The sequence below is a fragment of the Amycolatopsis sp. NBC_01286 genome, assembly GCF_035982555.1.
In the GTDB taxonomy this organism is placed as follows: Bacteria; Actinomycetota; Actinomycetes; order Mycobacteriales; family Pseudonocardiaceae; genus Amycolatopsis.
On sequence record NZ_CP108428.1, the window covers coordinates 2,596,814 to 2,820,906 of the forward strand.

Below are 224,093 nucleotides of genomic sequence, written 5' to 3' on the forward strand. Positions count from 1 at the left end.
GACCTCGGTGCGGTCGACGCCCTTGAGCACGGCCTGGCGCACCTTTTCGTCGGTGAGCACACCGCGGGTGGTGTTCGCGTGCAGGTTGAACACGACCCCCGGGTTCGGCCGGATGTTCTCGGTGAAGCCGTTGCTCGTGAACTGCGGCTCGTCGACCGGCTGGACGTCGGTGATCGCGTCGAGTTGCCCGGAGGCGAGGCTGCCGGTGCGGACGCCGGGCTCCGGCACGATCTTGTAGTCGATCTTGTCGAGGTACGCCTCACCCTGGTGCTTGAACAGCGACGAGCCCCAGGTGTAGCCCTTGCGCTTGGCCAGCACGATCTCCTGGTTCTGCTTCAGGCTCTCGAAGACGAACGGCCCGGAGCCGACCAGGCCGTTGCCCTGGCAGCGCTGCTCCGGCGTCTTCTGGAACGCCGCGGGGGCCAGGACGCCGAGCGACACCGTCGAGCTGGCCTGCAGGAACTGGGCGCTGGGCGCGGAGAACTCGAGGCGCGCGGTCCGCGGGTCGACGACGGTCGTGCTCTTGTAGGCCGCGAGGTAGCCGTAGCCGAGCTGGGCCTTCGTGCCGAGGGCCTTGATGCCGTCGAAGCTGGTCTTGATCGCCGCGGCGTCGACCGGCGTGCCGTCGGAGAACGTCGCGCCGGCGCGCAGGTGGAAGGTGAACGCCGTCGAATCGGCGTTGCTCTCCCACTTCTCGGCCAGCCACGGCTTGATCTCGCCGCTCTTCGGGTCCTGGTCGGTCAGCGAGTCGACCAGCTGGCGCGCGACGTTGATCGACGCGTTCGTGGCGGTCTGCTGCGGGTCGACGCAGTCGGGCGCGGACGAGATGCCGAGCCGGAGCGTGCCGCCGGCCTTGGGCGGACCGGCGTCGGCGGCGCTCTGCTCGCCGCCCGCAGCGGAGCAGGCGGTCAGCAGCACGGGCAGGGCGAGCAGGGCCGCGGCGTTGCGGGCACGGGAAAGCTGGGACACCGACGGCCTCCAGGGGAGCGGTTGCGACTTCAAGCGCGACGCTAGTTCCGCACTTGAGGCCGTCCCACAGTGCGAACCCGGGTCCCAACCCCTGGCACCGCAACGATTCGCCCTTGACTTCCGCTCGGCTCGAGTTGTCGTGAGTGTTTAGGGCGGTTAGAACCGCCCTAAACACTCACGACGAGCTGCGGCAGACCCGGGTCAGCAGCGGCCGAGCATGTCCGTCAGGGCCGTCTTCTCCGCGGTGTTGACGGTGAGTTTGAACTTCGTCTTCACCGCGACCCACATCTTCGCGTAGGTGCACCAGTAACCGGTGAGCGGCGGCTTCCACTGGTCGGGCGACTTGTCGCCCTTCGACTGGTTGACGTTGTCCGTCACGGCGATGAGCTGCGGGTCGGTCAGGTCGTTCGCGTACGCCTGGCGCTGGGCCGTCGTCCACGACGACGCGCCGGTGCGCCACGCGGCGGCCAGCGGCACCACGTGGTCGATGTCCACATCGGACGCCGCCGTCCAGGTCTCGCCGTCGTACGGGCTGAACCAGCTGCCGGAGGTGGCGGCGCAGTTCGACCCGGTGACGACGTTCGTGCCGTCGCGCTTCAACACGACTTCGCGCGTGTCGCAGCTGTTGCCCTGGTCGATCCAGTGCGGGAACTTGTCGCGGCTGTAGCCGGTCTGGGACCCGTCGGCCTTCACGGTCAGCGAAGCCAGCTCCGACTTCGCCGTCGCGGCGGACGGGACGCCCGGCGGGGTGGCGTCGGCGACGCCGGCCAATGTTCCGGAGAGCACCGCGGTGGCGGCGAGGACAGCCAAGGAATGACGAACAGCACGCCTGGTTGGCATATTGCTGCCTCCATGTCAGGTGTGGGGACAGCTAACCCTGATACACCTGAGTGGCGTGTGCAACACGTATAGGTGACATGTTGCTGCCCGTTCGCCAACGCTGAGTGTCTGCTGGCTCACGTGAGAGTGAAAAACGCAGGTCAGGCCGCTCCACGAACGAGTCGCAGATCCTCCGTGTGCCGGTACCAGGTCCACTTGTTCACCGCGCGGTCGAAGACCACGTCGTCGCGCACCGGCCGCGTGGGGATGCAGCCGATCTGGAAAGCGCGCGAGTACAGCGTCGTCGGTCGCTTGAAGACGGTCCCCTTCACCACGCGCACGGCCAGGCCCGGCCCGCCCGGATCCGGCGTCACCTCGATCGACGCGGCCGGCCCGCGCAGCGCGACCTGCTCGTCGCAGTAAGCCACGCCGCGGACGAGCCGCAGCAGCCCGCGCCCGACGAGCACACCGCCGACGTCGTCGCGGATCAGCGGCACCGGGTCGACCTCGCCGCGCAACGCGAGCGCGAGCGCCTGCAGCGGCGTCTTCGGCAACCCCCACAGCGCGGCGACCGACGAGTCCGGCGAGGACGGCACGAACCCGACCGACACGCCGGAGATCGCGTCCTTCCGCAACAGTCGCAACACGACCGCGGCGAGATCGGCGTCCGTGCCCGACACCACCAGGTGATCGTGTTCGCCCAGCAAGGGGTCGATTTCCGCTTTGCCGGGACGGCTCGGCACGCGGACCGATTCGACGTCATCGACTTCTTCGAAGCCGGCCGCGTCGTCGCCACAGGCCACCACTATTCCGCGCACCCGCGGGTCCTCCGTTACAGTCATGCACCGGCATTTACCAGCGCCACCGGTGTCCGCCCCGGACACCAAACCTCACGTCGTCGAACACCTTGGAGTGTCACATGCCGGCCATCGTGCTCATCGGTGCCCAATGGGGAGACGAAGGCAAGGGCAAGGCCACCGACCTGATGGGTGACCGCGTCCAGTGGGTCGTCCGCTACCAGGGTGGCAACAACGCCGGTCACACGGTCGTCCTGCCGAACGGCGAGAACTTCGCCCTGCACCTCATCCCGTCCGGCATCCTCACCCCCGGCGTGACCAACGTCATCGGCAACGGCGTGGTCGTCGATCCGGGTGTGCTGCTGGACGAGCTGTCCGGACTCGAAGCGCGGGACGTCGACACGTCCAAGCTGCTGATCTCCGCCGACGCGCACTTGATCATGCCGTACCACGTGGCCATCGACAAAGTCACCGAGCGCTACCTGGGCAGCCGCAAGATCGGCACCACCGGCCGCGGCATCGGGCCGTGCTACCAGGACAAGATCGCCCGCGTCGGCGTCCGCGTGCAGGACCTGCTCGACGAGAAGATCTTCCGGCAGAAGGTCGAAGCCGCGCTGGAGTTCAAGAACCAGGTGCTGGTGAAGGTCTACAACCGCAAGGCGCTGGAGGCGAACCAGGTCGCCGACGAGGTGCTCGCCGCGGGCGAGAAGTTCGCGCACCGCATCGCCGACACCCGGCTGCAGCTCAACCAGGCCCTCGAGCGCGGTGAGACCGTGCTGCTCGAAGGCTCACAGGGCACGCTGCTCGACGTCGACCACGGCACTTACCCGTTCGTGACGTCGTCGAACCCGACGTCCGGTGGCGCGAGCGCCGGTTCGGGCATCGGCCCGGGCCGGATCGGCACGGTGCTCGGCATCCTCAAGGCCTACACCACGCGCGTCGGCTCCGGCCCGTTCCCTACCGAGCTGAACGACGAGTCCGGCGAGTACCTGCGCAAGCAGGGCGGCGAGTTCGGCGTCACCACGGGCCGCTCGCGGCGCACCGGCTGGTTCGACGCGGTGATCGCGCGCTACGCGGTCCGCGTCAACGGCATCACCGACTACTTCCTCACCAAGCTGGACGTGCTGTCCGGCCTGGAGAAGGTGCCGGTGTGCGTGGGTTACGAGGTCGACGGCTTCCGCACGCAGGACATGCCGATGACGCAGACCGACGTGCACCACGCGATCCCCATCTACGAAGAGCACCCGGGCTGGTTCGAGGACATCTCGGCGTGCCGCACGTTCGAGGAGCTCCCGGCGAACGCCCGCGCGTACGTCGAGCGCCTCGAAGAGCTGTCGGGCGCCCGGATCTCGGCGATCGGCGTCGGCCCGGGCCGCGAGCAGACGATCGTGCGGCACCAGTTCGTTTAAGTCAGCTTCGTGCTGACCGGCGTCTCGTTGCGGAACAGGTCGAGCACCGGGCAGTGCTCGTCGACCTCGCGCTTGAGGTCTTCGTAGCGCTCCCGGCTCGCCGATCCTTCGAGCTCGACGGACACCCGGACGTCCCCGAAACCGGGGCGGGTGTTGAGCGAGAAGCCGAAGAAGCCGTGCAGGTCGAGGTCGCCGTCGACGGTGACCTTGACCGAGTCGAGCGGGATCCCGCGCTTGGCCGCCCAGAACTGGTACGTGATCACCTGGCACGACCCGAGCGCGGCGAGCGCGAACTCGACGGGGTTCGCGGCCTGGTCGGCACCGCCGAGCGCCGGCGGCTCGTCGACGGTGAACTCGTGCCCCCGCACCTTGACGGCGACTTCGGTCCTGGTGCCGGGCTTCAGGGTGTGCTCCACGCTGAAGGACACGGCGGCGTTGTGCGGGTCGGCGTCGACGGCCTTGCGAGTGCCGTCGATGACGTCGGTCAGCGACATGGGATCTCCTGAGGATGGTGATCGGGATCTCGCCCCAGAGTGGGTGATTCCCTCACGGTTCGCGCGACTTCCCACGCGCTGGGAGCGCCGGTTCCCGGGATGCGGAAGCGCTTGCCTGACCGGCCGAGGCGGGGATCATGGCGCGGTGGTCCGCCTTCTGGCGTGGGCCGGGGTTCGCCGGGCTTGCCCGGCCATCCCGCCGCCGAGGCCCACCCCGCCCTTCCCTTGGGGGGCCGGTCCCGTCTCCAGCGTATCGGCACCCCCGGCGCGAAAACGGGTCCGGACGAAATCTGTGGACAACCGACCCCATTGTGGATAACTCCGCTTCTCAAGCGCTGGGAAGCCGGAAACCGGTGGCACCGAGGGTTAGCGTGAGGATCATGACCATCGGAGTCACGCTTCCCTCGGGCGACACCGCCGCCGCGCCCAACCTCGTCGACGAGCTCCTGGCGCAGGCCAGGCAAGCCGCTGGTGCCGGGCTCAAGTCCGTGTGGTTCTCGCAGCTTCCGCTCAGCCAGGACGCCATCACCGTCGCCGCACTCGCGGGGCGGGAGAACCCCGGGCTCGAGGTCGGCACGTCCGTGGTGCCCATCTACCCGCGGCACCCGCTGGTGGTCGCGAACGCGGCGCAGACCGCCCACGCCGCCACCGGTGGGCGGTTCACCCTCGGCGTCGGGCTCGGCTCGAAGGGGTTCCTCGGGCCCGTCTACGGCGTCGAGTACCCGCCGCCCATCAAGCACCTGCGCGAGTACCTGACCGTGCTCAAGCAGGTCTTCACCGGCGAGGCCGTCGACTTCGACGGCGAGACCGTCCAGGCCCACGCGCCCGGACTGTCCACTGTGGGCGGTGAGGTGCCGATCATCGTCGCCGCGATGGGGCCGCAGGCGCTGCGCGTCACCGGTGAGCTGGCCGACGGGACCCTGCCGTTCCTCGCCGGGCCGCGGGCGCTGGCCGAACAGATCGTGCCGCACCTGCCCGCGGGCAAGCGGATCCTCGCCGCCGTGCCCGCGATCGTCACGAACGAGCCGGACGCCGTGCGCGCCCTCGCCGTCGAACAGATGGCCTTCTACGCGCAGATCCCGTCGTATCAAAGGATCCTGGCTGCGGAAGGTGTCGATCATCCGGCGGACCTGGCGATCATCGGTGACGAGAAGACGGTCCTCGCCGGGCTCCGGCGGTACTACGACGCCGGTGCGACCGACGTCCTCGTGTCGCAGACCGGCATCCGCTCGTCCGAGGAGCGGCGACGGACCTGGGAGGTGATCAGCTCAATCGGTTCGTGAGCGTCGTCGACACCGACAGCTCCTCCAGGTCCAGCTCGCGCAGCATCTTCCCGAGGATCTCGTCGTCGAGCCGGCCCGCGCGGTTCTCCTCGATCATCGCCTTGCGCTGGGTGATCAGCAGCTCGCGCCGGGCCTTCGCGAACTGCGCCTGCGGGCTGCCGGAGCGGTCCTCGCCGGACAGCGTGATCGCCGCTTTGGCGAACCGGTAGCGGGTGTCAACGAGCCGTTCGAGCCGCTCCTTCAGGCGCTCGACCTTCTCCGGCGGCAGGTCCAGCTCGGCGAGCCGGTCGCGGCTGATCTCGCGCAACCGCGCGTGCGCCGCCTTCTGCGCGACCTCGCGGGCCGCGAGCTCCTCGGCTTCGTCCCGCGAGGTCTCCGACGGGTCCTGCACCTTCAGCACCCGGATCAACGGCGGCAGCGTGAGGCCCTGGATGAGCACCGTGCCGATCGCCACCGCGAACGCGAACAGCTGGATCTCCTCGCGGCCGGGGGTGTCGGCCGGGACGCCGGCCGCGGCGGCGAGCGTGACGACGCCACGCATGCCGGTCCACGAGATCACCGCGATCGTCTGCCAGTCGGGCGCCCGGCGGACCTGGCCGAACAGCCGCAACGTCTTCGGCAGGTACGCGAACAGCGCCACCGCCGGGATCCGCACCAGCATCGTCACCGCGAGCACGGCCAGCGCCACCAGCGCGAGGGTGCCGTTGTCGCGGGCCGCGTGCGCGGCGCCGTCGAGCACGAACGGCAGCTGCAGGCCCATCAGCGCGAACACCAGCGCCTCCAGCAGGACGTCGATCGACGCCCAGACGGATCTGTCCTGCATCCGCGTCGCGGGTGACGCGTAGAGCGAACGGTGCCCGAGGTAGAGGCCCGCGGCGACGACGGCGAGCACGCCGGAGCCGCTGAACTCCTCGCCGAACGGGTGCAGGTGCTCGGCGGTGACGTACGCGCCGAACGGCACGATGATCCCGAACGCCGACTCCAGCAGCGGGTCGTCGAGCAGCCGCCGGATCCCCACCACGAGCGCGCCGATCGCCAGGCCGACGGCGATGCCCAGCACGGTCGCGACGCCGAACACCGCGAAGCCGTGCCCGGCCGAGCCCGCGGTGCCGGCGACGGCGGCGAGCGCGACCTTGTAGAGCGTCAGCGCGGCGGCGTCGTTGACCAGGCTTTCGCCGGTCAGCACGCTCATCACGCGCCGCGGCAGGCCGAGCTTGCGGCCGATCGCCACCGCCGTCACGGCGTCCGGCGGCGCCACGACCGCGCCGAGGACGAGCGCGGAGGCGAACGGCACGTCCGGCAGCAGCAGGTGCACGACCAGCGCGACGACCACCGCGGTGACGGCCACGAGCACCACGCCCAGCGCGACGATCGGGCGCAGGTTGCGCTTGAAGTGCGTCACCGAGCTTTCGAGCGACGTCGAGTAGAGCAGCGGCGGCAGCACGACGGTGAGGACCAGCTCCGGCTCCAGCTCGAGCCGCGGCACGCCTGGAATCAGCGCGACCCCGAGCGCGACCACGACCACCAGCAGTGGCGCGGACAGGTTGTAGCGCCGCGCGAACGCCGTCAGCGCGAGCGAGCCGGTGAGCACGCCCATCAGGACCAGGATCTCCACGCGCGTGATCTTCCCGCAGGTAGAGAGCCTGCGCTTGCCTTCCGGTGAATGGAAGTGACCTGGATTACGTCGTACCCCCTGTGCATACTTGTGCGCACTACGCACACCTGTGCGGATGACGTGCACCGACGCACATCCGGAGGTTCCCCATGTCCCCTGGCACTCGCTCCTGGGTCGTGCCCCTGGCCTGGACCGCCGTTCTGCTCGACGGGTTCGACCTCGTCGTGCTCGGCTCAGTGCTGCCCGTGCTCCTGCGTGACCACGTCTGGGGCCTGACGCCCGCCACGGCGTCGGTCGTCTCGACGGTCGGCCTGGCCGGGATGATGCTGGGCGGCCTGGCGATCGGCACGATCACCGACGTCATCGGCCGCCGGAAGTCCCTGATCATCTCGGTCGCGTTGTTCTCGCTGTGCACGCTGTTGTGCGCCTTCGCGCCGTCGACGTTCGTCTTCGGCCTGCTGCGCTTCGTCGCCGGGCTCGGTCTCGGCGGCTGCCTGCCGACGGCCATCACGCTGGTCACGGAGTACGCGCGCCGCGGCAAGGCCGGCAGCGCGACGACCACGGTGATGACCGGCTACCACGTCGGCGCGGTGCTGACGGCGTTGCTGGCGATCGTGCTGATCTCGCCGCTGGGCTGGCGCGCGATGTTCGTCGCCGGGGCGCTGCCCGCGGTGGTGCTGATCCCGCTGATGCTGAAGTTCCTGCCGGAGTCCGAGTCGTTCCAGCGGGTCCGCGAGACCGAGCGCTCGGCCGGGCACGCCGTCGCCGGCCTGTTCCGCGGCGGGCTGCTGCGCGCCACCATCGCGTTCTGGATCACGTCGTTCATGGGCCTGCTGCTGGTCTACGGCTTGAACACCTGGCTGCCGGAGATCATGCGCCAGGCCGGCTACCCGCTCGGCGCCGCGCTCAGCCTGCTGCTGACGCTGAACGTCGGTGGCATCGTGGGCCTGCTCGTCGCGGGCCGGGTCGCCGACCGCGTCGGCATCCGGCCGTCCGCGCGCGTCTGGTTCATCGCGGGTGCGGTGTTCCTGGCGCTGCTGAGCGTGCGGCTGCCGGCCGTCGGGCTGTACGCGGCGGTGTTCCTGACCGGCTGCTTCGTCTTCAGCGCCCAGGTGCTGGTGTACGCCTACATCGGCCGGATCTACCCGGACGCGATCCGCGCGACCGGCCTCGGCTGGTCCGCCGGCATCGGCCGGATCGGCGCGATCTCCGGCCCGCTGCTCGGCGGCGCGCTGCTGACGGCCGGAATCGCCTACCCGTGGGGCTTCTACGCCTTCGCGGCGGTCGGCGCCCTGGGCGCGGTGGCGGTCACGGTCGTCCGCCCGGGCCACGACGTCCGGGTCGAGGACTCCGTCCCGGCACGGGAAGCCCGGACTTCCTGAGTCTGCCGCGGCTCGTCGTGAGTGTTTAGGGCGGTTAGAACCGCCCTAAACACTCACGACAACTTGCACCGAGCGTCAGCCGAGTTCCTTGAGTTCCTGTTCCACGGCCGCGAGTTCGGCCTCCGAGCCCTGGACCTTGGGGCCCTTGAACCACTTCCGCGCCGAGAGCACCCACCACAGTCCCGCGCCGCCGAGCACCACGAGGAACGCGACCGGTGTGTAGTTGAACGAGTCCACCGTCACCGGGGAAACCTGCGGCAGCATGAACAGGATGAAGATCAGGACGACCCACGTGGTCGCGACGATGCCGACCGGCTTGCCCCAGCGGCCGAGGTGCCACGGCCCGCGCTCGAAGTCGTCACCCTGGCGGACGCGCAGGAACACCGGGATCACGTACGCCACGTACAGCCCCACCACGGCGATCGAGGTCACCGCCGCGTAGGCCGTCGCGCTCCACAGGTACGGCAGCGCGAGTATCAGCGCGCCGCCCGCACCCAGCCAGACGGCGTTGGTCGGCGTCTGCGTGCGCTTGTTGATCTTGTGCCAGAACTTCGACCCGGGGATCGCGCCGTCGCGGGCGAACGCGTAGATCATCCGCGAGTTGGCCGTCACCGACGCCATGCCGCAGAACAGCTGCGCGCCGATGCAGATCAGCAGCAGGAACTTGCCGGTGACCGCGCCGGTCGCGTCGATGAAGATCTGCGCGGGCGGGACGCCGGTGGCCGAGCCGACTTCGCCCGCGTAGTCCTGGATCGCGAACGTCAGGCCGATCAGCAGGATCCAGCCCGCGACGAGCGAGACGACGATCGACATCACGATGCCGCGCGGCCCGGCCGTCGCCGCGCTCTTCGTCTCCTCGGTCATGTGCGCCGACGCGTCGTAACCGGTCAGCGTGTACTGCGCCACCAGGAGACCCAGCGCGAAGACGTAGAACGCCGAGCCCCAGCCCGTCTGGTTCACGAAACTGCCGAAGACGAACGACGCGTCCTGGTGCTTGGCGGGCACGAAGATCAGCACGCCGACGATCACCAGCACGCCGATGAGGTGCCACCACACGCTGACGTTGTTGAGGATCGCCACGATCCGGACCCCGAAGGTGTTCAGCAGGCCGTGCACCACGAGGATGATCGCGAGCAGCAGGATCGTGTGCCCCGGCGTCGCCGAGAAGCCCCACTGCAGGTCGAGGAACGCGTTGAGGAACAGGGCCGCGCCGAAGTCGATGCCCGCGGTGACGGCGATCTGCCCGACGAGGTTGAACCAGCCGGTGAACCACGACCACGCGGGGCCGTTCTTCCGCGCCAGCCGCGCCGCCCAGTAGTACAGCCCGCCCGCGGTCGGGTAGCTGGAGCAGACCTCGGCCATGCCCAGGCCGACCAGGATGACGAAGATCCCGACGAGCGGCCAGCCCCAGATCATCGCGGCCGGCCCGCCGGTCTTCATGCCGAACCCGTAGAGCGTCAGGCAGCCGGACAGGATGGAGATGATGGTGAACGAGACGGCGAAGTTCGAGAACCCCGACATCGTCCGCTTGAGCTCCTGCGCGTAGCCGAGCTGGTGCAGGCGTGCGGAGTCGTCGTCCTGGGCGGGGTCGTGGTCGGGAGTGGTCTGCTGGTCGGAGACATCCATCGGGCACCTCTTGAAAGGTATGCGGCCAGACCATTGAATTCGCCGAAGTTAGCCCCGGCGGCCGAGGGGTGTCAAGGCTTCGTCAAGAACTCGTCCAGCCGCTGGAGCAGCGGTCCGCCGCCGCGGTGGTCGTTCGAGAGGAGCGTCGCGGTGACGCCGCCGGAGTGCGTGCTCCGGAACGACACGCCGTGGTCGCCGCCTTCGAGCCGCACGGCGCCGGGCCACGGCAGCCAGAAGCCGAGGCCGTAACCCGGGGCGTGCGGGCGCAGCATCCGGGCCACCCACTCGCGGGGCACGATCCGGCCGTCGAGGAACGCGGGCCAGAACCGCCGGAAGTCCGGCGCGGTGCTGTAGCTCCCGCCGTCCCCGTGCCCGCGCACCGGCAGGCTGAACACGTTGGTGCGGCCGTCTTCCAGGTAGCCGGTGGCGGTCCGGCCGGGCAGCGCGTCCGACCGGAGGAACGCCGTGTCCGCCATTCCGGCGGGCTCGCAGACGCGCTCGTGCACGAGGTCGTGGAACGGCCGGCCCGCGACCCGTTCGGCGAGCAGGCCGAGGACGGCGAACGCGCCGTTGTTGTAGCGGAACTCCGTGCCGGGCGCGGACCTCTGCGGATAGCCGTCGAGCGCGGCGAGGTAGTCGGCGGACGTGGCGAGGGACGGCGTCGGCGGCGGGTCCGCCTCTTCGTCGCAGTAGTCGCCGATGCCGGACGTGTGCGTCAGCAGGTGCTCGACGGTGACGGCGTCGTCGATCAGCGGGAGGTCGCCGCCCAGCAAGTCGCGGGCGCGGGCGTCCAGGGTCAGCCGGCCTTCGGCGATCAGCCCGACGACGACCAGCGCGGTGAACCCCTTGGTGCCGCTGGCGATCGCGAACCGGGTGTCGACGGTGTTCTCGACGCCGTAGCCGCGGTGCGCGTACCCGGCCGCCTCGGCGAGCAGCGTCTCGTCACCGCGGCTGACCAGCACCACGCCGGAGAACGCCGTGAGGGACACCTTCATGGACGAAGCGTCCCTGAAGGTGTCCCTCACGGCAAAGCGTTTAGCGACCCAGGAACGCGTGCAGCGATTCGAGCGCGGTGTCGCCCTGGTCGGCGAAGAAGCCGTCGACGCCTGCCTTGAGGAAGGCCGCCTCCTCGGTGAACACGTCACCGTAGGCGTCCGGCTCGGCCGAGGAGCGCAGGTTGGCCGGCAGGAACGGGTTCTCGTTCCGGAACGTGTACGGCTGCACCTTCAGGCCCGCCTTGTGCGCGTCCGCGACGATCGCGGTCGGCTTCGTCAGGTTCCCGGCGGCGTCCAGCGGGATGATCTGGCTCTTGTCCGGCCCGAGGTACTTCGCGTACTTCGCGACGTCCTTCAGCCCGGACGCCGTCACGAGGTCCGCGTACGTCCGCTCGTCGCCCTTCGCGACGAAGTCGGCCGGGGCGCCGGTCGCCGACGTCAGCTGCAGCAGCGGCGTCCGGACCTGCTTGTGCAGCGCGATCAGGTTCGACACCTCGAACGACTGGATGATCGCCGGCGCGTCCGGCCGGTCGAGGCCGTTGCGCTTGAGCGCCGTCACCAGCTTCGGCTCGATCGGGTTGCCGATCGTCTGGAAGAACGTCGAGTGCTTGACCTCGGGGTAGGTGCCCAGCGTCCGGTGCAGTTCCTTGCCGAGGCGCTTGGTCAGGTCGAGCACCTCCTGGAAGGAGGCGATCTGGTAGCGCCCGTTGTACAGCGTGTTGTGCGGCCGGTTGACCGGGATCCGCTCGACCGCGCGCAGCGTCTTCAGCTCGGCCAGCGTGAAGTCCTGGGTGAACCAGCCGGTCGTCGAGACGCCGTCGATCACCAGGGTCTTCTTGCGGGACGCGAACTCCGGGTGCTGCGCGACGTCGGTGGTGCCGCCGATCTCCGGTTCGTGCCGGGCGACCAGCCGGCCGTCCTTCGTGGGCACGAGGTCGACGTCGACCCAGTCGACGCCCAGGCGGTAGGCGAGCTCGTACGAGGCGAGCGTGTGCTCCGGCCGGTACCCGGGCGCGCCGCGGTGTCCGATGATCACGGGGTCATCGTGACCCCGCCCGTGCGCGGCCGCATCGGCGGACCCGGTCTCGGCCGCGTTGGCCGAGCCGATCGCGAATCCGGTGACGCTCAGCAACGCCAGTCCGGCGAGTGCCAGGACGCCGACACGTTTGCGCTTCATCTGGTGACCTCTTTTCACAGGGTGTGCCCTGACTACTCGCGCAACCCTCACTGTCGCAAGCATCCGAAGTGCGTATCCGGGCGAAAGCGGCGGTAAACGGCACGTGGACACCCGTCCCGGGGACGGCGAAATGTCCGGCGCGAAGCCGTCCGGATACGCTGTGCGGCGTGCGCGTACTGGTAATCGGCTCCGGCGCCCGTGAGCACGCTCTCGTCCTCGCGGCGTCCGGCGACCCCACGGTCACCGCCCTGGCCTGCGCGCCCGGCAACGCCGGGACGGCCGCGATGGCCGAGCAGCTCGGCGTCGAAGCGGCGGACCCGGAAGCGGTCGCGGCCCTCGCGAAGAGCTGGCAGGCCGACCTGGTGGTGATCGGGCCCGAGGTCCCGCTCGTCGCCGGCGTCGCCGACGCCGTCCGCAAGGCCGGCATCGCCTGCTTCGGCCCGTCGGCCTCGGCGGCCCGCATCGAAGGCTCGAAGGCGTTCGCCAAGGACGTCATGGCCGCGGCGAACGTGCCGACCGCGCGCAGCGAGGTGGTCGACAACCCGGCCCGCCTCGACGCCGCGCTCGCCCGCTTCGGCCCGACCTGGGTGGTCAAGGACGACGGCCTCGCCGCGGGCAAGGGCGTCGTCGTCACGACCGACTACGACGTCGCGCGCAAGCACGCCATCATGCTGCTCGACGGCGGCCACCCCGTCCTCCTGGAGTCCTTTTTGGACGGTCCGGAGGCCTCGCTCTTCTGCTTCGTCGACGGCCACACCGTCGTGCCGCTGCTGCCCGCGCAGGACTTCAAGCGCGTCGGCGACGACGACGCCGGCCCGAACACCGGCGGCATGGGCGCCTACGCGCCGCTGCCCTGGGCGCCCGAGAACCTGGTCGACGACCTGGTCGAGCGCGTCGTCCAGCCGGTCGCCGACGAGCTGGTCGCGCGCGACGCCTCGTTCTCCGGCCTGCTCTACGCCGGGCTCGCGTTGACGTCCGAAGGCCCGCAGGTCATCGAGTTCAACTGCCGCTTCGGCGACCCGGAGACCCAGGTCGTGCTGGCCCTGCTGCGCACGCCGATCGCCGGGCTGATGCAGGCCACCGCCACCGGCAAGCTCGCCGAGCACCCGCCGCTGGAGTGGGCCGGCGGCGCCGCGGTCACCGTCGTGATCGCGGCCGACGGCTACCCGGGCAAGCCGCGCACCGGCGACGTCATCACCGGCGGCGAGATCGACGGCGTGCTGCACGCCGGCACCCGGCGGCGTGACGACGGCGCGGTCGTGTCCGCCGGCGGCCGCGTGCTGTCGGTCGTCGCCACGGGCAAGACCCTCAAGTCGGCGCGCAAGCACGCGTACGAAACCGTGGAGAAGGTGCACCTCGCGGGCTCGCACCACCGCACGGACATCGCGCTCAAGGCGGCGAACGGCGAGGTCGGCGCCCCGGTGGCGCAGCAGAACGCCTGATCTGAGGGGACGAGGGAACCGGCGGGCGACGAACTTCGTCGAATCTCAGGCTCCGGCTACGTCGTGGTTGGTAGCCTCAACGGGAATCGGCCGGTCACTGTCGGTATCACGTCAGGGGAGAGCATGTCAGGACCCTCGTACGACCTCAGCACGGCCGTCCCGGTGGCGCCGGCCGCCGCGGACGTCCTGGTCCACCCGGACAAGGTCCTCGACGTCGCCCGGATCGTCGAAGAGCAGGCCAACGCGCTCGAAGACCAGCTGCTCACGCGGCTCGGCGAGCTGCGGATCGACGCGCCGTCCGCCGACGTGATCAGCACCCAGTCGATGGCGGCCTGGAACTCCGTGATCGCCGACGGCGACCGCTCCTACGCGGGCCAGGTCCGCGAGTACGTCGCGGGTCTCAAGCGCCTGGTTTCGCAGCTGCGAGACGCGGCGAAGGATTACCAAGTCAGCGAAGACGAGAAGGCGGCGGTGTTCGGTGACCGCGGCAAGCACGGTGCGTAACCGGACCTTGCGGATCACCGGTGGCGTGCTCGCGACAGCGGCGCTCGCCGGCTGCTCGGCGGGCACCGAAGGCACCCCCTACCCGGTCGAGACGGCCGCGACCGCGGCGTCGCAGAGCGCCAAGGCGGCTCAGCTGCCGCAACGGCCGGCCGAGCTGACGCTGCAGGGTGTCGACCTGTGCGACGTCTTCCCGCAGGTGCAGCTCGACGCGCTGAAGATCACCAGCGCGCCCCGGGAGGCGCCGGAGCAGGACGGGCCGACCTGCGTGTTCGACGCGGACGGCGCCGAGCCGGTGCACTCCTACCACGTGCGGGCGGTGTCGTCCGACCTCGACCAGTGGATCACCGGCGCCCGCAAGAAGAACAGCATGACCACCGAACCGAAGAACATCGGCGGTTATCCGGCGCTGACGAACTACCGCGCGGCCGGCGAACCGGCCGACTGCGAAACGCTCGTCGGCGTGGCGAGGGGCCAGACGCTGGCCGTCCAGACCTTCGCCGTCACCCGCGGCCAGCTCACGCAGCCGCAGCTGTGCGACATGTCGGCGCACGCCGCCGACCTGGCGCTGCAGTCCTTGAAGTCACGCAACTAGGGAGAGCGCGTGGAATTCTCCGAGCTCGCGGCCGGGATCCAGAACCACCGGTTCGACGGCTGGACCAACACCGCGATCGCCGACCAGATCACGCGGATGATCACCGGCGACGGCACCGGCAGCATCGGGACCGCCGTCGACGCGCTGAAGGCCGTCGCGACCGCGCTCGCCCACACCGACCAGACGCTGCGCGCCCAGCTGCTCAAGCTCGGCGTCGAGTGGCAGAGCCAGGCCGGCGGCGCGGCGAGCCAGGTGCTCACCGAGCAGGCCGGGTTCTCCCAGGACGCCACCACGAAGGTCGCGCACGCCGCGGAGATGGTGTTCGAGCAGGGTGAGGCGTTCAACCGCACCAAGTACAAGCTCCCGGACGCCGAGACCGTCCGGAAGGGCGCGGGCGGTTACACCCTCGGCGACGGCCTGCTGCTGAGCCTGATCGGCTTCGAGACCGATCACGCCCGGCAGGTCGAGGCCGCGAACAACGCGAAGGCGCAGGCGACGCAGGCGCTGAACGAGTACGCGCAGGACAGCGGCACCAACCTGCTCTCGACGCAGTCGCTGTCGGACCCCGAGTCGCTGAAGCTGGCCGCTCCCGGTGTCACGCCCGGCGTGCTGGACGTCGCCGGCGCGTCCGTCGCGGTCACCCCGGACGGCAGCGTGCGGCCGGCGTCGGACAAGGTCCGCTCGGTGCACGTCGACCCGCCGGTGGTGCAGCCGGTGTCGCACACGGTCCACGCCGACCCGCCGACCCCGGTCTACGGCACCCCGGCGCAGCAGCAGCCGTCGCGGCCGGTGGCGCCGCCGCCGCGGCACACCGGCGTGACCGTCCCGGCGAGCCAGGGCACGTCGCCCAGCTCCGCGACGGCACCGTCGGCCGCGAAGCCGCCGACGTCACCCGGCCCCGGCTGGGTCAACGCGCCGGGCCGCGGCACGGCCGGCGAGCCCGGCCGGCCCGGCGGGTTCAACCCCGGCCAGCCCGGTGGCGGCGACCCGAACACCTTCGTCCCGCCGGGCGCGCCCGGTTCGTCCGGTCCCGGCTCTGGCTCTGGCTCTGGCTCTGGCTCCGGCCAGCTGCCGGGCGGGCCCGCGACCGGCTCGACGCAGACGTCGCCGATCAAGTCGCTCGGCGGTGGCGGGGCTTCCGGCAGTGGCGTGACCGGGCTCGAAGGTTCGGCGAGTGGCGCGAACCGCGGCGCGGACGGCCTGCTGGCGAAGGGCCGCACGGTCGGCGCCGCCCCGCAGGCCCCGATCGCGCCGGGGCAGTTCACGGCCGAACGCGGGTTCGCGGCGAAGCCGGGCGCGACCCCGGGCGAGCTGGGCGCGGGCGCGGCGGCGGTCGGCGCGGGTGCGGCCGGTGGCGCGCTCGCCGGCGACAAGGACCGCGAGAAGCGCAGCCAGAACCAGCCGAAGGGCCCGGTGCGGCCGCTGCCGGTCGGCGAGCTGCCCGAGGAGGAAGCCGCCGCGCTGCGGAAGTCGGAGCAGATCGGCACGAAGCAGAAGGGCGAGGACCCGCGGTTCCTGTCGAAGGCCGCGCCGCAGGAGGAGGACGACGAGCACGTCCGCCGCTTCGGCGTCGACGACAAGGACCTGTTCGCCGACCAGCGCATGGTTTCGCCCGACGTGATCGGTGACCACGGCGGGGACGGGCACTGACCGTGACGCGTGACCACGGCAGCCTCGTGCTGTCCGCGTCCGAGTTCGACGTCCTCTGGGAGTCGCTCGGACTGCCCCGCCGGCACGTCGCGCTGGACGTGCCGAGCGGGGGAACCACCCGCACGGAACGCGCGGACGTCGTCGAGGCGGCCTGGACGTCGCTGGCCGAGCGGCGCCTGGCCCGCAACCGCCGGGTGTCCGGCGAGGTGGCCGACATGCTGCACCTGCTGGCCCGCCCGCAGTTCGGCATCGACGTGTGGGTGTGGGCCGAGCGCGAGATCCGCGGCCGCGCGGTCAACGTCCGCAGCCAGGCGGTCCTGGCCGTGGTCGACAACAACGAGGTCTGGCTGATCCCGGCGACGGAGGACGGCCTCCCGGAGGCGGCGGTCTCGGTGGCGGGCGACCTCGGCCCGGGCATCGGCCAGACGGTCAGCATCCCGTACGACACGCTGCGCGCGGCGGACGCGGCGGCGACCGGCGACCCGAAGGCGCTGGTCACGGCCTTGGAAGACCAGGGCGTCGTGCTGTTCCAGGCCCAGGAGCTGTCGGGCATGCTGCTGGGCCAGGAAGCCCGCGGCCAGTTCGGCGCGGAACGCACCGGCCGCGACGGCGTGGCCCACCGGGCGCCCCGGGTCCTGGCGTTCTTCGACACGGACGCGGGCCGCTACCTGTTCCAGGTGGCGAAGGACCGCGACGGCCGCGAGTGGGCGACCGTCACCCCGGCGGACAACGCCCTGCTGGCGACCCGGATCCGCGAACTGGTGGCGGAGGCCTGAACCCCGCCGGGGAAGTTGGCGGAGATCGGTACGCACAGTGCGCGGGACGTCATAAAGTATGCGGGGAACCGTCCTGGTCGTGCCGACGTCTGATCGGGCGGACACAAGTTTTCCGAAGGGGATGACGAACCGTGCCTGTCTACGACGCCGACTCGATGGCCATCGCGGCCGGCCAGGTGGAGAAGCTGAAGGACGAGTTCGAGAAGTCCAAGGGCAAGCTCACCGGCATGGACCACGAGAAGGAAAGCCCCTTCGGCGGGATGGACGCCAACGGCGAGGCGCACAGCTCGGTCGGCAAGTTCAAGGACGGCGTGCACAGCCAGTTCGACGCCGCGGGCAAGCACATGGAGGCGCTGGGGTTCGCCATGCGCAAGGCCGCCGGCCTGATCGCCGAAACCGACCAGGTCGGGGCGAGCGACCTCAAGCTGCACGTCGACAAGTGAACTGAGCAGGGGGCACGAGAGTGGCATTGAACGGGGTCGGCGCCGGGACGCCCGACAATTGGGACGCCTTCCTGCAAAAGGTGAACCAGGTCGAAAAGGTCGATCTGCAGAAAATCACCGACGCCGCGACGCAGTTTCGCGACGCCGGAAAGAACGCGGGCGACCACAACGCCTCGCTGAAGACCTCCACGGATTCGCTGGACGCGCACGTGTGGGCCGGTCCCGCGGCGGACCAGTTCTTCACCTACGTCCGCCAGGTCCGTGACGCCGGCACGAAGGTGCAGACCCACCTCGAAGACGTCGCCAAGGACCTCGACGACCTGCAGCAGAACCTCGCGCAGATCAAGAAGACCGTCCAGGACAAGCAGCTGGCCGCGGAGAAGGACGTCAACGCCCGCAACACCACGGCCGAGTCGGCCATGAACAAAGCGCTGGCCGACGCCAAGACGGCGGTCGACAACGGCAAGCCGGCCCCGAGCCCCAGCGCGGCCGAGATCCTCGCGACGGCCAAGACCGACATCCACACCATCACCGCGGGCTACGACGGTGACGTGGCCGGGCTGCAGACCCAGGCCGACACCGCGATCAAGGCGTCACAGACGCTGATGTCCCAGCAGATCGAGGGCGGCTACGACCAGGTGCCGCTGCCGGCCAGCTCGGCCGCGGCCCCCAAGAGCACCGGCGGCATCCACTCCAACGGCGCGTCCCACGGCGGCGGCGGTGGTGGCGGAGGCGGCGGTGGTGGCGGCGGAGGCGGTGGCCTCGGCCCCAGCGGCGGCCCGCCCGCGTCGCCGCCCCCGGGCAACGTCCAGCAGTGGATCCAGGAGGCCATCAAGGCACTCCAGGCCGCCGGCGTCCCCGTGACCGACGCCGACATCCCCAACATCTGGGCGATCATCCAGCACGAGTCCGGCGGGAACCCGAACGCCATCAACAACTGGGACTGCGTGCCACTGGACACGCTGATCTTGACCAAGCGTGGTGTCCTGAAGCACGACGCGGTCGAGGTCGGCGACGAGACGATCGGCTTCGACCCGGCCACCGGGCGCGGCAAGTGGACGCGGATCACCAGGGTCGTCCACCACGAGGACGCCGAGCTGGTCCGGATGAGCAACTCCCGGTGGAGTGCGACCACGACACCGAACCATCGCTGGCTCAACCTGCCGCGGGTCAATGTCCGGCGTTCCGACCTGCCGGTGATTTGTCCGGAATGTGGGTGGGCGCCGCGTGCGGCGCACCAGCCGGAGAACGGCGTGGCGGTGCATCGGCGCAAGAAACACGGCTTCGTTTCGCCGAAGCAGGAGAACCGGTACGAGAACGAGCCCGGCTTCGTCGCCACCCAGGACGTCGGATCGCGCGACCGGATTCTGCTGACGGCGCCGGCCGCGACCGAGTCGACGCTGGAAATCAGCGTGCCGGAAGCCGCCGTTCTCGGGTGGATCGCCGGTGATGGTCACGTCGAAACCCGGCAGCACCGCCCGACCATGTCCATCGCCCAGTCGAAGCCCGAAATGGTGGCGAAGATCCGCCGGCTTCTCGACGGCGTGCCGCACGCGGTGTACGTCGACGACCGCGGCGGGTGCGGGCCTCGACACCAGTTCCGCCTGGACCACGACTACGCCCAGGATCTGCTGAGGCGAGCCGGAAATCCCAAGTCCGACGCGGTCGCCCAGGTGCTGGCGATGTCCAGCGGGCAGCGTGCGGCGTGGCTGGAAGCGGTCATCGACGCCGAGGGAAGCCGGTACTCGCGGCCCGGCTATTCGCGACCTCAGGTGGTCGTCTACCAGGCGGCCGGTGCCGTTCTCGACGCCATCGCGCTGGCCGGTTACCTGTCCGGATCGCGGCCTCGCGTTCTCCCGGTCGAACGGGCGAACCAACCGAAAACGTGGCGCCGGGAGTTCTCCGTGCACCTGAACAACCCGGTCGTCACTGGAGCCTTCCTGAACAAGGAAGCTGCCGGCCGGGGTGACGTGTGGTGCGTGACGACGGAACTGGGCACGTGGACGGCTCAGGAAGGTGATCACATCTTCTTGACCGGAAACTCGAACGCGGCCGCCGGGCACCCGTCCAAGGGGCTCATGCAGTGCATCGACTCGACGTTCAACGCGCACAAGCTGCCCGGGCACGACAACATCTACAACCCGGTCGACAACATCATCGCCGGCGTGAAGTACTCGGTCGACCGCTACGGCGGCCTCGGCAACGTGCCCGGCATCAAGGCGATGGCGCACGGCGGCGCCTACCAGGGCTACTGAGCCCAAAGCCGTGAAGGCCTCCTTACCGGCGCTAAAAGCCGTGAAGGAGGGGCGGATTCACGCAGTGGTTGCAACACCTGGTGTTTGTTGATCTGACAGTAGCTTCGTGAGGGCCTCGGTTGGTGTCCGCCAGCCGAGGGTCTCCCGAGGCCGCCCGTTCAGCTCCTCCGCCACCCGCACCAGATCATCCGCGCTGTGCTGGGACAGGTCGGTGCCTTTGGGAAAGTACTGCCGGAGCAGACCGTTGGTGTTCTCGTTGCTGCCGCGCTGCCAGGGCGAATGCGGATCGCAGAAGTAGATCTGCAACCCCGTGTCCAGGGTGATCTTCCGGTGATGGGCCATTTCTTTGCCCTGATCCCAGGTCAGCGAGCCCAGCAGCAGCGGCGGCAACGTCTGGATCATCTCGGTCATCGCCGCGGCGACGGTGGCTGCGTCCCGCCCGTGGGGCAGGTGCAGCAGCATCACGAACCGGGTCGAGCGTTCCACCAGCGTCCCGATCGCGGACCGATTGTCCTTGCCCAGGATCAGGTCGCCTTCCCAATGCCCCGGGACCGTCCGGTCGGCGGCCTCGGCCGGCCGCTCGGAAATGTTGACCATGTCTTGGATCCCGCCCGACGGGCGTTCCCGCCGGGTTTGGGCCTGCCGCCGCGGCATCCGCAACGCCCGCCCGGTCCGCAGTGCCGCGGTCAGTTCCCGGCGCAACGCGCCCCGGCCCTGCACATACAGCGACTGATAGATCGTCTCGTGCGACACCCGCATCTCCGGCCGGTCGGGAAAGTCCAGCACCAGTCTCTCGGAGATCTGCCGCGGCGACCACTTCCGGGTCAGCCCGTCCTGCACCGCCGCCCGCAACGCCGGATCGGCGCGCAGCTTCGCCGGTTTGGGTCGTTTCGCGCGTTCCTCGGCCGCGTGCTGGGCACTGCTGGCCCGGTAGTGGCCGGTCAGGCCGGTGTTGCGGGCCAGCTCCCGTGACACTGTCGAGGCCGGCCGGTCGATCGTTCTGCCGATGGCGCGTGGGCCGTGACCTGCGGCTTTCAGACAGGCGATCTCTTCCCGCTCGGCGATGGTCAGCCGGACCGGCCCGGGCTGGTGGGGTGCGTTGCTGATCACCCCGCCAGCTTGGCGGAACAGCCGCCCGCCTGTGGCGGGGGCGAAACCGGCCGCTTGCGCGGCCGGTTTCGCGGTCAGGCCTGCCCGGATCTGCTGCCAGAACAGCAGCTGCGCCGAGCGTGGTAGCCACCGATGGGTTCGTACCCGTGTCATCGCAGTTCCACCCTTCGCTGGGCGGTGTTGCAACGACTCCATGACTCCGAGAGGCCTTCACGGCTTTCGGTGACCGGGAGCTAGCCTGGCGGCATGGTCGACCTCGGAGCCTTCGCCGGGCCCGCGCTGCGGGCCGCGGTGCCGCCCTTCCACGTCATGGACGTCATCTCCGCGGCCGGGGCGCGGCAGCGCAGTCACGGCGATCTCGTGTCGCTCGCCGCCGGACAGCCGTCCGTGCCCGCGCCGAAGCCCGTCCTCGAAGCCGCGGAAAAGGCGCTCCGGAGCAGCCCCCTCGGCTACACCGAGCAGCTCGGCGTCCCGGAGCTGCGGGACGCCGTCGCGGGGCACTACCGGCGGAAGTACGGCCTCGACGTCAGCGCGCAGGACGTCGTCATGACGACCGGGTCGTCCGGCGGGTTCCTGCTGGCCTTCCTCAGCGCGTTCGACCCCGGCGCCCGGGTCGCGATGGCCCGGCCCGGCTACCCGGCCTACCGGAACCTGCTGTCCGTGCTCGGCTGCGAGGTCGTCGAGTTCGCGACGACCGCCGAGACGAACTTCCAGCCCACCGTGGCCCTGCTCGACGAGCTGGGCCCGATCGACGGCCTGATCGTGGCGAGCCCCAGCAACCCGACCGGCACCGTGCTGCCGCCCGGGGAGCTGGCCGCCATCACCGGCTGGTGCGCGTCGCACGGCGTTCAGCTGATCAGCGACGAGATCTACCACGGCGTTTCCTACGGTGCCGAGCTCGACTGCGCGTGGCAGTACGGCCGTGAGCCGATGGTGCTGGGCAGCTTCTCGAAGTACTTCGCGATGACCGGCTGGCGGCTCGGCTGGATGCTCGTGCCGCAGCGGCTGCACCGCGCGGTCGACGTCCTGACCGGCAACTTCACCATCTGCCCGCCCGCGGTCTCCCAGTACGCGGCCATCGCGGCGTTCACGCCGGAGGCGTACGCCGAGGCCGACGCGCACGTCGAGCACTACCGCGCCAACCGCGACCGGCTCTTCGCCGGCCTGAAGGGCATCGGCCTCGACAAGCTGGCCCCCGCCGACGGCGCCTTCTACGCGTACGCCGACGTCAGCGCCCACACCGAGGACAGCCTCAGCTGGTGTCAGCGGCTGCTGGCCGACACCGGGCTCGCCATCACGCCCGGCATCGACTTCGACCCGGTCGACGGCGGCAAGTACGTGCGCTTCTCCTTCGCGGGCAGCGCCGACGACATCGACGAGGGCGTCCGCCGCCTGGGGGCCTGGCTGGGCCAGGGGGAACCCTGATTCATCCCTGAACGTTGCTCTTGCGAGGGGAGTTTCCCCGGCCGAGGTGGCACGCTTGAGTCACGAGGCCGGAGGGGCCACGGGAACACATCGGAGGAAGCCATGTTCTGGAAGATCGTCGGCGGCCTGATCGTCGCCTGGGTGGCGTTCATGGTGCTGGGCGCCGTGATCGGCTTCGTGTTCAAGGCCGTCCTGTGGATCGCCATCATCGGCGGCGTGATCTTCCTCGGCACGGCCGCCTACGGCGCCATCAGCGGCAAGAAGGACCCCAAGCGCATCAACCGCTACTGAGCGCGGCGCCGGAGCGGCGCCGGGCGGCTCACCCGAGCCACGCCCGCGCCGCCCCGGCACCGTTCCACAGCTGTGCCTTGAGCCCGACCGCCCGCGCGCCGTCCACATTGGACTGACGGTCGTCGAAGAACAGGCAGTCGCCCGGCTCGGCCCCGAGCTGCTCCAGCAGCAGCTCGAAGATCTTCGCGTCCGGTTTCACGCACCGGACGTCGCCGGAGAAGAGCGTCACCTGGAACAACCGCGCCCAGTCCTGCTCGCGGACCCACTCGCCGAACACCGACGGCGCGTTCGAGAGCAGAGCCAGTGACGCGCCCGCCTCGGCCAGCGCCTCGAGCAGGTCCTTCGACGACGGCTCCAGGTGCGCCCAGCCCTCGACGTCGATCCGGGTCAGCTCGTCCGACAGCGCCTCGTCGACGGGCCGGCCCAGCGCGTCGCCGACCGTCTGCCAGTATTCGAGCGGCGTGCTGCCGGCGTCGTAGGGGATCCGCAGGTCCCAGTAGGCCCGCTCGAACTCGGGCAGCGGCGCACCGAGCTTGGCGGCCAGCTCCGGGCGGGCCGCGCTCGGCTTGCTGAGCACGTCGCCGTAGTCGAAGACGATCCAGTTCACTGCTTCTCCATCCGGCGCAGGGTTTCGTCGATGTCGGCCGCGCTCAGGTCCCGGTGCGTGACGAACCGGACCTTGCCCGCCATCGGCCCGGTGCGGATGCCGAGCGAGTCGAGCCAGGCCAGCGCCGCCGGCACGTCGGGCACCTCGGCCAGCACGATGTTCGTGTCCGGCGTGTTGGTCGGCCAGCCGTGTTCGTTCAGGCCTTCGGCCAGCCGACGCGCGTTCTCGTGCGAGGCGGCCAGGTCGGGGACGCGCTCCAGGGCGATCAGGCAGGCCGCGGCCAGGACGCCGCCCTGCCGGACGCCGCCGCCGAGCATCTGCCGCATCCGGCGGGCCCGCTCGACGAAGTCCACGCTGCCCGCGACGACCGAGCCGACCGGCGCGCCGAGGCCCTTGCTGAAGCAGGCCGACACGGTGTCGACGCCGACCGTCAGCGCCGCCGGCGGCACCTCCAGGGCCACCGCGGCCTGCCAGAGCCGGGCGCCGTCGAGGTGCACGGTCAGCCCGGCCTCCTTCGCGACGGCCAGCAGCTGGGCGTGCTCGTCGGGCGGGGTCACCGCGCCGCCGGCCGAGTTGTGCGTGTTCTCGAGGCAGAGGAGAGATGTCCGTAATGTGAAGTACGGCCCGGGTTGTCCGATCGCCGCCTTGAGGGTGCTCGGCGAAGGGCGGCCCGGGCCGCCGTCGTGCTCCAGCGCCTCCGGCATGCCGCCGGCCAGCCACGCGGCCGAGCCCAGCTCGTTGGCGAGCACGTGCGCCCCGCGCGTGGCCAGGAACCGGTCGCCGCGCTGCAGGTGCAGGCTCAACGCGACGAGGTTGGCCATCGTCCCGCTCGGCACCCACAGGGCGGCCGGCATGCCCAGGACGTGGGCGGCCTTCTCTTCGAGCTCGGCGACGGTCGGGTCGCGTTCGAGGACGTTGTCCCCGACCTCGGCGGAGGCCATCGCCGCCCGCATCGTGTCGTCCGGCCGGGTGACGGTGTCGGAACGGAAGTCCAGCGGAGGCAGCGTGAAGGTCACGGAGTGATCACATCACACCGGCCGGACGGGGATCAATGAGCCCTTGAGTGGTCGAACCCGGGTGGTCCGTGCAACCGTGGACGCCCCTGATTCCGTCCTACCCACCGACGACAACAGAGCGGAGCACGACAGCGCGTGGATCAGCGCGACGAACAGGAGTTCGCGGAGTACTTCGCCGCCCGGCGGGACGCCGTGCGCCGGACCGCGTACATGCTCTGCGGCGACTGGCACCGGGCGGACGACCTCGCGCAGACGGCGTTCGTCGCGCTGCACCGGAGGTGGAAGAAGATCAGGGATCGCGCGGCGACCGACGCGTACGTGCGCAAGACGCTCGTGCGGGCGACGATCGACGAATCGCGGCGTCCGTGGCGGCGCGAGTGGCAGACCGAAGTGCTGCCGGAACGCGTCGACGACGGACCCGGGCTCGACGACCTCGTCGCGACCAGGGAAGACCTGCTCGCGGCGTTGAAGGAAGTGCCGCCCAAGCAGCGGGCGGTGCTGGTCATGCGGTTCTTCGAAGGACTGGACGTGACCGGCGCGGCGCAGGCGCTGGGCTGCAGCGAAGGCAACGTGAAGAGCCAGACCGCCCGCGGGCTGGCGAACCTGAAGCAGGTACTCGAACGGGAGGTGGAGACCAATGGATGAGCAGGAGCTGCGGTCGTTGTTCTCCGCCGCGCCCGGGGACGCGCCGTCGCCCTCGTTCGACCAGGGCGACGTCGTGCGCGAGTCCCGCCGCCAGACCGTGCGGCGCCGGAACCGGATCACCGCCGGGGTGAGTGCCGCGGCCCTGGTCGTCGTCGGGTTCGGCGCTTACGGGCTGCTCTCCGGGGGTACCCCCGAGTCGCTGACCGCGGCGAGCGACAACGCCGTGTCGGCGCAGTCGGGCCCGGGTTCGGGACAACCGAACCCCAGCGTGGCCCGTCCTCAAGCCGGTGGGGAGTCACCGAACTTCTCGTCCACGCCGCCCCAGCAGGGGGGCGGCGTAGACGGGAAGACCGGCCAGCTGGCCGAAGGCGCCTCCGGGTGCGAAGAGGTGGACGGGGAGCTCGCCATCGCCCTCGCTGGCGAGCTTCCCGGCCACGTCGCCGCCGCCCAGGCGTCCCCGGGCAGCGCCTGTACGACGGCGTCGCGGTCCGCGGGGTTCCCGGTTCCGGGCGGCGAGGTCGCCGCGGCGGTGTACCCGAAGGGCATTTCGGTGGCCTTCAAGTCCCAGCCGGCGGGCACGGTGACGGCGCGGGTGGCCACGGCGTCCGGCGGCACGTTGGTGCTGGTCAGCGTGCCGGACGCGGCGAACGCGGCCCCGTACGCGGGTGACGTGGACCGGTTCGCGAGCGAACTCGCGCCCCGCTTCTGAGGCGCCGCCGGGCCGCTTGGCAGAATGAACGGCCATGACCGCTGCGGCAACTCCCAAGGGGGAACGACGGCGCGCCGCGCTCGTCGAGGCCGCCGCGAAGCTGCTCGTCGAGGGCGGGTTCGACGCCGTGCGGCACCGCGCGGTGGCCGAGCGGGCCGGGCTGCCGCTCGCGTCGACGACGTACTACTTCGACTCGCTGGAGGACCTGGTCGCCGCAGCGGTCGAGCACCACGGCAACGCCGAGCTCGAGACCGGCCGCCGCCGGCTGGAGGAGCTCGCCACGCGCAACCGCGGCGTCCAGGCGATGGTCGAGCTGGTGCTCGACATGCTGCTGGGCCCGGAGAGCGGCGACGAGGAAGCGGACGCCGAAGCCGTGCTGCTGCGCTACGAGCGCCTGGTCGCCACCGGCCGCCGGCCGTACCTGCGGCCGTTGATGCGGACGCTGTCGGTCCAGCTCAACGAGCTGCTGACGGAGATCTTCGCCCGCTCGGGCACGCCGGTGCGCGAGGCCGAGCTGGAGAAGCTGGTGGCGCTGGTCGACGGCGCGGTCGTCAACGCGCTGATCGCCGTCGACCCGGCACCCCGCGCCGCCGCGGCCCGCATGCTGCAGGCGGCGCTCGACGGCTCGTGAGTGCGTAACAGTGTTAGAACACTGTTACGCACTCACGACCGCGTGCGCTGAGCCTTCGCCAGGTCGTCGCGGGACTTGGTGACCAGCGCCAGCATCGCCTGCTCGGCCGCGGCCGGGTCCTGGGCGATGATCGCGTCCAGCACCTTGCGGTGCGACGGCACCGGGTCCTCCGCCGCCGAAGCGCCGTGCACCACCTTGTCGCGCTCGGCCAGGCCGATCGCGATGATCCGCTCCATCCGCATCAGGAAGTTGTTGTGGGTGGCCGTCATCAGCCGCCGGTGGAACGCCAGGTCGGCCTGGACGCTGGCCTCCGGACCCTCCGCCGCGGCCATGTCCGACAGCGCCTCCCGCAGTGACTCGATGTCCTCGTCGGACGCTCGTTCCGCCGCGATCCGGGCGGCGGCCGGTTCGACGACCGCGCGGACCTCGGTCAGCTCGTCGAGCAGGCCCGGGTCGTCGGCGGCCGCGGTCTGCCAGCGCATGACGTCGGCGTCGAGCATGTTCCACTTTTCGCGCGGCTGGACGAACGTGCCGCGCTTCTGGCGCGCGTCGATCATGCCCTTCGCGGCCAGCACCTTCAGGGCCTCGCGCAGCGCGGTGAGGCTGATGTCGAGCTCTTCGCGCAGTGCGGGCAGGTCGAGGACGGTGCCCTCGCCCCACTCGTTGGAGAGGATCCGGCTGGCCAGCGCCTCCACGGTCTGCCCGTGCAGCCCGCGTGGCCGGTGTTCGGTCAATGGAGGGGCCTTTCAGCTGGCGGCGGTCTAGCTGAGCGCATCCTACGCTGACGGCGAAGTCGTCATAAATTATGAATACATCTTGACAGCGACGGCGCCCGGTTGCACTCTTTGGCAGCAGTCACGCCCGTGCGGACATCGAGACAAAGGGGTCAAGAGATGACGAGTGCCGGCCTGTCCCGCCGTCGTTTCCTGCGCAACGCGAGCCTGGCCGGGCTGGGCGCGATCGGCTCGAGCAGTTTCCTCGCCGCCTGCGCCACTTCCGCGTCCAACGGCCCGGTCAAGCAGGCCGCCGGCGCGGTCACCGTCCAGTCGAACCTGTCCTCGCCCGAGGCGAAGAAGGCCATCGAAGCCCTCGCGCAGGCGTTCGGCGCGAAGGGCGGCGCGACGGCGACGGTCAACACCGTCGCGTCGGAGACCTTCCGCACCCAGCTGCCCAGCTACCTCACCGCGGCCAACCCGCCGGACACCTTCACGTGGTACCCGGGTTCGCTGCTGTCGGGCTACGCGCGCAAGGGCCTGCTGCTCGACGTCGGCGACGTCTGGCAGACCATGGGCAACTACAGCGCGGCCTTCCGGAACCTGTCCGGCGACGGCGCCGGGCACCAGGTCTTCGTCCCGACGTCGTACTACTGGTGGGGCTTCTTCTACCGCAAGTCGAACTTCGCGAAGTGGGGCGTGCGGCCGCCGACCACCTGGAGCGAGTTCCTCGCGCTGTGCGAAACGTTGAAGGGCAAGGGCATCGCGCCGATCGGCATGGGCGCCGGCGGCACCACGCCGTGGACCGCGTCGGCCTGGTTCGACTACCTCAACATCCGGATCAACGGCGCGCCGTTCCACCGCGAACTGCTGGCCGGCAAGCAGCGCTTCGACGACCCGCGCGTCAAGAAGATCTTCGACCCGTGGCGCCAGGCGCTGCCCTACACCGACCCGAACGGCACCGCGATCGCGTTCCAGGACGCCACGACCGTGCTGCTCCAGGGCCGCACCGGGATGATCCTGACCGGCACGTTCTTCGCCGACGCCGCCCCGAAGGACGCGCTGGACGACCTCGACTTCTTCCAGTTCCCGATCCTCGACCCGGCCGTCCCGGTCGCCGAGGAGGGCCCGACCGACGGCTTCTTCGCCAGCGCGCGCACCCCGCACGTCGCCGAGGTCAAGGAGTGGTTCTCCTACGCCGCGACGGCCGAGGCGCAGGAGCTCTACATCAAGAACTCCTCCGGCACGGTCCTGCCGACCAACCCGGACGCCAAGGACAACGGCACGCCGCTGGTCCGAAAAGGACGGAAGCTGCTCACCGACGCCAAGGAGATCACGCAGTTCTTCAACCGCGACTCCTCCGACGCGCTGCAGCCGACCGCCGACGCGGCCCTGATCCGGTTCATCCAGAAGCCGAACGAGCTCGACTCGATCCTGAGCGACTGGCAGACCGCCGCGCAGAAGGTCTGGCAGTCCTGAGATGGCGGTGCTGACCGCGAAACGGCCCGACACGGCGTTCCTGGCCGCGAAACGCCGTCGTCGCCGGGTCTCGCCCGTGCTGCTGGCGTTCGTCCTGGTGCCCCTCGTCGTCGAGGGGTTCTGGGTGTTCTGGCCCGCGCTGCAGGGGTTCTACCTGGCGCTGACGAACTGGGACGGCGTCTCGGCGCCGCAGTTCGTCGGCCTGGGGAACTTCGCCGAGATGTTCTCCGACGACATCTTCGGCACGGCCGCGCTCGACACGGTGATCTGGCTCGTGCTCTTCGGCGGCCTCTCGGCCGTCGGCGGGCTCGCGCTCGCCACGCTGCTGCAGAAGGAACGCAAGGGCGTCGGCTTCTACCGGGCCGCGTTGTTCACGCCGGTGGTGTTCTCGCTGGTGGCGACGTCGCTGATCTGGCAGGTGATCTACCAGCCGGACGGCGTGATCAACCGGCTGCTCGCCGCGATCGGGCTCGGCAGCTGGCAGCACGCCTGGCTCGCCGACCCGAAGACCGCGCTGTACGCGGTGCTCGTGCCGGCGCTGTGGCGGCAGCTCGGGTACGTGATGGTGCTGTACCTGGCCGGGCTCAAGGGGATCGACCCGGTGCTCTACGAAGCGGCCAAACTGGATGGCGCCACGGCGTGGCAGCAGTTCCGCAACGTCACCTGGCCGCAGCTGCGCAGCGTCAACTCCGTGGTCCTGTCGGTGATCATCATCGACTCGCTGCGGTCGTTCGACGTCATCTGGTCGATGACGAAGGGCGGGCCGTACCACTCGTCCGAGGTGCTCAGCACGTACATGTACGCGACGGCGTTCCAGTCGCTGCGGCTCGGTTACGCGTCCGCGCTGGCCGTCGTGATCTTCGTGCTGGCGTTCGGCGTGATCGTGACCTACCTCGTGCGCGCCTTCCGGGAGGACTCGTGAGGCGGACGCGGACCGCGGGGTTCCACCTGCTCGCGGGCGGGCTTTCGGTGCTGTGGCTGCTGCCGATCGTGCTGGTGCTGACAACGAGCGTCCGGACGTTCTCCGACATCGCGTCGAACGGCCTCGGCGCGCTGCCGGCGTCGTTCTCGCTCGACGGCTTCGGGCAGGCGTGGGGCGAGGGCGGCGGCGGGCACGCGATGCTGAACAGCCTGATCGTCACGATCCCGACGGTGCTGCTGTCGTTGCTGCTCAGCGCGGCGGCGGCATTTGCGCTCAGCCGGTACCAGATTCCGTTGCGGCGCACGATCATCCTGGTGATGCTGTCGGGCAACCTGCTGCCACCGCAGATCCTGCTGGTGCCGGTCGCGAAACTGTCGGAGCTGCTGGGGATCTACGACACGCTGACGGCGTTGATCGTCGTGCAGGTCGGGTTCGGGCTCGGCTTCTACACGTTCGTGCTGCAGGGGTTCATGCGCTCGATCCCGGACGAGATCCAGCAGGCGGCGCTGATCGACGGCGCCGGCGTGGTGCAGATCTTCGGCCGGATCATCCTGCCGATGACCCGCCCGGCGCTGGCCGCGCTCGGCGCGCTGGCGTTCACCTGGACGTTCAACGACCTGCTGTGGTCGATCACCGTGCTGCGCACCGGCACGGTGATGCCGGTGACGCCGGCGCTGCTCGGCCTGCAGGGGCAGTACGTGTCCAACTGGAACGTGATCGCGGCGGGCTCGGTCATCGCGGCCGTCCCGACGGTCGCCGTCTTCCTGCGGTTCCAGAAGCACTTCATCTCGGGGCTGGCGATCGGGGCGATCAAGTGACGTGGACAGTGACCATGAAGTCCACCTCGTACACCGTGGCGCTGGACCCCACTTCCCGGTGGGTCGAACTCGTCGCGTGGGGGCCGTCCGGGATCGAGGACGGGCCGTCGGTGTTCACGAACGCGGGCGACGTCCACTTCATCACCGAGGCCGACGCGGCCCCGGTCGAGTACGCGCCGCTGGGCCTGCGCCCGTTCTCCGGCGCGGACGTCGCCGTGCGCGGCGGTTCGTGGTGGCGCTTCGACGGCGCCGCATCGGATGCGGATCTGCGTCTGACCTTTGTGGACGAAGTGACCGGGTTGCGCGCGGTGCTGTGCTACCGGCCGGTGCCCGACACGGACGTCCTCACGCGGTGGGTCGAGTTCTCGAATGCCGGCTCATCGACGCTGGAGTTCGACCGGCTCGGCTCGGCGGGGGTGTGCGTCCCGACGGTCGGCGGCGCCCAGCTGACGTACCTGACCGGCCAGTGGTCACAAGAGTTCACCCGGCAGTCGGTGTCGCTACCCGCCGGCGGGTTCCGGATGGAGAGCCGGTTCGGCGTGCCGGGCCACGCGCACGTCCCGTGGCTGGCGGTGCAGGACGTTTCCGGCGGCCCTGCTTACGGCGTCTCGCTGGCCTGGCCGGGTTCGTGGTCCATCGAGGCGGACGTCGAGCCGTCCGGCTTGACGCGCATCCGAGCCGGACGGCTGCCGTCCCCGGGCCCGGTGCTTTTAGAACCCGGCGCCTCTCTGTCAACACCGCCGGTCGCTCTGGCGTCCAGTGTGGACGGACTGCCAGGGCTGGCGTCGGTGTGGCACGACTACGACCGGGTGCTGGCCGGCTCCCGGTGGCAGCGCCCGCGTCCGGTGCTCTACAACTCTTGGGAGGCAACGGGTTTCGACGTCCGGAGTGAGCACCAGCTGGAGCTGGCGAAGCACGCGGCCGACATCGGCGTCGAGCTGTTCGTGGTGGACGACGGCTGGTTCACCGGCCGCGACGACGACACCGGCGGCCTGGGCGACTGGACCCCGGCGGACGAGTCGTTCGGCGCGTTCGTCGACTCGGTGCGGGACCTGGGGCTGGAGTTCGGCCTGTGGGTGGAGCCGGAGGCGGTAAGCCCGAAGTCGCAGCTCTACGCCGCGCATCCGGACTGGGTGTACCGGATCGACGGGCGTCCCTTGACGCTGATCCGCAACCAGCTGCTGCTGGACCTGGGCCAACCCGCGGTGGTCTCCTTCATCAAGTCCACTCTGGACTCACTGCTGTCGACGTACCCGATCTCGTACCTGAAGTGGGACATGAACCGCCCACCAACAGAACGCGGCCGCCCTGGTTCCCCTTTCGCCGACTTGGACGCCGAGCACGTCGAGGGCTACCTCTCAGTCCTGGACCACCTACGTTCGGCGCACCCCCACGTGACGATCGAGGCCTGCGCAGGCGGCGGCGGCCGCACGGACTTGGCGACGGTGGCGCGCACGGACGTCGTCTGGCCGAGCGACAACACGGGCCCCCTCGACCGCCTGTCCATCCAGGACGGCTTCCTGCTGATGCACGCGCCGCACTTGATGAGTTCCTGGGTGACGGACGCACCGGGAGTCTTCGACCCGCGCCCGCGTTCGTTGCGTTTCCGCTTCGTCACGGCAATGGCCGGAGTACTGGGAATCGGCGCGGACCTGTCACGCTGGAACCCTTCTCAACTCGCAGAAGCGGCTGCCTTGGTGACGCTGTACAAGCAGATCCGCCCAGTGATCCACCACGGCACGGCCCAGGTAATCCACGGCCCAACCACCCCCACGGCGGCCACCCAGTACACCTCGGAAGACGGCGACACGGTAGTGGTCCTGGCGTGGAACACGGGCACGTTGACCGGAGCACCCTTGGTCCCGGGCCGCTCGTCGCGGGTACGCCTCTCGGTACGTCCGGAGTCGTCCTATGTGGACGATTCCGGCACGCACTACTCGGGCACGCACCTGAGGTACGCGGGCCTCCCGTTCGACTGGACCGCAGACCACGACGCCGACGTGGTCATCCTCCGCCGAAAGCCGTGAAGGCCTCCTTACCGGCCATAAGAGCCGGTAAGGAGGCCTTCACGGCTTCAGGGAAGCGAGACCGGCAGCACGAACGTCGGCGATCCCGTCGGGTAGCGGCGCAGCTCCGCGTCACCGGACGCCGTCAGCGTGAACGCCGTGATCGCGTCGTCGCTCTGGGCCGCGACGTAACACGTGCCGTCCACCAGGGCGAAGTGCCGTGGGTTCGCGCCGGACGGCTGGTCCGACACCGCGGCCGCGTCGTCGAGGGCGAACTCCGTGACGCAGTCCGGGCCGCGGTTCGAAACGTACATCCGTGAGCCCGCCAGCTCCAGGTGGGCCACCAGGTTCGGTGTCACCGACGACAGCGTCGACGGCGTCACGGCTACAACTGAGAAGGCGCCCGGGGACGTCTCGCGGACCGTCACCAGCGTTCCGGCCAGCTCGCCGACCACGTACGCCAGGTCGGTGCCCGGCCGACGGACCAGCTGACGTGGGCCCGTGCCCGGCGGCAGGGACGAGACGGCGAGTGACGACAGGGAACCGTCAGAAGACAGCGTGTAGCTGCGGATCTCGTCCGTGCCCAGGTCGACCGCGCTCACCACCGTCGAATCCGCCGACGGGACCGCCATGTGGACGTGTGCCGCCTCCTGTCGGTCGGCGGAGGGGCCGCTTCCGGTGTGCTGGACCGAGGCCGTCCGGGAGACCAAGGCGCCCGATGCGGACAGCGAGAACACCGCCAGGCTGCCGCCGGTGTAGTTGGCGCACAACAGGAACCGGCCGTCCGGGGTCACCGCCAGGTGGCACGGGTGGGCTCCGCCGGTAGAAGCAGTGCCCAACACCGAAAGAGCCCCGGCAGGCGACAACGACAGTGCCGTCACAAAGCCGGTGGCGGTCTCGTTCGCCGCATACAGCACCGGGAGCGACGGGTGCCGGACCAGCCACGACGGCGATTCCAGTGGCAGCGAGGCGACCTCAGTCAAGCCGGACGACGACCGCGCGAACGTCGTGATCCCGGTGCCGTTTCCCGCCTCGCCGGTGTAGCAGCCGACGAAGACCAGCTCAGCCATGCGTGCTCCTCAACAACGTCTCGACCCGGACGGCGATCTCCTCGGTGGTCCCGCGGGTCAGCGCCGAGCCGACCCCGCAGGCCACCGCGCCCGCCGCCAGCCAGCGTGGCACGTCGTCCGGGCCGATGCCGCCGGTGGGTACCAGCGGCGCCTGCGGCAGCGCCGCCCGGACGTCCGAGATCCACGACGGCGCCAGCGCGGACGCCGGGAACACCTTCACCGCGTCCGCGCCTTCCTCCAGCGCCCGCACGATCTCCGTCACCGAGCCCGCGCCGGGGACCGCCGCGACGCCGTACCGGTGCGCGGTCCGGATCACCGCGGCGTCCACCGACGGCGACACCAGGAACCGCGCGCCGGCGCGGATGGCCAGGACCGCCGACGCCTCGTCGAGCACCGTGCCGGCGCCGATCGTCGCGTCCGGGTAGGCCGCGGACAGTCCCGAGATCGCGTCCAGCGCGCCGGGGTTCGTGAGCGGCAGCTCCACCGAGCGCAGCCCGGCTTCGATGACCGCGCGCGCCGCTTCCACCGCGGACTCCGCGTCGTGCGTCCGTACGATCCCGACGATGCCCTGACGCAGCGCATGCGCCGTGATCTCCCAGCGGTAGGTCATCGGTCCACCTCCGTGCTGATCAGTGCCAGTTCTCTCCGGTCCGGCAGGCCTTCGAGGTCGGTCCGCGTGCCGACGACCCGGGCCGCGCAGGCCGCGCCCGCGTGCAACGCCTCCGCCGGCGACGCGCCGCGCAGCCACGCCGACAGGTACCCCGACGTCAGCGCGTCCCCCGCGCCGACCGGATCGACGACCCGCGTGACCAGGCTGTCCTGCTTCCACGAGCCCTCCGCCGTCACTGCCCGCGCGATCTTGTCCCGCTGCTTGACGACCACCGTGTGCGCCCGGCCCGCGAGCAGCGCGTCCGGTGTCTGCCCGAGCAGTTCGAGTTCCTCTTCACCGGCGAAGACCAGATCCGCCCTGGTCAGCAGCGGCCCGACGGTCTCGCGCCAGCGCTCCGGGCGGCCGAGCTTCAGCCGGACGTTCGGGTCGAAGGACACCCAGGCGCCCGAAGCGCGTGCGAGCGCGAAGAGCGCTTCGACGGCTTCACACGCTCCGGGCGACAGCATCGCCGTGATCCCGGAGACGTGCACGAGCCGAGCGCCATCGAGGCCCGCTTCGCGCACGTACGCAGCTGACAGGCGCGAAGCAGCTGAGCCGCTTCGGTGGTACTCGACCGTTTCGGTGTCCCGGAGCAAGAAGCCCGTGTAGTGCTCGGGATCAACCTCGACGCGCGAGACGTCGACGCCGTCCGCGCGCAGCGTCGCGAGCACGTGCGCGCCGGACGGGTCGTCGCCGACGCGGCTCAGCCAGCGGACGCCGTGGCCGAGCCGGGCCAGGCCGACCGCGACGTTCGTCTCGGCGCCGGCGACCGACGAGGTGAAGGTGTGCGCGCGCCGCAGCGCGACGCCGGGCTCGGCGAGCAGCAGCCGCATCGCCTCGCCGAGAGTGACGACTTCGGTGTTCATCAACGAGAGCATAGCTCGTGAAATCTTAATTTAGGATTTATTCTTGACGGAGCCTGAGACGCCCCGGCATGCTGCTCCAGGCTTAGCTCGACGCTGTTTCAACCGGGGCTCCGCCCCGGGCCGGGGGCTCCGCCACCCGGAGCCCCCGCAAAGCACCTGTTCACTGGAGAAGGGTGTCCAGCAACATGCTCCTGAAGAGGTCCCTAGCGGTCGTAGCAGCGGCCGCGGCCGCGCTCACCGCCATCGCGATCCCGGCCCAGGCCACACCGGCCGTCGACCAAGGCGCTCCCGACTACTACGACAGCGGGGTCGCGAAGACCCCGTACATGGGCTGGAACACCTACTACGGCCTGGGTGCGCCCAGCGAGGCGTCGGTCGAGTCCGTCGCGGACTTCCTCGTCTCCAGCGGCCTGCGCGACGTCGGTTACCGCTACGTCTGGATCGACGGCGGCTGGACCGCCGCGGACCCGCGCGACAAGAGCGGCAACCTCCTCGCGGACCCGGCCAAGTTCCCGAGTGGACTGTCCACTTTGGTCAATTACCTGCACTCCCGTGGGCTCAAGGCCGGCATCTACACCGACGCGGGGGCGTCGGACGGCAAGAACTGCGCGGCCGGCTCCGGTGGCCACTACGAGCAGGACACCAAGCGGTTCGCGAGCTGGAAGTTCGACGCCGTCAAGGTCGACTTCCTCTGCGGCATCGCCCAGAACCTCAAGCCCGCCGACGCGTTCTCGCAGTTCAGCAGGGCCCTCGCCAAGGCGGGCCGGCCGATGGTGCTCAACGTCTGCAACCCGGTCACCGACGAGTGGGGCACCCCGCACGGGCCGGACCAGGTCGCCGGGATCGCCTACAGCTACGGCCCGCTCGTCGCCGACTCCTGGCGCACCAGCACGGACATCGCGTTCGGCACGCCGTACGAGGGGATCTGGACCGACGTCCTGCGCAACATGGACGCCAACGCCGCGCACCCCGAGGCCAACGGGCCGGGGCACTACAACGACCCCGACTACCTGATCCCGATGCGCAAGACCGAGCAGGGCACCTACGAGCTCAACGAGGAGGAGTCGACCACCCAGTTCGTCATGTGGGCGGAGATGGCCTCCCCGCTGATCCTCGGCTCCGACCCGCGCACGCTGCCCGCGTCGATGATCAGCACGCTGAAGAACCCGGAGATCGTGGGCGTCAACCAGGACCGCCTCGGCACCCAGGGCGTCCGCGTCGCGAACAACGGCAGCACCGACACCTACAGCAAGGTCCTCTCCCGCGACGGCGAGCGGGCTGTAGTTTTGTTCAACCGCGGTGAGACGCCGACGCAGATGACGCTCAGCTTCGCCGACGCCGGGCTCAAGGGCCGGGTGTCCGTTCGCGACCTGCGCGCCCGCGCCGACCGCGGCAGCGCGACCGGCTCGTACACGGTCACCGTGCCCGCGCACGGCACGGCGTTCCTGCGCCTGCACGGCACCGACCTCGTCCCGGGTGACGACCTCGGCGGCGACGCGTCCGCCAGCCCGGCGATCGTCCGCACCGGCGGCAAGACGGTGACGTTCTTCCGGGACCGGAACGGCTCCCTGCAGGTCAAGGGCCTCGACGGCCCGCGTCAGATCGGCGGCGAGTTCCTCGGCCAGCCCGCCGCGGTGGCCGGTCCGAACGGCATCGACGTCTACGTCCGCGGCCTCGACAACGCCGCCTACCAGCGCACTTACGCGAAGGGCCGCTGGGGCGACTGGAAGCGGCTCGGCGGCACGCTCACCGATTCGCCGTCCGTCACTGGCGACGGCACGCTCTTCGCGCGTGGCGCCGACGGCCAGGTCTGGCTGCGGACCAGCGCGGGTCAGTGGTCAGGTCTCGGCGCGCCCGGCGGCAAGCCGATCTACGGCCGGCCCGGCGCGGCGACGTCCACGAACGGCACGGTCGTCGCCGTTCGCACCGCCGACGACAGCGTCTGGACGCGCACCAAGACCGGCGCCACGTGGTCGGACTGGACGGGCATCGGCGGCACGGTCAGCAGCAGCCCGACGCTCGTGGCGGTCGGCGCGAAGGTCGCGCTCACCGCGTCCGCGAGCGACTACTCGCTGTGGGCCAACGAGTGGTCCGGCACCTGGGCGGGCTGGTTCAAACGGCCGGAGTACCCGAGCGGGAGCATCGTGGGAACCCTCGGCGCGGCTTCCGACGGCGCGTCGCTGTGGCTCGCCGCCCGAGGGCCGGACGACCATGTGCACGTAGCGAAGTTCTAGGAACGGGAGAGGCGATGTCCACGCGTACGGCGGTGGTGACCGGAGCGGCGTCCGGGATCGGGGCGGCGACGGCCCGGAAACTGCTCGACGACGGCTACCGCGTGCTCGGCGTGGACATCGCCGAACTCCCCGACGGCGTCACGCCGATCCGGGGCGACGTCACCGAAGAGGCGACCTGGGCGGCCATCGGCGAGGTGGACGCCCTGGTCAGCAACGCCTACGTCCCCAGCACCGGGCCGCTGCACGAGATCGACCGCGCCGAGTGGTGGCGGCAGCTCGACGTCAACCTGACCGGCGCGTACCTCGCCGTGAAGGCCTGCTTGCCGTCGCTGCGGGCGCGGGGCGGGGCGATCGTGCTCGTCTCGTCGGTGCACGCGCACTTCGGCCTGCCGGGTCATCCCGCGTACGCCGCGAGCAAGGGCGCGCTGGTCGCGCTGGCCCGGCAGCTGGCCGTGGAGTACGCCCCGGCCGTGCGGGTCAACTCCGTGCTGCCGGGGCCGGTGCTCACCGAGGCCTGGAACCGCATCTCGCCCGAGGACCGCGAGCGCAGTGCCCGCGCGACGCCGGCCGGGCGGCTCGGCGAGCCGGCCGAGGTGGCGGACGTGATCGCCTTCCTGCTCTCGGACGCCGCGTCGTTCGTCACCGGCGCCGAGCTGACCGTCGACGGCGGCTGGTCCGCCGCCAAGGATTCCGCATGATGGGGACGCAGATGGGGGACACGGGTGAAGATCACCGGGGTTGAAACGTTTCTGGTCGCGCCGCGCTGGCTGTTCCTCAAGGTCAGCACGGACGAGGGCATCAGCGGCTGGGGCGAGCCCGTGGTCGAGGGCCGCGCGGAGACCGTGCGCGCGGCCGTGCACGAGCTGTCCGAGCTGCTGATCGGCCAGGACCCGCTGCGCATCGAGGACCACTGGCAGGTACTGCGCCGCGGCGGCTTCTACCGCGGCGGGCCGGTGCTTTCGAGTGCCTTGGCCGGGTTCGACCACGCGCTGTGGGACATCGCCGGGAAGGTCCGTGACGCGCCGGTCCACGAGCTGCTCGGCGGCCCGGTCCGCGACCGCGTCCGGGTCTACAGCTGGGTCGGCGGCGACCGGCCCTCCGGCATCCGCGAGGCGGTGACCGCCCAGGTCGAGGCGGGGTTCACGGCGGTGAAGATGAACGTCGCCGGCCCGTTGACGGCGATCGCGTCACCCCGCGAAGCCGACGCGGCGGTCGCCCGCGCGTGGGAAGCGCGCGAGGCGCTCGGCCCGGACCGCGACCTCGCCATCGACTTCCACGGCCGCGTCTCACCCGCGATGGCCCGGCGGCTGGTCAAGATGCTGGAAGACGTCCAGCCGATGTTCGTCGAGGAGCCGATCCTGCCGGAGACGCAGGGCGACGCGCTGCGCTCGGTCGTCGAGGCGTCGACCGTGCCGATCGCGGTCGGCGAGCGGCTGTACTCGCGCTGGGAGTTCAAGCCGGTGCTCGACGCCGGGGTCGCGGTCGTGCAGCCGGACCCGTCGCACGCCGGCGGCATCTCCGAGCTGCGCCGGATCGGCGCGCTGGCCGAGATGTACGGCGCGTCGCTCGCACCGCACTGCCCGCTCGGGCCGATCTCGCTCGCCGCGTCGCTGCAGGTTTCGTTCGCGACGCCGAACTTCCTGATCCAGGAACAGAGTCTGGGCATGCACTACCACGAGGGCAACGAGCACTCCTACCTCGTCGACCCGTCGATCTTCACCTTCCAGGACGGCTACGCGGCCCGCCCGCTCGGCCCGGGCCTCGGCATCGAGGTCGACGAAGCCGCCGTCCGCCGGGCCGACGAGATCGGGCACGCCTGGCGCTCCCCGGTGTGGCGCCACGACGACGGCGGCCTCGCCGAATGGTGACCTGGCTCGAGCGCGGCGACCTGCGGCTCGGCCTGGTGCCGGAGCTGGGCGGCCGGCTGCTGTCGGCGCGCCACCGCGGCGTCGAGCTGCTCTGGCGCGACCCGGCGCTGCTCGGCGCCGACCTGTGCGGCGACTACGCGCCGAACTCGGGCCGGATGGGCGACTGGGTCAACTACGGTGGCGACAAGACGTGGCCCGCGCCCCAGGGCTGGGCCGGCCCGGACCAGTGGGCCGGCCCGCCGGACCCGGTGCTGGACTCGGGCCCGTACGCCGTGGCCGCCGACGGCGACACGGTGACCATGACCAGCGCGCCGGACCCGCGCACCGGCCTGCGGTTCACCCGCGCGATAACCATCCTCGACGACGGCTACCGGCTGGACCTGCGCGCGGAGAACGTCAGCGACCGCGAAGTGCGCTGGGCCCTGTGGAACGTGACACAGTGCCCCGGCGGCGGCGCGGTCACCGCCGGGCTCCGGCGGCCGGACGTCGTCGCGCTGGTGGCGGGGACGGGCACGCCGGAGTACACAGTGGACGGTGACCGGCTGGTCGTGCCGCCGCAGGACGTCGTCGGCAAGCTGGGTGTGCCGGGCACGGCGGGCTGGGTGTCCTACGGCGCGTTGACGCTGTCCTTCGACGTCGACCCGGTCGGCGAGTACCCGGACGAGGGCTCGCCGCTGGAGATCTGGCTGGAGCACCCGCTGCCGGAGCCGCTCGCGGAGCTGGGCGACCTGGACCCGCCGGCGCGGATCGTCGAGCTGGAGGTCCTCGGCCCGCTGACGACGCTGGCGCCGGGCGCCTCGACCGCCCTCACGATCCGCGCGACCCTCGCCTGACCTGCACAGGTATCGTGAAAGCCGTGACGGACAAGCCCCGCATTCCCAACGTGCTCGCCGCCCGCTACGCGTCGCCGGAGCTGGTTTCGCTCTGGTCTCCGGAGGAGAAGGTCGTCCTGGAGCGGCAGCTCTGGATCGCCGTGCTCAAGGCGCAGAAGGACCTCGGCGTCGACGTGCCCGACGGCGTCGTCGAGGACTACGAGCGCGTGCTGCGGCAGGTCGACCTCGGGTCGATCGCGGCCCGGGAGCGCGTCACCCGCCACGACGTCAAGGCGCGCATCGAGGAGTTCAGCGACCTGGCCGGGCAGGAGCACATCCACAAGGGGATGACCTCGCGCGACCTCACCGAGAACGTCGAGCAGCTGCAGCTGCTCCGGTCGCTGGAGCTGGTCCGCGCCCGCGTCGCCGCCGTGCTCGCCCGGCTGGCCGTGCTCGCCGTCGAGCACACCGACACCGTCATGGCCGGGCGCTCGCACAACGTCGCCGCGCAGGCCACCACCCTCGGCAAGCGGTTCGCCACGGCCGCCGACGAGCTGCTGGTCGCCTTCGAGCGGCTCGACAACCTCATCGGCCGCTACCCGCTGCGCGGCATCAAGGGCCCGGTCGGCACCGCGCAGGACATGCTCGACCTGCTCGGCGACGAGTCCACTTTGGACGAACTCGAAGACCGCGTGATGCGGCACCTCGGCTTCAACCGCCGGTTCGTCAGCGTCGGCCAGGTCTACCCGCGCTCGCTCGACTTCGACGTGCTGTCCACTGTGGTCCAGGTCGCCGCGGCGCCGTCCAGCCTGGCCAAGACGATCCGGCTGATGGCCGGCCACGAGCTGGTCACCGAGGGCTTCAAGCCCGGCCAGGTCGGCTCGTCCGCCATGCCGCACAAGATGAACACCCGCTCCTGCGAGCGCGTCAACGGCCTCGCCGTCGTGCTGCGCGGCTACCTGTCGATGATCGGCGAGCTGGCCGGCGACCAGTGGAACGAGGGTGACGTCTCCGACTCGGTCGTCCGCCGCGTCGCGCTGCCGGACGCCTTCTTCGCGCTCGACGGCCTGCTGGAGACGTCCCTCACGGTGCTGGCCGAGTTCGGCGCCTTCCCGGCCGTCATCGAGCGTGAGCTGGATCGCTACCTGCCGTTCCTCACCACGACGAAGGTGCTCATGGCGTCGGTCCGCGCGGGCGTCGGACGTGAGACGGCCCACGAAGCCATCAAGGAGCACTCCGTAGCCGTCGCGCTGGAGATGCGCGAAGGGCGCGCGGAGAACGACCTGCTCGACCGGTTCGCGGCCGACGAGCGCATCCCGCTCGACCGCGGTGAGCTGGACAAGCTGCTCGCCGACCGGATCTCGTTCACCGGAACGGCCGGGCGTCAGGTGACGCAGGTCGCCGAGCGCGTCGCGCAGGTGCTCGAGCAGTTCCCCGAAGCGGCGGGCTACGCGCCCCAGCCGATCCTGTGAGCTGACGCACGAGTCCACGGACTGGAACGAATCCACACGAACGGGCGAAATCCCTAATCTCGACCGCTGAACCCGGAGCGTCAGATCGTCTACCAGATGACCTGACGTGCTTTCCTCGCGCCACCGGCGCGCCAACCTCTGGAAGAAGCGATGAGATCCACGCTGTCGAAGATCGCCGCCGTCGTCACCGCGGGCGCGCTGACGCTGACCCTGGCCGCCTGCGGCGGTGCCGACTCCTCGGCCGCGAGCAAGACCCTGCGCGTCGGCACGCTGAGCGACGCCCCGCCGTCGATCTACCTGGAGAACGGCCGGTTCACCGGCTACGACAACGAGCTGCTGCGCGACATCGCGAAGCGTGAGGGCTTCGAGGTCGAGTTCGTCGGCACCGAGTTCTCCGGCCTGCTGGCCGGCGTCGCGACCGGCAAGTTCGACATCGGCAGCTCGACGATTTCGAGCACCGAGGCGCGCAAGAAGACGGTCTCCTTCTCCAACGGGTACAACACCGGCTTCACGACGATCGTGACCAAGAAGGGCGCGAACCTCAAGGACCCGGCGGCGTTCGCGGGCAAGCGGCTCGGCGTCGTCCAGGGTTCGGTGCAGGACGAGTTCGCGGGCAAGACCAACGGGGCCCAGGTCGTCCGCTTCCCCGACTACAACGCGGGTTTCGCGCAGCTGAAGAACGGCACGCTGGACGGCTGGGTCGTGCCGCAGGACATCGGCCAGAAGTACCTGGACCAGAACCCCGCGGTGCCGCTGGAGCTCGGCTACACCGTCGAGGACAAGGACACGCCGTCGGCGTTCGCCGTCGCCAAGACCGATCCCGACCTGCTGAAGAAGCTGAACGACGGGCTCGCGAAGGCCATCGCGGACGGCACGGTCGCCCGCATCTACGGCCAGTTCTACAAGACGACACCGCTGTCGAAGGAACTCCAGCAGGGCGGCCCCGGTCTGCCCGTGAAGAACCTGGGTGCGTGACATGAAGAAGCTGATCGTCACCGTACTGGCCGCGGCCCTCACGCTCACCGCGTGCGGCAGTGGCTCGGACAGCGCTTCCCCGGCGCTGCACGTCGGCACCCTCAGCGACGCGCCGCCGAACATCTTCCTCAAGGACGGCAACTACACCGGCTTCGACAACGAGCTGCTCAAGGCCATCGCGGCCAAGCAGAACCTGAAGCTGGAGTTCGCCGCGACGGACTTCTCCGCGCTGCTCGGGCAGGTCGCGTCCGGCCGCTACGACATCGCCAGCTCGGCGATCGCGCAGACGGACGAGCGCAAGAAGACCGTCGACTTCTCGGCGGCCTACGACTTCGAGACCATGAGCATCCAGGCCGAGCAGGGCACGCCGGTCACCGACGAGAAGGCGTTGGCGGGCAAGCGGGTCGCCGTCATCCAGGCGACCGTCGGCGACCACTGGCTGGGCACCACGGTCCCGACCGCGCAGGCCGTGCGCTTCCCGGACTACGCCGCCGCGCTGACCGCGTTGAAGACCGGCGCCGTCGACGCGTACATCCTGGACCAGAGCATCGCCGAGAAGAACGTCACCGACAACCCCAGCGCCAAGCTTGTCGTCGTGAAGAGCTTCGTCACGGACGTGCCGCACGGCTTCGCGGTGAAGAAGGGCAACACCGAACTGCTCGGCAAGATCGACGCCGGGCTCAAGCAGGTGATCTCCGACGGTACCTGGCTTAAGCTGCACCAGCAGTTCCTGCCGACCGCTCCGGTGCCGGCCGGGTTCCAGGGTTAGGAGACCCATGAAGAAGACACTGGTCACGGCGATCGCGGCGACGCTGCTGGCCGCGCTCACGGCGTGTGGCGGCGGCTCGGACAGCGGCGGCGGTGACAAGACCCTGCGCGTCGGCACGCTGAGCGACTCGAAGCCGAACGCCTACCAGGAGAACGGCACCTTCACCGGCTTCGACAACGAGCTGCTCAAGGCCATCGCGCAGAAAGAGGGCCTGAAGCTCGAATTCGTCGCGACGGACTTCTCGGCGCTGCTCGGCCAGGTCGCGAACGGCACCTTCGACATCGGCAGCTCGGCGATCTCGCAGACCGACGCCCGGAAGAAGACCGTCGACTTCTCGGCGCCGTACAACTACCAGTCCCTCGGCATCGAAGCCAAGGAGACCGCCGGCATCACGGACGAGAACTCCTTGGCGAGCAAGCGGATCGGCGTCGTCCAGGGCACGGTGTCGGACACCTGGCTCGGCACGAACGCACCGACCGCGCAGGCCGTCCGGTTCCCGAACGACGCCGCCGCGCTGGCCGCGCTCAAGACCGGCGCGGTCGACGGCGCGGTGTTCGACCAGGCCACCGCCGAGGACTACGCGAAGAACAACCCGGACGCGAAGCTCAAGGTGACCAAGGCGATCACCACGACCATCCCGCACGGGTTCGCCTTCAAGAAGGGCAACACCGACCTCATCACCAAGGTCAACGACGGCCTGAAGAAGGTCATCGCGGACGGCACCTGGGTGAAGGTGCACGACCAGTTCGAGGCCACCGCGCCCGTTCCCGCGGAATTCAAGGCGGGGCAGTAGAACCGCGATGGAGCAATTCCTCGATACCTTCCTCAACTGGGAGTACATCTGGCAGGTCTTCCCCGACCTGCTGAAGACCGGTCTGCTCAACACGCTGATCCTGGCGTTCACCTCCGCGGTGATCGGCACCGTGCTCGGCATGGTCGTCGCGGTGATGGGCCTGTCCACCAAGGCGTGGCTGCGCTGGCCGGCCCGGGTGTACACCGACATCTTCCGCGGCCTGCCGGCGATCCTGACCATCCTCGTGATCGGCCAGGGTCTCGGCACGCTCGCCCGGGATGTCGTCGGCACCAACCCGTACCCGCTGGGCATCCTGGCGCTGAGCCTGATCGCCGCCGCCTACATCGGCGAGATCTTCCGGGCCGGCATCCAGAGTGTCGAAAAAGGACAGCTGGAGGCCAGCCGCGCGCTCGGGATGAGCTACAGCAAGGCGATGCTGCTGATCGTCATCCCGCAGGGCGTCCGCCGGGTGCTGCCCGCCCTGGTGAACCAGTTCATCTCGCTGGTCAAGGACTCCAGCCTGGTGTACTTCCTCGGCCTGCTGTCCGAGCAGCGCGAGCTGTTCCGGATCGGGCAGGACCTGGCGGCCAACACCGGGAACCTGTCGCCGCTGGTCGCGGCCGGGTTCGTCTACCTGGTGATCACGGTGCCGCTGACGCACCTGGTGAACTACATCGACAAGAAGCTCCGGACCGGGCGCAAGGTCCGGGCCGACGAGCCGGACGAAGGCGACCCGGTGGAGATCGGTCCCGGCGGAAGGGTGAGCGCGTGGTAACGACGACAGCGGTGCGTTCGTCCAGTGTGGAGCTGCGGGACATCCACGTCAGCTTCGGCACGCTGGAAGTCCTGCGCGGGGTCGACCTGAAGGTGCCGAGCGGCAAGACGACCTGCGTGATCGGGCCGTCCGGTTCCGGCAAGTCGACGCTCCTGCGGTGCGTGAACCGCCTGCAGGAGCCCGACTCCGGCGACCTGCTGCTCGACGGCGAGTCCGTGATCCGGTCCGACCCGGACGCCCTGCGCCAGCGCGTCGGCATGGTGTTCCAGCACTTCAACCTCTTCGGTCACCGGAGCGTGCTGGACAACATCGTGCTGCCGCTGCGCAGCGTGAAGAAGCTGAGCAAGGAGGAAGCGGCGGCGATCGCCCGCGCCCGGCTGGCGGACGTCGGCCTGGCCGACAAGGCGCCGTACCGGCCCAGCGCGTTGTCGGGCGGGCAGCAGCAGCGCGTCGCGATCGCCCGGGCGCTGGCGATGGACCCCGAGGTCATGCTGTTCGACGAGGCCACCAGCGCGCTCGACCCGGAGCTGGTCAAGGGTGTGCTGACGCTGATGGCGGGCCTGGCCGAACGCGGGCTGACGCTGATCGTGGTCACCCACGAGATGGGCTTCGCCCGCAGCGTCGCCGACGAGGTCGCGTTCATGGACGCGGGCAGGATCGTGGAGCAGGGCCCGCCGGCGCAGCTCTTCGACGACCCGCAAAGCCCGCGCCTGCAACGGTTCCTCTCGCAGGTGCTCTGACGCGGTCGTGAGTGGGAAACAGTGTTAGAACACTGTTTCCCACTCACGACTGTGGACCGCCGGGTCAGGTGGCGGTCGGCGACGACGTGATCGTGCACTCCTGGGCCGGGCCCAGCCCGAGCACGGCCGCCGCCGAGCCGCCGTTGACGGCGACGGCGAGCCGGCCCGCCGAGTCCGCGAAGAGCACGCTCGCCCCGGTGGGCACGTCCGCGAAGGTCCGCCCGACCGCCGTGATCACCGCGACCCGCTCGCTGTGCACCGAAACCGCGCCGGTCAGCCCGCTCAGCTCGAGATCCGCCGGCGTCGCGGCCAGCTGGACGTTGCCGAAGTGGTCGACCGTCAGCACTTCCGACACCAGCTTGCCGGGGAACGCCGCCACGAACGGCTCGGGCAGCTCCACCAGCGTCTCGACGGCGTTGCCGAATGCAGACGGCAAGACGCCCAATGCAAGGTGCGCGGCCGCGGGCGCGAAGACGTCCCGCCCGTGGAACGTCGCCGACGTCGCCGGCAGCCGCAGCGACGGCTCGGTCAGCTCGTACGCGGCCCGGACCCCGCCGAGGGCCCGCGCGGCGGGCAGCAGCAGGCCGTTGTCCGGCCCGACCAGCAGCCCGCCCTCGGCGACGACGACCACACCACGCCGTGCCGTGCCGACGCCCGGGTCGACCACCGCGACGTGCACGGCCTCCGGCAGGTAGGGCGCCGTCTGCGCCAGCGCCATGGCCCCGTGGCGGACGTTCTGGGGCGGCACCTCGTGCGTCACGTCGATGACCCGCACGGCGGGCGCCAGCCGCGCGATCACGCCGTGGCAGGCCGCCACGAAGCCGTCGCGCAGCCCGTAGTCGGTGGTCATCGAGGCCCATGTCAGCGGCATGTGCAGCATCATCCTCGGTGGCGGAGCGTGCCCGTTAGGGTTCAGTGCGTGACACCCCTCCCCAGACACCCCAAGCTCGTCACCGGCAAGGTCCGCGACCTGTACGACGCGGGCGACGACCGGCTCCTGATCGTTGCTTCCGACCGCATTTCGGCTTTTGAACGTGTATTTGTCACCCCGGTTCCGGACAAGGGCCGGGTGCTCACGGCGATGAGCGTGTTCTGGTTCGGCGAGCTCGCCGACGTCCTGCCGAACCACCTCGTGGCCAGTGACGGGCCGGGGATCCCCGACGCCGTGCGTGGCCGGGCGATGCTGGTCGAGCGGCTCGAGATGCTGCCGGTGGAGGCCGTCGTCCGCGGCTACCTGACCGGCCGCGGCTACGCGGACTACCGCCGTGACGGCGCGGTGTGCGGCGTCGTGCCGCCGCCCGGGCTCGCCGAGGCGGCCCGGCTGCCCGAGCCGATCTTCACGCCGTCCACAAAGGCCCGTCCCGGCGAACCCGACGAGAACATCGACTTCGACACGTTCGTCTCGGTCCTCGGCCGCGCGCTCGCGGAGGAGGTCCGGGAGGCGTCGCTCGAGCTGTACCGCCGCGGTGCCGCGCGGGCCGCGGAGCAGGGCCTGCTGCTGGCCGACACGAAGTTCGAGTTCGGCATCGGCGCGCACGGCGGCCTGGTGCTGGCCGACGAGGTGCTGACGCCGGATTCGGCGCGTTACTGGCCCGCCGACGGCCACCGGCCCGGCCGGCCGTCGTTCGACAAGCAGCACGTGCGCGACTGGCTCGTCGACCCGGTGTCCGGTTGGGACTGCGCGTCCCCGTTGCCGCCGTTGCCGCCCGAAGTGGTGACGGCCACGCGGGACCGCTACATCGAGGCTTACCACCGCATCACCGGGCTGTGCCTGGCAGACTGGCCCCGTGATCCTGCTGATCTGCGGCAGCCTGCGAGCAGGCTCGGGCAATGCGGCGGTACTGGGGACCGTCGCGACCCTCACGGAGACCACGACGTTCACCGGACTCGGCGATCTCCCGCACTTCAACCCCGATGACGACCGCGACCCGCTGCACCCCGCCGTCGCTTCGCTGCGCGCGGCCATCGCGGCCGCGACGTCGGTGCTGATCTGCACCCCGGAGTACGCCGGCGGCCTGCCGGGGTCGTTCAAGAACCTGCTCGACTGGACGGTCGGCGGCGGTGAGATCTACGGCAAGCCGGTCGCCTGGATCAACGCCTCGTCCGTTGCGGCGCCGACTGGCGGCGGCGACGCACACGACTCGTTGCGCAAGGTGCTGACGTACGCGGGCGCCGAGATCGTCGAGGAAGCCTGCGCGCGGGTCCCGGTCCCGCGCGCCGCGGTCGCCGACGGCGTGGTCGCCGACCCCGACCTGCGCGAGCGCATCGCCGTGGCGGTCCAGCGCCTGAGTGAAGGCGGCTGACCCTTCCGGCAACGGCCGCCCGCCCGTCCTGCGCAGTTCACGCCGACGTCAGACGCGTGCGTCCCAATGGTGGCGTGGACGCTCAGTTGCTGGTTTCGCTGTCGGGCATCACCCCGCGCACGCTGCACCGGTGCGCCGATCTCGCGGCCGAGCTCGACCGCCGCAAAGTGCCGCTGTCGGTGCTGTACGCCGCGCGCACCGGCGAAGGCCCGGTGACGGAGTGGGTGCGCACCCGCGCCCGCCGTGGTGATTCCGTGCTGCTGCACGGCTACGATCACGTCGTCACGCCCACGCATCGCACGGTGTACCTGGGCAAGAAGGCCGAGTTCGCGACGCTGCCCGCGCACGAGGCGCGGCTGCGGCTGATCGCCGCGAAGGCCGCACTCGACGCCGCCGGGCTGGCCGTGGACGGCTTCGCGCCGCCGCGCTGGATCGCGTCCCAGGGCACGCTCCAGGCGTTGGGCGAGCACGGCTTCCGCCTGTGCGCGGACCTCGGCGCGGTGCGCGACCTCGTCACCGGCGAGGTGCGCCGCGCCCGCGTCCAGGAGTTCACCAGCCAGTCGCAGCGCACCGAGACTGTCCGCTGCTTCGCGCTGGTGCTGGCGGCCGCGCGCGCCGCGCGCCGGGGCGGCCTGGTCCGGCTCGGTGTCGACGCCATCGACCTCACCCGCCCCGGCCTCCGCCAGGCCCTCCTCGACGCCGTCGACGTCGCCCTGGAGAACCGCGCGTTCGGCGCGACCTACGGCTCGCTGCGCACCGTCGCCGCCTAGAGCTTCGCCGGCTCGGCGCGCTCGAGCACCTTCACCTCGGTGCCTTCGGGCGCGAGGTTGCCGAACAGGCCGTAGTGCATGCCCGGGTTGGCGAGCACGGCTTCGTGGATCGGCACGGCGATCCGCGGCGCCACCGCGCGCAGGTAGTCGACCGCTTCGCCGGCCTTGAGCCACGGCGCGCCGGTCGGCAGGCCGAGGACGTCGATGTGCTGCTCGGGCACGAAGAACGAGTCGCCGGGGTGGAAGAACGCGCCGTCGTCGAAGACGTAGCCGATGTTCGGGATCGTCGGGATGTCGCTGTGGATCACGGCGTGCTCGCCGCCGACGGCCTTGATCGACGTGTCCCCGATCGCGAACGCGTCCCCGACGTTGGCGATGTCGAACGGGACACCCAGCTTCCCGACGGCCTCGGCCGAGCCGGGGTCGACGATCAGCTTCGCGTCCGGGTTGGCTTCGAGCACCTTCGGCAGCCGCTCGACGTCGAGGTGGTCGAAGTGCTGGTGCGTGATCAGCACGGCGGCCAGCTCACGCTCGCGCTCGAAGTCCGTGGAGAACGTGCCGGGGTCGATCAGGATCCGCTCCGAGCCGGTCTCCAGCAGCACACAGGCATGTCCGAAATGGACGATACGCATCGATGATTCTCCTTCACGGGTCGTGATTCCACCCTAGTCAGAGTTTGCCGGTCAGCAACGCGTCGCCGAGGCCGGTGCGGCGGTACAGCACCCGGTGCCCGCTGCGCTCCGACGTCAGCAGCCCGGCCGCGCGCAACGCCGTCAGGTGCGCCGACACCGTCGCCGGGGCGAGGTCGAAGCGGCGCGCCAAGTCGGCCGTCGCGGCCGGGGCGTCCAGGCCGGTCAGCAGCAGCGCCCGGGTCCGGCCGAGCACCTCGGCCAGCGGTTCCGGCGGCGCCGTCGCCGACGTCCACAGCGACGCGACGCCGCGGGCGGGGTAGAGCAGTGACGTCTGCCACGGCGGCACCGTCACCACCCCGACGTTCGGCCACGCGAACACCGCCGGGATGAACAGCAGGCCGCGAGAGTCGATCTCGAGCCGTTCGCGGGAGCGGACGTCGACCAGCACCGACGTCCCGGCCGGCCGGACCTGCGGGTGGAGTCCGGCCAGCATCGCGGTGATGCCCCCGGAGCCGAGCAGCCGCGTCCGGTACGCGATGTCGGCGGCCAGCAGTTCGCGCAGGCGCGGCCACCGCGGGGCGAGCAGCGCGTTCCAGACGGTTTCGAGCTGGCCGGCCAGCAGGTCCCGCGCGGTCGCCGGGTCGGCCGGGAGCAGCGAGAGGTCGGCGTCGACCATCGCCAGCTCCAGCGCGACCTGGTGCGGCGGCGTCTCACGGACCACCCGCAGCTGGGCCTCGGCGGTGGTTTCCGGCCCCTCGGGCGGTGGGCTCAGGAACTCGGTGATGTAGTGCCGCGCGCTCAGGACCGCCGCCAGCTCGGGGACGTCGAGCGCGGGGGCGGCGGACACCCACGGCAGGTGCGCCGGGTGCCCGCGGAGCCCGAGCAGCGTCTGGACGGCGCCGAGGACCTCTTCCAGCGGCGAGATCGCGAAGCGGACGCGCTGGCTGCCGGCCGCGCTCAGGACCAGCTCGATCATGGCGACCCCGGATTCGCTCGTGCCCGAATCAGTATGGCGCAAACCGCCGCCGTAAGAGCGTGCTCCCATGTCGTTGTTCACCCATCGCGCCTACTGGCGCTGGTCGGCGGGCGTCCAGTTCGCCCGGCTCCCGGCGACCATGGCGCCGCTCGCGTTCACCCTGCTGACCACGGCCACCACCGGCTCGTACCGGCTCGGCGGGGTGCTGATGTCGGTCTACGTCGTCGCCGAGATGACCGGCGCGGTGCCGGTCGGGCGGTTGCTGGACCGCGTCGGCGTGACGCGCGGCCTGCCCGCGCTGCTGCTCCTGACCGCCGCCGGCTTCGCCGTGCTCGCCTTCGCGGCGTCGGCGTCGGCGTCGGCGTCGGCGGCCGCGCCGACCGCCGTGCTGCTCGCGCTGGTCATGCTGCCCGGCGCCACCGCGGGCGCGTTGTCCGGCGGGTTCCGGACGCTGCTCGCGGACACCGTCGACGACGCGCTGCTGCCGCGGGCCATCTCCGTCGACGCGATGCTGCTCGAAGGCGTGCTCATCGGCGGCCCGGCGCTGGTCGCGCTGCTCGACCTGGCCGGTCCGTTCGTGCCGCTCGCCGCGATGGCCGCCGCCTGCGTGGGCGCCGCCGTGCTCGTCCCGCGCCGCGCGGCCGAGCGCGAACGGGAGGAAGCCGGGCCGGACGTGCCACCGGTCGGCGTCGGCACCTACCTGCCGTGGCTGTGCTGCGCGTTCACCGTCGGGCTGCTGCTGTCGACGATCGAGGTCGCGCCGCTGCCGCTCGTCCAGCGGCTCGGCGCGCCCGACACGGCCGCGCCGGTGGTGATCGCGGTGCTGAGCGGCGCGAGCATCGTGGGCAGCGCGCTCTACGCGTGGCGCGGCAAGACCGGCGACCCGCGGCTGTTCCTCGGCGGGTTCATCGTCGGCGGACTCGCCCTCGCGGGCGACTTCGGCTGGCCGGGCCTGATCGCTTCGGTGGCCGTGATCGGCGGGTGCACCGGGCCGCTGGTGGCCGCGACCTCCGTCAACCTGCAGCGGCTGCTGCCGAAGAACCGCAGGTCAGCGGGTTTCTCGCTGTCGTTCACGGTGCAGGCGTGCGGCTTCGGGCTCGGCTCGCTGGCGGTCGGCGTGCTGCCGCTGTGGCTCGCGCCGGTGTTCGGTGTCTTTGCTGCGGCGATCGCCGGTGCAATGCTGGTGGCGAAGCCCGCGGGCGCTATTGGCACCACGTCAGTAACGTCGTAACCTGGGCTGAACCTCGACCTTGCGGGAGACGCCGATGACTGCCGTCCAGCCTAAGCCGACGTCCCTCGGCGAGACCTTCGACTCGCTGAGCCCGGCGACCGACGAGGTCGTCGGGACCTACCCGGTGCACAGCGCCGAGGACGTGCAGGCCGCCGTCGTGCGGGCGCGCGTCGCGGCGAAGTGGTGGGCTGACCTCGGCTTCGCCGGCCGCGCGGAGCGGCTTCGCGGCTGGAAGGGCGTGCTGACGCGACGGCTGCCGCAGCTGTGCCAGGTGGTGCGCGACGAGACCGGCAAGCCGATCGCCGACGCGCAGCTTGAGAGCGTTCTGGCCATCGAGCACATCGCGTGGGCCGGCAAGCACGCGAAGAAGATCCTCGGCAAGCAGAAGCGCTCGGCCGGGCTGCTGATGTCGAACCAGGCGGCCACCGTCGAGTACCAGCCGCTCGGCGTCGTCGGCGTGATCGGCCCGTGGAACTACCCGGTGTTCACGCCGCTCGGCTCGATCGCCTACGCGCTCGCGGCGGGCAACGCCGTCGTCTTCAAGCCCAGCGAGTACACCCCGGGCGTCGGCAAGTGGCTGGTCGACGCGTTCGCCGAGATCGTCCCGGAGCAGCCGGTGCTGCAGCTGATCACCGGCTTCGGCGAGACGGGCGCGGCGCTGGTCGGCGCGGGCGTCGACAAGATCGCCTTCACCGGCTCGACCGCCACCGGCAAGCGGATCATGGCCGCGGCCGCCGAGACGCTCACCCCGGTCGTCATCGAGGCGGGCGGCAAGGACCCGGTGCTGGTCGACGCGGACGCCGACCTCGACGCCGCGGCCGACGCGACGGTTTGGGGCGCGTTCTCCAACTCCGGCCAGACCTGCATCGGCGTCGAGCGGGTGTACGTCCACGAGAAGGTGCACGACGAGTTCGTCGCGAAGGTCGTCGAGAAGTCGAAGGACGTCCGCGCGGGCTCGGACGAGGCCGCCCAGTACGGCCCGGTGACGATGCCGTCGCAGCTCGGCGTGATCAGGCGCCACATCCAGGACGCCGTGGCCCGCGGCGGCAAGGCGGTGCTGGGCGGCGAGGACTCGGTCGGCGACCGGTACGCGCAGCCGACGGTCCTGATCGACGTCCCCGAGGACTCTGAAGCCGTCACGGAGGAGACGTTCGGCCCGACGGTGACCATCGCGAAGGTCCGCAACATGGACGAAGCGATCGAGAAGGCGAACAACACGAAGTACGGCCTGGGTTCGACGGTGTTTTCGAAGTCCCGCGGCGTCGAGCTGGCGGAAAAGCTGCGCACGGGCATGACGTCGATCAATGCCCCGCTTTCGTTCGCCGGCATCGCATCCCTGCCGTTCGGCGGCGTGGGCGACTCGGGTTTCGGCCGCATCCACGGCCCGGAAGGCCTGCGCGAGTTCGCCCGCACCAAGGCCATCGCCCGCCAGCGCTTCACGGCGCCGTTGACGCTGACGTCGTTCACCCGCAAGCCTTCGACGGACGCCATGGTCGCCAAGCTGGTGACCATCCTCCACGGCAAGCGCTGACCCGCTCCGGGGTTGTGGACAACTCCCGTCCGCAGCCCCGGAACTGTCGGTAGCCCCCGGTAAACTGGATACCGGGGGCCGCGGCCCACCCTCAGCGCCCCCGGATGAGGTCCGCCGCCTTCTCCGCCACCATGATCGTCGGCGCGTTCGTGTTCCCGCGCGGCACCACCGGCATCACCGACGCGTCCACCACCCGCAGCCCCTCGATCCCGCGCACCCGCAGCTGCGGGTCGACCACGGCCTGCTCGCCCGTGCCCATCGCGCACGTCCCGACCGGGTGGTACAGCGTCTGCGTGTTCTCGCGGATATGCTCCACGAACTCGGCGTCGGTCAGGTCGTGCCGCGTGGGCAGGAACGGCTTGTCGAGGAATCGCTTGAGCGGCCCCGACTTCCCGATCTCGACGAGCGCCTTCAGCCCGGCGATCATCGCGTCCATGTCCTTCGATTCCGCGTAGTAGGCCGGGTCGATTTCCGGCTTCCACAACGGATTCGCCGACTTCAGCCGCAGCCGGCCGCGGCTGGCGACGTCCACCAGCGTCGCCGCCGACGTGAAGCCGGGGACGGTCGGTTCGCGCATCCCGTTGTCGTAGAACAACGTCGGCGCCACGTGGATCTGCATGTCCGGCGCGGGCAGGCCGTCGCCGGTCGGGAAGAACGCGCCCGCCTCGCCGATGTTCGACGCCAGCGGCCCGCGCTTGGTCAGCTGGTAGCGCACGAGTCCGGCCGGCGTGGCGGCGTTCACCAGGTCGGTGGTGCCGCGGGTGGACCAGATGATCCCGCACGCGGGGTGGTCGTGCAGGTTCTCGCCGACGCCCGGCAGCGCGGTGACGACGTCGATGCCGTGCTCGCGCAGGTGCTCGGCCGGGCCGACGCCGGAGACCATCAGCAGCTGCGGCGAGTTGACCGCGCCGCCGCTGAGCAGCACTTCGGCCGACGCGCGCGCGGTGCGCTCGACGCCGTTGTCCACATAGGACACGCCGATCGCGCGCGTGCCCTCGAACACGATCCGGGTGGCCTGCGCGCCGGTCTTCACGGTGAGGTTCGGCCGGTCGAGCGCCGGGCGCAGGTAGGCGTCCGCAGTGGACCAGCGACGGCCCTTCTTGCAGGTCACCTGGTAGTTGCCGGCGCCTTCCTGGCTCTCGCCGTTGAAGTCGTCGGTGCGCTTGAGGCCCCACGCGACGGCGGAGTCGACCCACGCGCTCGACAGCTCGTGGGTGAACCGGCGGTCCTCGACGTTCAGCGGGCCGTCGGTGCCGTGCAGCGGCCCGCCGAAGCGCTGGTTGCCCTCGGCGCGCTTGAAGTAGGGGAGGACGTCGTCCCAGCCCCAGCCTTCGGCGCCGTGGGAATCGCGCCAGCCGTCGTAGTCGGCGCGGTTGCCGCGGATATAGATCATGGCGTTGATCGACGAGCAGCCGCCGAGCATCTTCCCGCGCGGCCAGTACGCGGACTTGCCGGTGTGCTTCTGCTCGACGGTCTCGTAGTTCCAGTCCCACCGGGTCTTGAACAGCGACGCGAACGCGGCCGGAATGCGGACTTCGTCGGCGGTGTCCTCGCCGCCCGCCTCCAGCAGCAGGACCTGCGCCGACGGATCCTCGGTGAGGCGGTTCGCCAGCACGCACCCGGCGCTGCCCGCACCGACGATCACGTAGTCAAAGGAGTCCTGGACGGCCACGGTGCCTCCACTCGCTGTTGGCGCGATGTCAACGACTCATCATGGCGCAGGGCCGCGCCGTGGGCCAGTCTAGGTTTTCCGGTGGCCCTCGCCACCTGGGCGCGGGTCCGGTGAACCGGGTGAACTATGCTCGCCGGGTACCCACGACCTGCGTGAATAAGGAGCAGCCTGCCGTGGCCCGAGTTGTCGTCGACGTCATGCCCAAGCCCGAAATCCTCGACCCGCAGGGACAGGCCGCGCTCGGCGCCGCCGGCCGTCTCGGCTTCACCGGGATCAAGGAGATCCGCCAGGGCAAGCACTTCGAGATCGAGGTCGACGACTCCGTCGACGACGCGACGCTCGAGAAGATCGCCGAAGGTTTCCTCGCGAACCCGGTGATCGAGCAGTGGACCATCACGCGGGTCGGCGCGTGAGCGCCCGCATCGGCGTCATCACCTTCCCGGGCACCCTCGACGACGGCGACGCGGCCCGCGCGGTCCGCTACGCCGACGCGGAGGCCGTGCCCCTGTGGCACGCCGACGAGGACCTGCGCGGCGTCGACGCCGTGGTCGTCCCGGGTGGCTTCTCGTACGGCGACTACCTGCGCGCGGGCGTCATCGCCCGGTTCGCGCCGGTGATGACGTCGGTGATCGAGGCCGCGCGGGCCGGGATGCCGGTGCTCGGCATCTGCAACGGGTTCCAGATCCTCTGCGAGGCCGGCCTGCTGCCGGGCGCGATGATCCGCAACCAGGGCCTGCACTTCATCTGCCGCGACCAGTGGCTGCGCGTCGAGAACACGTCGACGGCGTGGACCTCGCGCTACGAGCAGGGCGCCGAGATCCTCATCCCGATGAAGAACATCGACGGCTGCTACGTGGCCGAGCAGTCCACTTTGGACGCGCTGGAGGCCGAGGACCGGGTCGTCTTCCGCTACGTCGGCGGCAACCCGAACGGCTCCCGCAACGACATCGCGGGCATTCGCAGCGAGAACGGCCGCGTGGTCGGGCTCATGCCGCACCCGGAGCACGCGATCGACGCGCTCACCGGCCCGTCCGACGACGGTCTCGGCATGTTCTACAGCGCGGTGGACGCGCTGATCAAGGCTTGACGCACCGGCCGGGGAGGGTGTCGCCTCCCCGGCCACCGCGCCGACCCTCCCGACACGCGCCCCGACTCCCCAGGTCCGCGAGTCGACTCTCTCGGCACGCGACCTGACTTCCCAGGTGCGCGACTCGACTCCCTGGGCACGTGAGCCGTCCATCCAGGTACGCGTGTCGTCCCGGTGATCACGCGTGTCGACTGCTCAATCACGCGAGTCGACCCTTCGATCACGTGTGTCGGCGTTTCGCGCACGGCCTCCGGCCGGAACTCGCGAGCCGATCGCTGTGCTCACCGCGCGAAAGTGCGGCCCGCGGCCCCCGGTATCCAGTTTACGGGCGTCCACCGACAGTTCCGGGGCCGCGCACAGGGGATCAGCTTCCCCATCCACAACCCGCGAGTTGTCCACAACCCGGACCGGTCAGGTCTTGCTCTGGTCGTTCGAGAGCCACTTCTCCGGCCGCACCCGCACGAGCACCGACTGCGGGCCCAGCGCCGAGTCGACGTACTCCCTCGCCTGCTCCGCCGGCCAGTACCGGCCTGCGATCCGCAACGCCTGTTCGCGCGTCGGGGGCTCGTCGTTCGCGATCACCGGGCCCTCGACCGTCACATACCTGTACGGCGGTGTCTCGTCCTGGGCGGCCAGGCTCAGCCGGCCCGCCGCGCGGATCGCGCGGTCCTTGACCGTGTCGCGTTCCATCCAGATCAGCAGCTCGCCGCCCGGCGCGTAGTCGTACCAGACCGGGACCGCCAGCGGTGCGCGTCCGGCGCGCTCCACCGCCAGCACCCCGACATGCACCCCGCTCAGGAACGCCTCGCGCTCCGCAGCCGTCATGACGAAGGACGACATGTCACTCCCCAGGTAGCGGTCATCTACCGGGAAGCAACACGTTGGCGAGTCCGGACATTCCGGACTCAGCTCGCCGCCGCCACCAGGCGGGCGTACGAACCGCCCGCCGCCAGCAGTGACGCGTGCGGGCCCAGCTCCGTGATGCGGCCGCCCTCGACCACCGCGACGCGGTCGGCTGCCGCCGCGGTGTGCAGGCGGTGGGCGATCGCGATCACCGTGCGGCCGGCCAGCACGCTGTTCAGCGAACGCTCCAGGTCGCGCGCCGAGCCCGTGTCCAGCAGGGACGTCGCCTCGTCGAGCACCAGCGTGTGCGGGTCCGCGAGCACGACCCGGGCCAGCGCCAGCTGCTGCGCGACCGCCGCCGGCACCGGGTACGCGCCCGAGCCGATCTTCGTGTCGAGGCCGTCCGGCAGGCCCGCGACCCAGCCGGACGCGCCCGCCGACTCCAGGGCCGCCGTCAGCTCGGCGTCCGGCCAGTCGCCGCCCGCGCGGCGGGCCGGCAGGGCCAGGTTCTGCCGGAGCGTCCCCGAGAAGACGTGGTGCTCCTGGGTCAGCAGCAGGACCTCGCCGCGCAGCACGTCGTCGGCCAGTGCCGAGACGTCCTGGCCGCCGATGCGCACCGAGCCCGCGGACGGCACCGCGATGCCGGCCAGCAGCCGCCCGAGCGTCGACTTGCCCGCGCCCGACGGGCCGACGATCGCCAGCCGCTCGCCGCGCGGGACGCGCAGGTCGATGCCGTGCAGCACTTCGCGGTCGGCGGTGTAGGCGAACCGGACGTCGTGCACGTCGATGTCGCGCCCGCGCGGCACCTGCGTCACCTTCGGGGTCTCCTCGACCGCGACCTCGCGGATGCCGAGGATCCGGCGGGCCGCGGCCGCCGCGACCTGCAGGTCCTCCAGCCAGAACAGCGCGGAGTTGAGCGGGTTCGCCATCGCCTGCATGTACAGCAGCATCGTGGTGATCTCGCCGAGCCCGGCCCAGCCGCGCGTGTACGCGAGCAGCCCGAGCAGCAGCATGACGGCCAGCGGCAGCACGTAGCTGATCTCCAGCGACGGCAGCCAGCGCAGCTGCAGCGCCCGCATCCGGCGTTCGCCGAGGATGCTCCGGTCCAGGTCGTCGTGGGCGCCGGTGACCCGGCGTTCGGTCAGCCCGAGCGCCTCGACCGTCCGCGCGCCCTCGGCCGTCTCGTGGACGCTGGTCGTCAGGTCCGCCCAGCGGTCCAGCATCGCCTGCATCAGCGCCGGGATCCGCCGTTGGTACCAGACGTTGACGCTGATCAGCAGCGGTGCCGCGACCAGCAGGCCGAGCGCCAGCAGCGGTGACGTCAGCACCATCGCCGCCACCGTGAACACCACGGTCACCGCCGCGACCAGGATCTCCGGCGCCGCGAACCGCGCCGCGTGGTCGATCCGGCCGAGGTCGGTGGTGGCCCGGCTGAGCAGGTCGCCGGTGCCGGCCGCCTCGACGGTGCCGAGCGGCAGCTGCAGCGCCGTGCCGACGAACTCCTCGCGGGTCTCGGCCAGCACCAGCTCGGCGAACACCGCGCCGCGCATCCGCGCGACCTTCCGCGACAGCGCCTGCAGCAGCAGGATCACGACGAACACGCCCGCCAGCACGTCGACGTGCGTGGTCGTGGTCCCGGCCGCGACGGCGTCGACCAGCGAACCGAGCAGCTGCGGGCCGGCCAGCCCGATCAGCGTGGACACGGCGAGCGCGCCGAGCAGCAGCGCGACCTCGCGCTTGTGGGCCGCCGCCGTCCGCAACGCCCAGCGGCGGACGTCCCGCCGGGACGCCGTGGGGAGCCGCTTCACACCGTCACCACCTTCGTCGTGAATACCTCGTCGGCCACATGTGTCCACAATGGACTCTGGCTGAACACCACCGTCGTCTTGCCGCGGCGCAGGGCCGCGACGCGCTCGGTGATGCGTGCCTCCGTGTGCGCGTCGACCGCCGACGTCGGCTCGTCCAGCACCAGGACGTCCGCGTCCACGGCCAGCGCGCGGGCCAGGTTCAGCCGTTGCCGCTGGCCGCCGGACACCTCGCGGCCGCGCTCGCCGATCACCTCGTCGACGCCGTCGGGCAGCGCCTCGACGATGTCGTCGGCGTCGGCCGCGTACAGCGCGTCGGTGATGTCCACGCCGCTCGGCCGCGCCGGCGTCAGCTGCTCGCGCAGCACGCCGGAGAACCAGATGTCCTGGTTGTGCGCGTACACCACCCGCCGCCGCAGCTCCACGAGCGCGACCTGGTCCGCCCGGACCCCGCCGACCAGCACTTCCTCGCCCGCGGCCGGGTCGGCGAACCGGGCCAGCCGGTCGGCCACCGCCTCGCCGCCGGCGCCGAAGTCGACCACTGTCAGCTGCCCGGCCACGACCCGCACCCCGGACTCCGTGTCCGCCAGGTCCAGCGGCCCGTCGGGCAGCCGCACCGGCGTTTCGGGGTCCGCCAGCGCCGGGTGCAGCGCCAGCAGCGCCACCACCTTCCGCGACGCCACCAGGCCGGACGTCAACGACCCGACGGCTTCCGTGGCGGCGGAGACCGGCCAGATGAGGAACATCGAAACGCCGTAGAACGCCACCAGCTGCCCGAGGTCGATGGTGCCGCCCACGGCCAGCCGCGCGCCCAGCCACGTGATCACCACGGTGACCAGGCCCGGCATCGCGACTTCGGCCGCGGCCAGCCACGACTCGGCCTTGCCGACCTCGACGCCGGCCCGGCGCACGCGCTGGCTGGTCTCGCGGAAGCGGCCGGAGAACCGCCGCTCACCGCCGATGCCACGCAGGATCCGCAGGCCGGACACGATGTCCGCGCCGAGGGCGTTGACCTCGCCGCGCATCTCGCGCTGGCTCGTCTTGCGCTTCTGCAGCGGGGCCAGCAGCGGCCCGATGCCCAGCACCGCGAGCGGCACGCCGACCAGCGCGACCACGCCGAGCAGCGGCGACGTCGAGACCAGCCAGATCGCGACCACGACGAACGCCAGCAGCGAGCCGAACGCCCGGCCGGCCATCTCGACGGTGTTGCCGATGTGGTTGATGTCGGTGGTGGCGATCGCGACCAGGTTGCCGGTGGTCGTCTGCTCGCGCAGGCCGGCGCCGACGCGCGTGGTGTGCGCCGACACGAGCCGCTGGGTGGAGCCCGCGCCGTGCAGCCACAGGCCGTAGTTGATGAAGTGCATCCAGGTCCCGGACACGGTCTGCACGACGCCGAGCACGGCCGCGGCCAGCGCCCAGCGCCCCACGCCCGCACCGTCGTGCGCGGTGATGGCGCCGATGCCCTGGCCGATCACCAGGGGCAGCAGGGCGCCCGGCAGCGCCCACACGACGCCGATCGTCGCCGAGCCCAGCACCGTGCCGAGGCGAGCCCGGAACACGGCGAGCAGGAACCGGCTCGCGGTCGGCCGTGCGGGGAGCCGCAGCGGCGGGAAGGGATATGTGGCGGAAAGCACGATTCCCGACGTTAAGCCGACGACCCGGGGTTGGCGACCGATTTTCGCGCGCCCGCCTGCGGCCGCGCCTCCGCTCGGTGGCCGCGCACCCGGCCGGTCGCTCGTCTGCCGGAGTCCCGGATCAGCCGATCCGGGACCGGAAGTGCTACTCCGCGCGGGCCTCCCGCCGCAGCTCCCGGAGGATCTTCGCCCACTCGGGTTGTCTGCTCCGTCACACCCGGAACGGTGAGATCCGGTGGGGCGGCCCAGTGTCCGGGGCACCCGGGCCCGGCACGTATCCTGGCGGCCGTGGCGAACCCTGACACGGACACCGTGACCAGCACCGTTGACACCACCGAGCGGGCCGGGGCGACCCCGGACCACACCCAGCCCTATCGCGAGCTCGGGCTCGCCGACGACGAGTACGCCCGCATCCGGGAAATCCTCGGCCGCCGGCCCACCGACGCCGAGCTGGCCATGTACTCGGTGATGTGGAGCGAGCACTGCTCCTACAAGTCCTCCAAGAAGCACCTTCGCTACTTCGGCGAGACCGCGACCGACGAGATGAAGGCCAAGATGCTGGCCGGCATCGGTGAGAACGCCGGCGTCGTCGACATCGGCGAGGGCTGGGCGGTCACCTTCAAGGTGGAGAGCCACAACCACCCGTCCTATGTGGAGCCCTACCAGGGCGCCGCGACCGGCGTCGGCGGCATCGTGCGCGACATCATGGCGATGGGCGCGCGGCCGCTCGCGGTGGCGGACGCGCTGCGCTTCGGCCCGGCCGACGCCCCCGACACCAAGCGCGTGCTGCCCGGTGTGGTCGCCGGCGTCGGCGGTTACGGCAACTGCCTCGGCCTGCCGAACATCGGCGGCGAGCTGGTCTTCGACCCGTCCTACAGCGGCAACCCGCTGGTCAACGCGCTGTGCGTCGGCGCGATGCGCGTCGAGGACCTGCACCTGGCCTTCGCGTCCGGCACCGGCAACAAGATCATCCTGTTCGGCGCCCGCACCGGCCTCGACGGCATCGGCGGCGTGTCCGTCCTGGCGAGTGACACCTTTTCGGGTGACGAGTCGTCGGGTGGCCGCAAGAAGCTGCCGAGCGTCCAGGTCGGCGACCCGTTCACAGAGAAGGTGCTCATCGAGTGCTGCCTCGAGCTGTTCGCGGCCGACCTCGTCGTCGGCATCCAGGACCTCGGCGGTGCCGGGCTGTCCTGCGCGACGTCGGAGCTGGCCGCGGCCGGTGACGGCGGCATGCACGTCTACCTCGACCGGGTTCCGTTGCGCGCCACCGGGATGACGCCGGCGGAGGTGCTCTCCAGCGAGTCGCAGGAGCGCATGTGCGCGGTCGTCTCGCCGGAGAACGTCGAGGCGTTCATGGCCGTCTGCCGCAAGTGGGACGTCATCGCCACCGACATCGGCGAGGTCACCGACGGCGAGCACCTGGTGATCACCTGGCACGACGAGGTCGTCGTCGACGTCCCGGCGCACACCGTGGCGCACCAGGGCCCGGTGTACGACCGGCCGATCGAACGACCGTCCTTTCAGGACGCTTTGATCGCCGACACCTCGGCGAACCTGCCGCGTCCGGCCACTCCGGACGAATTGCGGGCGGACGTGCTCAAGCTGATCTCGTCGCCGAACCAGGCGTCGAAGGAATGGGTGACGTCGCAGTACGACCGGTACGTGCGCGGCAACTCCGTGCTCTCGCAGCCGTCCGACTCGGGCATGATCCGGATCGACGAGTCGAGCGGCCGCGGTGTCTCGGTGGCGACCGACTGCAACAGCAAGTTCGTCTACCTCGACCCGTACCGCGGCGCGCAGCTGGCGCTGGCGGAGGCGTACCGCAACGTGGCGACGGGCGGCGCGACCCCGGTCGCGGTGTCGGACTGCCTGAACTTCGGCGCGCCGACCGACCCGGGCGTGATGTGGCAGTTCGAGCAGGCCGTGCACGGCATCGCGGACGGCTGCGTCGAGCTGGGCATCCCGGTCACCGGCGGCAACGTGAGCTTCTTCAACCAGACCGGCTCGACGGCGATCCTGCCGACGCCGGTGATCGGCGTGCTCGGCGTGATCGACGACGTCACCCGCCGCATCCCGACCGGCATCGGCGCCGAGGCCGGCGAAACCCTGCTGCTGCTGGGCGAGACGCACGACGAGCTGGACGGCTCGGCGTGGGCCCGCGAGCTGCACGGCCACCTCGGCGGCGTGCCGCCTCGCGTGGACCTCGCCCGCGAGAAGCTCCTCGCGGACATCCTGGTGGCGGGCTCCCGTGACGGCATGATCTCGGCCGCGCACGACCTTTCGGACGGCGGCCTGATCCAGGCGTTCGTCGAGACCGTCCTCATCGGACAGTGCGGCGCCCGGTTCTTCCTCGACGCCGACCAGGACCCGTTCGTCCAGCTGTTCTCCGAGTCGTCGGGCCGCGTGCTGGTGGCGGTCCCGCGCACGGAGGAGCTGCGCTTCACGGAGATGTGCACCGCGCGCGGCCTCCCGTGGCGCAAGACCGGCGTGGTCGACCCGGAGTCGGGCAAGCTGGAACTGCAGGACATCACGGAGTTCACGCTCGACGAGCTGCGCGAGGCGTGGGAGAAGACCCTCCCGGCCCTGTTCGACTGAGACCTGTGGACAGCTGACCGGAGGGCACCGATTTCTGTCGGTGCCCTCCGCTAGCGTTGAAACGGGGGCTGCTCAGCCGGCTTCGGCGACGATCCGGTCTTCGTCGCCGTCGCGCAGTTCCTCGCGCCTCCAACCGGCAGGCAGCTGAACGTCCTTTTCGGACTGGACGCGCGTGTTGTACAGCGAGAGCGACTCGGGCAGCACGGCGAACCGCAGGTCGGTCTGGCCCTCGAAGCGGGTCCGGCGCAAGTCCAGTTCGCCGGTCGCGCGCACGTCGTGGAAGACCGCGTCCTTGACGAACGTCGCGTCCTTGAAGGTGGTCTTGCCCGCGAAGGTCGTCGCGGTGAAGTCCGCCAGCTCGGCGAACCGGGTACCGCTGAACCAGGCGTGGCTTTCGAAAACCGCGCCACGGCAACGGAAGTTGCCGATGAGCCGGCCCTTGTCGGTGCCCGCCGCGGTGAAGTACACCCGCCCGGTGAAGCGGCAGCCACTCAGGTTGGTGCTGCTGTGCAGCGCCGCGTACCGCAGCACCATCCCGCCGATCCGGCACCCCGAGAGATCGAGGTATTCGACGACCGCGCCGGTCAGGTCGAGGTCGTAGTCCGGCGCGTCCGCCTGGTCGGCCGCCGGCAGCAGCTCCCGGATCAGCCGCTGCGCGGTCAACCGGACCTGGAGTTCCTGTTCCTGCGCGGGCGTGTCCCGCCTGGCGTCGGGGTCGCGGCGGTCGACGTCAGCCTGGTACCGCACGTGCTCGAACGGCCGCCGCAGGTACGAGCACAGGACGTCCAGCACCGTCTGCGTGTACGCCGGGCGGCTCCGCGCCAGGCCCGCCAGTGCGTGCAGCGCGCCCACCCGCACCTGGTCGGCCGCGTGGCCGAGCAGCTCGACCGCCTTCGCGAACCGCTCGTCCGCCACCCGCTCGCGGTCCTGCTCCGCGCGTTGCGACTCCAGCTCGTGCCGCTGCCGCTCGATGTCCTGGCGGCGTTCCTCGACGCGGCGGCGCCGGTCGTTCAGCCAGAGCGCGTACAGCGCCACGATCGCGCCGCCGGCCAGGCCGCCGGTCTTGAGCGCGTCACTGCGGCTGGTGGCGGGGTCGGTCAGCAACCAGCCGCCGACCCCGAGCAGCAGCACCAGCGACGCGGCGAACGTCCACGCCAGCGGTGATCGCCACAGCTTCACCCGCTCAGGACACCAGCATGGTGCTGACGCAGAAGCCCTTGTCGTCGAAGTTCGTCGCGCTCAGCGTGCCCTTGACCGACTTGCCCGCGGACGTCCCGGTGACCTGGCCCTCGACGAGGTACTCGTCGTCCGGCACGTCGCCGAGCTCCAGCTGCAGCGGCGACTTGAGGAACGTCTTGAGCCACGAGTCGAGCAGGTCCTTCGAGTCCGAGCAGCCCATCGCGATCGCGGCGTTGTTGTCGCCGGCGTTCAGCTTGTCGATGAAGCCCTGCAGCACGACCTTGCCCTGCGCCGAGCCCGAGCCACCGCCCGGCGTCGACGTCTTGGTGCTCGGCGTCGTCGACTTCTTCGGGGTGCTCTTCGGCGTCGACGGCTTGGCCGAGGTGCTCGTGCCCGGGGACGCCACGGTGTTGTCGTCCTTCGAGAGGAAGAACCCGGGCGCCACGAACCCGGTGATGCCCAGGCCCGCCAGCACCAGCACCACGACGGCGCCGACGGCGATCCACATCCCGGTCTTGCTCTGCTTCGGCGGCGCCGGCGGCCCGCCGAAGCCCTGCCCGTAGCCGCCCTGCTGGTCCCAGCCCGACATCTGGCCGCCGGCGTTCGGGTCCCACGCCTGCTGGCCGTACTGCTGGGCGTTCGGGTCCGCCCACGCCTGCTGCTGCTGGGCGTTCGGATCGGCCCAGCCCTGCTGCTGCTGGCTCGGGTCGCCCCAGCCCTGCTGCGGGTAACCGGCGGTGCCCGGCTGCTGGTAGCCCTGCTGGTTCGGGTCCCAGCCCTGCGGGTACTGCTGCGTCGGGTACGGCTGTTGCTGCTGGTTGGGGTCCCACCCGCCCTGCTGGGGATACGGCTGCTGCGGGAAACCGCCGGACTGCGGCTGCTGGCCGTACGGGTCGGGCTGGCCGGGCTGGCCCGGCTGAGGCGGGTAGGTCATCGGTCATGCCTTCCGGGCGCGGGGTGTTCGTGCGCATCCGACGCCCGGCGGACGCGTGCGGTTCCCCCAGGAGTCGTGAGCAGCATTCTGCAAGCTCGGACGGTACGGCATGAAACCGGCTCCCGGCCGCGACGACGCGAAGTCGTCACGATCCGGGAGCCGGGGTGGTGCGGGTCAGCCGTTGGCGAGGGCCTGGAGCCGGTCGAGGGCGCCGTTGAAGGTGTCCTGGTCGAGCGGGCTCGAGGTGTACTGCCAGACGGTGTAGAAGCCCCAGTTGTAGGGCAGGGCGCCGACCGACGACGCGTACCGCGCGACCCACAGCGGGGCCGTGCTGGAGAAGTCGGCGCTGACGCACTGGTTCCACCAGCTCTGGGACGTGTAGATCACCGGGTACCGGCCGGTCTTGGCGTGGTAGGTGTCGTGGAAGTCGAGGATCCACGACGTCATCGCCGCCTGGCTCAGCCCGTAACAGGTGGCGCCGTACGGGTTGTACTCCATGTCCAGGGCGCCGGGCAGCGTCTTGCCGTCCCTCGACCAGCCGCCGCCGTGGGCCAGGAAGTAGTTCGCCTGGGCGGCGCCGCTCGCCGTGTTCGGGGTGGCGAAGTGGTAGGCGCCGCGGAGGAAGCCCTGGTTGAAGGAACCGTTGTACTGCTGGGCGAAGTAGGGGTTGGTGTAGCTCGTGCTTTCGGTGGCCTTGGTCCAGACGAACCGCTTGCCCTGGTTCCACCAGCTCGCCCAGTCGACGTTGCCCTGGTAGCTGGCGACGTCGATGCCGGCCACCGTGGCCAGCACCTGGCCGGGGATGGCCTGAGCGGGCTGCGGCTGCTGCGCCGCCTTCTGCGTGTCCGGCGTCGACTTGTCACCTTCGACGCGCCGGATCTGCGAGCCCATGTCGTGGTTGTGCACGGCGATGTCCGCGTTGATCGCGGTCACCGGGTCGACCTCGGAGGAGATGGTGGCGGCCGTCGCCTGGACCGTGCTGCCGAGCAGGAGCAGCGTGGCGGGGACGGCCAGGGCAGCGAACAGCCGCCCTCTTCGGGAAGTGGACATCGTTGAATCCCTTCACAGATACCCTCGCTGAGGACGGCTTACTGCAGGTGGCCGTCCGAGCACGATTGTTAGCGACGCACCCGGGGTTTGTCACTCAGTTCCGTGAAATTGGGTATACGCGTGGGTGATTTTCTGCGGAAGTCGATCATCAATTGGTGACTGGTTAACACCTATTACCGATGAGCTGCGCCGTTCAGCCGAGCGAACGCGGCCCGCAATCGGTCGGCCGGGCACGCCCGGGCCGTTCCGGTAGCGGGCGAACCGCGGTCAGCCGAGCGCCAGGACCCGCAGCCGCTCGGCCGCGCCGTTGAACCAGTTCTGGTCACCGGGCAGCGTCCCCTTGTCGGCGAACTGCCAGATCGTGTGCACGGTCCAGCCGGCCGGGAGCTCGCCGATGTAGGTGTTGTAGCGGGCGATCCAGAGCGGGTTGGCGCCGAAACCGCCGTTGTTCGCCGTGCACCGCTTCCACCAGCTCGTCGACGTGTAGATCGTCGGGTACCGGCCGGTGGCCGCGCGGTAGGTCTCGGAGAAATCGCTGAGCCAGCGGACCATTCCGGCGGCGTCCTTGCCGTAACAGGTTTCGCCGTACGGGTTGTACTCCGCGTCGAGCGCACCCGGCAGCGTCCGGCCGTCGGCCGACCAGCCGCCGCCGTGGGCCAGGAAGTACCGGGCCTGTGCCGCGCCGTCGGAGACGTCCGGCCGGGCGAAGTGGTAGGCGCCGCGGATGAGCCCGGCGTCGTAGGACCCGTTGTACTGCTGGGCGAACTGCGGGTTGACGAAGCCGGTGCCCTCGGTCGCCTTGACGTAGACGAACTTCGCACCCGCTCCCGCCGCGCCGCCCCAGTCGACCGGCCCCTGGTGCCCGCTGACGTCGTGGCCGAGCTGCTGGTCGTCGGCCGCGTACAGCACGTCCGGGAGCGCCTCGATCCCTTCGACCTTGGCGATCTGCGAACCGGCGTAGTGGTCCTCGGCGCCCTCGTACAGGTCGACGGCGGTCGCCGGGGTCTGCCCGGCGACCAGGAACGCGGCGGCGGCGAGGAGCGGCAGCGAACGGCCTCTTTGTGAACGGCCCAGCACCCTCTTGCCCCCCACCAGTCCCGTGAGTCTCATTGAGCCTCACGATGCACCCGTGTCGCCGGATCGGCTACCCGGTGCCACTCGAAAGTGTGAGGGGCTGAAGGGTGACGCCGTCAGCGCTGCTGTTCGTCCGCGAGCGCCTTCACCAGGTGTTCCGCCGGCACGACGGCGGTGATCAGGTCGTGCGGGTTGATCGCGACCGGGTGACCACCCAGCAGGCTGACGATGTCGCGGCCGACGACCGCGCGGGCGTGCGGCCACTCGCGCGGCACCAGGGTCTTGCGCGTGTACGCCGGCACCATGACCCGGCCGTCGGTGTTGTGGAAGCCGATGACCGTGCGCTGCACCGGCGACATCGCGTAGACGAACAGCGTCGAGTCGAGGACGATCTTCGGCAGGTCCGACGGCGGCCGGTGCTCGGTGCGCACGAGCTGCAGCAGGTGCTCGAGGTCGTTCGACGGCTCCGGGAACCCGAGGGCCTTGGGCGAGGGACGGTAGCGGTCGTTCGGGTGGAAGTCCGCGACGACGTCGCCGGCGGCGTTCACCGGGTACGCGCCGACGACCGCCCACGACGGCACCGGGCCGTTCGGGTCGAAGGCCTCGTCGATGACGTAGAGCCAGCTGTCGGGGTTGGCGCGCGCGTTCGCGCGCATCTCCTCGGTGATCTCGGGGGTGCCGTGCTTGCCGGAGCGCCGGGCCTGCTGGCCACCGCGCCGCGCCGACCGGCTGTGCTTGCCGTGCTTGCCGGGGCGATCCGGCCCGTTTCCGGCTGGCTGCTGCGAAACCATCCGATCTGCCTCGTCCCGCTGCGCCATCGTGATCCCCACGTTCTCGGGTGTGCCGGAAAACTCTTGGTGCGCCACTCTACTGTTTGCCCATGGCCTCTTCGCGTTCGGTCGACCCCGGACAGTTACGTGCGGCGGTGCAGGCGATTTCCCCGTGGCTGCAGGGCGACGGGCCCGACCCGGCCCGCGCGGAGCTCGCCGCCGCCGTCCGGCTCAGCCTGCGCGCGCTGGCGGCCGACGCTCCCGGAAGGACGGTCGAGGTCCGCGTGCCGCCGTTCGCCGCGGTGCAGTGCGTGGACGGACCGCGCCACACCCGCGGCACGCCGCCCAACGTGATCGAGACGGACCCGCGCACGTGGCTGGAACTCGCGACGGGTCGATTGGACTGGACCACTGCGGTGGCCGACGGCCGGGTGTCCGCTTCGGGCACCCGGGCCGACCTCGCGCAGTGGCTCCCGCTCGTCCGCGTCTGACTACGGCTTGCGGCCGACGCCGCCCGCGATGGTGCGCTGCGCGACGTTGAGCTCCTTGAGGCGCGGGCCGTCCGGCCACCAGTCGGCGCACAGGGTCACGCCGGGTTCGACCATTTCGAGGCCGGCGAACAGGGCCTCGATGTCCTTCTGCGTCCGGAACGTGCCCGAGCCCATCGGGCTGTGCACGAAGAAGTCCTCCATGCGGCGCGCGGTCGCGGAGTCTTCGTTCTCCGGGTCGAAGAAGTGGCTGAGCCCGACGAAGGAGCCGGACGGCAGCGCGTCGACGTACTCCCGCATGATCTCCGCCGGCCGGTCGTGGTCGCCCTTGAAGTGGTGCAAGGTGCCCATCTGCAACATGATCAGCGGCTGCGTGAAGTCGATGTGCTCGCGCACGGTCTCGTTCTCGAGGATCCGCGCCGGCTCGAAGATGTCCTCGGCGACGAAGTGGGTGTGCTCGTTCTCCTCGAGCAGTGCCCGGCCGTGGGCGAGCACCACCGGGTCGTTGTCGACGTAGACGACCCGGGTCTCCGGGTTGATCCGCTGGACGACCTGGTGGGTGTTCTCGGCGGTCGGGAGACCGGACCCCAGGTCGAGAATCTGGGTGATACCCGTTTGGCCCGCGAGGAAGCGGCACGCGCGGATGAGGAAACCCCGGTTTTCGAAGGCCAGGTCCTGCGCTTCGGGAGCGGCCTGCTGCACCTGCTTCAGGACCTCCCGGTCGATCTCGTAGTTGTCCTTGCCCAGCAGGAACGCGTCGTAGACCCGCGCGATGCTGGCCCGGGTCGGGTCGACTCCAACGGGAACTCGTTCGGTCCGGGTCGCGGCGTCGGGCATCTTGAACCTCGCAAGTTCTGTGTCGAAAGTCTCGTACTCTACGTAGAGTAGGACTACACACGCATGCGGTAAACCGGGTCACCTCTTTGCGCAGGACGGCCCAACGTGTACTTTCGGTAGTCGGGCTAGAGCCCCCTGGTGACTGACGCGCGGAAGGTCCGGGAATGAACGCGGTGAACGCGTCCAGTGCTGAACAGAACATCGGCCCGACGGCGCGCCGGATGATCCTCGGCTCGCAGCTGCGACGACTCCGCGAAGAAGCGGGCATCACGCGGCAGCAGGCCGGCTACAACATCCGCGGGTCCGAATCGAAGATCAGCCGCCTCGAGCTGGGCCGGGTCGGCTTCAAGGAACGCGACGTCACCGACCTCCTCACGATGTACGGCGTCGAGGAGTCCACCGAGCGCCAGACGTTCCTCGACATGGTCAAGCAGTCGAACGAACCAGGCTGGTGGCGCCGCTTCGGCGAGACGATGCCGAACTGGTTCACCGACCTCGTCGGCCTGGAAGAGGCCGCGGCCCGGATCCAGATCTGGGAGCCGCTCTACGTCTCGGGCCTGCTGCAGATCGAGGGGTACGCGCGGGCGATCTTCAGCCACGGCCGGCCGGACATGGCCGACGACCGGGTCGACCAGCTGGTCGCGCTGCGGATGCGGCGGCAGAAGATGTTCAGCAGGCCGGACGCCCCGCGCGTCTGGATGGTGCTCGACGAGTCCGTGCTGCACCGGCCGATCGGCGGCGTCAAGGTCCTGAAGCGGCAGATCGAATACCTGCTCGAGATGAGCGCGCTGCCGCACGTGTCGGTCCAGGTGCTGCCGTACTCGCGCAGCGGGCTGTCCGCGGAGCACGCGTTTTCGCTGATGCGCTTCGGTGAGCCGGAACTGCCGAACATCGCGTACGTCGAATACCTCACCGGCGCGCACTACATCGAGAAGCGCGAAGAGATCGAGAAGTACAGCCGCGCGCTGGACATGCTCGCGGTCGACGCGGAGACGCCCGACCGGAGCCGGTCCATGCTCGCGAAGCGCCGTCAAGAGATCTAGAAGACTCGCGTTCGACGGTATCGACGGGTTCCCGCTGATCGGTGACCCACCGTGGCGACTAGCCCATTGGGGAACGCTTCTCTCGCCCGTTAGGTGAAGTGTGACCAGGTGATCCTTCACCGTGGGAGAACTTTGCAAGAACTTCTGCACGTGCATTTACCGCTGCAGGCACACGTGCTAGCGTGCTTTACGCGGGCAAATGCACATGCATCTGCACCGCCTCAGGTATCCCGTATCGAGAGGTTGGGACCATGGCAGAGCGATTCGAGAACGGCATCCCGGCCGATCGGCTGTCCGGTGCCCAGTGGCGCAAGGCGAGCTACAGCGGCGCCGTCGGCAACTGCGTCGAGGTCGCACCCCTGACCACCGGCGAGATCGCGATGCGCAACTCGCGCTTCCCGACCGGCCCTGCGCTCGTCTACACGCGTGCGGAGATGGCCGCGTTCCTCGCGGGCGCGAAGGACGGTGAGTTCGACGATGTCCTCGGCTGAGGCCCCCGTCGCTCCCGTCTACGACATCGAGACCGGACTGCAGGAACTGGTCGCCCGTGGCTACCAGTTCGTCCACCCCGCCGATGACCGTGGTGAAGTTCTCGCCGTCGTCGGTGTGCGGGTGCACGACAACGTCGTGGACGTGGTCCGGCTCAACGCCGAGGACGACGTGGTGGCGACGCGCATGCCCGGTACCGAAGAGAACATCTTCGAACCCGAGCGGTGGTTGTGGCGCCGCAGCGGTGACGGAGCCCGGGTGCTCACGGAAATCCTCGCGCTGCCGGATGCCTGCTAGCGCACGAAGAAAACTTCAGGCCCTGTCCGAAGTGGTCAGAACCACGTCGGGCGGGGCCTGACTCATGTCCGGACCGTTTACACTGAAATCGGCCTGACCGCGTCTTCCTGGGAGCACCTCGGTGGTTTCCGACCCACAGCACGTGTCCTCCGACCAGCCCGACCCGGAACCCCGCGAGGAGTGTGGCGTCTTCGGCGTCTGGGCTCCCGGGGAAGAAGTCGCCAAACTGACCTACTACGGCCTCTACGCCCTGCAGCACCGGGGCCAGGAGGCCGCCGGCATTTCCGTCTCCGACGGCTCCCAGATCGTGGTCTTCAAGGACCTCGGCCTGGTCAGCCAGGTCTTCGACGAACAGATCCTGCAGTCGCTGCAGGGCCACATCGCCGTCGGCCACTGCCGGTACTCGACCACCGGCGCGACCATCTGGGAGAACGCGCAGCCGATCTTCCGCACCACCGAGACCGGCAGCGGCCTGTCCTTCGCGCACAACGGCAACCTCGTCAACACGGCGGAGCTGCGTGAACGCACCATCGCCGCGGGGCTCAAGCCGCACGCGGGGCTGACCGGCTCGTCCAGCGACTCGGACCTGATCTGCGGGCTGCTCGCCGCGAACGCCGCCGACAAGGGCATCGAAGGCGCCGCGATGGAGTTGCTGCCCACGCTCAAGGGCGCCTTCTGCCTGGTGTTCGCCGACGAGAACACGCTGTACGCCGCGCGTGACCCGCACGGCGTGCACCCGCTGGTGCTCGGCCGCCTCGAACGCGGCTGGGTCGTCTCCAGCGAGACCGCGGGCCTGGACATCGTCGGCGCGTCGTTCGTCCGCGAGGTCGAGCCGGGCGAGCTGATCGCCATCGACGCCGAAGGCCTGCGCTCGTCGCGGTTCGCCAACCCGGACCCCAAGGGCTGTGTCTTCGAGTACGTCTACCTGGCGCGGCCCGACACCACGATCGCCGGCCGCGGCGTGCACGCCACCCGCGTCGAGATCGGTCGGCGGCTCGCCGGCGAGGAGCCCGTCGAGGCCGACCTGGTGATGCCGGTGCCGGAGTCCGGCACGCCGGCCGCCATCGGTTACGCGCAGGGCTCGGGCATCCCGTACGGCACCGGCCTGGTGAAGAACGCCTACGTCGGGCGCACGTTCATCCAGCCGTCGCAGACCATCCGCCAGCTCGGCATCCGGCTCAAGCTGAACCCGCTGCGCGACGTCATCCGCGGCAAGCGGCTGGTCGTCGTGGACGACTCGATCGTCCGCGGCAACACCCAGCGCGCGCTCGTGCGGATGCTGCGCGAGGCCGGCGCGCTCGAGGTGCACGTCCGCATCGCGTCGCCGCCCGTCCGGTGGCCGTGCTTCTACGGCATCGACTTCGCGTCGCGGGCCGAGCTCGTCGCGAACGGCGTCGACCTCGACGGCATCCGCCGCTCGATCGGCGCGGACTCGCTGGGCTACATCTCGCTCGACGGCCTCGTCGCGGCGACGGAACAGCCGAAGACGCGGCTGTGCACGGCGTGCTTCTCCGGCGAATACCCGATCGCGCTGCCCGACGACGCGCTCATCGGCAAGAACCTGCTGGAGAGCCTCGACGCGGTCAATGGCGCGGCGACCCCGGTCAGCCCGGCCGGGTACGGTGCCGAGGACGCTGTTCGGCGTCCCTAGCCCTCCGGCTAGTCCTTCCAGTTGGGAGTCCTTCTACCGTGAGCGAGTCCACGAGCGCCACGTACGCCGCCGCCGGCGTCAGCATCGACGCCGGCGACCAAGCCGTCGAGCTGCTCAAGCCGCACGCCGAACGGGCCACGCGGCCGGAGGTGCTGGGCGGTGTCGGTGGTTTCGCCGGGCTCTTCTCGCTGAAGCTCGACAAGTGGAAGGAACCGGTCCTCGCCTCCTCCACCGACGGCGTCGGCACCAAGATCGCCGTCGCGCAGGCGCTGGACAAGCACGACACCGTCGGCATCGACCTGGTCGCCATGGTCGTCGACGACCTGGTCGTGACCGGTGCCGAGCCGCTGTTCCTGCAGGACTACATCGCCGTCGGCAAGGTGCACCCGGAGAAGATCGCCGCGCTGGTCGGCGGTATCGCCGAGGGTTGCGTCCAGGCCGGCTGCGCGCTGCTCGGCGGCGAGACCGCCGAGCACCCCGGCATGATGGGCGAGCACGACTACGACATGTCGGCCACCGGCGTCGGCGTGGTCGAGGCGTCCGCGCTGCTGTCGCCGGAGAAGGTCCGCCCGGGTGACGTCGTGCTGGCGCTCGGCTCGTCGGGACTGCACTCGAACGGGTACTCCCTGGCCCGGCACGTGCTGCTGGACATCGCGCGGATGCCGCTCGGCGGCCACGTCGAGGAGTTCGGCCGCACGCTCGGCGAGGAAATGCTGGAGCCGACGCGGATCTACGCGAAGGACTGCCTCGCGCTGGCCGCGGAGACCGAGGTCCGGACGTTCGCGCACATCACCGGCGGTGGCCTGGAGGCGAACCTCGCCCGCGTCATGCCGCGCGGCCTGGTCGCCCGGCTCGACCGCGGCACCTGGTCGCCCTCGGCGGTGTTCGCGCTGATCGGCCACCGCGGCCGGGTCGAGCGCGCCGAGCTGGAGAAGACGTTCAACATGGGCGTCGGCATGGTCGCGATCGTCGGGGCCGAGGACGTCGACCGGGCGCTGGCCATGCTGACCGCGCGGCACGTCCCGGCGTGGGTGCTGGGCGACGTCCAGCCCGCGAACGACGTCGACGGCCCGCGCGCGGTGCTTTCGGGCGACCACCCGCGCTTTTAGCGGTGTTGATCGAAAACGGGCTTGAACGCGGCTGTCACACTGGTGACATGGCAGTCGGAGACGTGGTGATCGGCTCCCGGTTCACGATCCCGGGAGCCGAGCTCAACGAACGCTTCTCGCGGTCGTCCGGCCCGGGCGGCCAGGGCGTGAACACCACCGATTCGCGGGTCGAGCTGTCGTTCGACGTCGCCGCGTCGCCGTCGATCCCCGAGCAGCTGCGGGACCGCGTGCTGGCCGGGCTCGAGGGCCGGCTGGTCGACGGCGTCCTGACGATCGCCGCCAGCGAACACCGCTCCCAGCTGCAGAACCGCGAAGCCGCGCGCGGCCGCCTGGCCAACCTGCTGCGCGACGCGTCGGCCCCGCCGCCCGCCAAGCGGCGCCCGACGAAGCCGTCACGCGGTTCGAAGGAGCGCCGCCTGGCGTCGAAGAAGCGCCGGAGCGACGTGAAGCGCGGCCGCTCCGGCCGCTTGAACGACTGAGCGGCTAGCTCAGCGAGAGGTGCACGCACTCCCCGGCCGGCTGGTAGCCGACCCGGGCGTAGACGTTGCCGATCCCCAGGTCACCGGGGGTGAGGAACGCCGTGTGCGCGCCGGACTCGTGTGCTTCGCGGGTGAGCCGGGCGGTGATCGCCGCCGCGATCCCGCGGCCGCGGTACGGCTCGAGCACGGCGATGCCGGCGACCTCGGTGGTGCCGTCGACGATCGCGAGCGTGAGCCCGCCGCCGAGGACCGCGCCGGTGGCGATGTCCTCCGCCAGGAGGTGCCGCACCCCGGCCTCGATGCCGGACCGCAGGCGTTCGACCTCCTTGTCGGGCACCTCCGGCGACTCGCCGAACGCCGTGTTCTGCGCCGACCGCAGCCGCCGGATGTCGTCAGCGGACTCCGGCGCGCGCAGCCGGACCCCCGCCGGGACCGGTTTGTCGACCCGCTCGGCGGGCGCGCAGGTCATCAACGGCACCTGCCGTTCGAGCTGGTAACCGGCCTCGACCAGGAGTTTCTCCAGGTCGGGGGCGATGTCGGTGAAGTACTCCAGCCGCGGGAGCAGGCCCCGCCGCCGGTACGCGGTGGTCAGCGCGTCGATCTCGGCCGCCGACGGCCGCGCGCCGTCGTCCGGGATCGCGTAGTTGAGCATCGGGTGGTCGTTGTCCGGCGAGTAGGTGGCCAGGAACGGCCCGACCTGCTCGGTCTCCCGGCCGCGGGGCGCCGTCTTGCGGACATACGTCTGGATAGCGGACATTGCTGGTGGAAGCCCTTTCGAGAGCACGACGAGGAACCGCAGCTCAGTGCGGGTGGATCGCTGGGCGTCGGGCCTAGCGGAGGCCGACGCCGGAGACGGCGCCAGGCATAGGCGTTCATTCCTCGAGTCGAAAGGGGCTCTTCGGAGCCAGTGTCGCACGGCTCGCAACCCGGTTACTGCCGGTCGGGGTGGGCGATGGCGGCGTACCGCGCGTCCCAGACCGACCGCGGGACCCGCATGGTGAGCGTCGGGGCTTCGCAGACCGTGCGGCGCTGCTGCGTCGGAATGACCACCGGCGGTGGCGGCGGCGGGTCCAGTGAGCGCCAAACGCGCCTGCTCAGGGCCGCGCCGAGCGTCGCGCCGGCGGTGTTGAGCAGGACGTCGTCGGTGGACGTCACCCGGCCGGTGTGGATCAGATATTGCGTACCTTCCACCAGCACGGAGGCGAGCAGGGCGACCAGCGCGATCCGGAGGAGGGTGCGCAGGCCGCGCAGCCGCAGCGGGAGCAGCGCGCCGAGCGGGCAGAGCAGCAGGACGTTGCCGATCACCTGCCACAGCGAGCCGTCGTCGCCGAACGCGGCGGTGATGTCAGCGCCCGGGACGAGGTCGAGCGTGCTCTGGCCGGAGCCGCCGACAGGCATCGTGACCAGGCACAACACCAGGAAAGCGACCAGGACGGCGGCGCTGTCGACGCCGGCGGTCGCGCTCGCGTACCGGGGCGGGAGTCTTCGTCGCCGTCGAGCCGCGAGCAGTGGCCACCCGAGCAGCGCGTACGGCAGCGCGATGGCCGAAACCGGAATCATCCCCCAGAAGGCGCGCAGCAGGGTTTCCATGCGCCTCCCTCCTTGAGCACCCAAAGATCGTCTGTGCGCTGGAAACGGCCCTCCCAAGATCACCTTCGCATCACAAGATCGTCTCGGCATGCTGAGGGAGGCGCACTATTCGGTGATCTTTCCGGTGGCGCGACGGAACTTTCCGTGGTTCGGTCGGGAGGCGCACTGTCCACAGTGGATGCTGTGGACAACCCTGTGGATGAATCGGGGTATGCTTCGTAAACCCCTTGATTCACAACGGAAACTCTCAGGGGGTGCCTGTGTACTACTTTTCGCCGGCCAGCTCGCGAGCGCGCTCGATCAGGCCCTGCAGGTGCAGGCCGCGGCGGACGTCGCAGGGGTGGGCCGTGGTGCCGCTGGCGATCATCGCCGCGAAGTCGTCCAGCAACGCCGTGTAGGACTCCGCCGCCGAACCGGGCTTGCGCCCGAGCGTGCGGTAGCCGTGCTGACCCCAGACGGCGACCTCGACGACGGTCGGCTGCACCGGCAGCCGCAGGGCCAGCGTGGCCGTGCTGACCACGTTGTTCTCGTGGGCCAGCATCAGCTGCCACGTGTCGCCGGGGCTCCGCCGCGCCGCGACGACGTCGGTGATCGGCCCGAGCGCGGCGTCCAGCAGGTCGAGGGCGTGCGGGCCGATGTCGAACAGCGCGCCGCCGTCGTCCTGACGCCATTCCGAGGCGGCGTACTGGCCGCCGAGCAGGGCGCCGGACAGCCAGCGCGCGCCGCCACCGGCCCAGCCGCCCGCCTGGGCGAGCCCGGCGAGCCACTCCTGGGTCTGCGCCGAGTACCGCAGGGTCAGCACGACGAGGGCGGCGACGTCGGCGGCCGCGACCGCGTCGGCCAGCCGCTGCGCGCCGGCCAGGTCGGCGGCGATCGGCTTCTCGAGGATCAGGTGCTTCCCGGCTTCGGCCGCGCGGACGCCCAGCTCGGCCTGGATCGACGGCGGGACGGCGAACGCCACGGCGTCCACCTGCGCGAACAGGTCTTCGATGGTCTCGGCGGCGGTCGCGCAGTGGGTGTCCGCAAGCGCTTGCGCCGCCTCCGGCCGCCGGGCCCAGACCGCGGTCAGCGCCGTGCCGGGGTGATCCGCCAGACCGGGCGCGTGAACCGTCGTGGCCCACGGGCCGGCGCCGACGAGGCCGACCCGCAGCTGTCCCTCCGCGATGCGCTGTCCCACGGGCCGCAGTCTAGGTGTGGTCGGCGTCGCGCCGGAACCGCACCTGCGACGGCGGCCGTCCTGGCTAAAGTGCCTGCATGATCACCCTGCCGTCCCGCATCGCCGCGGTCTGTCTGCTCCTCCTGGCCACCTGTCTCGCCGGGGCCGCGCCCGCGTCGGCGACGGGCACGGACGGCACCTGCCCGGCCGGTGGCGGTGTGACGGTGGTCGTGGACTTCGGCGACCTGGCGCCGCAGCCGCTGATCCGCTGCGCCCCGGGCACCTCCGCGACGGGCATCGCGGCGCTGCAGGGCGCCGGGATCGACGTCGCGGGCTCGCAGAAGTACGGCCTCGCCATCGCCTGCCGGATCGACGGCAAGCCGGGCCCGGACGTCGAGTCGTGCGCGGGCATGCCGTCGGCGACGGCGTACTGGAGCTACTGGCACGCCGCGGCCGGCGGCAAGTGGGAGTCGAGCCAGGAAGGCGCCCAGACGTCGAAGCCGGCGGCCGACGGGTTCGAGGGCTGGTCGTTCGCCCGGCCGAAGACCGCCAACGACCTGCCGACGCCGCCTCGGGTGGCGCCGGTCCACCAGGCCGTCTCGACCCCGTCCCCGGCGCCCGCGGCCACCAGCAGTTCCTTCCCGTGGGGCGTGGTCATCGCCATCGCGGCGATCCTGCTGATCGGTGGCGCGGCTTGGGTCGCCGCACGACGTCGCCGGACGTGACCAGCAGGGCGCTGCACCCCGGCGCGTGGTGGGTCTGGGCGCTCGCGCTGGCCGTCGCGGCCAGCCGGACGACGAACCCGCTGCTGCTGGGGCTGGTCATCGCGATCATCGGCTTCGTCGTCGCGAACCGGCGGAGTGACGCGCCGTGGGCGCTGGCGTTCCGGCTGTACGCCTACGTCGGCGCGGTGATCGTCGCGACGCGGGTGCTGTTCCGGATCCTGATCGGCGGCGAGGACGGCGGGCACATCCTGTTCACGCTGCCGCGGATCCCGCTGCCGGCGTTCGCGGCCGGGGTGTCGCTGCTCGGCTCGACGTCGGCGGAGGAGCTGCTCGGCGGCTTCTACGACGGCCTCCGGCTGGCGACGATGGTGCTCTGCGTCGGCGCGGCGAACGCCCTGGCCAACCCGAAACGCCTGCTCAAGGCCGTGCCGGGGGCGTTGTACGAGGTCGGCACGGCCGTGACGGTGGCGCTCACGGTGGCGCCGCAGCTCGTCGAGAGCGTGCAGCGCGTCCGGCGGGCCCGGCGGCTGCGGGCGGGGCGGACTCGCGGGCTGCGGGCGGTCAAGGGCATCGTGGTGCCGGTGCTGGAGGACGCGATGAACCGCTCGCTGCTGCTGGCGGCCGCGATGGACTCGCGCGGCTACGGCCGCCGCGCGTACCTGAGCGCCGGCGTGCGCGCGGCGATCGCCGGTTGTGTGCTGGGCGGGCTGGTCGGCGTGTGCGTCGGCGTCTACGGCGTGCTCGACGGGACGTCGTCGTGGCTGGGCGTGCCGCTGCTGGCCCTCGGGCTGGTCGTGGCCGCGGCCGGGTTCGTGCTGGGCGGGCGGCGCATCCGGCGGACGGCCTACCGGCCGGACCCGTGGCGCCGGCCGGAGACGCTGGTCGTCGCGTCCGGCGTCGGGGCGTGCGCGCTGCTGTTCTTCTCCGCGCGGGTCGATCCGGGGAACCTCTACCCGTCGCTGAGCCCGCTGAGCTGGCCCGAGGTGTCGTTGCTGCCGGCGTTGTCGTTGCTGCTCGGGGCGCTGCCCGCGTTTGTCGGGCCCCGCCCCCCGTCGTTGTCGGAGGTGGTCCGGTGATCAAGTTTTCGCAGGTCACGGTGACCTACCCGGACGCCGCGCGGCCGGTGCTGTCCGACGTCTCGCTGCTGGTCGAGGAAGGCGAGCTGTGCCTGGTCGCCGGGCCGACCGGCGTCGGCAAGTCGACTTTCCTCGGCGCGATCAACGGGCTCGTCCCGCACTTCACCGGCGGACGGCTGGCCGGACGGGTGCTGGTCGACGGCTTGGACACGTCGTCTCACCCGCCGCGCGAGCTGGCCGCAGTGGTCGGCGTCGTCGGCCAAGACCCGCTGGCCGGCTTCGTGACCGACACGGTCGAGGAGGAACTGGCGTACGCGATGGAGCAGCTGGCGGTGGCGCCGGACGTCATGCGCAAGCGCGTCGAGGAAACCCTGGACCTGCTGGGCATCGCCGAGCTGCGCAACCGTCCACTTCGGACACTCTCGGGCGGGCAGCAGCAGCGCGTCGCGATCGGCTCGGTGCTGACGGCGCACCCACGGGTCCTGGTGCTCGACGAACCGACGTCCGCGCTGGACCCCACGGCGGCCGAGGAGGTGCTGGCGGCGATCACGCGGTTGGTGCACGACCTCGGGACCACGGTGGTCGTCGCGGAGCACCGCATGGAGCGCGTCGTCCAGTACGCCGACCGGCTGCTGTACCTGCCGGGCGACGGTTCGGTGCGGTCCGGGCCGCCGGCGGAGATCCTGGCGACGGCGGAGATCGCACCGCCGATCGTCGAGCTGGGGCGGCTCGCGGGCTGGTCGCCGTTGCCGCTGTCGGTGCGGGACGCGCGGCGGGTCGTGGGGCCGCTGCGCTCGCGGCTTCAAGAATTGTCGGTGGTGGGTCGTACCCTCTCGGTGACCGGTCGAGCACTGGATGTGAGAGGGGTGGTGGTCCGCTACGGAGATGTCCTGGCGGTGCGTGGGGTGGACCTGCGCGTCGGGCCGGGGGAAATCGTCACGCTGATGGGACGCAACGGCTCCGGCAAGTCGTCGCTTCTCTGGGCGGTGCAGGGCAGCGGTCCGCGGTCGGCGGGGAAGGTCGACGTCGGCGGCGTGGACCCCGCGTCGCTCAAGCCGAGAGCGGCCCGTCAGCGTGTGGGGCTGGTCCCGCAGTCACCCGCCGATCTGCTGTACCTGGATTCGGTCGACGCCGAGTGCGCACAGGCCGACACCGAATCCGGCACCACAGCAGGCACGGCGAGGTCCCTGCTGGACCGCTTGGCTCCCGCGGTCGCCGGTGAAGCGCACCCCGGCGACCTGTCCGAAGGGCAGCGACTGGCGTTGGTGCTGGCCGTCCAGCTGGCGGCGGCACCCCCGGTGGTCCTGCTCGACGAGCCGACGCGCGGCCTCGACTATCACGCCAAACGGCGCTTCGCGGCGATCCTACGAGAGCTGGCCTCGCAGGGCCACGCGATAGTGCTGGCCACCCACGACGTCGAGTTCGTGGCATCGGTGGCCCACCGGGTGGTGGTCATGGCCGAGGGCGAGGTGGTAGCGGACGGCCCGACGAAGGACGTCATCGTCGCGTCCCCGGCCTTCGCGCCCCAGGTGGCCAAGGTGCTGGCACCCCAGGAGTGGCTGACGGTGGACGAAGTAGCGGAAGCCCTGTCATGACGTCCGCCACTCGACGTTGCTCGCGTGTTGCGCCCTCGCGCACTTCGGCGCCGCCGTGCGGCTTGCGAGCCGGTGTCGGTGGGTGGGCGCGGTCCCGCGTGACTTCGTGCGAGTGGTCGCGCGTCGACCCCGCGCGGCGCTTGAACGCGCCGAGAGCTGCTTCGCGCACCTCCGCACCGCCGGTCGGCTCGCGAGCCGGTGTCGGTGGGCGGGCGTGGTCCCGCGCGACTTCGTGCGAGGTGCTGACGTGACCGGCTTCCTCGACCCGCCGCCCCGGGCCATCCGCCTCCGGCCGCGTCCCGCGCTGGTGCTCACCGTCGCGGCGGTCCTCGGCCTCGTCATGTTCTGCTGGCCGCTCTTCGCGCACCCCGCGCCCAGTGTGTCCGCGCACACCGCCGATGCGCCGTTCGTCTTCATGGCGACCCTGCCCGTGCTGATCCTCGTCGTGCTGGCCGAACTGTCGCGTGGCGGAATCGATGCGAAAGCGCTTGCGCTGCTCGGCGTCCTGTCCGCGGTGAACGCCGGGCTGCGGCCGCTCGGGGCCGGGACCGGGGGGATCGAGCTGGTGTTCTTCCTGCTCGTGCTCGCCGGGCGGGTGTTCGGGCCCGGGTTCGGGTTCGTGCTCGGCTCGACGTCGCTGTTCACCTCGGCGTTGCTGACCGCGGGTGTCGGGCCGTGGTTGCCGTTCCAGATGCTCGCGTCGTCGCTCATCGGGCTCGGCGCCGGGCTGCTGCCGCGCGCCCGCGGGAAGGCGGAGATCGCGTTGCTCGTGGCGTACGGCGTCGTCGCGGCCTACCTCTTCGGGCTGCTGATGAGCCTGTGGTCGTGGCCGTTCCTCGCCGGGTCGTCGCTCGGCGGCACCACCGCGGGCCTCGGCTACGTGCCCGGCGCGCCGCTGCTGGACAACCTGCACCGGTTCGCCGTCTTCACGGTCCTGACCTCGACGCTCGGCTGGGACACCGGCCGCGCGATCACCAACGCCGTCGCGATCCTCGTGCTGGGGCCGGCCGTCCTGGCCGTCCTGCGCCGCGCGTCGCGGCGGGCGGCCTTCGACGCGCCCGTGGTCTTCGATCAGGAGCGCGTCAACCCGTCGTAGATGTCGACGAGCTCGGCCAGCTTCGCCGCGTCCGGGACGTGACTGGTGTCCAGGTCGACGACGTGAAAGCGGTTTCCCGGCGTGGCGGCGTCGGCCTCGCGGATCATGCGGTCCTGCAGCTCCAAGGGGATGATCCGGTCGCGCAGGTGCCGGACGTAGACGCGGGGCACGCGGCCCCACCTCGCGCGGTCGCCGCGGGCCGGGGTGGCGCCCTTGCCGAGGAGGTCGTCGGGGGCCATGGCGTTGAGGAACGCGTAGAACTCGGCGTCCGTGCCGTCGGCGACGAACGCTTCCTTGGCCTTCGGGAGCAGCGCGCGGTCCGCCGTGCGCCAGTTGAACCGGACGGCGCCGATCACCGACGGGTCGGCCGCGGCGAACCCCAGCAAATCGCCGACGCGGGTCTCGGCCGCCTCCGGGGTGGCCATGTACTCGTCCGGGGTCTCCAGGTCGACGCAGCAGAACGCCGTGTCGTAGACGAGCAGGTCGATCAGGTCCGGCACGACGTCGGCGACCAGGCTGATCGCCGCGCCGCCGATGCTGGCGCCGACCAGGACCACCGGGCCGTGCGCCGCCGCGCGGCGGACGACCTCGACCGTGGCCGCCACCTGGTCGGCGAGCGTGACGCCGGCCAGCGCCGACGGCTCCGTCGCGAACGCCGCCAGGTCCTGGGGTGCCTGGTAGGAGAGCCGGAACTGCTGCCCCGGCTGGTCGACGCCGACGCCGCGGTGCCCGCGCAGGACCAGCTCGTTCGGGGCGGCCGACACGCCGTTGGCGCCCGCGGCGAAGACGAAGGTGGTCACGCCGCGACGGCGTCGCGTGGTGGCGTCCGCGGGCGAAGCACCCGCGAAAGCGGGCGCCAGGGCGGCGGAAGCGGCGAGGGCAGCACGGCGGCTCAGCTCAGGCATGCCTGACAGTCAAGCGAGCCCGGCCGCCCGGCCCAAGACGACAAAGTCGCCGCACGGACCACCGAAAGTGGATCGTGCGGCGACGAAGGTCGGTCAGCCGTAGGAGTAGAAGCCGCGGCCGGTCTTCTTGCCCAGCAGGCCCGCGTCCACCATGCGCAGCAGCAGCGGCGGGGACGAGTACAGCGGCTCCTTGAACTCCGCGTACATCGAGTCCGCGATCGCCTTGATGGTGTCCAGGCCGATCAGGTCCGACAGCCGCAGCGGGCCCATCGGGTGGGCCGTGCCCAGCTCCATGCCGCGGTCGATGTCCTCCGCCGAGGCGAAGCCCGACTCGATCATCCGGATCGCCGACAGCAGGTACGGGACCAGCAGCGAGTTCACGATGAACCCGGCGCGGTCCTGGGACCGGATGACCGTCTTGCCCAGGGCCGTCGTCGCGTGGTCCTCCGCGCGGCGGGCGGTCTCTTCGCTCGTCAGCAGCGAGGGCACCAGCTCCACCAGCGGCAGCACCGGGACCGGGTTGAAGAAGTGGATGCCGACCACCTGCTGGGGGCGGTTCGTCGCCATGCCCAGCTTCATGATCGGGATCGAGGACGTGTTGGACGCGAACAGCGCGTCCTCCGCCTCGACGATCTTGTCGAGCTGGCGGAAGACGTCGACCTTCGCCTGTTCCTGCTCGAGGATCGCTTCGATGACCAGTTCGCGGTCGGCGAACTCGGCGATGTCCGTGGTGAAGCGCAGCCGGCCGAGGGCCGCGTCGGCGTCCTCGGTGGAGAGCTTGCCGTTCTTGACGCCGCGCTGGAGCGACTTCTCGATGCGCGCCTTGCCCGCGTCGAGCGCCGGCTGGTTCACCTCGGTGACCACGACGTCCAATCCGGACCGCGCGTGCACCTCGGCGATGCCGGAACCCATCAGTCCCGCCCCGACGACTCCAACCCGACTTACCACCGGCTCACTCCTTCATCCGCTACGCAGCCCACAGGTTTTTGGGCAGCACGCAGCGCGCGAGGGCGGTCGCCGGGTTGTGCCCAGCTACGCCCTCGCGCGGTTACGCGTGCTCAACGACGGTACTCGTCGTACCCGTCGTCGTACGGATCTTGATCATTGCTATCGGGCTCCTCATAGTGACCACTAGAGGAACCAGTCGACAGCTCGCGCTGCAAAGCATCGAAGTCGGTTTCGTGCGAGCTGTACTTGAGCTCGCGCGCCACCTTCGTCTGCTTGGCCTTAGCCCGGCCGCGCCCCATGGCTCGACCCCCTCGCACAGGGGCGGGGCGGCCGGGGGAATCGGCGGCCCCGCATCGTCTCGACAATTCTTTCCTGCTGACACCGTACCGTGTCCGGGGGGTTCGATGCGACGTGGCACGGTGTGCCGGTGGTGACAGTGTCCGCCGGACACCGGTTACCGGCCGGTCGGTGACGATCGGCGCAGGTCGGCGTGCCACGATCTACTCGTGCTCCGTCCCTTCGTGGCCTATCTGCGGGTGTACGAACCCCTGCTCGCCTTGGGCGAGCCGCCCGACGATCGGCTGCGCGCGGCCGTCGCGGCGGCCAAGCTGGGGCGGACCGGCGCGGGTGCCCGCGAGCAGGCCATGTGGCTCAAGTCACAGGTCGCCGCGCCCCGCCGGTTGCTGCCCGCCGAGCTCGCCAACGGCAAGGCCGCGCCCAGCCTGCAGACCGATGTCCTGGTGCTCGATCCGGCCGACGTGCCGGCCGCCCAGCGCGTGCACGGCCCGTTCGTCTGCCCGCTGGAGCTGCGTGCCCGCTCGGCCGCCGCGCTGGTGACCTTCCTCGGCGACGCGCACCCGGCGCTGAAGAACGTCATCCTCGACGAAGCCGGCTTCACCCAGGACGCGATCCGCGCCCGCACGAAGTCCGCGCTGTCGGACCTCAGCACCTCCGCCGCGCACACGCTGTCGACCACCTGGACCGTTCCGCTGCCGTGGTTCGTGCTGGTCGACCCGGAGGAGCGCAAGCTCGTGCTGGGCTCCGGCCGCGACGACCCGAAGCGCGAACTGTCCTGGCGGAGCACTCTCGCCGACGCCCAGCACCGGGCGCGCGAGGCCGGTGACCTGCTGGAACAGACCTTCGGCGACTCCGGACCGGGCCGGGTGCTGTTCGAGACGCGGCGCTGGCTCGACAACTTCCACGCGGACTCGATCGTCGAGCTCGACTACGGCGGCCTCGTGCAGCTGTTCGCGGACCCCATCCTCGAAGCCGACACCACCGCCGACGAGGTCCACGACATCCTGGACGCGCTGCGCTCGGGCAACGTCGAGGAGCTCGCCGAGCTGTTCTCCGACCTGCGGGAGTTCTGGGGCGACTTGGCCTCGCGGGAACGCGCGAACTAGCTAGCCGCGCAGCTCCGGCACCCGGATCTCGCCGACCGGGCGACCGCCGCCGAGCACCGAGCCGTGGGCGAGCTCGTCGAGGCTGGAGACGTCCACGCCGAGGAACCGCAGCGCTTCGACGGCCAGCGGCGCGCAGGCCCGCTTCGCGCCGTCGTCGATCTTCAGCGCCACCGCGAACCCGTCCGGCAGTGCGAACGCCTGGACGCCCTCGGCGCCGCCCTTCGCGACGAGACCGTCCACGGCGGACATCAGCTCGGTGTCCTCGCGCCCGGTGCCGGCGACCAGCCACGGGTGGGCGCGCATCGCGTCGGCCACCGTCCGTTCGGGACCGTCGGCGGCGCTGCCGACCCGGCCGAACGCGCGGGCCAGCCCGGTCAGGGAGAACGCGAGGAGCGGCGCGCCACAGCCGTCGACGCCGGTGTGCGCGACCGGCTCGCCGGTCAGGTCGGTGACGGCGGCGGCGATCGCCTGCTGCAGCGGGTGGTCCGGCGCCTCGTAGCCCGCGGTCGGCCAGCCGGCCCGGACGCAGGTGGTGAGCATGCCGGTGTGCTTGCCGGAGCAGTTCATCATCACGCGCCGCGGCTCGGCGGCGTCGCGCATGCTCGGCACGTGCAGCGGGAAGTCGGCCGGGCACGCGAGGTCGTCCTCGGTCAGGCCCGCCGCCTGCAGCAGCTCCAGCACGCCCTTGACGTGCCGGGGCTCGCCGGAGTGGGACGCGCAGGCCAGCGCCAGGTCTTCGCCGGTGAAGTCCAGCCCGGACCGCAGCATCCCGACGGCCTGCAACGGCTTGTTCGACGAACGCGGGAAGACCGGCGAGGTGACGTCGCCGAGCGCCAGCCGGACGTCGCCCTCGGGGCCCGTCACCACGAGCGCGCCGCGGTGGACGCTTTCGACGAAATCGGAACGGACGACCTCGGCCAGGACAGGGTTGGTCACTGAGCCTCGTGCCCGCCTTCGCTCTCGAGCAGCTCGTCCACTGTGGCCGAACCTTGCTGGTAGCGCTGGGCGATCTCCGCGTTCAAGGTGTCCATGACGTTCTGGACCTCGCGCCGGAACGACGACACCGAAACCTCTTCGCTGGCGTAGGTGTCCAAAGCGGAGGCGAGCTTGTCGTCCGTCAGGGAACCGACGTCGGTCAGGTCGGTGTCGCCGATCAGCGCCTCGGCGTGCCGGCGGTGCTCGCCGGCGCGTGAGGGCTCCAGCTGCTGGTGCCGCCCGGAGCCCGCCGCCGGGCCCAGCGCGTTGTCGGCGAGGATCGTGGCCAGCTGGTCGACGATGCTGGACTCGCCGCCGGAGCTGCGCCGGGTCTGCTCGGCGCGGACGATGTCGATCCGGGCGTGGAGCAGCCTGCGCAAGTAGGAAAGATCGGTCTCTTCTTGGGCGGCTTCGTCGCGCCGCTCGCGGAGCACCTTCAACGGCAGGTCACCCAAGCCGCTGAGGTATCCCGGGCCGAGCACGCGGTCGATCCGCCGCCTGCCGCCGGGCCGCACTTCGATCACAGCGCAGTTTATCCCGGTTGGGCGTGATCCTGCTGTCAGGGGTTTTCGATCAGCCACGAAGTTGCGCCGCCGCGGCTCGCCCGGGCGCCGGGAGCTCCGACGGCACGGAGTCGGGGTCGATCGCCGCCTGGACGAGCTCGTCTTCGGAGCCGGTCAGCAGCTCGGCACCCACCGGCGTCGACCGCTTGACCAGGGCCAGCGCGATCGGGCCGAGCTCGTGGTGCTGGATCACCGTGCCGACGCGGCCGACCGTGCGGCCGTCGAGCAGCACCGGGTCGCCGGGCTCCGGCCGGATCTCGGGGGAACCGTCCAGGTGGAGCAGCAGCAGGTTGCGCGGCGGGCGGCCGACGTTGTGCACCTTCGACACCGTCTCCTGGCCGCGGTAGCAGCCCTTCGCGACGTGCGCGGCCGAGCCGACCCAGCCCACCTCGTGCGGGATCGTGCGATCGTCGGTGTCGACGCCCAGCCGCGGCCGCAGCGACTCGACGCGCAAAGCGTCGAACACCCAGCTCCCGGCCGCGCGGGCACCGGCGTCGGTGAGCTTCTTCCACCAGCCGGCGAGCTCGGCGCGTGGCACCGCGAGGTCGACGCTGAACCGCCCGGGCCACGGCATCCGCCGCGCGAAACCGCCACCGGGCAGCGCCACGACCGCGTACGGTTCCGGCCCGACCTCGGCGCCGACCGCGCTCAGCACGCGTTCACTGTCCGGGCCGAGCACGGTGAGCAGGGCCAGCTCGTCGGTCGCGTCGCGGATGTCCACCTTGGACCAGAACTTCATGGCTTCGAGGTATTCGCGCAGCGTCTGGGGGCCGCCCTTCGGCAGCGCGCTGGTCACGCGCGGCTCCGGGTCGCCGTCGAGCCAGACGGTGCCGTCGAGGTGCGCGAGCACCATGTGCGTTTCGACACGGCCTTGGCTGTCGAGCACCAGCGCCTCGGTGCCGGACCCCTCGGCAAGCTCGGTCACGTGCTGCGAGATCACCAGGTGCAGCCACGACAGCCGCTCCTCGCCGGTCACGGCCAGGACTTCGCGGTGTGACCGATCGATCACGACGACGCCGCGCGACGCGGTGCGCTGCTCCGCGAAGGGGTCTCCCCAGTGCCAGGGGACGCCGGCTTCGGGGTGGTCGTCAGGCGGGGGGATGGATCCGGGCACGTCCAGCAGCGGCGAGCGGTACGGCATACCGCCCAGCCTAGGTGAGTACCGTGTGGGCATGCGCGTGCTCGTCTTCCTCGACGGAACCCTGGCCGACCCGGACTCCGCCCAGATCAAGGTGGACGACCTCGGATTGACCCGCGGCGACGGCGTCTTCGAGACGATCCTCGTGGTCGGCGGCAAGCCCCGTGAGCTGCGGCCGCACCTGGAGCGGCTGGCGCGGTCGGCGGCCATGCTCGACCTGCCGGCGCCCGATCTCGCGGCCTGGGAACGGGTCGTCTCGCTCGTGCTCGAACACTGGACCGGCAGCCCCGAAATGGTGCTGAAACTGGTGTACACCAGGGGTTCCGACGGCGATCCCGCCGCGGTGCCGACCGGTTTCGCGCTGGGTTCGGAGGTCGCGCCGTCGATCCTGAAGGCGCGCGCCGAGGGTGTCGCCGCGGTCACCCTGGAACGCGGTTTCCCGCCGGACCTCGCCGAGCGCGCGCCGTGGCTGCTGCTGGGCGCGAAGCCGTTGTCGTACGCCATGAACATGGCCGCGCTGCGTGAAGCCCGCCGCCGCGGCGCCGAAGATGTGATTTTCACCGCCGCCGACGGCTCGGTGTTCGAAGGCCCGACGTCGACCGTGGTGCTGGCGAAGGGGCGGACGCTCTTCACGCCGCCGTCGAGCGTCGGCATCCTGCCGGGCACCACCCAGGCCGCGCTGTTCCGCGGCGCCGAGCGGGCCGGCTGGGCGGTCAAGGTGGAGCCGCTGCGCGTGGCCGACCTGGTGGCGGGGGACGGCGTGTTCATGGCTTCGTCGGTCCGCAAGCTGACGCGCGTCCACACGCTGGACGGCGCGCGGCTGCCCGACTCGTCGGCGGTGTACGCGGAGCTGGTGGCGGCCTACGAGGCCGAGTACGCCTGAGCGATCCGCACGACCGCGGGCGCGATCTCCTCGGCTCGGTAGGCGGCGATCTTGTGGTGGCCGTCGAGGATCAGCTCGCGCTCGCCGTCGGCGAGGACCACGGCGACCGGGCGGTGGCCGGTGCGGATCGCGGTCCGGTAGTAGCCGACGCGCGCCTCGTCGGACGGCGGCCAGGTGTCGGTCGGGGTGAGGGACACCTCGTCCGGCAGGCGTTCCGGGCCGCTGACGCGGTAGTCGCCGTCGACGAGCAGATCGAGCACGGGGCCGAGCGTGGTGGCCAGCGGACGCCGCAGCTGCCCGGTGGCGAGCGCGATCCGCAACGCCTGGGGCAGCTCCGCCCGCGCGCGCACGTTCACGTCCAGGAAACCCGTGCCACCGCTGATCGTCACCTGTTCCACAGCTATCTGGACGGGTGGCGCCGCGACATGGTTCCGGGCGCTACCCGGACGGGTGCACCGGGTGATCCGGGTCTCACCCGCGTGGCGGTACAGCCCTTTCACGTCACCCAAAAGCGCACCCTCCACCCCACCGAAAGCCGTGAAGGCCTCCTTCCCGGCCATAAGAGCCGGGAAGGAGGCCTTCACGGCTTTTCCCGACACCGGTGGCGCGGTTGGGGCAGAGCCGCCGGGAGGCCGTGGGCGGCTACTGCGGTGGGCGGGCGCTTTAGGCCACCCGGAAGCGCACTCGGGTGCCCGGTCGGGCCTGGGCGAGTGCGGCCAGCGCGGCGGTCCGGACCACTGCCGCGACGGGGTAGCCGCCCGTGGTGGGGTGGTCGTTCAGGAAGACCACCGGGAGGCCGCTCGGCGGGACCTGGATCGCGCCCGTCAGCACGCCTTCGCTGGGCAGCTCCGCCTCGGCGAACTCCGCGGCCCGGCGCAGCGGCGTGCCGTCCAGGCGCAGGCCGACGCGGTTCGACTCCGGCGTCACCGTCCACCACGCCGACAGGCCCTCGGCCGGGGACTCCAGCCAGTCGTCGCGGGGGCCCGGCGTCACCGGGATCACCAGGCTCGCGGGCGCCGCGGCCGGGACGACGACGTCCGCGCCCGCCGGGACTCCGCGGGCCGGACCCAGCGGGAGGACGTCGCCGGACCGCAGCGGTGCCGGGCCGATGCCGGACAGGACGTCCCGGGACCGGCTGCCCAGCACCTCCTCGACGTCGATCCCGCCGGACACCGCCAGGTAGCAGCGCAACCCGGCACCGGGCGTGCCCACGGCAAGCGTTTGCCCGGCTCCGACGAAGACCGCCGTGTGGGAGCCGAAGGGACGGCCGTCGACGTCGACCGCGACCGACGGGCCGGTCACGGCCACCGTCGCCGATGCCGTGAAGCGCACCGAAAGGCCGCCGAGCAGGGCTTCGATACCGGCCAAGCCCTCGGGGTTGCCGACGAGCCGGTTCGCCAGCCGCAGCGACGCCGTGTCGAGGGCACCCGACGGTGCCACGCCGAGGTGCGCGTATCCGGGCCGGCCGAGGTCTTCGACGAGCGCGTACGGGCCCGGCGAGACGACTTCCATTGACCTCACCGGACGCTCCGGAACCGCACGCGATCGCCCGGTGCGAGCAGGGCGGGCGGGTCGGCGTGGGCGTCGAACAGCGGCGTGGTCGTGTACCCGAGCAGCCGCCAGCCGCCCGGGGACTCGCGGGGGTAGACGCCGGTGAACTCGCCCGCCAGCCCCACCGACCCGGCCGGGACGCGGGTGCGCGGGGAGTCCAGCCGCGGCTGCCGCAACGGCGAGGGAAGTCCGGTCAGGTAGCCGAAACCGGGTGCGAAGCCGGTGAACGCGACGGTGTAGGCGGCGCCGGTGTGCAGCTCGGCCACGGCGTCTTCGGAGCAGCCGGCGTCGGCGGCCACCAGCGCGAGGTCCTCGCCGTCGTAGTGGACGTCGAGGGTCACTTCGCGCGGGTTGCCGCCGGGTGGGTGAGTGAGATCGGCGTCGTCCAGCAACGCGCGTACCGCGGCGACCGCGCCGACGACCAAGAGGCTGCGAGCGCCGGGAACGAGGTCGACGACGCCGTCCGGGCGCGCGGCGAGCACCGTCGCGTGCGCCGCCCGCATCTGGTCGAGCGAGTCGCAGTCCAGCAGGGCGGCGTCCTCGCCACACCGCCGCCAGCGCATGCCGGGTGCCGTCAGCCGACCACGCGGTGCAGCAGGGCCGAGGTGTGCGGCTGCAGCTCCTGGCCCATCATCGCGCGCTCCTCGACGTAGCCGAGCGAGCCCTCGATCAGGCCGTACAGCCGCTGGGCGGCCTTGACTTCCTTCGCGCTGGCCGTGCGGATCACCGCGTCGGTGCCCAGCTCCCAGGACGTCTGGTTGCGCGGCTTGCCGTAGTACAGCTCGACGAGCCCGGTGTTGTGCGTGAGCAGCAGCTCGAGCGTGTCGTCCGCCTGCGGCCGCCAGAACCCGGTCTCGCGCGCGGCGGGGCGGATGACGTTGCCCTCGTCGTCGAGCAGCCAGGACCGCGACTCGTGGATCAGGAACGGCCGGCCGTCGTGCGCGATCGTCAGCTGCTGCGCGAACTTGCGGGGGCCTTCGATGGTCGGGTAGTCGACCTCGCCCTCACCGCGCCAGACACCGACCATCGGCAGCAGCGCGAGACAGGCCTCGTTGAGGTCCGGCCCCTCGCGCAGGTTGGCCGTGTCGTTGGGGATGGGCAGGTCGTCCCACAACGGGAGGTTGCGCGCGCGGGTGCTCGCCGCGCGCATTTCCGCTGCTGCAATGGCGTCGTCGCCGCTGTCGGTCATGGGTCAGCGCTGGTCCGCGTAAAGCCGGTAGACGACGTACACGGCGAACCAGGTGATCGCGACGCCGGCGAGCACCAGCAAGGTCGTAAACAGTGCTTCCACGCCCAGCAGGATAGTCCGCCGCCGCTCAGCCGGCCCGGCGCAGGGTCACCGCGGTGAGCACGGTCACCGCGAGCAGCACCACGCCGGCCACGCCCATCGCCGCGTGCAGGCCGCTCGGCAGCGTCGAACCGCGGGCCAGCAACGCGCCGAGGGCGGCGACGCCGAGCGCGGTGCCGGTCTGGCGGGCGGCGTTGACCGTCGCCGACGCGATCCCGCTGCGGTGCCCCGGCAGCCCGGCCAGCCCGACGATGTTCGACGGCGTCACCGACAGCCCGACCCCGGCGCCGGCCAGCGCGAACGCGAGCGCCACCAGCCAGTACGGGCTCCGCGCGTCCAGTACCAGGAACGCGAAGGAGCCGACGGCCGCGACGAAGTAGCTGATCGGCAGGAGCCGCTCCGCGCCGTAGCGGGCCGAAAGCCGGCCGGCGGTGAAGGCCGCGGCGGCGTTCGCCAGCACGTACGGCAGCATCTGGACGCCCGCCTCGGTCGCCGTCGCGCCGCGGGCCTGCTGCAGGTAGACGCCGATCAGGAAGACCGCCGGGTAGGCCGCGAACCCGAGGCTCCACGCGGCGAAGATGGCCACCGAGAACCGGGTCCTGGCGAACAGCCGCACCGGCAGCATCGGGTGTTCCGCACGCAGCTCGACCACGATGAACGCCGTCAGCGCGGCGAGCCCGAGAACGCCGGTGACCAGCACGGACGTGCTCGGCCCGAGCCGGCCGGCCTCGATCACGGCGTACGTCAGCAGGCCGATCCACAGGGCGCCGAGCACCTGCCCGGTCAGGTCGAGCGCGCCGTGCGCCGGGTCGCGGGACTCGCTGATCCCGCGGCGGCCCAGCACGACCGCGACCAGCCCGATCGGCACGTTGATCAGGAAGATCGACGGCCAGCCGAAGGCGTCCGTCAGCGGGCCGCCGATCAGCGGGCCGAGCACCAGCGCGCAGCCCGCGACCGTGCTCCACAGGCCCATCACGCGTGCCCGCGCGGCCGGCTCCGGGAACGCGTGCGCGAGCAGCGCGACCGAGCCCGGGATCACGGCGGAGGCGGCGAAGCCCTGGATGATCCGGGCGACGACCAGCACTTCGAGCGTCGGCGCCAGTGCGCAGCCGGCCGACGCGATCGTGAACAACGTCAGCCCGCACAGGTAGACGAGCTTGCGGCCATAGCGGTCGCCGAGCGTGCCGCCGGAGAGGATCACGGCGGTGAGCGCGACGGTGTAGCCGTCGATGATCCACTGGAGGCCGCTGAAGCTGGTGCCCAGCGTCCGCTGCATGGTCGGCAGCGCGACGCTCACGACGCTGACGTCGAGCAGGGCCATGAAGCTGCCCAGGAAGACGGCGGTGAGCAGGCCGGTCCGGCGCGTCTCGGTAGCGGTAAGGGTCACCTAAACAGGTTGCGACCTCAACCCGGGTTGAGGTCAACTCGTCTCATGCTGTCCATCGGGGAAACCGCCGCGACCGTCGGCGTCGCGGTGTCGGCGTTGCGGTACTGGGACGAGCGCGGGATCGTGCGTCCCGCGGAGCGCCGGGGCGGGAAACGCGTCTACGGGCCGGACGAGCTGCACCGGCTGGCCGCCGTGAAGATGTTGCAGGACACCGGTTTGCTCAGTCTCGACGAGATCGCGCTGGTGCTGCGCGGCCCGGAAGAGGGCGACTGGCGCACCGCGGTCCGCGACCGGATCGCCGAGCTGGCCGAGCAACGCCGGAAGCTCGCGATCGCGGAGACGTTCCTGACGCACTTCCTGCGCTGCCCACGCGATCACCCGGTCGAGACGTGCCCCTCGCTGCGGGACCACACCGACCGCGTCCTGGCCGCCGCCGCTGAAGGTCCCTGAAATGCCGTGAAGGCCTCCTTACCGGCTCTTAAAGCCGGTAAGGAGGCCTTCACGGACCTTGGAACTCAGGCGACCGAGATGGCCAGCTGGTGCAGGCCGGGCCCGGAAGCGGTGACGGACGCTTCGCCGTTGCCGCTGCGGTGCAGCGCGCGCACGGTCCACTCGCCCGGCGCCGCGTAGAAGCGGAAGTCGCCGTCGGCCGAGGAGACGACCTCGCCCGTGAAGTCGCCGCCGCCGTCCAGCAGCCGGACGAACGCGCCGCCGACCGGCCCGTCCGCGCCGGTCACCTTGCCGGCCAGGACGACCTGGCCCTTGGTGTCGTAGTCCGCCGGCGTGGCCTCCTGGACCGGTGCGCCGCAGCTGTCGTCGACCGCCATCACTTGGCTCCCAACTCGACCGGCACGCCGACCAGCGAGCCGTATTCCGTCCACGAACCGTCGTAGTTCTTCACGTCCTGGTGGCCGAGCAGCTCGTGCAGCGCGAACCACGCGATGGACGAGCGCTCACCGATGCGGCAGTAGGCGATGGTGCCCTTGCCGGCGTCGATGCCCTGCTCCTTGTAGAGCTCGTCGATCTCGCCCTCGGACTTGAAGGTGCCGTCCTCGTTGGCGACCTTCGCCCACGGCACGTTCAGCGCGCCCGGGATGTGGCCGGGGACCTGGGACTGCTCCTGCGGCAGGTGCGCCGGGGCGAGCAGCTTGCCGGAGAACTCGTCCGGCGACCGGACATCGACGAAGTTCTTCGCGCCGATGGACTGGACGACCTCGTCGCGGAACGCGCGCAGGGACAGGTCCTGGTCCTTGGCCTTGTAGTCGGTGGTGTCGCGCTTGACGTCGTCGGAGTTCAGCTCCCGGCCGTCGAGCTCCCACTTCTTGCGGCCGCCGTCGAGCAGCTGGACGTTCTCGTGGCCGTAGAGCTTGAAGTACCAGTACGCGTAGGCGGCGAACCAGTTGTTGTTGCCGCCGTAGAGGACCACGCGGTCGTCGTTCGAGATGCCCTTCTCCGACAGGAGCTTCTCGAAGCCCTCCTTGGAGACGAAGTCGCGGCGGACCCCGTCCTGCAGGTCCTTGCGCCAGTCGAACTTCACCGCGCCCCGGATGTGGCCGCCGTCGTAGGCGGTGGTGTCCTCGTCGACCTCGGCGAACACGACGCCGGGGGTGTCCAGGTTCTCCTCGGCCCACTGGGTGGTGACCAGGACGTCTTCACGGCTCATGGAGATGAACTCTCTTTCTGGGGTTGAACTTCAGGACGACGCGCGGGCGGGGCTGAAGCGTTTGAGGAGCAAGAACATTTCGCAGCCCAAGCAGAAATTGAAGGCCGCGTTGAGGAAGGCCGCGAAGAGCGCGAAGGCCGTCGCGACGATGCCGAGGGGCGTGCTGCCGACGGCGAAGCCGATGGTGCCGACGAGCGCGAACACGAACCCGACGGCCTGGGCGAACCGCAGCGGCGCCGCGTCCTCCCGCTCGGTCGTCGGGCCGAGGCGCGGGGCCACCAGGTAGCGGTAGGCGATCGAGTACGGCGCGGGCTTGAGCCCGACGAACGCGCCGATCGCGAAGACGACGGTCTGGATCGCCAGCAGCGGCCACCACTGGGTGACCAGGACGACCGCGAGCACGATCGTCGTCAGGATGGCGGCGAACCGCGGGCCACGCGGGTCGACGGCCGGTCCGGCGGACATGGTTCCTCCAGCTGGAGCAGAGGGGATGCGTGCGAACGGCACGCGTCAGCGATTTCAGGCTGGCTGGGGACCGAGGCGATGAAGACGTCGTTCAGCGCTGGTCTGGCTGAGGGCGACACAGGCTGCTGCGGACGCGGCAGAGGTCTACTGCGCGTCGCTGCGTCAAGAAGGTGGTCAGCCTGGTCACGGGTGCGAGGGTACCCAGTGCTCCCTCAGAGTGGGAACCACGTTCATACCTTGGGACGATTCCCGTCCCTTGGGACGAGGTCCTGGTCAGGACGTCCGCGCAGTGAGATGCGGGCGCAGCGCGTCCAGCAGTTCGGGGCCCTTCGGGACGCCGCCGACGCGCAGCAGCTCCCGGCCGTCCGGGGTGAGCGCGATCGTGGTCGGCGTCCGCAGCACGGCCAGGGCCTGCGCGACCTCCGGCTGGTTGGTGACGTCGAGCTCGACGTGGTGCAGGCCGTCGGTCCGCTCGGCCAGCGGCGCGAGGACGGCCTTCGCGTGCCGGCAGGGCGCGCAGAAGGTGGTGGAGATCTGGACCAGCGTCACGGCGGACGCCGGGTCGAGGACGGCGGCGACGGGGCCGGGCAGCTCACGCACGGGCCCGGCGTCCCGCGCCTCCCGCACCCGGCCGTTGCGGGCCCGCAGCAGCAGCCCGGCGGCCGTCCCGGCCACCAGTACCGCCACGAGCACCCACAGCCCCGTCACCGGCCACTCCTACTTGCTCAGGTCCGCGAAGGACACGTTCGACGCCTCACCCTTGATCGTCACCGATCCGCTCTGCACCCGCACGCCGGTCGGCGTCACCGACAGCGGCAGGTCCTTCGTCGCGATCGACGCGTTGAAGTTCGGCAGCAGCGCCTTCTGCACCGCCTGGGGAACGACCGTCGTCTCCTGGTCATTCCCGAACTGCAGCCGCTTCGGCGCGAAGGTGATCGTTCCCGCCTTCGCGTCCGCCTCGATCATCGCGAAGCAGAAGATTTCCAGATCCTTGCCCGCGAACTGAAGGTGTCCCGAAATGCGGACGCCGGTGCTCGACTCGTCGACCGGCTGGCCGTCGGCGGCGGTCGTGGTGGTCGTCGGCGTCGGCTCGGCCTGCCCGGAGTCGCCGTTCTGGACGTAGTCCGTGGTCGCGGGCTCGATCCGGAGGTCCTTGATCTTGTCCAGCGGCGAGATGCGGGCCAGGTCGGCGGCCTTGATGGTGACCGCCCCGGTCAGCTTGCCGATGGTGATGGCCTTCGTGTTGCCGTTCGTGAGGTCCGACAGCGGCGCGGTGACGTCCTCGAGCTCGGCGTTCAGCGCGACGTCCTGGAGCTTGTCGCCGACCGGCACGCCGGCGGCCGACACGCTGATGTGACTGTAGTCACCGCCCAGGGCCTGCGTGAGGAACGGGAAGCCGTGGATGGTCACCGACGGGTCGTCGGTCAGCTGCAGCTGTTCGCGCGCCTTCTGCGAGATCGTGTGCTCGGCGAACGCGGCGGCCCCGAAGTCGGCGCCGACCAGCAGCAGCACCAGCACGACCAGGGCGATCACCCAGCGACGGCCCCGGCGGCCGCGGCGTCGCGCGTCCGGCCTCGGTGCGGGTCGGTCGTCCCGGGTCACGGGCCTGCTCACCATCGCGTCCGTACTCCTGTTTCGTCGGGGTTGCTCGGGGTTCGTCGGGCGCACCGGGGGTTTCTCCAGGTGTGATCGATCCAGCAAGGGTTAGGTACCCGGCCGTCGAGCCGCTATTCTCACTTAGCACCGACTAACGCCACCGTGAGGCGACGACTTGAGAAGGCGGTGCGGCTCATGAGCCTGGACCTTCTGGTACTGACTGCGGAAGCGGATGCCACGTCGGTGCTGCCCGCGCTGGACCTGCTGCCGCACACCGTACGCGTCCGTCCCCCCGAGGTGACCGCCCTGCTCGACGCGGGTCACCGGGACGTCATCCTGCTGGACGCGCGCAGCGATCTGGCCTCGGCGAAGAGCCTCTGCCGGCTGCTCAAGGGCACCGGCGAGGACGAGGCCTCCACCCCGATCATCGCCGTCGTCGGCGAAGGCGGCCTGGTGGCTGTGAGCGCCGAATGGCGCACCGACGACATCCTCCTGCCGACGGCCGGCCCGGCCGAGGTCGACGCCCGGCTGCGGCTGGTCACGACCCGCGACGGCGGTTCCGCGCAGGTCGACGCCGAGCTGCGGGTTGGCGAGCTGGTCATCGACGAGGCGACCTACACCGCGCGCCTCAAGCGGCGCACGCTGGAGCTCACCTACAAGGAGTTCGAGCTGCTCAAGTACCTCGCGCAGCACGCAGGCCGGGTGTTCACCCGCGCCCAGCTGCTGCAGGAGGTCTGGGGCTACGACTTCTTCGGGGGCACCCGCACGGTCGACGTCCACGTCCGGCGGCTGCGCGCCAAGCTCGGCCCGGAGCACGAGCAGATGATCGGCACCGTGCGCAACGTCGGCTACAAGTTCGAGCGGCCCGCCAAGGGCGCGCAGCAGCGGCCCAACCTGCCGGTGCAGGCGCCCGCCGAGGCCCCGGCCGACACCCCCGAACACGCGCACTAGGTCCCCCACGCTCTCCAGGACGTCCCGCACGACCTTCGCGTTGCTCCGGTCCCGGGTACGGTCCAGGGGTGAGCGGAGACGGGGAATGGCTTCAGGAGCTGGACGAGCAGCAGCTCGCGCACGTGCGGCAGCTGCTGCTGGCCGTGCGCGAGGCGGACGGGCGGCCCGAGGTCGAACCCGACGGCGCGCTGCCGGGCGAGTTCGACGGCGGTGAGCACCTCGTCGCCTGCGTCGAAGACGACGTCGTCGGCTACGCGCACCTCGACACCACGGGTGACTCCTTCGGCCACCAGGTCGCCGAGCTGCTCGTGCACCCCGCCCACCGCAACCGCGGATACGGCGCGAAGCTGCTTCAGGCGCTCGACGAGCGCGCCGCCGTCGGGTTCCGCGTCTGGGCCCACGGCGACCACCCCGCGGCCCGGCAGCTCGCGCTGCGGACCGGGCTGGAGCGCAAGCGCGAACTGCTGATCCTGCACACCACCGTCGACGGCGCGGACTGGCCGGAGCCGGTCCTGCGTGAGGGCGTCTCGCTGCGCACCTTCGTGCCGGAGCAGGACGAGGACGCCGTCGTCCAGGTCAACGCGCGGGCCTTCGACTGGCACCCCGAGCAGGGCGCGATGACGGCGGACGACATCCGCGCCGACGAGCGGCGGTCGTGGTTCGCCCCCGCCGGCTTCTTCCTCGCGGAGGAAAACGGTGCGGTGATCGGCTTCCACTGGACGAAGGTGCACGAGGCCACGCCGGGCCGGTTCGGCGGCGAGCGCGTCGGCGAGGTGTACGTCGTCGGCGTCGACCCGGCCGCCCAGGGCGGCGGTCTCGGCCGGGCGCTGACACTGGCCGGGCTGCGGTACCTGGCGGAGCAGGGGCTGCGGCAGGTGATCCTGTACGTCGAGGGCGACAACGCCCCGGCGCTGGCGGTCTACACCAAGCTCGGGTTCACGCGTCACGAGACCGACGTCCAGTACGGTCGGTGACCACGTTGGACGCCGTGCAAGCAAGCCGTCACTGTCGGCAAACCCCCAGGTCACGGCCAGGACACGGCATCCTTTCGGAGTAGTCGCACTGCTCACATCCGGGGCCTTGTTCACTTTGCGTTCATTTGTTCACGGCTGACCGTCCACCAGGGCTGCCTAATGTCCGGATCCGGCGCGGCGAAACACGCCGCTGCCGAACCCGTGATGCTCCTGATGGAGGAAATGCAGTGAAGATCATGCGGCCCCTGAGCGCGGTCGGCATCGTGGCGAGCGCCGCGCTCGTGCTCGCCGCCTGTGGTTCCGACCCCGCGGCGACGAACAGCAGCAGCTCGAACTCGGCTGCGGCTCCGGCCGCCACCGGCACGGCCGACGTGGCGTGCGGCGGCAAGAGCCCGCTGTCCGCCGAAGGCTCGTCGGCACAGAAGAACGCGATCGACATCTTCACGCAGCAGTACAGCAAGAAGTGCTCGGGCCAGCAGGTCAACTACAACCCCAGTGGCTCGGGCGCCGGCGTCAAGCAGTTCAACGCCAACCAGATCGACTTCGGCGGCTCGGACTCGCCGGCCACCGGCGCGGACCTCGAAGCGGCCACCAAGCGCTGCGCGAGCCCCGCCTGGAACATCCCGATGGTCGTCGGCCCGGTGGCCGTCGCCTACAAGCTGTCCGGTGTGGACAAGCTGACGCTGACCCCCTCGGTCATCGCCAAGATCTTCAGCGGCGGCGTCACCAAGTGGAACGACCCGGCCATCAAGGCGGTCAAGGGCAACGAGAGCGCGAACCTGCCGGACAAGGCCATCCAGGTCGTCTCCCGCGCCGACGAGTCGGGCACCACCGACAACTTCCAGAAGTACCTGGGCGCGGCGGCGAAGGCCGACTGGACCAAGGGTGCCGGCAAGAAGTTCAACGGTGGCGTCGGCAACGGTGCGCAGGGCTCCAACGGCGTCGCGACCGCGGTGAAGGCCGCCGACGGCGCCATCACCTACGTCGAAGGCGCGTTCGCCAAGGACGGCCTCACGCCGGCCCTGATCGACAGCGGCTCCGGCGGCGTCGAGCTGACCTCGGAGAACGTGGCGAAGTCGCTCGACTCGGCCAAGTTCCTCAAGGACGGCACGAACGACCTCGCGCTCGACCTCAACGGCATCTACGCCAGCAACACCCCGGGTGCCTACCCGCTGCTGCTGACGACCTACGAGATCGTCTGCTCGAAGTACGCGAACGCCGATGTCTCGAAGGCCGTCAAGGCGTTCCTGACGGTGGCCGCCACCGACGGTCAGCAGCCGCTGTCCGCCAAGGGTTACGTGCCGATCCCGCAGTCGCTGCAGACCAAGGTCCTGGCCGCGGTCCAGGCGATCTCCTGACCCCGCGTTGCGACTGGTACCCGAGTTGATAGAGGCTGGTCAGAAGTAGCTGATGAGCGAGTCATCCTCGACGCGAACGCCCACCGGCGACCCCGGTGGGCGTTCGTCGTCCGCCACCACGCCCCCGGAGGATCCGATTTCGGAGCAACCCACCTCGACGGCGGTGCCCGAGCCGCCCGCGAGCGAGAAGCGGAAGAAGGTGCGGCCCGGTGACCGCATCTTCCAGAACCTGACCACCGGGGCCGGGATCTTCGTCGTCGCCCTGATCGGCCTGATCGGGCTCTTCCTGCTCATCCAGGCGATCCCCGCGCTGCAGGCCAACAAGGCCAACTTCCTGACCAACCACGGCTGGTCGACCAACGACCCGGCGAACATGTCGTTCGGCATCCTCGACCTCCTCGAGGTCACGGTGGCGACGTCGCTGGTGGCGCTGATCATCGCGATGCCGGTGTCGCTGGGCATCGCGCTGTTCCTGACGCACTACGCGCCGAAGCGGCTTGCGCGGCCGTTCGCCTACGTCATCGACCTGCTCGCCGCGGTGCCGTCGATCATCTTCGGCCTCTGGGGCATCCTGGTCTTCGCGCCGGCGATCGAGCCGTTCTCGCAGTGGATCAACGACACCTTCTCGTGGTTCCCGCTGCTGGCGCCCGGCAACGTCGCGCCGAGCGTGCGCGGCACGATCTTCACCGCCGGCATCGTGCTGGCCGTGATGATCCTGCCGATCATCACCTCGCTCTCGCGCGAGGTGTTCGAGCGCACGCCGACCCCGCACCTCGAAGGCGCGCTGGCACTCGGCGCCACGCGCTGGGAAGTCATCCGCACCACCGTGCTGCCGTTCGGCAAGGCCGGCTACATCGGCGCGTCGATGCTCGGCCTCGGCCGCGCGCTCGGCGAGACGATCGCGCTGGCCGTCATCCTGCTCATCCCGCAGGGCCGCAACTTCGACTGGAGCCTCTTCGACGGCGGTTCGACGTTCGCCTCGAAGATCGCCGCCAACTACAGCGAGTTCAACAACGAGATCTCGGCGGGCGCGTACATCGCGGCCGGCCTGGTGCTGTTCGTGCTCACGTTCCTCGTCAACTTCGCGGCGCGGTCCGTCATCGGCAAGAAGGGAGAGTGAGCATGACCAGCACGCTCGAAGCCCCCGCCACGACTCCCGCGTTCCAGCAGGTCAGCCTGGCCCGCAAGGTCAAGAACGGGCTGGCGACCACGCTGGTCTGGCTGTCGTTCCTGATCGCCGTCGTCCCGCTGGTGTGGGTGCTGTACACGGTCGTCGCGAACGGCATCAAGCGCATCCCGTACACCAACTGGTGGTCGCAGGATCTGGGCAACTACCTTTCCGACGAGGTCGGCGGCGGCGTGCTGCACGCCATCGTCGGCAGCCTGCTGCAGGGCCTGGTCTGCGCGATCATCGCGGTGCCGATCGGCATGCTCGTCGCGATCTACCTGGTCGAGTACGGCCGCGGAAAGCTCATGAAGGCCACCACCTTCATGGTCGACATCCTCTCCGGTGTCCCCTCGATCGTCGCCGCGCTGTTCATCTACGCGCTCTGGATCACCACGTTCGGCTTGCCGCGCAGCGGTTTCGCCGTGTCGCTGGCCTTGGTGCTGCTGATGATCCCGGTCGTCGTCCGCTCGTCGGAGGAGATGCTGCGGATCGTCCCGGACGACCTGCGCGAGGCCTCCTACGCGCTGGGCGTGCCGAAGTGGAAGACGATCGTGAAGATCGTGCTGCCGACGGCGTTGTCCGGCATCATCGGCGGCATCATGATGGCGCTCGCCCGCGTGATGGGCGAGACCGCGCCGCTGCTGGTCCTCGTCGGCTACTCCGCCTACACGAACTGGGACATCTTCAGTGGCGAGCAGGCGGCGCTCCCGCTGCTGATGAACAACGAGCGCGTCACCAACTCGATGGACCCCGGCTCGGTCGGCTTCGACCGGATCTGGGGCGCGGCGCTGACGCTGGTGCTCATCATCGCGATCATCAACCTCCTCGCCACCGTGTTCGCGCGCCTTGTCGCCCCGAAGAAGAAGTGAGCTGTAGCCATGGCAAAGCGAATCGACGTCAAGGACGTGGACATCTACTACGGCAAGTTCCACGCCGTCGACGGTGTCTCCCTCTCCGTGCCGCCGCGTAACGTCACCGCGTTCATCGGCCCGTCGGGCTGTGGCAAGTCGACGGTGCTGCGCACGCTGAACCGCATGCACGAGGTCATCCCCGGCGCCCGCGTCGAGGGCGACGTCCTGCTGGACGGCGAGAACATCTACGCGTCGGCCGTCGACCCGGTCCAGGTGCGCCGCACGATCGGCATGGTGTTCCAGCGCCCCAACCCGTTCCCGACGATGTCCATCCGGGACAACGTCGTCGCCGGGCTGAAGCTGGGCGGCACCAAGAACCGCAAGACGCTCGACGAGATCGGCGAGCGCGCCCTGCGCGGCGCCAACCTCTGGAACGAGGTCAAGGACCGCCTCAACAAACCGGGCGGCGGCCTCTCGGGCGGTCAGCAGCAGCGTCTGTGCATCGCCCGCGCGATCGCGGTGCAGCCGGACGTGCTCCTGATGGACGAGCCGTGCTCGGCCCTGGACCCGATCTCGACCCTGGCGATCGAGGACCTGATCGGTGAGCTGAAGAAGGACTACACGATCGTCATCGTCACGCACAACATGCAGCAGGCGGCCCGGGTTTCCGACCAGACGGCGTTCTTCAACCTCGCCGGCGTCGGGCAGCCGGGCCGGCTGGTGGAGCTCAACGACACGGAGAAGATCTTCTCCAACCCGGACGAGAAGGCCACGGAAGATTACATTTCCGGCCGTTTCGGCTGAGTAGTCGTTGTCACGGAAGGCCTTTCTCGCCCGCGCTCGGGGCCGGCGAGAAAGGCCTTCTTCTTTTGTCGGTTGGTGTCCGAAGTGGATGTTCGAAACCATTTGATGCACAAAGAAAAGCCCCCGGCGCCGGCCGGGGGCTTTCCTGTCGAACGAGGCTCAGATGTCGTCGTCGGAACCGTAGCCCGGCATCTTTCCGGTGACCACGAAGATCATCCGCTTCGCGACCGACACCGCGTGGTCGGCGTAGCGCTCGTAGAAACGGCCCAGCAGGGTGACGTCGACCGCGGCCGCGACGCCGTGGGGCCACTCGCGGTCCATCAAGACAGTGAACAGGTGGCGGTGGATGTCGTCCACCTGGTCGTCGTCGGACTCCAGCGACTTCGCCGCCTCGACGTCCTTCGTCTTGATGACCACCTCGGTCTGCCGGGCCAGCTTGACCGCGACCTCGCCCATCTCGGCGAAGTACGGCCTCACGGCATCGGGCAGCACCGGTTCGGGGTGCCGCCGCCGCGCCGCCTTCGCGACGTGCAGGGCCAGATCGCCCATCCGCTCCAGGCTTTCCGCGGCGTGGATCGCCGCGAGCACGGTCCGCAGATCGGTCGCCACGGGCGCCTGCAGCGCGAGGAGGGCGTACGCCTGCTCCTCGCACAGAGCGCGGGCGTCGTCGACCTTCGCGTCGTCGCTGATCACCTGCTCGGCGAGACTGAGGTCGACCTCCAGGAGCGACCGCGTGGCGCGCTCCATGGCGTCGGCGACCTGGAGCGACATGGCCGCCAGGTTGTCGGCGAGCTGTTCGAGTTCGACATGGTAGGCCTCACGCATGGCCCAACCCTACGGCCAACCGTGGTCCGATACCGCATCGCCGGGTGAACCAAACGTGAACCCGGACTAACGATCCTCGCGCGTCAGCCCGTGCTGCTCGTGCTGCTCGTCTTCTTGCTGCCACTCGACGTCTTCGACGTGGTCTTGGACGATGACGACGACTTCGACGAGCTGCTGGGCGGCGGCTGCTCGCTCTGCGGGATCGGCGCGTTCGGGTCGGGCAGCGCGGTGTTGGTGCGCAGCGCGTCGAACAACGCCTTCGCCTTGCTGCGGACGAGGACCTCGTTGCCGCGGTTGTTGGGCAGCCCGACCGTCGGCACGGTGAGGAACGAGATCTTCGACTGGTCGAGGCCCTTCATCGACTGCGCGAGCGTCATCATCTGCTTGACGCCGAGGTTGTCGCCGAAGGTGGCTTTCGCGAACGCCGTGATGAAGTCGCTGAGCTTCCCGGGGTCGAGGACGACGTCGGACGACATGACCTTCTTCAGCAGCGCCCCGATGAACGCCTGCTGCCGCTTGATCCGGCCGTAGTCGGACGTCGGATCGCCCTTGACGTGCCGCGCGCGGACGAAGTTCAGCGCCTGGTCACCGGAGATCGTCACGTCGCCGGTCTCCAGCAGCACCTTGCCGAGGATGGTGTCGTCGATCGGGATCTCGTTGTGGACGGTGACGCCGTGGACCGCGTCGACCATCTCCTTGAAGCCGTTGAAGTCGATCCCGACGAAGTGGTTGATCCGCAGCCCGGTGATCTGCTGGATCACCTTCGTGATGCAGGGCGGTCCGCCGACCGCGTACGCGGTGTTGAGCTTCGCGATCTTCTGGCCGGGGACCTTTTCGTCGGTGTCCTTGTTCTGCGCCGGGTCCCAGCGCTGGCAGTCGGGGCGGTCGATCTCGAGGTCGCGCGGGAACGACGTGACGACGACCCGCTGCCGGTCGGCCGGGATGTGCGCCACCATCACGGTGTCCGAGCGCGCGCCCGGCGTGCTGTCCGCCGTGCCGACGCCTTCTTCGGCCGCCGCGCCGTCGCGGGTGTCCGACCCGACCATCAGGAAGTTCTCGTCGTTGGCCTGCGCCGCGGCGTCCTGGATGTCGGACGAGTTCTCGTCGAGGGCCGAGATCTGCGTGAACTTCGCGTCGAAGTAGGTCTGGGCGCCCCACGCGCCGCCGACGCCGAGGAAGACGAGCGCCGCGACGACGGCCGCGGCGATCCGCCCGAACCGGCTCACCCGCTCGTTCTTCCGCTGCTTCTTCTCCTGCAGCCGGGTCTGCGCGGCCAGCTCGGCGGCGTCGACCTCGGGCTCGTCGCCACCGATCGGGGTGACGACGCGCTGAAGCGCCGTACGCGTGCTTTCGATCAGCGAAGCAGGCGAGAGCCGCTCACGGCGTTCGCGTCGCTTCGCCTCTTCGGCGTTTCCTTCGTCGTGCGCGGCCGAGAACCGGGCGAGGGTGTGGTCGATCTTGCGGCGGTACTGCGTCGCCTCGTCGATCGCTTCCATCTCGTCGGTCATGGTCAGCGGGTCGAGCTCGGCGCGCGACGGCACCGCGCCCACGGCGGGCGCGTCGGCCTGCGGGTGCCGGAGAGCGGTGGTGTCGGACGCCGCGGCGGCGGGGCGCTGCGCCGGTGCGTCGGCCTGCGGGCGTCGCGGCGCGGTGGTGTCGCCGGTGGGCCGGGCGCGGCCCGGCGCCGAAGATTCCTTGGCTGCGGCGCGCTTGGCCGCCGGCGAGTCGGCCGGCGGACGTCGCACGGGCGGGGTTTCCCCGGCGGGGCGGACACGTCCCGGCGCCGACGACTCGTTCGCGGCGGCGCGCTTGGCCGCCGGGCCGTCAGCGGGCTTCGGCGGGGCAGTTGGTGGCCGCTTCACCGGAAACGCGTCGGGCCCCGGGGGGCGCTGGAGTGCCGGCGCGTCCGGCCGCGGCGGCACGGCGCCGTCCGGAGCGGGCGCCGGGCGGCGGAGCCGGCGGGGCGGCTGTTGCGCGGCCGACGTCTGCTGCTGACCGGGGTTCGTGGCCGGCGGGCGGCGCTGGAGCGGGGCCTCGGGCTGCGGGGCGGCGGCGGTCGAGCGGCGGGGCTGCCGCGGCCGCGGGGGGCCCGGTTGCCGCGTGGCGTCCGCGGGTGCCGGGTTGTCCGAGGCGGGCTGCGCCGGTCGCGGCGCACGCGCCCGGGGCGGCTGCGCGGCCCGGGGCGGCTGCGCGGCCCGGGGCGGGGCGGCCGGCTCGGCTCCGTGCGCGCGGTGTCCTGGCTGGTCAGTGCGGTCCTGCTGGTCACGCGGCGGAACGGGCCGGACACCGGTGGTCTTGGCGACGACGTCCGAAACGCTGATCCCGCCCTGGTCCTCCATGGACCTGCGTCTGCCGCTTCGGGGTCGCGCTGGACCATCGACGTGGCGACCGGTTCCCGGGCTGTCGTGCTCGTCCGGCACTCGGTCTCCTTTCGCGCGGTCGCAGGGCGGCTCTTCGACTAGGCCGTCTTCCCCCGCCAGAGGTGATCGTTCCCCCGGAGGTTTTCGTTATCGTACGGATACCCCCCGTTCGTGACGACACCCTCCCGGAATTTTCTTCACCTTGAGTCGACGAACGGCCGCTTGGCGTCGACAAACGGGTGAAGACGCCTTTACTCAATCCGGGGTAATCCGAAGTTTACGTTACTCTGAGTGGGTTATTAACCGAGTGGTTTGCGCGTCGTGATAGGCGACTTTGTTCCGCCCGGCACGTTTCGCGGCGTAAAGCAAGGTGTCCGCGCACCGAAGCTGGCGCTCCGGACTGGGCTCCGCGTCCGGCTCGGTCGCACCGTCGTGGGCGAGCCCGGCGCTGATCGTCACGCGGAGTCCCGGCTGGAGTTCTGACCACGGGTGACGGGCGACGCGCACCCGGGCGGCGTCGACGATGCGGACGGCGGCCCCGACGTCGACGCCGGGCAGCCACAGCACGAACTCCTCGCCGCCGTACCGGGCGCAGAAGCCGTCTTCGGGCAGTTCCTCCTGGAGGAGGTCGGCCACCCGGCGGAGGACGCGGTCGCCGACGAGGTGACCGTACGTGTCGTTGACGCGCTTGAAGCGGTCGAGGTCGATCAGCGCGATGGCCAGCGGCGGCCGCGGCCGGGCGGGATGCCGGCCGGTGAACGGGCCGTAGAGGCGCTCGTCGAGGTACCGGCGGTTGTAGCTCGACGTCAGCGCGTCGCGCAGGCTGCCGTCGCGGGCGATGTCGAGCGCGGAGCGCAGGTGCTGGTAGGCGCGGCGCCAGTCGCCCTGGGTCGCCAGCAGGCTCGCGACGGCCTCGTGGAGGCGGAGCAGGTCCGGCGGCCGGGGTCCGCCGGGCCGGCGCAGCGCGCCTTCGTCCTCGGCGACCATGCCCACCTCCACCACGCATTGGTTGTCGTCGTAGAGGTGCCCGCGCTTGAGGTGTGGGTACGGACGAAAGTGAATTACGCTCAAACGGGAGGTCGCTGGTGACTCAGCGGAGTTGGGGCGTCAGAGGTCCGAGAACGGCTTCATGCCCTTGAGCTGCGCGAACTGGTCCTTGGCCCAGTAACTCACATTAGCCGTCTTGTCAGTCAGCAACTCCGTGTAGTCGTTCCAGGAGATCCAGCGCCAGCCGCCGACCTCGGCGGGGTTCGGCGCGGGCTCGGTGTCGGTCCAGGCGGTGAACACCGGGCAGAACTCGTTTTCGACGATTCCCTCGAACGGCGGCGTCCGGTACCGGTACTTCGGCAGCACGCAGTGCAGGCCGGACAGCGACGGCAGCCCGATCTCGTAGGCGGCGCGGCGGCGGACGGCGTCCTCGAGGGACTCGCCCGGCGCGGGGTGCCCGCAGACGCTGTTGGTCCAGACTCCCGGCCAGACCTTCTTCTCGTGGGCGCGCTGGGTGATCAGCAGGGCCTGGTCGCTGCGACGCAGGACGTAGCAGGAGAACGCCAGGTGCAGCCGGGTGTGCTCGTGGTGGCTGGCCAGCTTGGGCCCGGTCTCGCCGGTGGGCACGCCGTCTTCGGTGACGAAGACGACGCGCTCGGTCTCGGTTTCGGTCGCGGTATCCACGCGCCCCAGTAGACACGACGGCCGCGGGTGTCTCGTACCGCGAGGCGGGTGGCTGCGGTGATCACGGCCGGGTGATGGGCGGCTACCGCGCGTCGAGGTGCTCGACGAGCAGCGTCGTGACGGACTCCGGCGCCTCCTCGGGCGCCCAGTGCGTGACGTCTTCGAGCATCTCGAAGCGGTAGGGCCCGGTGACCCAGTTGCCGGTGTCGAGCGCGGCGGTCGAGCCGAACGAGACGTCCTCGGTGCTCCAGATGTAGAGCGTCGGCAGGTCGATCTTGCCGATCTTCCCGCCGGGCCGGCCCGCGCGGTACCAGTTGAGCGCGGCGGTGAGCGCCCCCGGCTCGGACAGCCGCCGGATGTACTCGTCGACCTTGCTCGGCGACACCCGCCGCTCGAACATGTCCCGCAGCGCCCGGCCGTCGTTCTCGAGCATCCGCCGCTCGGTCACGCGCGTCTGCCGCCACTCGGTCATGTACTGGGTCCGGAGGTACTGGTCCTCGTCGGCCTTCATCGCGGCGGAGAGCGCGGCGGGGTGCGGCGTCGAGACCACGGCCAGGCTGCGCAGCCGTTCGGGGTGCGCGTCGGCGGTCCACCAGGCGACGGCCCCACCCCAGTCGTGCCCGACGAGGTCGAACTTCCCCCACCCGAGCCGATCGGCGATCGCGATCACGTCCCCGACGAGGTGATCGATCCGGTAGTCGGCGGCCGGTTCGGGCCGCACCCCGGGCGAATACCCCCGCTGATCGGGCGCGACGGCCCGATAGCCGAGCACCCCGAGGGTCGCGACCTGGTGCTCCCACTCGACGGCGGCTTCGGGAAAGCCGTGCAACAGCATCACGGGCCGCCCGTCTTCGGGCCCGGCGGCAATGGCGTCGAAGGAACCGGCTTCGGTGGTGACGCTGATGTGGTCGATCACGGTTCCGAATCTACTTCGGCCGAGTTGAGCGTGACGACGGCACTGCCAGGTCCCAGCGAGTCGGTTCCGATGAGTTCGATGTGGGTGCTCACCTCGACGCGCAGCCCGGAGTGCCCGGCGAGCGGCCGCAGGTCCAGCACGCCCGACCCGGTCACCCGCAGCGCTTCGAGTTCGTGGAGATCGGCCAGCGGCGCCAGGTCGGGCACCGTGCGGAGCGCCCGCAGCCGCAGCGTCCGCAGCCGGCTCAGCCCGGACAGCATCGACAGGTCGGTCAGCTCGACGCCGGTGAGATCGAGCAACCGCAGCTCGGTCAGTTCGCCGATCGGGGCCGGGTCGACGGCCGGGCAGGCGATCAGCCGCAGCCGGCCCAGCCGGTCGGCCCACCGGCGCAGCAGCGACACGTCCCTGAGCGCCTGACAACCCTGGAAGCTGAGGGAAACCGGCGCGGTCAGGAACGCCAGCGGCGTCAGGTCGGTCAGCCCGAAGACGTTGCCGAGCGACAGCGATCGCAGGCCGGTCAGCGCCGTGAGGTCGGCCAGGCGCGCCGGGTCGTCGATCCAGGTCAGCTGGAGGTCCTTCAGCCGGGGCAGGCTCGCCAGCGCCGCCCAGCCGTGGGTTTCGATCCGGGCCTCGATCGAAGTCAGCCCGCGCACCTCGGCGAGCGGGGCGAGGTCGATCGAATGCGGGGTTGGCGGTCCGATCAGCGCGAGCTGCTTGAGACCCGTGCCGGCCAGTGCGGGCAGGTCAAACCCGGCGAGGTCGGAGATCCCGAGCACCTTCAGCCGGGGCAGGTCGCGAACGAAGTCCAGCCGGCCGTAACCGTCGCCGAACTCGCACCGCAGCCCCACTAGCCGGCGCAAGTGCTTCAGGTTCGCCGACATCGCCGGGTCGCGGACGCTGACAAAACCGTCCACCAGCGGGGACTCCGCGAGCACCCGCTCGGCGTACTCCTCGGGATCGAACTTGTCCCACGCCGCAATCAGCGTCGAGGCGACGTTCGGATCTTCGCTCCCGGCGTACCGGGCGAGAAGATCGAGGGCCGCGGCGCCACCGACGAGCGCGACCGCGTTCAGCAGGAACGGGACCTCGGTGGGCTCGGGTTCGCAGGTGGCGAGGAGGTCGAGGACGAACTCGCCGGCCGCCGCCAGCGCCGCCGCCTCCTCGGTGGACTTCGGCGGGATCAGGGTGCTCGCGCGGTCCTCGATCTCGTTGCGCAGCCGCTCGTTCAGCTCCGGCGACGTCTCCAGGCAAGCCAGTGCCACCAAGTCGAGCTTCAGCCGCTGCGCCTCGTCGGCGTCCCAGGTGAGCAACCCGTCCAGGAGGCTTTCGCGCTGCGCGGGATGCGCGTGGCCCGCCGCCATCACGACCATCTCGCGCCACTCATCCCAGTACGCGTTGGCGATGAGGATGCCGATGTCGTCCTCTTCGACGGCCGCCTGGGCCGCCAGGTACTCCTGGAACGTCCGGTGCACGAAGTCGATCCGGCCCGGCACCGGCTCGCGCAGCACACCGCCGCGGTCGAGGAGGTGGCGGAACACCGTGCGCGGGGTGACGTCGATCTGGCCCATCGACCGCAGCTTCGCCGCGATGCGCGCCTCGGCGTCGGCGATCGAGGTGTCCGTGTGGCCGTTTCGCACCAGCCAATAAGCTATGTGCCGCAACAGAACCAGCTTCTCTGTCAGGGAGAGCCGGATCGGCGACTCGATCCGCCGCTCGACGTCGCGGCTGTCGAGCAGCATGCGCAACGCGACCTCGTACAGCTCCATCCGGTTGTCCGGCAGCTGCCCGTTGCCCTCGTGGTGCAACGCGCAGAGCAGCGCGCACAGCAACGGGTTCTCGGCGAGCCGCCGCAACGCACTGCGCGCGCCGATGGCCGTGATCAGGGCGTCACGGCGGTCGTCGAGGAGATCGCCGGGCATGGCCGCGTGCCAGCGGGTGACGAACGTCCGGACGTCGCGCGGGGTCATCGGCTGGAGCCGGACCTCGGTGAAACCCTCGCCGTGCAGCCAGTCGGGAGCCACGGCGGCCGGGCGGGTGGTGACGACGTACCGGGCCCGCGGGAATGCGACGACGAGTTCGCGGAGCCAGTCCCGCACCTCGCGGCGGCGGTCGTCCGGCAGCTCGTCGAGGCCGTCGACGAGCAGCACGGCCCGGCCGCGGCGCAGCCGCTCCTGCACCCAGCCGCGGGGCATCTCGTCGGCGATGTGCCGGCCGACCTCGTCGAGGAACTGCTCCGGTGCCGGCAGCCGGGACCGGCTGAACCGCCGCAGCCGCACCAGGAACGGCTCCAGGCCGGCCCAGCCCTCGACGTCCTGCAGGCTCCGGCTCGCGCACTGGACGGCCAGCCACTGCAGCAGCGTCGTCTTCCCGGAACCGGCCTCACCGCGCAGCAAGATCCGCGACGTGTGCGGCAGGACGTGCTCGATCCGGTCGCCGGACACGCCGTCCTGGTCGGCGCTGACACTCAGGCTCAGGTAGGCGACCGACAGCGGGTACAGGCGCGTCGCGTCGGCCAGGCCCGCGCCGAACAGCGCCATCCGGTCGAGCGCCGTCACGACCTGACGGCGGAAGTCCGCGGCGAAGTCGTCCGGGTGCCGGCGTTCGGGGAGCGCGGCCAGCACGTTGCGGACCGTCTCGAGGATCTCTGTCTCCCGCTGGAGGATCTCGACGAGCGCGCCCGGCTGGAACCGGGGCAGCGTGCTCGTGACCTGCACCAGGTACGCGCAGCACTCCCGGAGGACGCGCTGGTACAGCTCCACCGCGTCGGCCGACAACAGGAACTCGCGCGGGACACCAGGGACGGTCCGGAGCAGCGAGCGGTACAGGAACGCGGCGTCGAGGTCGGTCGCGAACAGGTCGTCGTCGGTCAGCGCGGCGCGGTCGAACGTCTCGCGCGCGGCGTCCACCGCGGCGGCCCGCTCGTGCTCCGGCAGCGCGCGGAACTCGACGTCGAGGAACGGCAGGAGCCGGTCGGCCACCCGCGACTCGAGGTTGGTGAACAGGAGCCGCAGCTTGCGGCGGTCGTTGAGCCCGGTGACCTGCTTCTCCAGCAGATCGAAGACCTTGGCCGTGGCGTCGGCGGCGATCGGGCGGTCGCCGAGCCAGATCTTCGCCGCGGCCTTCACGACCGCCGTGGTCAACGCGATCGCCGAGGCTTCGAGGCTCACCTGTCGAGCCTAGCCGAGCACCTCCTCCGAAGTGGCCACCTTCACCAGCGGCCCGTACAGGCGCAGGATGTCCAGCGTCTTCGCGTGGCTCTCGTCGTCCACCCCCGCGCACGCGTCCGAGACGACTGTGACCGCCACCCCCGCGTCCGCCGCCGCCAAGGCCGTCGACAACACGCAGCAGTCCGTCGACACCCCCGCCAGCACCAGGCGCGCGCCGCCCACCCGGGTCGCCAGGCGTGGATTCCACTTGCCGAACGTGGTCGCGTCCACAGTGGACGCTGGCTGGAACTCGGGGATCACTTGGTACAACGGCGACTCCGGTGGTTGCAATGCGAACGGCCACCGCGCGTAGTACTGCTTCCACGCGCCTTCCGGGCGGGCCGGCGCGATGAACCGGGTGAACACGACGTCGTCGCCGAACGCCTTCACCAGGCGGTGGATTCGCGGCACCACCTCGGCGAAGCGCGGGGTGAACCACTCGCTCGCCGGGTCGGCGAAGATGTTCTGCAGGTCGATGACCGCCAGGATCGACTTCACGCCGCCTCCTGGGCGTGGATCCGCCGTTTTGTCGCCAGCGTGACGGCGAACCCGAGCACCAGCGCCACCAGCACGCCGAGGTTGGCGAACGCCCACGAGCCGTCGCGGCCGCCGAGGCCGAGCGGTTCCAGCAGGTAACCCTGCCAGTTCAGCCAGCCCGCGGACGTGTTCGTCACCAGGCCCCAGCCGAGCGCCGTCGCGACCACGATCAGCGCGATCGGGCCGAGCCGGACGTCTCTGTAGCGACCCGCCCGGTCGAACAGGTCCTGCTCGGCGTAGTCGCGGCGGCGCAGCAGGACGTCCGCCAGCATCACGCCGCACCAGGCCGCGACCGGGACGCCCAGCGTGACCAGGAAACCCTGGAACTGCCCGAGGAAGCCGTCGCTGAAGAAGACGATGTAGACCGTGCCGAGCACCATGAGCACGCCGTCGACGAGCGCCGCGATCGGCCGCGGCACGCGCACGCCGGCCGAGAGCAGCGCCAGCCCGGACGAGTAGATGTCCAGCACCGCGCCGCCGACCAGGCCCAGCACCGCGACGATCGCGAACGGCACCAGGAACCACAGCGGCAGCAACGTCGTCAGCGCGCCGATCGGGTCGAGGCCGATCGCTTTGCTCAGGTCGGTCGACGACCCGGCCAGCAGCAGCCCGAACACCAGCAGCACCAGCGGCGCGACCGACGCGCCGAACGTCGTCCAGCCGATCACGCCGCGGCCGGACGCCGAGCGTGGCAGGTAGCGCGAGTAGTCCGCGGCCGCGTTGACCCAGCCGAGGCCGAAGCCGGTCATCAGGAACACCAGCGCGCCGATCCACTGCTGCGCGGAGCCGGACGGCAGCGCGCTGACCGCGGCCCAGTGGACGTCACTCGCCACCAAGATCACGTAGACGATCGTGAGCACGCCGGTGATCCAGGTGATCCACGTCTGCAGCTTCATGATGGCGTCGAACCCGAGCACGCCGGCGCCGACGATCAGCACCGCGACCACGACCAGCGCGATCACGCTCGCCGCCGTGCCGTCACCCCAGCCGAGCCGTTTGACGACGGTCCCGGTGGCCAGTGTCGCCAGCGCCGTGAGCACGGTTTCCCAGCCCACGGTGAGGATCCACGAGATCGCCGACGGCAGCCGGTTGCCGCGGACGCCGAAGGCCGCGCGCGAGAGCAGCATCGTCGGCGCGGACCCGCGTTTGCCCGCGATCGCGACGAACCCGCACAGCAGGAACGAGAAGACGATCCCGACGACGCCGGCGACCAGCGCCTGCCAGAACGAGATGCCGAACGCGAGCGTGAACGAGCCGTAGCTCAGCCCGAGCACCGAGACGTTCGCGCCGAACCACGGCCAGAACAGCCCGCGCGGGCTGCCGCGGCGCTCGGCGTCGTCGATCACGTCGAGGCCGTTGGTCTCCACCTTGAGCTTGCGTTCGGTCGTGGTCATGGCTCGTTCCTGGTCAGTAGGCGGTCGATCGCCGCCCGGTCCGGCGCGGTGGCCGGACCCCGGCGGGTCACCGAAAGCGCGGCCGCCGCGTTGGCGCGCACGGCGGCGTCGAGGAGGGTACTGCCGCGCAACAGCTCCGCGGCCAGCACGCCGCAATGCGTGTCGCCCGCGCCGTTGGTGTCCACGGCGTCCACGGGGAAGCCCGGGACCTCCGCGGTCCGGCCGTTTTCGTGGACGCGGCAACCCTTCGCGCCGTCGCGGACGACGGCGACCGAGGGCAGCTCGCCGAGGACCTCGGCTTCGCACGCGTTGCAGCTGAGAATGTCTACTATGGACAGTGTGTCACGGAGGGCTCCAAGATCAAGCTCGGCGATGAGTGGGCCGGGGTCGAACAGAATCCTCGAGCCGGGCAGATGAGGCAGCCAAGCGAAGAGAGCAGTTCGATTGATCTCGTGCAACAGACTGTACCCGGTGACGTAGACGACGTCGTCACTCTTTGGGTGGACATGATCGAGGAGTGCTGGGTACAGCCGTCCTTCGGCGCCGGTGCCGGTCGCGAACGTGCGCTCGCCGGTCGCGTCGACGAGCGCGACGACGACGCCGGTGTCCAGGTCCGGCGTCGGCTCGTGGGCCACCTGGATGCCTTCGTGCGCAAGGGCTTCGCGGGCGAGGTCGCCGAAGGCGCCGGTGCCGTGGCTGCCCGCGTACAGCACCCGGGCGCCGGACCGCGCGGCCGCGGACATGACGTTGAAACCGCCGCCTGGCAACAAGTTCGTCGAGGACGCCAGGACGTCGCCGCCCGGCGGTGGCAGCGTGGGCACCGCCATGACCAGGTCGATCACGACCTGTCCGGTGTGCACCAGCCGCCCGGTCACCGCGCGCGCCGTCTCAGGGTGAGGAGCTCGTCCACCAGCGGGCCGAGGTCGAGGTGGTTCACGGCGCGGACGGTCTCGGCGAGGTCCGCCGGGATGGCGTCGACGCCGTGCGCGGCGCCGAGCATGGCCCCGCAGATCGCCGCGACGGTGTCGGTGTCGCCGCCCAGCCCGGCGGCCAGGCGCAGCGCCGCGGCCGGGTCGTCACCCATGGCTTCGGCCAGCGCGAAAGCGGCCACGACGGACTCCTGCGACGCCACCGACGTCCCGATCACCTCGGCGACCGCGTCGGCGACGGCGTCGTGCGTCATGCCCCGCACCCAGCCGCGCGCCCAGTGGATCCGGGCGGCGATCTCGCCGCCGGCCGCCCAGTGCCCGCGTTCCCCGCCGACGACGGCCGCGCGCTCGCCGGCGTCGAGCGCTTCGGCCAGGCTCGCGCCGTCGACCCCGGCGGAGACGGCGGCTGCGACCGCCGCGGCGGCGGCGATGCCGAGGCTGGTGTTGTGGGTGACGCGCGCGGTCGCGACGACCGCGTCGACCAGGGCGTGCAGGTTCCCCGACGGCGTCGCGATGCCGACCGGCGTGACGCGCATGGCGGCGCCGTTGGTGGTCCCGGTGCGGCCGGCTTCGTCGGTCGGGACGCCGTCCTGGAGGCGGGAGAGCGCGCGCTTCGTCGACGGGCCGAGCAGGTCCGCCGAGCCGCGACGGACCATGTCCGCCTCCCAGATCAGCAGGGCGTCGGCGAAGACCCGCGGTTCGACGGTGCCGCGGCCGTCGATGAGCAGCCGGGCCAGCAGGATGGCCTGCTCGGTGTCGTCGGTGATCGAGCCGGCGGGCATCGACGGCGCGACCGGCTGCTCGGCGACGGCGGTGAGCAGCCCGGTGACCGGCCCGTAGGCGGCGGCGATGGCGGCGCGGGACATGGACTGCGTCGGCATCCCCAGCGCATCGCCGACGGCGAGCCCGGTGAACGCGCCGAGCGCCCGGTCCCGCGCGGTCATCGGTGTCCGAAGGTGAGGTGGAACTGGAACCGGTCGGGGTCCAGGAGGCTGACGACGCGTTCGACGAGCCGGCCCTCGACGTCGACCGAGGTGCGCTCGGCGCGGAGGAAGAGCTCACCGATGGCGCGGCCGAGGAGTCCGGCGGCGCAGGCGTCGAGCCGTTCGGTGCTGATCCACTGGTCACCGCCGGTGGAGACCAGCCCGGCGGCTTCGAGCGTCGTGGTCAGGGAATCGTCCCGGAGACCGGTCCCGGGGAGTTCGGCCAGCGGCCCGATCGCGGGCACGGTCGCCGTCTCGAGGGAGATCCCGCGCCCGTGTTCCCGCCGCACCCGCCGGACGGCGACGTAGCTGTCCAGCCCGAATTCCTCTTGCAGGGCTTGGTCTTCGACGGCTTCGATGCCGAGCAGCTCGGTGGTGACGGGCGCCCCGGCGTCGGCCAGCGCGCGGGCCCAGCCGAGCCGCTGGTCGAGCTGGACGCCGTCGAAGGTGACGAACGAGCCGACGCCGGCCTGGGTGGAGATGAGCTCGAGCTGCTGCAGTTCGGAGAGCGCGCTGCGGACGGTGCCGCGGCTGACCTGGTACTGAAGTGCGAGCTGGTTCTCGCCGGGCAGCCGATCGCCGTGGGCGAGCCGCCCGGACCGGATCAGGTCGGAGAGATCGCCGACCAGCTGCTCCCGCTTGGTGTACATGTACACACCTGTACACCCGTGGTTTCCGCAGGTCAAGCGGCGACGAGCACGCGGTCGTCCGTCTTGGCCTCGTTCGCGACCATCTCGCCGGCCTCGGCGCTCATCGCCCCGGCCACGACCATGATCAGCGCGAAGGAGCCGATGAACAGGACGGTGCTCAGCCACACCATGGTCTCGACGGGCAGCGTGAAGGCACCGACGATCCGAGCCGCGCTCTCCAGCATGAAGCCGATACCCCAGACGAAGCTGGCGCGACGCAGGACGGTCTCGAACCGGCGGTTGCCGGTGAGGCGCTCCCAGGCGCCTTCGTGGTCGGCCTTGCCGTGGGTGAGGAACGGGCGCAGCGCCTTGGTCATGATCGGCTGCGCGCCGAACGCGGAGATCAGGATGACGAGCCCGGTGATCCCGCTGCCGATCGAGTCCTTGGCGATCATCATCCGCGCATCCCCGGCGACGAAGGTCAGCAGCATCCCGACGACGTTGGTCACCAGCACGACCAGCGCGAGGCCGTTGAGCGTCCGGTCCTTGGCGAACTGGTAGAGCGTCCGCGCCAGGGGAACAACCCCGCTGAGGGCGAGCGACAGGAAGACACTGGCACCGAGCGAGTGGAGCCCGTAGTAGACCCCGGTCGGCAGGGCGATCTCGACGGCGAGCGTCTTGAGGAGCGAGGCGGGAGCGCTGGAGTTCGTCATGGGAAGAGCTTGTCGCGGCGGAGGGCTGGGGAAGGATGCCGTCCGCCACGACTTCGGGCTGACAGATGTCATGGGCGTGGCGCGGTACATGAGCGTTCCGTAACAGGTTCTGTCACGGAGACGACCTGGCTGCCATGACAGTCGACGCCGCACCTCGCCGGATCGCCACGAACGGCAACTCGGAAGGGGAGCCGCGCGACTGGTCTTCGCTTTGGTGGTCGGTGTGCTGTTCCTCGTCATGAGCCTGCCGAAAGGCACGACGACGTTGTCTGGGCGGGACGGGTGGGAGTGGCTCGCCGAGCCGGCTTCCGCGAGCCGGTGGCTGGACACGACCTTGTCCGCGCTGCCGGAACTCCTGACTTGGCTGGGCTACGCGGCCGCCGCCTACTTCGCCGCGTTGCTGGTGGTCTCGGTCCGGCACTGGAAGCCCGGGCTCTTTGCGATCGGTGTGCTGGTGTCCGCCGGTTCCGCCTGCCTGCTGCACACGCTCAGCTGGCTCGGGTTCATCTTGTTCAAGGTCGGCGCCTTCGTGGCCGGAGTCGTTTTCGTGGTCTTCGGTTTCCTCGCCGACATCGGCCGCGATTTACGCGATTTCGTGGGCTTCGTGTTCGAGAGCAAGCTTTGGATCGGTCTGCTGATCGCGTTGGCGGTTCTGGCCATCATTCTGTTCTACGCGGCGAGAAAATGGTTCACGGCGGTGGTGCTCGTACTCGCGGCCGTGGCTGCCTTCGGCGTTCTGGGCTGGCTGGGTAGCTTGACCCCGGAGACCTTCTGGCCGGACGTGCGCGACGTGGCGGGCGTCGTCTTCGCGGTGTTGCTGGGGTTGCTCGCCGTGGCGACGGTCGGCCAGTTGTTCATCGACCAGCTCCGGAGCACGATGATCGCGGGGAGCGGCCGGCTCGGGGTGGCGATGGGCGCGATCGCCGTCGGTTCGGCGTTCGCGATGCTCATGCTCATCGGGAACGTCTTCGGCGCGTACTCCTGGTACCCGGACGTGATCGCCGCCTGGCTCCACGATCACCTGCAGAGCAACAGTGCGCCGAATCTGGACATTTCGATCGCCCTGCTGGTCGTGGGACTCTCGGCGATCGGTGTCATCCGGAACCTGGGGCGGCTGAAGCCCGCTCCTGACCTGGCCGAATTCAAACGGTCCCTGATCTACGCCATCATGGGCGTCATCGCGGCCACCGTGATCGGTTCCGTGGCCCACACCTCGGAGCGTTGAACCCGCCTTCAGCCGCCGGAGTGCATGTCTTCCGTTTCCGGGACGCAGTCGTCGTCCGGGTCGTTCAGCCAGCCGTGGGGCAACGTCACCTTGCCCGGCGAACCCTGACGCCCACGCGGGCCGTCGGCGTTGGCCGGGAACGGGGCGTCGTGGTCCAGCTTGCCGATCAGGTCGTCCAGTTCCGGCAGGCCCGACACCATCGCGAACCCGCGGCGCAGTTCCGCGCCGACCGGGAAGTTCATGAAGTACCAGGCCATGTGCTTGCGCAGGTCGCGCAGGGCCTTGGTCTCGCCGTCGTGCTGGATGAGCAGCTCGGCGTGGCGGCGCAGGACTCGCGAGACCTCGCCCAGCGTCGGCGGGGTCGGCAACGGGCGGCCGGCGAAGGCCGCCTCCAGCTCGCCGAACAGCCACGGGCGGCCCAGGCAGCCGCGGCCGACGACGACGCCGTCGCAACCCGTTTCCGCGACCATGCGCAGGGCGTCGGCGGCGGAGAAGATGTCGCCGTTGCCCAGCACCGGGATGGTGGTGACGGCTTCCTTCAGCGCCGTGATCTTGGTCCAGTCGGCCTGGCCCGAGTAGCGCTGCGCCGCGGTGCGCGCGTGCAGGCTGACGGCCGCCGCGCCTTCGGCTTCCGCGATGCGGCCGGCGTCGAGGTAGGTCAGGTGGTCGTCGTCGATGCCGACGCGGAACTTCACGGTGAAGGGGACGTCGCCGGCGGCGGCCGCGGACTCGCGCACGATGTCGGCGAACAGCTTCCGCTTGAACGGCAGCGCCGCCCCGCCGCCCTTGCGCGTCACCTTCGCGACCGGGCAGCCGAAGTTGGAGTCGATGTGGTCGGCGAGACCCTCGCCGACGATGATCCGGACGGCTTCGGCCATGGTCTTCGGGTCGACGCCGTAGAGCTGCATGGACCGGGGCTTTTCGTGCTCGCCGAAGGTCATCATGTGCATGGTCCCGGGGTGCCGTTCGACGACGGCCCGCGCGGTGATCATCTCGCACACGTAGATCCCCGCGCCGTACTCGGCGCAGAGCTGCCGGAAGGCGACGTTGGTGATCCCGGCCATGGGTGCGAGCACGACCGGCGGATCGACCTCGTACGGGCCGATCTTCAGGGCGGGCTTGCTCAGGGTGGCGGTCACGTCCTCCATTGTCGCTTGTGGTGTCGGTCACGTCGACCAGGGGCCGGAAGCACCGCGTGCCTTCACGCGGCAGAGTGGTGTCACTACGCTGGGTGCGATGATGCCCGAGGTCGCGGACCTCGCACTGGAGAACCGGCGGTACCGGTCGTCGTCGCGCACGGGCGGGCGCTGCTCGAAGAGAACGACCGGACGCGATTCATCGCCGGCGTCGTCGCCCGCAAGCCCTGACGCGCGTTACTCCGCCGCGAGCGCCTGCGCCGCGCGGAGGAACGCCGCCCGGTCGGCCGCGGGCAGCCGCGCCAGCAACCGTTCTTCCTTGGCCTGGATCCGGCCCTGCGCGGCCCGCCGCCGCTCCCGGCCCGCCTCGGTGATCGCCAGCAGCCGGACGCGGCGGTCGGCCGGGTCCGGCTCGCGGCTGATCAGCCCCGCGTCCTGCAGCTCGTCGAGCGTGCCGATGATCCGCGTCTTGTCGGCGCCGATCGCCTGGGCGAGCGCCGCCTGGGTGCGCACCGGGCTGTCGTCGAGCGCGCTGAGCACGACGTAACCCCACATGCTCAGCCGGTGCTCCTCGAGCACCGGTGTCTCCAGCGCGACCAGGCTGCGCACCAGTCCGCCGAGCATCGCCGCGAGATCCGGTCGCTCCGCCATGCGCTGACCCTAGCCGCTTGACAGATGATAAGCATGCGTAGACGATAGGCGAATGCTTATCAATGAACTCGACGCCGTCGCCACCCGGACCAGCCTCGATCTCGTCGCCCGCAGCACGCCGGCCGACTTCGCGAAGCCGACGCCGTGCGCGGCCTGGACCCTCTACGGCCTCGTGGCCCACATGACCACCCAGAACCTCGGGTTCGCCGCCGCGGCCGGGGGTGACGGCGACCTCGGCCGCTGGAAGCTCGTCTCCCTCGGCGACGACCCGGTCGCCACCTACCGCGACTCCGCGGAGCAGGTCCTGGACGCCTTCGCGGCCATAGACCGCGAGGAGATCCCGCTGCCGGAGTTCAGCACCGAGGTCACCTTCCGCCCGGAGCAGGTGCTCGGCTTCCACTTCGTCGACTACGTCGTGCACTCCTGGGACGTCGCGCGCACGCTCGGCCTGCCGGTCCGCTTCGACCAGGACGTCCTCGACGCCGCGCTGCGCATCGCCGCGTCCGTCCCGGGTGGACAGTCCCGGCTCGCGCCCGGTGCGGCCTTCGGACCGGCCGTCGACGCCGGCGAGCTGTCCGGTTTGGACCGCGTCGTCGCGCTGCTCGGACGTTCGCCGAAGTGGCCGGAGGACCTAGAGTCGGTGGCATGACGACCACACCCCTGCGCTGGGGAATCATGGGCACCGGCGGGATCGCGAGCGCTTTCGCGGAAGACCTGGAGCTGACGGGCTCCGGCGTTGTCGCCGCCGTCGGGTCGCGCACGGCCGAGAGCGCGGCCGCCTTCGCCGACCGGCTCGGCGTCGAAACCCGGCACAGCAGCTACGAAGCCCTCGCGAACGATCCTGACATCGATGTCGTCTACGTCGCGACGCCGCACCCGTTGCACCACGGCAACGCGCGGCTCGCGCTCGAAGCCGGCAAGCCCGTGCTCGTCGAGAAGCCGTTCACGATGAACGCCGAGGAGGCGCGGGACCTCGTCGCACTGGCCCGGGAGCGCGGCCTCTTCCTGATGGAGGCGATGTGGACGCGCTTCCTGCCGCACATCCGGCACGTCCGGGAGCTGCTGCCGCGGCTCGGCGACGTCGTCACGGTCACCGCCGACCACGGCCAGTGGTTCGCCGAGGACCCGGCCTTCCGGCTGTTCGCGCCGGAACTGGGCGGCGGCGCCCTGCTGGACCTGGGGATCTACCCGGTTTCGTTCGCGTCGATGATCCTCGGCGCGCCCGACCGCGTCCTCAGCATGGTCGCGCCCGCGTTCACCGGCGTCGACGCGCAGACGTCGATGCTGTTCGGCTACGCCGGTGGCGCGCAGGCCGTGCTGAGCTGCACGTTGCGTGCGGTCTCGCCGACCTCGGCGACGATCGTCGGCACGGACGCGCGGATCGAGATCGAAGGCCCGTTCTACGCGCCCGCGTCGTTCACGCTCATCCCGCGCGAAGGCGACCGGAGCCGCTTCGAGTACGTCGACGAGGGCCGCGGCCTGCGGCACCAGGCCGACGAGGTGGCACTGCGGCTGGCCGCCGGGGAGACCGAGAGCCCGCACATGCCGCTCGACGAGACGGTCTCGATCATGACCACGATGGACCGGGTGGTGGCCGCGACCAGGACGTGACCGGGGTTTGAGTAGTGCTACGGATCCGCAGGTGGGGGCCGGTGCGTGACGCTGTCCGGTATGACCACCGAAGCGAATGTGCTCCTCCGGCTCGCCGGCGAGATCGACGACCTGGGGCGTCGGCTCGCAGTGGTGGGTTCCGAACTGCGGACCGCCCAGGGTGAGCCGAAGCAGGCTGAAGCGCCGAAGCCGACCGAAGCGCCGAAGCCTGCTGAAGCGCCGAAGCCTGCCGAAGCGCAGAAGCAGGCTGAGCAGCCGAAACCGCAGCCGCAGCAGGCACCGAAGCTGCAGCAGGCCGTGCCGCCGCACCCCCAACCGCAGCCCCAGCCTCAGCCTCAGATGCAGCCGCCGGCGTGGCCGCCGCAGTACCAGTGGCAGCCGCCCCAGCCGCCGCCGCAGCAGCGGTACTTCACGCCGCAGCCGCCGTACCAGCCCGTGCCGCGTCAGACGCTGGGCGAGAAGCTCGGCAAGGAGGGCGCGGGCAGCCGGGTGCTGGCCTGGGTCGGCGGTGGCGTCACGCTGCTCGGCGTCGTCCTGCTGCTGGTCCTGGCCGTGCAGCGGGGCTGGCTCGGGCCGCTGCCGCGGGTGCTCATCGGCGCCGCCTTCGGGCTGGCGCTGACCGGCGCCGGCGTGTGGCTGCACCGCAAGCCCGCCGGTCGCACCGGCGCGTTCGCGCTGGCCGCCACCGGCATCGCGACGCTCTACCTGGACGCCGTCGCGGCGACGTCGCTGTACGAGTACCTGCCGGTGCTCGCCGGGCTCGCGATCGGGCTGGCCATCACCGTCGGCGGGCTGCTCGTGGCCGTGCGCTGGGAATCGCCGCTGCTGGCTTCCGCCGTCGTCATCGGCTGTGTCGTGTGCGCGCCGATGATCACCGGTGGCTTCACCGCGGAACTGGTCACCTTCCTGCTGATGGTCCAGCTCGCGACGACGCCGGTGCGGCTGCGCCGTGACTGGTCGTCGCTGACGCTGGCCGCCGGGATCCCGCCGCTGTTCGCGTCCGTGATCGCCACCGCGGTCGCGGGTTCGGGCGGTAGCTGGGCCACCACGGCCGCGGCGGCCGGCACCTCGGTCGTCGGGATCGCGCTCGCGCTGATCGTCCTGCGCCGCCGGGAAAACGACCCCGTCGCGCTTTCCGTGCTGGCGACGGCGGTCGTGCCGACGCTGGTCGCCGCGGTGCTGCTGCCGAAGGTCCAGGCCGTGCCGGTCGCGGCCGGGGCGGGTGTCGTGCTGCTCGCCGTGTGGGCCACGCGCAAGTTCTGGGGTGGCCTCGCCGGGCAGCTGGCCGGGCTCGCCGGGCTGCTGGCGATCCTGCAGGCGACGGTCACCCAGTTCGACGGCCCGGCCCGCGCCGGGGTGCTGCTGGGCGAGGCGCTGCTGCTCGTCGTGGCCGCGCTGGGCGGGCGCAACCGCCTCGCCCTCGGTGCCGCGCTCGGCTTCGCGACCCTCGGCGGCCTGATCGGCGTGTTCTTCGACGTGACGCCGGCGCTGCTGATCGTCTCGCGCCCGCGGTCGGCCGCCGACCTGGCCGGCGCGCTCGTGGTGTCGCTGCTGATCCTCGCCGTGTCGATCGCGCTGCCGTGGGCGGCGGCGCGGCTGGAGATCTTCAAGGGCCCGTCCGACGACCTGCCCATCTGGCTGCTGGCCGGGATCGCGGCGCTGTACGGCGCCGGCGGGCTCGTGCTGAGCGGGTCGATGCTGGCGCTGCCCGGGCGCGCCGGGTTCCTACTGGGCCACGCGCTGATCACGGTGTCCTGGACGGTCGCCGCGCTCGTCCTGCTGCTGCGCGGCATCGAGCTGGTCGCGCTGCGCGTGATCGGCTTGATCCTGGTCGGCGCCGCGGTGCTGAAGCTGGTGCTGTTCGACCTCTCGGCGCTGGACGGCCTCGCCCGCGTCGGCGCGTTCCTCGGCGCCGGGCTGGTGCTGCTGGCGGCCGGTTCGCGGTACGCGCGGCGCGTCGCCTCGCGCTGAGCGGGAAGAAATTGTCGGTGCCCCGTGGTTACCTGGATCACAAGTCCGACCGACCCAGGGGAGCACGAAGCCATGGCCGCACCGAAACTCGCCGACCGAGCCGGGGAACCGATCGGCTGGCTGACCACCGTGACGCCGAAGGGGCGGCCCGCGCCACGGCCGGTGTGGTTCGTGCTCGACGGCGACGACATCCTGGTGTTCAGCCGGCCGGACACCGCGAAGCTGCGGCACATCGAGGCGAACCCCGAGGTCACGCTGAACCTCAACAGCGATGACCACGGCGGTTCGATCCTCGTGGTGAACGGGAAAGCGCAGATCGAGGCGGGCAAGGCCTCGGAAGCGCCCGGGTACCTCGACAAGTACGGCTCCCGCTACAGCGCCATCGGCTTCGAGACGCCGGAAGCGTTCGACGCCGCGTACTCCGTCCGCATCCGCGTGGTGCCCGAGCGGTCCTGGGGGTTCTAGCGGAGTTCTAGAAGGCGACGTCCAGGCAGGCGAGGCGGGCGCCGGCGGTGCCCGCGTGGCCCGGGTCGGTGTGCGTGTGGGTTTCGTGGACCACCACGGAGTGCGCCCGCCGCACGCCGAACGTCCAGTCCACAGTGGACCTGGCGAAGCCGGTGCCCAGCCGGTCGGTGGTGAAGTCGAGCCAGATCTCGTTGCGGGGGTTCGCGTACGCGGGGTCGACGGACGGCTTCACCGGGTCCGGCACGTGCTGGAAGTGCGGCCCGGCGGCGTCACCGGTGGCGCCGCACGGCTGGGCGTGCGCGTGGGCGCCGTAGGAGTGGCCCGGCAGCAGCCCGGTGACGACGAGGGAGGTCGTCACGCCCGCGTGGGCGGCCGAGAGGCTGAACACGTGGGCCCGGGCGCCGGGCGGGACGAGGTCGGGGCGGTACGTCACCGCGTGCGCGCCGGGGGCGTACGCGGTGAACGTGCCGCCCGCGGTCACGGCGTGCACGGGTGACGCGCCGGCGACGCCGGGAACCAGGACAGCGAGGGCGGCGGCCACGACGACGGAGGAGAGAAGGCGCATGGTGCTTCTTAGCGGGCCTGCTCAGGGCGCCGCCATGATCGTCACGCCAACGAGTGACGCTCTTCTCAGAGGGTGGGCGTTGCCGGGGCCGCGTATCGTCCTCCCGTGCCCGAACACACCGGTGAAACCCGCAACCAGCAGCTGACGCGCAACGTCGGCGAGCTGCTGCAGGAGCTGCGGGTGGCGCAGGCCGGCGTGCAGATCCTCTTCGGCTTCCTGCTGTCGGTCGTGTTCACCGACCGGTTCCACAACGCCAGCGGCTTCGAGAAGTCGCTGCACCTGACCGCGGTGATGCTCTCGGTCGCGGCGACGGCGTTGCTGACCGCGCCCGCGGCGTGGCACCGGCTGCTGTTCCGCACGGGCAGCCGTGAGCGGATCCTGACCGTCGGCAACCGGTTCGTGCTGGTGGGGCTCGTCTGCCTGGCCCTGGCCATCACGTCGACCGTCGCGCTCATCGCGAAGGTGGTCTACGGCGAACCCGCGATGATCGTCGTCGCGGTGCTCACGCTGCTGATCTTCGGCGTGCTGTGGTTCGCCATCCCGTTCCGGCTGCACCCGACCGACGACGATCCGCTGGAGGACGCTCAGCCGACGGGCCCGCCCACGTAGAGCGTGTCCTCCTGGACGAAGCAGAGCGGGTTGCCGAACGGGTCGTCGGCGTAGAAGGAGCGTTCGCCCCAGAACTGCGTCGCGATGCTGTCGTCGAGCCACCGCGGCCCGGCGGCCCGCACCCGCTCGAAGACCGCGTCGACGTCGTCGACCGCGAGGTAGACGATCCGCGGGTCCCTGGCGGGCCGGGCTTCCCGGTGTTCGAGCGGCGCTTCGACGCAGGCGAGCACCACACCGCCGCAGGTGAAGTAGTGCCGGTTGAGCGCGACCCGCTCGCCGGGGTCGCCGATGACCCGCGCGTAGAACGCGACCGCCGCCTCGATGTCGTCGACGGGCTGGATCAACCGGAACACCCGTGGACCGCTCATGCGTTGAGACAGTACCGGTGCTCATCCCGCGTCCGGCGGCAGTCGCCTGACCAGCGAGGCCGCGCGGACGAGTTCGCTCTTGACAGCGGGTGGACAATAAAAATTCGACGTGCTCTCCGTAAAAAATGGGAGAACCCGCCGAATGTGTTGTCAGTCTAACCGCTGTGAGGGGAACTTGTCAAATCTGGGGTACGACGAGGAATTGCGGGCCGAACGCGCGTACACGGCCGAGCTGTACGCGCGTCTGGACCGTGAACGCGCGCAGGCGGCGGCCCGCTTTCGGGCCGCACTGGGGGAAACCGGGATCGCGCTGGTCGAGCGCGACGCCGACGTGCGCGTCCGGGCGCGCGAGACGGCACGGCTGAACGTCGTCGACAACGGGCTCTGCTTCGGCAGGCTCGACGCCGTTTCGGGAGAACGGAGTTACATCGGCCGGATCGGCATCTTCGACAGCGAAAACGACTACGAACCGCTGCTGCTCGATTGGCGGGCGCCGGCGTCGCGCGCGTTCTACGTCGCGACGGCGGCGTCGCCGGAAGACATGCGGCGACGCCGTCAGTTCCACACGATGGGCCGCCGGATCGACGACTTCACCGACGAGGTGTTCGGCCGTCCCGGCGATCACGAGCGCGGTGACGCGGCCCTGCTGGCGGCCGTCAACGCGCCGCGGGGTGCGGGGATGCGCGACATCGTCGCGACGATCCAGGCCGAGCAGGACGAGATCATCCGGCTCGGCCACGCGGGCGTGCTGGTCGTCGAAGGCGGGCCCGGCACCGGCAAGACCGCGGTCGCGCTGCACCGGGTGGCCTACCTGCTCTACACCCAGCGCGAGCGGATGTCGCGCAGCGGCGTGCTGGTGGTCGGGCCGAGCCCGGTGTTCCTGGACCACATCGGCCGCGTGCTGCCCTCGCTCGGCGAGTCGGACGTCGTGTTCCTGACCACCGGCGGCCTCGTGCCGGGCCTGCGCGTCACCGCCGAGGACGCACCGGAAGTGGCGAAGCTCAAGGGCTCGCTGAAGATCCTCGACGTCCTCGCGGCGGCGGTCGCCGACCGGCAGAAGGTGCCCGACGAGCCGGTGCCGGTCGAGCTGGCCGACGTCACGGTCGAACTCGACGAGGACGTCGCCGACGAGGCGCGGACCGAGGCGCGGCGGACGGGGCTGCCGCACAACGAGGCCCGCGCGGTGTTCCGCGAGACCGTCGCCCAGATCCTCACCGAGCGGGCGGTGGCGGAGATCGGCGAAGGCTGGCTGAGCCGGGAGGACGAAGGCGCGTGGGAGAACCTGCGCGCCGACGTCCGCGAAGAACTGGCGGAGCACGAAGAACTCGGCTCGGTGGTCGACGCGCTGTGGCCGTCGCTGACGCCGGAGACGCTGCTGGCGCCGTTGTACCTGTCCCCGCGCCGGCTCCGGGCCGCCGGGGCCGACCCGGCGCTGGCCCGCGCGGACGGCATGGCCTGGACGGTCTCGGACGTCCCGCTGCTCGACGAGCTGGCCGACCTGCTCGGCCGGGACGACGCCGCCGAACGCGCCGCCGCGAAGCGGCAGGCGGAGGCGGACGCCGAGTACGCCGGCGGCGTGATGGACCTCCTCAAGCTGGACCGCGAGGAACTGGACGAAGACGTCCAGCTGGTCGCCACGGACCTGCTCTACGCCGAGGACCTCGCCGGCCGGTTCGCCGAGCGCGACACCCGTGACCTCGCCGAACGCGCGGTCGAGGACCGCGACTGGACGTACGGGCACGTCGTCGTCGACGAGGCGCAGGAACTGTCCGAAATGGACTGGCGGGTGCTGATGCGGCGGTGCCCGAGCCGGTCGTTCACGATCGTCGGCGACCTCGCGCAGCGGCGGTCGGCGGCCGGGGCCACGGCGTGGGCGCCGGTGCTCGCGCCGTACGTCCGCGACCGCTGGCTGTACCGGGAACTGACCGTGAACTACCGCACGCCGGCGGAGATCATGACCGTCGCCGGCAAGCTGCTCGCGGAGTTCGCGCCGGACGCGCGGCTGCCCGAGTCGGTGCGCGCGAGCGGGGTCCGGCCGTGGTCCAGACAAATTGCGGAGGGCGACTTGCAAGGCGCCATCGACGAATTCGACCGCGACGAAGGCGGCCGTGAGGGCACGAGTGTCGTGATCGGCCCGGCGGGGGTGCCGGGCACGGTCCCGCCGTCGGCGACCAAGGGCCTCGAGTTCGACGCCGTTCTCGTCGTCGAGCCCAAGCGGATCCTGGCCGAAGGGCCGCGTGGCGCGGCCGAGCTGTACGTCGCCCTCACCCGCGCCACGCAGCGCCTCGGTGTCCTCTACCAGGACGCGCTGCCGTCGTCGCTGACCGGGCTCGCGGAGGCCGGCGTGCCGGTTTCCGCGGGGTACCGCCGGTTCCTGTAGCCGGACGGGGGTGGCGGGCTGGGTCTCGGCCCGTCATCCCCGGCCGTCACGCGGTGAGCCGGCCCCAGGCGTAGTTCTGCTTGGCCAGCTTCAGGTACACGAACAGCTCGGTGCCGGAGACACCCGGGATCTGCCGGATCTCCTCACCGAGCACTTCGAGCATGTGGTCGTCGTCCCGGCAGACGAGTTCCGCCAGCAGGTCGTAGCGTCCGGCGCACAGCACGACGTAGTGGACGTGCGGCAGTTCGGACAGCTTGTCCGCCACCGCACGGGGATCCGCGCCGTCGACGCTGATCCCGACCATCGCCTGCCGCGTCAGATCGACGTTGGCGGGGTCCGTCACCGCGACGATCTGCATCAGGTCGTCGCGCAGCAATCGCTGCACCCGCTGGCGGACGGCACCCTCGGAAAGTCCGACCGCCTTGGCGAGCGCGGTGAACGAGGCCCGGCCGTCCTGCTGGAGCAGAGCGATCAGCGATCTGTCCGTATTGTCAAGTCCTCGCGCACGTGATTCGTCACCCATGCCGTCCCTCCCTGTGTTTCGGCATGTGATTTGTCAAGTGCGCAGCGTATCGAGACCTGACCAGAAAGCGAGAGCCCCAGGCCAGCTTCACGTGATCCGGCGTGCGCGCGGCGATCAGCCGAGGAATCGGTGGCCCGGGAGGAAAATCACAAGCCAATCCGAGGCTCTTCCGCGCGCCCGCGCACGGCCGGGGGCACCCGCGGGTCGCTCCCGGGTCCCGTTCGGTGGCTCGTCGTCACCGAACCGGAACTCCAGGAGCACAAACGCATGCCGCGCGGGGCGGCGTCGTCCTCACCCGAGATCCCGCCGGCCGAGGTCTTCCTCGGTCTCGCGGCGCACCAGCAGCGTCGCGACGCCGTCCTTCACACCGACCAGCGGCGGGCGGCCCACCTGGTTGTAGTTCGAGGCCAGCGAGTGGTGGTACGCGCCGGTGCACGGCACGGCCAGCAGGTCACCGGCGTGCAGGTCGCCGGGCAGGAGGATGCCGTCGGCGAGGACGTCACCGGACTCGCAGTGCCGGCCGACGACGGTCATCGGGGCGCGCTTTTCCTTCGACCGGCGGCCGACCAGGCGGGTCGTGTAGCGCGCGCCGTAGAGCGACGGCCGCGCGTTGTCGCTCATGCCGCCGTCGACCGCGACGAACGTGCGGCTGCCGCGCTTGACCGCGCACACGCGGTACACCGTGATCCCGGCCGGCCCGACGATCGCCCGGCCGGGCTCGATCGTCAAGCGCGGCAACGGAAAACCGTGGGCCGCGCACTCGTACCCGAGCGCCACGCGCAGGCGTCGCGAGTAGCCGCCGAGGTCGAACGCGGGCTCGCCGCCGAAGTACGCGACGGCGTGGCCGCCGCCGAGGTCGAGCTCCCGCAGCGTGACGCCGTGGACGTCGCGGATCCGGACGAGCACCTCGGCCATCCGTCGAGCGGCGGCCTCGTACCGGTCGACGCGCGAGACCTGCGAGCCGATGTGGCAGTGCAGCCCGGCCAGCCGCAGCCCGGGCTGGGCGAGGACGGCTTTCACGGCGGCGTCGACGTTGTCCGGGACGCCGTCGAGCAGCGAAAAGCCGAACTTCTGGCCTTCGGTGCCGGTGCTGATCGACGCGTGCGCGCCGGCCGCGACACCCGGCGTCACGCGGATCATCACCTGCTGCGCGCCGTGGGCGAGCGCGCCGAGCTGCTCGATCTCGTCGAGCGAGTCGACGACGATCCGGCGGACGCCGTACTCGAGCGCGGCCTTCAGGTCTTCGGGCGTCTTCGCGTTGCCGTGCAACAGCATGCGCTCCGCGGGGAAGCCGACTCCGCGGGCGACCGCGATTTCGCCCGCGGAGCAGGTGTCGAGCGACAGCCCCTCTTCGGCGACCCAGCGCAGCACCGAGCGCGTGCAGAGCGCCTTGCTCGCGTACGCGACTTCGACGTCCGGCAGCACGCGCCGGTACTCGCGCGCGGTGTCGCGGACCTGCTGCTCGTCGATGAGGTAGGACGGCGTCCCGAAGCGGGCGGCGAGGTGGCTGACCTTCGCGCCGGCGAGGAGCAGCTCGCCGTCCTCGCCGAGTCGGGTGCTGCGCGGCCAGAGTCCTGGCTCGAGGTGATCGGCGGCCTCGCAGCCGAGGCTGGGAAGAAGCTCGCTGAGCGTCACGGTGTGCCTCCGGGCATCACGGCGGATCGGACTCCGTCAGGACACCTCTGCTTCGTTGTTCGCGGAGTACCTCCGAATGCCGTCCTGACGGGTTTCCGACGCCCGCTGACGTGTCCTTAACGCGCGAGTAACTTCGGCCACACCCTTGTTGACCTGCGAAGAGGTGACTTTCGCGGCGCGCGGAGTGGCGCGCCGAGCCGAGCGGCGACGAGCGCGGGGTCGTCTCGCGGTACATCGCGGCGATCGCGGCCGGAGACGACCAGGCCATCGCGGCGGTCCTGCGGATGCGGTTCGTGCGGGCCGACGCCGGCCCCGCCGTGGCGACGTACCTCCGCCACGACGGCGCGTTTCACGCGTCCGGCCGTGCTGCCGGACCGAGCGTCAGCGGACGGGCTCGGGCACGGTGTCGAGCTCGTGCACCATCCGCACGGCCAGCGCCAGTGCCTTGGTGTCGTTGAGCTTCGTGTCTTCCATGACGATGTTCTTGACGCGCTCGACGCGCAGGTCGTAGCGGCTGTGGTAGGAGGTCGACGCGGTCATCGTGATCCTTGTCCGGTGCTCTGTTTTTTCTGGTGGTCCTGTGCGGTACCGCAGACGCAGCCGCGGTCGACGCCCTGGCCGGCGGCGGTGGCGGCGCAGTAGCGGCGCGCGATGGCGTCGTGCGCGTCGAGGGAGTGCGGGCAGTTGGGGCACTGCGGACCTGTGGCGGACGTTTCGAGAGCGTCCGGGGCGGGGGCGGTCACGCCATCACCTTCTTCGCTCGTAGCGGTTCACCCGCTTCATGGAGGTGTTGCAGTACATAGCCGTAGGAGCGGGCCCAGCCGCACTCCGCGTAGGAAATCCCGTGCCGGTCGCAGAAGTCCCGGACGATGACCTGCGCGTGCTTGAGGTTCGGCCGGGGCATGCTCGGGAACAGGTGGTGCTCGATCTGGTAGTTCAGGCCGCCGAGGGCGAAGTCGACGACCGGGCCGCCGCGGACGTTGCGGGAGGTGAGCACCTGCTTGCGCAGGAAGTCCAGGGTGTGCCCGGCGGTCAGCATCTCCATGCCCTTGTGGTTGGGCGCGAACGAGCAGCCCATGTACAGCCCCCAGAGGAACTGGTGCACGAGGACGAAGATGATCCCGGTGAGCGGGGAGAGCACGATGAACACGGCCGCGAGGTAGGCGGCGAGGTGCGCGATCAGCAGCGCGGACTCCAGCTTGCGCTTGCGGATGTCCTTGTTCAGCACCGCTTTCACGCTGGAGACGTGCAGGTTGAGGCCTTCGAGCAGCAGCAGCGGGAAGAACAGGAACGCCTGGTACTTCGCCATCCAGCGCAGGAAACCGCGTTTGCGCGCGCTCTGCGCCTTGCTGAACGCGAGCGCGGCGATGTCGACGTCAGGGTCTTCGTCCTCGTGGTTCGGGTTGGCGTGGTGGCGGGTGTGGGTGCCCATCCACCAGCCGTAGCTCAGCCCGGTGAGTCCACCGTGGACGAACCCGGTCGCGTCATTCGCTTTGCGGGTGCGGAAGATCTGCTTGTGGCCGGCATCGTGCCCGATGAACGACAGCTGCGCGAACATCATCGCGAAGAACGCGGCGAGGAACAGCTGCCACCAGGAGTCGCCGAGGTAGACGAACGCGACCCAGCCGCCACCGAAGGCGGCGAGGTTCAACCCGATCCGCAGCACGTAGTAGCGCCGGCGCCGCTGGAGGAGGCCGGCGGCCTTGACGAGCCGGGAGAGTTCGGCGAAGTCGCTGCCGGTGGACACAGGGGTATCCGGAACTTGGGTGGCACTCATCGGCACAACCGCTCTGGGTAAGTCGTAAAGGCTTGACCAGCAACGGTTTCCGGCCCCGACAGGGTCCGGGTCCGGTCCGGGAAAAGGGCACTGGGGCCTGGTCGCGGTGGTACCGCGTCCTTAGGCAAGCCTCTCACTCCACCGCCGTATTGGCAATTCCCGCAGGTGGCCGCCGAGGTGTACAGTCGGCCACATCGGGATGGCGGTGACGTACCGCACACCCGGAGCCTTCCGGCCGGGAGAAGTTTCGGCCGGGGACGGGAGCCGCGCCGGGCACGAGCCCGCGTGTACCGCAACCATGTCAGCCGTTCGGCTGGCGAGCAGCCGCCCGTGGTCGCGTAGAGCGACGCCCGAGGCGCCCAGTGGGGTTGCTACCGCGAGGATCGCGCCCGGTGGACCCCTGTCGCAGGGTGGTTCGCCGGCGCGTCGTGGTTCGGCGTCATCGCACTTCCGGCCCGCCGGCGGGCCGCCATTCGCGCGTCACGAGAGCCCCCAGGACGAGAGCAGGCCGAAGAGCCGTTCCCGCTCGCCCGCCGTCAGCAGCCGGCTGGGCGGCCGGACGTCCGGGCGGCACAAACCGAGCTGGGCGAGCGCGTCCTTCACGACGCTGACGTTGTTGGCGTTCCCGTTGGCCGCACGGAGTTCTTCGAACGGCCGGATGCGTTCCCAGACGGCCATCGCCGCCGGATAGTCCCCTGTGGACAGTGCGTGGAACATGCCGAGCGAGATCGCCGGGTCGACGTTCACCAGCCCCGACGTGAACCCGGTGGCGCCCACGGCGAAGTAGCCGGGGGCGGAGAGCTCGGCCAGCCCGGCGATCCACACGAACCGTTCGAAGCCGGCGTCCCGCGCGACCGAACCGAAGCGCACCGGGTCGGGCACCGCGTACTTCACGCCGATGACGTTCGGTGCCGCGACACCCAGCGCGTGCAGCTGGTCGCCGCCGATCGCGGGGTTGCGCACGTAGAGCACCACGCCGAGCTCCGGCACCGCACCGGCGATCGCGGCGTGGTAATCGACCCAGCCGTCGCCGGAGACGTACGGGTGCACCGGCTGGTGGATCATGATCATGTCCGCACCGGAGTCCCGCGCGTGCCGGGCGGCCCGCGTCGCCGACGCGACGTCGTGCCCGATCCCGGCGAGCACACCGGCCCGCCCGGCCACGGCTTCGACGGTGACCTCGAGGCAGCGCCGGGCCTCATCCGCGTCGAGCGCGTAGAACTCGCCGGTGTTCCCGTTGGGGGTCACGACCTCGATGCCGCCGGTGACCAGCCGGTCCACGAGCTTCGCGTAGGTCGGGGCGTCGACGGCGCCGTCGGCGTCGAACGGCGTGACCGGGATGGCCACCACCCCGGAAAGCCGCCGTCTCTGCTGCTCGAACGTCATCGGGCCCCTTCCGGATCACGGTCACCACGGTCGTCGCGTCCGGCCGGAAAGGCACGAAAGTCCTCGCCAAGGCCCTGTCCGATCTGATATATGATGCGACATACAACATTATCACGGGCAAGGAGCAGCCATGCAGGGTCGCAGCGGCTTCCGATTCCGACGGGTGGTGCTGGCGGTGAGCCTCGCCGCCGGCCTCACGGCGTGCGGCGCCCCCGGCGGCGACGGCGGCCAGGCAGCGGCCCCGCAGGCCGTGCCGGACAAGCCGAGCAAGCCGGTCGTGCTCAACATCCTCGACATCGCGGGCAACCTGCAGCTCACCAAGCAGATGATCGAGAACTTCAAGGCCGCGCACCCCGAAGTGCTGTCGAAGGTCACCTATTCGACGGCCCCCGCCCCGAGCATGGCGGGCAAGCTCAAGGCCGAGCAGGACGGCGGCGTCGCCCAGACCCACCTGGTCCTCAGCGGCACCGACGGTCTCTCCGCCGGTATCGCGAACGGCACGCTCGCGAAGGTCCTTCCGGACTTCGCCGGCCGGTTCCCGAACCTGATGCAGAACTACCTCGAGCCCGCGGCCAAGATGCAGGACCTGGCCAACGGCTACGGCGTCGAGGTCGTCTACTACCCGTCGGGCCCGCTGCTGGAGTTCAACCCGGCCGCGGCCGCCACGCCACCGGCGTCACCGCAGGAGCTGCTCGACTGGGCGAAAGCGCACCCGGACAAGTTCCAGTACGCCCAGCCGGCGAACTCCGGCCCGGGCCGGACGTTCCTGATGGGCCTGCCCTACCTCCTCGGGGACAAGGATCCGAAGGACCCGGACAAAGGATGGGACAAGACCTGGGCGTTCCTGCAGGAGCTGGGCAAGTACGTGAAGTACTACCCGTCCGGCACCACCGAGGCGATGAAGAACCTCGCCTCCGGCTCGGTCGACATGGTCATGTCCACCACGGGCTGGGACATCAACCCGCGCAAGCTCGGCACGGTGCCGAACACGGTCAAGACCGCGATCATGCAGCCGATGCACTGGGTCACCGACGCCCAGTACGCGCTCATCCCCAAGGGCCTCTCCGGTGACCAGACGTCGGCGATCCTGCAGCTGATCGCGTGGATGCTCAAGCCCGACCAGCAGGCCATCGCCTACGACGACGGCTACTTCTACCCCGGCCCGGCCGTCAAGGACGTCACCCTCCAGATGGCGCCGCAGAAGAGCCAGGACACGATCAAGCAGTTCGGCCGCCCGGAGTACGAGCAGTGGATCGCCCAGTACCCCAAGGAGACGTCGCTGCCGGCCGAGCAGCAGGTCAAGGCGTACGACAAGTGGAATCAGCTGGTCGGCGGCTCGAAGGTCGGCAAGAAGTGACGTTCGAGCAGCTGCGGCTGGACGGCGTCTCGCGCAGCTTCGGCTCCGCGAACGCCCTGCAGGGCCTGGACCTCGCCATCAGGCGCGGCGAGTTCGTGGCCCTGCTGGGCCCGTCCGGCTGCGGCAAGTCGACGGCCCTCAACTGCCTCGCCGGCCTCCTGCCCCTGACGGGCGGCAGCATCTGGCTCGACGACACCCGCATCGACGGCCGCCCACCGGAGCAACGCGGGTTCGGGATGGTCTTCCAGAACTACGCGCTGTTCCCGCACTTGTCCGTCCGTGCGAACGTCGGCTTCGGCCTCCAGATGCGCAAGGTCGCCCGCGCCGAGCTCCGCCGACGCGTCGACGAGGCGCTTCGGCTCGTCCAGCTCACCGAGCACGCGGCGAAGTTCCCCGCCCAGCTCTCCGGCGGCCAGCAGCAACGCGTCGCGATCGCACGGGCCGTGGTGCTGGAACCGGCGGTCGTCCTGATGGACGAGCCGCTGTCCAACCTGGACGCCAAGCTCCGCCTCGAGATGCGGATGGAGATCCGCCGCCTCCACCAGACCCTCGGCCTCACCACGGTCTACGTCACCCACGACCAGGAGGAGGCGCTCTCGCTCGCCGACCGCCTGGTCGTGCTGCGCGAGGGCACGGTCCAGCAGATCGGCACCCCCGAGGAGGTCTACGCCCAGCCGGTGAACAGCTACGTCGCCTCCTTCATGGGCTACCGCAACCTCCTGGACCTGACACTCACGAGCGCCACCGGCACCGCCGGCTCAGCGGCCGCCGGATCAGCGGCCCTCGGCTCGTCGGCCGCGAGCTCGTCCGTCACCGGTTCGGCGGCCACCGGTTCGCCGGTCACCGTCGAGGGCGACGGCGTCCGCCTGACCGGCACCAACCGCGACGACCTCACGGCCGGCCCGGCCAAGGTCGCCATCCGCCCCGAGGACTTCGTCGTGGGCGAAGGCGCCGAGAACGCCCTCGACGTCACGGTGGAAATCGTCGAGTACCACGGCCGCGAGCTGTCGGTCTCGGCCCGCTTGGCGAACGGGGTCCCGGTCTACTTCCGCACGGACAAGCGCCTCGCCCCCGGCGACCCGGTGAAGATCGGCGTCCCGGCCGAGCGGGTCCTGGTGTTCGCGCCGTGACCGCCACGACCTCCAAGACCTCCACGACCGTCGTGACCGCTGCCCGCCCGGCCCTGCGCCACCGCCTGGCCGAACGCGGCATCGACCGCGTGCTGCTGCTCCTGGTGCCCGGGTTGCTGGTCACCGCGTGCCTGTTCCTGTATCCGTTCCTCTACGGCCTCCAGTTGTCGTTCGCCCCGCGCCAGGGCGGGGTCTTCGCCAACTACGCCGGGTTCTTCGGCGATCCGTACCTGCGCGACACGATCTGGACGACGCTGGGCATCGCGCTGCCCGCGACGTTCATCAACGTCCTCGCCAGCATCCCGATCGCCTACGTGCTGCGCGGCCGCGTGCGCGGCAAGCGCCTCCTGACGACGATCCTGGTCGTCCCGATCACGCTCGGCACGGTGCTCACCGCGCAGGGCCTGATCATGTACGGCGGCCAGTCGGGCTGGCTGAACAAGGTGCTCACGGTCCTCGGGATCACCGACGAGCCGCTGCCGCTGATCCACAACTACACGGGTGTGCTCCTGTCGCTGGTCATCACCGGCTTCCCCTTCTCGTTCCTGCTGACGTTGTCCTATCTCTCGGGCATCGACCCCTCCTTGGAGAAGGCGGCCGCGACGCTCGGCGCCAGCTGGACCCAGCGCTTCCGGCGGATCACGCTGCCCCTGCTCGCGCCCGGCCTGGCGATCACCTTCTGCCTCTCGTTCGTGATGGCGTTCTCGGTGTTCCCGTCGGCCCAGCTCGTCGGCGACCCGGCGAACGAGACCCGTGTCATCTCGATCGCGGCCTACCACGCCGCGTTCGAGGAGTACGACTACTCGATGGGCTCAGCCGTCGCGATGATCATGGCGGTGCTCATGCTGATCGTGATCGGCCTGGTCATGGCGTGGCGCGGCACGCTGTACCGCGGAGCGACCGGAGGCAAGGGATGACCGGTTGGGTCACGCGTCCCGGACGTTGGGTCGTCTGGGCCGTCGTCGCGTTCTTCTTCGTCAACCTCGCTGGTGTGGTCCTTTCGGTCGTCGTCGATTCGTTCGGTGTGCAGTGGTTCGGCACCTGGCTCCCGGACGGCTTCACCACCCACTGGTACGCCGACGCCTGGCGCGAGTTCGGCCTCTCGGACGTCCTCCTCACGACGGCGATCGTCGCCTTGGTGGTGATCGCCGTGTCGGTGGCGGTCGGTGTCCCGGCCGCGTACGCACTGGCCCGCCGGAAGTTCCCCGGCAAGCGCCTGGTGATGCTGCTGTTCGTGCTGCCGATCCTGATCCCGCCGATCACCTACGGCATCCCGCTGGCGACGGTGCTCTACAAGTTCCACCTGGCCGGCTCGATCACCGGGGTCATCCTGGCGAACCTGGTGCCGTCGGTGCCGTTCGTAGTGCTCACGATGACGCCGTTCATCGAGCAGATCGACCCGAAGATCGAAGCCGCCGCGCGCATGTCGGGCGCGCGGACGCTGTCGGTGTTCACCCGGATCCTCGGGCCGTTGCTGCTGCCGGGCATCCTGGCCGCGTCGATCCTGGTGCTGGTGCGCACGGTCGGCATGTTCGAGTTGACGTTCCTGACGGCCGGCCCGGACTCGACGACCCTCGTCGTGGCCCTCTACAACTCCGTGTTCGCCGCGGGCATCCGCGCCAACCAGTCGGTCGACGCGATGGCGACGATCTACACCGGTTCCATGCTGTTGCTCCTTGTCGTGGCGTTGCGGTTCGTGAATCCGACGCAGCTGGTGACCCGGATCCGCGAAGAAACCTGAGGTGGTGCGAACCATGAGCAGGGCGGTGACCTGGGACGGCTTCTTCAACACCAGGGACCTCGGCGGCCTGCCGACCCGATCCGGCGAGACGACCGGCTACGGCGCCTTCTTCAGGTCGGCGGACCTGCGTTTTGTCACCGACGCGGGCTGGGCCCAAGCTCGCGAAGCCGGCGTTCGCACCGTCGTCGACCTGCGCAACGACGACGAGATCCGGCCCACGGCCGAATCGCGAACAGCGCAGGCGGGTTCGGCGCAGTTCACCGCACCCGCCGCGACCCCGGCCACGCCGGGCATCGACCGGCTCGAAGTGCCGCTCGACGACATCGACGACGTCGAGTTCTGGCAGCAGGTCAACCGCGAACAGCTCAACGGCAGCCCGCTCTACTACCCCCTCTTCCTCCAGCGGAAAGCCGGCCGCTGCGCCGCCGTCATCAAGGCGATCGCGCACGCCGCTCCCGGTGGTGTCCTGTTCCACTGCGGTGCCGGTCGGGACCGGACCGGTCTGATCACGCTCTTGTTGCTCGCGCTGGCTGACGTCGAGCCCCAGGCGATCGCCGCGGACTACGACATGTCGGCCGAGGCCCTCGAGGCACTGTTCGCCGCGATGGGCACCGACGACCAAGGGCCGGTCATCGGGGCCATCCTCGCGAAGCGAGGCACCACGACCGAAGGTGCTGTCTTGGCGGCCCTCGACGGTTTTGACGTCGAGCATTATCTGCTTGATGCCGGTGTCTCCCGCGAAGAACTCCGCGACGTTCGCCATCGGCTCTCGGGTTCACGCGCTCACTGACTGTTGCTTCCACGTGATCGACTTTACCGTCATTCATCGAACATGTGATCGACACGATGAGGTGAAACGACCCTTGCGCCTCCCCTCGGGGGAGGTGTCACGCTGACCGGCATGCGGTACTCGATCGGCGAACTGGCCCGGCTGACCGGCCTCACGGTCAAGGCCGTCCGCTTCTACTCCGACCGCGGTCTCGTGCCGGCCGAGCGCAATTCCGCAGGTCACCGCCTCTACGACCCGACCGCGCTCGCGCGGCTCGACCTGATCCGCACCCTGCGCGAACTGGGTGTCGACGTCGCCACGATCCGGCGGATCGTCGACGGCGAAGTCACCGTCGCCGACGTCGCGGCGCGGCACGTCGGAGCCCTGGACGTCCAGATCCGGGTGCTGCGGTTGCGTCGCGCTGTCCTGACCGCCGTCGCGGAGCGTGGTTCGTCACCCGAGGAGACAAGTCTCATGAATCAGTTGGCCCACTTGTCGGACACCGAGCGTCGCCGGCTGATCGACGACTTCCTCCGTGACGCGCTCAGTGACCGTCCCGAACTGGCGGGCATCGCGCGCACGCTGACGCCCGAACTGCCCGACGACCCGGCGTCCGCGCAGGTCGAGGCGTGGATCGAGCTGGCCGAGCTGGCCCAGGACCCGGATTTCCGCGCGGTCCTGCGCCGGCTCGTCGACCAGCACGAAGGCGGTCTGCGCCGTGACCTGGCCGCCGAAGTTCGCGTCGCCGTCACACCGGCTCTGGCCGCCGGAGTGCGGCCGGATTCGCCCGAGGCCGCCGCGATCGTCGGCGGCCTCGGGCGCGAACCCGGCCGGCTGCGGGAATGGCTCGCCGTCGTCAACGACCCACGTCGCGAGCGCTACGTGGAGCTGCTCGCCGTCATCAACGGCTGGTCGGCTCCGGAAAGCCTGACGCCGGCGCTGGATTGGCTCGCCGCAGCGGTTTCCTGATCTCATCGGCCAGCGCGGCCAGCGCTTCCGCCGCCGGTCGTGCCGCCACCTGGCTTCCGTCGCGCAGCCGGAAGGAAAGCGAGCCGGACGAAACCTCCCGAGGCCCGATCACGGCCTGGTACGGCACCAGCCGTCCGTCGCGGATGCGCGCGCCCAGGCTGCCGCGGGACGCGTCGACGACCTCGATGCGCAGGTCGTCGCTCTGGATCCGGTGCGCGTAAGGCAATTCCGCGTCGGACAACGGCAGCAACCGCAGCTGGACCGGTGCCAGCCAGGCCGGGAACGCGCCGCCGTGGACCTCGATCAGCTGCGCCATCGCCCGCTCGATGCTGCCGATGATGCTGCGGTGGACCATCACCGGGCGGTGTTTCGCGCCGTCCGCGCCGACGTACTCCAGGTCGAACTGCGCCGGCTGGTGGAAGTCGACCTGGACGGTGGACAAGGTCGCTTCGCGGCCGGCGCTGTCGGCGACCTGGACGTCGATCTTCGGTCCGTAGAAGGCCGCTTCGCCCTCGACGGCGTCGTACTCGAGCCCGCTGCGGTCGAGGACCGAACGGAGGATTCGCGCCGCCCGCGCCCACATTTCCCCGTCGCCGACGTACTTCCCGGTGTCCCCGGCGAGTGAGAGCCGGTAGCGCGCCGGGCGGATGCCGAGAGCGTCGTAGGCCCGCCTGATCAGGGCCAACGCGGCCGCGGCTTCGTCCTCGACCTGGTCGAGGGTGCAGAAGACGTGCGCGTCGTTGAGCTGGATCGCGCGCACCCGGCTCAGGCCGCCGAGCACCCCTGACAGCTCGGCGCGATACATCCCGCCGAGCTCGGCCAGGCGCAGCGGCAGCTCGCGGTAGCTGCGGCCGCGCGAGCGGTAGATCAGCGCGTGGTGCGGGCAGAGGCTCGGCCGCAGCACGACCTGCTCGCCGCCGAGGTCCATCGGCGGGAACATGTCGTCGCGGTAGTGCGACCAGTGCCCGGAGATCTCGTACAGCTCGCGTTTGCCGAGCACGGGCGAATGGACGTGCCGGTACCCCGCGCGGCGTTCGACGTCGCGGACGTACTCCTCCAGGCTGTGGCGGACGATCGCGCCGTCGGGCAGCCAGTACGGCAGGCCGGCGCCGATCAGCGGGTCGGAGCCGAACAGCTCCAGCTCGCGGCCGAGCTTGCGGTGATCGTGCATTGTGGACTCCTCGTGGACGGCGAGGCGGATGACCACAAGACGAAGCCCGGGGCAACCGCCCCGGGCTGGAAACGTCGTTCAGCGCGCCGGGACACTCTCCGGCGTCGTCGTCATGGCGCGCATCATGGGTCCACGGTAGCCAGCGGCGTCCGGCGCCGCGACGGAATTACTCCGTCACCAGCCGGAACGTGTCGTGGCGGGGCTTCCCGGCCGGGCGCAGGACCAGCACGTTCGCGCCCGACGAGGTCCGGCGCGTCTCGACGTGCTCGAACGACTTCGGCGCCACGCCCTCCGGGAACAGCTTGCGGCCCTGGCCCAGGACGACCGGGTAGAGCCACAGCCGGTACTCGTCGACGAGGTCGTGCGCGATGAGCGTCTGCAGCAGGTCGCCGCTGCCGTGGACCTGGATCTCACCGCCAGGCCGCGCCTTCAGCTCGCGGACGAACTCGACGACGTCGCCGTCGACGACGGACACGCCGGACCAGTCCGAACCCGACAGGGTGCGGGACACGACGTACTTCGGGAGGTTGTTCATCGCGACCGCGACCGGGTCGTCCTGGTCGGTCGCCTTCGGCCAGTACTGCACGAAGATGTCGTACGTCCGGCGGCCGATCAGGAGCGAGCCGGCCTGGCCGAGCCACTCGGCGGCGTAGGCGGCCATGTCGTCCTCGTAGAACGGCGTCACCCAGCCGCCCTGGTCGAAGCCGCCCGACGGGTCCTCCTCGACGCCGCCGGGGCCCTGGTAGACGCCGTCCAGGGACAGGAACGTCGTGACGATCAGTTCGGCCATGGTGCCTCCTCGAATCGGGGTTCTCGGAAGACGCGTCGTCCGAGGCGGACCCTGGATCGACAAACCCGCTCGAAGAATTTCAGGACGCCAGGAACAGCTCCAGCTGCTCGACGACGAACGCGTGGTCGTCGGCCTGCGGGAGGCCGGACACGCCGACCGTGCCGACCGGTCCGACGCCCCGGACCAGCACCGGGAACACGCCGCCGTGGGCCGCGTAGACGTCCGGGTCGAGGCGGGAGTCCTCCTCGAACGTGCTGCCCTTCGCGCGGAACTGCGTGCCGACCAGGAAGGAGCTGTGGCCGTAGCGGTCGACGACACGGCTCTTGCGCTCGATCCAGGCGTCGTTGTCGGCCGACGTCCCGGGCAGCGCCGCGTGGAAGAGGCGCTGGCCGTTGCGGCGGACGGAGATTGTCACGGCCAGCCCGCGGTCCCGCGCGGCGGCCAGCAGCTGGGCGCCGAGGGCGAGCGCGGTCTCGTTGTCGAACTTCGTGAACTGGAGGCGTTCCTCCTGGTCAGCGAGCTGGGCGAGGCGTTCGGCATCGGTCATGGACCTATTAAATCAACACTGTTGTTTAATTGCCAGCGAACTCGGTCAGGGAGAGCACGTTGCCGTCGGGATCGCGGAACCAGGCGATCCGGCCGCCGGGCGTGGTCCAGATTTTGTCGGTGTCCTGTGGCAGCGTGTCGAAGGTCAGGAACTCGACGCCCCGGGCGCGCAGCTCGGCGACGGCCGCGTGGATGTCGGCCACCGCCCAGCCGAGCACGGTGAACGGGTGCGGCGTGAACTCCTGCACAGCGGTGACGCGCAGCATGGTGCCACCGCTGCGGAACACACAGGCGAAGGGAGACTGCTCGATGAACTCGAGCCCGGCGACATCCGTGTAGAAGGCACGTGAGCGTTCGAGGTCGGTCGACGGTGCGAAGGCGACCAGATCCGCTGAGTCGAGCATGGCTCCACCTTTCTCCCGGCGGCGACGGTACTCCTTGCCCGGCGTGCTGACGTGCGGAAAGCTCGCGCCGAGGAGGTGGGCATGGGCCGGATCCGGCGGCGGACGGTGCTCGGTGGTGCGGCCGCGGTGACGGTGGCCGGTGCGCTGCCCGCGGCGTGCGCGGTGCCGGCGTCGCGCACGGGCACGATCGACGACGTCCGTCACGTCGTGGTGCTGATGCAGGAGAACCGGTCTTTCGACCACTACTACGGGACGATGGCCGGGGTGCGCGGGTTCGGTGACCGCGCGGCCCTGCGTGACGTCTTCCGGCAACGCGGCAGCGGTGGTGGCGGTGGCGGTGACTCGGTGCTGCCGTTCCGGATCGACACGTCCGTGGTGGACGGTCAGGACCTCGGCGAGCTGCCGCACGACTGGAACAGCACGCACCGCGCGTGGAACGGCGGCGCGTACGACGGCTGGATCGCCGCGAAGAGCCCGATGACGATGGGCCACTTCGCGCGTGAGGACATCCCGTTCCAGCGGGCGCTGGCCGGCGCGTTCACCCTGTGCGACCACTACTTCTGCTCGATCCAAGGGCCGACACAGCCGAACCGGCTGTTCCACTGGACCGGCACGATCGACCCGGACGGGGTCGCGGGCGGTCCGGTCACCCACAACTTCCCGGACTACGAGCCGTCGTTCCGCTGGACGACGTACCCGGAGCGCCTGGAAGCCGCCGGGGTCTCGTGGCGGATCTACGCGAACGACGAGGAGCGTGGCGTCCCGGAGCACTTCGTCGGGGACTACGGCGACAACCCGTTGTGGCTGTTCCAGAACTACCACGACGCGTTGTACTCGATGGACCCCGTGAAGCAACGGCTGGCCGAGCGCGCGAACCTGCGCACGAAGCTCAAGCCGGACTCCGGCCGTGGTCAGGACCTCGACCACGTGCTGGCCGAGTTCCTCGCGGACTGCGACGCCGGCACCCTGCCCGCGGTGTCGTGGGTCGTGGCGCCCTACGGCTACTGCGAGCACCCCGCGGCCCGGCCGGTCGATGGCGCCGCGTACGTCCAGCGAATGCTGAAAGCGTTGTGGGACAAGCCGGAACTGTGGGAATCCACCGTTGTGTTCATCAACTACGACGAAAACGACGGGTTCTTCGACCACGTCCTCCCGCCGACCCCGCCACCCGGGACGCCCGGCGAGTTCCTGCCGGCGAACCGGCCCGCGAGGGGTGCGCCGTCCGGGCCGCCGGCGCCGATCGGGCTGGGGCCGCGGGTGCCGATGACCGTGATCTCGCCGTGGAGCCGCGGCGGCTGGGTGAACTCGCAGGTCTTCGACCACACGTCGGTGCTGCGGTTCCTCGAGACGTGGACGGGGGTGAAGGAGCCGAACATCTCGGCGTGGCGCCGGGCGATCTGTGGCGACCTGACCAGCTGTTTCGACTTCCGGACGCACGACACGACGATCCCGCTGCTGCCGGACGTCGCCGCGTTGCGCGCCGAAGTGGACCGGACGCAGGCACGGCTGCCGAAGCCGGGGGTGCGGCCCGGCGCGTTGACGCAGGAGTCCGGCACCGCGAAGGCGCGTCCGCTGCCGTACCAGCCGGTCGCGTGGGCCACTGTGGAGCCGGGCGGGCTCAAGCTGCACCTGGCGAACCACGGCACCGAGGCGCTGCAGCTCTCCGCGCACGCCTACCACGCGGGCGCGGCGGTGCAACGCTTCGACGTCGCGCCGAGCGGCGTCGCGACCGGCGACGTCGCGTACGGCGCGTCCTACGACGTCGCGATCCACGGCCCGAACGGCTTCCTGGTGGAAGCGTCGGGCAGCGGGCCCGGCCTCGACGCCGCCGTCACGTTCGAGGCGACACCGGCGTTGCGCGTGACGGTGACCAACGCCGGTCCGGCGCCGGTCGCGCTCAACGGCGTCACGATCCCGCCGAGCGGCGAGCACGACTTCCCGGTGGTGACGGCGAACGGCTGGTACGACGTCACGTTCGAAGCGCCGGGGTGGCGCCGGCGCTTCGCCGGGCACCTGGAGGACGGCCGCCCGTCGCGCACCGGGCCCTAGCGGAGGGCGTCCAGGGCGAAGGCGGCCAGCATCGCGACCCCGTTCGGCATCGCGTCTTCGTCGAAGAGCACGCGGTTCGAGTGGTTCGCCGCGGCTTCGGCGGGGTCGACGCCGGGCGGGCACGCGCCGAGGAACGCGAACGCGCCCTGAACGCGTTGCAGGACATAGGAAAAGTCCTCGGCGCCCATGATCGGGTCGGCCATCAGCTCGACGTTCTCCGGGCCGAGCACGGCTTCGCCGATCGTCAGGACCTCGGCGGCGACGCGGTCGTCGTTGACGGTCACCGGGTAGCCCGGCCCGACGTCGGCGACGACGCGGCAGCCGTACGCCGCGCCGACCTGCTCGCACACCTTCGGCACCTCGGCGCGGACCAGCGCGCGCGTGTGCTCGGACAGGGCACGGATCGTGCCCTCCAGCTCGGCGGTCTCCGGGATGATGTTCGACGTCGTGCCGGCCTGGATCCGCGTGACCGAGAGCACGGCCGGGTCGAACACGCTGACCCGGCGCGTGATCATCGTGTGCAGCGCGCCGACCATCGCCGCGGCCGCGGGCACCGGGTCGATCGTGTGCTGCGGCGCCGAACCGTGCCCGCCCTTGCCGGTGACGCGCACGAAGAACGAGTCCGCCGACGCCATCTGCGTTCCCGGCCGGACCGCCAGCAGCCCGCTGCGCAGGTTGGCGAGGATGTGGACGCCGAACGCGCGCTCGACCCGCGTCCCGGCGGCGTCGAGCACGCCTTCGTGGATCATGAACCGGGCGCCGTGGTGGCCCTCTTCGCCCGGCTGGAACATGAACACGACCGACCCGGCCAGCTGGTCCTTCCGCTCGGCGAGCAGCCGGGCGGCGGAGGCGAGCATCGCCACGTGGGTGTCGTGCCCGCACGCGTGCATCGACTCCTCGTCCTCGGACGCGAAGTCCAGCCCGGTCGCCTCGGTCAGCGGCAGCGCGTCCATGTCGCCGCGCAGCAGCACCGCCGGGCCGGGCCGGGAGCCGCGCAGGACGGCCGTCAGCGACGTCGCGGCCTTGCCCTCGGTGATCTCCAACGGCAGGTCGGCGAGGGCTTCGCGGATGGCCGCCTGGGTGATCGGGAGGTGGAGGCCCTGTTCCGGGTGCCGGTGCACGGCGCGTCGCAAGGCGACGGTGCGCTCCTGCAGCGCCCGCGCGTCGTCGAGGAGGCCGGCGAACGGCGTGCCGGGCAAGGTGGGCAGGTCAGTGGGGCCGGTCATGCTCCCGATAGTGCCCCATGCGGCGCTTCGGGCGCACCGTGCGTGCGCTCGGTCGAGCGGCGGAATACGGTGTGCGCATGGCGGTGGATGAGCCGGTCACGGGCTTCGCGGTAGCCGTGGTCCGGGAGGACGGTCGGTGGCGGTGCAGTGCGCTCGACCCGGGGGCGTTGACAGAGCTGGACGCGGCGATCACTGAACTGGGCAAACTACGTTCCACCGGCGCGGCCTTCGGGCTACTGGCGGTCGACGACGAGTTCTTCGTCCTCGTCCGGCCGAGCCCGCGGGGACCGGCATTGCTGCTTTCGGACGCGGCGGCGGCACTCGACTACGACATCGCGGCGGACGTCCTCGACGTCCTGCGCGTCGAACCGCCGGACGAGGAGGACGACTCCGTCTGGCCCGAAGGCGACCTCGAGATCCTCGCGGACCTCGGGCTGCCGGCGCCGGAGCTGGAGGTCATCGTCGGCGAGGTCGACCTGTACCCGGACGAACAGCTGCAGATGATCGCGCAGCGCGTCGGGTTCGGCAGCGAGTTCGCCAAGCTCCTGGACGAGCTCTGAGACGCCCGTCCGACACCGAGGCCGTGGAGGCGGCGCTGGAGGCCGCGCGCGCCCCCGGTGCGGACGTCCCGATCGGCGCGGTCGTGTTCAGCCCCGAAGGGCTCCCGTTGGCCGCGGCGCGCAACGCGCGCACGGAGCTGGGCGACCCGACGGCGCACGCGGAGGTCCTGGCGCTGCGCGCGGCCGCCAAGGTGGTGGGCGACGGCTGGCGCCTCGAGGGCTGCACGCTGGCGGTGACGCTGGAGCCGTGCACGATGTGCGCGGGCGCGCTGGTGCTGGCGCGGATCTCGCGGCTGGTGTTCGGCGCGTGGGAGCCCAAGACGGGCGCGGTGGGGTCCCTGTGGGACGTCGTCCGCGACCGTCGGCTGAACCACCGCCCGGAAGTCCACGGCGGGGTGCTCGTCACGGAGTGCGCGTCGCTGCTGGAGACGTACTTCGCGACGCGTCGCTGAGTTCTCCTGTGGGTACCCCTTAGGTGAGGTCCCCGTCGAAGGAGGAACGTCGTGACGATGAAGGACAAGGTCCAGCAGGCAGTCGGCGGCGCTCGCGAGAAGCTCGGAGACGTGACCGGCAACGATCGTCTCAAGGCTTCGGGCCGATCCCAGCGAAGGACGGCCCAGGTCCGCGAAGTGGCTCATGACCTGCGAGACAAGGCATGAGGCGTGATCCGCGACGTCCAGACCCGACGTCGCCCCGGCCGCCCCGCTGACCCCATGTGAGGCCGAGGAAGGCCCTCCGGTATACTTCTCGGCGGTGGCGTGTCCGAGCGGCCGAAGGAGCACGACTCGAAATCGTGTGACGGCTAATCCCCGTCCGTGGGTTCAAATCCCACCGCCACCGCGCACCCGGACCCCCGGTCGGCTCAGCCGGCCGGGGGTTTCGGCTTTCGCGGGAGAAATGTTTTCCTTACCCTTGTTGACGCTGCGCGCAGCTACCGTGGCGGAGCGCGCTTGTCGGGAGCGAGTGCTTCGACCTTCGAGGCTTGCGTGGAGATACCGCCCTGTATGGCTATGGCGGTCTGCACGACGCCTTAATGAACTTCCGCGTCCACTGGAGTGACGGCCTCGACACGTTGACCGACGTCATGGGGCGTGCGGCCGGCGCGTACTGGGCGGTTGACGCCGCTGCTGCCGGTTCGCTCAAAGCCGATCCGGCGGAGCAGGCGGTGGACGGTGGCTGAACTCGGCGAGTCCGCGGACCCGAAAGCGCTCGTTCCGGGAAATCCTGAAGCCATCGAAGAAAATATCCGCGTACTGCGTGGTCGCGGTGACGAGACCGAGCAGGCCGCGGAGGGTCTGCGTGCGATCGACACCGGGTCCTGGGAAGGGCCGGCGGCTCACGCCTTTCACGACAAGTTCAGCTACGAACCCAACAAGTGGTACGACGCCGCGGACGCACTTCACCGCGGTGCTTCGCTGCTGGAGGACTACGCCACCACCTTGCGTTGGGCTCAAGGCCAAGCCGTCCAGGCCGTTGCCTTGTGGGACAAGGGGCAAGCCGCGACCGCGCAAGCCAAAACAGCGCACGATGCCGCGGCCGCCGACGCGGCCGCCCATGGTCAGGAGCCGCCGCCCTTCACCGATGCCGGTGAGCCGGCACGCCAGGCTGCCCGTGACCTTCTCAACGGGGCGCGGGCGCAACTGACCGAGGCGGGCGACTCCATCGCGGGCCTGCTCGGCAGCGAGGCGGACGCCGCGCCACAGCAGTCCGGCTGGCTGGACGACGTCGGGAACTTCGCCGCCGACTTCGGCGGTCACCTCCTCAACGGCTTGGCCTCCTTCGGCAACGCCATGCTCAACCACCCGGTCGACACCGCGACCATGGTGGCCGGCGCGGCCCTGACCTCGATCAGCTCGGCGGGTGAAGTCGGTGGGTTGGTGCTCGACGCCACCGGTGTCGGAGCGATCGTCGGCGTGCCCGCCAACGTCGTCTCCGCCGCGGGGATCGCCGTGGGCGGCACGATGATGGCGTCCGCCGCCGGTGATTTGGCCCGGGACGCCGCGGGGGAAGACCACGTCGAGGTCGTGAAGCCCCGGGCGAATCCGCAGCAGCCGACCAAGACCGACCGATTGAAGGAACACCTGACGGAGCGGGACCTCGACGCGGCCCGGCGGGAGCTCGATGGCGAGGTGGTAGCCCGCAAGGGTGACGGGACGCCGTGGGACCACGTCAAAGAAGTTCGCGAAGCGCAAAACGGCTTGGTCAACCAGGTCAACAAACTCAAACGGATGCTCTCCGACTCTCGGTTGTCGCCGGCGGACCGTCCGGCTCTCGAAGGTGAGTTGTCCGAGGCGAGTAAACTGTTGGATCACAGCGAACAATGGGTGCCGCGAGGGTGATCCTCCTGCCGGAGTCGGGACTACGAAGAGGAATCACTTGATGGCGAACAACGAGACCCTGACGTTGGAGCAGCTCGAAGGGCACACCTGGGGCGACGCGCCGTCCGATGCTTCGCGGCTGGTGAAGACCGTGCACGAGCTTCGCCGAAAGCCGGTCGGCCAGCTGAACGCTGAGGAGCTTCGTGTCCTTCTTGGACAGCGGGCGGGTATCGACGTGCTGGTTCCGTTCGCCTTGGCCGCGCTGGAACGCGATCCGCTCGCCGAGGGCGACTTCTACCCCGGCGATCTGCTGGTCGCCGTCCTTGATCTTCCCTCGGACCATTGGACGCGGAACGCCGAGGAAGCCGAGCGGTTGACGCGGATCGTCGCCACGGTCGAGGCGATGGACTTGTCCGCCCGCTTCGCGCCGGCTGACGTCATTTCGGCCGCTGTCGAAAGATTTCGCACCGGTTCTTGACTTGAAGGGCTCTTGAAGTGTGACCGTGGTGGGGTAGCCGATCACGAGGGAGCACACCATGACCGTTCTCGTCACCGGGGCCACGGGCCACACCGGACGTCATGTCGTCAGTGGCCTGCTGGACGCCGGGGTCAACGTGCGCGTCTTGGTGCGGGACGCGTCGAAGGCCCCGGCGGACGTCGAGGTCGTTCAGGGGGACATCGCCGATCTCACCGAAGCCGCCGAAGGTGTTGACGCTGTCTATCTGCTCTGGCCTTCCTTTGACTCCGAAGGCATCGAGAAGGCCCTGAAACCGTTGGAAGGCAAGAAGATCGTCTATCTCTCCGCGATGAGTGCGGAGCACGGCGGTGTCTGGGGAGACGTCGAGAAAGCCGTCCAACGGATCACTGACGACTGGACCTTCCTGAGGGTCACCGGCCTCGCCACCAACGCCCTCGGCTGGGCAGGTCAAGCCGCGACCGGCGTCGTCCGGGGGCCCTACGGGCAAGCCAGGAGGTCGCTCGTTCACGAGCGCGATGTTGCCGATATGGCGGTCAAGGCCATAACCGGTGACCACGCCAAGCAGACCTACCTCGTCACCGGGCCCGAAGCGCTCACCCAAGCCGAGCAGGTGAAACTCATCGGGGATGCGATGGGAAAGCCGGCCGTGTGGGAAGAACAGCCGGTTGCGGAAGCGAAAACTCAACTGAGTCAACAGATGGGTGTGGAATTCGCGACCACCGCCCTGGGGTATTGGGCGTCGCTCGTGGCGGAACCGGAGCCCGTCTCGCTGGACGTCGCTCGGGTCACCGGGCATCCGGCGCGGCCCTTCGAAGACTGGGCTCGGGAGCACTTCAGCTGAGGTCGACCGCCGGGGTCGTCAGCGGTTCCAGTTCCGCGGCAAGGGAAGTCAGCGACGACGCCTTCTCCTGCACCGTCCGGACCACCGACGCGCACGCGCGGCTGACCGTGCTCACCACCTCGGCCGACCGGTCGTCCGACAGGACCGCTGTCGCCGCCGCCTCGGCCGCGTCGGCTATTGCGGTGACCTCGGCCGACGTCGATCGGGCCAAGGCGTCCAGTTCCGAGGCGATCCGGAGGCCCAGCGCTGCCGTCGTGGCCGCCGCGCGGGCTGCCTTCGCGTACTGACCGTCCACTGTGTCCGCCCAGGTCGCGAACGTTTCCGCGCTGCCGCCGGTGTCCGCCAGGTCGACGCCGGTGCGGAACTCCGCGGACGCCGACGTCACCACCGACGAACCCGCGTCCACCTCCGTGGCGGACGCGCGGATCGCCGCGGGGGAACAGTCGACGTGGCGCAGGGCCGCGACCGGGTCGGCCGCGCCGATCCGGCCGGCCGCCGCTCGGAGCGTGGCCAGCCGGGTCGCGGCCGCGGTCAGTGCCGGGTGTTCGAACAGCTCGAGCGTCACGGTGCCACCGCGATCCGCCTCCGGAAGCCCGAACCGCTCGTGGTCCCGGCCGCCATGCGGAGCCGGCCGGCCAGGTCCGACGTCGCGTCGCCGAGGACGCGCGCGTCCGCTTCGCGCGCGGCGAGCGCGGCCGACCAGCGCGCCGCGAGCTCGCGGGCCTGGGCCGAGATGCCGAACGGCGTCGAGTCGACGCGGGCCTCGGCGAACCGGCCGGCGGCCTTGTCGTCGGCGGCCGCGGCCTGGTCCAGCTGGTCGGCCGCCCGGCGTAGCCGGTCAGGCCTCTTCCGGGTGGCGGAGCCTCCGGGGCGAAGCTTCGGGAGGGGGTTCCCGGCGGCGGAGCCTCCGGCGCGAAGCTCCGGGGCACCACTGTCGATCCGCGAGCCTCTGCCTTTCGGCATGGGGAGACCTCCGTCGTCAAGGGCGCTCACTCGATCGGGGAAGATCTTGCCTCATCGGCCCGCGTGACCCGCATCGCGGTGACCTGCGGCGTTGGGGGTGTTCCACCAAGTGGACGTCTTGACCGCAGGGCGGGACTAGGTTGACCATGGGCGCATGCCCGCCACCTCGGAAAGCACGCCAATCCGGTGGCACGACCGCGCCTCCGAGCGGTCGATCGGGGAAGGCACCGTGGAGCTGCTCCTGCGCCGCGGCCGCCTGGGCTCGCCCCCTGCCTGACGCGAGCCCGGCGTCCGAATTCTCCCGAAAACCCTTGGAGCACAGTCATGTCCGTAGATCTGCCTGCCCGGATTCAGCTGCGTGAGGCCGTGACGCCCACGGACGGCATCGTCGAGGGCCCGCGCGCCCTTCGCGACAATCCGAGCGAACCGTACGAGCTGTTCCGGATCCGCCCGCTCGGCCGGGTGATCGGCGCCGAGATCGACGGCGTCGACCTCGCCGAGCCGGTCACGCCCGAACTGCGGGCCGAGCTCAACCGCGCCCTGCTCGAGTGGAAGGTCGTCTTCTTCCGCGACCAGCGGATCACGCCGGCGCAGCAGCGCGCGTTCGCCGCGAACTGGGGCGAGCTGGAGACCAACCCGTTCATCCCGCGGGGCGAGAACGACGAGGTCACGCGCTTCGAGCGCACCGCGTCCATGCCCGGCTTCGAGAACATCTGGCACACCGACGTCACCTGGCGGCCCAACCCGGCGCTCGGTTCGGTGCTGCGGCTGATCGAGGTGCCGCCGGTCGGTGGCGACACGATGTGGGCCGACATGGCCGCCGCCTACGACAACCTGCCCGAAGACGTCCGCGGCCGCATCGACGGGCTGACCGCGGTGCACGACTACCTCCCCGGCTTCGACCGGTTCGCCGATCCGGCGTTGCTCGCGCAGTGGCAGGAGCGGTTCCCGCCGGTCGAGCACCCGGTGGTCCGCACGCACCCGGAGACCGGGCGGCGCACCCTGTTCGTCAACCAGGCGTTCACGACGCACATCGTCGGTCTGGACCGAGCCGAGAGCGACCGGCTGCTGCGGTACCTGTTCCTGCAGGCCCACACGCCCGAGTTCCAGGTGCGCTTCAGCTGGCGGCCGGACTCGGTGGCCTTTTGGGACAACCGCGCGACGCAGCACTACGCCGTGAACGACTACCACCCGCACGTCCGGATCGCGGAGCGCGTCGCCATCGCGGGCGACCGGCCGTTCTGAGCCTTAGCCTGAGGGCATGACCGAAGACCCCCAGGCAGTGGTGACCGGTTTCCTCAAGGCTCTCGAGGACCTCGACATCGACCGCGCGCTGACGTTCGCGGCGAGCGACATCGTGTACCAGAACGTGCCGTTGCCGCCCGCTCGCGGCGTCGCCGCGGTCGAGAAGCAGCTGCGGCTGATGGCCCGGTTCGGTTCCGGGTTCGAGGCGCGCACGCACCACATCGCCGCGGACGGCAACATCGTCCTCACCGAACGCACCGACGTCCTGCGCCGTGGCGCGTGGGAAGCGGAGTTCTGGGTGTGCGGCACGTTCGAGGTCGAAGGCGGCCGGATCGTGCTGTGGCGCGACTACTTCGACTGGACGACGGTGCTCGCGGCGAGCGCGAAGGGCGCCGGACGGGTCGCGCTGGCCGGCGCGCGGACGCTCATCGGCCGTTATCGGGCGAGGTCCGCCGTCCGTTGACCCGGGTACTGCCGCGATCGTGGGCCCGAAGGTCCACGACCGCGGCTGTCCCCAGTACCAGCACGAACACGCAGCTGAGAACGATCAGCCCCCACATGATCATTCTCCCTCCCCCCGTGTCGTGCTGACTGTTGTGCCTCCAGAAGTGGTCTACGCCACTTTTCCGGCGGCTCTCGCAGACCGTACCTCTGCTTCACAGCGGTGACTCCGGTCCTTGACCTGCATTTAAGGCAGATGCGCCGGATGGGTGACAGGCGTAACGCGAGCTGTAACTCCTCGCGCGCGATCCGTTACGCCCCAACGCCTAAGCCCGCCACCGACGCGATCCCGTCCCGCACGGTCACGGCGGTGGCGCGCTGCGCGGAGACGTCCGTGACGTAGCGCAGCACCCGGTCCGCTTCCTCGCCCGCGAGCGGTTCGCACTCGTTGTCGGCGTTGCGCCGCACCGGGATGAGCTCGAGCCGGGGTTCGTCGCCGAAGATGCAGCCGGCCAGCAGCCCGTCGAGGTGCCGGCCGCGCATCGCGGGCCAGTCGAACACGAGGTTGCCGAGGCTGTAGAGGATCGCGCGGCCGCGGTACACCTCGACGGCCTGGATCGTGTGCGGGCCGTGCCCGGCGACCAGGTCGGCGCCGGCGTCGATCGCCGCCCGGCCGTAGGTCACCTGGTACTCCGCGAGGTCTGCGCCGGGCAGGCCCCAGTGCATCGAGACGACGACGTGGTCGTTGGCCGTCTTCGCCCGGCGCACGTCGGCGGCGAGCCGCTCCAGGTGTTCGGGCACCGGTGCCGTGCGCACCAGCGGCGGCAGTCCCGGGACGTCGGCGACGCGCGGGTCCGGCTGGTAGGACGTGGTCGCAAGCGCTTGCGCGACGCCCGGAGCCGTCACCTGCGCCGCTTGGCCGAACGGCCAGCAGAGCGACGTGTACGCGAGGAAGGCGACCTTCTGCCCGGCGCGTTCGAGCACGGCGGGCGCGTGCGCGGCGGCGAGGCCCGTGCCGGCGCCGCAGTGCGCGATCCCGGCTTCGTCGAGCACGGCGAGGCTCGTCATCGCGGCGGCCGGCGGGTAGGTGACGTCGTTCGCGCACGAGACGACGTCGACGTCGGCGGCCGTCAACGCCTCGACCATCTGCTGCGCGGAGTGGCGCCAGTTCGGTTTGTGCGGGATGTCCGCGCCGCCGGAGTTCCCGGCGGTGCCCGACAGCGGTCCTTCGAGGTTCACGAACCGGATGTCGGCGCCCTGGAGCAGGGGATGCAGGTGTTCGAAGGCCTTCGACGGTGTCGCGCGGCCCTGAACGTTGACGTCTCCGCCAAGTACCAACGTGATCACGAAGCCTGCTCTGCCGATCGAGTGACGACGAAAGTAGTTGTTACGAATCGTTGCATCTTTGTCTTCCTGCTCCTCATCTGTTCGGGGGACTATGCCACGACTGTTCAAGCACAAAGGGGACTCAGGGTGACCAAGACCCACAGATCCAAGGCCGCGCTGACGGTGGCCGTCGCGTCGGGCCTGGTGCTCGGCGGGGTGGCCGCACCAGCCGCGCTCGCGACGCCCAGCGCCGACGCGGTCATCGCCGAGGTCTACGGCGGTGGCGGCAACTCCGGCGCCACGCTGACCAACGACTTCGTCGAACTCGCTAACCACGGTACTGCGGCCGCGAGCCTGGCCGGCTTCAGCGTCCAGTACCTGCCCGGTTCGGCGAGCGCGTCGAGCACCTGGCAGGTGACGCAGCTGGCCGGGAGCGTCGCGCCGAGCGGGCGCTACCTGGTGGCCGAGGGCAAGGGTGCCGGGGGCACCGTCGCCCTGCCCGCACCGGACGCGACCGGCACGATCGCGATGTCGGCGACCGCGGGCACGATCGCCCTCGTCTCCGGGACCACCGCGCTGACCTGCAAGACCGCCGCGGACTGCGCGGCCGACACCCGGGTCAAGGACCTCGTCGGGTTCGGCGCCGCCACCGTGCGCGAGGGCAACCCGACGGCGGCGCCGGCCAACGCGACGTCCGTCGCGCGCGGCACGACCCTGGCCGACACCGACGACAACGCCGCGGACTTCACCGTCGGCGACCCGACGCCGACCAACGCCGCGGGCGAGACGACCGGCGGCGGCACCGGGCCCGGCGAGCCGGGGACCCCGGCGAAGATCCACGACATCCAGGGCACCACGCGGCTTTCCCCGCTGAAGGACCAGAAGGTCAGCGGCGTGACCGGCGTCGTCACCGCGACGCGGACCTTCGGTTCGTCCCGCGGCTTCTGGCTCACCGACCCGGCCCCGGACAACGACCCGCGCACCAGCGAGGGCCTGTTCGTGTTCACCGGCTCGACCAGCCCGGCCGTCGCGGTCGGCGACGCCGTGACCGCGACCGGCACCGTCCGCGAGTTCTACCCGGACACCCCGTCGACGTCGGTCTACCAGTCGCTCACCGAGCTGGGCACGGCACAGTGGACGGTCGACTCGCACGACAACGCGCTGCCCGCGCCGACCGTGCTGAGCCCCACGACGGTGCCGGAGACCTACGCGCCGTCGCCCGGCGGGAACATCGAGGCGCTGCCCCTGGAGCCGGCGAAGTACGCGCTGGACTTCTGGGAGGCGCACGAGAGCGAGATCGTGAGCGTCAGCGACGCCCGCGTCGTCGGCCCGTCGAACTCGTTCAACGAGCTGTACGTGACGACCAAGCCGGACCAGCACCGCTCCGTCCGCGGCGGCAGCGTCTACCTGGGCTACGACAAGCTCAACAGCGGTGTCCTCAAGGTGCAGTCGCTGATCTCGTTCGACCAGCGGCCGTTCCCGAAGCTCAACGTCGGTGACGCGCTGACCGGCGTCACGTCCGGCCCGGTCGAGTACAGCACCTTCGGTGGCTACACGCTGTTCGCCAGCGTGCTCGGGGCCGACAAGGACAACGGGCTGCAGGCCGAGACCACGCGCAAGCAGCGCACCGGCGAGCTGGCCGTGGCCACTTACAACGTCGAGAACCTGGCGCCCAGCGACCCGCAGGCGAAGTACGACCGCCTCGGCGAGGCGATCGTGACCCACCTGGCCACGCCGGACATCGTGAACCTGGAAGAGATCCAGGACAACACGGGCGCGACCGACGACGGCGTCGTCGTCGCGGACCAGACGTTGCAGAAGTTCACCGACGCCATCGTCGCCAAGGGTGGCCCGCGCTACCAGTGGCGCTCGATCGACCCGGTGAACGACCAGGACGGCGGCCAGCCGGGCGGCAACATCCGCGTGGCGTTCCTGTTCAACCCGGCCCGAGTGTCCTTTGTGGACCGTCCGGGTGGCACGCCGACCACGCCGGTCAGCGTGACGAAGGACCACGGCAAGGCGCACCTGTCGGCGTCCCCGGGGCGCGTCGACCCGGCCAACGAGGCGTGGACGGCCAGCCGCAAGCCGCTGGCCGGCGAGTTCGTCTTCCAGGGCCGCACGGTGTTCGTCATCGCCAACCACTTCAACTCGAAGGGCGGCGACCAGCCGACGCACGGCCGCAACCAGCCGCCGGTGCGCAGCTCCGAGGTGCAGCGGGCCAAGCAGGCGACGGTGCTGCGCGGGTTCGTCGACTCCCTGCTGGCGGCCGACAAGAACGCCAACATCGTGGTGGCGGGCGACCTGAACGACTACCCGTTCTCGCCGGCCGTCCAGACGCTCACCGCCGGTGGCGCGCTGAAGGACCTGATCGCGACGGTGCCGGAGGCGGAGCGCTACAGCTACGTCTTCGAGGGCCAGTCGCAGGTGCTGGACCACATCCTGGCGTCGAAGGCGCCGCGCGGGGTGGACTACGACGTCGTCCACATCAACGCGGAGTTCGCGGACCAGGCCAGTGACCACGACCCGCAGGTGATCCGGTTCCGGCCGAGCACCGGCAACGCGATCCAGGACGCGCTGTACGACCTGCTCGACTACCTGGAGCAGGTGCTCGGGAAGTACTTCCCGCAGCCGTAGTTCCTTTGGGAAGGCCGTCATCGGGCGTTGCCCGGTGGCGGCCTTCTTCGTGCCCACACCTTCGAGTGACATCGAGTGACTTCGAAACCGCTCTGCGTGTTCGGTCGTCTTACTGGGCGACGGGACCACAGGGAGGGTGGCGTGGACGGATACGCGGTGAAGGTCGACGAGCTGGGCAAGCTCATCGCCGACCTGGATACGGCGGCGGACCGGATGGCCGACGCGAACCGGAAACTCGGCGGCGGCGGGGCGTTCGGCTCACTCGGCAACGCCGAGCTGGGCCGGGCGGGAGCGGAGTTCGAGGAGGCGTGGGGGTACGGGATCGGGCGTCTCGGCGACGCGGCTGTCGGGATCACGGAGCGGCTGAAGCAGGCGAAGGGGAAGTACGAGCAGATCGAGGCCCAGTTCGGTGGGGAGCTGGGGAAGTTCGGGTCTGACGTGTTCGGCTCGGGTGATGGTCCGGTGGGTGGCGGGATCACGGGCGGGATGCCGGGCGCGGGTGAGCTGGCGGACCGGGGCGATCGCCAGGTGGGGCTCGACGAGCCTGCAGACCAGAGCGATCCGGTCGGTGGCGGCTACACGGGTGGCGTGGCCGGGATCGACGACCTGGCCGAGCGTGCGGCGCCCGACAACCGGCCGGTCGGTGGCGGTGCGACCGGTGGCATCACCGATCTCCTGAACGGCCTCGACCGATGAGCGCCCGCGACTTCCCGGCGCTGGGCTTCGACCCGGCGCCCGGCGATCTCGACGGCGTCGCCGACCTGGCCGGCAAGTACCGCGTCGTGAGCCGCGATCTGGCCGAGGCGAACGTCTCGCTGCGCGAGATCGTCACCAAGCAGGGCGTCTGGCAGGGCGAGGCGAGCGAGGCCTTCACTCGGCGCGTCGGCCCGCTGCCGGGGTACCTCGACGGCGCCACCAAGTCGATGGGTCAGGCCGCCGACGCGCTGGACGCGTGGTCCCACGACCTCGGCGACCTGCAGAAGCGCGCGGCGGACCTGGAAGCCCGCGCGGAGGCGGCGGCCCGCGCGGCCGAGCAGGCGCGGGCGAACCCGGACCTCGCGCTGGCGAACCGGACGTTCCCGGACCAGCCGTCCCTGCAGATCGCCCAGCGCCTGCTGGACAACGCGGGTGAGCAGCTCGAGACCGCGATCGACGGCTGCCAGAACGTCCACGACGCGGCGAAGCAGCTGCTGACCGAGCACACCGGCGCCGCGGGCCGGGTCGCCGAGCTGCTGCGGAAGGCGAAGGAGCTGGCGCCCGACGAGCCGGACCTGCTGGACGAGCTGTCCGACGCGGTGGGCGGGGCGCTGACCGACCTGTCGAACACCCTGGCCGACTCGGTCGACGAGGTGTGGAACTTCGTCCAGGACCACGCCGAGGTGATCTCGAAGTGCTCCGACGTGACGGGGGACATCGGCAACGTTCTCGGGTTCGTCGGCGAGTTCCTCCCGCCGCCGGTCAACGTGGTGGTCGGCGGGGTCGCGACCGGGATGGGGGTCGCCGCGCTGGCCGGCCACGCCACCGCGGCGGCAGCGGGCGCCGATGTCGCCACGGAGACCCTGATCTTCGACGGGATCGGTGCCGGGACGTCCTTGATCGGCACCTTCGCGCCACCGGGTGTCGAGGGCGTGATGAAGGGCCTCGGCTACGGCGCGTTCGGTGCGCAGCTCCAGATCGACGGCGCGAGCCAGACGCTCGGTGGGAGCTTCGAAGGGCCGATCAGCGACTTCAAGAGCTACTGGCTGCCGAAGGACGCCGACGACTGGGCCGCGGTCGTTTCGCCGGGAGCGAGCGCCTACATGCACGCGGTGGAAGCCGGCACCCGAGCCGACAACGCGCCTGATCGTCGTCGCGAGCGGGCGGAAGACGAGGTGTGGAACTGATGCCGCTGCAGATCGACCTGCCGCCCGGGTTCGCCGGGATGCCGGTGGGCGGGGACGACAAGCTGAACCGCGGGCACGCCTGGACCGTCGCCGGGAACCTGGCGGCCGGAGCGGGTACGAGCGTCGAAGAGTTCGGCAGCTACCTGATGGCGCTGGTGCCGGCCATGCAGGCCAACGGTATCCGCGTGTTCGGCAAGTTCGCGGTCGGCCCGCGGCCGCCGGACGTCGCGACCCTGACGCTGGGCGTGGTGCAGTGGCCCGAAACCGCGCCCGCCAACCCGGACGCCGTCGTCGCGGCGATGGCCGAGCAGTACCGGAGCAGCCACCCCCGCGCGGTCGTCCAACCGGTGCGGTTGCCGATCGGCCCGGCTGTCGTCGCGATCAGCGGCGGCGAGTTCCACCTGCCGGCGGGGGACGTACGCGCGCAGATCAAGGCCGAGTACCAGATTCCGTTGCCGGACGGCCGATCCGTGGTGGTGCTCTCGGTCGCCACAGCGTCGGAGGACGCCTGGCCGGCGGTCGCCGAGGCGACAGCCAAGGTGGCTTGGAGCTTGCGCAGCCAGGAGAACGCGTGACCGCCTGCGGGCCGGCATCCGATTGCTCGTCCAGCGGCTCGACGGGCGCCCGCTTTACCGGCTGGCCGCCGCTTTCGAGGAGCTGAGCCTTCTCGAGCTGATGGTGCTCGCCCACAGCCGGGGGTACACGGTGCAACTGAACCAGAGGTACTACGAATTCGTGCGGTATCCGGGGAGACCATGAACAATCCGCAGCTGATCGATGAGATGCGCTGGCAGCTCAAGCAGATCGAGGACCGCAAGGCCGAGAACCGGCGGCTGCTCGCGGGGATGGCGGGGAGCGGGCACACGACCGTCGTCTCGGCGGATCGGAGTGTCACCGTGCTCGCCGGGCCCGGCGGTGTCGTCAGTGAGGTGCGGCTGGCGCCCGAGGCCATGCGGTGCGACGCCGTCAGTCTCGGCCGGACCATCACCGCCGCTGTCCGGGAAGCCGTGGCTGCCGGTGGCCGTCTCGCGAGTCCGCCGGAACGGCAGCAACAACAGCCGGTGGTGCGGCCGCGCAGGCAGGTTCCGGACGAAGACGAGCCCTACGACACCGTCTACGACGTCCGAGCACGGCTGGAACGGCTAGGCCGGCGGCGGCTGCTCGCCCCGCTTCGCCGCCGCGCGCTTGGCTCGCCACCCCAGGCTCAGGACCGCCTGCACCAGTTCCTGGTAGCTCGGCTTGACCTCCTCGAGGTACCGCTCGAGGTAGGCCGCGCGGGCAGTCGGGACGGGGCGGGGGTGGTCGCCCGGGGGGAGCCACGTGAGGCCCTGGATGTTGTGCAGCGCCATCTTCCACCAGCGCGTCGCGCGCTCGGCCGCGCGTTCCTCGCGTTCGGTCGCGACGGCGATCGCGTTCGACGCTTCCTCGATCTCCGCCTCGATCGACTCCGCGCGCCGGAGCTCCCAGGCGCGGAGGTTGTCCGCCGAGCCACGGGACAGGGCGATGATTTCCTTGTACCGCATGGCCGCGGTGGCGCCGTCGTCGGTCATTGCGCGTTCTCCGGACGCTGGAACGGGATGATCACTTCGGGCGCGCCGTGCGTGGTGCGGTCGAAGAACAACGCCCGGCCCGGGCGCGGCGACCAGTGCACGACCTGCCCCGCGGCGAACGGCGCGAGCTCGTTGCCCTGGACGTCCAGGGCCGCCCACGCGCCGATGTCGTCGGTGCCGGCGAACCCCAGCGTGTCCTTGAGCCGGGCGATGCTGCGCCACCAGCCGATCGTGTGGATGCCGTGGCTCGGTCCTTGTTTCAGGATCACGCGCAGGTGGTCGAGGCCGCTCTTCAGCTGCCCGACCGCCTTCGCCTCGAGCGTCGGCAGGGCCGCGTCGACGCCGTACAGCAGCATGATCTTCGCGCCGCCGGACATCGAGCCCGTCATCGACTCGAGCACGCCCGTGAGGTCGTCGACGAGGGTCGCCGCGTGGCCGTCGGCGCGCAGGTGCTCGGTCAGCTCCAGTGCGGCCGAGGCGCACGCCTCGATCGGGCAGCTCAAGATGAACTCGACTTCGCCGGGTTCGTACTGCCGGGACAGCGACCGCGCCGCGGAGTCCATGATGGACAGAGCCTCGGCGGTGGCGGACCCGAGCACCGCGACGTTGCGGCCCGGCGCCCGGGGCAGCTCGACGCCGCACGCCGCCTCGGTGACGTCGATCGACTGGCCCAGCAGCGCCCGCGGCTTGGACGTCGGCTTGAGGTCGAGGAACGCCGGGAACCGTTCCAGCACCGGCGAATGCGCTCCGTCGAACAAGCGCGGGCGCGGGAACCGGCCCTGGTACTCCTCCCACAACCGGTGCTGCAGCCGGACGAACACGTTCTTGCTGCTCGCGTCCGGCACGTGGGACAGCTGGTTGCCGTGCGCGATGCCGGAGTCGTGGTTGATCACCGCGTGCCACTTCGGCGCCGACACCGCCGCGTTGTTCGTCTCGGCCAGCACGCGGCGCGCCTTCGGCATCGCGATCCGCAGCGTGCACTGCTCGAACACCGCCGGCTTGCCCCAGAACGCCTCGATGCCGGCGACGTCCTGGCTGGCCAGCACCATGTGGATGCCCTGCGACCGGCCGCGGCGGGCGATGTCCTCGAGCAGCTGCGTCGCCGTCGCGGTGACCTGGTCGCGCCCGGCGAACAGGTACTGGAACTCGTCGATCACCGCGACGATCCGCGGCCAGTGCCCGCCGGGGTCGGCTTCGCGCAGGTCGGCGAGGTTGGTGACTTCGTGCTCCTTCGCCGCCGACGACCGCCTTCGCAGCTCGTCGGTGAGGAAACGCAGCAGGGCCAGGCCGAACTCGCGGTCGGTGTTGACGTTGACGCCGACGAGCCGCGCGTGCGGCAGCCAGCTCGCGTCCTTGCGCCCCGGCGCCAGCCCGGCGAACGAGACGCCTTCCTTGAAGTCCAGCAGGTACAACGCCAGCTCGTCCGGGGTGTAGCGCGCCGAGAGGCTGCCGAGCAGCGCGTACAGGAAGTTCGTCTTGCCGGACCCGGACGGCCCGCCGATCAGCGCGTGCGGGCTCGCGTCGCCGATCACGACCTCGACCGGTTCGCCTTCGAAGAACCCCACCGGGGCCCGGAGTTCACGCGCGGAGCTGTGGTGCCCGAGCTCGGGCGGGAGCAGGTCGTCGAACGACCGCGGCCCGCCCTGCTTGGCGATCAGCGCGTCCGCGATCTTGCCCGCCGCGCGGATGACCTGGCCGGACGGCATCGGCGGATCGAGGTCCACGAGCAGGTCGGTGCCGGTCATGCTGCTGATCGCGTGCCGGTCGTCGGTCAGGCTCAGCGTCTCGACCGACGCGCTGACCACGGTCGGCACGTCGATCATGATCAGGCAGATCCCCGCGGCCAGCGCCCCGCTCGCGACGCGCTTGAGGTCGCGCGCGCGTTCCGGTTCGAGGGTTTCGCCGTTGCCGTAGAGCACGGCGATGCGGAACGGCTCGATCCGTTGCCGCTGCGCCTTCCGCAGCTCCCGCAACGAGGTGTGGCCCGCCTGCATGCCGGTGGCGTGGATGCGGCGGATGTGCCCGGCCAGCTCGTCGAGGAGGTCCTCCAGCCGGCCCGGGTCGTACAGCGAGAGCGCGCTGGTGCGGCTCAGCGGGTAGAGGTCCGGCAGGATCGCGGTCAGCTGCCCGATGTCCCACAGGTGGATGCGCACGGCGCCGGGTTCGAACGTCGAAAGCACGCGGATCAGCAGGTTCTGGACGATGCCGTCGATCGTGGGCCGGGTCTTGGGCGCCGACGTGATCGCCAGGTGCGACTCGTCGAGCAGCGGGACGGCGACGTCGAACGCGCGGGTGGGGTCACCGCCGGCGGCCGTGGCGGAACCGACGCGCCACAGCCCGGGCGCGGTGATGCCGGCGTTGTGGCCGACGCGGCCGAGCCAGTCGCCCGCCGGCAGCCCGGCCGGGCCGGGTGCGTTCTGCGCCACCACTTCGCGCAGGGTCGCGGGGCCTTGGCTCCAGTCCGTGTAGTGGGTGCTGCGGATCGCGCCGAGCGCGCCGAAGACCTCGTGCGCGGCGGGGTGGCGGGACCAGTCGTTCTGCTGCTCGGTGCTGGCGTGGTTCATGCCGACGCGGACGATGTCGCGCTCCAGCTCGAGTTTGGCCAGGTCGGCTTCGGCCGCTTGACGGGCTCCGGCCGCCGCGCCCAGTACCAGCCCGATCTGGTGGCGGACCCGGTCGAGTGCGGTCTCGACGCGGTTGCGTTGCTCGGCTGACTTGTTGGCCATCGGCGTCCCCAAGAAAAAAGGTGTCCCGGAAAGGATTACAGGCGCGATCGGTATCCGCTCACCAGATCCTCGGCGGAGGCCAGGCGGCCGAGGAGCTGATCCAGCCCCTCGCCGGCCTGCGCGTACTGCGAAGGGAGCCAGGGATCGGCCTTGGCCTGGGCGTCCACCAGCGCTTGCCGGGCTTCCCCGAGCAGGCTTGTGGCCCGCTCGGTTTGGGCGCGCGCGTCGGCGAGCCCGGCCACGACGGCGGTGAGCAGCTGGTGAAGTTCGGCGAGTGTCATCCGGCTAGAGACGCGCCGAGTACGAGTCGGCGGACGAAATGCTGGCCTGGATGGTGCTCTGCATACCGCTGATGTCGTGCAGCGCCTGGGCCAGCAGGCCGTGGGCCTGGCTCACTTCGTGCTGGCTGCTTCCCTGCGTCGCCTGCGAGAGCGACTGCTGGGCTTCTTCGAGAGACTGCGCTGCTTGCTGGAGGGCGGCGATGCCTGCGGACGCCTTTTCGTTGGCGAGCGCGATGCCAGCGCGGATCTCTTCGACTCCGGCCATCGGGCCTCTACTCCTCGAGTCTGGTTGGTCTTGCGGGGACGGATTTCTATTGAAACAGATCCAGCGACGCACCGTGATCATCAGATGATGCCCAGTGATCGCGGGTCCGGAATCAGCAAGGCCCCGGACGCAGGAACGTCCGGGGCCTGGCCGATCACGGTGCGTGCGGGGGTCATCCCGGCACGAATGCCGCACACTGGCGTCGGTGGCCTGCACTACCCCAGGTCAGAGCGATTTTCGTGCCACTTCGGGCCTCTCTGAACGGGGGCGGTCGAGGTGGTCCGAAGACTATCGCGCGCTGATCGACAGGCTTCGATCAGCCCTGCTCGTAACTCCCTGCTACCGCGCAGAAAACTTCAGTTCGTTTTTGAAGACGTCTCACGTTAGGCCTGCTGGCCGAACGCGGCTGGGCCGCTGCGATTCCGGGCCCGCAAACGACGAAACGCCGAGCGGCCCGTGAAGGCTGCTCGGCGTCTCGCCTGATCAAGTGCGGAGGATACAGGATTCGAACCTGCGAGGGCGTGAACCCAACACGCTTTCCAAGCGTGCGCCTTAGGCCGCTCGGCCAATCCTCCGCAGGAGACGATACCGGACGCCCTTCCGTGCCTGCGAAGGCGGGTCAGGCCGACGCGGTCAGGGTGCGACGTCGGCGACCACGCACGTGATGTTGTCGGGGCCGCCTGCTTCGTTGGCCAGGCGGATCAGCTCCGCGACCAGCTCCGCGGGGTCCGTGATGCCCGCGAGGGTGTCGCGCAAGGTGGGTTCGCTGACCGGGCCGCTGAGGCCGTCCGAGCAGAGCAGGTAACGGTCGCCCGGCTTCGCGGTGAACGTCCAGACGTCCGCCTCGCTCGAGCCCGACGTCTGCAGGGCGCGCATCAGCAGGGAGCGCCGCGGGTGGGAGTCGGCGTCTTCGGCGGCGACGCGGCCGTCTTCGACCAAGGCCTGGACGAGCGTGTGGTCGCGGGTCAGCCGGCGCAGGTCGCCGTCGCGCAGGAGGTAGCCGCGGGAGTCGCCGATGTGGGCCGCGGCGAACGTGCCGCCGTCGAAGAGCAGTGCGGTGAGGGTGGTGCCCATGCCTTCGGTGGTGGGCTCTTGCGACGCGACTTCGGTCAGCCGCTCGTCGATCGACTTGACGACACCCGTCAGCGTCGGGATCAGATCGATAGTGGTCAGGTCGATCCGGCGCAGGTCGACGTCGAGCTCGCGCAGCACGTCGACGGCGGTCGCGCTGGCCACTTCGCCGTGCGGCTGACCGCCGATGCCGTCGGCGACGGCGATCAGGCGGGAACTCGCGTACATCGAGTCCTCGTTGATCCGGCGCCGCCTGCCGACGTCCGACCCCGCGGCGTACCGCAGGACGTACCGATCGTGTGTCATGCTCCCATGAAAGCATTGGTTGACTGAGTTCACAAGCAAGACGGCTGAACGGACCATCCTCCGATAGAGTCCTCGCCATGGACGACGACGCCACGGTCAGCGCGGCAGACATCGCGCGCCTCGGCGGGGTCGGCCGGGCCGCGGTGAGCAACTGGCGCCGCCGGTACCCCGACTTCCCGCAGCCGGTCGGCGGCACGGCGTCGAGCCCGCTGTTCGGCCTGTCCGACGTCGCCGGCTGGTTCCACGCCCGCGGCAAGAAGTTCGAGCTGTCCGCGGCGGAACGCGCCTGGCAGCGCCTGCGCGCCCTCGGTGACGACCTCGACCTCGCCGAGCGCGTGAGCCGCGCGGGCGTCTTCTTCGCTTTCCAGGCCGGGATCTTCGACACCTTCGACCACAAGCTCGCCGACGCCGAACTGCTCACGCTGCTCAGCGAGATGACCCACCGGACGGGCCCGGTCGACGCCTTCGAGTTGTTGTGCCGCAGGTACTTCGAGGCGCACTCGCGGCGGTTGTCGACGACGCCGGAGCCGGTCGCCGAGCTGATGGCCCGGCTCGTCGGGCCGGTGTCGGCCATCCTCGACCCGGCGTGCGGCTTCGGCGCGCTCGCCCTCGCGAGCGGCGCGAAGACCGTGCTGGGGCAGGACAGTGACCCGATGACGGCGTCGATCGCGTCGCTGCGGCTGCGGTTGCGCGGCGTCGAGGCCGACGTCCACGCGGTCGACGCGCTGCGTGAAGACGCCTTCGCCGGCCGGACCGCCGAAGCCGTGCTGTGCGACCCGCCGTTCAACGAACGGGCCTGGGGTCACGACGAACTGGTCGGCGACGCGCGCTGGGAGTACGGCCTGCCGCCGCGCGGCGAGCCCGAGCTCGCCTGGGTGCAGCACTGCCTGGCGCACGTCGAACCCGGTGGCACGGTGGCGATCCTGATGCCGGGCGCGGCGGCCGGGCGGCGCAGCGGGAAGCGCATCCGCGGCAACCTCCTGCGCGCGGGCGCGGTCCGCGCGGTCGTCACGCTGACGTCGGTGGGCCCGGACCTCTGGCTGCTGCGGCGGCCGGTGGCCGGCGAACGCCCGCCGTCCACCGTGCTGCTCGGCGAAGCGGGCGACGATCTGTCCACAGTGGAGGCTGACTGGCTGGAGTTCCTGGCCCGGCCGGAATCCGGCGTCCGGATCATCGACCTGCTCGACGACGACGTCGACCTCTCGCCCGCCCGGTGGCGGGCCCGGGACGAGGACCCGGGGCAGGCGTTCCAGGCCGTCCGGGAGCGGTTCGACGAGCTGGTGCCGCACCTGCCACCGCTCGATACGGCGGACGTCGAGCCGACGTTCACGACCATCGGCGAGCTGGTGAAGGCCGGCGTCGTCGAGGTCCGGCACGCCGCGCGGGCGGACGCCGAGCCACCGGTCGCGGAGGCGGGTGACGTCGTCGCGTCGGTGACCGGCACCGCGTACGTCCACAGTGGACCGTCGCACTCGGTGGGGGCCGGGCTCACCGTCTACCGCGTCGACCCGGAACGGCTGGACGCGGACTTCCTCGCCGGCTGCCTGCGCGCGGCCGACCTCCCGGCCACCTCGGCGTCGACCCGGATCGACAGCAGGCGCGTGCGGATCCCGCGTTGCCCGCTCGACGTCCAGTACCGGTACGGCCTGGTCTTCCAGCAACTCGCCGAGTTCGACGACGTTCTGCGCGAGGCGGCGGAAACGGGCCGTGAGCTGGTCCGGCTAGGCTTCGCGGGACTCGTCGAAGGACGGCTCCGCCCCACCACCGCGGTCGGGGGGTCCGTGGGGGCGGAGCCCCTCGGGCGGGGCGCGGGGGTTGCACCCCCGCATTAGCACAGGGGCCGAAGGGGAACGGATGCTGATCGCCGACCGCTACGAGCTCGACGAACTGCCGCTCGGCCGCGGCGGGATGGGCGCGGTGCACGGCGGGCACGACCGCAGGCTGGGCCGGCGCGTCGCGATCAAGCTGCTCAGGCTCCCGGGCCGTGACGAAGAGCTCGAAGCCCGCTTCGCCCGCGAAGCACGGATTCTCGCGACGCTCGACCACCCCGGCGTCCCGGCGCTGTACGACTACGGCACGCACGACGACCGGTTGTTCCAGGTCATGCAGTTCGTCGAGGGCGTGACGATCGCCGATCTGCTCGCCGAGCACGGGCCGCTGCCGGTGCCGTGGGCCGCGGCGATCGCGGCGCAGGCCTGCGCGGTGCTGACCGCCGCCCACGCGCTCGCGGTGTGCCACCGCGACCTCAAGCCGTCCAACCTGATGCTCGGCCCGGACGGCGGGGTGAAGGTGATGGACTTCGGCCTCGCGGTGCTGCGCGAAGCCGACGCCGCGCAGTTCACGCGGGCCGGGCAGCTGCTGGGTACGCCGTCGTACATGGCGCCCGAGCAGATCCAGCGCGGGGGCGCCGAACCGCGCAGTGACCTCTACGCGCTCGGCTGCGTGCTCCACGAGATGCTCACCGGGCAACGGCTCTTCGACGGCCCCACCGCGTACGCGGTCTTCGAGCGGCAGGTCAAGGAGCTGCCGCCACCGGTCGCGGGGATTCCCCCGCACCTCAACGCGTTGCTCGCCGAGATGCTGGCGAAGGACCCCGAAGACCGGCCGGCCGGCGCGGCGGTGCTGTACGACCGGCTCGGGCCGTTCGTCAGCGGACTGCCTCCGCTGCCGGGGTTCCTGGCGCCGCCGTCGGTGGCCAGCCCGGGCCGGATGTACGCGCGGATGCTGGGCCGCGTCACCGGCTGAGCGCCACCGGGCCGCGTTCGGCCAGCGGCAGGCCGGCCAGCCGGATGCGGCGGCCGGTCGTCGCGTTCTGCACCGCGATGCTGACGCCCAGGGTGAGCGCGATCGACGCCGACGACAGCGGGCCCGCGACACCGAGCACGGTGGCCAGCGCGACCAGGCCGATCCGGACGCCGATCGTCAGCACCCAGAGGCCGAGCGTGGCGGCCGAGCCCTTCTGGAACGTCGTGCCTTCGCGGACGCTCAACGTCGTCGTGGTGCTGCGGAGCACGCCGAGCCCGGCGAGCACGACCAGGTCGACGCCGAGGAAGCCGAGCTCGGCGGCCGAGCTGCCGGGCAACGCCTTCAGCGTCAGGTAGCCGCCCACCACAACGAGGATCAGCGGCATCGTCACCAGCGACTTGCGGTTGAGCAACGTGCCGCGCAGCTGCTTGTAGACGACCTTGTAGAGGACGAGGCCGGCGAGGGCGACGTAGAGGAGGACGGTGGCGGTGCTGGACATCGGAGGCTCCCGGTTTCGAAGGTGCCTCCAGCTTCGGCGTCCGGCCGCCTGATTACGTCGGCGTGCGGATCGGTCCCGGGTGGAACCCGGCCTCCACCCCCGGGTTGACGCGCTACTCCTCCCAGACCGGCTCGGGCGGCAGGCCGCGCTCGGCGCGGGCCGCGTCGGACAGTTCCTGGATGAGGTCGGTCTTCGCCCGCGTGTAGGCGTCTCCGGTCATCCCGGACGCGGCCAGCTTCTGCTTCAGCTCGCCGTACCGGCGCGCGGCTTCCGGGTACTTCCGCAGGTGAGCGGCCATGACCCGCTCCTTGTTGAACTCCCAGTTCGTCGGCGGGAAGACGTGCAGGTGGTGCGTGCGGACGTCGCCGGCGCGCCGGACGAACAGCAGCCGTCCCGGGGCGCCGAAGTCCTCGGCGCGGTAGCCGAGGCCGTCGAACAGGCCGGGCGGGACGGCGTCGAGATCGGGCGCGAGAGCGGCGATGTCGATGATGGGCTTGGCCGCGAGGCCGGGTACCGATGTGCTGCCGACGTGCTCGACCTGGGAGAACCGGTCGCCGGCCACGGCGAGGATCTCGGCGCGGGCCTCGGCGAAGCGCTGCGGCCACGCCTGGTCGTAGGAAGAAACGATCACCATCGGGTCATCATCTACCCAATCGTGACCTTCGTGGACGAACCTCTGGCGGGGGACTCCCGTCTTTAGGGGTGTCCGACGGAGATCGAGTCTTCTGGGGGTACGGGATCGTGAAGAGGCTTCTGGCGGGAGCGGCCGCGCTGGCCACGGCGTTGGTGCTGACCGCGTGCTCGGGCGGGTCGTCCGGTGCGGGCGAGCCGAACGCCGGCGGCGGGGCCGTCGCGGCGGGCACCGGCGGCGGGGCGCCGACGACGTCCGCGAGCACGTCCACGGCTCCGCCCACCACGTCGGCCAGCGCGACGCCGACGCCGACGCCGTCGACGACCAAGCCCGCGCCGACCAGCACCACGCCCAAGCCGAAGCCGAAGCCCAAGCCGGCCCCGAAGCCCGCCGCCGACCCGAGCGTGCCGTGCGCGGCCGCCGCCGCGTCCGCGGGCACGGCCGCCTGCGTCGACCTCTCGGCGCACAAGACCTGGATCCTGCAGGGCGGCAAGGTCGTCTACGGGCCGGTTTCGATGCTGCCGGGCCGCAAGGGCTACGCGACGCCGACCGGCACGTTCCACGTGCTGTCGAAGGAGAAGGTGCACCTGTCGAAGGAGTTCGACAACGCGCCGATGCCGAACTCGGTCTTCTTCTACCCGGGTGACGCGTTCCACACCGGCAGCCTGTCGGTGTACTCGCACGGCTGCATCCACCTGTCGGCGAGCTCGTCGCTGAAGTACTTCAACACGCTGCACGTCGGCGACGTGGTGCAGGTTGTTCCGTAACGAGTCATCAATCAATACGGACAGTAGATCACGGTAGAGTAACTTCACTCGTAAGAGTGCAACTGGCCCCCCTGTTCAGGCGATAAGAAATCGCTTGGGAAGGGGGGCCAAATGGCCTTGGGAAAGCTTCGAGCACTACGCCACGCTCTCGTGGCGGTCGTGCTGACGGGGGCATTGCTGCCGGCCGTGACCACTGGGGTGGCCACGGCGGCGGCAGCACTCCCGCAGGGATTCGTCCTGCGGGACACGGACACCGGACTCGGTGTGGGGGAACTGACCGACTTCGCTTACCTGCCGGACAACTCGATGCTCGCCATCGGGAAGAGCGGCGGCGTGCGATGGGTCTCGGCGACGGGTGGCGCGCCGAAAACCGTCACCAACCTGACCGTTCGCACGATCGGTGACCTCGGCCTGGTGGGCATCGCCGTGTCACCGGACTACGCGACCACGCACAACATCTACCTGACGCGCTCGATAGACAGCGGGACCGGCTTCGTCATGCGGCTCTCGCGGTTCACCGTCACGCTCGACGGCACGGGGACGCCGTCCGGGCTGACCGGCGAGCAGGTCGTCTTCGAGACGCCGGGCATCCACAACGTCCACGGCATCAACACCGTCCTCGCGCCGGCGGACGGCACGCTCTGGGTGTCGATCGGCGACAGCGGCGACTTCACGCAGGCGGACCCGGGTTCGCTGCGCGCGCAGGACGTCAACCAGCCCTACGGCAAGATCCTGCACCTGACCAAGGACGGCAACGGCGTCCCGGGCAACCCGTACTACGACGCGGCGAACCCGGCGTCGAGCGCGAGCAAGGTCTTCGCACGCGGCTTCCGCAACCCGTTCCGGTTCAGCATCGACCCGAACCTCGGCCTGCCGGTCGCCGGGGACGTCGGCTGGAACAGCTACGAAGAGATCGACGTCGTCCAGCGCGGCGCCAACCAGGGCTGGCCGTGCTGGGAGGGCAACCACCCCACGCCCGGTTTCACCGGCCTCGCCGAGTGCGCCGCGGTGGTGAACCAGCCGCCGATCACCGAGTACCAGCACGGTGACGGCATCAACAACGGCAACAGCGTCAGCGGCGGGATCCTCTACAACGGCTCCAGCTACCCGGCGGCCTACCGCGGTTCCTACTTCTTCGGCGACTACGCGACGCAGAAGATCTGGACCCTGCGCTACGACGACCAGGGCAAGCTCACGCAGGCGCCGGAAACACCGCCCGTCTTCACCGGCGTCGGCGGCCCGGTCAAGTTCGCCCCCGCGCCGAACGGCGACATCGTGTTCGCCGACATCCTCAGCGGCAAGATCCGGCGGCTGACCTACACCTCCGGCAACACCGTGCCGATCGCGGCCGCGACGTCGACCACCAACCCGGACACCCGGACGGTTTCCTTCGACGGCTCGACGTCGGTCGACTACGACAACGACCCGCTGAAGTACGACTGGGACTTCGGCGACGGCACGACCGCCCTCGACGCCGGCCCGCAGGTGAACCACACCTACACGGCGGGCACCGACGCGTTCACCGCGACGCTGACGGTCCGGGACCCGCTGGGGGCGACCGGGACGACCACCGTCGCGGTCGCGCCGGGCAACCACAGCCCGCAGCTCACCCTGACCACGCCGGGCGACACCGCGACGTTCGCCGTGGGCCAGCAGGTCGGCCTGAGCGGCACCGCGACGGACGCCGAGGACGGCTCGCTGCCGATCACCTGGACGTCCACGGTGCGCCACTGCCCGAGCGAGGCGACGTGCCACGCGCACCCGGGCGTCGGCGGGACGGGGGCGAGCTTCGCGCAGCCGTTCACCGACCACCCGGACTCCCGGATGGAGTTCACCGCGACGGTGACCGACAGCGCCGGCGTCAAGGCGTCCCAGACCTACGTGGCCCGGCCGCGTGAGCACCGGATCACCCTGGTCAGCACGCAGCCCGCGGCGCTGAGCATCCCGGTCGAGGGCGGCGTCACCACGGCGCTGGTCGCCGAAGGCGCGTCCTTCGACGTCGAGGCCCCGGCACTGGGCGTCGACGGCGTCTCGAAGTTCACCGGCTGGCAGGGCGGGCCCACGACCACCACGTGGGTCGTCACGGTCGGCACGAGCGACATGACGCTGACGGCGAACTACGACACCCCGATCGACCAGCGCTACAACGCCGACGCGGCGTTGCGGACCAAGCTCGGGGCGCCGACCGCCGCCGAGGTCACCGACGGTGCGGTCCACTACCGGGCCTACGCCAACGGCAACCTCTACTGGAGCGCGGCGACCGGCGCGAAGTACGTCACCGCGCCGATCCTGGCCAAGTACCTCGCGCTCGGGGGCATCAACGCGCTCGGGGCTCCGGAGAACGACACCACGGTCGCGCCGGACGGCGTCGGCACCTACAACCACTTCACGGCCTGGTCCTCGATCTACTCCACCCCGGCCACCGGGGCGCACCTGATCAAGGGCCTGATCCGCGACAAGTGGCAGGCGCTGGGCTGGGAACGCGGCATCGGCTACCCGACGACCGACGAACTGTCCACTCCGGACGGTGTCGGCCGGTACAACCACTTCCTCAACGGCGGGAACATCGGTTCGATCTACTACACGGTCAACACCGGTGCGCACGCCCTCTACGGGGAGATCCGCAAGAAGTTCGCGGCGCTCGACTACGAGCGCGGCCTCGGCTACCCGACGACCGACGAGCTCGGCACGCCGGACGGCCGCGGCCGGTACAACCACTTCAGCCTCGGCCACTCGATCTACTACACGGTGGCCACGGGTGCGCACGCGGTGAAGGGCGAGATCCGCAAGCGCTGGGCGGCGCTCGGGTGGGAGAACTCCTACCTGCACTACCCGAAGACCGACGAGTACGTGGTGAACGGGGTGTACCGCAGCGACTTCGAAGGCGGCTACATCACGTTCACGCTCGCCGGCGGGGCGGTCGACCGCCCCTGGTGAGCCGGTGACCGAAGCACGACGAGGGCCGTCTCCGGAATTCTCCGGGGGCGGCCTTCGTCGTTTCACTCAACCTTCGGCCGGCGGTACCGCGGACGTCCGGCTGGCGGCCGAAACGCCGGCGTCGTCGACGTCCACTCCGGACTCGACTGCTGCTACGACGACGACGACGGCCAAGCCTGTGGCGGCCGGGGTGCCGTGCACGATCACGGCGAAGGCCTGCGTTTCCCTGTCCGGGAAACAGGCTTGGCTGCTCGACGAGGGCAAGATCGTCTACGGCCCGGTGAAGATCATGCCCGGCAAGAAGGGCAGCACCACGCCGCTGGGGACGTGGCACGTGCTCTACAAGGAAAAGCTGCACCTCAGCCGGGAGTTCAACAACGCTCCGATGCCGAACTCGGTGTTCTTCTACAACGGCGTCGCGTTCCACGAGGGCAGCTTGGCCAAGTACTCCAACGGCTGCGTGCACCTCTCCGCGCCGGTGTCGCTGAAGTTCTTCTCCTCGCTGAGCAAGGGTGACGAGGTCCAGGTCGTCAGGTGAGCAGGTCCGCGGGGGTCGTGCCGGTCGACGTCAGCGGCAGGCCGAGGGCGACGCGCTCGGTGAGCCACGGGCTCGGCCGGTAGCGGGGGTCGCCGGTGGCCGCCTCCAGGCCGCGCAGGATGCGCAGCACGACGTCGCCACCGACCAGGTCGCCCCAGGCCAGCGGCCCGCGCGGGTAGCCGAGGCCGAGGTGGACCGCCGTGTCGATGTCCGCCGGGGTGGCCAGGTGGTGGCCCGCGATGAAGCACGCCGTGTTGACGATCGAGGCCAGCAGGCGCTGGGCGATCGGGGCCGGGCCGTCGCGGACCACCGTCACCGGGTTCCCGGTGGCGGCCAGCGCGCCCCACGCCGCGCGGCCCACGTCCGGGTCGAGGCCGGGGTGCACCGACAGCGTCAGCCGGCGCTCGTAGCCGCCGAGCGGGTCGACGCCGGCGACGCGCGCCAGCGGCAGGCCGCCGCGGGTGGCGGCGTCCACTGTGGACTCGCCGTAGAGCGGGACGAGCAGGACGGCGTCCGGGTAGGCGTCCGACACCACGTGCACGCCGGCCGCCGACAGCACGCGCGCGAGGTGCTCGTCGGCGGTGAACACCGGGCCGGTCGGCTTCGGCGGCGCGGCCGGCTCGTCCGGGTTCTGCTGCTTGCCCTCGACGTGCCGGTAGAAGCCCTCGCCGTTCTTGCGGCCGAACAGGCCCGCGGCGACACGCGGGCGCGTCAGCCACGACGGCCGCAGCCGCGGGTCGCCGTGGAAGCCGCTCCAGATGCTCTCCAGCACGGCGTGCGAAACGTCGAGACCGGTGAGGTCGAGCAGCTCGAACGGGCCGAGCTTCAGGCCGAGCACGTCCCGCGCGACGCGGTCGACGTCGGCCGGCTCGGCCAGCGCCTCGCCGAGGATCTGCAGCGCCTCGGTGCCGAGCCCGCGCCCGGCGTGGTTGACCAGGAAGCCCGGCGCGTCTTTCGCGAGCACCGGCTCGTGGCCCCAGCCGCGGACCAGTTCGAGCGCCTCGGCGGCCAGCCAGTCGTGCGTGCGGGTGCCCGGGACGACCTCGACCAGGCGCATCAGCGGCACCGGGTTGAAGAAGTGCAGGCCGACGAGCCGGCCGGGGTCGGTCAGCTCGGCGGCGATCTCGGTGACCGACAGCGAGCTGGTGTTCGTCGCGAAGATCGTCTCCTGTGGACAGACGCGCTCCAGGCCGGCGAACAGCGCCCGCTTGGTCGCGAGGTCCTCGCGCACGGCTTCGACGACCAGGTCGACGCCGTCGGCGGGCGCGTCCGGCGCATCGACCGGGACGAGCCGGTCCTTCACCGCCTGCGGGTCCTCGGTCAGCTTGCCCTTGGCGGCGAGCTTGTCCACCATCCCGCCGACGAATTCGATCGCCTTGGCGACGGCCTCAGGCTGGACGTCGGCCAGCTCGACGGTCACCCCCGCGGTCGCGGCGAGCTGGACGATCCCGCGGCCCATCACCCCGGTCCCGATCACCCGGATCCTGCCGACCTTCCCGGCCCACCCCGTCACGTCGTGCCCGCCTTCCGCAGTTTGCCGTCCGGGCGACGGTACCGTCTCGGCCGTGGCAGGGAAGCGCCTGACGCGGGCGGAAAGCCGCGAACGCACCAAGGAGCGGCTGCTCGACGCGGCGGCCGCGCTGTTCGCCGAGCGCGGCGTCAACGGGACGTCCGTCGAGCAGATCGCCGAACGCGCCGGTTACACGCGCGGCGCGTTCTACGGCAACTTCGAGGACAAGCACGAGCTGGTGGTGGCGCTGCTGGACCAGCGGCGTTCGCAGGAGGCGGCCGAGGTCGCGGCCCTGAGCGGTGACGTCATGGCCCAGCTCAAGGAGTGGCACGGCGAGCGCGCCGAACACCTGCCGGAGTGGTTCGCACTGCGCACCGAACTGACCCTTTACGCGCTGCGCAACCCCGAAGCCCGGCCGTCGATCGGGGAGAACGAACGCGCCGCGCGTGAGCTGATCGAGGCGGGGGTGCGGGCGACGTTCGCCGCGCGCGGGGTCGAGCCGCCCGCCGATCCGGCGTTCCTCGCGCTGATCATCCACGCGCTGGAGGACGGCCTGCTCCGGCAGCGCTACTTGAGCCCGGACGGCACGAGCGACACGGTGATCGCCGACGCCGTCGAGCTGCTGCTGCGGACCTGGCTGCGTTAGAGCCCGACGAACTCCGCCATCCGCTTCGCCGTGTGGGCGAAGAACTCGTCGGCCGGGTCGACGCTGCCGACGTACTGGCCGAACAGGTCGAAGTTGATCGCCCCGAACAGCTGGGTCCACGCCATGAGCAGCCGGGCCACCGTCTCGGGTCCGGCGACGATCCCGAGGACCTTCGTGAGCGTCTCGGCCTGGGCCCGCAGCCCGGGCGTGACGTCGCCGTCGACGGCCCGCAGCTCGGTGTGCGTGAGCACCTTGACCAGGGCCAGCGCGACGCGGGCCGCCGGCGCGACGGTGTCCTGCGGGGCCTGGTAGCCGGGGATCGGCGAACCGTAGATCAGCGCGTACTCGTGCGGGTGCGCCTTCGCCCACTCGCGCGTCGCCAGCCAGATCGACAGCCAGCGCTCGCGCGGTTCGCCTTTGCCAGGGTCGGCGCCCTCGGCCGCCTCGCCGATCGCGTTGTAGGCGTCGACGATCAGGTCGGTCAGCAGCCGGTCGCGGCTGGGGAAGTAGCGGTACAGCGCGGACGAGACCATGCCCAGCTCACGCGCCACCGCGCGCAGCGAAAGCCCGTTCGCGCCGACCTCGGCGAGCTGGCGGCGGGCCTCGTCCTTGATCTCCTGGGTGAGTTCGGCGCGGGCACGTTCGCGCGCGGTCCGGGTCGCGGTCATGACGCCCAGTCTGCCATGCACGAGAGCGGCGCACAAAATCGAGAGCACTGCTCTTGACTCGTCGCGACAAAGGGTGTTCACTGCTCTTAACCGAGAGCACTGCTCTCCCGAAACTCCGGAGGACACCATGACCGAGACCCGCTACCTGAAGCCCGCCAAGTCCACCAACGTCTTCAACGAGCTGGTCGCGAAGCTGACCAAGATGGGCGTGAGCATCCTCGGCAGCCGGGTGCTGACCGTCGTCGGCCGCAAGAGCGGCGAGCCGCGCTCGACCCCGGTCAACCTGCTGACCATCGACGGCGTCGACTACCTCGTCGCCGCCCGCGGCGAGACGCAGTGGGTGCGCAACCTGCGCGTGGCCGGCCAGGGGCAGCTGCGCGTCGGACGGCGCGACGAGACCTTCACCTACCGCGAGCTGGCCGACGACGAGAAGCCCGTGATCCTGCGCGCCTACCTCAAGCGCTGGAAGTTCGAGGTCAGCGCGTTCTTCGAGGGCGTCGACGCCAAGGCGTCGGACGAGCAGCTGCGCGAGATCGCGCCCGGCTACCCGGTCTTCGAGATCTTCACGAAGTAGGTTTGCGCCGCCGGGTCACGTTCGCCGCGACCAGGACGATGCCGGCCAGGAACGCGACGAGCCCGATCAGGAACCACAGCTTCTGGCCCGTCATGAAACTTCCGGTGATGACGCCGAGGCCCTGCAGCACCCAGACGGCGCCGACGAGCAAGAGCACGACCCCGACCGCGAACGTGACCCACCGCTTCATCGCGCCAGTCTCGCACGAACGACGTCAGTCGCCGGGGACGAGTTTGTGCTTGTAGGCGTAGACGACGGCGTGCACGCGGTCGGGCAGCCCGAGCTTCGAGAGCACCCGTGACACGTGGGTCTTCACCGTCTCCTCGCCGACGTGCAGCTGCCGGGCGATCTCGGCGTTGCTGCAGGCGTTGGCGAGCAGGAGCAGCACCTCCCGCTCCCGGGACGTCAGCCGGGCCACCTCGGGCGGTTCGGCGGCGGCCGGCTCGAGCACCGACGTGAACTTCGCGACCAGCCGCCGGGTCACCGACGGGTCGATCAGCGCGTCACCCCGGGCCGCCACCCGCATCGCCGCGACCAGCTCCTCCGGCGCCAGGCTCTTCAGCAGGAACCCGCTCGCCCCGGCCCGCAGCGCGCGGTAGACGTACTCGTCGGCGTCGTAGGTGGTGAGCACGAGGACGCGGGTGTCGTTGCCCGGCGCGGAGAGGATCGCCTCGGTCGCGGCGAGGCCGTCGAGGCGGGGCATCCGGACGTCGAGGACCGCGACGTCCGGGCGCAGGCGAGCCGTCTCGGCCACCGCCTCCCGGCCGTCGGACGCCTCGCCGACGCAGGTGAAGTCGGGCTGGGTGTCGAGCAGCGCGCGCATCCCGGAGCGGAACATCGCGTGGTCGTCGGCCAGCAGGACGCGGATCATGTGCTCTCCACCGGGAAGGTCGTGCGCAGCTGCCACTGCGTGCCGTTTTCGCCGTAGGCGACCTGGCCGCCGAACAGCGTGACACGCTGCCGGATCCCCGCCAGCCCGCGGTGCGCGTGCTCGCCGCGGGAGGTGCGGCCGGGTCGCAGGCCGTTGGTCACCGTGAGCACGACTTCGGTGCGGCCGTGGTTTAGTTCGACCTCGACCGGGCCCACGCCGTGGCGCAGCGCGTTGGTCAGGCCCTCCTGCGCGATCCGGTACAACGCGACGTCGAGCGAGCCGGCCAGCTCGCGTGGTTCGCCGAGCAGCGTCAGCCGGGTCGGCAGGCCGGCCGCGCGGACGGTCTCGACCAGCTCGTCGAGATTGTCCAGACCGGGCTGGGCGGCGCCGGTTTCGGCGTGCAGGAGGTCGAGCAGGCGGCGCAGGTCCGCCATCGCCGAGCGGCTCGCGGACTCGACCGCGCCGAGCGACTTGCGCACCGGCGAGTCGCCTTCGGGCAGCCCGAGCCGGGCCGCGCCGGCGTGCACGCCGATGGCGCTGACGTGGTGGGAGATGACGTCGTGCAGGTCGCGCGCGATCGTCGTGCGCTCCTCGGTGACGGCCCTGCGCACGGCCGCTTCTTCGTGCTGGCGGCGTTCGTCCGCCTCGCGCTCGAGGTCGGCGATGTAGGCGCGCCGCGCCGTCGTGTACCGGCCGACCAGCCACGGCAGCAGCGCGCTCACGCTGACGCTGACCGCCATCAGCCGCAGGTCGCTCGCGGTCCGGCCGCCGCCTTCGACGCAGCCCGCGGTGACGCCGGCGACCATCGCCAGCAGCGCGAGCACCGCCGGTTTCGGGCGCAGCCAGGCGCCCGCGCGGTACCCCGCGATCAGGACGCCCGCGTTGTTGCCGACGACGTACCCCGCGGTGGTGCTGATCAGCAGCGGCGAGGCGGCGAAGAGCAGGGCGTGCGCCAGCGACACCCAGCCCGAGTAGCGGGCCGGCCCGGCGAGCGCGGCGTTGACGGCGACGCCGCCGAGCAGCACGGCCCACGGCTGCCAGTGGCCGTTGCCGAGCGGTCCGCGCACGCTGAAGAGGACGGCGTCACAACCGACGCAGACCACCGCGACGAGCAGCGACTGCCGCCGCAGTGACCCCCTGATGTCGTACACGCCCGCAACTGTGCCCTAACCGGGCCGCCGGGGTCCGCAAAAGCCGTGAAGGCCTCCTTACCGGCTCTTACGGCCGGTAAGGAGGCCTTCACGGCTTTTCGGTGTGGTGGAGCGGGAGCGTCAGTTCGAGGGGCGGGCCGGGTAGCCGCCGCGGCGCTGGCCCGGCTGGCGCTGGCCTTGGCCCGCCAGCGCCTGGCCGAGGGACGTCGCCGTCGCGGTCTGGCCGTCGACCTTCGCCACCACCGTCACGTTGGTGTCGCCGGTCTTCACGTCGCCCGTCTTCTGCGTCGAGCCGTCGAGCGCGTACGTCTGCTTGTAGCCGTCCTTGCTGGTCAGCGTCACGGACGTGGCGCTCAGCTCGGTGACGTCGCCGGTCTGCAGCCGCTCGGTCGTGTAGCCGCCGTTCGGGTTGGCGACGACGAAGTCGCCGTGCAGCGCGTCACGCAGCGCGGCCGCGCCGCCGCCGAAGTTGCCGCCGGGCATGCCCTGGCCGCGGAACTGGCCGCCGCCGGGACCGCCCGGGCCGCCGAAGCCGCCGGGGCCGCCCTGCTGCGCGGAGTTGTCGGCGCTGCTGGTGCCCGCCCAGATCGCCGCGCCGCCACCGGCCGCGATCACCACGGCGATGCCGGCGGCGATCGCCGTCTTCTTGCCGGACCAGCCCTTCTTCGGCGCGGCCGCCGCGGGGTCGCCCCAGTTCGCCGCGGCCGGTTGGCTCGCGGGTGCCGGCTCGCCCTGGGGCGGAGTGTTCGGCGTCGGCTCGGTCGTCATCGTGTCCTCCGGTCGTACCCACACTGGTCCAGCCCAGGCTCACCGCCCTGGCTGTGTTTGAGCTGTGCGAGCCGTCAGCGGGTCCTGTGGCTCCCTTACCCAGGCGAAGGACCTCACAGGCAACGCACAGCGCGCCCACAGCGAACCCGGTGGGCGCGTGGCGAAGATGGCACTATGACCGCTATGAACACCACGTCACCCGGCCCCGGCAAGGCCGACCTGCGCCGCGCCGACGGGAGCCCCGTGCGGGTCCTCGTCGTCGACGACGAGGCGACGCTGGCCGAGCTCGTCTCGATGGCCCTGCGGATGGAGGGCTGGGAGGTGCGCAGCGCGGGCGACGGCACGGAGGCCGTCCGGATCGCGCGCGACTTCCGGCCCGACGCGGTCGTCCTGGACGTCATGCTCCCCGACTTCAGCGGCCTGGAAGTGCTGCGGCGCATGCGTTCCGAGGCCCCGCACCTGCCGGTGCTGTTCCTGACGGCGAAGGACGCGGTCGAGGACCGCATCGCCGGGCTCACCGCGGGCGGCGACGACTACGTCACCAAGCCGTTCAGCCTCGAAGAGGTCGCGCTGCGGCTGCGCGCGCTGCTGCGCCGGGCGGGCGGCGTCACCGGCGCGAGCGGGTCGACGCTGGTCGTCGGCGACCTCACCCTGGACGAGGACAGCCGCGAGGTGCACCGCGGCGGTGACCTGGTGCCGTTGACGGCAACCGAGTTCGAGCTGCTGCGCTACCTCATGCGCAACCCGAAGCGGGTGCTGTCGAAGGCCCAGATCCTGGACCGCGTGTGGAGCTACGACTTCGGCGGCCAGGCCAACATCGTCGAGCTCTACATCTCCTACCTGCGCAAGAAGATCGACGCCGACCGCGAGCCAATGATCCACACCATGCGGGGCGCCGGGTATGTCCTCAAGCCAGCGGGCTGAGCGGCGGCGGTTCGGGACGCAGCGGCCGTGGTCGTTGCGCCGGCGGCTGATCGTCCAGCTCGCCGCGTTGCTCGCGCTCGTGTGCGTCGTCGTCGGCGTGGTCACGGAGTTCGCGCTCAGCGAGTTCCTGGTGCGCCAGCAGGACGACCGGCTCGCCGCGGCCACCGACCGCGCCAAGCACGGCGGGGAACGGCCGCCCTGGACGTACGGCGACGCGCCGCCGCCGGACCCGCTGCGGGCGCTGGGCCAGGGCGAGGGCACGCTCGCCGCCGTCCAGGTCGGTTCGCGGGGCACCGGGGCCGTGCTCGACTCCAGCGTGGGCTCGCCGACCAAGCGGCGGGCGCCGTACCGGCAGCTCGACGAGGGCCAGGTGCGGACGCTGCTGGCGTTGCCCTCCGACGGGAAGCCGCACAGCATCGTCCTCAGCGGCAGCCTCGGGGCCTACCGCGTCGTCTCGACGGCGTCTCCGGCCGGCGACAAGACCGTCATCGGCCTGCCGCTGAAGGACGTCGACGAGACGCTCTGGCGGCTGGGCTTCATCCTCGGCGGCGTCGCGCTCGCCGGGATCCTGGTCGCGGGCGCGGTCGGCGCGGCGACGATCCGCCGTACGATGCTGCCGCTGGACCGGCTGGCCGCGACCGCCACGCGCGTCTCGGAACTGCCGCTGGACCGCGGCGAAGTCGCGCTGTCCGAACGCGTTCCGGAAGCCGATACCAACCCGAACACCGAGGTCGGCAAGGTCGGCTCGGCGCTGAACCGGATGCTGCAGCACATCGCGAACGCGCTGACCGCGCGGCAGGCGAGCGAAAGCCGGGTGCGCCAGTTCGTCGCGGACGCGAGCCACGAGCTGCGGACGCCGCTGGCCGCGATCCGCGGGTACGCGGAGCTGACCCGGCGCAGCGGCGAGCAGGTGCCGCCGGACATCGCGTTCGCGATGAGCCGCGTCGAGTCGGAGTCACGCCGGATGACGACGCTGGTGGAGGACCTGCTGCTGCTCGCCCGGCTGGACTCGGGCCGCGCGGTGGTGCCGGAGTGGGTCGATCTGTGCCGGCTGGTGGCCGACGCGGTCGCGGACGCGCACGTCGCGGGCCCGGACCACAAGTGGCTGATGGACGTCCCCGGCGAGCCGATCGGCGTCCTCGGCGACGCGGGTCAGCTGCACCAGGTGGTGATCAACGTGCTGGCCAACGCCCGCACGCACACCCCGGCGGGCACCACGGTGACGACCACACTGTCCACTTCGGACGGTTATGTGCGGTTGCGGGTGGCCGACGACGGCCCGGGCATCCCACCGGAGATCCTCCCGGACATCTTCGAGCGCTTCGCCCGCGGCGACAACTCACGCTCACGGGCGGCGGGCAGCACGGGCCTCGGCCTGGCGATCGTGGCGGCGGTGGCGGGTGCGCACGGCGCCCGCGTCGGCGTGCAGAGCCGGCCGGGACGCACGGAGTTCGAGATCGTCTTCGCGGCGGCCCCGGCGCCGGACTGACGACGACCACACTGCCCAGTTGTTGTCCACATCCTCCGAAATCGCTCCACAACCTCGCATCTTTCGTAGTGAAAGTGGCGCTTTGGCCCCCCGAGGTGGGGCGCGGTGGGCTGTGTTCGTCACTCGATCGGGGTGGATGCACAGCGGGTCCACAGGTTCGGCACAAGTTCACCACATGCGCCACCGAGACGGTGGGGCTCATGACGACCACCCTGTCGGCGCCCGAACTCGCCCAGCCCGCGCCCCAGGCTGCCCCGGAAGCGCGGTGGGTCAAGCCTTCGGTGGCCGCGCTGTTGCTCGGGACCGGGCTGCTCTACCTGTGGGACCTGGCGAAAACGGGCTGGGCCAACGACTTCTACGCGATGGCCGCGCAGGCCGGGACGTGGAGCTGGAAGGCGCTGTTCTTCGGCTCGCTCGACCCGGGCAACGTCGTCACGGTCGACAAACCGCCGTTCTCCCTGTGGGCCATGGGGTTGTCCGGCCGGATCTTCGGGTTCACCAGCTGGAGCCTGCTGGTGCCGAACGCGCTGGCCGGCGTCGCGTCCGTCGGCCTGCTGTACCTCGCGGTGCGCCGGCTCTCCGGACCCGGTGCGGGGCTGCTGGCCGGGGCCGCGCTCGCGCTGACGCCGGTCGCCGCGCTGATGTTCCGCTACGACAACCCGGACGCCTTCCTCGTCCTGCTGCTCGTCGCCGGCGCGTATTGCGTCGTGCGCGCGCTCGAAAAGGCGAGCACCTGGTGGCTGGTGCTCGCCGGGGTCGCGATCGGCTTCGGCTTCCTCGACAAGATGCTGCAGGCGTTCCTCGTGCTGCCCGCGTTCGTGCTGGTGTACGCCGTCGCGGCGCCGACGTCGCTCGGGCGCCGGGTCGGCCAGCTGTTCGCGGCCGCCGGTGCGGTGCTCGTCTCCGCGGGCTGGTGGGTCGCGGCCGTCGCGCTGTGGCCCGTCGCGGACCGGCCCTACATCAGCGGCTCGACCGACAACACCGTGCTGGAACTGGCTTTCGGCTACAACGGCCTCGGCCGGATCTTCGGCGAGGGCCGCGGTGGTGGCGGTGGTGGCTTCACCCCGCCGACCGGGGCGGCAGCAGGCGGCTTCGGCGGCGGCGCGTTCGGCGGCCAGACCGGGCTGACGCGGTTGTTCAGCGGCGAGTTCGGCGCCGAGGCGTCGTGGCTGCTGCCCGCCGCGCTGGTCGGCCTGGTCGCGGGGCTGTGGTTCACCCGCCGCGCGCCGCGCACCGACGGGACCCGCGCGGCCCTGCTGCTGTGGGGCGGCTGGACGGTCGTCACGGTGCTGGTGTTCAGCTACATGAGCGGCATCATCCACCCGTACTACACGGTCGCGCTGGCGCCCGGGATCGCCGGCACACTGGGGATTTCCGCGCGTGAGCTGTGGCGTGGCCGGGCCAACTTCGCCGCCCGCGCGGTGCTGGCCGTCATGCTCGCGGCGTCCGCGGTGTGGGGCTTCGTGCTGCTCGCCCGGACGCCGGAGTGGCAGCCGTGGCTGCGCTACGCGCTGCTCGTGCTGAGCGCCCTCGCCGCGTTCGCCCTGCTCTTCGGCGCGGACCGGGTCCGGCGGCTCGGCCCGGTCGTGGCCGCGGCCGGCCTGTGCGGCGCGTTGCTCGGGACGGCGTCCTTCACCTTCGCGACGGCGGCGACGGCGCACTCGGGCGGCACGCCGTCGTCCGGCCCGGCGGTCGCGAGTGGACGCGGCTTCGGCGGTTTCGGCGGCGGCCGCGGTGGGGCCGGCGGGTTCGGCGGGGGCCAGGCCGGCACCGCCGTGATCGACCTGCTGAAGGGCACGACGACGAAGTGGGCCGCGGCGCAGAGCGGCGCGATGCAGGCGGCCGGGCTGGCGCTCGACAGCGGCCGGCCGGTGCTCGCGATCGGCGGTTTCAGCGGCAGCGATCCGGCGCCGACACTGCAGCAGTTCGAGAAGTACGTCGCCGACGGCGACATCCACTACTACGTCGCGGGCGGGCGCGGCGGTTTCGGCGGGGGCCGCGGCACCTCGGGCGAAATCCAGACGTGGGTGGAGCAGAACTTCGCGTCTTCGACGGTCGGGAGCACGACGGTTTACGACTTCACAAAATCGATCGCTTGACAGAAACATTGAATGTTTCAGCCGTGTAAACAGTTGCGGAATCATTCGACGGCCTTGACGTCCGTGCGGTATTCGCGGATGCGGACACCTGTTCGAACGGGCCGCCGATCAGTGGCACATTCCGAACGACTGTTCGCTTGTCCGGCGAGGCCTCGCTGCTGATCTCGACATCCCGCGCCGACGTGTAACAACGCGGCCTTGCCGCCCGTGCGCCTGCACGGGCGGACCTCTTCAGGCGTGCGGAGATCTTGACCGGGCGGCCGACAGAAACACCCGCGTACTTGATCTTGCCGACCCGCGAAGACGCTGGTTGACCTGGTTGAGCGTCACCCTTTTGGAGGCACTGGGATGGCGTTGTGGGGATCTTGTGTCACTCGCTAGAGTCTCCGCCGGGAGAGGGACAAGGGGTGAGTGGTCCGGTGCGTGCGGCGCCGGTTTTCACTGGGTGTAGGTGCTTCTTGTCCGCGTTCTCTCGCCTTGACCCGATCAGGTGCGTCTGGAAGAGAGCAGCGATGACCGTGCGCGGTGGCGCAGCCTTGCCCGAACCATCTCCTCGTCGTCACGGCAGGTAGGCCTCGTTCCCTCTTCGGTGTCGCTCTACTCCACTTCCCCCGCCTTCTGGAGTTTCGCTGTGACTTCCCGCCCTCGTCGTCTGCTGACGGCGCTCCTGACGCTGCTGACCCTCCTCGGGGTCACCGCCCTGTCCGGCTGCAGTGACAGTTCCGCCTCCGGCGACGGCGGCAAGATCACGCTCGGGTTCAGCGCCTGGCCGGGGTGGTTCCCCTGGCAGGTGGCGCAGGAGCAGGGCCTGTTCGCCAAGAACGGCGTCAACGTCGACCTCAAGTGGTTCGACAACTACACCGACAGCATCAACGCGCTCTCCAGCGGCGCGATCGACGCCAACAGCCAGACCCTCAACGACACGCTTTCGTCGGCCTCGGGCGGCGCGAAGCTCTCGATCGTGCTGGTGAACGACAACTCGACCGGCAACGACAAGATCATCGCGCGGAACGGGATCACCGCCGTCGCCGACCTCCGGGGCAAGAAGGTCGCCGTCGAGCAGGGCACCGTCGACCACTACCTCCTGCTGCTCGCGCTGCAGGAAGCGAAACTGACCGAAAAGGACATCCAGCTGGTCAACCTGCCGACCGACGCCGCGGCCGCCGCGTTCGTCGGCGGTCAGGTCGACGCGGTGGGCGCGTTCGCGCCGTTCACCACCAAGGCCCTCGAGCTCCCGGGCAGCCGCGCGATCTCGTCGTCGACCGAGTTCCCCGGCGCCATCCCGGACCACCTGGTCACCTCGCAGAAGCTGGTCAAGGAGCACCCGAAGGACGTGCAGGCGCTCGTCAACACCTGGTTCGAGACGCTGACCTGGATCAAGAACAACAAGGACGCGGCGGTCAAGATCATGGCCGAGCGCGGCGGGGTGTCCGACGCGGACTACAAGTCCTACGACGCCGGCACCACGATCTTCACGCGCCAGCAGAACCTCGACGCGTTCACCCCGGGTGTCACCGCGCAGCACCTCGACTCCCAGGCGAACAAGATCATCGACTTCATCGTGAGCACCGGCCTCGCCCAGCAGCGGCCGTCGCTCGACGGCCTGTTCGACGACCAGTTCGTGAAGGCCGCGCCGCAGTGACCGGTCCCACCCAGCGCACCACTTCCGGCGCCTCGGCCGACGCACGCGCGGCCGAGGCACTGGAGGCCGAGCAGGGGCTCGCCGAGCGCGTCCAGGCGGGCCGGGGCCGGCCGGCCTGGACGCCGCTGCCGCGCCGGGCCGCGCCGAAACCCGCGTCGCCCCTGTTCTCCTTGCGGACGCCGATTTCGGCGTCCGCGCGGTGGACGCTGGCGGTGCTCTCGTTCGCGATCCCGTTCCTCGCCTGGGTGCTGCTCAGCGTCAGCGGCGCCGTCGACTCGACGTTCCTGCCGTCCCCGGTGGCGGTGCTCAAGGCCGGGGCCGACATGGCGGGCACCGGCGAGCTGTTCGACGACCTCTGGGCGACGACGCAGCGGGTGCTCGAAGGCTTCGGTCTCGCGGTGCTCGTCTCGGTGCCGCTCGGTTTGCTGATGGGCACGTTCACCGCGGGCCAGGCCTTCTTCGAGCCGCTGATCGGGCTGCTGCGCTACCTGCCGGCGAGCGCGTTCATCCCGCTGCTCATCATCTGGCTCGGCCTCGGCGAGCCGTCGAAGATCGCGATCCTGTTCATCGGGACGGTCTTCTTCAACACCCTGATGACCGCGGACGTCGTGCGCGCGGTGCCGAACGCGCTGCTCGACGTCTCTTACACCCTCGGCGCGCGCCGGGGCGAGGTGCTGCGCAAGATCGTCGTGCCGCACTCGCTGCCGGGCATGATCGACGCGGTCCGGGTCAACGCCGCCGCGGCGTGGAACTTCGTGGTCGTCGCCGAGCTGATCAACTCCCAGGCCGGCTTGGGTTACCGGATCGTCCGCGCGCAGCGGTTCCTGCAGACGGACAAGATCTTCGCGGTGCTCATCGTGATCGGCGTCGCCGGGCTGACCATCGACGTCGTGCTGCGCCTGGTGCGCACCCAGGTCGGGAAGTGGGCGGCATGACGCTGGAACTGCGGAACGTCGCCAAGGACTACACCGTCCGCGGCAAGGTGACGCGCGCCCTCGACGGCGTCGACCTCGAGGTGCTGCGCGGCGAGTTCGTCTGCGTCGTCGGTGCCAGCGGTTCGGGCAAGTCGACGCTGTTGTCGCTGGTGGCCGGGCTGAGCGGGCCGACCGAGGGCGAGATCCTGCTCGACGGCGTCCCGGTGACGGGCCCGGGCCCCGACCGCGGGCTGGTGTTCCAGGCCGGCGCGCTCTACCCGTGGCGCAGCGTCGAGAAGAACGTCGCGTTCGGCCTCGAGCTGCTGTCGATCGACGCGGCCGAGCGCGGCGAGCGCGTCGACTGGTACCTCGCCGAGACCGGGCTCGACGCGGTGCGCCGCTCGCTGCCGAAACAGCTTTCCGGCGGCCAGAAGCAGCGCGTCGCGATCGCGCGGGCGCTGGCCTGCGAACCGGAAGTGCTGCTGCTGGACGAACCCTTCGGCGCCTTGGACGTCCAGACCAAAGAGGACATGCAGGTGCTGATCCGCCGGATCTGGGCCGACACCGGCACCACGGTGCTGATGGTCACCCACGACGTCGAAGAAGCGGTCTTCCTGGGCGGGCGGGTCGTGGTGCTCGCCTCCGACCCGGGGCGGATCGCCGCCGACGTCGAGGTGACGCTGCCGGCCGAACGGGATCTGGCGGTGAAGCGCGAACCGCAGTTCCTCGCGCTGCGCGCCCGGATCGAGGACCTCGTCCGGGAGCAGCACCGCGGCCACGTGAACCGGGTGGCCGCGGGCGAGTGAGAACGTCGGAGGGGAAAGGTGGCGGGATGAGGCACGGCAGGTCGACCGCGAAACGGGCGGGCGGCGGGGGATTCCTCGCGCGGCTCGGCATTCGCGGCAAGCTGAACCTGCTGCTCCTGCCGCCGCTGGTCGCGGTGGTCCTGGTTTCGGTGCCGTTCGTGCTGACCCAGGTGAACAGCGCGACGGCGGCCACGCAGTCGGCGACCGTGGCGCGGCACACCCAGCAGCTCGGCGGCCTGGTCTGGCAGCTGCAGCGGGAGCGGCTGCTGACCGGCGCGTTCGTCGCGACGCCGTCGATGTCGCCGGACGAGATGACGAAGCAGCGCCGGATGGTCGACGCCGCGGTCGAGGACGTGCGGGCCTCGCTCGGCGCGGACGCGCCGGACGAGCTCTCGGCGGCGCTGACCCGGATCGGCTCGCTGAACGAGCTGCGGCAGAACGCCGAACGCCGCGGGGTCGCGCTCGACAGCGTCGCCCGCACCTACCACGCCGTGATCGGCGCGGTCATCGACTCGCTGCGGCTGGTGCCGCAGCTGACCAGTGACGCCGAGGGCACCCGGGAGCTGACCGCCCTCGAAGCGCTGCTGCGCGCGAACGAGGAGAACTCGTTGCGCGGCATGGCGTTGATCGTGACGGCGGTCGCGCCGGACGCCGGCAAGTCCATCCTGGACGACGCGACCCAGCAGGCGCCGATCTTCACCGACCGGTTCGTCCAGCAGGCCGACAACGCGTCCGACAACCAGCAGGCGTCGCTGGTCGTCAACGTCGAGCAGAGCGACGCCGGTCGCCGGATCGAAGACCTCGCCGCCCAGATCGACAACCCGCGTGACGCGGCGGCCACCGGCCAGTACGTCACCGACGTCCTCGCCGCGGCGGAAACCCAGGCGGGACAGCGGAAGCTCGTCCAGGAACGGGTCACCGGCGAGATCGCCGACGGCGCGACCGGCCGCGCCGGCGACGCGACCCGGCTGGCCTGGACCGTCGGCGTCGGTGCCGCCGCGCTGTTCCTGCTGGTCGCCTTCCTCGCCGTCGCGGTGTCCCGCTCGATCGCCCAGCCGCTGCGCCGGCTGACCACGGCGGCGACGTCGGTCGCCGACCTCGCCGGCACCGAGCTCGTCCGCGTGACCGACACCGAGGAGGCCGAGGAGCAGGTCCCGCGGCTGGCCACCATCGACGTCACCTCCGACGACGAGCTCGGCAAGCTCGCCGCGGCGTTCAACCGGGTCCAGACGACCGCCGCCGAGCTGGTCGAGCGGCAGGCGCTCACCCGGCGCAACACCAGCCTGATGTTCGCGAACGTCGCGAAGCGCACGCAGAACCTCGTCGGCCGCCAGCTCGCGCTGATCGACGAGGTCGAGCGCAACGAGCAGGACACCCGCCTGCTGGCCAGCCTCTACCGGCTCGACCACCTCTCCACCCGCCTGCGCCGCAACGCCGACAACCTGCTCGTCGTCTCCGGCACCCGCGACGAGGCCCGCATCGCCGGCCCGATCGAGCTGGCCACCGCCCTGCGGTCCGCGCTGGCCGAGATCGAGGACTACCAGCGCGTCAAGCTCGGCGTCGTCGCGGAGATCCTGCTGTCCTCGGCGCTGGGCGCCGACCTGGTGCTGGTCTTCGCCGAGCTGCTGGAGAACGCGACGTCGTTCTCGCCGCCGGGCTCGATGGTCGAGGTGGACACGATGTTCCTCACCGACGGCTCGTGCCTGGTGAGCATCGTCGACCACGGCATCGGCATGACCGCCGAGAAGATGGCGCAGGAGAACAAGCGGCTCGTCGAGCGCGAACGCCTCGAGCTCGCGCCGACCAGTGTGCTCGGCCTGTTCGTGGTCGGCCGCCTCGCGCGACGCCACGAGCTGGGCGTCGAGCTGCTCGCGACGCCGACGACCGGCGGCGTGACCGCGCGGCTGACGGTCCCGCCGTCGCTGTTCGACCACCGCACCGGGCTGCTCCCGAAGGTCGAACGCGCGCCGGCGATCCCGGCGCAGGCGGCACCCCCGGTGGCCAAGCCGAAACCCCGGCACGCCGCCCCGGCGCCGGCGCCGCGCTCGAAGTCCACTTTGGACATGTTCCGGCCCGCGGAGCCGGAGCGCCAGAAGGAACTGCCGTCGCCGGCGATCCCGGCCCTGCTCGGCACCCTCCACGCCAACGGGTTCCGCTGGTTCAACCAGCTGACGCCGGTTTGGCCGGACGACGAACCCGCCGATCCCGCTCCCGCCGTCGCCGCTCCCGCCGTCGCTTCCGACGTCGCCGAAGCGCCGAAGTCGGAGTCCCGTGGCGGCCTGCGCCGTCGCGTCCGCGGGGCGCAGCTGCCCAGCCCGGGCACGACCGCCGCGGTCGTCGACGACAAGCCGCGCCACGACCCGGAGGCCACCAGGGTCGCCATGGACGGCTTCCAGGAGGCGTTCGCCAAGGCCGCCGTGGACGTCGAGGCCGGTGCCGCGCCGGCCGATCCGCCGCCCGCGCCGCCCACCGTCGTGACCGAATCCGTCGCGGCGACCCCGCCGCTTCCGGTGCGCGTCCCCGGAACCGACCGGATCGCGCTCTCGGCCGCCGTCGCCCCGCCGCCGGTCACCGCCCCGATCTCGCGGGACGGCCTGACCCGGCGCGTGCCCGGCGCCCAGCTCGCCCCCGGCCTCCGCAAGCAGGAGGCCGCGGGCCGGCCGATCGCCCGGCCCGTCGTGAACCGCGCCAAGCGGGACCCGGCGGCCGAGCGCGCGGCGTTCGACTCGTTCGCCGCCGGCCTGGCCAAGGCGGACGAGCTTACGGCAGACACCCCGCCGCCGGGCGTGGTCGCCGGTCGTGTGATGGAACGAGAAGAAGAGAGCAGGAAATGAGCATCCCCGCACCTGGTGTCAGCGTCGAAGCCCAGAACTTCAACTGGCTGGTGAGCCGCTTCGCGCAGCACACCGCGGGCGCGATCGCCGCCATCGCGGTCTCGGCCGATGGCCTGCTGATCGCGGTGTCCTCGGAGCTCGAGCGCTCCAACGCCGACCGCCTCGCCGCGATCTCGTCCGCCATGCTCGGCCTCGCCCACGGCGTCTCCGAAAGCCACCCGCTCGGCGCGCCCGACAAGGTGATCATCGAGCTGGAGCACGGTTACCTGCTGGTCTGCACCATCAGCATCGGCTGCTCGCTCGGCGTCCTCGCCAACAAGCAGGCGAGCCTCGGCACGATCGCCTACGAGATGGCGATGTTCGCCAACCGCGCCACCGAAGTCCTCACGCCCGGGCTCATCGAGGAGCTGAAGAACAGCGTCGGCTCGTGATGGCCGACGACCCGGACATCTCGCTGCTGCGGCCGTACCTGATGACGTCGGGGCGGGCGCAGCCGGTCGACCAGAGCCTCGAGATCGAGGCGCAGGTCATGACGTCACGCCTCGGCGCGGCGTCGCACCCGAAGCTCACCTTCGAACGCCAGGAAATCGTTTCCCTCTGCCGCAGCACGGTGTCGGTCGCCGAAGTGGCCGCCCTGCTCGGCCTGCACATCGGCGTCGCGCGCGTGCTGGTGGCCGACCTCGCCGAGCAGGGCTACGTCGTCGTCCGCCGGCCGGGTAACCACAACTCGCACGACCTCGGCATGATCGAAAGGGTCATTCGTGGACTCGAAGCCATTCACTGAGCCGGCCGCCCGCCCGCCGGCGCCGGTCAAGATCGTCATCGCGGGCGGCTTCGGCGTCGGCAAGACGACGGCGGTGTCGTCGATCTCCGAGATCAAGCCCCTGACGACCGAGGCGGCGATCACGTCGGTCGCGGCGAACGTCGACCGCACGGGCCACGTCCCGGCGAAGACCACGACGACGGTCGCCCTCGACTTCGGCTGCATCACGATCGACGACGAGGTCAAGCTGTACCTGTTCGGCACGCCCGGCCAGGACCGCTTCGGCTTCATGTGGCAGGACCTGGTCCACGGCGCCCTGGGTGCGCTGGTCATCGTGGACACCCGCCGGATGGACGACTGCTACCCGGCGGTCGACTACTTCGAGAACGCCGGCCTCCCGTTCGTGGTCGCGGTCAACATGTTCGACGGCGCACTGGGCCACAACCTGGACGACATCCGCTGGGCACTGGCGGTGAGCGAGGACGTCCCGCTGATCACGTTCGACGCACGCCAGAAGCTGTCGGTGCGCGACGCGCTGCTGGCGGTCCTGCACAACACGTTCAAACGGGCCCGAGCCCAGGCTGGTGCGGGGGCCTGAGCGGGACCCGCTACACTTGACCACGGACCCCGCGCGGCGTCCACCCTGTGAACTTCCCCAGGGCCGGAAGGCAGCAAGGATAAGCAGGCTCTGACGGGTGCGCGGGGTCCCCTTCGTTTCGGCTTCCCTGCTTCGGGGCTTCGCCCCTTCGCCGGGGCCTTCACTTCGTCCTTTCACCCGGGGGCCGAGCCCCCGGACCCCCACGGTGCCTCCCTTGCGGCCTGAGCGCGCTGCCGTGGCCTTCCTGGTGACCTGCGTGCGCTTGCCGTGCCCTCTCACGACCTGCGTGCGCTGCCGGGCCCTCTCGCGACCTGCGTGCGCTGCCGTGGCCTTGCTCGTGACCTGAGTGCGCTGCCCGGGCCTTCCTTGCGACTTGGGTGCGTTGCCGGGCCGTCCTTGTGGCCCCCCGGGGACCCCACGGTGCCTCTCTTGCGGCCTGCGTGCGCTGCCGGGCCCTGCTCTTGGCCTGCGTGTGCTTGCCGGGCCTGCCTTGCTGCTTGGGTGCGCTGCCGGGCCGTCCTCGCCCCCCGGGTGCCACCCCCGGTGCCACTCTCGCGGCCTGGGAACGCTGCTGTGGCCTTCCTTGCGGCCTGCGTGCGCTGCCGGGCCCTGCGCGTGGCCTGCGTGCGCTGCCGGGCCTCTTTTGCGACCTGCGGGCGCTGCGCCCTTCTTGGGGCCTGGGTGGGGTGGCGTGGTTGTCGTGAGTGGTTAGGGCGGTTCTAACCCTACTAACCACTCACGAGGCCTAGAAGATGCCCAAGATGTCTTTTGGTGGCTTTGGGGGTGGGGGTTTGTCGTTGTCTGTTATCGGCTTTGCTTTGCCTGCCAGTTTGGTTAGTTCTGTGCCCTCTACGCATCTTGCCGGGAAGGCTGCTGAGGCTGTTCGGGCGGCCAATGCCGCTGTGGGGATTCCTGTTGCCGATGCTGCGAATACCAGGTTTCCGAAACGGCGTCCTCTCAGTACTCCTGGGTCCGCTAGCAGTACCACCTGGGGGAATACCTCTTTCAGGGTGGCCAGGAAGCGGCGGGCGAAGGGGAGGCCTGCTCCGTCTGTGATGTTGGCCAGGTAGGTGCCTGTGGGGCGGAGGATTTGCTCTATCGAGCGTACTGATTCCAGGGTTGCCAGGCCGCCTGCCAGGGTTGCCTGTTCGAATGCGTCTACCACTATCAGGTCTGCTGTGTTTTCCCTGCGGGTTGTCAGGCCTTCTCGGCCGTCCGTGATTCGGACTCTCAGGCCTGGGATTTTCAGGCCCAGCTGGGTGCGTACTACGTCTACCAGTTCCGGGTCTGCGTCGAAGACCAGCTGGCGGGAGCCCGGGCGCTTTGCCGCTATGTAGCGCGGGAGGGTGCAGGCCGCGCCGCCTATGTGCAGTGCCTCTACCGGGCCTGGTGGGAGTAGGTCCACTACGTCGCCGAAGCGGCGGACGTAGTCGAACTCCAGGTGGGTCGGGTCGTCCAGGTCCACGTACGACTGGGCCACTCCGCCCACTGACAGCAGCCATGCGTTGCCGCGGTCGGCGAAGCGCTGGAGCTCCGCTGCCCCGAACCGCACTGGGTACTGGCCCGGGATCGGTGCCGGCTTGCTCGTTCGACTCACGGAACCGGAGCCTAGCCGGGGTCGGAAACATTCTTGCTTCACCGGCGATAGGGGAGTGGAAGATCAACGATCCGAGGGGGATCACCTTGCGTGTGAACGCAGTTCTCGTCGCCGCGGCCTTGGCCGTCGGCGTACTCGCGACGCCCGCTTCGGCGGATGTCCTGCCCGATCGGGCGCAGGCCGTCTCGCTGCTGGAGACCGGCGGCCCCGGCGTGGCCCGGGGCGCCGAAACGGCGTTGCTCGGCTCGCCGGCCGACCTGCAGGCCTTCCTGGCCACCGGCCGGTACCAGGCCAAGGACGACGACGACCGGGTCCTGGTCACCCAGGTCCTGTCGACCGGCGGCCCGGTCGCCAAGCGCGCCGCCCAGCAGGCGCTCAGCGGCACCATCGACGACGTCCGCGCGTTCCTGGCCACCGGCCTGGCCCGGGCGCGGGTGGCCGACGACCGGATCGCCGTCGGCCAGGCCATGAGCACCGGCGGCCCGACCGTGAACGCGCGTGCCCAGCAGGCGCTCGACGGCACGCCCGCCGACGTCCGCGCGTTCCTCGAAACCGGCCTGCAGCAGGCCAGGGACACCGACGACCGGATCACCACGAACCAGGCGCTCGCCGCCGGCGGTCCCGAGGTGAAGGCCGCCGCGCAGACGGCCCTCGACGGCGACCCGGCCGACGTCCGGTACTTCCTGGCCCTCTGGAAGCAGGTCGCCGCGGCCGGTGACGCCGAGGTCACCGCCGTCCAGGGCCAGGTCGACGGCGCGAAGGCGGCCAAGGCCCGGCACAACGGCGTCGCGGTCCAGATCGCGGCGAACCAGGCCGCCATGCTCGCGTCGGACGCGCGGAAGGCGAACGCCGACCGGCTCGCCGCCCAGCAGAGCAAGAACCAGCAGGACGGCCAGGCCGCGGCGGGCGCCGAGGCCGCCGCGCAGCAGCAGGCCAAGGAGGCCGCGGCCCGCGCCGCGCAGGCCAAGGCCGACAACGACGAGCTGCTGGCCGACGCGGCCGACCCGGCCCTGACGGTGCCGAACGGCCGGCGCGCGTCGGTCTACCTGCTGCGCAACGGCGGGGCCGCGGTCAAGGAGGCCGCCCGTGCCGCGCTCAGCGGTTCGGACGACGACGTCGTCACCTTCGTGCACAGCGGCTTGGCCGTCGCGCAGGAGTCCGACGACCGGGTGGCCGTCGCGGCGATCGCGGCGGACCCGAAGGCCCGTCCGGGCCTGCGCCAGGCCGCTCGGGATGCGCTCGCGGGCCCGTACGCCGGCGTGGCCGCGCTGCTGCGCACCGGCGACTACCCGGGCCGCGACACCGACGACCGCGTCGAGGTCAACCAGATCCTGGCGGCCGGCGGCCCGTCGACGAAGCCGGCGGCCCAGAAGGCCCTCGACGGCACCGTCGCCGACGTCCGCGAGTTCCTGGCGCACGGCCAGTACGTCACGCACCTGATCGACCTGTCGGTGTACGCGACCCGGACGCTGTCGGAAGGGCCCGAGGTCGTCGCCGTCGCTCAGGGTGTGCTCGACGGTCCCGACTCGGCTCTGCAGGCGTACCTGGACGGCGAACTGCTCAAGGCGCGGGCGCGTGACGCCTTCACGGCGCAGCACGTCGCCAAGGTGAACGCCCTGGTCGCCGAGGCCGCTGCCCTGGCCTGACCCGCACGGCGAAGGTTGTCGGACGGTCCCGGTACTCTCGCGGCGTGGCTCTCGCGCTGTACCGCAAGTACCGTCCGGCAACCTTCGCCGAGGTCGTCGGGCAGGAGCATGTGACCGAACCCCTCCGCACGGCGTTGTCCGCCGGGCGGATCAACCACGCCTACCTCTTCTCCGGCCCGCGCGGCTGCGGGAAGACGTCGAGCGCGCGCATCATGGCGCGCTCGCTGAACTGCGTGAAGGGCCCGACACCGGACCCGTGCGGCGAGTGCAGCTCCTGCAAGGCGCTCGCGCCGGAGGGTTCGGGCAGCGTCGACGTCACCGAGCTCGACGCGGCCAGCCACGGTGGTGTCGACGACGCCCGTGAGCTGCGGGACAAGGCGTTCTACGCGCCCGCCGAGTCGCGCTACCGCGTGTTCATCATCGACGAGGCGCACATGGTCACCACGCAGGGCTTCAACGCCCTGCTGAAGATCGTGGAAGAGCCGCCAGAGCACGTCATCTTCATCTTCGCGACCACCGAGCCGGACAAGGTGCTCACCACCATCCGCTCGCGCACGCACCACTACCCGTTCCGGCTGATCCCGCCCGGCGCGATGCGCACGCTGCTGGAGAGCAACGTCGCCTCCGAGGGTGTCGAGGTCGAGCCCGCGGTCTACCCGCTGGTCATCCGGGCCGGCGGCGGTTCGGCGCGCGACACGCAGTCGGTGCTCGACCAGCTGCTCGCCGGCGCCGGGCCCGACGGGATCAACTACAGCCGCGCGGTGTCGCTGCTGGGCGTCACCGACGTCGCGCTGATCGACGACATGGTCGACGCGCTCTCGACCGACGACGCCGGCACGGTGTTCGGCACCGTCGAGAAGGTCGCCGAAGCCGGGCACGACCCGCGCCGGTTCGCGACCGACCTGCTCGACCGGCTGCGCGACCTGGTGCTGCTGCGCGCGGTGCCGGAGTCCGCGGGTGGCCTGGTGTCCGCGCCCGAAGACGAACTGGCGCGGATGGTCGGCCAGGCCGAACGCCTCGGCCTCGGCACGCTTTCGCGGTACGCCGACATCGTCCACAATGGACTCCTGGAGATGCGCGGCGCGACGTCCGCCCGGCTCGTGCTCGAGCTGCTGTGCGCGCGGATGCTGCTGCCGTCGGTCACCGACGCGGAAAAGGCGCTGCTGGCACGGATCGAGCGGCTGGAACGCCGCGCGACGGTGGTCGCCGGCGGTGGCGCGCCCGCCGAAGGTGGCGTCGAGCCGCCGATGCGGGCCGCGCCGGAGAAGGAGTTCTCACGGCCGTCGCAGCGCCCGGCATCGGCCGGCCCGGCGCCGGTGGCGATCCCGGAGCCGCCCACGGCCGAACCGAACCCGCCCGCTTCCGCGGCGGCCGCCCCGGCTCAGCCCGCTCCTGCTGCTGCCGCCCCGGTGGCTCGTCCCGCGCAGCCCGCAGCTGCGCCGGGCGGTTCTGCGCAGCCTGCTGCCGCATCAGCCGGTGTGGCCCGGCCTGCCTCCGCACCGGCGGGTGCTGCCCAGCCTGCTGCTGGGCCGGGCGGTGCTGCTCAGCCTGCCTCCGCATCGGCCGGTGCCGGTGCACCGGTCGCCGCACCGGCGTCCGCGGACGGTGGCTGGGGCACACCTCGCACCCCGGGCGGCGGGATCCCCGCGCAGCCGGCGGCGGCCGCACCCAGCGACGCCAGCGGCTGGGGCGCGACCCGGACGCCGGGCGGGGACCCACCCGCCCCGGCCGCCGAGCCCGAGCCGGTGGCCGCCGCCGCACCCGCGGCGCCCGGCGCGCTGGACGCGGCCGGACTACGGAACATCTGGCCGCAGCTGATGACGTCACTGCGCAAGTTCACCGGCGGCCGCAGCCTCGAGGCGATGCTCACGCAGGCCACGGTGGCGACCGTCGAGGGCAGCGCCGTCACGCTGACGCACAAGTCCGAGCCGCTGGCCCGCCGGTTGTCCGACCAGGACAACGCCCGCAAGATCGCCGGCGCGCTGACCGAGGTCCTCGGCGGCGACTGGCAGGTCCGCTGCGTCCACGGCAACGCCCCGTCGGCCGCCCCCGCGGCCCGCGCCCAGCAGGCGGCGCCCGCGCCGAAGCAGTCGTTCACCCGCCAGTCGGCGGCCGCCCCCGCGGCGGCGCCCCCGGCCCCACCCGCCGCGCCGACCCGCCCAGCGGCCCCGCCCGCCCCGGCAGCCCAGCCGGTGCGCCCCAAGATCACGACGGCCGAGCCGGACATCCCGCTACCTCCGGAACCCTCCGACGAGGACGACGACGACCTCTACAACGAGGACGCCAGCCCGGCCCCGCCGCCACCCCCGCCCCCGCCGGACCAGGACCCGGACGAGCTGGCCCGCAGGCTGATCTCGGACCAGCTGGGCGCCCGCCCCCTGGACTGACCAAGGTCCGTGAAGGCCTCCTTACCGGCCGTAAGAGCCGGTAAGGAGGCCTTCACGGCTTTCGGCCTGCCCGCCCGCAGAGCTTGCCGACCGGCTGGGTCGGGCGTCAGGAGGCCCAGGGGCCGATGCCTGTGACCCGGTCCGCCTTGATCCGGACGATCACCGCGGTCGGCGAGCCCTGGTTGCCCAGCAGGTACTTCGGGACGCCGAGGTAGCGCTGGGCCTGGCGGTCCATCAACGCCGTGAACTCGTCGGCGATGTCCGGACCGACGATCGACGCCGTGCCGCGGACCAGCAGGTACTGCGGCAACCCACGGGCGTCGTGGCCGTCGTGGTCCTCGATCAGGACCGTCACGCGCGGGTCCTTGCGGATGTTGCGCACCTTCGGCCGGCGGCCTTCCATGCCCATCACGATCTCGTCGCCCTCGCGGCTGGCCCAGACCATCGACGTCTGCGGCGAGCCGTCCGGGTTGATCGTGGTCAGGACGGCGTTGAAGGGCCGCTCGAACAGCCGGTGGCTGCTTTCGGGGAGTTCCATACCCCCGAGACTAGGAAGCCGACAGGTACTCCTCGGTACCTTGGTTCCCATGGGTGACTTCTCCGGCGACGTCTTCCTCGCGGACTGCCCGGCCCGGCTGGCGATCGAGATCATCGCCGACAAGTGGGCCGTCGTCGTGGTGTTCGCGCTCAGCCGCGGGCCGCGGCGGCACGGTGAGCTCGTCGACCTCATCGGCGGCATCTCCCGCAAGGTCCTCACCCAGACGCTGCGCAAGCTCCAGGGTTACGGCCTGGTCGACCGCCGCGGTTACGCCGAGGCGCCACCGCGCGTCGACTACAGCCTGACGGACCTCGGGCAGACGCTCGTCGAGCCGATCGGCGTCCTCGCGAAGTGGGCGACCCTGCACGGCGAGGCCGTCACCGCGGCTCACGAGGCCAGGTAGGCCTCGATCGCCGCCGCGATGGCGGACGCGAACTGCTGCCGCCCCTCGGCGCTCGACATCCGGGCCGCTTCGGTCGCGTTGCGCATGTTCCCGCACTCGACGAGCGCGATCGGCCGCGTCGAGAGGTTCAGGCCACCGAGGTCCGCGCGCGCCGAAAGGCCGTTGCCGCCGATGTAGTTCGACGTGCTGAAACCGCCGGTGCGCATCGTGTCGCGCAACGTCTGGGCCAGCCGGGTGGACGGCGCGCCCTGCGCCGCGTTCAGCGGCGGCGACGAGTAGGCGACGTGGAAGCCGGTCGCCCCGGGCGCGTTCGAGCCGTCGGCGTGGATCGAGACGACGGCGTCGGCGTTCGCGTCGTTGCCGGCCGCGGCCCGCTTGTCGACGCACGGGCCGACGCCGGTGTCGTTCTGTCGCGTGTAGACGACGCGGATTCCCTTGGCCGACAACGCTTCCCCGACCCGCTGGGAGACGTCCCAGGTGAACGCGTGCTCGGGGTAACCGGCGTTGGTCGACGTGCCGGTGGTGTTGCACGGCTTGGTCTGCCCGCGCCCCGCGGGCACGAGCCGGTTGATCTCCGCGCTGTGCGAGCCGTTGCCGCCGTTGTGCCCCGGGTCGAGCACGACGACCTTGCCCGAAGCGACCGGGGCGACCGGTGGCGCGGCCGCCGAAGAGGGCGGCGCGGGCGGCACGACCGGCGAAGGCGTGACGGTCGTCGGCGTGGGCGTGACCGTCCGGGTGACGACGGGAGCGGGCGCGGGAGCCGCCGGGGTGTCTTCTTCGCAGCCGGTGAGCAGCAGGGCACCGGCCAGCAGGAGGGGAGCAATCGCGCGTCGCACGGCGACCACGGTGCCACAACCGGGGCCCGCCCGTGGCGCGACTACCCTGGTGGTGACACAGGCGTGCAGAGAGGACCGAGTGCGATCATGGTGCAACCCGGCGGCGGCTTCGACATTTCCCAGCTGATGCAGCAGGCCCAGCAGATGCAGCAGAAGCTCGTCGAGGCCCAGGAGGAGCTCGCCAACACCGAGGTCACCGGCAGTGCCGGCGGCGGGCTGGTCACCGCGACCGTGTCCGGTGACAGCCAGCTCAAGAACCTCCAGATCGACCCGAAGGTCGTCGACCCGGACGACGTCGAGACCCTGTCCGACCTGATCGTGGCGGCGGTCCGCGACGCGTCGGCGAGCGCGCAGAAGCTCACCGAGCAGAAGCTCGGCCCGCTGGCCGGCGGCCTCGGCGGCGGCGGTGGCGGCATGCCGGACCTCGGCGCCCTCGGCTTCGGCGGCTGACGAACTTGTACGAAGGTGTCGTCCAGGACCTGATCGACGAGCTCGGGCGGTTGCCAGGGGTCGGGCCGAAGAGCGCCCAGCGGATCGCGTTCCACTTGCTGGCCGCGGACCCGGTGGACATCTCCCGGCTGCAGGACGTCCTCGGCAAGGTCAAGGAGGGCGTGCAGTTCTGCGAGGTCTGCGGCAACGTCTCCGAGCAGCAGCGGTGCCGCATCTGCCGCGACGAGCGCCGCGACCTCACGGTCATCTGCGTGGTCGAGGAGCCGAAGGACGTCCTGGCGGTCGAGCGCACGCGCGAGTTCAAGGGCCGATACCACGTCCTGGGCGGCGCGCTGGACCCGTTGTCGGGCATCGGCCCGGAGCAGCTGCGGATGCGCGAGCTGCTCAAGCGCATCGGCGAGGCGGACATCACCGAGATCATCATTGCGACCGACCCCAACACCGAGGGTGAGGCGACGGCGACGTACCTGGTCCGCATGCTGCGCGACTTCCCGGGGTTGAGCGTGACACGGCTGGCGTCGGGCCTGCCGATGGGCGGTGACCTGGAGTTCGCGGACGAGCTGACCCTGGGCCGCGCGCTCTCGGGCCGCCGGGTGCTCTAACGGGCGTCGAAGCGGCGCAGGTCGTAGAGGTCCATCAGCCGGATCACCTTGTTCGCGTACTCCGGGTCGGTGGCGTACTTCCGCGCCACCGCCCGGATGAACGCGTCCGGGTCGGCGCGCACCGGCAGCGCCGCCGCGTAGTTCGGTGACGTCGTCAGCAGCCGGCCGTAGTCGCGGAACGAGTCGTCGGCCGAGGCGTACGAGCGGAAGAACGCGTCCACCGGGTGGCATGGCGACGGCACGCACTCGGACGTCTGGTAGCGCGCGCACCGCACCGCGATCGGCCCCGGGCTCGCCGGCCGGACGCACTTGAAGCCGAAGTAGTTCAGCTCGGCCGTCGACAGCTTGCTGCGGCCCCAGTTCGACTCCAGGATCGACTGGGCCACCGTGACCGACGCCGGGATGTCGTAGGCGGCGCGGATCCGCAGGGCGATCGGGGCCGCCGCGCCGACGTACGCCTGCTGGTAGCCCGCGCTCAGCGCCGCGTCACGCGTGGCGGCCTGGTCGATCGGCGGGACGACCAGCAGGACCGCCGCGAGTCCGAAGTGGATCATGGCGGCAAAGCTGCCCGATCCCCGCGGCCGCGGCGACCCGCGTCACCCCAACGGGCGTCAGCAGTAGCCGAGCTGCGCCAGGGTGTCCACGATGATCTCGGACGGGTGGTACTTGTCCATCCAGGACTCACCGCGGCGGTTCTGGTAGGTGTCGAGGAAGTTCTGCAGCTTGTCGCCGCGCATCTCCGTCAGCACCACCGTCTCGCCGAGGTGCTGCGGCGTCTCGGTGCGCTCGCGGTGCACCGCGCACGGCAGGCCGAGGTAGTAGCACTCCGCCGAGAGACCACCCGAGTCGGTGACGACGTACTCGGCGCGCGCGACCAGCGGCAGGAACTTCAGGTACCGCATCTTCGGCTGCGCGATGAACTTGTCGTCGAACAGGTTGTCCAGGCCCAGCGAGCGGATCTTCTCGCGCTCGGGCGCGCCGGCCATGTACAGGATCGGCATCTTGCGGCTCTGCTCGCGCAGGATCTCCAGCACCTCGCGGTACTTGTCCGCGCGCGAGACCAGCTCGAAGCGGTGCAGCGTGGCCAGGCCGAACTTCTCCGGCAGGTTCGGCACGTCCAGCGGCTGGTTGATGGCCAGGCGCATGGCGTCGATCGCGGTGTTCGCCTCGGTGTCGACGACGACGCCGCGGGCGTTGCGCAGGTTGTTCACCTCGCGGATGCTCGGCGCGAAGTGCATGTCGACGATCTTCGCCGCGATCTTGCGGTTGAGCTCCTCGGGCAGCGGCGACAGGATGCTGCCCGACCGCGCCCCGGCCTCGACGTGCCCGACGCGGGACTTCAGGATCCGCTTCCCGATCAGCGAGCCGTACGGCGTGGTGAACGTGTCGCCGTGCACCAGCACCAGCGGCGGCCGGCCGTCTTCGTTCAGGGCGGCGCGCAGCTCGTGGCGGCGGCTCCAGGCGGTGCGCATGACCTGCGCGGCCCAGCCCGGCACCTGCGACGGCGACTCGAGGTTGTGCGCCTTCTCCTCCGGCACCAGCCAGACGTCGGGCGCCGGCATGTCCAGGTCGGCCAGTACGTCGGCCACCTCGTCGACGTGCTGGGCGGTGAACCAGATCTTGGGCCGCATCCCGCGCTCGCGGATCCCGTGGTAGACGGGCGCGATCTTGATCAGTTCCGCGGTGGTGCCGAGAATGAAGGAAATCACCGTGAAGGCCCATTTCTGGTCGGGTGCGGTGGCGCAAGGATACTGGCCGACCCGGCGTGGAGGCCGCCGGGTAGCCTCGGCCCGGTGAGTGCGAACCCGCTCCTCCCCTCGCTCAGCGTCGTGATCCCGGTCTACAACGAGCAGGACTGGATCGAACGCAGTGTCGGCGCGCTGCTCGCCTCGGCCGAGGCGGCCAACTGGCCGATCGAGGTCGTCGTGGTCGACGACGGCAGCACCGACGCCACGCCGACCCGCCTCGACGCACTGCGCGAACGCCACGGCATCACCGTGCTCAGCCAGGCCAACGGCGGCCGGTTCGAGGCCCGCAGCGCGGGCATCGCGAAGTCGTCCGGCGAGTGGATCGCGTTGCTCGACAGCCGCGTCATCCTCGACGAGCCGACCCTCACGTTCCTGCGCGACCAGCTCGTGGACCACCCCGAGCGCGCGGTCTGGAACGGGCACATCAACGTCGCCTCCGAGCACAACCCGTACGCGGGTTTCATGGCCGGGCTGGTCAAGGTCCCGTGGCGCAAGTACTGCGCGAACCCGCGGCTGATGTCCTACGGCATCGAGGAATTCGACGTCTACCCGAAGGGGACGACGTTCTTCTGCGCCCGCCGCGCCCTCCTCGAAGGCTCGGTCACGGCGTTCGCGTCGCTGTTCGACGACATCCGCTTCGCCAGCGACGACACCCGCATGCTGCGCTGGATCGCCGAGCGCGAGCGGATCTGGCTGGCCCCGGAGCTCTCCGCGACCTACAACGGGCGCGACTCCTTCAAGAAGTTCACGCAGCAGGCCTACTTCCGCGGCACGACCTATGTGGACTCCTACATCGGCTCGCCCGGCCCGGCCCGCAACGCGCTGTTCGGCGCGCTCGCCGTCGGCGTCCTCGGGCTGGCTTTCGCCGCGAAGAAGCCGAAGACGACGCTGGCCGCCGGGGTGCTCGGCGCGGTCGCGGCCGGCGAGGTCGTGAAGAAGTGCGGCGCGACCGGGCCGGAGGCCCGCGCGGTCACCAAGCTGCTGCCGGTGTTCGCCGGCGGCTTCGGCGCGGGTGTCGTGCGCGGACTGGCGATGGCCGTGCGGACCTCGCTCCGGCGCCGATGAGCACCGAGGTGGAGACTCCGGCCGCCGCCCGCAGCGGCCGCACGACCGCGGGCAGCCTCGGCGGCTCGCTGATCGTGTCGATCGGCCTCGGCTACGTCCTCACCGTCGCCTGCCAGCGGCTGCTGCCGCCGCAGGAGTACGCCATCTTCGTCACGTTCTGGGGCCTCGTGATGGGCCTCGGCAGCACGCTCTCGCCGCTGGAGCAGGAGCTCTCCCGCCAGTCGGCGGTGGCCGCGCTCGGCGGCGGCAAGGCGGGCCGCCCGGCGCTGCGCGCGGTGGCCGTCGGCGTGCTGGTCGCGGCGGTCTTCTCCCTCGCTCTGCTGATCCCGCCGGTCAACGAAAAGCTCTTCCACGGCGACTGGTCGCTGGCCCTGATCGTGCTGGCCGGCGGCGTCGCGTTCGCCTGCCAGTTCGGCACCCGCGGGCTGCTGATCGGGCAGCACAAGGTGAAGGCGTTCTCGCTGCTCGTGGTGGCCGAACCGGCGATCCGGGCGCTCGTGCTGGGCGTGCTGGTCGTCTCGGTCGCCTACAACATCGTCTCGCTGGCCATCGCGGTCGCCGCGGGGTCGTTCGCCTGGCTGCTGTTCGCCCGGCCGGCCCGGCGGCTGCTCGACCCGCACGTGGACGGCGACGGCTGGGGCGTCACCTCCCGCCGGATGGGGATGCTGCTGGTCGGCGCGGCCCTGACGGCCGCGGTCATCACCGGCTATCCGGCGCTGGTCGGGCTGCTGGCCCCGGGCGGCGACGGCGACCGCGTCGGCGCCCTGTTCGCCGCGCTGGTCATCGCCCGGCTGCCGCTGACGCTGATCGGGCCGGTGCAGTCGCTGGCCGTCCCGTTCGTCGTGCGGCTCTCGGTCACCGCCGAAGGCCGCCACAAGCTGCGCCGCGTGCTCGCGCTCGGCGCGGCCGCGTCCCTGGTCCTCGCCGCGCTCGGCGCCCTGGTCGGGATGTGGCTCGGGCCGTGGGCGGTGCGGTTCATCAGCGGCCCCCGCTACGACATCGACGGCTGGTCGGTCGCGGGGCTGGTGTGGTCGTCGGTGCTGCTGGTGCCGATGCAGCTGCTCACGGCCGTGCTCGTGGCCCGCACCCAGGCCAAGCTCGTGCTGCTCACCTGGGCCGTGGTCACCGGCACGGCGTCCCTGCTGCTGGTGCTCCTACCAGGCGACACCGTGTTCCGCGCGGTCGTCGCGCTGGCCGTGGCGCCGACGCTGGGCCTGGCCGTGGTGCTCGCGTTCGTTCTCCGGCGCGCACCGGAATCGACGGCCGTGACAACCTCGGACACCGGTGAAACGTCTTCATAGCGGCCCAGTAAGGTGCGTTGGGCCCGCCGGTGGGGACGGGAAACGGCGTGAAGTGCCGGTAAGGTTTGGACTGCGAATTCGATGAACGTACTGCTCGTTTTGCTCGCGTTCTGGCTGCCGGGTCTGGTGTTCGGTGCCGCGATCCAGCTGCGCGGCTGGACGCTGGCCGCCGCCGCGCCGATGCTGACGTTCGGCCTGGTCGCGCTCGGCATCCCGGTGCTCGGCCGGTTCGGCATCCGCTGGACGACGCTCAACGTCGCGTTGTGGACGCTGGTGCTCTCGGCGGCCGGCTTCGGCCTGGCCTTCGCCGTGACCCGGTTCACGCGCCGCCGCCACCCCGACTGGGAAGAGCCGGAGCGGCCCGCGCGCAGCGTCCGCGACCACGTGCTGATCGGCCTCGGCGTCGCCGCCGGCATGGGCATCGGCACCGTCACGATCCTGCGCGGCTTCCGGAGCATCGACAACGTCCAGCAGGGCTGGGACGCGCCGTTCCACGCCAACCTGGTGCGCTGGATCGCCGAGCACGGCGACGCGCGCCCGTCGACCGTCGGCACGATCGCGAACCTGCCGAACGAGACGCACTACTTCTACCCGGACACCTACCACGCGCTGCTCGCCCTGGTCTTCGGCAAGGGCGGCCTGACGATCATGCCGACGCTGAACCTCGCGGCGCTCGCGGTGGTCCTCACCGTGCCGCTCGGCGTCGCCGCGATGTGCCACGCCTGGCGGATGCCGGCCATCGGCGTCGCCGCGGCCGCCACGGTGTCGGCGTGCTTCACGGTGTTCCCGTACGACTCGCTGTGGCGCGGCCCGCTGTGGCCGTTCGTCGCCGGTGTCGCGCTCATCCCGGCCATGCTCGCGGTGGCGCGCCACCTGCTGGAGCCCCGCTCGATCGCCGGGCCGGTCGCCATCGGCGTCGGCGTCGCCGGGCTGGCCGGGCTGCACACGAGTGTCGTGTTCGTCGTCATCGTGTACTTCCTGCTGATCCTGCTCGCGGTGGTGTTCCGCTTCGAGAAGATCGTCTGGCGGCGGTCGCTGACCTCGCTGGTCGCGAGCGTCGTGCTGGCGGCCGCGTTCGGCATCCCGGTCGTGCTGCCGTCGCTGTACAACGCGGGCGGCGTGACGAGCGCCTTCTGGGCGTCCGAAGCCACCGTGTCCGGCGCGTTCGGCGAGACGATCACGTTCTCGCCGATGGCCGCGTTCCCGCAGTGGTGGATCGGCATCCCGGCCATCATCGGCGTGTTCCTGCTGGTCAAGCACCGCCGGATGCTGTGGATGGTCGGCGCCTACGTCGTGCTGGGCACGCTCTTCGCCGCGACGGTGTCGATGGAGAGCAACCTGATCCACACGCTGAGCAGCCCGTTCTACAACGACAACTGGCGCGTCGCGGCCCTGGTGCCGCTGGCCGGCTGCGTCGCGTTCGGCGAGTTCGTGCACACCGCGTCCGGCTGGTTCGCCGAGAAGGTCGCACCCCGGCTGCCGAACCTCAAGCCGGCGACGCTCACCCTGGCCGGCGTCGTCGTGGTGGCCCTGGTGGTCGGCGGGTTGAGCCGCGGCGGCTACATCGGCCGCAACGCCGCCCGCCTGCAGCTCAACTACAGCGACGGCCCGACGGTCAGCAAGGACGAGGAGACCGCGTTCGCCTGGCTCGCGCAGCACACCGCGCCGGGCGAGCGGGTGCTGAACGACAAGGCCGACGGCTCGGTCTGGATGTACGCGCTGGCCGGCGTGATGCCGACGCAGTGGAACTTCTACGGCGCCGAGCTGAACACGGACGCGGGCTACCTGAGCGTCTACGCCAACGAGGTCGAGAAGTACCCGGAAGTGCGCCGGCTGCTCACCAACCTGAAGGTGCGCTACGCCTTCGTCGGGGAGGGGAAGGTCACCAAGACGACCCCCAACGACGTCGGCCTCCTGGGCCTGGACAAGAGCCCCGGGTTCAAGCTGGTCTACCACAACGCCGGTGCCTCGATCTACGAGATCGAGGGGCAGCAGGGTGTCGTCGCTTCCGGGGCCGCGCCTGGGTCTCCGGCCGGTAACGGGCAGTGAAAGGCTAAAGTGATCGCGTGTCCGCGTCTTCTGTGACCTCCGTGACCCACCGCAAGGTGCTGATCGTGATGCCCGCGCTGAACGAGCAGGCGAGCGTCGCTTCGGTCATCGAGCACGTGAAACGGGCTCGGCCGGACGTTGATCTGCTGGTCGTCGACGACGGTTCGGCCGACGACACCGCCCGCCTGGCCCGCGCGGCCGGCGCCGAAGTGGCCCGGCTCGCCGTGAACCTCGGGGTCGGCGGGGCCATGCGCACCGGCTTCCGCTACGCCGCCGCCCGCGGGTACGACGTCGTCGTGCAGGTGGACGCGGACGGCCAGCACGACCCCGACGAGCTCGAGGCCCTCCTGCGCGGCCTGGACGACGCGGACATCGTGATCGGCTCCCGGTTCGCCGGCAAGGGCTCGTACAAGGCCAGCGGCCCGCGCAAGTACGCCATGGTCGCGCTGTCGCTGGTGTTCTCGCGGCTGGGCAAGACCAAGCTCACCGACGTCACGTCGGGGTTCAAGGCGATGGGCCCGCGCGCGATCCGGCTGTTCGCCGGCTACTACCCGGCCGAGTACCTCGGCGACACGGTGGAGTCGCTGGTGATGGCGATCCGCGCGAAGCTGGTCATCAAGGAGATCCCGGTCGTCATGCGCGAGCGCGCGGGCGGCACCCCCAGTCACTCGCCCGTCAAGTCCGCTGTCTACCTGGGCCGGGCCGGGCTCGCGCTGCTGCTGGCGCTGGTGCGCCGCCGCCCCGCGGTCGACTCGTCCGACTCGGCATAAGGAGCTCGCGAAGATGGCCGGTTGGCGCATCCTCAGCATCGTCATCGCCTGCTTGGTGCTGTTCGTCGTCCTCGAGATGATGCGACGCCGCAAGCTCCGCGAGAAGTACGCGGGCGTGTGGCTGGTCGTCGCCGTCGGCGTGGTGGTGCTGGCCGTGATCCCGTCGGCCGCGCAGTTCCTGGCCAACCTGAGCGGGGTCGAGACCCCGTCGAACTTCGTCTTCCTGCTCGCCGGTGTCGTGCTGGCGCTGGTGTCGCTGCACCTGTCGACCGAGGTCGGGCACCTGGAGGAAGAAGTGCGCACGTCGGTCGAGGAGACCGCGTTGCTGCGCTGCGAGCTCGAAGACGCCAAGCGCGAGCTCGAACGCCGGATCGTCGAGCTGGAGGCCCGGGTGTCGGCCCCGGACGACGTCAAAGGGCTTCCCGCGGTCGAGCGCGTCGGCAAGTGACGCGCTGATCGAAGCCCTGCTGGCCGCGCCCGCGCGGCTCGGCGGGGTGCGGCTGCTGGCCGTCGACGGCCCCTCGGGGGCCGGGAAGTCCACGCTGGCCTCGGAAGTCGTCGCCGGGCTGCGGGCCCGCGGGTGCGGCACCGAGCTCGTGAGCACGGACGCTTTCGCGACCTGGGACGACCCGGTCGGGTGGTGGCCACGGCTCGTCAACGGCGTCCTGAAGCCGCTCGCGGCCGGCGTCGAAGGTGCTTACCGGCGGACGGACTGGTCCTCCGGGGTCCCACAACCGGGGGAACTCGTCCGGGTGACAGTCGCGGACGTCCTGGTGCTGGAGGGTGTTTCGAGCGGCCGGGCTTCGGTAAGACCCCTGCTTTCCCACCTCTGCTGGATCTCCGGCGGCACGGAGGCCGAGCGGCTGGCCCGGTCCGTGGCGCGCGACGGCGTGGCGTCGCGGGCGGAACTGGGCCGCTGGCAACAGTTCGAGCGCGGCTGGTTCGCCGTCGACGGCACCCCCGATGCGGCCGGAACCCGACTTTCGTCGGGGTTGGATCACTCACGCTCCGTGTCCGAAGCCCTCCGTATCGATCAAGGGTGACTTCGCGCAAAACACTGCTGGGCTAACGCGGGTACCGCCATCTGAGTCAGGGTTCGGGCACTCCGCGCACCCATAGCCCACAAATGGTCACATTCTGTCGTGATTTACGGACACATTGCGGTCAAATCGACGCCCACGTAGCGCGATCGTAACCTCACGTGCTTAAGTGCGAGCCGAGTTCCCGCTAGTGTCGGCGAGCACACCGATCGTCCGGGGTGTTCCTGACCGACCGGACGGTGACTTAAAACCCGAACATCTCCCAAGGGGTGCCAGATGCAGCAATTGCGGCTGACCCGAACACGCCGCGTGGCCCTGATCGGGCTCACCGGCGCGCTCGCGGTTTCGCTGTCCGCCTGTGCGGATTCGAAGCGTGACGAGGGCGCCGGAGGTGGTACCGGAGGCACGCTGATCTTCGGCGCCGCCGGAAACCCGAAGATGTTCGACCCGGCGTTCAACGACGAGGGCGAGACCTTCCGGATCACCCGCCAGATCTACGACACGCTGATCCAGAACAAGCCGGGCACCGCCGACCTCGAGCCGTCTCTCGCCGAGAAGTGGGAGCCGAGCAACGACGGCAAGACCTGGACGTTCACCCTGAAGTCGGGCGTCAAGTTCTCCGACGGCACCCCGATGGACGCCGCCTCGGTCTGCTTCAACTTCGACCGCTGGTTCAACATGAAGGGCGCCGCCGCCCAGAGCCAGATGATCTACTACGGCGACGTCTTCGAGGGCTTCGCCAAGAACGAGGGCGACGCGACGGGTGACCCCGTCTACAAGAGCTGCGAGGCGAAGGACCCGGCGACCGCGGTCCTGAACCTGAACAAGCCCAAGGGCGCGTTCCCGTCGGCGTTCACGCTGCCGTCGTTCGCCATCCAGAGCCCGACCGCGCTCAAGGCACACAACGCCGACACGGTCACCCAGAGCGGCGACTCGTTCACCTACAGCGAGTACGCGAACAAGTTCCCGGTCGGCACCGGCCCGTTCAAGTTCGAGAGCTGGGACCAGGCCAAGGGCGAGATCACGCTGGTCAAGAACGACAGCAGCCCGACGCCGCCGAAGCTCGACAAGCTGATCTTCAAGGTGATCCCGGACGAGAACGCCCGCAAGCAGGCGCTCAAGGCCGGCGACATCAACGGCTACGACTACCCGAACCCGGCGGACTACGGCCTGCTGCGCAACGACGGTGAGCAGGTTCTCATCCGCCCGTCGTTCAACGTGCTGTACCTGGGCATCAACCAGGCCAACAACCCGAAGCTCAAGGACGTCAAGGTCCGCCAGGCGCTGGCCTACGGCGTCAACCGCGAGCAGTTCGTGAAGTCGAAGCTGGCCGAGGGTTCCGAGGTCGCGACCGAGTTCGTCCCGAAGGTCATCTCGGGTTACACCGACGACGTCACCAAGTACCCGTACGACCCGGAGAAGGCCAAGCAGCTGCTGCAGGAGGCCGGGGCGACGGATCTGACGCTGAAGTTCTACTACCCGACCGAGGTCACCCGGCCGTACATGCCGAACCCGGCGGACACCTTCACGGCGATCTCCGAGGACCTGAAGAAGATCGGCATCAAGATCGAGACCCACGCCGAGCCGTGGAACGGTGGTTACAAGGACGACGTCCAGAAGGCCGGCAAGCAGGACCTCCACCTGCTCGGCTGGACCGGTGACTACAACGACGCCGGCAACTTCGTGGGCACGTTCTTCGGCCGTGAGAAGAAGGAGTTCGGGTTCAACAACCCGCAGCTCTTCTCGGCTCTGAGCGCGGCGGACGCTTCGGCGGCCGGTGACGCCCACGCCAAGGCGTACCAGGAAGTCAACAAGCAGATCATGGACTTCCTGCCGGCGATCCCGATCGCCTACCCGACCCCGGCGATCGTGGTCGGCCCGAAGGTCAAGGGTCTGGTGGCGAGCCCGCTCACCGACGAGCGCTTCAACACCGTGACTGTCAGCTGATCTGAATTTCGGCCAAGCAAGGGGTGGGCGCTACCGCGCCCACCCCTTGCGCCTAATCCCGGGCTGGCTACGAAGGACTGCACGTGCTCCGTTTTCTCGTGCGTCGGTTGCTACAAGCGATTCCGACGCTCTTCATCCTGTCCATCCTGATCTTCGCCTGGCTCCGGTCCCTGCCCGGCGGCCCCGCCGCCGCGCTGCTGGGTGACAAGGCGACGCCGGAGAAGATCGCCAACCTCAACCACGTCCTCGGGCTCGACCAGCCGATCATCCTGCAGTACTTCGGGTTCCTCGGCCGGGCGTTCACCGGCGACTTCGGCAACTCCCTGGTGTCGACCCAGCCCGTCATGGGCGAGATCGTCACCTTCCTGCCGGCGACCATCGAGCTCGGTCTCACCGCGATGATCATCGCGATCATCGTCGGCATCCCCGCCGGTTACCTGGCCGCGCGGTTCCGCGGCGGGCCGGTCGACAACCTGGTCATCGTGCTCAGCCTCATCGGCGTCGCGGTGCCGGTGTTCTTCCTCGGCTACATGATGCAGGACCTGCTGGCCTCCCCGCTCGGCTTGCCGTCGCAGGGCCGCCAGGCCGCGGGGCTCGACGCCACCGCGATCACGAACTTCGCCATCCTCGACGGCATCATGACCGGCGAGTGGGACGCCGTCTGGGACGCGATCAAGCACCTGGTCCTGCCCGCGTTCGCGCTCGCCACCATCCCGCTCGCGGTGATCACCCGGATCACCCGCGCGTCGGTGCTGGACGTCCTCAACGAGGACTTCGTCCGCACGGCCAACTCCAAGGGCCTGACGCAGCAGGTGGTGCGCACCCGGCACGTCCTGCGCAACGGCCTGCTGCCGGTGGTCACGACGATCGGCCTCCAGACCGGCGCCCTGCTCGGCGGCGCGGTGCTGACCGAGCGGGTGTTCAACTTCCGCGGCCTCGGGTTCCTGCTGGCCGAGGGGATCGAACGGCGTGACTACCCCCGGCTGCAGGCCCTCCTGCTGTTCGGGGCGGTGGTGTACGTGCTGGTGAACATGCTGGTCGACGTCTCTTACGGGATCATCGACCCGAGGGTGCGTGTGCGATGAACACTCTGCTGAACAAGAAGAAGGAACCGATCGACAAGCTCGCCGCGGCGAGCGGGCGCAGCCTCGGCGGTGAAGCCCTGCGCCGGATGCTGCGCAGCCCGGTCGCGCTCACCGGCGGTGGCATCACCGGCCTGTTCCTGCTCCTGGCGATCTTCGCGCCGTTGCTGGCCCCCAAGGACCCGCAGGACCGCGCGTTGCAGGACCAGGTCCAGCTGGGCCGGGGCATCATCCCCGGTTCGATGCCCGGTTACCCGCTCGGCGTGGACGACTTCGGCCGCGACTTCCTGTCCCGGCTCATCGTCGGCGCCCAGCAGACGCTGCTCGTCGGTGTGCTGGCCACGGTGATCGGCGTGCTCATCGGCGTCATCATCGGCGGGATCGCGGGCGCGTTCGGCGGCTGGGTCGACACCGTCCTCATGCGGCTCGTCGACGTCATGCTGTCGTTCCCCTCGCTGCTGCTGGCCATCTCGATCGCGGCGCTGTTCGCGAACCCGAGCCAGTGGACGGTCATCCTGGCCGTGTCGATGGTCGGCGTGCCGATCTTCGCCCGGCTGCTGCGCGGTTCCATGCTGGTGCAGCGCGACGCCGACCACGTGCTGGCGGCGACGTCCCTCGGCGTGAAGCGCGGGGCGATCGTGTTCCGGCACATGCTGCCGAACTCGCTCGGCCCGGTCATCGTGCAGGCCACGCTCACGTTGGCCACGTCGATCCTCGAGGCCGCGGCGCTGTCGTTCCTCGGCCTGGGCGACCCGGACCCGTCGCGCGCGGAGTGGGGGCTGATGCTGGGCAAGGCCTCGCGCCAGTTCCTCGACATCCGCCCGGAGCTCGCGTACTACCCGGCGATCGCGATCATCATCGTGGCGCTCGGGTTCACGCTGCTCGGCGAGTCCCTCCGCGAAGCCCTCGACCCGAAGAACAGGCGGTGAGAACCCATGGCACTCCTTGAAGTCCGTGACCTGACGGTCGACTTCGTCCGCCGTGGCGAGCGGCCGTTCACCGCGGTGGACAGCGTCAGCTTCGACGTCGAGCCGGGCCAGACCGTCGGCCTGGTCGGCGAATCCGGCTGCGGCAAGTCCGTGACGTCGCTGGCGATCATGCGGCTGCTGGCGCGGCGCGGCAACAAGGTCAGCGGTTCGGTGAGCTACGAAGGCACCGACCTGCTGAAGCTGTCGGACCGCGAAATGCGCGACCGGCGCGGCCGCGACCTCGGCATGGTGTTCCAGGACCCGCTGTCCTCGCTGAACCCGGTCATCCCGATCGGGCTGCAGATCACCGAGGTCTTGGAGCGGCACCGCGGCATGTCGCGCAAGGCGGCGTCCGTCGAAGCGACGGACCTGCTGGACAAGGTCGGCATCCCCGACCCGTCGCGGCGGCTTTCCGAGTACCCGCACCAGCTTTCCGGCGGCATGCGGCAGCGCGCGCTGATCGCGATCGCGCTGGCGTGCCGGCCGCGGCTGCTCATCGCCGACGAGCCGACCACGGCCCTGGACGTCACCATCCAGGCGCAGATCCTGGCGCTGCTGCGGGAACTGGTGCAGGACACCGGAACCGCGCTGATCATGATCACGCACGACCTCGGCGTCGTCGCCGGGCTGTGCGACGAGGTCAACGTGCTCTACGGCGGCCGGATCGTCGAGCGGGCGAAGCGGCACCAGCTGTTCGCCGAGCCGCGTCACCCGTACACCCACGGCCTGCTCGCCTCGATCCCGCGCCTTGACGCGGGCCGCGGCGAGAAACTGGTCCCCATCAAGGGATCCGTGGCCGACAACATCCCGTGGGACGGCGGTTGCGCGTTCGCGCCCCGCTGCCCCAACGCGCTGCCGGTCTGCCGCGAGGTCTCGCCGCAGCTGGTGCCCGACCACGGCGGGCTGCTGCGCTGCCACAACCCCGTGCGGCCGGCGGTCGTGGCGGGAGGAGGAGCCCGATGAACCAGCCTGCTGGTGACGTGCTGCTCGAGGTCAACGACCTCAAGGTGCACTTCCCGATCAAGAGCGGCGTCGTGTTCGACCGGACGGTCGGGCACGTCTACGCGGTCGACGGCGTCGACCTGGCCATCCGCCGCGGGGAGACCTACGGCCTGGTGGGCGAGTCCGGCTGCGGCAAGTCCACGCTGGGCCGGGCGATCCTGCGGCTCAACGAGCCGACGTCCGGTTCGGTGAAGTTCGACGGCACCGACGTCGCGAAGCTCAAGGGAGAGGATCTGCGGAAGGCCCGGCGCCGGATGCAGATGATCTTCCAGGACCCGATGTCCAGCCTGGACCCGCGGCAGTCGGTCGAGTCGATCCTCGTCGAGGGCATGCACGCGCACGGCCTCGACAAGGACAAGGAGGCCACCCAGCGGCGGCTGCGTCAGCTGCTGTCCGCCGTCGGCCTCCCGGAGTCGTCGCTGCGGAAGTACCCGCACGAGTTCTCGGGCGGGCAGCGCCAGCGCATCGGCATCGCGCGGGCGCTGGCGGTGGAGCCGGACCTGATCGTCGCGGACGAGCCGGTGTCGGCGTTGGACGTCTCGGTGCAGGCCCAGGTGGTGAACCTGCTGGAGGACCTGCAGGACCAGCTCGGCCTGACGTACGTGGTGATCGCGCACGACCTCGCGGTGGTGCGGCACATCTCCGACCGCATCGGCGTGATGTACCTGGGCGCGCTGGTGGAGGAGACGGACGCGGACTCGCTCTACCGCGACCCGCTGCACCCGTACACCCGGGCGCTGCTGTCGGCGATCCCGGTGCCGGACCCGCAGGTGGAGGACACGCGCGAGCAGATCCTGCTCGCGGGCGACCTCCCATCACCGGCCAACCCGCCGTCGGGCTGCCGCTTCCACACGCGCTGCCCCTGGCGCCAGGCGAGCTTGTGCGACACGGACCGCCCCCAGCTCCGCGAAATCGGCGGCGGCCACCGGGTGGCGTGCCACTACGCGGAGGACATCCGCGACGGCCGCATCCAGCCGCACGAGGTGAAGCCGGAACTGGTGGAACTGACCGGGGCGCTGAACCCCGACCTGGGCCCGCCGGACATCGGCACTTCAGCCGAGATCCTGTGAAGCTGTGATCTCGTAATCTGGTGACCTTGTGATCCGAAGGCCGGCCGGGCAGTTGCTGCCCGGCCGGCCTTTTGTTCGGGGTCCGCTTCCCTTTGGCCGATGGAAGTTTCGGGACACTCGACGTCCCGATTCCTCCATCGACCCCGTCTCATCGGTCGATATCCACAGGCCCGCTCCAATGTGGACAACTCCGGTCACGAGACCCGAAACCAGGCTTCCGGTCGGTGGCCGCCGATAGACTGGACTCGGGGCCGCCCCCCTAGGTGTGATGTCCGGGGAGGTTGGTCAGCCGGGTGACCGGCGGCTTGCCGCCGGTTGAACTGTGGGGTCGGTGATGATTGTAGAAGTGCAGCCACCCCGGTAATGCCGCCCGCCGCAGGGTCTCCGCTGGGTAGAAGCGGGCGTAGGCCCAGCCCTCGGCCAAAGTGCGGTGGAACCGCTCGATCTTGCCGTTGGTCTGCGGCCGGTAAGGCCGAGTCCGTTTCGCAGTGATCTGCAGCTCGGTGCAGGTGTCGCGCCAGGCGTGGGACCGGTAGGCCGAGCCGTTGTCCGAGAGCACGCGTTCGACGCTGACGCCGCGGGCGGCGAACCAGCCCACCGCCCGGCGCAGGACCGCGGTGGCGGTAGCGGCGGTCTCATCGGCGTGGATCTCGGCGTAAGCAACCCGGGAATGATCGTCGAGCACGGTGTGCACGAACGCGGTCCCGATCTTGGGGTTGCGGTAGGCGTTGCGTGGTTTGCCCGGTGTCGCGGCCCGGTTGCGGTCGCCTTGGGCACGGCCGACGTAGCGGTGGCCGCCGCCGTCGGGGATGTTGCCGAACTTGGTGACATCGACATGGATCAGCGAGCCGGGGTGGTCGTGTTCGTAGCGGCGCAGCGGTTCACCGGTGACCCGGTCTATCCGGGTGAGCCGGTTGATCCGGCAACGCACCAGCACCGCGTGCACGGTGGATGCGGGCAGGCCGAGCCGGCCGGCGATCTGGACCGGGCCCAGCCGCTGCCGCCACCGCAGCCGCACGATCGACCGGACCAGGTGTTGGGGGGTGCGGGCCGGGCTGTGGTGCGGACGCGAGCTGCGGTCGGCCATCCCGGCCGCGCCTTCGGTGCGGTAGCGCTGGGCCCACTTCGCGGCGGTGTTGGCGGCGACCATGAACATTTTCGCTGCTGCGGTGCAGGTCCAGCCTTGTTCGACGATCAGGCGGGCGAGCCGTAGTCGGGTGCGTGGGGTGAGGGTGGCGTTAGGGTGGGACACGAAGGCCTCCGGGCGGTGATGTGGTTCCTAGACAGCTCCACTTCACATCCGGAGGCCTTCACCTGTCTGTGCGACAGGCCGCCACCGGTCACCTCAACTCGGGACAACGTCCCTGAACATCACACCTAGGGGAGGGCGGGGGGCCGCTGTCGCTGGGTCCCGCGGGCGTCCCGCGGGCGTCTCGCGGCATACGCTGCCGAGCGGGTCGACGACGTGGAAGTCCTTTCGGGAGGCGCTCGTGAAATACGTGGTCCTGATCTACGGCAACCCCGAGTCCCGCCGGGCGTGGGAAGGGATGAGCGACGAGCAGCGGGCCGCCGGGCTGGCCTACTACCAGCAGCTCAACGACGATCTCGACGCGTCCGGTGAGCGGCTCGTCTCCGAGCGGCTCGCCTTTCCCGAGCTCACCAAGCAGGTCAGCGTCGGCGACAGCGGGCCGCTGACGACCGACGGGCCCTTCGCGGAGGCCAAGGAGTTCCTCGCCGGCTTCTACCTGCTCGACTGCGAAAGCGAAGAGCGCGCGCTCGAGATCGCCGGGCGGATCCCGGAGGCGGCGTTCGGGGTGGTGGAGGTGCGGCCGGTGATGGGGCTGCACGGGACCGAGCTGTGATCGAAGGCCTGCTCCGCGAGCTCGCGCCGCAGGTCCTCGCCGCGCTCGTCCGGCGGTACGGCGGCTTCGACACCTGCGAGGACGCCGTCCAGGAGGCGCTGCTGGCGGCGTCGCTGCAGTGGCCCGTCGACGGGGTGCCCGATCACCCGAAGGGGTGGCTGATCACGACGGCGTCCCGGCGCCGGATCGAGCAGTGGCGCAGCGAGACCGCGCGGCAGCGGCGCGAGGAGACGGTCGCGCTGGCCGAGCCGCCGGATCCGGAGCCGGTCGCGGGCGTCGACGACACGCTGACGCTCCTGCTGCTCTGCTGCCACCCGTCGCTCACCCGGCCGTCGCAGGTCGCGCTGACGCTCCGGGCGGTCGGCGGCCTGACGACCGCGGAGATCGCGCGCGCCTTCCTCGTCCCGGAGGCGACGATCGGCCAGCGCATCAGCCGCGCGAAGCAAAAACTGCGCGGCGAGCGCTTCACGCCGTCGCCGGACCCCGGCCGCCTGGCCGCGGTGCTGCAGGTCCTGTACCTGATCTTCACCGAGGGCCACACGGCCAGCTCGGGTGACGCCCTGAACCGCGTCGAGCTGACGACGGAGGCGATCCGCCTGACCCGGCAGCTCCCTCCCGGCGGTGAGGTCACGGGCCTGCTGGCCTTGATGCTCCTGACCGAAGCCCGCCGTCCGGCCCGGGTCGACGCGACCGGCGCGCTGGTCCCGCTCGCGGCGCAGGACCGGTCCCGCTGGAACGCGGAGCTCATCGCCGAGGGTGTCTCGCTCATCACGACCGCGTTGTCGACGTCGCCGGTCGGCCCCTACCAGCTCCAGGCGGCGATCGCGGCCGTCCACGCCGAGGCCCCGACGGCCGCGGACACCGACTGGGCCGAGATCCTCACCCTCTACGACCTGCTGCGCGTGGTCGCGCCGGGCCCGATGGTCACGCTCAACCGCGTCGTGGCGTTCGCCCAGGTCCACGGGCCGGAAGCGGGCTTGGCCGAGCTGGCCGGCGCCGATCTGGAGGCCCACCACCGGGTGGACGCGGTCCGGGCGCACCTGCTGGAGCTGGCGGGTGACGTCGTCGGGGCGCGCGAGGCGTACCTGGCGGCGTCGAGGCGGACGTTGAGCCTGCCGGAGCAGGCCTACCTGCAGTCTCGGGCGTCCCGGCTGGCGTGAGTTGTCCACATGGGGGCACACCTGTGGACAACCTGGGGAAGGACGAGCGCGGCCGCCGTTCTTGCGGGAGGATCGACCGCATGCAGGTCACCGTGCTGGGCGCGTCGGGGCGAACCGGGTTCCACATCGCACGGCTTCTCGCGGCCAAGGGACACACCGTCCGGGCCGGGCTTCGCAGCCGCCAGCGGGCCGAAGTCCTCCGAGATCTCGACGTCGAACCCGTGGTCGCCGACGTCACGGCGGATCCCGAGGACCTCGTCGAGGCCTTCCTCGGCTCGGACGTCGTCATCGCGGCCATCGGGGCGCCGGATCCGGAACCGGCGTCGGTGAACCTCGTGGACCGGGACGGCTCCGTCACGGCCATCCACGCCGCCGAGAAGGCCGGCGTCGCGCGGTACATCCAGGTCTCCGCGCAGTTCGCCGACTCCCCGGACCAGGGTGACCGGCTCGTGCGGTCGATCCTGCTGGCCAAGCAGCTGTCCGACCTCGCGCTGCAGAAGTCCGCGCTGACCTGGACCATCGTCCGGCCCGGCACGCTCACCGACGGCCCCGCCACCGGGCGCGTCAAGGTCGCCGGGCACCTCGAACCCGGACGGGTGACGCGGCTGGACGTCGCCGCCGTGGTCGTCGGGGTGCTCGGGGAGCCGCTCACCGAAAACCGCGGGTTCGACGTCGTTTCCGGCGACTTCCCGGTCGGGCCGGCCCTTGCCGCGTTGGGGTGAAAACGCGACTTAAGTCGTACACGGAGGGATACCTGAGTGGGGCTCCCGGTGCGGACCGGCCCCGGTACCCTGCGGTGACAGACGACCGATTTCCAGGGGGTACCCGCAGTGCACATCGATCAATGGCTGGAGGCGATCCCGCCGATCTCGGTGTACCTGATCGTCGCCGCGGTGATCATGATCGAGAGCCTCGGCATTCCGCTGCCCGGCGAGATCGTGCTGGTCAGCGCCGCGTTGCTGGCGTCGCAGCACAGCAACCTGAACCCGCTCTGGATCGGCGCGCTGGCCAGCGCCGGCGCCATCGTCGGCGACAGCATCGGTTACCTGATCGGGAAGACCGGCGGGCAACGGCTGTTCGCCTGGGCGGGCCGGAAATTCCCGAAGCATTTCGGGCCGACGCACATCGCCAACGCGGAACGCATCTTCAACAAACGCGGCATGTGGGCCGTGTTCCTCGGCCGGTTCATCGCGTTCCTGCGGATCCTCGCCGGCCCGCTCGCCGGGTCGCTGAAGATGCACTACCCGAAGTTCCTGATCGCCAACGCGCTCGGCGGCATCGTCTGGGCGGGCGGCACCACCGCGCTCGTCTACTACCTCGGCGTCGTCGCCGAGAAGTGGCTCGGCAACTTCTCCAAGTACGGCCTGGTCGCCGCGATCATCATCGGCGTCGTCGTCTTCTTCGTCATGAAGAAGCGTCTCGGCCAGAAGCACGAGGGTGAAGAAGAGACGCCGCAGGAGAAGCAGGAAGCGGCTTCCTAGACCGGCACTTCCTCCGGCAGCAGCTCGGGATCGGGCTTGCGCGCGGACTTGAGCGAGCCGAGGAGAACGCCGCCGATCACGACCACGGCGGCGGCGATCTCCAGGCCGCTCGGCCGCTCGCCCAGCAGCAGGAACGACGCCGTCAGCCCGACCACCGGCACCAGCAGCGAAAACGGCGAGACGACGCCGGCCGGGTTGCGGCGCATCAGCGTCGTCCAGATGCCGGAGCCGACGATCGTGCCGAACAGCACGACGTAGGCCAGCCCGCCGAGCGCGGTCAGCCCGGTCGGCGTGCCCAGCGTCGTCAGCGCGTGCCACTGCGCCGCCGGACCCTCCATGATCAGCGACAACGCGAACATCGGCAGCGGCGGGACCACGGACATCCACAGCGTGAAGTGCAGCGGGTTGTCCGGCTCGGCCCGCCGCGTGCTCAGGTTGCCGAACGCCCAGCTCAGCGCGGCCAGCACGGTGAGCACCATCGGCAGCAGCGCCGCGTGCCCGGACTGCTGCCACGCGATCGCCGTCATCCCCGCGACGGCCAGCAGGATCCCGGCCAGCTGCCGCGCGGTGACGCGTTCCCGCAGGAAGACGGCGCCGAGCAGCACCGTGAACGGCGCCGACGCCTGCAGCACCAGCGACGCGAGCCCGGTCGGCATCCCGGTGTCCATCGCGATGAACAGGAACGCGAACTGCCCGGTGCCGAAGCCGAGCCCGTAACCGAGCAGGTGCCGCACCTTCACCTTCGGCCACGGCACGAACAGGATCGTCGGCACGGCGATCACGGCGAACCGCAGCGCGCCCGCGAACACCGGCGGGAACTGCCCGAGCGTGGCGTGGATGGCCAGGAAGTTGAGGCCCCAGAGGACGGCGACGAACATGGCCAGCAGACGGTCACGGGTGGGCATGCCTCCACTCTGACAAGACCGACCGTGAAGGACCAGCGAGAATATCTGCAGGAATCGTGTAGCCGCGCTTCACGTACGCTGACGCCGTGGATCTGGGTCGCCTGCGCACGCTGCGGGAGTTCGCCGACCGCGGGAGCGTGACGGCCGCCGCTCGCGCGCTGCACTGCACGCCGTCCGCGGTGTCGCAGCAACTGCGTGCGCTGCAGGGCGAAGTCGGCCTGCCGCTCACCGAGCCGGCGGGCCGCGGCCTGCGGCTGACCGACGCCGGCCGCGCGCTGGTCGCCCGGGCCGACGAGGTGCTGGCCGCGCTGGAGCGTGCCGAGTCCGAACTGGACACCTACCGCAGCGCGCCGCGTGGGCGCGTGCGCGTCGCGATCTTCCAGTCGGCCGGGCTGATGCTGCTGCCGGGCCTGCTCACCCGCGTCGCCGGGTACGAGGGCCTGGAGATCGACGTCCGGGACGTCGACATGACGCCACCGGAGGTGCCGGGCCTGGTCGCGGACTACGACGTCGTCGTGGCGCACCGCGACGAGCACGCGCCGGAGTTCGACGCCGGCCGCCTCGACGTCGTCCCGCTGCTGCGCGAACCCCTCGACGTCGCGCTCCCGGCCGGGCACCGGCTGGCGAACCGGCGCCGCGTCGAGCTGCCGGAGCTGGCCGACGAACGCTGGATCAGCGTCGACTTCGGCTTCCCGGTGGACGACGTGCTGCGCTCGCTGACCGTCCGCACCGGCGTCCGGCCGGTGGTGGTGCAGCGGATCAACGACTTCCGGATCACCGAACGGCTGGTCGCGGCCGGGCACGGCATTGCGCTGCTGCCGCGGTACACGATGGACACCCGCCGCGGCAGCGGCCTGATCGGCCGGCCGCTGGCCGGGATCCGCGCGGCGCGCCTGGTGGAGGCGGTCTGCCGCACCGGCGCCCTGCAGCGTCCGGCAGTGGCCCAGGTGATCGAAGAGCTGCGCGCGGAGGTCGCCCAGCTCACCGGCTCGTGAGTGGTTAGGGCGGTTAGAACCGCCCTAACCACTCACGACGTGCTGTGGGCGCGGAGGTGGGCGACGGCGATGTGCAGCGCGTCCTCCAAAGCCGTCAGGTCGCCGCGGATGTGGGCCAGCAGCAGGCCGCCCTGGACGCACGCCATCGCGGCCTGGGCCAGCCGCGCCGGGTCGGCGCCGGCCGCGAGTTCGCCCTGGTCGCGTAGCCGTTCGAGGCCGCGGGTCAGGTGGGATTCCCAGGTCCGGTAGGCCTGGTCGAGCAGCGGCCGCACCTTCGGGTCGTCGCCGAGTTCGCCGGCGAGGTTGCCGAGCGGGCACGGGATCGGCGCCGCGGCGCGGCGCTGGACGTCGAGCAGCTGCTCGACCCAGGTGTCGAAATCGGCCCACGACGCCAGCGTGAAGATCGCGGGCTGGTTGCCGAGGATCTCCGTCAGATAGCGGTCGATCACGGCCTCGACCAGCTGATCCTTGTTCTTGAAGTAGTGGTACATCTGCGATTTCCCGGCCCCGCTCGCGGCGAGCACCTTGTCGACGCTCGTGCCCGCGACGCCGTGGACGTACATCAGCTCCGCCGCCGCGTCGACGATCGCGTCGCGGGTCCGCTGGCCACGCGCGGTCGTGGCCGCTGCTTGCGTCTCCATGTACCGAATAGTACAGTCAGCTCCACTGTACCGATCAGTACAACGAACGGGGACCCAAGTGGGGAACGACCTGAAGAGCGGACTGGACGGCGTCAAGGACTACGGCCGGAGCGCGTTGCCGCCGGAGGTGTTCACGGTCTTCGAGGCCGACATGGCCCGCGCGGCCGACGAGACGAAGTTCGCCGAAGCCGGGGTCACGATCGAGGACTTCACACTGCCGGGCGCGAACGGCGAACCCGTCAGCCTGGGGCAGCTCGTCGCCGACGGGCCCGCGGTGCTCGTGTTCTACCGCGGCGAGTGGTGCCCGTTCTGCAACCTGACGCTGCGCACCTACCAGCAGGAAGTCGTCCCCGAGCTGGCGAAGCTCGGCGCGACGCTGGCCGCGATCAGCCCGCAGACCGCGGACGGCTCACTGACCACGCGGGAGAAGAACGAACTCGACTTCGCGGTGCTGTCGGATGTCGGACACGTCGTCTCGCGGCAGCTCGGGCTGACGTTCCGGGTGTCGGACGCCGTGCGCGAGGCGATGAGCTCGATCGGCACGGACCTGGGCCAGGTCAACGGCACCGGCGAATGGGAGCTGGCGTACCCGGCGGTCGTCGTGGTCGACCGGGACCGCACGATCCGGTACGTCGACGTCCACCCGGACTACACGACGCGCACGGAGCCGGCGGCGATCATCGAAGCCGTCAAATCGCTCTAGCTGTTACAACCGGGGCTCCGCCCCGGGCCGGGGGCTCCGCCACCCGGACCCCCCTGAAGCAGCGCCGCGTTTGACGCTGTAGGTGATCACCGAACCCAGGACCAAGGCGACGCCGAGGGAGAGCAGCATGCTGATCCCGGGTTCGGTGATGATCTGGCCGCCCGCGTAGCCGAGGAAGGCGACGTAGGACGTCCAGAGTGTGACGCCGACGGCCGACGCGGTGAAGAACTCCGCCATGGGCCACCGGAGGGAGCCGGCGAGGAGGGCGCCGACCGTCCCGCCCGACGGCAGCCAGCGGGCCACCACCAGCACCGGTCGCGGGTGGCGCTGCAGGCGGCCGTCGAGCCAGCCGATGCCGGCGGCGATCTTCTTCCGCCGGCTCAACCGATCCAGCGCCGCCCGGCCACCGAACCGGCCGAGGGCGTAGAGCGCCTGGTCGGAGGCCAGGCACCCGGCCGTGGCCACGGCGATCACCAGCGCCAGCGACGTCCCGCCCTGTGCCGCCGCGATGCCCATGCCTAGGAGTGTCACCTCGGTGGGCAGCAGCGGCACCAGCGAGACGACGAACAGCACCAGCAGTCCTGCCGTAGTCGCGTCCACACCTCCATTAACCGCCCGCGCGGCCCGGATGAATCCCGATCAAGGGGGACTCACAGGAAGCCGACAGCTCTTCCACAGATTGGGTGAACCATGTCAGGAGTTGTCATGGTTCGGAGTGATCGTGAGGTCATGAGCACCGAATCGAACACCCTGTCCGGAAAGGTCGCGCTGGTCGCCGGCGGCACCCGCGGCGCGAGCCGGGCGATCGCGGTCGAGCTGGGCCGCGCGGGCGCCTTCGTCTACGTGACCGGCCGCAGCAGCGGCACCACGAAGTCCGAAGTGGACCGTCCGGAGACCATCGAAGAGACCGTCGAGCTGATCGAGCAGGCGGGCGGCCAGGCCGAGGCCGTCCGGGTCGACCACCTGGAGCCGTCGGAGGTCGCGGCGCTGGCGAAGCGGGTAGACGCCGCACACGGCGGCCTCGACATCCTGGTCGACGGCATCTGGGGCGGCGACCAGCACCTGGGCTGGGGCAAGCCGGTCTGGGAGCACGACCTCGACGCCGGCCTGCGCATGATCCGCCTCGGCATCGACGCGCACCTGATCACCGGCCACCACCTGCTGCCGCTGCTGATCCGCCGCCCGGGCGGCCTGGTCGTCGAGATGACCGACGGCACCGCGGAGTACAACGCGAACTACCGCGAGGGCACGTCGCTGCCGTTCTACGTCGCGAAGGCGTCGGCGCACCTGCTGGCAAAGGGCGAAGCGGCGGAGCTGTCGGCGCACGAGTGTACGGCGGTCGCGTTCACGCCGGGCTATCTGCGCTCGGAGGCGATGCTGGACATCTACGGCGTCACGGAGGAGAACTGGCGCGACGCGCTGGAGAAGACCCCGCACTTCGCGATCTCGGAGTCCCCGACCTTCTGCGGCCGCACAGTGGCGGCCCTGGCCGCGGACCCGAAGCGGCACCGGTGGTCCGGGCAGACGGTGAGCAGCGGCCAGCTGGCGCGGGAGTACGAAGTCGACGACACCGACGGCAGCCGCCCGGACGCGTGGCGCTACATGGTCGAGGTGGTCGACGCGGGCAAGGAGGCGGATACAACGGGCTACAGGTGATCGCCGGGGCCTGTGGACTACCCGCTGTTGCGGGCTGCGACCTCGGTGCCGATCGCCGCGAGCGCGGCCCGGATCTCCGGCGGCGTCACGACTTCCACGCCGGGGCTCAGTGCGATCAGCTGGCCGAGGCCGATCTCGGTGCTTTCCAGGGCCAGTTCGGCTTCGGCCCAGCCGTCGGCTGTCGGCTCGGCCAGCGATACCACCGTGTGGGCCAAGTCTTCGGCGCCGAACACGCGTCGCAGGCCGCGTACCGCTGCTCGGTTCAGTCGGGCTGTCACCCGCAATGGGCGGTCTACCTGCTCGAACGTCGCCGATGCCGCGCGCCACCAGCCCGCCAGGTCGAAATCCGGTGGCCGCTCGAAGTGCGCTTCCAGCTCGGCGGCCGTCAGGATCCGGGACACGCGGTACGTGCGGCGCGCGTCGTCGTCCGGCACGGCGGCGACCAGGTACCAGACGCCCGCCTTGAGCACGAGACCCAGCGGTTCGAGCACCCGATCGGCCACCTTGTCGCGGCGCCGGTAGGTGATCGCGATCCGCCGTTGCGCCCAGACCGCACGGGCCACCGTCGCCAGCTCGGGCGAGGAGTCCGCGGCGCCGAACCAGCCCGGCGCGTCCAGGTGGAAGCGGCCCGCGACGAGCGCGGCCTGCTCGTGCAGCTCCGGCGGCATCCCCGCCGACACCTTGGCCCGCGCCGCGCTGCCCGCAGTGTCGAGGCCGAGCCCGGCCAGCGCCTCCGGCACGCCCAGGGCGAACAGCGCGACGGCTTCCCGCGCGGTCAAGCCGTCCAGGCCCGCGCGCCAGCCGTCGACCAGGCGGAAGCCGCCGTGCCGGCCCGGCTCCGTCCACAGTGGAACGCCGGCGTCGCGCAACGCCGTCAGGTCGCGGTGCATGGTGCGTTCGGAGACGCCCAGCTCCTCGGCGAGTTCAGCGGCGGTCGCGCTGCGCCGCCGTTGCAGCGTGAACAGCAGCGCGACCAGCCGCTCGGCCTTCACCGGTTGGCGCGGTTCACCGCCGAGACGACGGCGCGCAGCGACGCCGTGACGATCGACGGGTCGATCCCGATGCCCCAGAACACCCGGTCCGAGATCGCGCACTCGATGTACGACGCGGCGCGCGCGTCGTCGCCCGGCGAGAGCGTGTGCTCGGAGTAGTCCAGCAGGCGCAGGTCGAAGCCCACCGTCGAGAGCGCGTCGAAGAACGCCGCGATCGGCCCGTTGCCGCGGCCGGTGACCTCGTGCTCGTCGCCTTCTACGCGCACCGTCGCGGTGATGTCGTACTCGCCGTCACCGTTGTCGCGGACGTGCTGGCGCACCAGCTCCAGCGGCGTCTTCAGCTCCAGGTACTCGGCCGAGAAGGCGTTGTACATCGTGGTCGGGTCGACCTCGCCGCCCTCGGTGTCGGTGTAGCGCTGGATGACCTTCGAGAACTCGATCTGCAGGCGCCGCGGCAGGTCGAGCTGGTGCTCGGCCTTCATGATGTAGGCGACGCCGCCCTTGCCGGACTGCGAGTTCACCCGGATCACGGCCTCGTACGTGCGGCCGACGTCCTTCGGGTCGATCGGCAGGTACGGGACCTCCCACGGGTACTCGTCGACCGGCACGCCCTGCTTGCCGGCGGCGTCCTTCAGCGCGTCGAGACCCTTGTTGATCGCGTCCTGGTGCGAGCCCGAAAACGCGGTGAACACCAGGTCGCCGCCCCACGGCGAGCGCTCGGGCACCGGCAGCTGGTTGCAGTACTCGACCGTCCGCTTGATCTCGTCCATGTCCGAGAAGTCGATCTGCGGGTCGATGCCCTGGCTGTAGAGGTTCATGCCCAGCGCGACCAGGTCGACGTTGCCGGTGCGCTCGCCGTTGCCGAACAGGCAGCCCTCGATCCGGTCCGCGCCGGCCTGGTAGCCCAGCTCGGCGGCGGCGATGCCGGTGCCGCGGTCGTTGTGCGGGTGCAGCGACAGGATCACCGAGTCGCGGCGCGCCAGGTTCCGGCTCATCCACTCGATCGAGTCGGCGTAGACGTTCGGCGTGGCCATCTCGACGGTCGCCGGCAGGTTCAGGATCACCGGCTTCTCCGGCGTCGGCTGCCAGATCTCGGTGACGGCGTTG

Annotated in this window: 225 protein-coding genes, 2 tRNA genes, 1 other RNA gene and 2 pseudogenes (2 of these 230 running past the window's edge); 127 read left to right on the forward strand and 103 right to left on the reverse strand. The window is 70.9% G+C overall.

What is annotated here, in order from left to right; genetic code table 11:
* The 3 genes from OG570_RS12620 to OG570_RS12630 form a co-directional block, all read right to left on the reverse strand.
* Window positions 1-969 carry the 5' portion of an ABC transporter substrate-binding protein gene (locus tag OG570_RS12620; protein WP_326956601.1) on the reverse strand. The gene continues 645 nt to the left of window position 1, outside the view, so only the first 969 of its 1,614 coding nucleotides appear in the window; the start codon lies at window positions 967-969; its stop codon lies off the left edge, out of view.
* 201 nt (window positions 970-1,170) lie between these two features.
* A complete protein-coding gene (locus OG570_RS12625) occupies window positions 1,171-1,809 on the reverse strand; it encodes an HNH endonuclease family protein (RefSeq protein WP_247059258.1) in 639 nt (212 codons plus the stop codon).
* A gap of 140 nt (window positions 1,810-1,949) precedes the next feature.
* Entirely contained in the window at window positions 1,950-2,594 is a 645-nt protein-coding gene (locus OG570_RS12630; RefSeq protein ID WP_326951711.1) for a hypothetical protein, read from the reverse strand.
* A gap of 113 nt (window positions 2,595-2,707) precedes the next feature.
* Here OG570_RS12630 and OG570_RS12635 point away from each other — a divergent pair, with 113 nt between their 5' ends.
* A complete protein-coding gene (locus tag OG570_RS12635; RefSeq protein WP_247059256.1) occupies window positions 2,708-3,994 on the forward strand; it encodes an adenylosuccinate synthase in 1,287 nt (428 codons plus the stop codon).
* Here the strand turns inward: OG570_RS12635 and OG570_RS12640 are convergent.
* Window positions 3,991-4,488 carry an OsmC family protein gene (locus OG570_RS12640; protein ID WP_326956602.1) on the reverse strand — a complete coding sequence of 166 codons (498 nt, stop codon included), beginning with the start codon at window positions 4,486-4,488 and terminating at the stop codon, window positions 3,991-3,993. The genes OG570_RS12635 and OG570_RS12640 overlap by 4 nt on opposite strands.
* Window positions 4,489-4,868: 380 nt before the next feature.
* Here OG570_RS12640 and OG570_RS12645 point away from each other — a divergent pair, with 380 nt between their 5' ends.
* Complete coding sequence (locus tag OG570_RS12645; protein ID WP_326956603.1) at window positions 4,869-5,771, forward strand: TIGR03564 family F420-dependent LLM class oxidoreductase; 903 nt, start codon at window positions 4,869-4,871, stop codon at window positions 5,769-5,771.
* On the opposite strand, the gene OG570_RS12650 is transcribed toward OG570_RS12645, so the two are convergent.
* The gene (locus OG570_RS12650) at window positions 5,752-7,386 is read right to left on the reverse strand and encodes a Na+/H+ antiporter (protein ID WP_326956604.1); all 1,635 of its coding nucleotides are present in this window, start codon (window positions 7,384-7,386) and stop codon (window positions 5,752-5,754) included. The genes OG570_RS12645 and OG570_RS12650 overlap by 20 nt on opposite strands.
* A gap of 149 nt (window positions 7,387-7,535) precedes the next feature.
* Between OG570_RS12650 and OG570_RS12655 the strand changes: the two genes are divergently transcribed.
* Window positions 7,536-8,768 (forward strand): MFS transporter, encoded by a 1,233-nt coding sequence (locus OG570_RS12655; RefSeq protein WP_326956605.1) that lies wholly within the window; start codon window positions 7,536-7,538, stop codon window positions 8,766-8,768.
* A 75-nt stretch (window positions 8,769-8,843) separates the two neighbouring features.
* Here OG570_RS12655 and OG570_RS12660 read toward each other — a convergent pair whose 3' ends face one another.
* The 3 genes from OG570_RS12660 to OG570_RS12670 form a co-directional block, all read right to left on the reverse strand.
* Window positions 8,844-10,394, reverse strand: a complete 1,551-nt coding sequence (locus tag OG570_RS12660; RefSeq protein ID WP_326945198.1) for an amino acid permease — start codon at window positions 10,392-10,394, stop codon at window positions 8,844-8,846.
* A 71-nt stretch (window positions 10,395-10,465) separates the two neighbouring features.
* Complete coding sequence (locus OG570_RS12665; protein WP_326956606.1) at window positions 10,466-11,389, reverse strand: serine hydrolase domain-containing protein; 924 nt, start codon at window positions 11,387-11,389, stop codon at window positions 10,466-10,468.
* A gap of 40 nt (window positions 11,390-11,429) precedes the next feature.
* Window positions 11,430-12,566, reverse strand: a complete 1,137-nt coding sequence (locus OG570_RS12670; RefSeq protein ID WP_326956607.1) for a glycerophosphodiester phosphodiesterase — start codon at window positions 12,564-12,566, stop codon at window positions 11,430-11,432.
* Between the two features lie 167 nt (window positions 12,567-12,733).
* Between OG570_RS12670 and purD the strand changes: the two genes are divergently transcribed.
* The 8 genes and pseudogenes from purD to OG570_RS12710 all read left to right on the forward strand — a co-directional run.
* Window positions 12,734-14,008: a phosphoribosylamine--glycine ligase gene (purD, locus tag OG570_RS12675; RefSeq protein WP_326945194.1), complete on the forward strand. Its 1,275-nt coding sequence runs from the start codon at window positions 12,734-12,736 to the stop codon at window positions 14,006-14,008.
* A gap of 123 nt (window positions 14,009-14,131) precedes the next feature.
* Complete coding sequence (locus OG570_RS12680) at window positions 14,132-14,512, forward strand: hypothetical protein (RefSeq protein WP_247059243.1); 381 nt, start codon at window positions 14,132-14,134, stop codon at window positions 14,510-14,512.
* A 25-nt stretch (window positions 14,513-14,537) separates the two neighbouring features.
* Window positions 14,538-15,104 carry a DUF3558 domain-containing protein gene (locus OG570_RS12685; RefSeq protein WP_326959998.1) on the forward strand — a complete coding sequence of 189 codons (567 nt, stop codon included), beginning with the start codon at window positions 14,538-14,540 and terminating at the stop codon, window positions 15,102-15,104.
* 9 nt (window positions 15,105-15,113) lie between these two features.
* Window positions 15,114-16,754 (forward strand): hypothetical protein, encoded by a 1,641-nt coding sequence (locus OG570_RS12690; RefSeq protein ID WP_326956608.1) that lies wholly within the window; start codon window positions 15,114-15,116, stop codon window positions 16,752-16,754.
* A gap of 2 nt (window positions 16,755-16,756) precedes the next feature.
* A complete protein-coding gene (locus tag OG570_RS12695) occupies window positions 16,757-17,530 on the forward strand; it encodes an ESX secretion-associated protein EspG (RefSeq protein ID WP_326956609.1) in 774 nt (257 codons plus the stop codon).
* A 131-nt stretch (window positions 17,531-17,661) separates the two neighbouring features.
* Window positions 17,662-17,973, forward strand: a complete 312-nt coding sequence (locus tag OG570_RS12700; protein ID WP_326945191.1) for a hypothetical protein — start codon at window positions 17,662-17,664, stop codon at window positions 17,971-17,973.
* Window positions 17,974-18,053: 80 nt separating this feature from the next.
* Window positions 18,054-18,302, forward strand: a pseudogene (locus tag OG570_RS12705) (WXG100 family type VII secretion target); the annotation flags it as partial.
* A 1,710-nt stretch (window positions 18,303-20,012) separates the two neighbouring features.
* Window positions 20,013-20,228, forward strand: a pseudogene (locus tag OG570_RS12710) (transglycosylase SLT domain-containing protein); the annotation flags it as partial.
* A gap of 57 nt (window positions 20,229-20,285) precedes the next feature.
* Here the strand turns inward: OG570_RS12710 and OG570_RS12715 are convergent.
* Window positions 20,286-21,491 carry an IS30 family transposase gene (locus OG570_RS12715; protein ID WP_326943343.1) on the reverse strand — a complete coding sequence of 402 codons (1,206 nt, stop codon included), beginning with the start codon at window positions 21,489-21,491 and terminating at the stop codon, window positions 20,286-20,288.
* 93 nt (window positions 21,492-21,584) lie between these two features.
* Here OG570_RS12715 and OG570_RS12720 point away from each other — a divergent pair, with 93 nt between their 5' ends.
* A complete protein-coding gene (locus OG570_RS12720) occupies window positions 21,585-22,763 on the forward strand; it encodes a pyridoxal phosphate-dependent aminotransferase (RefSeq protein WP_326956610.1) in 1,179 nt (392 codons plus the stop codon).
* Window positions 22,764-22,865: 102 nt separating this feature from the next.
* Window positions 22,866-23,054 carry a hypothetical protein gene (locus tag OG570_RS12725; protein WP_247059237.1) on the forward strand — a complete coding sequence of 63 codons (189 nt, stop codon included), beginning with the start codon at window positions 22,866-22,868 and terminating at the stop codon, window positions 23,052-23,054.
* A gap of 28 nt (window positions 23,055-23,082) precedes the next feature.
* Here the strand turns inward: OG570_RS12725 and OG570_RS12730 are convergent, their stop codons facing one another.
* Entirely contained in the window at window positions 23,083-23,661 is a 579-nt protein-coding gene (locus tag OG570_RS12730) for an HAD family hydrolase (protein ID WP_326956611.1), read from the reverse strand.
* Complete coding sequence (locus OG570_RS12735; RefSeq protein WP_326956612.1) at window positions 23,658-24,677, reverse strand: threonine aldolase family protein; 1,020 nt, start codon at window positions 24,675-24,677, stop codon at window positions 23,658-23,660. The genes OG570_RS12730 and OG570_RS12735 overlap by 4 nt, the downstream gene beginning before the upstream one ends.
* A gap of 135 nt (window positions 24,678-24,812) precedes the next feature.
* Here OG570_RS12735 and OG570_RS12740 point away from each other — a divergent pair, with 135 nt between their 5' ends.
* From OG570_RS12740 to OG570_RS12750, 3 genes are read left to right on the forward strand one after another with little or no spacing between them, the layout of a single operon-like run.
* Window positions 24,813-25,322, forward strand: coding sequence for a SigE family RNA polymerase sigma factor (locus OG570_RS12740; RefSeq protein WP_326945187.1), 510 nt, complete (start codon window positions 24,813-24,815; stop codon window positions 25,320-25,322).
* Complete coding sequence (locus tag OG570_RS12745; RefSeq protein ID WP_326956613.1) at window positions 25,315-26,031, forward strand: hypothetical protein; 717 nt, start codon at window positions 25,315-25,317, stop codon at window positions 26,029-26,031. The genes OG570_RS12740 and OG570_RS12745 overlap by 8 nt, the downstream gene beginning before the upstream one ends.
* A 34-nt stretch (window positions 26,032-26,065) precedes the next feature.
* Complete coding sequence (locus tag OG570_RS12750; protein WP_326956614.1) at window positions 26,066-26,662, forward strand: TetR/AcrR family transcriptional regulator; 597 nt, start codon at window positions 26,066-26,068, stop codon at window positions 26,660-26,662.
* Between the two features lie 32 nt (window positions 26,663-26,694).
* On the opposite strand, the gene OG570_RS12755 is transcribed toward OG570_RS12750, so the two are convergent.
* Complete coding sequence (locus OG570_RS12755; RefSeq protein WP_326956615.1) at window positions 26,695-27,396, reverse strand: FadR/GntR family transcriptional regulator; 702 nt, start codon at window positions 27,394-27,396, stop codon at window positions 26,695-26,697.
* Between the two features lie 159 nt (window positions 27,397-27,555).
* On the opposite strand from OG570_RS12755, the gene OG570_RS12760 reads away from it, so the two are divergent.
* The 4 genes from OG570_RS12760 to OG570_RS12775 are packed head-to-tail and all read left to right on the forward strand — an operon-like array spanning window position 27,556 to window position 32,621.
* Window positions 27,556-28,854, forward strand: a complete 1,299-nt coding sequence (locus tag OG570_RS12760) for an ABC transporter substrate-binding protein (RefSeq protein WP_326956617.1) — start codon at window positions 27,556-27,558, stop codon at window positions 28,852-28,854.
* Between the two features lies 1 nt (window position 28,855).
* The gene (locus tag OG570_RS12765) at window positions 28,856-29,776 is read left to right on the forward strand and encodes a carbohydrate ABC transporter permease (RefSeq protein ID WP_326956618.1); all 921 of its coding nucleotides are present in this window, start codon (window positions 28,856-28,858) and stop codon (window positions 29,774-29,776) included.
* Entirely contained in the window at window positions 29,773-30,594 is an 822-nt protein-coding gene (locus OG570_RS12770; protein ID WP_326945181.1) for a carbohydrate ABC transporter permease, read from the forward strand. Before OG570_RS12765 ends, OG570_RS12770 begins: the two co-directional genes overlap by 4 nt.
* Window positions 30,595-30,608: 14 nt before the next feature.
* Window positions 30,609-32,621 carry an alpha-galactosidase gene (locus OG570_RS12775; RefSeq protein ID WP_326956619.1) on the forward strand — a complete coding sequence of 671 codons (2,013 nt, stop codon included), beginning with the start codon at window positions 30,609-30,611 and terminating at the stop codon, window positions 32,619-32,621.
* Window positions 32,622-32,668: 47 nt separating this feature from the next.
* On the opposite strand, the gene OG570_RS12780 is transcribed toward OG570_RS12775, so the two are convergent.
* From OG570_RS12780 to OG570_RS12790, 3 genes are read right to left on the reverse strand one after another with little or no spacing between them, the layout of a single operon-like run.
* On the reverse strand, window positions 32,669-33,670 hold the full coding sequence (locus OG570_RS12780) for a lactonase family protein (protein WP_326956620.1): 1,002 nt from the start codon (window positions 33,668-33,670) through the stop codon (window positions 32,669-32,671).
* Window positions 33,663-34,280, reverse strand: a complete 618-nt coding sequence (locus tag OG570_RS12785; protein WP_326956621.1) for a bifunctional 4-hydroxy-2-oxoglutarate aldolase/2-dehydro-3-deoxy-phosphogluconate aldolase — start codon at window positions 34,278-34,280, stop codon at window positions 33,663-33,665. The genes OG570_RS12780 and OG570_RS12785 overlap by 8 nt, the downstream gene beginning before the upstream one ends.
* Window positions 34,277-35,185, reverse strand: a complete 909-nt coding sequence (locus OG570_RS12790) for a sugar kinase (protein ID WP_326956622.1) — start codon at window positions 35,183-35,185, stop codon at window positions 34,277-34,279. Before OG570_RS12790 ends, OG570_RS12785 begins: the two co-directional genes overlap by 4 nt.
* Before the next feature lie 185 nt (window positions 35,186-35,370).
* Between OG570_RS12790 and OG570_RS12795 the strand changes: the two genes are divergently transcribed.
* The 10 genes from OG570_RS12795 to OG570_RS12840 all read left to right on the forward strand — a co-directional run bounded on the left by OG570_RS12795 (window position 35,371) and on the right by OG570_RS12840 (window position 45,623).
* Entirely contained in the window at window positions 35,371-37,419 is a 2,049-nt protein-coding gene (locus tag OG570_RS12795) for a hypothetical protein (protein ID WP_326956623.1), read from the forward strand.
* Between the two features lie 14 nt (window positions 37,420-37,433).
* Complete coding sequence (locus OG570_RS12800; RefSeq protein ID WP_326956624.1) at window positions 37,434-38,117, forward strand: SDR family NAD(P)-dependent oxidoreductase; 684 nt, start codon at window positions 37,434-37,436, stop codon at window positions 38,115-38,117.
* A 24-nt stretch (window positions 38,118-38,141) separates the two neighbouring features.
* Window positions 38,142-39,287: a galactonate dehydratase gene (dgoD, locus tag OG570_RS12805; RefSeq protein ID WP_326956625.1), complete on the forward strand. Its 1,146-nt coding sequence runs from the start codon at window positions 38,142-38,144 to the stop codon at window positions 39,285-39,287.
* A complete protein-coding gene (locus OG570_RS12810) occupies window positions 39,281-40,120 on the forward strand; it encodes a DUF4380 domain-containing protein (protein WP_326956626.1) in 840 nt (279 codons plus the stop codon). Before dgoD ends, OG570_RS12810 begins: the two co-directional genes overlap by 7 nt.
* Window positions 40,121-40,143: 23 nt before the next feature.
* A complete protein-coding gene (purB, locus tag OG570_RS12815; protein WP_326956627.1) occupies window positions 40,144-41,571 on the forward strand; it encodes an adenylosuccinate lyase in 1,428 nt (475 codons plus the stop codon).
* A gap of 150 nt (window positions 41,572-41,721) precedes the next feature.
* Complete coding sequence (locus OG570_RS12820; protein WP_326956628.1) at window positions 41,722-42,546, forward strand: substrate-binding periplasmic protein; 825 nt, start codon at window positions 41,722-41,724, stop codon at window positions 42,544-42,546.
* Window position 42,547: 1 nt separating this feature from the next.
* Window positions 42,548-43,315, forward strand: coding sequence for an ABC transporter substrate-binding protein (locus tag OG570_RS12825; RefSeq protein WP_326956629.1), 768 nt, complete (start codon window positions 42,548-42,550; stop codon window positions 43,313-43,315).
* 7 nt (window positions 43,316-43,322) lie between these two features.
* Complete coding sequence (locus tag OG570_RS12830) at window positions 43,323-44,108, forward strand: ABC transporter substrate-binding protein (protein ID WP_247059211.1); 786 nt, start codon at window positions 43,323-43,325, stop codon at window positions 44,106-44,108.
* A 7-nt stretch (window positions 44,109-44,115) separates the two neighbouring features.
* Entirely contained in the window at window positions 44,116-44,883 is a 768-nt protein-coding gene (locus OG570_RS12835) for an amino acid ABC transporter permease (RefSeq protein WP_326956630.1), read from the forward strand.
* Complete coding sequence (locus tag OG570_RS12840; RefSeq protein WP_326956631.1) at window positions 44,877-45,623, forward strand: amino acid ABC transporter ATP-binding protein; 747 nt, start codon at window positions 44,877-44,879, stop codon at window positions 45,621-45,623. The genes OG570_RS12835 and OG570_RS12840 overlap by 7 nt, the downstream gene beginning before the upstream one ends.
* Window positions 45,624-45,687: 64 nt before the next feature.
* Here OG570_RS12840 and OG570_RS12845 read toward each other — a convergent pair whose 3' ends face one another.
* Window positions 45,688-46,494: an SAM hydrolase/SAM-dependent halogenase family protein gene (locus OG570_RS12845; protein ID WP_326956632.1), complete on the reverse strand. Its 807-nt coding sequence runs from the start codon at window positions 46,492-46,494 to the stop codon at window positions 45,688-45,690.
* Window positions 46,495-46,542: 48 nt separating this feature from the next.
* Between OG570_RS12845 and OG570_RS12850 the strand changes: the two genes are divergently transcribed.
* The 3 genes from OG570_RS12850 to OG570_RS12860 all read left to right on the forward strand — a co-directional run bounded on the left by OG570_RS12850 (window position 46,543) and on the right by OG570_RS12860 (window position 48,696).
* Window positions 46,543-47,541 carry a phosphoribosylaminoimidazolesuccinocarboxamide synthase gene (locus OG570_RS12850; protein WP_326945168.1) on the forward strand — a complete coding sequence of 333 codons (999 nt, stop codon included), beginning with the start codon at window positions 46,543-46,545 and terminating at the stop codon, window positions 47,539-47,541.
* Entirely contained in the window at window positions 47,435-47,926 is a 492-nt protein-coding gene (locus OG570_RS12855; RefSeq protein ID WP_326960000.1) for an NADPH-dependent FMN reductase, read from the forward strand. The genes OG570_RS12850 and OG570_RS12855 overlap by 107 nt, the downstream gene beginning before the upstream one ends.
* 74 nt (window positions 47,927-48,000) lie before the next feature.
* Window positions 48,001-48,696: a DUF2334 domain-containing protein gene (locus OG570_RS12860; protein ID WP_247059207.1), complete on the forward strand. Its 696-nt coding sequence runs from the start codon at window positions 48,001-48,003 to the stop codon at window positions 48,694-48,696.
* Here the strand turns inward: OG570_RS12860 and OG570_RS12865 are convergent.
* Together OG570_RS12865 and OG570_RS12870 are read right to left on the reverse strand one after the other, a co-directional pair.
* Complete coding sequence (locus OG570_RS12865) at window positions 48,693-49,328, reverse strand: MBL fold metallo-hydrolase (RefSeq protein ID WP_326956633.1); 636 nt, start codon at window positions 49,326-49,328, stop codon at window positions 48,693-48,695. The two genes, OG570_RS12860 and OG570_RS12865, sit on opposite strands and share 4 nt — an antisense overlap.
* A 37-nt stretch (window positions 49,329-49,365) precedes the next feature.
* Window positions 49,366-50,304, reverse strand: coding sequence for an ArsR/SmtB family transcription factor (locus tag OG570_RS12870; protein WP_326956634.1), 939 nt, complete (start codon window positions 50,302-50,304; stop codon window positions 49,366-49,368).
* Window positions 50,305-50,371: 67 nt separating this feature from the next.
* Here OG570_RS12870 and OG570_RS12875 point away from each other — a divergent pair, with 67 nt between their 5' ends.
* Both OG570_RS12875 and OG570_RS12880 read left to right on the forward strand, forming a co-directional pair.
* Window positions 50,372-51,535, forward strand: a complete 1,164-nt coding sequence (locus tag OG570_RS12875; protein WP_326956635.1) for an MFS transporter — start codon at window positions 50,372-50,374, stop codon at window positions 51,533-51,535.
* Between the two features lie 34 nt (window positions 51,536-51,569).
* Window positions 51,570-53,066: an aldehyde dehydrogenase family protein gene (locus OG570_RS12880; protein ID WP_247059203.1), complete on the forward strand. Its 1,497-nt coding sequence runs from the start codon at window positions 51,570-51,572 to the stop codon at window positions 53,064-53,066.
* A gap of 91 nt (window positions 53,067-53,157) precedes the next feature.
* Here OG570_RS12880 and OG570_RS12885 read toward each other — a convergent pair whose 3' ends face one another.
* Window positions 53,158-54,738: a GMC family oxidoreductase gene (locus tag OG570_RS12885; protein ID WP_326956636.1), complete on the reverse strand. Its 1,581-nt coding sequence runs from the start codon at window positions 54,736-54,738 to the stop codon at window positions 53,158-53,160.
* 173 nt (window positions 54,739-54,911) lie between these two features.
* On the opposite strand from OG570_RS12885, the gene purS reads away from it, so the two are divergent.
* On the forward strand, window positions 54,912-55,151 hold the full coding sequence (purS, locus tag OG570_RS12890) for a phosphoribosylformylglycinamidine synthase subunit PurS (RefSeq protein ID WP_247059198.1): 240 nt from the start codon (window positions 54,912-54,914) through the stop codon (window positions 55,149-55,151).
* Window positions 55,148-55,825 carry a phosphoribosylformylglycinamidine synthase subunit PurQ gene (purQ, locus tag OG570_RS12895; protein WP_326945162.1) on the forward strand — a complete coding sequence of 226 codons (678 nt, stop codon included), beginning with the start codon at window positions 55,148-55,150 and terminating at the stop codon, window positions 55,823-55,825. The genes purS and purQ overlap by 4 nt, the downstream gene beginning before the upstream one ends.
* A 411-nt stretch (window positions 55,826-56,236) precedes the next feature.
* Here purQ and OG570_RS12900 read toward each other — a convergent pair whose 3' ends face one another.
* The 3 genes from OG570_RS12900 to OG570_RS12910 all read right to left on the reverse strand — a co-directional run bounded on the left by OG570_RS12900 (window position 56,237) and on the right by OG570_RS12910 (window position 60,107).
* Window positions 56,237-56,665, reverse strand: coding sequence for a pyridoxamine 5'-phosphate oxidase family protein (locus tag OG570_RS12900; RefSeq protein ID WP_326956637.1), 429 nt, complete (start codon window positions 56,663-56,665; stop codon window positions 56,237-56,239).
* Between the two features lie 65 nt (window positions 56,666-56,730).
* Complete coding sequence (locus OG570_RS12905; protein WP_326956638.1) at window positions 56,731-58,476, reverse strand: ABC transporter ATP-binding protein; 1,746 nt, start codon at window positions 58,474-58,476, stop codon at window positions 56,731-56,733.
* On the reverse strand, window positions 58,473-60,107 hold the full coding sequence (locus OG570_RS12910; RefSeq protein WP_326956639.1) for an ABC transporter ATP-binding protein: 1,635 nt from the start codon (window positions 60,105-60,107) through the stop codon (window positions 58,473-58,475). The genes OG570_RS12905 and OG570_RS12910 overlap by 4 nt, the downstream gene beginning before the upstream one ends.
* A 288-nt stretch (window positions 60,108-60,395) precedes the next feature.
* Between OG570_RS12910 and purL the strand changes: the two genes are divergently transcribed.
* Complete coding sequence (purL, locus tag OG570_RS12915; RefSeq protein ID WP_371827600.1) at window positions 60,396-62,702, forward strand: phosphoribosylformylglycinamidine synthase subunit PurL; 2,307 nt, start codon at window positions 60,396-60,398, stop codon at window positions 62,700-62,702.
* Between the two features lie 72 nt (window positions 62,703-62,774).
* On the opposite strand, the gene OG570_RS12920 is transcribed toward purL, so the two are convergent.
* The 5 genes from OG570_RS12920 to OG570_RS12940 form a co-directional block, all read right to left on the reverse strand.
* Window positions 62,775-63,881 carry a pentapeptide repeat-containing protein gene (locus OG570_RS12920; protein WP_326956640.1) on the reverse strand — a complete coding sequence of 369 codons (1,107 nt, stop codon included), beginning with the start codon at window positions 63,879-63,881 and terminating at the stop codon, window positions 62,775-62,777.
* 4 nt (window positions 63,882-63,885) lie between these two features.
* Entirely contained in the window at window positions 63,886-64,815 is a 930-nt protein-coding gene (locus OG570_RS12925; RefSeq protein ID WP_326956641.1) for a hypothetical protein, read from the reverse strand.
* Between the two features lie 174 nt (window positions 64,816-64,989).
* Window positions 64,990-65,865 carry a lysozyme gene (locus OG570_RS12930; RefSeq protein WP_326956642.1) on the reverse strand — a complete coding sequence of 292 codons (876 nt, stop codon included), beginning with the start codon at window positions 65,863-65,865 and terminating at the stop codon, window positions 64,990-64,992.
* 267 nt (window positions 65,866-66,132) lie between these two features.
* Window positions 66,133-66,975 carry a lysozyme gene (locus tag OG570_RS12935; RefSeq protein WP_442788267.1) on the reverse strand — a complete coding sequence of 281 codons (843 nt, stop codon included), beginning with the start codon at window positions 66,973-66,975 and terminating at the stop codon, window positions 66,133-66,135.
* An 80-nt stretch (window positions 66,976-67,055) separates the two neighbouring features.
* Window positions 67,056-67,763 (reverse strand): type VII secretion system-associated protein, encoded by a 708-nt coding sequence (locus OG570_RS12940; protein WP_247063795.1) that lies wholly within the window; start codon window positions 67,761-67,763, stop codon window positions 67,056-67,058.
* Between the two features lie 56 nt (window positions 67,764-67,819).
* On the opposite strand from OG570_RS12940, the gene OG570_RS12945 reads away from it, so the two are divergent.
* Window positions 67,820-68,200 carry a sterol carrier family protein gene (locus tag OG570_RS12945; RefSeq protein ID WP_326945154.1) on the forward strand — a complete coding sequence of 127 codons (381 nt, stop codon included), beginning with the start codon at window positions 67,820-67,822 and terminating at the stop codon, window positions 68,198-68,200.
* Here OG570_RS12945 and OG570_RS12950 read toward each other — a convergent pair whose 3' ends face one another.
* Complete coding sequence (locus tag OG570_RS12950) at window positions 68,201-69,034, reverse strand: SAM-dependent methyltransferase (protein ID WP_326945153.1); 834 nt, start codon at window positions 69,032-69,034, stop codon at window positions 68,201-68,203. It abuts the gene before it with no gap.
* A 164-nt stretch (window positions 69,035-69,198) separates the two neighbouring features.
* On the opposite strand from OG570_RS12950, the gene OG570_RS12955 reads away from it, so the two are divergent.
* The 6 genes from OG570_RS12955 (at window position 69,199) to arfB (ending at window position 74,102) form a co-directional block, all read left to right on the forward strand.
* Complete coding sequence (locus OG570_RS12955) at window positions 69,199-70,077, forward strand: helix-turn-helix domain-containing protein (RefSeq protein ID WP_326945152.1); 879 nt, start codon at window positions 69,199-69,201, stop codon at window positions 70,075-70,077.
* Window positions 70,078-70,328: 251 nt separating this feature from the next.
* Window positions 70,329-70,568 (forward strand): DUF397 domain-containing protein, encoded by a 240-nt coding sequence (locus tag OG570_RS12960; protein ID WP_247059172.1) that lies wholly within the window; start codon window positions 70,329-70,331, stop codon window positions 70,566-70,568.
* Window positions 70,555-70,863 (forward strand): hypothetical protein, encoded by a 309-nt coding sequence (locus OG570_RS12965; protein WP_326951706.1) that lies wholly within the window; start codon window positions 70,555-70,557, stop codon window positions 70,861-70,863. Before OG570_RS12960 ends, OG570_RS12965 begins: the two co-directional genes overlap by 14 nt.
* Before the next feature lie 121 nt (window positions 70,864-70,984).
* A complete protein-coding gene (gene purF, locus OG570_RS12970; protein ID WP_326945151.1) occupies window positions 70,985-72,514 on the forward strand; it encodes an amidophosphoribosyltransferase in 1,530 nt (509 codons plus the stop codon).
* Window positions 72,515-72,552: 38 nt separating this feature from the next.
* Window positions 72,553-73,623 carry a phosphoribosylformylglycinamidine cyclo-ligase gene (gene purM / locus OG570_RS12975; RefSeq protein ID WP_326956643.1) on the forward strand — a complete coding sequence of 357 codons (1,071 nt, stop codon included), beginning with the start codon at window positions 72,553-72,555 and terminating at the stop codon, window positions 73,621-73,623.
* Window positions 73,624-73,670: 47 nt separating this feature from the next.
* The gene (gene arfB / locus OG570_RS12980; protein WP_326956644.1) at window positions 73,671-74,102 is read left to right on the forward strand and encodes an alternative ribosome rescue aminoacyl-tRNA hydrolase ArfB; all 432 of its coding nucleotides are present in this window, start codon (window positions 73,671-73,673) and stop codon (window positions 74,100-74,102) included.
* Between the two features lie 4 nt (window positions 74,103-74,106).
* Here arfB and OG570_RS12985 read toward each other — a convergent pair whose 3' ends face one another.
* From OG570_RS12985 to OG570_RS12995, 3 genes are all read right to left on the reverse strand, one after another.
* A complete protein-coding gene (locus tag OG570_RS12985) occupies window positions 74,107-74,859 on the reverse strand; it encodes a GNAT family N-acetyltransferase (RefSeq protein ID WP_326956645.1) in 753 nt (250 codons plus the stop codon).
* A gap of 173 nt (window positions 74,860-75,032) precedes the next feature.
* The gene (locus OG570_RS12990) at window positions 75,033-75,692 is read right to left on the reverse strand and encodes a VanZ family protein (RefSeq protein ID WP_247059160.1); all 660 of its coding nucleotides are present in this window, start codon (window positions 75,690-75,692) and stop codon (window positions 75,033-75,035) included.
* Window positions 75,693-75,957: 265 nt separating this feature from the next.
* Window positions 75,958-76,869 (reverse strand): Gfo/Idh/MocA family protein, encoded by a 912-nt coding sequence (locus OG570_RS12995; protein ID WP_326956646.1) that lies wholly within the window; start codon window positions 76,867-76,869, stop codon window positions 75,958-75,960.
* Between the two features lie 77 nt (window positions 76,870-76,946).
* On the opposite strand from OG570_RS12995, the gene OG570_RS13000 reads away from it, so the two are divergent.
* The 4 genes from OG570_RS13000 (at window position 76,947) to OG570_RS13015 (ending at window position 81,340) form a co-directional block, all read left to right on the forward strand.
* Entirely contained in the window at window positions 76,947-77,573 is a 627-nt protein-coding gene (locus OG570_RS13000) for a hypothetical protein (protein WP_326956647.1), read from the forward strand.
* Window positions 77,570-78,649 carry a CbiQ family ECF transporter T component gene (locus tag OG570_RS13005; RefSeq protein ID WP_326956648.1) on the forward strand — a complete coding sequence of 360 codons (1,080 nt, stop codon included), beginning with the start codon at window positions 77,570-77,572 and terminating at the stop codon, window positions 78,647-78,649. Before OG570_RS13000 ends, OG570_RS13005 begins: the two co-directional genes overlap by 4 nt.
* Complete coding sequence (locus tag OG570_RS13010) at window positions 78,646-80,244, forward strand: ABC transporter ATP-binding protein (protein WP_326956649.1); 1,599 nt, start codon at window positions 78,646-78,648, stop codon at window positions 80,242-80,244. The genes OG570_RS13005 and OG570_RS13010 overlap by 4 nt, the downstream gene beginning before the upstream one ends.
* A gap of 247 nt (window positions 80,245-80,491) precedes the next feature.
* On the forward strand, window positions 80,492-81,340 hold the full coding sequence (locus OG570_RS13015) for an ECF transporter S component (RefSeq protein ID WP_326945143.1): 849 nt from the start codon (window positions 80,492-80,494) through the stop codon (window positions 81,338-81,340).
* On the opposite strand, the gene OG570_RS13020 is transcribed toward OG570_RS13015, so the two are convergent.
* From OG570_RS13020 to OG570_RS13030, 3 genes are all read right to left on the reverse strand, one after another.
* On the reverse strand, window positions 81,316-82,245 hold the full coding sequence (locus OG570_RS13020) for an alpha/beta hydrolase (protein ID WP_326956650.1): 930 nt from the start codon (window positions 82,243-82,245) through the stop codon (window positions 81,316-81,318). The genes OG570_RS13015 and OG570_RS13020 overlap by 25 nt on opposite strands.
* Window positions 82,246-82,338: 93 nt before the next feature.
* Complete coding sequence (locus OG570_RS13025; protein WP_256475830.1) at window positions 82,339-83,193, reverse strand: 3-hydroxybutyryl-CoA dehydrogenase; 855 nt, start codon at window positions 83,191-83,193, stop codon at window positions 82,339-82,341.
* A 110-nt stretch (window positions 83,194-83,303) separates the two neighbouring features.
* Window positions 83,304-83,492 (reverse strand): DUF3073 domain-containing protein, encoded by a 189-nt coding sequence (locus OG570_RS13030; RefSeq protein ID WP_247059144.1) that lies wholly within the window; start codon window positions 83,490-83,492, stop codon window positions 83,304-83,306.
* Between the two features lie 207 nt (window positions 83,493-83,699).
* Between OG570_RS13030 and OG570_RS13035 the strand changes: the two genes are divergently transcribed.
* Window positions 83,700-84,596 carry a hypothetical protein gene (locus OG570_RS13035; protein WP_326956652.1) on the forward strand — a complete coding sequence of 299 codons (897 nt, stop codon included), beginning with the start codon at window positions 83,700-83,702 and terminating at the stop codon, window positions 84,594-84,596.
* Here OG570_RS13035 and OG570_RS13040 read toward each other — a convergent pair whose 3' ends face one another.
* The 3 genes from OG570_RS13040 to ygfZ are packed head-to-tail and all read right to left on the reverse strand — an operon-like array spanning window position 84,597 to window position 87,275.
* Window positions 84,597-85,532: an asparaginase gene (locus tag OG570_RS13040; RefSeq protein ID WP_326956653.1), complete on the reverse strand. Its 936-nt coding sequence runs from the start codon at window positions 85,530-85,532 to the stop codon at window positions 84,597-84,599.
* Complete coding sequence (locus OG570_RS13045) at window positions 85,529-86,095, reverse strand: RsiG family protein (RefSeq protein ID WP_326956655.1); 567 nt, start codon at window positions 86,093-86,095, stop codon at window positions 85,529-85,531. The genes OG570_RS13040 and OG570_RS13045 overlap by 4 nt, the downstream gene beginning before the upstream one ends.
* Window positions 86,096-86,144: 49 nt before the next feature.
* Entirely contained in the window at window positions 86,145-87,275 is a 1,131-nt protein-coding gene (gene ygfZ, locus OG570_RS13050) for a CAF17-like 4Fe-4S cluster assembly/insertion protein YgfZ (protein ID WP_326956656.1), read from the reverse strand.
* A gap of 31 nt (window positions 87,276-87,306) precedes the next feature.
* Between ygfZ and OG570_RS13055 the strand changes: the two genes are divergently transcribed.
* Window positions 87,307-88,155, forward strand: a complete 849-nt coding sequence (locus OG570_RS13055; RefSeq protein WP_326956657.1) for an aminodeoxychorismate lyase — start codon at window positions 87,307-87,309, stop codon at window positions 88,153-88,155.
* On the opposite strand, the gene OG570_RS13060 is transcribed toward OG570_RS13055, so the two are convergent.
* The 5 genes from OG570_RS13060 to OG570_RS13080 form a co-directional block, all read right to left on the reverse strand.
* Window positions 88,134-88,553 carry a hypothetical protein gene (locus OG570_RS13060; RefSeq protein ID WP_326956658.1) on the reverse strand — a complete coding sequence of 140 codons (420 nt, stop codon included), beginning with the start codon at window positions 88,551-88,553 and terminating at the stop codon, window positions 88,134-88,136. The two genes, OG570_RS13055 and OG570_RS13060, sit on opposite strands and share 22 nt — an antisense overlap.
* A gap of 265 nt (window positions 88,554-88,818) precedes the next feature.
* Window positions 88,819-89,667, reverse strand: a complete 849-nt coding sequence (locus OG570_RS13065; RefSeq protein WP_326960004.1) for a biotin-dependent carboxyltransferase family protein — start codon at window positions 89,665-89,667, stop codon at window positions 88,819-88,821.
* Between the two features lie 5 nt (window positions 89,668-89,672).
* Window positions 89,673-90,269, reverse strand: a complete 597-nt coding sequence (locus OG570_RS13070; protein WP_326956659.1) for a 5-oxoprolinase subunit B family protein — start codon at window positions 90,267-90,269, stop codon at window positions 89,673-89,675.
* An 11-nt stretch (window positions 90,270-90,280) separates the two neighbouring features.
* Window positions 90,281-90,895, reverse strand: a complete 615-nt coding sequence (locus OG570_RS13075; protein WP_326945132.1) for an FABP family protein — start codon at window positions 90,893-90,895, stop codon at window positions 90,281-90,283.
* A gap of 127 nt (window positions 90,896-91,022) precedes the next feature.
* Window positions 91,023-92,381, reverse strand: a complete 1,359-nt coding sequence (locus tag OG570_RS13080) for a DHA2 family efflux MFS transporter permease subunit (protein ID WP_326956660.1) — start codon at window positions 92,379-92,381, stop codon at window positions 91,023-91,025.
* Window positions 92,382-92,426: 45 nt separating this feature from the next.
* Here OG570_RS13080 and OG570_RS13085 point away from each other — a divergent pair, with 45 nt between their 5' ends.
* Window positions 92,427-92,831: a MerR family transcriptional regulator gene (locus OG570_RS13085; RefSeq protein WP_326956661.1), complete on the forward strand. Its 405-nt coding sequence runs from the start codon at window positions 92,427-92,429 to the stop codon at window positions 92,829-92,831.
* A gap of 65 nt (window positions 92,832-92,896) precedes the next feature.
* Here OG570_RS13085 and OG570_RS13090 read toward each other — a convergent pair whose 3' ends face one another.
* From OG570_RS13090 to OG570_RS13110, 5 genes are all read right to left on the reverse strand, one after another.
* Window positions 92,897-93,208, reverse strand: a complete 312-nt coding sequence (locus tag OG570_RS13090; protein ID WP_247059122.1) for a DUF1416 domain-containing protein — start codon at window positions 93,206-93,208, stop codon at window positions 92,897-92,899.
* The gene (locus OG570_RS13095; protein WP_326945128.1) at window positions 93,208-94,044 is read right to left on the reverse strand and encodes a sulfurtransferase; all 837 of its coding nucleotides are present in this window, start codon (window positions 94,042-94,044) and stop codon (window positions 93,208-93,210) included. Before OG570_RS13095 ends, OG570_RS13090 begins: the two co-directional genes overlap by 1 nt.
* Window positions 94,045-94,074: 30 nt before the next feature.
* A complete protein-coding gene (locus tag OG570_RS13100) occupies window positions 94,075-94,509 on the reverse strand; it encodes a DUF4395 domain-containing protein (RefSeq protein ID WP_326956662.1) in 435 nt (144 codons plus the stop codon).
* A gap of 273 nt (window positions 94,510-94,782) precedes the next feature.
* The gene (locus OG570_RS13105) at window positions 94,783-95,217 is read right to left on the reverse strand and encodes a TlpA family protein disulfide reductase (protein WP_326956663.1); all 435 of its coding nucleotides are present in this window, start codon (window positions 95,215-95,217) and stop codon (window positions 94,783-94,785) included.
* Between the two features lie 9 nt (window positions 95,218-95,226).
* Entirely contained in the window at window positions 95,227-96,126 is a 900-nt protein-coding gene (locus tag OG570_RS13110) for an LmeA family phospholipid-binding protein (RefSeq protein WP_247059112.1), read from the reverse strand.
* A gap of 174 nt (window positions 96,127-96,300) precedes the next feature.
* Here OG570_RS13110 and OG570_RS13115 point away from each other — a divergent pair, with 174 nt between their 5' ends.
* From OG570_RS13115 to pstB, 6 genes are all read left to right on the forward strand, one after another.
* Window positions 96,301-97,056 (forward strand): winged helix-turn-helix transcriptional regulator, encoded by a 756-nt coding sequence (locus OG570_RS13115; RefSeq protein WP_326956664.1) that lies wholly within the window; start codon window positions 96,301-96,303, stop codon window positions 97,054-97,056.
* A gap of 68 nt (window positions 97,057-97,124) precedes the next feature.
* A complete protein-coding gene (mshD, locus tag OG570_RS13120) occupies window positions 97,125-98,030 on the forward strand; it encodes a mycothiol synthase (protein ID WP_326956665.1) in 906 nt (301 codons plus the stop codon).
* 227 nt (window positions 98,031-98,257) lie between these two features.
* The gene (gene pstS, locus OG570_RS13125; protein WP_326945124.1) at window positions 98,258-99,388 is read left to right on the forward strand and encodes a phosphate ABC transporter substrate-binding protein PstS; all 1,131 of its coding nucleotides are present in this window, start codon (window positions 98,258-98,260) and stop codon (window positions 99,386-99,388) included.
* A 199-nt stretch (window positions 99,389-99,587) separates the two neighbouring features.
* On the forward strand, window positions 99,588-100,508 hold the full coding sequence (gene pstC, locus OG570_RS13130) for a phosphate ABC transporter permease subunit PstC (RefSeq protein WP_326960006.1): 921 nt from the start codon (window positions 99,588-99,590) through the stop codon (window positions 100,506-100,508).
* A 2-nt stretch (window positions 100,509-100,510) separates the two neighbouring features.
* A complete protein-coding gene (gene pstA, locus OG570_RS13135) occupies window positions 100,511-101,425 on the forward strand; it encodes a phosphate ABC transporter permease PstA (RefSeq protein WP_326956666.1) in 915 nt (304 codons plus the stop codon).
* A 9-nt stretch (window positions 101,426-101,434) separates the two neighbouring features.
* Window positions 101,435-102,211 (forward strand): phosphate ABC transporter ATP-binding protein PstB, encoded by a 777-nt coding sequence (pstB, locus tag OG570_RS13140; RefSeq protein WP_247059102.1) that lies wholly within the window; start codon window positions 101,435-101,437, stop codon window positions 102,209-102,211.
* Window positions 102,212-102,370: 159 nt separating this feature from the next.
* Here the strand turns inward: pstB and phoU are convergent, their stop codons facing one another.
* The 12 genes from phoU to OG570_RS13200 form a co-directional block, all read right to left on the reverse strand.
* On the reverse strand, window positions 102,371-103,036 hold the full coding sequence (gene phoU / locus OG570_RS13145) for a phosphate signaling complex protein PhoU (RefSeq protein WP_247059100.1): 666 nt from the start codon (window positions 103,034-103,036) through the stop codon (window positions 102,371-102,373).
* 83 nt (window positions 103,037-103,119) lie between these two features.
* A complete protein-coding gene (locus OG570_RS13150) occupies window positions 103,120-104,577 on the reverse strand; it encodes an LCP family protein (protein ID WP_326960008.1) in 1,458 nt (485 codons plus the stop codon).
* A 1,101-nt stretch (window positions 104,578-105,678) separates the two neighbouring features.
* Complete coding sequence (locus OG570_RS13155; RefSeq protein WP_326945120.1) at window positions 105,679-106,383, reverse strand: GGDEF domain-containing protein; 705 nt, start codon at window positions 106,381-106,383, stop codon at window positions 105,679-105,681.
* Between the two features lie 120 nt (window positions 106,384-106,503).
* Entirely contained in the window at window positions 106,504-107,067 is a 564-nt protein-coding gene (gene idi, locus OG570_RS13160) for an isopentenyl-diphosphate Delta-isomerase (protein ID WP_326956667.1), read from the reverse strand.
* 82 nt (window positions 107,068-107,149) lie between these two features.
* Window positions 107,150-107,983: an alpha/beta fold hydrolase gene (locus tag OG570_RS13165; protein WP_326956668.1), complete on the reverse strand. Its 834-nt coding sequence runs from the start codon at window positions 107,981-107,983 to the stop codon at window positions 107,150-107,152.
* Window positions 107,980-111,150 (reverse strand): NACHT domain-containing protein, encoded by a 3,171-nt coding sequence (locus OG570_RS13170; protein ID WP_326956669.1) that lies wholly within the window; start codon window positions 111,148-111,150, stop codon window positions 107,980-107,982. The genes OG570_RS13165 and OG570_RS13170 overlap by 4 nt, the downstream gene beginning before the upstream one ends.
* A 9-nt stretch (window positions 111,151-111,159) precedes the next feature.
* Entirely contained in the window at window positions 111,160-111,687 is a 528-nt protein-coding gene (locus OG570_RS13175) for a cysteine hydrolase family protein (RefSeq protein ID WP_326956670.1), read from the reverse strand.
* Window positions 111,684-113,120 (reverse strand): purine-cytosine permease family protein, encoded by a 1,437-nt coding sequence (locus OG570_RS13180; RefSeq protein ID WP_326956671.1) that lies wholly within the window; start codon window positions 113,118-113,120, stop codon window positions 111,684-111,686. Before OG570_RS13180 ends, OG570_RS13175 begins: the two co-directional genes overlap by 4 nt.
* Complete coding sequence (locus OG570_RS13185) at window positions 113,117-113,995, reverse strand: PfkB family carbohydrate kinase (protein WP_247059088.1); 879 nt, start codon at window positions 113,993-113,995, stop codon at window positions 113,117-113,119. Before OG570_RS13185 ends, OG570_RS13180 begins: the two co-directional genes overlap by 4 nt.
* Window positions 113,992-114,993 carry an ADP-ribosylglycohydrolase family protein gene (locus tag OG570_RS13190; RefSeq protein WP_326956672.1) on the reverse strand — a complete coding sequence of 334 codons (1,002 nt, stop codon included), beginning with the start codon at window positions 114,991-114,993 and terminating at the stop codon, window positions 113,992-113,994. Before OG570_RS13190 ends, OG570_RS13185 begins: the two co-directional genes overlap by 4 nt.
* Window positions 114,990-115,682, reverse strand: coding sequence for a GntR family transcriptional regulator (locus tag OG570_RS13195; protein ID WP_326956673.1), 693 nt, complete (start codon window positions 115,680-115,682; stop codon window positions 114,990-114,992). Before OG570_RS13195 ends, OG570_RS13190 begins: the two co-directional genes overlap by 4 nt.
* A gap of 32 nt (window positions 115,683-115,714) precedes the next feature.
* Window positions 115,715-116,374: a VC0807 family protein gene (locus tag OG570_RS13200; RefSeq protein ID WP_326956674.1), complete on the reverse strand. Its 660-nt coding sequence runs from the start codon at window positions 116,372-116,374 to the stop codon at window positions 115,715-115,717.
* Between the two features lie 223 nt (window positions 116,375-116,597).
* Between OG570_RS13200 and OG570_RS13205 the strand changes: the two genes are divergently transcribed.
* Window positions 116,598-117,599 carry a hypothetical protein gene (locus tag OG570_RS13205; protein ID WP_326956675.1) on the forward strand — a complete coding sequence of 334 codons (1,002 nt, stop codon included), beginning with the start codon at window positions 116,598-116,600 and terminating at the stop codon, window positions 117,597-117,599.
* Between the two features lie 8 nt (window positions 117,600-117,607).
* Here OG570_RS13205 and dusB read toward each other — a convergent pair whose 3' ends face one another.
* Complete coding sequence (gene dusB, locus OG570_RS13210) at window positions 117,608-118,747, reverse strand: tRNA dihydrouridine synthase DusB (protein WP_326956676.1); 1,140 nt, start codon at window positions 118,745-118,747, stop codon at window positions 117,608-117,610.
* A 225-nt stretch (window positions 118,748-118,972) separates the two neighbouring features.
* On the reverse strand, window positions 118,973-119,386 hold the full coding sequence (locus OG570_RS13215; RefSeq protein WP_326956677.1) for a MarR family winged helix-turn-helix transcriptional regulator: 414 nt from the start codon (window positions 119,384-119,386) through the stop codon (window positions 118,973-118,975).
* A gap of 52 nt (window positions 119,387-119,438) precedes the next feature.
* Between OG570_RS13215 and OG570_RS13220 the strand changes: the two genes are divergently transcribed.
* The 4 genes from OG570_RS13220 to OG570_RS13235 all read left to right on the forward strand — a co-directional run bounded on the left by OG570_RS13220 (window position 119,439) and on the right by OG570_RS13235 (window position 123,433).
* The gene (locus OG570_RS13220) at window positions 119,439-120,035 is read left to right on the forward strand and encodes a TIGR03086 family metal-binding protein (protein ID WP_326956678.1); all 597 of its coding nucleotides are present in this window, start codon (window positions 119,439-119,441) and stop codon (window positions 120,033-120,035) included.
* Window positions 120,032-120,997, forward strand: coding sequence for a Gfo/Idh/MocA family protein (locus OG570_RS13225; RefSeq protein WP_326956679.1), 966 nt, complete (start codon window positions 120,032-120,034; stop codon window positions 120,995-120,997). The genes OG570_RS13220 and OG570_RS13225 overlap by 4 nt, the downstream gene beginning before the upstream one ends.
* A 60-nt stretch (window positions 120,998-121,057) precedes the next feature.
* A complete protein-coding gene (locus OG570_RS13230; RefSeq protein WP_326956680.1) occupies window positions 121,058-122,968 on the forward strand; it encodes a DUF2339 domain-containing protein in 1,911 nt (636 codons plus the stop codon).
* Window positions 122,969-123,040: 72 nt separating this feature from the next.
* Window positions 123,041-123,433 carry a TIGR03667 family PPOX class F420-dependent oxidoreductase gene (locus tag OG570_RS13235; RefSeq protein WP_247059063.1) on the forward strand — a complete coding sequence of 131 codons (393 nt, stop codon included), beginning with the start codon at window positions 123,041-123,043 and terminating at the stop codon, window positions 123,431-123,433.
* Between the two features lie 7 nt (window positions 123,434-123,440).
* On the opposite strand, the gene OG570_RS13240 is transcribed toward OG570_RS13235, so the two are convergent.
* Window positions 123,441-123,998: a superoxide dismutase gene (locus OG570_RS13240; protein WP_326956681.1), complete on the reverse strand. Its 558-nt coding sequence runs from the start codon at window positions 123,996-123,998 to the stop codon at window positions 123,441-123,443.
* Window positions 123,999-124,103: 105 nt separating this feature from the next.
* Between OG570_RS13240 and OG570_RS13245 the strand changes: the two genes are divergently transcribed.
* Entirely contained in the window at window positions 124,104-124,607 is a 504-nt protein-coding gene (locus OG570_RS13245) for a DUF6328 family protein (protein ID WP_326945102.1), read from the forward strand.
* Here OG570_RS13245 and OG570_RS13250 read toward each other — a convergent pair.
* The gene (locus OG570_RS13250; RefSeq protein ID WP_247059057.1) at window positions 124,583-124,975 is read right to left on the reverse strand and encodes a VOC family protein; all 393 of its coding nucleotides are present in this window, start codon (window positions 124,973-124,975) and stop codon (window positions 124,583-124,585) included. The genes OG570_RS13245 and OG570_RS13250 overlap by 25 nt on opposite strands.
* Before the next feature lie 175 nt (window positions 124,976-125,150).
* Between OG570_RS13250 and helR the strand changes: the two genes are divergently transcribed.
* Window positions 125,151-127,355, forward strand: coding sequence for an RNA polymerase recycling motor ATPase HelR (helR, locus tag OG570_RS13255; protein WP_326956682.1), 2,205 nt, complete (start codon window positions 125,151-125,153; stop codon window positions 127,353-127,355).
* Window positions 127,356-127,401: 46 nt separating this feature from the next.
* Here helR and OG570_RS13260 read toward each other — a convergent pair whose 3' ends face one another.
* From OG570_RS13260 to OG570_RS13285, 6 genes are all read right to left on the reverse strand, one after another.
* Window positions 127,402-127,878 (reverse strand): Lrp/AsnC family transcriptional regulator, encoded by a 477-nt coding sequence (locus OG570_RS13260; RefSeq protein ID WP_247059053.1) that lies wholly within the window; start codon window positions 127,876-127,878, stop codon window positions 127,402-127,404.
* 291 nt (window positions 127,879-128,169) lie between these two features.
* Window positions 128,170-129,513, reverse strand: coding sequence for a diaminopimelate decarboxylase (gene lysA, locus OG570_RS13265; protein ID WP_326956683.1), 1,344 nt, complete (start codon window positions 129,511-129,513; stop codon window positions 128,170-128,172).
* Between the two features lie 381 nt (window positions 129,514-129,894).
* Window positions 129,895-130,053 carry a DUF6307 family protein gene (locus OG570_RS13270; protein ID WP_247059049.1) on the reverse strand — a complete coding sequence of 53 codons (159 nt, stop codon included), beginning with the start codon at window positions 130,051-130,053 and terminating at the stop codon, window positions 129,895-129,897.
* Complete coding sequence (locus OG570_RS13275) at window positions 130,050-130,256, reverse strand: RGCVC family protein (protein WP_326945099.1); 207 nt, start codon at window positions 130,254-130,256, stop codon at window positions 130,050-130,052. Before OG570_RS13275 ends, OG570_RS13270 begins: the two co-directional genes overlap by 4 nt.
* Window positions 130,253-131,290 (reverse strand): fatty acid desaturase family protein, encoded by a 1,038-nt coding sequence (locus OG570_RS13280; RefSeq protein ID WP_247059044.1) that lies wholly within the window; start codon window positions 131,288-131,290, stop codon window positions 130,253-130,255. The genes OG570_RS13275 and OG570_RS13280 overlap by 4 nt, the downstream gene beginning before the upstream one ends.
* 480 nt (window positions 131,291-131,770) lie before the next feature.
* Window positions 131,771-132,676, reverse strand: a complete 906-nt coding sequence (locus OG570_RS13285; RefSeq protein WP_326956684.1) for a dihydrodipicolinate synthase family protein — start codon at window positions 132,674-132,676, stop codon at window positions 131,771-131,773.
* A 130-nt stretch (window positions 132,677-132,806) separates the two neighbouring features.
* Between OG570_RS13285 and OG570_RS13290 the strand changes: the two genes are divergently transcribed.
* The 6 genes from OG570_RS13290 (at window position 132,807) to OG570_RS13315 (ending at window position 138,642) form a co-directional block, all read left to right on the forward strand.
* Window positions 132,807-134,033, forward strand: a complete 1,227-nt coding sequence (locus tag OG570_RS13290; protein WP_326945097.1) for an extracellular solute-binding protein — start codon at window positions 132,807-132,809, stop codon at window positions 134,031-134,033.
* Window positions 134,030-135,163, forward strand: coding sequence for an ABC transporter ATP-binding protein (locus OG570_RS13295; protein WP_326956685.1), 1,134 nt, complete (start codon window positions 134,030-134,032; stop codon window positions 135,161-135,163). The genes OG570_RS13290 and OG570_RS13295 overlap by 4 nt, the downstream gene beginning before the upstream one ends.
* Window positions 135,160-136,080: an ABC transporter permease gene (locus tag OG570_RS13300; RefSeq protein WP_326956686.1), complete on the forward strand. Its 921-nt coding sequence runs from the start codon at window positions 135,160-135,162 to the stop codon at window positions 136,078-136,080. Before OG570_RS13295 ends, OG570_RS13300 begins: the two co-directional genes overlap by 4 nt.
* The gene (locus tag OG570_RS13305; protein ID WP_326945094.1) at window positions 136,077-136,904 is read left to right on the forward strand and encodes an ABC transporter permease; all 828 of its coding nucleotides are present in this window, start codon (window positions 136,077-136,079) and stop codon (window positions 136,902-136,904) included. Before OG570_RS13300 ends, OG570_RS13305 begins: the two co-directional genes overlap by 4 nt.
* Window positions 136,905-136,917: 13 nt before the next feature.
* Entirely contained in the window at window positions 136,918-137,694 is a 777-nt protein-coding gene (locus OG570_RS13310) for a tyrosine-protein phosphatase (RefSeq protein WP_326956687.1), read from the forward strand.
* Window positions 137,695-137,805: 111 nt separating this feature from the next.
* A complete protein-coding gene (locus OG570_RS13315; RefSeq protein ID WP_326956688.1) occupies window positions 137,806-138,642 on the forward strand; it encodes a MerR family transcriptional regulator in 837 nt (278 codons plus the stop codon).
* Here OG570_RS13315 and thrS read toward each other — a convergent pair.
* From thrS to OG570_RS13335, 4 genes are all read right to left on the reverse strand, one after another.
* On the reverse strand, window positions 138,575-139,843 hold the full coding sequence (gene thrS / locus OG570_RS13320; protein WP_326960010.1) for a threonine--tRNA ligase: 1,269 nt from the start codon (window positions 139,841-139,843) through the stop codon (window positions 138,575-138,577). The genes OG570_RS13315 and thrS overlap by 68 nt on opposite strands.
* A gap of 136 nt (window positions 139,844-139,979) precedes the next feature.
* Window positions 139,980-140,603, reverse strand: coding sequence for a dihydrofolate reductase family protein (locus OG570_RS13325; protein WP_326956689.1), 624 nt, complete (start codon window positions 140,601-140,603; stop codon window positions 139,980-139,982).
* A gap of 79 nt (window positions 140,604-140,682) precedes the next feature.
* The gene (locus tag OG570_RS13330; RefSeq protein WP_326956691.1) at window positions 140,683-141,150 is read right to left on the reverse strand and encodes a heme-degrading domain-containing protein; all 468 of its coding nucleotides are present in this window, start codon (window positions 141,148-141,150) and stop codon (window positions 140,683-140,685) included.
* 25 nt (window positions 141,151-141,175) lie between these two features.
* A complete protein-coding gene (locus OG570_RS13335; RefSeq protein WP_326956692.1) occupies window positions 141,176-141,553 on the reverse strand; it encodes a VOC family protein in 378 nt (125 codons plus the stop codon).
* 81 nt (window positions 141,554-141,634) lie between these two features.
* Here OG570_RS13335 and OG570_RS13340 point away from each other — a divergent pair, with 81 nt between their 5' ends.
* Entirely contained in the window at window positions 141,635-143,602 is a 1,968-nt protein-coding gene (locus OG570_RS13340) for a phosphocholine-specific phospholipase C (protein WP_326956693.1), read from the forward strand.
* Here the strand turns inward: OG570_RS13340 and OG570_RS13345 are convergent.
* The gene (locus OG570_RS13345; protein ID WP_326945087.1) at window positions 143,599-144,828 is read right to left on the reverse strand and encodes a M20 metallopeptidase family protein; all 1,230 of its coding nucleotides are present in this window, start codon (window positions 144,826-144,828) and stop codon (window positions 143,599-143,601) included. The genes OG570_RS13340 and OG570_RS13345 overlap by 4 nt on opposite strands.
* Window positions 144,829-144,905: 77 nt before the next feature.
* On the opposite strand from OG570_RS13345, the gene OG570_RS13350 reads away from it, so the two are divergent.
* The 8 genes from OG570_RS13350 (at window position 144,906) to OG570_RS13385 (ending at window position 149,025) form a co-directional block, all read left to right on the forward strand.
* The gene (locus OG570_RS13350) at window positions 144,906-145,388 is read left to right on the forward strand and encodes a tRNA adenosine deaminase-associated protein (protein ID WP_247059016.1); all 483 of its coding nucleotides are present in this window, start codon (window positions 144,906-144,908) and stop codon (window positions 145,386-145,388) included.
* A gap of 23 nt (window positions 145,389-145,411) precedes the next feature.
* A complete protein-coding gene (locus OG570_RS13355; RefSeq protein WP_326956694.1) occupies window positions 145,412-145,840 on the forward strand; it encodes a nucleoside deaminase in 429 nt (142 codons plus the stop codon).
* A 51-nt stretch (window positions 145,841-145,891) separates the two neighbouring features.
* Window positions 145,892-146,047 (forward strand): CsbD family protein, encoded by a 156-nt coding sequence (locus OG570_RS13360; protein WP_442788268.1) that lies wholly within the window; start codon window positions 145,892-145,894, stop codon window positions 146,045-146,047.
* Window positions 146,048-146,140: 93 nt separating this feature from the next.
* A tRNA-Ser gene (locus OG570_RS13365) sits at window positions 146,141-146,228 on the forward strand.
* Between the two features lie 193 nt (window positions 146,229-146,421).
* Window positions 146,422-146,568, forward strand: coding sequence for a hypothetical protein (locus OG570_RS13370; protein ID WP_326956695.1), 147 nt, complete (start codon window positions 146,422-146,424; stop codon window positions 146,566-146,568).
* The gene (locus OG570_RS13375; RefSeq protein WP_326956696.1) at window positions 146,561-147,727 is read left to right on the forward strand and encodes a putative T7SS-secreted protein; all 1,167 of its coding nucleotides are present in this window, start codon (window positions 146,561-146,563) and stop codon (window positions 147,725-147,727) included. Before OG570_RS13370 ends, OG570_RS13375 begins: the two co-directional genes overlap by 8 nt.
* A gap of 40 nt (window positions 147,728-147,767) precedes the next feature.
* Complete coding sequence (locus tag OG570_RS13380; protein WP_326956697.1) at window positions 147,768-148,184, forward strand: contact-dependent growth inhibition system immunity protein; 417 nt, start codon at window positions 147,768-147,770, stop codon at window positions 148,182-148,184.
* Between the two features lie 58 nt (window positions 148,185-148,242).
* Window positions 148,243-149,025: an SDR family oxidoreductase gene (locus OG570_RS13385; protein WP_326956698.1), complete on the forward strand. Its 783-nt coding sequence runs from the start codon at window positions 148,243-148,245 to the stop codon at window positions 149,023-149,025.
* On the opposite strand, the gene OG570_RS13390 is transcribed toward OG570_RS13385, so the two are convergent.
* Window positions 149,018-149,590, reverse strand: a complete 573-nt coding sequence (locus OG570_RS13390; RefSeq protein WP_326956699.1) for a hypothetical protein — start codon at window positions 149,588-149,590, stop codon at window positions 149,018-149,020. The genes OG570_RS13385 and OG570_RS13390 overlap by 8 nt on opposite strands.
* Entirely contained in the window at window positions 149,587-149,988 is a 402-nt protein-coding gene (locus OG570_RS13395) for a hypothetical protein (RefSeq protein WP_326956700.1), read from the reverse strand. Before OG570_RS13395 ends, OG570_RS13390 begins: the two co-directional genes overlap by 4 nt.
* Window positions 149,989-150,312: 324 nt before the next feature.
* Here OG570_RS13395 and OG570_RS13400 point away from each other — a divergent pair, with 324 nt between their 5' ends.
* Entirely contained in the window at window positions 150,313-151,233 is a 921-nt protein-coding gene (locus OG570_RS13400; RefSeq protein WP_326956701.1) for a TauD/TfdA dioxygenase family protein, read from the forward strand.
* 16 nt (window positions 151,234-151,249) lie between these two features.
* Window positions 151,250-151,696: a limonene-1,2-epoxide hydrolase family protein gene (locus OG570_RS13405; protein ID WP_247058999.1), complete on the forward strand. Its 447-nt coding sequence runs from the start codon at window positions 151,250-151,252 to the stop codon at window positions 151,694-151,696.
* Window positions 151,697-151,986: 290 nt separating this feature from the next.
* On the opposite strand, the gene OG570_RS13410 is transcribed toward OG570_RS13405, so the two are convergent.
* Complete coding sequence (locus tag OG570_RS13410; protein WP_326956702.1) at window positions 151,987-153,021, reverse strand: CapA family protein; 1,035 nt, start codon at window positions 153,019-153,021, stop codon at window positions 151,987-151,989.
* 126 nt (window positions 153,022-153,147) lie between these two features.
* On the opposite strand from OG570_RS13410, the gene OG570_RS13415 reads away from it, so the two are divergent.
* The 4 genes from OG570_RS13415 to OG570_RS13430 all read left to right on the forward strand — a co-directional run bounded on the left by OG570_RS13415 (window position 153,148) and on the right by OG570_RS13430 (window position 158,092).
* Window positions 153,148-155,634, forward strand: coding sequence for an endonuclease/exonuclease/phosphatase family protein (locus OG570_RS13415; protein WP_326956703.1), 2,487 nt, complete (start codon window positions 153,148-153,150; stop codon window positions 155,632-155,634).
* A 141-nt stretch (window positions 155,635-155,775) separates the two neighbouring features.
* Window positions 155,776-156,330, forward strand: coding sequence for a hypothetical protein (locus OG570_RS13420; RefSeq protein ID WP_326956704.1), 555 nt, complete (start codon window positions 155,776-155,778; stop codon window positions 156,328-156,330).
* Complete coding sequence (locus OG570_RS13425) at window positions 156,327-157,517, forward strand: putative T7SS-secreted protein (RefSeq protein ID WP_326956705.1); 1,191 nt, start codon at window positions 156,327-156,329, stop codon at window positions 157,515-157,517. The genes OG570_RS13420 and OG570_RS13425 overlap by 4 nt, the downstream gene beginning before the upstream one ends.
* Entirely contained in the window at window positions 157,517-158,092 is a 576-nt protein-coding gene (locus tag OG570_RS13430; RefSeq protein WP_326956706.1) for a hypothetical protein, read from the forward strand. The genes OG570_RS13425 and OG570_RS13430 overlap by 1 nt, the downstream gene beginning before the upstream one ends.
* A gap of 150 nt (window positions 158,093-158,242) precedes the next feature.
* On the opposite strand, the gene OG570_RS13435 is transcribed toward OG570_RS13430, so the two are convergent.
* From OG570_RS13435 to OG570_RS13465, 7 genes are all read right to left on the reverse strand, one after another.
* A complete protein-coding gene (locus OG570_RS13435; protein ID WP_326956707.1) occupies window positions 158,243-158,572 on the reverse strand; it encodes a hypothetical protein in 330 nt (109 codons plus the stop codon).
* 87 nt (window positions 158,573-158,659) lie between these two features.
* Window positions 158,660-159,067 (reverse strand): hypothetical protein, encoded by a 408-nt coding sequence (locus OG570_RS13440; RefSeq protein ID WP_326945073.1) that lies wholly within the window; start codon window positions 159,065-159,067, stop codon window positions 158,660-158,662.
* Window positions 159,064-161,793, reverse strand: coding sequence for an FtsK/SpoIIIE domain-containing protein (locus OG570_RS13445; protein WP_326956708.1), 2,730 nt, complete (start codon window positions 161,791-161,793; stop codon window positions 159,064-159,066). The genes OG570_RS13440 and OG570_RS13445 overlap by 4 nt, the downstream gene beginning before the upstream one ends.
* A 35-nt stretch (window positions 161,794-161,828) precedes the next feature.
* Window positions 161,829-162,074: a hypothetical protein gene (locus OG570_RS13450; RefSeq protein ID WP_247058978.1), complete on the reverse strand. Its 246-nt coding sequence runs from the start codon at window positions 162,072-162,074 to the stop codon at window positions 161,829-161,831.
* A 4-nt stretch (window positions 162,075-162,078) separates the two neighbouring features.
* Entirely contained in the window at window positions 162,079-162,339 is a 261-nt protein-coding gene (locus tag OG570_RS13455) for a hypothetical protein (RefSeq protein WP_247058976.1), read from the reverse strand.
* 490 nt (window positions 162,340-162,829) lie between these two features.
* Window positions 162,830-162,914 (reverse strand) — tRNA-Ser (locus tag OG570_RS13460).
* Between the two features lie 58 nt (window positions 162,915-162,972).
* Window positions 162,973-163,716, reverse strand: a complete 744-nt coding sequence (locus OG570_RS13465; protein ID WP_326945071.1) for a PP2C family protein-serine/threonine phosphatase — start codon at window positions 163,714-163,716, stop codon at window positions 162,973-162,975.
* A 77-nt stretch (window positions 163,717-163,793) separates the two neighbouring features.
* Here OG570_RS13465 and OG570_RS13470 point away from each other — a divergent pair, with 77 nt between their 5' ends.
* On the forward strand, window positions 163,794-165,548 hold the full coding sequence (locus OG570_RS13470) for an HsdM family class I SAM-dependent methyltransferase (RefSeq protein WP_326956709.1): 1,755 nt from the start codon (window positions 163,794-163,796) through the stop codon (window positions 165,546-165,548).
* Window positions 165,549-165,570: 22 nt separating this feature from the next.
* On the forward strand, window positions 165,571-166,461 hold the full coding sequence (locus tag OG570_RS13475) for a serine/threonine-protein kinase (protein ID WP_247058973.1): 891 nt from the start codon (window positions 165,571-165,573) through the stop codon (window positions 166,459-166,461).
* On the opposite strand, the gene OG570_RS13480 is transcribed toward OG570_RS13475, so the two are convergent.
* Both OG570_RS13480 and OG570_RS13485 read right to left on the reverse strand, forming a co-directional pair.
* On the reverse strand, window positions 166,451-166,960 hold the full coding sequence (locus tag OG570_RS13480) for a hypothetical protein (RefSeq protein ID WP_326956710.1): 510 nt from the start codon (window positions 166,958-166,960) through the stop codon (window positions 166,451-166,453). The genes OG570_RS13475 and OG570_RS13480 overlap by 11 nt on opposite strands.
* 112 nt (window positions 166,961-167,072) lie before the next feature.
* Complete coding sequence (locus tag OG570_RS13485) at window positions 167,073-167,594, reverse strand: GrpB family protein (RefSeq protein WP_326956711.1); 522 nt, start codon at window positions 167,592-167,594, stop codon at window positions 167,073-167,075.
* Window positions 167,595-167,701: 107 nt separating this feature from the next.
* On the opposite strand from OG570_RS13485, the gene OG570_RS13490 reads away from it, so the two are divergent.
* The 3 genes from OG570_RS13490 (at window position 167,702) to OG570_RS13500 (ending at window position 171,833) form a co-directional block, all read left to right on the forward strand.
* Complete coding sequence (locus OG570_RS13490; protein ID WP_326956712.1) at window positions 167,702-168,358, forward strand: L,D-transpeptidase; 657 nt, start codon at window positions 167,702-167,704, stop codon at window positions 168,356-168,358.
* 111 nt (window positions 168,359-168,469) lie between these two features.
* Entirely contained in the window at window positions 168,470-171,295 is a 2,826-nt protein-coding gene (locus OG570_RS13495) for a PQQ-dependent sugar dehydrogenase (protein ID WP_326956713.1), read from the forward strand.
* A 4-nt stretch (window positions 171,296-171,299) separates the two neighbouring features.
* Window positions 171,300-171,833: a L,D-transpeptidase gene (locus OG570_RS13500; RefSeq protein ID WP_326956714.1), complete on the forward strand. Its 534-nt coding sequence runs from the start codon at window positions 171,300-171,302 to the stop codon at window positions 171,831-171,833.
* On the opposite strand, the gene OG570_RS13505 is transcribed toward OG570_RS13500, so the two are convergent.
* Window positions 171,826-173,346: a 3-hydroxyacyl-CoA dehydrogenase gene (locus tag OG570_RS13505; RefSeq protein ID WP_326956715.1), complete on the reverse strand. Its 1,521-nt coding sequence runs from the start codon at window positions 173,344-173,346 to the stop codon at window positions 171,826-171,828. The two genes, OG570_RS13500 and OG570_RS13505, sit on opposite strands and share 8 nt — an antisense overlap.
* Before the next feature lie 52 nt (window positions 173,347-173,398).
* Here OG570_RS13505 and OG570_RS13510 point away from each other — a divergent pair, with 52 nt between their 5' ends.
* Window positions 173,399-173,989: a TetR/AcrR family transcriptional regulator gene (locus OG570_RS13510; protein WP_326956716.1), complete on the forward strand. Its 591-nt coding sequence runs from the start codon at window positions 173,399-173,401 to the stop codon at window positions 173,987-173,989.
* On the opposite strand, the gene OG570_RS13515 is transcribed toward OG570_RS13510, so the two are convergent.
* Window positions 173,986-174,657: a TetR/AcrR family transcriptional regulator gene (locus OG570_RS13515; protein ID WP_326956718.1), complete on the reverse strand. Its 672-nt coding sequence runs from the start codon at window positions 174,655-174,657 to the stop codon at window positions 173,986-173,988. The genes OG570_RS13510 and OG570_RS13515 overlap by 4 nt on opposite strands.
* 127 nt (window positions 174,658-174,784) lie before the next feature.
* On the opposite strand from OG570_RS13515, the gene OG570_RS13520 reads away from it, so the two are divergent.
* Window positions 174,785-175,231 (forward strand): nitroreductase family deazaflavin-dependent oxidoreductase, encoded by a 447-nt coding sequence (locus OG570_RS13520; RefSeq protein WP_326945062.1) that lies wholly within the window; start codon window positions 174,785-174,787, stop codon window positions 175,229-175,231.
* Here OG570_RS13520 and OG570_RS13525 read toward each other — a convergent pair.
* The 4 genes from OG570_RS13525 to OG570_RS13540 all read right to left on the reverse strand — a co-directional run bounded on the left by OG570_RS13525 (window position 175,221) and on the right by OG570_RS13540 (window position 178,021).
* A complete protein-coding gene (locus OG570_RS13525) occupies window positions 175,221-175,421 on the reverse strand; it encodes a hypothetical protein (protein WP_326956720.1) in 201 nt (66 codons plus the stop codon). The two genes, OG570_RS13520 and OG570_RS13525, sit on opposite strands and share 11 nt — an antisense overlap.
* 24 nt (window positions 175,422-175,445) lie before the next feature.
* Window positions 175,446-176,102 (reverse strand): response regulator transcription factor, encoded by a 657-nt coding sequence (locus OG570_RS13530; protein ID WP_326945061.1) that lies wholly within the window; start codon window positions 176,100-176,102, stop codon window positions 175,446-175,448.
* On the reverse strand, window positions 176,099-177,253 hold the full coding sequence (locus OG570_RS13535; protein WP_326956721.1) for a sensor histidine kinase: 1,155 nt from the start codon (window positions 177,251-177,253) through the stop codon (window positions 176,099-176,101). The genes OG570_RS13530 and OG570_RS13535 overlap by 4 nt, the downstream gene beginning before the upstream one ends.
* Before the next feature lie 120 nt (window positions 177,254-177,373).
* On the reverse strand, window positions 177,374-178,021 hold the full coding sequence (locus tag OG570_RS13540) for a hypothetical protein (protein ID WP_326945059.1): 648 nt from the start codon (window positions 178,019-178,021) through the stop codon (window positions 177,374-177,376).
* A 183-nt stretch (window positions 178,022-178,204) separates the two neighbouring features.
* Here OG570_RS13540 and OG570_RS13545 point away from each other — a divergent pair, with 183 nt between their 5' ends.
* The 11 genes from OG570_RS13545 to ffs all read left to right on the forward strand — a co-directional run bounded on the left by OG570_RS13545 (window position 178,205) and on the right by ffs (window position 190,206).
* Window positions 178,205-178,945 (forward strand): response regulator transcription factor, encoded by a 741-nt coding sequence (locus OG570_RS13545; protein ID WP_371827598.1) that lies wholly within the window; start codon window positions 178,205-178,207, stop codon window positions 178,943-178,945.
* Window positions 178,923-180,434 (forward strand): sensor histidine kinase, encoded by a 1,512-nt coding sequence (locus tag OG570_RS13550; protein ID WP_326956722.1) that lies wholly within the window; start codon window positions 178,923-178,925, stop codon window positions 180,432-180,434. The genes OG570_RS13545 and OG570_RS13550 overlap by 23 nt, the downstream gene beginning before the upstream one ends.
* Window positions 180,435-180,634: 200 nt before the next feature.
* Window positions 180,635-182,533 (forward strand): glycosyltransferase family 39 protein, encoded by a 1,899-nt coding sequence (locus OG570_RS13555; protein ID WP_326956723.1) that lies wholly within the window; start codon window positions 180,635-180,637, stop codon window positions 182,531-182,533.
* 631 nt (window positions 182,534-183,164) lie between these two features.
* Complete coding sequence (locus tag OG570_RS13560; protein WP_326956724.1) at window positions 183,165-184,175, forward strand: ABC transporter substrate-binding protein; 1,011 nt, start codon at window positions 183,165-183,167, stop codon at window positions 184,173-184,175.
* Window positions 184,172-185,110, forward strand: coding sequence for an ABC transporter permease (locus OG570_RS13565; protein ID WP_326956725.1), 939 nt, complete (start codon window positions 184,172-184,174; stop codon window positions 185,108-185,110). Before OG570_RS13560 ends, OG570_RS13565 begins: the two co-directional genes overlap by 4 nt.
* On the forward strand, window positions 185,107-185,895 hold the full coding sequence (locus OG570_RS13570; protein ID WP_326956726.1) for an ABC transporter ATP-binding protein: 789 nt from the start codon (window positions 185,107-185,109) through the stop codon (window positions 185,893-185,895). The genes OG570_RS13565 and OG570_RS13570 overlap by 4 nt, the downstream gene beginning before the upstream one ends.
* A gap of 26 nt (window positions 185,896-185,921) precedes the next feature.
* The gene (locus OG570_RS13575; protein WP_326956728.1) at window positions 185,922-188,729 is read left to right on the forward strand and encodes a sensor histidine kinase; all 2,808 of its coding nucleotides are present in this window, start codon (window positions 185,922-185,924) and stop codon (window positions 188,727-188,729) included.
* Complete coding sequence (locus tag OG570_RS13580) at window positions 188,726-189,160, forward strand: roadblock/LC7 domain-containing protein (RefSeq protein ID WP_247058954.1); 435 nt, start codon at window positions 188,726-188,728, stop codon at window positions 189,158-189,160. The genes OG570_RS13575 and OG570_RS13580 overlap by 4 nt, the downstream gene beginning before the upstream one ends.
* On the forward strand, window positions 189,160-189,513 hold the full coding sequence (locus OG570_RS13585; RefSeq protein ID WP_326951703.1) for a DUF742 domain-containing protein: 354 nt from the start codon (window positions 189,160-189,162) through the stop codon (window positions 189,511-189,513). The genes OG570_RS13580 and OG570_RS13585 overlap by 1 nt, the downstream gene beginning before the upstream one ends.
* The gene (locus OG570_RS13590; RefSeq protein WP_326945052.1) at window positions 189,491-190,090 is read left to right on the forward strand and encodes a GTP-binding protein; all 600 of its coding nucleotides are present in this window, start codon (window positions 189,491-189,493) and stop codon (window positions 190,088-190,090) included. Before OG570_RS13585 ends, OG570_RS13590 begins: the two co-directional genes overlap by 23 nt.
* 21 nt (window positions 190,091-190,111) lie before the next feature.
* Window positions 190,112-190,206, forward strand: an RNA gene (ffs, locus tag OG570_RS13595) — signal recognition particle sRNA small type.
* 629 nt (window positions 190,207-190,835) lie between these two features.
* On the opposite strand, the gene OG570_RS13600 is transcribed toward ffs, so the two are convergent.
* Window positions 190,836-191,687: a spermidine synthase gene (locus OG570_RS13600; RefSeq protein ID WP_326956729.1), complete on the reverse strand. Its 852-nt coding sequence runs from the start codon at window positions 191,685-191,687 to the stop codon at window positions 190,836-190,838.
* Between the two features lie 92 nt (window positions 191,688-191,779).
* On the opposite strand from OG570_RS13600, the gene OG570_RS13605 reads away from it, so the two are divergent.
* Both OG570_RS13605 and OG570_RS13610 read left to right on the forward strand, forming a co-directional pair.
* On the forward strand, window positions 191,780-193,333 hold the full coding sequence (locus tag OG570_RS13605; protein WP_326956730.1) for an ALF repeat-containing protein: 1,554 nt from the start codon (window positions 191,780-191,782) through the stop codon (window positions 193,331-193,333).
* A gap of 44 nt (window positions 193,334-193,377) precedes the next feature.
* Window positions 193,378-195,720 (forward strand): DNA polymerase III subunit gamma and tau, encoded by a 2,343-nt coding sequence (locus OG570_RS13610; RefSeq protein ID WP_326956731.1) that lies wholly within the window; start codon window positions 193,378-193,380, stop codon window positions 195,718-195,720.
* A 106-nt stretch (window positions 195,721-195,826) separates the two neighbouring features.
* On the opposite strand, the gene OG570_RS13615 is transcribed toward OG570_RS13610, so the two are convergent.
* Window positions 195,827-196,258 (reverse strand): TIGR03618 family F420-dependent PPOX class oxidoreductase, encoded by a 432-nt coding sequence (locus tag OG570_RS13615; protein WP_326956732.1) that lies wholly within the window; start codon window positions 196,256-196,258, stop codon window positions 195,827-195,829.
* A 49-nt stretch (window positions 196,259-196,307) separates the two neighbouring features.
* On the opposite strand from OG570_RS13615, the gene OG570_RS13620 reads away from it, so the two are divergent.
* A complete protein-coding gene (locus tag OG570_RS13620; protein ID WP_326956733.1) occupies window positions 196,308-196,661 on the forward strand; it encodes a winged helix-turn-helix transcriptional regulator in 354 nt (117 codons plus the stop codon).
* Here OG570_RS13620 and OG570_RS13625 read toward each other — a convergent pair.
* Window positions 196,646-197,506, reverse strand: a complete 861-nt coding sequence (locus OG570_RS13625) for an N-acetylmuramoyl-L-alanine amidase (RefSeq protein ID WP_326945047.1) — start codon at window positions 197,504-197,506, stop codon at window positions 196,646-196,648. The two genes, OG570_RS13620 and OG570_RS13625, sit on opposite strands and share 16 nt — an antisense overlap.
* Before the next feature lie 78 nt (window positions 197,507-197,584).
* On the opposite strand from OG570_RS13625, the gene OG570_RS13630 reads away from it, so the two are divergent.
* Together OG570_RS13630 and recR are read left to right on the forward strand one after the other, a co-directional pair.
* Window positions 197,585-197,947, forward strand: coding sequence for a YbaB/EbfC family nucleoid-associated protein (locus OG570_RS13630; protein ID WP_326956734.1), 363 nt, complete (start codon window positions 197,585-197,587; stop codon window positions 197,945-197,947).
* A gap of 5 nt (window positions 197,948-197,952) precedes the next feature.
* On the forward strand, window positions 197,953-198,549 hold the full coding sequence (gene recR, locus OG570_RS13635) for a recombination mediator RecR (protein ID WP_247058945.1): 597 nt from the start codon (window positions 197,953-197,955) through the stop codon (window positions 198,547-198,549).
* Here recR and OG570_RS13640 read toward each other — a convergent pair.
* Window positions 198,546-199,103 (reverse strand): glucosaminidase domain-containing protein, encoded by a 558-nt coding sequence (locus OG570_RS13640; protein ID WP_326945045.1) that lies wholly within the window; start codon window positions 199,101-199,103, stop codon window positions 198,546-198,548. The genes recR and OG570_RS13640 overlap by 4 nt on opposite strands.
* 57 nt (window positions 199,104-199,160) lie before the next feature.
* Window positions 199,161-200,258, reverse strand: coding sequence for a UDP-N-acetyl glucosamine 2-epimerase (locus tag OG570_RS13645; protein ID WP_247058943.1), 1,098 nt, complete (start codon window positions 200,256-200,258; stop codon window positions 199,161-199,163).
* A gap of 84 nt (window positions 200,259-200,342) precedes the next feature.
* Between OG570_RS13645 and OG570_RS13650 the strand changes: the two genes are divergently transcribed.
* The 11 genes from OG570_RS13650 (at window position 200,343) to OG570_RS13700 (ending at window position 212,591) form a co-directional block, all read left to right on the forward strand.
* Window positions 200,343-201,362, forward strand: a complete 1,020-nt coding sequence (locus OG570_RS13650; protein WP_247058942.1) for a glycosyltransferase family 2 protein — start codon at window positions 200,343-200,345, stop codon at window positions 201,360-201,362.
* The gene (locus tag OG570_RS13655) at window positions 201,359-202,663 is read left to right on the forward strand and encodes a hypothetical protein (RefSeq protein WP_326945043.1); all 1,305 of its coding nucleotides are present in this window, start codon (window positions 201,359-201,361) and stop codon (window positions 202,661-202,663) included. Before OG570_RS13650 ends, OG570_RS13655 begins: the two co-directional genes overlap by 4 nt.
* A gap of 81 nt (window positions 202,664-202,744) precedes the next feature.
* Window positions 202,745-204,712 carry a DUF6541 family protein gene (locus OG570_RS13660; protein WP_326956736.1) on the forward strand — a complete coding sequence of 656 codons (1,968 nt, stop codon included), beginning with the start codon at window positions 202,745-202,747 and terminating at the stop codon, window positions 204,710-204,712.
* Window positions 204,713-204,768: 56 nt separating this feature from the next.
* Window positions 204,769-205,482: a glycosyltransferase family 2 protein gene (locus OG570_RS13665; protein WP_326951702.1), complete on the forward strand. Its 714-nt coding sequence runs from the start codon at window positions 204,769-204,771 to the stop codon at window positions 205,480-205,482.
* Window positions 205,483-205,495: 13 nt separating this feature from the next.
* The gene (locus OG570_RS13670; RefSeq protein WP_247058939.1) at window positions 205,496-205,930 is read left to right on the forward strand and encodes a DUF2304 domain-containing protein; all 435 of its coding nucleotides are present in this window, start codon (window positions 205,496-205,498) and stop codon (window positions 205,928-205,930) included.
* 52 nt (window positions 205,931-205,982) lie between these two features.
* Window positions 205,983-206,525: a uridine kinase family protein gene (locus tag OG570_RS13675; protein ID WP_326960014.1), complete on the forward strand. Its 543-nt coding sequence runs from the start codon at window positions 205,983-205,985 to the stop codon at window positions 206,523-206,525.
* Between the two features lie 273 nt (window positions 206,526-206,798).
* Entirely contained in the window at window positions 206,799-208,469 is a 1,671-nt protein-coding gene (locus tag OG570_RS13680) for an ABC transporter substrate-binding protein (protein ID WP_247058938.1), read from the forward strand.
* 83 nt (window positions 208,470-208,552) lie between these two features.
* Window positions 208,553-209,554 carry an ABC transporter permease gene (locus OG570_RS13685; protein ID WP_326956737.1) on the forward strand — a complete coding sequence of 334 codons (1,002 nt, stop codon included), beginning with the start codon at window positions 208,553-208,555 and terminating at the stop codon, window positions 209,552-209,554.
* Entirely contained in the window at window positions 209,551-210,480 is a 930-nt protein-coding gene (locus OG570_RS13690; RefSeq protein ID WP_247058936.1) for an ABC transporter permease, read from the forward strand. Before OG570_RS13685 ends, OG570_RS13690 begins: the two co-directional genes overlap by 4 nt.
* Window positions 210,481-210,486: 6 nt before the next feature.
* Window positions 210,487-211,482 (forward strand): ABC transporter ATP-binding protein, encoded by a 996-nt coding sequence (locus OG570_RS13695; protein WP_247058935.1) that lies wholly within the window; start codon window positions 210,487-210,489, stop codon window positions 211,480-211,482.
* Window positions 211,479-212,591 carry an ABC transporter ATP-binding protein gene (locus OG570_RS13700; RefSeq protein ID WP_326945041.1) on the forward strand — a complete coding sequence of 371 codons (1,113 nt, stop codon included), beginning with the start codon at window positions 211,479-211,481 and terminating at the stop codon, window positions 212,589-212,591. The genes OG570_RS13695 and OG570_RS13700 overlap by 4 nt, the downstream gene beginning before the upstream one ends.
* A gap of 259 nt (window positions 212,592-212,850) precedes the next feature.
* Here OG570_RS13700 and OG570_RS13705 read toward each other — a convergent pair whose 3' ends face one another.
* The gene (locus OG570_RS13705; RefSeq protein WP_326956738.1) at window positions 212,851-213,843 is read right to left on the reverse strand and encodes an IS481 family transposase; all 993 of its coding nucleotides are present in this window, start codon (window positions 213,841-213,843) and stop codon (window positions 212,851-212,853) included.
* Window positions 213,844-214,081: 238 nt separating this feature from the next.
* Here OG570_RS13705 and OG570_RS13710 point away from each other — a divergent pair, with 238 nt between their 5' ends.
* The 4 genes from OG570_RS13710 to OG570_RS13725 all read left to right on the forward strand — a co-directional run bounded on the left by OG570_RS13710 (window position 214,082) and on the right by OG570_RS13725 (window position 217,094).
* On the forward strand, window positions 214,082-214,453 hold the full coding sequence (locus OG570_RS13710; protein WP_326956739.1) for a YciI family protein: 372 nt from the start codon (window positions 214,082-214,084) through the stop codon (window positions 214,451-214,453).
* Complete coding sequence (locus OG570_RS13715; protein WP_326956740.1) at window positions 214,450-215,613, forward strand: RNA polymerase sigma factor; 1,164 nt, start codon at window positions 214,450-214,452, stop codon at window positions 215,611-215,613. The genes OG570_RS13710 and OG570_RS13715 overlap by 4 nt, the downstream gene beginning before the upstream one ends.
* Before the next feature lie 80 nt (window positions 215,614-215,693).
* Complete coding sequence (locus tag OG570_RS13720) at window positions 215,694-216,335, forward strand: SDR family oxidoreductase (RefSeq protein ID WP_326945038.1); 642 nt, start codon at window positions 215,694-215,696, stop codon at window positions 216,333-216,335.
* A 108-nt stretch (window positions 216,336-216,443) separates the two neighbouring features.
* The gene (locus OG570_RS13725) at window positions 216,444-217,094 is read left to right on the forward strand and encodes a DedA family protein (protein ID WP_326956741.1); all 651 of its coding nucleotides are present in this window, start codon (window positions 216,444-216,446) and stop codon (window positions 217,092-217,094) included.
* Here OG570_RS13725 and OG570_RS13730 read toward each other — a convergent pair.
* Window positions 217,091-217,999 carry an EamA family transporter gene (locus tag OG570_RS13730; RefSeq protein WP_326956742.1) on the reverse strand — a complete coding sequence of 303 codons (909 nt, stop codon included), beginning with the start codon at window positions 217,997-217,999 and terminating at the stop codon, window positions 217,091-217,093. The genes OG570_RS13725 and OG570_RS13730 overlap by 4 nt on opposite strands.
* Before the next feature lie 86 nt (window positions 218,000-218,085).
* Between OG570_RS13730 and OG570_RS13735 the strand changes: the two genes are divergently transcribed.
* A complete protein-coding gene (locus tag OG570_RS13735) occupies window positions 218,086-218,994 on the forward strand; it encodes a LysR family transcriptional regulator (protein ID WP_326945035.1) in 909 nt (302 codons plus the stop codon).
* A gap of 32 nt (window positions 218,995-219,026) precedes the next feature.
* On the opposite strand, the gene OG570_RS13740 is transcribed toward OG570_RS13735, so the two are convergent.
* Window positions 219,027-219,635 (reverse strand): TetR/AcrR family transcriptional regulator, encoded by a 609-nt coding sequence (locus OG570_RS13740; RefSeq protein WP_326956743.1) that lies wholly within the window; start codon window positions 219,633-219,635, stop codon window positions 219,027-219,029.
* Between the two features lie 58 nt (window positions 219,636-219,693).
* On the opposite strand from OG570_RS13740, the gene OG570_RS13745 reads away from it, so the two are divergent.
* Window positions 219,694-220,338 carry a peroxiredoxin-like family protein gene (locus OG570_RS13745; protein WP_326956744.1) on the forward strand — a complete coding sequence of 215 codons (645 nt, stop codon included), beginning with the start codon at window positions 219,694-219,696 and terminating at the stop codon, window positions 220,336-220,338.
* A 3-nt stretch (window positions 220,339-220,341) separates the two neighbouring features.
* Here the strand turns inward: OG570_RS13745 and OG570_RS13750 are convergent, their stop codons facing one another.
* Window positions 220,342-220,938: a DedA family protein gene (locus OG570_RS13750; protein ID WP_326956745.1), complete on the reverse strand. Its 597-nt coding sequence runs from the start codon at window positions 220,936-220,938 to the stop codon at window positions 220,342-220,344.
* Window positions 220,939-221,067: 129 nt separating this feature from the next.
* Here OG570_RS13750 and OG570_RS13755 point away from each other — a divergent pair, with 129 nt between their 5' ends.
* Window positions 221,068-221,994 carry an SDR family oxidoreductase gene (locus tag OG570_RS13755; protein ID WP_326956746.1) on the forward strand — a complete coding sequence of 309 codons (927 nt, stop codon included), beginning with the start codon at window positions 221,068-221,070 and terminating at the stop codon, window positions 221,992-221,994.
* Between the two features lie 17 nt (window positions 221,995-222,011).
* On the opposite strand, the gene OG570_RS13760 is transcribed toward OG570_RS13755, so the two are convergent.
* Both OG570_RS13760 and leuA read right to left on the reverse strand, forming a co-directional pair.
* On the reverse strand, window positions 222,012-222,986 hold the full coding sequence (locus OG570_RS13760) for a helix-turn-helix transcriptional regulator (protein WP_326956747.1): 975 nt from the start codon (window positions 222,984-222,986) through the stop codon (window positions 222,012-222,014).
* A protein-coding gene (gene leuA, locus OG570_RS13765) for a 2-isopropylmalate synthase (protein ID WP_326956748.1) crosses the window boundary here: on the reverse strand, window positions 222,983-224,093 show its 3' portion. 653 nt of this gene lie beyond the right edge of the window; the window shows 1,111 of its 1,764 coding nt (coding positions 654-1,764); the start codon falls outside the window, past its right edge — the gene reads right to left on this strand; it ends in the stop codon at window positions 222,983-222,985. The genes OG570_RS13760 and leuA overlap by 4 nt, the downstream gene beginning before the upstream one ends.

What these genes read in the sequence shown, in the direction of transcription:
- OG570_RS12625 (WP_247059258.1), bottom strand. Translation starts at nt 1,809, where the DNA reads ATGCCAACCAGGCGTGCTGTTCGTCATTCCTTGGCTGTCCTCGCCGCC.
- OG570_RS12635 (WP_247059256.1), top strand. Translation starts at nt 2,708, where the DNA reads ATGCCGGCCATCGTGCTCATCGGTGCCCAATGGGGAGACGAAGGCAAG.
- OG570_RS12640 (WP_326956602.1), bottom strand. Translation starts at nt 4,488, where the DNA reads ATGTCGCTGACCGACGTCATCGACGGCACTCGCAAGGCCGTCGACGCC.
- OG570_RS12645 (WP_326956603.1), top strand. Translation starts at nt 4,869, where the DNA reads ATGACCATCGGAGTCACGCTTCCCTCGGGCGACACCGCCGCCGCGCCC.
- OG570_RS12655 (WP_326956605.1), top strand. Translation starts at nt 7,536, where the DNA reads ATGTCCCCTGGCACTCGCTCCTGGGTCGTGCCCCTGGCCTGGACCGCC.
- OG570_RS12660 (WP_326945198.1), bottom strand. Translation starts at nt 10,394, where the DNA reads ATGGATGTCTCCGACCAGCAGACCACTCCCGACCACGACCCCGCCCAG.
- OG570_RS12665 (WP_326956606.1), bottom strand. Translation starts at nt 11,389, where the DNA reads ATGAAGGTGTCCCTCACGGCGTTCTCCGGCGTGGTGCTGGTCAGCCGC.
- OG570_RS12670 (WP_326956607.1), bottom strand. Translation starts at nt 12,566, where the DNA reads ATGAAGCGCAAACGTGTCGGCGTCCTGGCACTCGCCGGACTGGCGTTG.
- OG570_RS12680 (WP_247059243.1), top strand. Translation starts at nt 14,132, where the DNA reads ATGTCAGGACCCTCGTACGACCTCAGCACGGCCGTCCCGGTGGCGCCG.
- OG570_RS12715 (WP_326943343.1), bottom strand. Translation starts at nt 21,491, where the DNA reads ATGACACGGGTACGAACCCATCGGTGGCTACCACGCTCGGCGCAGCTG.
- OG570_RS12720 (WP_326956610.1), top strand. Translation starts at nt 21,585, where the DNA reads ATGGTCGACCTCGGAGCCTTCGCCGGGCCCGCGCTGCGGGCCGCGGTG.
- OG570_RS12725 (WP_247059237.1), top strand. Translation starts at nt 22,866, where the DNA reads ATGTTCTGGAAGATCGTCGGCGGCCTGATCGTCGCCTGGGTGGCGTTC.
- OG570_RS12745 (WP_326956613.1), top strand. Translation starts at nt 25,315, where the DNA reads ATGGATGAGCAGGAGCTGCGGTCGTTGTTCTCCGCCGCGCCCGGGGAC.
- OG570_RS12750 (WP_326956614.1), top strand. Translation starts at nt 26,066, where the DNA reads ATGACCGCTGCGGCAACTCCCAAGGGGGAACGACGGCGCGCCGCGCTC.
- OG570_RS12760 (WP_326956617.1), top strand. Translation starts at nt 27,556, where the DNA reads ATGACGAGTGCCGGCCTGTCCCGCCGTCGTTTCCTGCGCAACGCGAGC.
- OG570_RS12765 (WP_326956618.1), top strand. Translation starts at nt 28,856, where the DNA reads ATGGCGGTGCTGACCGCGAAACGGCCCGACACGGCGTTCCTGGCCGCG.
- OG570_RS12775 (WP_326956619.1), top strand. Translation starts at nt 30,609, where the DNA reads ATGAAGTCCACCTCGTACACCGTGGCGCTGGACCCCACTTCCCGGTGG.
- OG570_RS12780 (WP_326956620.1), bottom strand. Translation starts at nt 33,670, where the DNA reads ATGGCTGAGCTGGTCTTCGTCGGCTGCTACACCGGCGAGGCGGGAAAC.
- OG570_RS12785 (WP_326956621.1), bottom strand. Translation starts at nt 34,280, where the DNA reads ATGACCTACCGCTGGGAGATCACGGCGCATGCGCTGCGTCAGGGCATC.
- OG570_RS12790 (WP_326956622.1), bottom strand. Translation starts at nt 35,185, where the DNA reads ATGAACACCGAAGTCGTCACTCTCGGCGAGGCGATGCGGCTGCTGCTC.
- OG570_RS12795 (WP_326956623.1), top strand. Translation starts at nt 35,371, where the DNA reads ATGCTCCTGAAGAGGTCCCTAGCGGTCGTAGCAGCGGCCGCGGCCGCG.
- OG570_RS12800 (WP_326956624.1), top strand. Translation starts at nt 37,434, where the DNA reads ATGTCCACGCGTACGGCGGTGGTGACCGGAGCGGCGTCCGGGATCGGG.
- OG570_RS12810 (WP_326956626.1), top strand. Translation starts at nt 39,281, where the DNA reads ATGGTGACCTGGCTCGAGCGCGGCGACCTGCGGCTCGGCCTGGTGCCG.
- OG570_RS12820 (WP_326956628.1), top strand. Translation starts at nt 41,722, where the DNA reads ATGAGATCCACGCTGTCGAAGATCGCCGCCGTCGTCACCGCGGGCGCG.
- OG570_RS12825 (WP_326956629.1), top strand. Translation starts at nt 42,548, where the DNA reads ATGAAGAAGCTGATCGTCACCGTACTGGCCGCGGCCCTCACGCTCACC.
- OG570_RS12830 (WP_247059211.1), top strand. Translation starts at nt 43,323, where the DNA reads ATGAAGAAGACACTGGTCACGGCGATCGCGGCGACGCTGCTGGCCGCG.
- OG570_RS12835 (WP_326956630.1), top strand. Translation starts at nt 44,116, where the DNA reads ATGGAGCAATTCCTCGATACCTTCCTCAACTGGGAGTACATCTGGCAG.
- OG570_RS12845 (WP_326956632.1), bottom strand. Translation starts at nt 46,494, where the DNA reads ATGCCGCTGACATGGGCCTCGATGACCACCGACTACGGGCTGCGCGAC.
- OG570_RS12865 (WP_326956633.1), bottom strand. Translation starts at nt 49,328, where the DNA reads ATGCGTATCGTCCATTTCGGACATGCCTGTGTGCTGCTGGAGACCGGC.
- OG570_RS12870 (WP_326956634.1), bottom strand. Translation starts at nt 50,304, where the DNA reads ATGATCGAGCTGGTCCTGAGCGCGGCCGGCAGCCAGCGCGTCCGCTTC.
- OG570_RS12875 (WP_326956635.1), top strand. Translation starts at nt 50,372, where the DNA reads ATGTCGTTGTTCACCCATCGCGCCTACTGGCGCTGGTCGGCGGGCGTC.
- OG570_RS12880 (WP_247059203.1), top strand. Translation starts at nt 51,570, where the DNA reads ATGACTGCCGTCCAGCCTAAGCCGACGTCCCTCGGCGAGACCTTCGAC.
- OG570_RS12900 (WP_326956637.1), bottom strand. Translation starts at nt 56,665, where the DNA reads ATGTCGTCCTTCGTCATGACGGCTGCGGAGCGCGAGGCGTTCCTGAGC.
- OG570_RS12925 (WP_326956641.1), bottom strand. Translation starts at nt 64,815, where the DNA reads ATGACCTACCCGCCTCAGCCGGGCCAGCCCGGCCAGCCCGACCCGTAC.
- OG570_RS12930 (WP_326956642.1), bottom strand. Translation starts at nt 65,865, where the DNA reads ATGTCCACTTCCCGAAGAGGGCGGCTGTTCGCTGCCCTGGCCGTCCCC.
- OG570_RS12935 (WP_442788267.1), bottom strand. Translation starts at nt 66,975, where the DNA reads ATGAGACTCACGGGACTGGTGGGGGGCAAGAGGGTGCTGGGCCGTTCA.
- OG570_RS12945 (WP_326945154.1), top strand. Translation starts at nt 67,820, where the DNA reads ATGGCCTCTTCGCGTTCGGTCGACCCCGGACAGTTACGTGCGGCGGTG.
- OG570_RS12950 (WP_326945153.1), bottom strand. Translation starts at nt 69,034, where the DNA reads ATGCCCGACGCCGCGACCCGGACCGAACGAGTTCCCGTTGGAGTCGAC.
- OG570_RS12955 (WP_326945152.1), top strand. Translation starts at nt 69,199, where the DNA reads ATGAACGCGGTGAACGCGTCCAGTGCTGAACAGAACATCGGCCCGACG.
- OG570_RS12960 (WP_247059172.1), top strand. Translation starts at nt 70,329, where the DNA reads ATGGCAGAGCGATTCGAGAACGGCATCCCGGCCGATCGGCTGTCCGGT.
- OG570_RS12965 (WP_326951706.1), top strand. Translation starts at nt 70,555, where the DNA reads ATGTCCTCGGCTGAGGCCCCCGTCGCTCCCGTCTACGACATCGAGACC.
- arfB (WP_326956644.1), top strand. Translation starts at nt 73,671, where the DNA reads ATGGCAGTCGGAGACGTGGTGATCGGCTCCCGGTTCACGATCCCGGGA.
- OG570_RS12985 (WP_326956645.1), bottom strand. Translation starts at nt 74,859, where the DNA reads ATGTCCGCTATCCAGACGTATGTCCGCAAGACGGCGCCCCGCGGCCGG.
- OG570_RS12990 (WP_247059160.1), bottom strand. Translation starts at nt 75,692, where the DNA reads ATGGAAACCCTGCTGCGCGCCTTCTGGGGGATGATTCCGGTTTCGGCC.
- OG570_RS13000 (WP_326956647.1), top strand. Translation starts at nt 76,947, where the DNA reads ATGATCACCCTGCCGTCCCGCATCGCCGCGGTCTGTCTGCTCCTCCTG.
- OG570_RS13020 (WP_326956650.1), bottom strand. Translation starts at nt 82,245, where the DNA reads ATGCCTGAGCTGAGCCGCCGTGCTGCCCTCGCCGCTTCCGCCGCCCTG.
- OG570_RS13030 (WP_247059144.1), bottom strand. Translation starts at nt 83,492, where the DNA reads ATGGGGCGCGGCCGGGCTAAGGCCAAGCAGACGAAGGTGGCGCGCGAG.
- ygfZ (WP_326956656.1), bottom strand. Translation starts at nt 87,275, where the DNA reads ATGCCGTACCGCTCGCCGCTGCTGGACGTGCCCGGATCCATCCCCCCG.
- OG570_RS13055 (WP_326956657.1), top strand. Translation starts at nt 87,307, where the DNA reads ATGCGCGTGCTCGTCTTCCTCGACGGAACCCTGGCCGACCCGGACTCC.
- OG570_RS13065 (WP_326960004.1), bottom strand. Translation starts at nt 89,667, where the DNA reads ATGGAAGTCGTCTCGCCGGGCCCGTACGCGCTCGTCGAAGACCTCGGC.
- OG570_RS13070 (WP_326956659.1), bottom strand. Translation starts at nt 90,269, where the DNA reads ATGCGCTGGCGGCGGTGTGGCGAGGACGCCGCCCTGCTGGACTGCGAC.
- OG570_RS13075 (WP_326945132.1), bottom strand. Translation starts at nt 90,895, where the DNA reads ATGACCGACAGCGGCGACGACGCCATTGCAGCAGCGGAAATGCGCGCG.
- OG570_RS13085 (WP_326956661.1), top strand. Translation starts at nt 92,427, where the DNA reads ATGCTGTCCATCGGGGAAACCGCCGCGACCGTCGGCGTCGCGGTGTCG.
- OG570_RS13090 (WP_247059122.1), bottom strand. Translation starts at nt 93,208, where the DNA reads ATGGCGGTCGACGACAGCTGCGGCGCACCGGTCCAGGAGGCCACGCCG.
- OG570_RS13095 (WP_326945128.1), bottom strand. Translation starts at nt 94,044, where the DNA reads ATGAGCCGTGAAGACGTCCTGGTCACCACCCAGTGGGCCGAGGAGAAC.
- OG570_RS13100 (WP_326956662.1), bottom strand. Translation starts at nt 94,509, where the DNA reads ATGTCCGCCGGACCGGCCGTCGACCCGCGTGGCCCGCGGTTCGCCGCC.
- OG570_RS13110 (WP_247059112.1), bottom strand. Translation starts at nt 96,126, where the DNA reads ATGGTGAGCAGGCCCGTGACCCGGGACGACCGACCCGCACCGAGGCCG.
- OG570_RS13115 (WP_326956664.1), top strand. Translation starts at nt 96,301, where the DNA reads ATGAGCCTGGACCTTCTGGTACTGACTGCGGAAGCGGATGCCACGTCG.
- pstA (WP_326956666.1), top strand. Translation starts at nt 100,511, where the DNA reads ATGACCAGCACGCTCGAAGCCCCCGCCACGACTCCCGCGTTCCAGCAG.
- pstB (WP_247059102.1), top strand. Translation starts at nt 101,435, where the DNA reads ATGGCAAAGCGAATCGACGTCAAGGACGTGGACATCTACTACGGCAAG.
- phoU (WP_247059100.1), bottom strand. Translation starts at nt 103,036, where the DNA reads ATGCGTGAGGCCTACCATGTCGAACTCGAACAGCTCGCCGACAACCTG.
- OG570_RS13155 (WP_326945120.1), bottom strand. Translation starts at nt 106,383, where the DNA reads ATGGTCGCCGAGGACGAAGGCGCGCTGCGCCGGCCCGGCGGACCCCGG.
- OG570_RS13180 (WP_326956671.1), bottom strand. Translation starts at nt 113,120, where the DNA reads ATGACCACGACCGAACGCAAGCTCAAGGTGGAGACCAACGGCCTCGAC.
- OG570_RS13190 (WP_326956672.1), bottom strand. Translation starts at nt 114,993, where the DNA reads ATGACCGCGCGGGACCGGGCGCTCGGCGCGTTCACCGGGCTCGCCGTC.
- OG570_RS13195 (WP_326956673.1), bottom strand. Translation starts at nt 115,682, where the DNA reads ATGTACACCAAGCGGGAGCAGCTGGTCGGCGATCTCTCCGACCTGATC.
- OG570_RS13200 (WP_326956674.1), bottom strand. Translation starts at nt 116,374, where the DNA reads ATGACGAACTCCAGCGCTCCCGCCTCGCTCCTCAAGACGCTCGCCGTC.
- dusB (WP_326956676.1), bottom strand. Translation starts at nt 118,747, where the DNA reads ATGGAGGACGTGACCGCCACCCTGAGCAAGCCCGCCCTGAAGATCGGC.
- OG570_RS13215 (WP_326956677.1), bottom strand. Translation starts at nt 119,386, where the DNA reads ATGGCGGAGCGACCGGATCTCGCGGCGATGCTCGGCGGACTGGTGCGC.
- OG570_RS13220 (WP_326956678.1), top strand. Translation starts at nt 119,439, where the DNA reads ATGCTTATCAATGAACTCGACGCCGTCGCCACCCGGACCAGCCTCGAT.
- OG570_RS13225 (WP_326956679.1), top strand. Translation starts at nt 120,032, where the DNA reads ATGACGACCACACCCCTGCGCTGGGGAATCATGGGCACCGGCGGGATC.
- OG570_RS13230 (WP_326956680.1), top strand. Translation starts at nt 121,058, where the DNA reads ATGACCACCGAAGCGAATGTGCTCCTCCGGCTCGCCGGCGAGATCGAC.
- OG570_RS13235 (WP_247059063.1), top strand. Translation starts at nt 123,041, where the DNA reads ATGGCCGCACCGAAACTCGCCGACCGAGCCGGGGAACCGATCGGCTGG.
- OG570_RS13240 (WP_326956681.1), bottom strand. Translation starts at nt 123,998, where the DNA reads ATGCGCCTTCTCTCCTCCGTCGTCGTGGCCGCCGCCCTCGCTGTCCTG.
- OG570_RS13250 (WP_247059057.1), bottom strand. Translation starts at nt 124,975, where the DNA reads ATGAGCGGTCCACGGGTGTTCCGGTTGATCCAGCCCGTCGACGACATC.
- OG570_RS13260 (WP_247059053.1), bottom strand. Translation starts at nt 127,878, where the DNA reads ATGGGTGACGAATCACGTGCGCGAGGACTTGACAATACGGACAGATCG.
- OG570_RS13270 (WP_247059049.1), bottom strand. Translation starts at nt 130,053, where the DNA reads ATGACCGCGTCGACCTCCTACCACAGCCGCTACGACCTGCGCGTCGAG.
- OG570_RS13280 (WP_247059044.1), bottom strand. Translation starts at nt 131,290, where the DNA reads ATGAGTGCCACCCAAGTTCCGGATACCCCTGTGTCCACCGGCAGCGAC.
- OG570_RS13285 (WP_326956684.1), bottom strand. Translation starts at nt 132,676, where the DNA reads ATGACGTTCGAGCAGCAGAGACGGCGGCTTTCCGGGGTGGTGGCCATC.
- OG570_RS13290 (WP_326945097.1), top strand. Translation starts at nt 132,807, where the DNA reads ATGCAGGGTCGCAGCGGCTTCCGATTCCGACGGGTGGTGCTGGCGGTG.
- OG570_RS13305 (WP_326945094.1), top strand. Translation starts at nt 136,077, where the DNA reads ATGACCGGTTGGGTCACGCGTCCCGGACGTTGGGTCGTCTGGGCCGTC.
- OG570_RS13310 (WP_326956687.1), top strand. Translation starts at nt 136,918, where the DNA reads ATGAGCAGGGCGGTGACCTGGGACGGCTTCTTCAACACCAGGGACCTC.
- OG570_RS13315 (WP_326956688.1), top strand. Translation starts at nt 137,806, where the DNA reads ATGCGGTACTCGATCGGCGAACTGGCCCGGCTGACCGGCCTCACGGTC.
- OG570_RS13325 (WP_326956689.1), bottom strand. Translation starts at nt 140,603, where the DNA reads ATGGCCGAACTGATCGTCACGACGTTCCTGTCCCTGGACGGCGTCTAC.
- OG570_RS13330 (WP_326956691.1), bottom strand. Translation starts at nt 141,150, where the DNA reads ATGACCGATGCCGAACGCCTCGCCCAGCTCGCTGACCAGGAGGAACGC.
- OG570_RS13335 (WP_326956692.1), bottom strand. Translation starts at nt 141,553, where the DNA reads ATGCTCGACTCAGCGGATCTGGTCGCCTTCGCACCGTCGACCGACCTC.
- OG570_RS13340 (WP_326956693.1), top strand. Translation starts at nt 141,635, where the DNA reads ATGGGCCGGATCCGGCGGCGGACGGTGCTCGGTGGTGCGGCCGCGGTG.
- OG570_RS13345 (WP_326945087.1), bottom strand. Translation starts at nt 144,828, where the DNA reads ATGACCGGCCCCACTGACCTGCCCACCTTGCCCGGCACGCCGTTCGCC.
- OG570_RS13350 (WP_247059016.1), top strand. Translation starts at nt 144,906, where the DNA reads ATGGCGGTGGATGAGCCGGTCACGGGCTTCGCGGTAGCCGTGGTCCGG.
- OG570_RS13370 (WP_326956695.1), top strand. Translation starts at nt 146,422, where the DNA reads ATGAACTTCCGCGTCCACTGGAGTGACGGCCTCGACACGTTGACCGAC.
- OG570_RS13380 (WP_326956697.1), top strand. Translation starts at nt 147,768, where the DNA reads ATGGCGAACAACGAGACCCTGACGTTGGAGCAGCTCGAAGGGCACACC.
- OG570_RS13385 (WP_326956698.1), top strand. Translation starts at nt 148,243, where the DNA reads ATGACCGTTCTCGTCACCGGGGCCACGGGCCACACCGGACGTCATGTC.
- OG570_RS13395 (WP_326956700.1), bottom strand. Translation starts at nt 149,988, where the DNA reads ATGCCGAAAGGCAGAGGCTCGCGGATCGACAGTGGTGCCCCGGAGCTT.
- OG570_RS13400 (WP_326956701.1), top strand. Translation starts at nt 150,313, where the DNA reads ATGTCCGTAGATCTGCCTGCCCGGATTCAGCTGCGTGAGGCCGTGACG.
- OG570_RS13405 (WP_247058999.1), top strand. Translation starts at nt 151,250, where the DNA reads ATGACCGAAGACCCCCAGGCAGTGGTGACCGGTTTCCTCAAGGCTCTC.
- OG570_RS13425 (WP_326956705.1), top strand. Translation starts at nt 156,327, where the DNA reads ATGAGCGCCCGCGACTTCCCGGCGCTGGGCTTCGACCCGGCGCCCGGC.
- OG570_RS13430 (WP_326956706.1), top strand. Translation starts at nt 157,517, where the DNA reads ATGCCGCTGCAGATCGACCTGCCGCCCGGGTTCGCCGGGATGCCGGTG.
- OG570_RS13440 (WP_326945073.1), bottom strand. Translation starts at nt 159,067, where the DNA reads ATGACCGACGACGGCGCCACCGCGGCCATGCGGTACAAGGAAATCATC.
- OG570_RS13445 (WP_326956708.1), bottom strand. Translation starts at nt 161,793, where the DNA reads ATGGCCAACAAGTCAGCCGAGCAACGCAACCGCGTCGAGACCGCACTC.
- OG570_RS13450 (WP_247058978.1), bottom strand. Translation starts at nt 162,074, where the DNA reads ATGACACTCGCCGAACTTCACCAGCTGCTCACCGCCGTCGTGGCCGGG.
- OG570_RS13455 (WP_247058976.1), bottom strand. Translation starts at nt 162,339, where the DNA reads ATGGCCGGAGTCGAAGAGATCCGCGCTGGCATCGCGCTCGCCAACGAA.
- OG570_RS13465 (WP_326945071.1), bottom strand. Translation starts at nt 163,716, where the DNA reads ATGACACACGATCGGTACGTCCTGCGGTACGCCGCGGGGTCGGACGTC.
- OG570_RS13470 (WP_326956709.1), top strand. Translation starts at nt 163,794, where the DNA reads ATGGACGACGACGCCACGGTCAGCGCGGCAGACATCGCGCGCCTCGGC.
- OG570_RS13475 (WP_247058973.1), top strand. Translation starts at nt 165,571, where the DNA reads ATGCTGATCGCCGACCGCTACGAGCTCGACGAACTGCCGCTCGGCCGC.
- OG570_RS13480 (WP_326956710.1), bottom strand. Translation starts at nt 166,960, where the DNA reads ATGTCCAGCACCGCCACCGTCCTCCTCTACGTCGCCCTCGCCGGCCTC.
- OG570_RS13485 (WP_326956711.1), bottom strand. Translation starts at nt 167,594, where the DNA reads ATGGTGATCGTTTCTTCCTACGACCAGGCGTGGCCGCAGCGCTTCGCC.
- OG570_RS13495 (WP_326956713.1), top strand. Translation starts at nt 168,470, where the DNA reads ATGGCCTTGGGAAAGCTTCGAGCACTACGCCACGCTCTCGTGGCGGTC.
- OG570_RS13515 (WP_326956718.1), bottom strand. Translation starts at nt 174,657, where the DNA reads ATGACCGCGACCCGGACCGCGCGCGAACGTGCCCGCGCCGAACTCACC.
- OG570_RS13520 (WP_326945062.1), top strand. Translation starts at nt 174,785, where the DNA reads ATGACCGAGACCCGCTACCTGAAGCCCGCCAAGTCCACCAACGTCTTC.
- OG570_RS13525 (WP_326956720.1), bottom strand. Translation starts at nt 175,421, where the DNA reads ATGAAGCGGTGGGTCACGTTCGCGGTCGGGGTCGTGCTCTTGCTCGTC.
- OG570_RS13530 (WP_326945061.1), bottom strand. Translation starts at nt 176,102, where the DNA reads ATGATCCGCGTCCTGCTGGCCGACGACCACGCGATGTTCCGCTCCGGG.
- OG570_RS13540 (WP_326945059.1), bottom strand. Translation starts at nt 178,021, where the DNA reads ATGACGACCGAGCCGACGCCGAACACTCCGCCCCAGGGCGAGCCGGCA.
- OG570_RS13545 (WP_371827598.1), top strand. Translation starts at nt 178,205, where the DNA reads ATGAACACCACGTCACCCGGCCCCGGCAAGGCCGACCTGCGCCGCGCC.
- OG570_RS13550 (WP_326956722.1), top strand. Translation starts at nt 178,923, where the DNA reads ATGTCCTCAAGCCAGCGGGCTGAGCGGCGGCGGTTCGGGACGCAGCGG.
- OG570_RS13555 (WP_326956723.1), top strand. Translation starts at nt 180,635, where the DNA reads ATGACGACCACCCTGTCGGCGCCCGAACTCGCCCAGCCCGCGCCCCAG.
- OG570_RS13570 (WP_326956726.1), top strand. Translation starts at nt 185,107, where the DNA reads ATGACGCTGGAACTGCGGAACGTCGCCAAGGACTACACCGTCCGCGGC.
- OG570_RS13575 (WP_326956728.1), top strand. Translation starts at nt 185,922, where the DNA reads ATGAGGCACGGCAGGTCGACCGCGAAACGGGCGGGCGGCGGGGGATTC.
- OG570_RS13580 (WP_247058954.1), top strand. Translation starts at nt 188,726, where the DNA reads ATGAGCATCCCCGCACCTGGTGTCAGCGTCGAAGCCCAGAACTTCAAC.
- OG570_RS13585 (WP_326951703.1), top strand. Translation starts at nt 189,160, where the DNA reads ATGGCCGACGACCCGGACATCTCGCTGCTGCGGCCGTACCTGATGACG.
- OG570_RS13615 (WP_326956732.1), bottom strand. Translation starts at nt 196,258, where the DNA reads ATGGAACTCCCCGAAAGCAGCCACCGGCTGTTCGAGCGGCCCTTCAAC.
- OG570_RS13620 (WP_326956733.1), top strand. Translation starts at nt 196,308, where the DNA reads ATGGGTGACTTCTCCGGCGACGTCTTCCTCGCGGACTGCCCGGCCCGG.
- OG570_RS13630 (WP_326956734.1), top strand. Translation starts at nt 197,585, where the DNA reads ATGGTGCAACCCGGCGGCGGCTTCGACATTTCCCAGCTGATGCAGCAG.
- OG570_RS13640 (WP_326945045.1), bottom strand. Translation starts at nt 199,103, where the DNA reads ATGATCCACTTCGGACTCGCGGCGGTCCTGCTGGTCGTCCCGCCGATC.
- OG570_RS13655 (WP_326945043.1), top strand. Translation starts at nt 201,359, where the DNA reads ATGAGCACCGAGGTGGAGACTCCGGCCGCCGCCCGCAGCGGCCGCACG.
- OG570_RS13660 (WP_326956736.1), top strand. Translation starts at nt 202,745, where the DNA reads ATGAACGTACTGCTCGTTTTGCTCGCGTTCTGGCTGCCGGGTCTGGTG.
- OG570_RS13670 (WP_247058939.1), top strand. Translation starts at nt 205,496, where the DNA reads ATGGCCGGTTGGCGCATCCTCAGCATCGTCATCGCCTGCTTGGTGCTG.
- OG570_RS13680 (WP_247058938.1), top strand. Translation starts at nt 206,799, where the DNA reads ATGCAGCAATTGCGGCTGACCCGAACACGCCGCGTGGCCCTGATCGGG.
- OG570_RS13690 (WP_247058936.1), top strand. Translation starts at nt 209,551, where the DNA reads ATGAACACTCTGCTGAACAAGAAGAAGGAACCGATCGACAAGCTCGCC.
- OG570_RS13695 (WP_247058935.1), top strand. Translation starts at nt 210,487, where the DNA reads ATGGCACTCCTTGAAGTCCGTGACCTGACGGTCGACTTCGTCCGCCGT.
- OG570_RS13700 (WP_326945041.1), top strand. Translation starts at nt 211,479, where the DNA reads ATGAACCAGCCTGCTGGTGACGTGCTGCTCGAGGTCAACGACCTCAAG.
- OG570_RS13720 (WP_326945038.1), top strand. Translation starts at nt 215,694, where the DNA reads ATGCAGGTCACCGTGCTGGGCGCGTCGGGGCGAACCGGGTTCCACATC.
- OG570_RS13730 (WP_326956742.1), bottom strand. Translation starts at nt 217,999, where the DNA reads ATGCCCACCCGTGACCGTCTGCTGGCCATGTTCGTCGCCGTCCTCTGG.
- OG570_RS13740 (WP_326956743.1), bottom strand. Translation starts at nt 219,635, where the DNA reads ATGGAGACGCAAGCAGCGGCCACGACCGCGCGTGGCCAGCGGACCCGC.
- OG570_RS13755 (WP_326956746.1), top strand. Translation starts at nt 221,068, where the DNA reads ATGAGCACCGAATCGAACACCCTGTCCGGAAAGGTCGCGCTGGTCGCC.